This is a genomic window from Halorubrum sp. CBA1229, assembly GCF_003721435.2.
GTDB lineage: Archaea > Halobacteriota > Halobacteria > Halobacteriales > Haloferacaceae > Halorubrum.
Genome location: NZ_CP054585.1, coordinates 1,001,565 through 1,222,526 on the forward strand (window position 1 = coordinate 1,001,565; position 220,962 = coordinate 1,222,526).

Here is a 220,962-nt window from a genome sequence, read left to right on the forward strand (position 1 = left end):
CACCAACGGCTCACCGGGATCTCGCTCGAGGAGATACGCGGCAAAACGCCGCGGGAGTTGCTGGGCGACGAGCAGGGGGCGTCGGTCGCCGAGAACTACCGTCGCTGCGTCGAGACCCGCGAGACGATCGAGTACGGGGAGTCGCTCGCGCTGCCCGGAGGACGGAGGGAGTGGCAGACGAGACTGAGCCCGGTCATCGAGGACGGGTCGGTGACGCGGGTCGTCGGCGTCGCTCGGGACGTCACGGAACAGAAAGAGCGGGAACGGACGCTCCAGCAGATCAAAGACCGGCTCGAACTCGCGGTCGAAGGCGCCCAACTCGGCATCTGGGACTGGGACATGACCACCGACGAGGTCGAGTTCAACGAGCAGTGGGCGGAGATGCTGGGGCACTCGCTCGACGAGGTCGAACCGCACCTCGACGCGTGGGAGCGGCGCGTTCACCCGGACGACCTCGGCCCGGTCGAAGACGCCCTGTCGGAGCACATCACCGGGGAAACGGCGTACTACGACACGGAGCATCGGATGCGTACCGCGGCCGGCGAGTGGAAGTGGATCCGCGACGTGGGAAAGGTCGTCAAGCGCGACGAGGACGGGGAGCCGGTGCGGGCGGTCGGCATCCACCTCGACATCGACGATCAGAAGCGGCGAGAGGAGGACCTGGAACGCACGCGGGCGCTGATCGAGCGGACCCAAGAGAGCGCGTCGATCGGCTGGTGGGAGGTCGACCTGGTCGACGAGTCGCTCACGTGGAGCGACGAGGTGTATCGCATCCACGGGGTGCCCGTGGAGGAGCCGATCGAGCTGGAGGAGGCCATCGAGTTCTACCACCCGGACGACCGGGCGGCCATCGAGACCGCGGTCGACCGACTGATCGAGGATGGAGAGTCGTACGACCTCGAACTGCGGATCGTCACGGCGTCCGGGCAGACCCGGTGGGTCAGGGCGATCGGCGACCCGCAGTTCGACGACGCGGGAGACGTCGTCGGTGCGTTAGGGCTGTTCCAAGACATCACGGAGCGGAAGGAGTACGAGATCGCCCTCGAGTCGACCCGCGAAGAGCTTCGGAAGATCATCGACCTCGTGCCGGACCTGGTGTTCGTGAAGAACCGTGACGGCGAGTACCTCCTGGCCAACGAGGCGACCGCGGAGGCGTACGGAAAGACGCCAGAGGAGGTCGAGGGGCGCTCGGAAGCCGATATCATCCCCGACATCGAGGACTCGTCCGAGTTCCGGCAGGACGACTTAGAGGTGATCGAGTCGGGCGAACCGAGGTCGATCGGGGAGGAGACGCTGACGACGGCGGACGGCGAAACACGCATCCTGCAGACGACGAAGATCCCCTATAAGGTTCCGGAGACGGGGGAAGACGCCGTCTTGGGATACGCCCGCGACGTGACCGAACTCAAGGAGTACGAGCGGACGCTCGAGCAGCAGCGGGACAGCCTCACCCTACTCAACCAGGTCGTTCGCCACGACATTCGGAACCAGCTGATGGTCGTCGAGTCGTACACCGAACTGCTCGAGGACTCGCTGCCCGACGACCAGAGCCGGACGTACGCGCGGACGGTCATCGAGGCGGCGAAGCAGGCGACGGAGATCACGGAAACGGCCAAGGACGTCACCGACGTGCTGCTACAGGTCGGCAGCGGCCGGACCCCGGTGAGCCTCCGCGACGAACTCTCCGGGCAGATCGAGAAGGTTCGCACGGATCGGGACCGGGCGACGGTCTCCGTCGACGGGGACGTCCCCGAGGTGACGGTGTGGGCTGACGACCTGTTGGAGGCGGTGTTCCGGAACCTGCTGACGAACGCGGTCGTCCACAACGACAAGGATGTGGCTGAAATCGCGGTTTCGACCCGCCTCACGGACGACGCGGTGCGCGTGTCGATCGCCGACAACGGCCCCGGGATCGAGGATAAACACAAAGAACAGATCTTCCAAGAAGGCGAGAAGGGCCTCGAGAGCGGCGGGACGGGGGTCGGGCTCTACCTCGTCAAGACGCTCGTCGACAAGTACGGGGGCGACGTCTGGGTCGAGGACAACGAGCCGACGGGCAGCGTGTTCGTCGTCGAACTGCCCCTCGCCGACTGAGGGGACGGGGGTCTCACCGCGGACGCGGGCGGCGCCGACGTGTCGGGGGCAGTGCTGGCCTGTCGGGGGGGACGCCGACCTGTCACGGGCAGTGCTGACCTGTCGGTGGCGACGCTAGCATGTCACGCAGACCTCGCACAGCGACGGGCTTAATCGCCCGAGCGCCCAACGTCCGACGATCAGCTAATGGCGGAACCGTCGGGCATGGACGCGTTCGCGCACCTCGGGAGCGAGGTCCGGTCGGCGCTCTCCGAACAGGGCTTTTCCACGCCGACGGAGCCGCAGCGCGAGGCGATCCCGCCGCTCGCGGCCGGGAAGAACGCCCTCGTCCTCGCGCCGACGGGGACCGGGAAGACAGAGACTGCGATGCTCCCCGTCTTCGACGCGATCGTCGGCGCCCGCGATGCACCCGGGGACCAGCCCCGCGAGGGGATCTCCGCGCTCTACATCACGCCCCTCCGCGCGCTCAACCGCGACATGATGGGCCGGCTGGAGTGGTGGGGCGATCGACTCGGCGTCGAGGTCGCGGTACGCCACGGCGACACCACGCAGTACGAGCGGTCGAAGCAGGCCGACGACCCGCCCGACGTGCTCATCACGACGCCGGAGAGCCTGCAGGCGATCCTGACGGGCTCGAAGATGCGGGTCGCCTTGGAGGACGTCGCGCACGTCGTGATCGACGAGGTCCACGAGCTCGCCTCCGCGAAGCGCGGCGCCCAGCTGACGGTCGGGCTCGAACGCCTCCGGCGCGTGGCGGGGCCGTTCCAGCGGGTCGGGCTCTCCGCGACCGTGGGGACGCCGGAGGAGGTCGGGCGGTTCCTCGTCGGGAGCGGGACGCGCGACCCGACCCGCGAGGGCGACCGCGAGTTCGAGATCGTCGAGGTCGCCGCGGGGACGCGCACCGACGTTCGCGTGCTCGACCCCGAAATTACGGACCGAGATACGACCCTCGCCGGAGAGCTGGCGGTCGACGAGACGACCGCGAGCCACGTCCGGACGATCCGGGAGATCGTCGCGAATCACGACTCGACCCTGATCTTCGTCAACACGCGCCAGACCGCGGAGGCGCTCGGCTCGCGGTTCAAGACGCTCGCGGAGCGGGAGGAGAAAGACGAGGGACTCACCGACCCCACCGAGATCGAGGTCCACCACGGGTCGCTCTCGAAGGACGTGCGGATCGACGTCGAGGACCGGTTCAAGGCGGGGGAGCTCGACGGGCTCGTCTGCACCTCCTCGATGGAGCTCGGCATCGACGTGGGGCGGGTCGACCACGTGGTCCAGTACGGGAGCCCGCGGGAGGTCGCCCGGCTGCTCCAGCGCGTCGGGCGCGCGGGGCACCGCCGCGACCTCATCTCGGAGGGAACGGTCGTGACGCAGGGCGGCGACGACACCCTCGAAGCGCTCGCGATCGCGCGGCGCGCCGACGCCGAACTCGTCGAGCCGGCGGCGATCCACCACGGCAGCCTCGACACCGTCGCGAACCAGATCGTCGGCGTCGTGATGGACGAGGGGGAGGTCCACGCCCGCGAGGCGTACGAGGTCGTCACGAACGCCTACCCGTTCCGGGACCTCTCGGAGCCGGAGTTCCAGGAGATCGTCCGGGAGCTCGACGGCAACCGCCTGCTGTGGCTCGACGAGGAGTCGGACACCCTCGAGAAGTCGGGCGGCACGTGGCAGTACTTCTACGCGAACCTCTCGATGATCCCCGACGAGTCCACCTACGAGGTGTACGACATGTCCTCTCGGCGCGGTATCGGCACCCTCGACGAGCGGTTCGTCGTCAACTTCGCCGGCCCGGGCGAGACGTTCATCCAGCGCGGCGAGATGTGGCGCATCACCGAGGTCGACGAGGAGGAGGAGCGCGTGAACGTCACGCCGATCGCCGACCCCGCGGGCGAGGTGCCCTCGTGGATCGGCCAGGAGATCCCGGTCCCGAAGCCCGTCGCCGAGGAGGTCGGGCGAATTCGGGGCGAGGCCGCCGAGGCGCTCGCGGCGGGATCGACCCCCGAGGCCGTCGCGGCCGACCTCGCCGAGCGGTACCCCGCCGACGAGCGGACGATCGCGAGCGCCCTGCAACCGGTCGTCGACCACGTCGACGCCGGCCATCCGGTCCCGACGGACCGCCGGGTCGTGATCGAGGGGAGCGCCCGCACCGTCGCGGTCAACGCGGCCTTCGGCCACGAGGTCAACGAGACGCTCGCGCGCCTCCTCGCGGCGCTCGTCGGCCAGCAGGCGGGCTCGTCGGTCGGGATGGACGTCGACCCGTACCGGATCGAGTTCGAGGTCCCCCACGGGGTCGACCCCGGGACCTTCCGCGAGGTGTTGGAGACGACCGACCCCGACCGGCTGGAGGCGTACCTCGAGCTCGCCCTGAAGAAGTCGGACGCGCTCAAGTTCACGCTCGCGCAGGTCGCCGCGAAGTTCGGCGCCGTCAAGCGCTACCGCGAGGGGAAGGGGCGGTTCGGCGGCGACCGCCTGCTCGCGGCCCTGGAGGGGACGCCCGTCTACGACGAGGCGCTCCGCGAGGTGTTCCACGCCGACCTCGCGGTCGCGGAGACCGCGGCGCTCTTGGAGCAGATCCAGGACGGGTCGTTGGGCGTGGAGATCGCCCGCGAGCGCACGCCGCTGGGGACCGCCGGCCGCTCCGCGGGGACCGAGTTCCTCGTCCCGGAGAACGCCGACGCCGACGTGATCGAGACGATCCGCGAGCGCATTCGGAACGACCGGGTGATCCTCTTCTGTCTCCACTGCGCCGACTGGCGGCGCACGACGAAGGTGCGGCGCGTCCGCGACCAGCCGGAGTGCCCCGACTGCGGTTCGACCCGCGTCGCCGCGCTGAACCCGTGGGACGACGAGACCGTCGCGGCGGTCCGGGCGGGCGAGAAGGACGAGGAGCAGGAGCGGCGGACGGAGCGGGCGCATCGGGCGGCGAGCCTCGTCCAGACGCACGGGAAGCGCGCCGTGATCGCGCTGGCGGCGCGCGGGGTGGGGCCGCACAACGCCGCGCGGATCATCAACAAGCTGCGCGAGGACGAAGACGAGTTCTACCGCGACGTGCTCCGACAGGAGCGTGAGTACGCGCGGACGCAGTCGTTCTGGGACTAGATCGAGATTCGGGTGTGGGAGATATTTATAAGTGGAACCGTGAGGTGGTCAGCCATTTATAAGTAGTCGTTCGCAGATCGACGGCGAACACCTCCAAAGCCCCAGCCGCGACGACTCGCGCGGCTTGCTGCGCTCCTCAGTCTCTCGCGGTGCTCGCTCCCTTCGGTGCTTACTGCGCCGTGCGTCGTCCTCGCGGCTGCCCCTTTGAGTCCCGCCCCGCACAGCACCGCACCTCACACCTCCCCAGCCTCGTCGCTGGCGCCATTCGGCGCCAGCGACTCCCTCGCGCGTGCTGGCTCGCGGCCGCCGATGGCGGCCGCTCGCAGGCGCACGCCACCGCAATTCCGTTTATAAACAGTCGTCGTCGATTCCGCAACCCACCCCCTATTCGTCCGGGTACTTCGGCTCGCGGCGCTCGGCGCGCTCGGTCGCGCGCTCGATGACCTCGCGGACCGTGTCGGGGCCGTCGCTCGCGCGGTAGACGTCGCCGTGGCCGGGGTACATCGCCTCCACGGTGTCCGGGAGGACGTTGAGGATGGTGTGGAGGCTCTCGATCAGGTCCTCGCGCGACTGGCCCGCCATGTCGGTGCGGCCGAAGGACCCGTCGTCGAAGGCGCCGTCGTTGTACACGACCACGTCGCCGGAGTAGATCCGCTCCTCGCCCACCAGGGCAACGTGGTCGTCGGCGTGACCGGGGCTCTCGACGACCTCGCAGGGCTCGTCGCCGACAAGGATCTCGTCGCCGTCGACGATCCCCACGTCGCGTCGCGGGTGCGCGGCGTTCGCGTAGAGCGTCGCGTCGAACCGGTCGAGCACCGCGTCGAGCTCGCCGACGTGGTCGTGGTGCTGGTGGGTCAACACGACCCGGTCCAGCCCGTCGACGCCGGCGTCGTCGAGCGCGTCGGCGATGACGTCGTCGACGCCCGGCATCGTCCCGGCGTCGACCAGCGTCGGCGCCTCGCCGGGCACGAGGTACGCGTTGCAGGTGAACTCCTCCGCGTCGGCAGTGACGGTGATCGGCTCCATACCCACACGAGGGCGGTCGCGGCGTAAAAACGTGTACGCCGCGGCGAGACGGGACGGAGACGCCGCCGTCGCCCCCGGGCCTGATCCCGGCAGGGGATTTATCCGTTACGCTCTGTTAGTATCAGATACATATGGGCTTCGGAAGCTACGACGAATCCGAACAGGAGAACCAAGACCTGGACGCGGATTTCGACGACGAGGACGGAGTCCGAGCGGCCGAGGAGGTACACGAGGGCTCCGTCGACTACGAGCCCGGCGCCTCCAACGACGAGCTCCTCGACCGGCTCCAGGAGATCAAGTCCGAGGAGAACTGACGGGGTGACGGCGCCGAGCCGGACGCTCGGGATCGCTTTCTCTGACGGCGACCGAATCAGCCGGCTAGCCGGCGCCGTGGTCAGATCCGACGGGACCCTCGACGGGCTCGCCTTCGAGCGCTGCGCCGTCGGCGGCACCGACGCGACCGACGCCGCGATCGCCCTCTTCGACGCGCTCGACCGCGAGGACGTCCGCCACGTCGCCTGCGCCGGGATCGCCCCGGCGTGGTTCAACCTCCTCGACCTCCACCGGCTTCACGAGGCCCTCGATCGGCCCGTCTACGCCGTGAGCTACGAGCCGAGCCCCGGGCTCGGACCCGCGCTCCGCGAGGCGTTCGACGGCGACGCCCTCGACCGCCGTCTCGACGTCTACCGCTCGCTCCCGCCGCGCGTTCGGGTCGAGCGCGACGGGGAGTCTGACGAGGAGCGCGCGGGCGACCCCCTCTTCGTCCGCGCGGTCGGCATCGGCGACGACCGCGCGGCGGCCGCCGTCCGAGAGCTGGTCCGGGAGGGGTTCCGCCGGCCCGAGCCGCTCCGGCTCGCCGCGATCGCGGCGAGCGCGCACCGCGAGGCGACCGCGAGGGAGTAGCGGTCCCGCGATCGCGACCGCGGCGGCGCGGGGGGACCGCGAGACGCCCCCCGTGGATATATATCGCCCGCGGCCGACCGCCTCCGCATGAGCGACGACTCCTCGTCGGACGGCGGCGACTCGGACGACCCCGCGCCCGGCGTGACGTTCCGCGACCGCGATCGACTCGTCCGGACGCCGGCCCATGGCGTCGCCCTCGACTGTCTCGCGGCCGGAATCGCGGCCGCGCGCCCGGACCGACTAATCGAGAACGCCGTCTCCGTGCGCGACGGCACCCTCCGGATCGAGGGGGCCGAGACCGGTTCGGACGGCGGGAACGGCGGTGGCGTCGGCGAGTACGACCTCGCCGACTACGACCGCGTGGTCCTGCTCGGAGCGGGCAAGGCGTCAGCCGAGGTCGCCGCCGCGCTCGCCGGGGTGCTCGCCGACAGCGACCGCGAGATCGCCGAGGGCGTCGTCGTGACCGAGGACCCCGAGACCAGACCGTCGCCGCCGGGAGTGGAGGTCCTCCCCGGCGACCACCCGGTCCCGAGCGACACCGGCGTCGAGAGCGCGCGGCGCGTCCTCGATCTGGCCGAGCGCGCCGGCCCGGACGACCTCGTGCTCGCCGCGATCACCGGCGGCGGGAGCGCGCTGCTCGCGGCGCCCGCCGACCCGATCTCCCCGGACGACCTCCGCGAGCTGACCGACGCGCTGCTCGCCTGCGGCGCGTCGATCGACGAGATCAACGCGGTCCGCAAACACTGCTCGGCGGTGAAGGGCGGCCGGCTCGCGCGGGCGGCGGCCCCTGCGACCGTCGTCACGCTCGCGGTCAGCGACGTTATCGGCGACCCGCTCGACATTATCGCGAGCGGCCCGACCGTCCCCGACCCCTCGACCTACGCGGACGCGCTGGCGGTGTTGGACCGCTACGACCTCGCCGCCCCGGACTCCGTGCGCGATCGTCTGCAGGCGGGGGCAGCGGGCGAGCTCGCGGAGACGCCGACCGCGGGCGACCCGGCGTTCGACCGCGCGCGGTCGTTCGTCGTCGGCAACGGGCGGACGGCGCTGGACGCCGCCGCGGAGGCCGCCGCCGAGCGCGGGTACGAGCCGCTGGCGCTCGCCGCCGGGGTCCGGGGCGAGGCCCGAGGCGCCGGGACCACCCACGCCGCGATCGCCGAGGAGTGCGCGGCCCGCGGGTCGCCGGCCGAGCCGCCCGCCGTGCTGCTCTCGGGCGGGGAGACGACGGTGACGCTCGGCGACGCGGAGGGGACTGGCGGGCCGAACGCCGAGTTCGCGGCGAGCGCCGGGCTCGCGCTGGCGGAGGGGCCGCTCGGCGGGGGCGACGGGAGAGAGGACGACGAAGGGGAGACCGCGCCCCGGATCGTCGTCGCGAGCGCCGACACCGACGGGATCGACGGCCCCACCGACGCCGCGGGCGGGATCGCGGACGCGACCACGCTGGACCCGGACGCCGCCCGCGACGCGCTGGACCGACACGACGTCTATCCCCTACTCGACGAGGCGGACGCGCTGCTCCGCACCGGCCCGACCGGGACGAACGTCAACGACCTGCGCGCGATCGTGATCGAGGCGGCCGACGGGGAGTGACCGGGACCGCGGAGCGACGCGTTCGACGTGAATATCGCGACATCGACGTGCGGGGCGTTCACGCGTCGCATTCGGTTGCTGTACGTTTTTGCGGCGCCCGGGACAACGATCCGGGAGATGACGCCCGAACTCGACGATATCGACCTCGGCACCGTCCCGCTCGGCCGGACCGGGCTCCGGACGAGCGAGCTCCAGCTCGGCACGTGGCGGTTCGGCCGCGTGACCGAGGCGGGGAACGTGGAGATCGACGAGGCGCGCGCCCGCGAGCTGCTCGACGCCTACGAGGCCGCCGGCGGCCGGTACGTCGACACCGCCGACGTGTACGGGGGCGGCGACTGCGAGCGGTGGATCGGCGACTGGCTCGCCGACCGCGACCGCGAGCGCTACACGATCGCCTCGAAGGTGTACTGGCAGATCCGCGACGGCGACCCGAACAGCCGCGGGACGAACCGCAAGAACGTCCGCCACCGCGTCGACGCCCTCTTAGACCGGCTCGACACCGACTACCTCGACGTCCTCTACATCCACCGCTGGGACGACGAGACGCCGGCCCGCGAGCTGATGAAGACCCTCAACGGGCTCGTCGAGTCCGGGAAGGTCCACTACATCGGCGCCTCGACGCTCCGCCCGAACGCGTGGAAGGTCGCCCGCGCCAACGCCATCGCCCGGAGCGAGGGCTGGGAGCCGTTCACGGTGCTGCAGCCGCGCTACAACCTCGTCGACCGCGAGGTCGAGGGGGACTACCTGGAGTTCGCCCGCCAGCGGAACCTCGCCGTCTCCCCGTGGAGCCCGCTCGGGCAGGGCTTTTTGACCGGGAAGTACGACCGCGACGAGGACCTCCCGGAGGAGTCGAGGGCCGCGGAGTCGAGTCGCTTCCAAGCGGCGTACCTCACCGAGGAGAACTTCGCCGTCCACGACGAGCTCGACGCCGTCGCCGACGAGGTCGACGCCTCGCCCGCCCAGACCGCGCTCGCGTGGCTCGCGCACCGCGACGGCGTCACGGCGCCCATCGTCGGCGCGCGCACCGTCGACCAGCTCGCGGAGAACCTCGCGGCCGCGTCGATCGACCTCTCCGACGAGCAGGTCGAGCGTCTCACCGCCGCGAAGCCCGGGCCGTACGACGAGTTATAAAGCGCGGCGTCGGTCCACTCCGACTCTACCGGTCCGCGCAGTACTCGACGAAGTTCCGCAGGATTTTGAGCCCCGTCTCCCCGCTCTTCTCGGGGTGGAACTGCGTGCCGAACACGTTGCCGGCGTCGTTGGCGACGACCGCGGGAAAGTCGACCCCGTAGTCGGCGGTGGCGACGACCGCGTCCGGATCGTCGGGCGCGGCGTAGTACGAGTGGACGAAGTAGGCGTACTCCCCCGATACCCCCTCGACGATCGGGTGGTCGCGCTCGACCTCGAGCTCGTTCCACCCCATGTGCGGGACCTTCCGGTCGACGTCGAACCGGACGTTGGTGCCGGGGACCAGATCGAGCCCGGTCACCTCGCCTTCCCCCTCGTGGTCGGCCTCCTCGCTGGACGTGAGCAGCATCTGCATCCCGAGGCAGATCCCGAAGAGGGGGCGGCCCGCCTCGGCGTGGTCCGTCAGCGCCTCGCGCAGCGGGCCGGCGTTCTCCATCCCCTCGCGGAACGCGCCCACGCCGGGGAGGACGACGCCGTCGGCGGCCGCGAACGCCTCGGGGTCGTCGGTGATCTCGACCGACGCGCCCGCGCGCTCCAGCCCGCGGGTCGCCGACCGGAGGTTCCCGAGCCCGTAGTCGACCAGAACGACGTCCGCCAGCGTCTCCGCGGGCGGCTCGAAGGTGCTCATACGTCCCCTCCGAGGGGGACGGAAAAGTCGGTTTCCCTTGCGACAGTCGGCGGGCGACGGCGCGAGCGGGCCACGGAGGGCGTGCCCGCGACCGGGTCAGTACTCGCCGAGCCGGGACTGACCGTCGCCGCCGTCTTCCCCTCGGCTCCCGACCCCGCTCAGCTCGCTCGCTCGGGCGATCGTCTCGAAGAAGCCGTCGCGCTGGCTCCGGTCGTACAGCGTCGCCGCCGGGTGGACCGAGAGGAGGACGCGCCGCGACGCGCCCGCGATCCGGGCGTCGACGACTGCGCCCGACTCCGACGTGATCGCCACCGACCGGTCGAGCAGGTGCTCGCTCGGCACTTTCCCCAGCGTCACGATCAGTTCGGGGTCCAGGCGGTCGATCTCGCTTTCGAGGTGGCCGCGGCAGTTCGCCAGCTCCTCGGTCGTCGGGTCGCGGTTGTCCGGGGGGCGGCACCGCACGCAGTTGGTGATGCGCACGTCCGCCCGCGCGAGGCCGGCGTCCCGTAGCGCCTCGTCGAGCACGTCCCCCGACCGCCCGACGAACGGCTCGCCCTGCTCGTCCTCGTTCGCGCCCGGCCCCTCACCGACGAACAGGAGGTCGGCGTCGGTCGGCCCGACGCCGTCGACGATCTGACTCCGCGACTCGACGAGCGCCGGGCAGCGCTCGCAGGACGGCACCCGGAGCTCGGCGTCGAGCGCGTCCGCGTTCTCGGTCATGCGATCCGATCCGGGCGGCGGCGACATAAGTCCGTCCGCCCGGCCCGCACGGGACGGGCGTCCGACCGCCCGATCCGCGCCGGACGGGACGTCAGTCCGCGCCCGACGTCGCCGCGTTCGGCCCAGATTCGGTCGGTGCCGCCCCGACGTCGCCGTCCGGCACCGAGCCGCCGCTCGTCTCCGAGCTCTCGCCCGCCGCCAGCGTCTCCACGTTCGCGAACGCGAAGCCCGCGAAGCCGACGCGCAGGAGCAGGTCGAGGTACTCCAGCGTCACCGTGCCGGTGAACGCGTCGAGCAGCCCGGCGATCTGGAACATCGCCCACGCGATGAGGACCCCGAAGGCGAACAGTACGAGGTTCCGGGTCTTCTTGTAGAACAGCTCGCGGGCCGGCGGCTGGCGCGACGCCGCGCCCGCGATCGGCCCGAAGTAGAGCCAGACCAGCGCGACGTAGCCGACGAGGATGGTCCCGGTGCCCGCCAGCGCGAGGGGCCCCGCGAACACCTCGGCGACGTCGTAGCCGACCCGCATCGCGACGATGAGGGCGACCACGGCGCCGACGTACCGCCGGCTCGTCCCCGCCACGAACGCCGCGAACCCGAACAGGAACGGGTACGCCACGTAGTCGGTGAGCACCTGTCCGCCCTCCAGCGTGCCGTTCGCGACCGAGAACGTTCCGATACCGGCGCCCCACAGCCCGATGCCGACGGCCGCGGCCGCGACGACCGCGACGAACGGGTAACAGTACCGGCGCAGGGCCGGCGGCTTGCGGCGCGCGAGCGCGAGCAGGACGACGGCGGAGACGGCGTAGATCCCCGCGGACGCGAACCGAACCGCGGACGGCTCAATCATCGGCCGTCACCTCCGCGTCGGCGGCGGCGCCCGGCTCGGCCGCCGGTCCGGCGCCCTCGTCCCGCCGCGTCTCGAACTGGTCGAGCCGCTGGGAGAGCGACGCGGTCCGCTCCGAGAGCGCCGTCGCCGTCTCGGCGAGGTCGCCGACGGTCTCGGCGGTGTCGTCCGCGGTCTCCGCGAGCGACCGCGCGCGGTCCGCGGCGTCGGTGGCCGAGGCGTGGACCGACTCGACGCGCGCCGCGACGGACTCGATCCCCTCCGCGCCCTCGTCGGTCGCCCGCGCGATGTCGCCCATCGCCACGTCCACGTCCTCGACGGTCCCGGTGAGCTCCTCGATCGCGTCGCCGGCCGCGCGGACCGCCGCGGTCGTCTCGTCGAGCTCCCCCATCGTCCGGTCCATCTCGCCGGCGACCGCGGAGACGTCTTCGGTCACCTCGCCGATGGTTGCCTCGATCTCGGTCGTCGACTCGCGGGTCTCCTCGGCGAGGCCCTTCACCTCGTCGGCGACGACCGCGAACCCGTCGCCGTCCTCGCCCGCCCGCGACGCCTCGATCGACGCGTTCAGCGCGAGGATGTTCGTCTGCTCGGCGATGTCGGATATCACGTCGGTCGTCTCCGCGACCCCGTCCATCCGGTCGTCGAGCCCGGCCACGAGGTCGTCCAGCTCCGCCAGCAGGTCGCCGATCGCGACGATCGCCTCGACCGCCTCGGTCGCGCGCTCCTCGCCCCGCGTCCCGAGCTCGGCGGCGGCGGTCGCGTCGCCCGCCACCTCGTCGGTCGTCGACGCGATCTCCTCGACGGTCGCCGAGAAGTCGTCGGTGTCCCTGGCCGTCTCGCGCAGCCGGTCGGTCTGCTCGTCCAGCTCGTCGGCCAGCGCCCGCATCTCGGCGGCCACCTCCTCGTTCATGCCGGCGACCTCGTCGGCGCGCGTCGCCATCTCCTCGCTGGTGGACTCCACGTCGCTCGCGAACGACTGGATGTCGTCGACCGTCTCCGAGAGCCCGCCCGTCATCTCGTTGTAGGCGGCGGTGATGCGCTCGATCGCGTCGACCTCGCTCTCCTCGGGGAGTCGCCGCGAGAGGTCGCCGTCGGCCGCCCGTTCCATGGCGCCGCCGATCGTCTCGGCGCGGTCCAAGAGCGCGTCCGACATCGCCTCCGCCTCCCGGCGGGCCGCCTCCGCCTCCGCCTCGGCGCGCTCGGACTCGGCGACGGCGTCCCGGAGCGACCGCCGGGTGTCGTCGAAGGCGGCGAACAGCCGACCGATCTCGTCGCCCCGGTCGGAGGTGGCGCGGGCGTCGAAGTCGCCGCGGCCGACCGCCTCGGCCGTCTCCGTCAGCCGCCGGAGCTCGACGGCGACGTTACCGATCAGGACGATTCCGAGCAGTCCGAGATTCAGCGTGACGACGACCCCGACCGAGATCAGCGCCGCGGTCGCGGCCGCCGCCGTGCCGGTCGTCGCGACGTGGGCCGCGAAGAGCGCGACGAAGCCCAGCGTCGCCGCCAGGGTCAAGAGCACGGCCGCCCCGACGCGTCGGCCGTACCGCGTGGTGATCGAGTTCAGCATCTGTTGTTCGGCCGGAGAAAACTGCCCTATTTAGGAGTAAAGGCCAAATTACACGTTCTGATAATTCGGCCGGGCGGGTATGCGGGCGAGGTAGGCGAGGCGGGGCGAGGCAGGTGGGGCAGGCGAGAGAGGCGGGCGAGACGAACGAGGCGAAGCGAGCGAGGCGGACGGGATGGAATTCCGGGCCCCCCGTCGGGGGAGCCGGTCGGACCGAGGACCGGTGTTTTTCCCGCGACCGCGCCACCCACGACCATGCCCAGCGTCAGCGACACCTACATCGAGAACCGCCAGCGGGTCCAGCCGACTCACACGAACAACTACGAGTCGGCCCACGGGGGCAACGTCGTCAAGTGGATGGACGAGATCGGCGCGATGTCGGCGATGCGCGCCGCCGGCGAGACGTGCGTCACGGCCAAGATCAACGGGCTCGACTTCAAGCGACCGGTGCCGCAGGGCGACACCTGCATCGTCGAGTCGTACGTGTACGCGGTCGGCCGGACGAGCCTTCGCACGCGGATCCGCGCGTTCCGCGAGTCGCCGCGCACGGGCGAGCGGGAGCTGACGACGGAGTCGTACTTCGTGTTCGTCGCCGTCGACGCCGACGGGAGCCCGACGCCGGTCCCCGAACTGGAGGTCGCGGGCGAGCGCTGCCGCGAGCTTCGCGACGAGGCGCTCGCGGCCGAGCCGGAGGAGGAGCGGTAGGCGAAGCGCGGTCTTGCTCCGGAGGCCGGGAGCGACACGCCCATGTGAACTCGGTGTCATCGATCGGATATGCGGAGAACCGTCGAAGTCCTCCTCGCGGGCGCCGCGGCGGCCGGCGTCGCGATCGGGCTGTTGGTCACGGTCGGCGCGTCCACGACGCTGATCCCGACCGGCGCGCTCGGCGCGGCGATCCCGGTAGCGCTGATCTACGTCGTGGTGACGGCGGACAGCAGTGACAGGCTCGGGTAGACCGCTCCTCGACGGCGTCCCACCGGCTCCGTCACCCGGGTCCTGACGGCCCGTCGAGCGCGACGAGCCTCGGTGCGACCCGCGGGTCAGTAGTCCCCGAGCACGCCGAGCCGCCGCGCCCGACGCGTCGCGTAGTGGAAGACCACGTAGCCGCCGAGCAGGTAGCCGACCGCGACGGCGACGAGGAGGCCGAGGTCGCCGAGGCCGAACTCCCACAGTCGGACGCCGTCGACCATCGCGCGCTGGAGCATCGCGCTCCCGTGGGCAAGGGGGAGGAACCGGGTCCACGGCGCGTCGAGGACGGGCGCCGAGATCAGGGCGACGAAGCCGAACTGCAGCAGGTTCAGCCAGTTGCCGATCCGCTTGTACAGCACCGTCACGCCGCCGGCCGCGAAGCCGAGCCCGAGCACCGAGGTGATCGCGAGCCCCGCGACGGGGACGACGGTGAGCGGGTCGAGGCTGAGTCGGGTCCCGGTGAGCAGCAGCATGACGGCGAGGATCACCGCGCTCGTGAGGAACGTCCGGATCACCTTCGCGACCCCCTTCAGGAGGGCGACCGGCGCGAAGCCGAACGGCGTGGTGATGTGCCGCTCTAAGGTCCCCCACTGCACCTCGCTGCCGATGTCGTTCGACACCGACGAGTAGGCGCCGACCGACAGCGTCCACAGGAAGTAGCCGACGATGATCCCCGACAGCGAATCCGTCAGCGCCTGTCCGGCCAGCAGCTGCCCGCCGTAGAAGAGAACGCCGAAGAAGAACAGCGCGACGACGATCCCCCCGATCGCGTTCGCCGGGTACCGGACGAAGATGAGGTACTCGCGGTAGAGGACGGCCCGCGCGAGGTGGTAGTAGGTGGCGGGCCGCGGCTCGTCGGCGGAGTCGACGGCGGCCGACGCCGGAGCGCTCCCACCGTCGGAAGCGGCCGAGCCGTCGCGGTTCACGACGACCGCCCCCGAGAGTCGGCGGTCGCGGGACCGGCCTCGCCCGCGTCGCCCGCGTCGCTCCCGCCCGCCTCCATACCGGTCAGATCGACGAACACGTCCTCCAGCTCGGGGCGAACGGTCCCGATGTCCTCCACCGTGACACCCGCCTCGCGGAGCGCGTCCATGAGGTCGTAGAGGGCGTCGCCCGCGGCGGCGACCTCGACGGCCGTCGAGCCCGGCCCGTCGCGGCCGACCGCGCCGAGCCCTGTCTCGACCCCCCGCACGTCGAACCGCTCCCGGAGGCGGGCGACGACCGCGTCGTCGATATCGGCGCTGACGACGCGGACGGCGTCGCGGTCGGTCCCGGAGAGGAGCGCCCCGACGGCGTCGTCGGCGACGATCCGGCCGTTCGCCATCATCACCACGCGGTCGCAGACGTCCTCGATGACGCCCATGTCGTGGCTGCTGAGAACGATGGTGAGCCCCTCCTCGCGCGCGAGCCGGCGGAGCTCCCGGCGGAGCGTCCGGGAGCTCTCGACGTCGAGCCCGAGGGTCGGCTCGTCGAGGAAGACGAGCTCCGCGCCGCCCGCGAGCACGCTCGCCAGCGACACCTTCTGTTTCATCCCCCGCGAGAGCTCCCGGACCGGGGTGTCGGCCTTCTCCGTCAGTTCGAGCCGGTCGAGCAGCCGGTCGTGCCGGGCCTGCACCGAGTCCGGGTCGACGCCGGCGATCGTCGCGAAGTACCGCAGGTTCTCGCGGACGGTGAGCCGCCAGTAGTCGTTGCGCGCGCCCTCTAACATCGCGTCGACGTCGGCGTACGCCGCCCGGCGGCCGTCGCCCACGTCCGTCCCGAACACCCGGACCGAGCCGGCGTCGGGGAGGACGATTCCGAGCGCGCACTTGATCAGGGTCGTCTTGCCGGCCCCGTTCGGGCCGAGGAGGCCGACGATCGAGCCGCGCTCGACGGTCAGGCTCACGTCGTCGACCGCGAGCACCGACTCCGCGCCGTCGCCGAACCGCTTCGAAACGCCCTCGATCGCGAGCGCCGCCGGAGAGGGATCCGCCGAATCGTCGGGGCGGGACCCGTCGCGCTCGCGGGGTGGGTCGCGGTCGCTCGCCGCGCTGCGTGCCATTACCGCCGGTACGTGCCGAGCGCGGATATATCCGCGTCCGGCGGCTACCGCACCGCACGCGATGGACCTCGACCGATTCGCCGCCGACGCGCCGACCGACGACGCCCCTGACGACGCGCGGGTCTGCGTCGTCGCGACGCGACCGGACACGTTCGAGCGCTGCCGCGAGGGGTTCTACCCCGCGCCGCGGTCGTACGACCGCACCCGCGTCGACTTCGACTACATGGCCTTCTACCGGACCGCGCCGGTGTCGGCGGTCACCCACTACGCCCGCGTCGTCGACCGGGCAGAGCAGACCCGCGGCGAGCCCGGCCCCATGGACGAAACCGACTGGGAGGCGCTTATCGACCCCTTCTCCGAGGAGCGGGTCGTCGTCGTCTTCGAGTTCGGGGAACTGGTCCCGCTCGACTCGCCGGTCGAGAACGACGCGAACGGGGTGCGGGGGGCCTGGTACTGCACGGTCGACGACCTCCGCGAGGCGGCGACGCTGTCCGGGCTCTGCGACCGATCCGAGACCTGACTGGCCGGTCGAGATCGCGGGTTGCGTTACGATCCGCTGTGACTGATAGGTTAGAGCGGCGACGCTGAATGCAGCGCGCGAGTCTTACACGATGACTCGGTCGGTTCGAGGCTGTTCAGTGCGGTCAGTTTGGGTGACTCACTGAACAAACCACGTACCAAGAATCGGCGACTGATCGCCTCAAGGGACCCATAGATCGTCCGGTTCACTTGCTCTAGTCGGATTCGTTGGTAGCCGTCGATTCGACCGGGAAGACCTGCGTGTCAGGTGCGTCGAGTGGACTGTCCGAGCCGGTCAGCCACACGGTGAGGTAGACGACGCAGGCCGCGATGACAGCAATAGGAAGCTGGAGAGTGAAAACGCCGTAAATGAGTGTGACGGTGATCGTTGCGCGAGTGGCTGTCTTTCGGTTGGTACCTCCGTAGTACGCGAATATTGCGACGACGAAGGACGCGATCGCAACGCCCGTGCCGAGAAGGAGTTCTTGGGTGATAATCACCGAGTAAAGGAACGCAGTGACACCAAGCAAGACGAATGCTGCTACAAGATGGACACGTTTCAGGGAGGGCATGCAACTGACGTTCTCCACGATATGTTAAAAAATGGGTGTTCTCAATTTGGATAGAGACTGAACACCGCGATTGCAGTAGTAAATACGCAGCCACACTGAGCAGCTAATTCAGCTGAAAGTATCTGAAAGAAACGAAGCCGCTGCGCTGACTGCACTCTCTGTATCGGTCAGGCAATTACTGACAGAACTGGAGTGATTGCGGCAGCACGTGCTGAGTAGAGGGCGCGAATCGGGCAGAAGACACTTGCCAGACTACCCCCGGAGCTGAACTGTTACCGGGTATCGTGACGACCCGGATCGTGTTGGGTGTTCTCACCACGCAAAAGCTATTCTGTGTGGTCGCCTGCGTCGGCACGTGAAGCGCTACGAGAACGCCCTCGGGTTCCTCGCGCTCGCCGCCCTCTGGGGCGCCTCCTATCCCGCCATACGCGCCGCGAAAGCGGGCGTCGAGCCGCTGCTGATGGCCGCACTCCGGTTCGACGCTATCGGCGTGGTCGTCCTCGGGTACGCACTCGCCCGCAGCCAACAGGTCCACCCCACCAGCGCCGACGTCACGACTATCCTGATCGGTGGTGTCGGCATGATCGCTGTCCACAATGGCCTCCTCTTCGTCGGCCAGACCATGGTCTCTGGGGCCGTCGGCGCGGTCGTCCTCGCTACCGTCCCCATCTGGAGCGTCGCGTTCGCCGTCGTCGCCCTTGACACCGCCCGCCCGACGCCTACGCGCGTCCTCGGTATCCTCCTCGGTCTCGTCGGCACCAGCATCCTTGTCGTCCCCGGCCCCACCGACATACAGCCACCCGACCCGCTCGGCGTCGCACTCCTGACCGCGAGCGCGGTCGTGTTCGCGCTCGCCGCCGTCGCCCTCCGCCGCGAAACCCCCACGCTCGGCGTCGCCGCCCGCCAGGGCTGGATGATGCTCGTCGGCGGTCCCGTCCTCCACGCCGCCAGCCTCGCCCGCGGCGAACCCCAGACCGTCGCACTCACCACGGACGTACTCATCGCGTTCGGGTTCCTCGTGCTCGCCGCTGGCGTCGTCGGCTACCTCCTCTACTACACGCTCTTAGACCGCCTCGGTCCCGTCGAGGTCAACCTCTTCGGGTACGTCGCCCCCGTGTTCGCCGCCATAACCGGATGGCTCTTCCTCGACGAACGTCTCGCAGCGACCACCATCCTCGGCTTCCTCGTCATCGCCGTCGGCTTCGCGCTCGTCAAACGCGACGCCATTCGCGATGCGCTTATCGACGAAGCCGCACCAGCGACCGGCGACTAACTGGCTCGACCAGCATCCGCCGGCCTCGCGGCGATCGTCTGCTACTCGGTTGGCTTTGTTGAACCCCCCAACGGCGACACCACCTCCATTCGCGCGGAATACAGAGCGCAAAATCGCCACGAGAAATCTCCCAGTTTTCAATCGTCCGGCGTGGTAGTTACAGGGTGCGAATGTGGCACGAGCCGATACCAATCTCCGGGAGAGAGTGATCGGTCAGTACAGCGAAGTCAAGTATCGCTCCGTATCGGGAGTACACACGACTCCAAGGGCGATAGTGGGGTAAGCGTTATCGGGTTTCAAACGACACTCCGTCGGGATCGAGAGTGGCGTGGATAACAGCGGATTCATCGACAAAGACGGTCGTTTCTCCGCCAACAGTCGCCTCCTGAGCGGTAATTTGAATTCGATACTCGCCAGGTTCCTCAAACGGATACGAGAGCTTCGTCGTTTCTTCGGCTCCAATCGAGCGACCAGTACGCATCACCACCCGCATATCCGACATCCTGGTAATATCGATGTTTGCAGTTATCCTCTGGTTCAACTCGTTGTTGATCACCAAATTCGGATCTCCCAACCCTAGACATCCGGCAACTCCCAAAAGAGACGCTCCAACGGGGACGAGCATCTGTCGCCTAGTGGAGGGCATACAAGCCAGTTCAAAACGCATCACTAATCTGTTTTGCTTCACACTTCACTGGACGGTACTCCGGTGGCGGAATACTATCGTAACCGCTCCGTTCGCAGGCACATTCTACCGGCTGATTTAGGATCCATGTGAAGAAAATAACACAGTTCCCGTGCTGACTACACCCTCTGTATCGGTCAGGCAATACTGACAGAACTGGAGTGATTGCGGCAGCACGTGCTGAATAGAGGGCGCGTATCTTACACGACCGACTGGAGAGGATTGAGGGTGAATATACCTGTTCACCTAGCGGAGGTCGGCAGTCCGATCATTTCAAAATCAGATACTGAGGTAGGATGTATAAAACAAATCAAGAAACTCCTGCCCGTGGTTTTCAGGCGATTTCTCCGGTGATCTTTTGATCTAGGCCCTGTTGTTCAATCTCCCATTCGAGGTATAGCCGTAATGATTCTTCAAAAGGCCGATGGTCGATTCCGAGTTCGCGTTTGGCCTTCGAGTTATCGACGAGCACTCCACCAGTGGCGAAAAAGCCGAGCAGCTCGCTTTCAAACCCTTCCGGTGGACGAGTGAGAGACTCCAGTCCTGTCACCCCGTAACTCATTAACTGAAATATCTTCCCGGGCACCGCCCGCGGAGCCGGAATTCCTGTGAGTCGTTCCGCGAGATCAAGGACATCGACGAAGTTCCGCGGTTCGCTCGCAATAATGTACTCTTCCCCCTGTTCGCCCTCGTCCATCGCTCGTTTGATGTTCGCGGCCGTGTCCTCGACGTAGTCGAACGGGAGGACGAAATCGTTCGGTATCATCGGGAGTTCTTGTTTGAGGTAACCAGTAAAGCCAGTCCGTGGAGTGCCACCGTAATCCTTGTCTCCCGGTCCGAAAATCGCTCCGAGAGAGGCTATTACGAGCGGCAGTCCGTCTTCAATCATCGGCTCCGCCACCTCGTAATGTGCCTGCCACTTCGTTCGCTGATACACCGAACTAAAGTTGTTTGGAGACCGGTACGATTCGGTGACGTACTCGCCGCCCGTATTCCCGTAGACTCCGACGGTGCTCACGTAGAGGCCCTTTGGCACGTCCAGTTCGTTCATCAATTCGAGAACATTACGGGTCCCATCGACGTTGATGCGTTCGGCCTTCTCAGCATTCCATGGTCCAGGCCCGATTTGGAACCAAGCAGCCAGATGAAACACTCCATCGACGCCGTCCATGGCGTCGCGCATACTCTGTTTATCTGTAATGTCCCCCTCAATTATTTCAACGGGTTCTGGTAGATGTTCTGCCTTAGTGAGGTCACGGGTAAGCACAACTACTTCATGCCCATCGTTCACGAGGATCTCCACGAGATTAGTCCCAATAAACCCGGTACCACCAGTGACAAAGTATTTCATAAAGTAAAAATATATAATGATTCTTAATATAGGTTTGGGTGGGCCACTCTTTTCGAGCATGTAGGTTCAGCTATTTCACCCCTCACCTCTAGTGTAATCCCTTGGTATATGCATCCTCTGAGCCTCGTTTAGACGCTCTCGGTAACGTGAGTTAGCGTCCGTGTTGGGTGAACTACCCCACCCTACTCGCTCACCGCTGACGCGGTTCGCTCCTTGAGGGTAGGGCTTCCTGCTTTCACGACGCGCTTTGCAGATACAGGCGTATCCACAGGGAGCGCAGTCTCCACAGGCGTTGATTCGGAGTGTCCCACTCCTACATCTTCGAGGCCGCGAGAAAGAATGTTCCACGCCGCGTTCGCGTCCCTGTCCGCCTCAAATCCGCAAGCGGGACAGGAGTGTTCACGGACCCACAACGGCTTATCGGTTGAGACGCCGCACGACGCGCACTCCTTGGTCGTCCCTTTCGGGTTGACCGCGACGAAGTGCGTCCCCTCACGCTTGCACTTGTATTCGAGCAACGAGAGGAACGTCCCCCATGCGGCAGATGCCGTGTTGCGGCTGTTCGACGGCGACTTCATCATCCCCTTCACGTTTAGGTTTTCGACCGCCACGAGGTCGTATTCCCGAGCGTAGTACGCCGAGAGCTTGTGTAAGAAGTCGCGGCGCTTTCGTCGGAGATCGGCGTGACACTCCGCGACTCGTCGCCGTTGCTTCTCGTAGTTGTTCGACCCATGCTGTTTGCGCGAGAGTTTCCGTTGCTCGCGTTCCAAGCGTTCGCGCTCGTCTGAGAGGTCGAGTGACCCGACAGCCGTACCGTCGGTGTCATGGGCGTACTTGAGAATTCCCACGTCGATACCGACGCACTTCTCGGGAGTCTCGGGCGGGTCGGGCAGTTCGTGGTCCATTTCGACGCCGAACGTGGCGAACCACTCGCCCGTTAGTTCCTTCTTGACCGTGACTTGCTTGAGCTTCGCGTCATCGGGGATGGCGCGGTGGAGCCGTATCGGTATATCCGCGAGTTTCGAGAGTGACAGGACAGCCTGACCGCCCTTCTTGTCGAGCTTGAAGCCAGACTGACTGTACGTGAAACTGCGGAACTCCCGCGGTGGCTTCCATTTGAGTTGACCGACGCCGTAGCCGTTCTCCTTGAGCTTGGAGAGTCCTTTGAGGTTGTCGAACAGACGCTCTACGACGGTTTGGAGCACCTTCGAGTACACGTCCGAGAGACCGTCCCACCATTTCTTGAGGTCAGGTAGCTCCGACCGCAGGGTGGTCATGGACGGCAGTTCGCCGTGTTCGTTTTGGTACTCGTTGAGGCGGTAGCGCGTGTGGTTGTACAGTTGCCTACAAATGTCTCGGTGGCGGTCCAACTCCTCACGGTGGGCGTCGGACGGCTTGAGACGATATTTGTAGGCGTAGTACATGCTACTCGCGTTGGTCCTCGACGTACTGTTTCAGCACATCCAACGACACCTGCCCCGTCGAGATGAGGCAGTAGGAGTCGTTCCAGAACGAGTCGCCCCACAGTTCGGTCTTCAGTTTATCCGCGTACTCGTTGCGGATACGGCGAGCAGTCGCGCCCTTGACCGTGTTGATGAACTTCACGAGGTCCGTGGTTGGTTTCGCTCGGAACAGGATGTGTACGTGGTCGTCCTCTCCGTCGAGGTTCGTCAGTTCGACGCCGTAGTTGTCCGTGAACCCGCTGATGACCCCGCGAATGAATTGGGTTCGCTCCTCGGTTAGCACTCCGCGCCGATACTTCGTAGTGAGTATCAGGTGGTAGTGCAGGGAATACGTCGAGTGCGCTCCCGAATCGAGGTCGTATTCCATTAGGTTCGTACAATTATACGGTACCCCAATACAAAACCATTACGACCACGTGGGGCTGTGGGCTTGCAACCGTATCGCTGTATAAACAGATGATGACGGCGTTGACGAGACGCTCCGCGTCTCGTTCGCACACCAGAAATCTTCGATTTCTGGGGACGCTGTATCCCCACCCTACTCCGCTCCCTTCAGTCGCTCCGTTGAGGGTGGGGGCTTAGCGCCTATATCCAGCTAAACAAGGCCCATCCTCTGTATTCAGCGTGCGACACCTGGCAGCCGCTGAGGACGTCAACGGATCCAGGTCGCGGGCCCGCGGTCGGCGTCACCCGCCGTCGGCGCGCATCGACGCCGTCCCCGCGTTGACGTGCGCGACGCGGTCCCGCTCGCCGGGCGGCGCCGCCGCGTACTCGGGGTGCAGACACGCCAATAGCGCCTCCAGCGAGTCGACGAGCCGGTGGCTCGGTCGGTTGAACAGCGCGTTGCCGTCGATCGCGTACGCTCGGTCGTCGGCGACCGCGGCGAGGTCGCGCCACCCCGGTCGGTCGGCGAGGTCCGCGATCGCGTCGACGGCGCGGTCGCGTTCGAAGCCGCAGGGCGCGACGACGAGCGCCTCGGGGTCGTACGCGCGGACACCGTCCCACGCCACCGGCTCGGAGGCGCCGTCGGGCTGGAACGACGGGTCGCCGCCGGCGATCTCGACCATGTCGCGCACCCAGTGACCGGCCCGGATCGGCGGGTCGGTCCAGTCGAGGACGGCGGTGCGGGGGCGACCCTCGGCGGCGACCGGGTCGGCCGCGTGCTCCCGGACGTGGTCGACGCGAGCCCTCAGTCGGTCGGTGAGCGCCTCGGCGGCGTCGGGGCGGTCGACCGCCTCGCCGAGACGCATCACGTCGTCGAGGACGTCCTCGAACGCGTGCGGGTCGAGCGTCAGCACCTCGGGCGCGGAGTCGATCGACGCGACGGCCTCGCGGACCCCGCTCGCGTCGACCGCGCAGACGTCGCAGGTCGCCTGCGTGACGACGAGGTTCGGCTCCAGCGCGGCGAGGCGGTCGACGTCGAGATCGTAGACGGCACCGTCGACCGACCGCATCTGGGCGTCGATGTCGCTGGCCGAGCGGTCGTCGTGGTCGACGGCGGTGCTCGTGAGCGTCGGCAGGTCACGAGCCACGGGCGGGTAGTCGCAGCTGTGCGAGACGCCGACTGGTTCGACGCCGAGCGCGAACAGCGTCTCCGTGGCGGAGGGAAGCAGCGTGGCGACGCGCACGTCGGTCACCCCCCGCCGAGCGTCGCGAGCGCGAACTCGGTGTCGCTCCCGAGCGGGTCGGTCGCGGTCGTCGTCTCGACGTCGGTGAACCCGGCCTCGCGGAGCTGCGCGAGGGTGCGGTCGCGGCCCGGCGCCGAGAAGAACATGCGGCCGCCCATCCAGCCGCGGCGCACCGTCTCGAACCGGCCGCCCGGAAGGGTCATGAGGAGCCGTCCGCCCGGGCGGAGGGCGCGGGCGAACTCCGCGTACACGTCGGGGTGGCGGTCGCGCTCGACGTGAAACACCGCGTGGTACGCCGTGATCGCGTCGACACTCTCGGCCGCGAGCGGGAGCGCGGACATCTCTCCGTGAACGAGCCGGGCCTCGGGAACGGTCTCGGCCGCGAGGTCGAGCCCGCGCCGCGAGACGTCGACCCCGACGCTGCCGGCCGGGAGGTTCGCGAGCGTCCGCGCCCCGTCGCCGCAACCGACGTCGAGGACGTCCGGGTCGGGCGGAAGCCCGGCGAGCAGGTCGTCGATCAGCGCCGCGTCGGAGCCGTCCGGGTCGCGTCGGTCGGCGTACGTCGCCGCCACGTCGTCCCACGCTCGCCGCACCTCGCTTCGGTTCATGCCTATTGGTACCGTGCGAGACACATCACTCCTCGGGCGGCCGGTCGCAAACTGCGTGAGGCCAGAGGTGTTCAGATTGATAGATGACTAATGATAAAGAAAGTGGTCCCGGGAGTTTTTGCGACATGTGACGGGGGTAAGCTGGGAAAGAACGGCGCAGAGAAAAGTTACATTTTATAATTAATGAACGTGATGTCCTTCGCGTCGTATGTGGATGGTAACCTGTCACATGAGTCGTCGACGGAATCGAGTGAACGAGAGTAACGGGGGGACGGACCCATGACGACGGGGATCGACGTCGCCGTGGCCGCGATCCCGCTCCTGCTCGCGGGGATTCTACTGGTCGGGTTCCTCTGGCCGGCGACGCGCGCGATGCCGATCGCGTGGGTCGCGGCCATGGGGATCGGGTACGCTGCGTGGAACATGCCGGTGAACTGGTTGCTCGCGGCGTCGGCGGGAGGGTTCATGACCGCGATCGAGATCCTCTGGATCGTCTTCGGGGCGCTCGTTCTCCTGTACACCCTGATGGAGGCCGGCGCGTTCGACCGAATCAATCAGGGGTTCGCGACGGTCAGCGACGACCGACGCGTACAGATCGTGTTGATCGCCTTCTTCATGGCGACGTTCATCGAGGGCGCCGCCGGCTTCGGGACGCCGGCCGCCGTCGTCGCGCCGCTCCTTTTGGGGCTCGGCTTCCCGGCGCTCGCGGCGGTCGTCGCCGGGATCATCGGCCACATCATCGCCGTCACGTACGGGGCGGTGGGGACGCCGATCGTGGTCGGGATCCAAAACCCGATGGAGAGCGTCGAGTTCACTCGCACCGCGATCCAGGACGGCGGGATGACCGTCCAGGAGTTCTCCGTCAACGTGGCGGCCTGGGCGGCGACGTATCACGCCTTGGTCGGGTTCGTGATGCCGCTGTTCGCGGTCGGGATGGTCGTCTACTTCTTCGGTGACCCGGAGGACCGGTCGCTGAAGCCGGCCTGGGAGGTCGCGCCGCTCTGTATCGCGTCGGGGATCGCCTTCGCGGTCCCGTACTGGATCTCGGCGTGGTTCCTCACGGCCGAATTCCCGTCGCTCATCGGGTCGATGGTCGGCGGCACCATCATCCTGACCGTTCTGCGCGCGGGATACCTCCTGCCCGACGACGAGTGGGAGTTCCCCGAGCGCGAGAAGTGGGCCGACCACTGGGTCGGAACGATCGAGCCGGGACAGTCGAACGGCAGCAACGGCGGTTCGCCCGAGGCCCAGGCGGCCGACCTCAGCGGCGACGAGGACATGTCGCTGTTCAAGGCGTGGTCGCCGTACGTCCTGCTCGTGATCCTGCTGGTCGTCACCCGCGCGGTGGGACCGATCTCGGACTTCATCAACCGCGACATCTTCATCGTCAGCTGGGGTAACATCCTCGGCACCGACCTCACCGGAGCGGTCGCGTGGATGAACGTGCCGGGCTTCTGGCTGCTCGTGAGCGCCGTGCTCGCGATCCCGATCTTCAGCATGTCCGGGCAGGAAATCGGCGACGCGTGGAAGGAGGCCGGCCGGAAGATCGTCTCGCCGTTCATCGCCTTGGTGTTCGTGATCGCGATGGTGCAGGTGATGCTCCAGTCCGGCGCCCACCCCGGAAACACGCCGGGCGGCGTCAGCATGATCGTCCTGCTCGCGCAGACGACCGCCGACATCCTCGGCGTCGCGTACCCGGCGTTCGCGTCGCTCATCGGCGCGCTCGGCGCGGCGATGGCCGGGTCGAACACCGTCTCGAACATCACGTTCGGCGCGTTCCAGTTCGAGGCGGCGACGCAGCTCGGACTGCCGCGCACGATCATCGTCGGCGCGCAGGCCGTCGGCGGCGCCATCGGGAACCTCGTCGCGATCCACAACCTCGTCGCCGCGCTGGCGACGGTCGGCCTCCTCGGACAGGAGGGGCGGGTGATGCGGCTGAACCTGATCCCGCTGCTGTACTACGCGACGGGCGTCGGTCTGCTGTGTCTGCTGTTCAGCTACGTGCTGTTCCCCGGCGTGTTCTGAACGCGGGAACGGTACTGCGGTGCGGCTCTTTTTTTATAATCCATCGACGATCCGAGACGAACGCGTCCGGAGCCACGGCCGCTCGCTGATAATTGGCTGACAGTGGGGGGACGGTGAACACCGCCAAAGGCCCAGCCACTCGGCGATACGTATCTGACTATTCCACGCTAAATTCCTCCAAAGCCCCAGCCGCGAGGACGGCGCACGCTCGCTGCGCGCTTCGGTCGTTCGCTTCGCTCACTCCCTGCGGTGTCGCCGGCGGCTCCGCCGCCGGCTGCCCGTGGCGCTACGCGCCACGCTGCCTACGTCGTCATCAGAACGCGAAGCGTTCTGATTGGCTCACGAGAGCGTTGCTCTCGTGAACGCCTGTGCCGTCCTCGCGACTGCCCCTTTGAGTCCCGCCCCGCTCCGCACGGCACCGCCGGAAGACGGTCCTGCTCGCTCACTACGTTCGCTTCGCAGGCTGCGACTTCCGTGCTCCCGCTCGCGTTGCTCGCGGGACCGCAGCCTCACGCCTCCCCAGCCTCGTCGCTGGCGGCTGGCGCCGCCAGCGACTCCCTCGCGCGCGCACCTCGCGCCCTGCGGGCGCTCGGCGGCACGCGCCGACCGCGTCAGTTTTATAAATGATCGTCGCGGTCGCTCGCTTTTTTAAATATCGTCTCGGAGATGTCGGTTTGATCCACCCGCTTCCGGTGTCGCTCGTCACCCGTCTCGTGCTGTCGATACGCGAGACATGAAAAATGGCGGCAGCAAAAGTCCGTGTCGCGAGGCCCGTCGCCCGCGACGCCGGCTCAGTCGTCGGCGGGCGACGCGCTCGTCGCGTCGGCGGCGCCCGCGTCGGCGACGGCGTCGGGCGCGGGTCCGGTCACCGCCTCGGCGACCTTCTCGATCGGGTGCGGCGGGTTCTCCGCGTCGGCGTCGCGGTCGCCGAGCTGCGAGCGACAGGAGGCGCCCGGCGCGGTCACCGTCTCGCCGTCGCTCTCGTCGACCTGATCGAAGAGGATCCGGCCGATCGCCTTCGAGATGTCGTAGTGCTCGGACTCGTAGCCGAACGAGCCGGCCATCCCGCAACAGGAGGAGTCGAGCGGGTCGACGTCGTAGCCGGCCCGGCGGAGCACGCCGACCGCGTGGTGGTCCTTGTTCGTGGCCTTCTGGTTGCAGTGGCCGTGGTACGTGAGCGACTCCGCGGGCGCGTCGAACGCCAACCGCTCGTCGACGCGGCCGGCGTCGAGGTACTCTAAGACTCCGTACGCGGCCGCTGAGACGGCCTCGACGTCCTCGCCGTCGAGCAGGTCGAGGTATTCGTCCTGGAACATCACCGCGTCCGAGGGCTCGACGAAGACGACCGACTGCCCGTCGCGGACGCGGGGCGCGAGCGCCGCGACGTTGGTCTCGGCGCGCTCGCGGGCGTCGTCGAGGAACCCAGTCGAGAACGCCGCCCGGCCCGAGGGCGCGAGGTCGTCCGGGACCTCAACGCGGACGCCGGCCGCCTCCAGCACCGCGACGGCGGCCTTGCCCGCGGCCGGGTAGCTGTAGTTGGTGTAGGTGTCGGGGAACAGCGCGACCGTGTCGACCGCCTCCGCGGGGTCGACCGTCGAGCCGCCGCGCGACGCGAACCACTCCTCGAAGCTCTCGGAGCGGAACGTCGGCAGCTCGCGGTCCGGGGCGATCCCCGCGACCGCGTCCATCACCGCGCGGGCGCCGGGGATCTTCGACGCCGCGTTCGAGATCGGCGCGAGCGTGCTCCCGAGCGCCGAGAAGCGGTCGATGTCGCGGAAGATCCGCTCGCGGAGTCCCGACCCCTCCTCCTCGTGGTGCTCGTGTTTCACCTCGGCTTTGAGCTTCGCGAGGTCGACCCCCGTGGGACAGTCGCTCTTACAGCCCTTGCAGCCGACGCAGAGCCCGAGCACTTCCTCTTGGAATCGGTCGGAATGGATCTCGTCCTCGTCGAGCTCCCCGCTGATGGCGGCCCGGAGCATGTTCGCCCGGCCGCGAGTCGCCTGAATCTCCTCCTCGGAGGCGCGGTAGGTCGGACACATCACGCCGGAGTCGACCTCCCGGCAGGTGCCGCAGCCGTTACACAGCTCGACGAGGTGCGAGAACCCGCCCTCGTCCGAGAAGTCGAGGGCGGTCTGCGGCTCGATCGACTGGTACTCCGGGCCGTACCGGAGGTTCTCCCGCATGTCCGTGTCGGCGGCGGTGTCGGGGTAGCCGCGCTCGGCGGCGGTGTCGCCGTCGACGTAGACGACCTTCCCGGGGTTCATCCGCCACTCGGGGTCGAACGTCGACTTGAGCTCCTGGAACGCGCTCCAGAGGTCCTCGCCGTACATCTTCGGGTTGAACTCGGTGCGCGCGAGCCCGTCGCCGTGCTCGCCCGAGAAGGCACCGTGGTGCTCCAAGACGAGGTCGGTGACGTCCTCGGAGATGGAGTGCATCTTCTCGACGCCCTCCTCCTCCTTCAGCGAGAGGATGGGCCGGATGTGGAGGGTGCCGGACCCCGCGTGCGCGAAGTACGCCGCCGAGGTGTCGTGGTCGGTGAGGACGTCCTCGAACTGCCCCACGTACTCCGCGAGCTCCTCGGGCGGCACCGTCGCGTCCTCGATGAACGGGTACGGCTTCGGGTCGCCCTGCATGCCCATCAACAGCGGGATGGCCGCCTTTCGGAGCTTCCAGATGTCGGCCTGGTCTTCGGGCGTGTACGCCTCCAGCACGTCGAACGCGTCGCCCTCGTCGACGAAGTACGCGTTCGTGTCGGCGATGGCGTCCTCGAAGTCGTCGACGAGCTCGGAGTCCCACTCTAACATGAGCGCCGCGGCCGCGCGGTCCGGGATCGGCTCGGCGTACTGCGCGAACTCCTGTGACCCGGCCGCGAGCGAGAACACCTCGTCGTCCATCAGCTCGACCGCGCTCACCGGGAACTCCAGCGCCTCGGGCACCGCCTTCATCGCGTCGACCAGCGAGTCGAAGGTGTACAGCGCGAGCGCCGTCTCCTCGGGGCGGGTGACCAGCGACACCTCGGCCTCGACGATCGTGCCGAGCGTCCCCTCGGCGCCGACGAACAGCTTCGAGAGGTTGATCACCGTCTCGCCCGCGTCGTTCTCGTAGATCACCTTGTGGAGGTTGTACCCGGAGACGGAGCGCTTGAGGTTCGGGTACTTCTCGTCGATCGCGGCCTCGTTCTCCTCGACGAGCGCGCGGGTGGTCTCGTACAGCGCGGCCTCTTGGTCGTCCTTCGAGACGATCTCCTCGTACTCCGGCGAGTCGAGGACGACCTCGCGGGTGTGGAGCAGCGAGCCGTCCGCGAGCACGACTTTCAGCTCCTCCGTGTACGCGTCGGTGATCCCGTACCGCACCGAGTGCGCGCCCGTGGAGTTGTTGCCGATGCCGCCGACGACGGTCGCGCGCGCCGAGGAGGCCGGGTCGGGCGCGAACTTCAGCCCGTCCTCGGCCAGCCGGTCGTCGAGGTGGTCCTGGACGACGCCGGGCTGGACCACCGCCCGACGGTCGTCGGGGCGGACCTCGACGATCTCGTCCATGTACTTCGAGAAGTCGAGGACGACACAGCCCGGACCGACCGTCTGGCCGCCCAGCGAGGAGCCGGCGCCCCGCGGGATGACGGGGACCTCGTGGTCGGCCGCGACCCGCATCGCCGCCTGCACGTCGTCGACCGACCGCGGCGTCACGACGCCGGCCGGGCGCGCCTGATAGATGCTGCCGTCGGTCGCGTACAGCACCTGCGCGTACTCGTCGAACTGGACCTCGCCGGCGACGCGCTCGCGGAGGTCCTCCGCGAGCGCCCGGTAGGCGGGCACGTCCGGTCGATCGTGACCGAGCGCGGCCGCCGACGTGTCCAGGTCAGGCGTGTCAGCTCCCCACGTGGGCTCAGTTGCCATAGTACAACTCCGAGTCGAAAGGCGAATAAATCCTTTGTTAAAAATGAATATGATCGCGACCCGCCGGCGCCGGGCGACAGCCCCGCCGTTTCGCTTTTTTCATCCGATCGCCTGTTCTGAATTTTCGGTTGCGACGACCGGGGCGCGGATCGCTCTCGCCGGGGGCGCGCCGGTCTCGATGGGATTTATTGTGTCGCCGCGACACCGCGACCTATGGAGATACTCCACACCTGTCTCAACGTGGCAGACGCCGACCGCACCGCCGACTGGTACGTCGAGCAGCTCGGGTTCGAGCGCTCCTGGGAGTTCACGACCGCCGACGGCGACACGCGCAACGTCTACGTCTCGGACGACGCCGGCGTCGAGTTCCAGCTGTCCGACACCGACGGCGAGGAGCCGAGTTCGGACGGCGACCGCTACGACCACGTCGCCGTCGGCGTCGACGACGTCGACGCGGCGTTCGAGGCGATCGACCACCACGGCGTCGTGAAGGAGCCGGGCGACCAGCCCGAAGCCGGCGCGCGCACGGCGTTCGTGAAGGACCCCGACGGCCACGCGGTCGAGCTGATCGAACCGCTGTAATCCGCTCGCCCGCTCGATCGTCGGTACCGCGCGACGGCCTCGGGCTGGTCGATCCGACCCGTCGACGCCTCGTTCTACAGTCCGACGAGCAGTATCGACGCCCCGACGGCGGCCCCCGTCCAACCCGCACCGACCCAGGTCAACACGGCGAACGCCTGTCGCGCCCCCTCGCGGCTCCACTCGGACTCGCCGCCGAGATGGCGCTGGACCGTCGACATGGAGTCCCCGAAGCCGACCGTCCCGCCCCACGTCGCGACGCCGAAGCCGAACAGGAGGACGCCGAGCGCGAACGAGGTGTCGGTCGCCCGCTGCGGCCCGGTAATCGGGAGGAGTACGCCCGCGACGACGAGCCCGAGGAGGCCGCCGCCGCCGACGTACCGCGCGACGGTCCGTCCGAACGGCAGGAGATCGCGGTCAGTCAACGGTCTCGCGCATCCGCGGGTCGAGCGCGTCGCGCATCCCGTCGCCGAGGAGGTTGAAGCCGAGCACCGTCAGCGCGAGCAGCAGGCCGGGGAAGAACGACCACCACCACGCCCCGGAGAACAGCCCGAACTCGACACCGTTCGAGAGCATCATCCCCCACGTCGGCTCCCCGGGACTGGCGCCGAAGCCGAGGAACGACAGCGCGGCAATGTCGATGATCGCGAGCCCGTAGTTGAGCGTCGACTGGACCGTGATCGGCGCGAGGCAGTTCGGGAGGACGTGACGGATGAGCAGTCGGGGGTCGGTCGCGCCCAGCGCCCGCGTGGCGTCGGTGTACTCGTCTTCGAGCACCTTCAGCGCGGCCCCGCGGACGACGCGGGCGAACCGGGGGGTGTAGACGAGCGTCAGCGCCCCAACGGCCCGCCACAGGCCCAGCTCCTCCGGGAAGATGGTGACGAGCGCGAGCGCTAAGAGTAGCGACGGGAACGACAGCAGGACGTCCATCGTCCGCATGATGACGTTGTCGGTCAGGTCACCGTAGTACGCGGCGACGATCCCCAGACTCACCCCGAGGAACGTCGACGCGACGACGGTGACCGTTCCGTAGAGGACCGCGTACCAGGCCCCGTACATCACGCGCGGGAAGATGTCGCGGGCCTGCCCGTCCGTGCCGAAGAGGTACTCCGCGCTGGGCGAAGCCTCGGAGGGGTTCGTCCCGAACTGCGTCGCCATGAGCTCGCTGAGGTCGTAGGTGAGCCGCGCGTAGACCGCGATCAGGACGACGCTCACGATGATGATGATCCCGGTGATCGCGAGTCGGTTCGAGGAGAGCTGCGAGAGGAACGGGCTCGCGCGCAGCCGCTCGACGATGCTTCGGTCGACGGCGCCGGTCTGTGTCTCCGTGCTCATTGTTCGATACGCGGGTCGAGGACCGAGTAGGTGAGGTCGACGCCCAAGTTAACGAGCGTGTACAATACGGCGAAGACGAGGACGGTCCCCTGGACGACGGGGTAGTCGCTGCGGTTGATCGCGTCGACGAGCAGCGTGCCGATGCCGTTGATCTCGAAGACGGTCTCCGTGAGCACCGCGCCGCCGAGCAGCGATCCGAACTGGATGCCGATCACGGTGATGACGGGGATGAAGGCGTTGCGGAGGCCGTGTTTCATGACGGTGATCTTCGAGCCCTGTCCCTTCGCGCGCGCGGTCCGCATGTAGTCCTGGCGGATCACCTCGACCATCGACGAGCGCATCATCCGCGAGAGCAGCGCCATCTGATAGATCCCGAGCACCACCACCGGCAAGAGGAGGTGAACGACAGCGGACTGGAACGCCGCGACGTTCCCCGCCAACAGCGTGTCGACGAGGATGAGCCCCGTGACCGGTTCGACGAAGTACTCGGAGCCGATTCGACCGCTGGTCGGGAGGAGCCCGAGGAACTGCGCGAACAGCAGGATGAGGAGCGGACCGCTCCAGTAGATCGGGATGCTGATCCCGCTCAGCGCGCCGATGCGTGTGAGGTGGTCGGTCCACGTGTCCTGTTTGACCGCGCTGAGAATACCCAGCGGGAGCCCGAACAGGAGGCCGGCGAGCTGTCCGAGCAGCGCGAGTTCGATCGTGATCGGGAGCCGATCCACGAGGATCTGGCTCACCGCCGCGCCCCGGTTCACCTGGTAGGACTGGCCGAAGTCGAACGTCGCCACCTCGCCGAGGAAGCGAACGTACTGTTGCCAGAGCGGGTCGTCGAGCCCCAAGTCCGAGCGGACCTGGTTGACGAACTCCTGGCTCGCTCGGTCGCCGGCGATGACCACGGCGGGATCGCCCGGCGAGAGGTGGAGAATGGCAAAGACCACCGTCGCGACCCCGAACAGCACGGGGAACAGCATGAGCAGCCGTTTGAAGACGAAGCGTTTGGAGACCATTCAGGGAAACGGGCGCGTGGGACGGTCAAAAAATCTGCGTTCGGCGCTGGTTACTCGAGCTCGACCTCGGCGAGGAACGGCCCGCCGATCGCGGCGACGCTGTAGTTGCTCACGCTGTTGGACACGCCGCGGACCTCGTCGGCGTAGTCGAGGAACACCCACGGCGCCTCGTCGTGCGCGATCTGGGCGGCCTCTCGGTACAGCTCGGCGCGGTCCTCCTGATTCGTGGTCCGTTGGGCCTCCTCGACGACGCTCATGTACTCGCTGTTGGCCCACGCGGCGTTGTTCGAGGTGTTGAACCCCTCGGTGTCCCAGGAGACCCAGTCCTGCCCCTCCGGCACGTCGGTCTGCGGGTGGAGGAGGACGTAACAGAAGTTGTCGGGGTCTGCGTTGTCGGTGTACCACCCGGCGAGCGTCGCGTCGTGGCTCCCCTGGCTGGTGTACGTGAGGTAGTCGGAGAACTGCCGGTCGTCGATCGACACCTCGATGCCGACCTCGGCGAGGTTCGACCGGATCGTCTCCGCGGTCGGCAGCGGCGCCGGGTTGTACCCGCGGGGGTTCTGGAACGTCGTCAGCGAGAACGAGAACCCGTCGCCGTAGCCGGCCTCATCGAGGAGGCTCTGCGCCTGTTCGGGGTCGTACTCGTAGGGGCTGATGTCGTCGTTGTGTCCGAACAGCGCCGGCGGGATCGGCTGGTCGGCCTGCGTGGCGATCCCGGAGTAGATGTTCTCGACGATCGCCTGGGTGTCGATGGCGTAGCTGATCGCGCGGCGGACCCGGCGGTCGCGGAACGCCTCGACGCGCGAGAGGTTAAACGCCATGTACCCGATGTTGATTCCCGTCGCGGTCCGGTTCTCCGCGGTGTCCGACCCCTCGATGATCTGCATGCTGTCGGGGTCGAGCCCGTCGATGATGTCGAGTTCTTCTTCGACGAGCGCCTGCGCACGCGTGGAGTTCTGCCCGCGGGTGAGGAACAGCACCCGGTCGACGTTCGGGGCCTCTCCCCAGTAGTCGTCGAAGGCGGTGAGCCGGATGCGGTTGTTGGCGTCGTCGAGGGTCTCGAGCTGGAACGGGCCGGTCCCGACCATCTCCTCTCCGAGGTTCGTGTCGCCCTCGATCGCGTCCTGCGAGATGACGACGGCCGCGAACATCGCGAGGTTGCGGAGGAACGGCGCGTACGTCTGGGTCAGCGTGATCGAGAGCTCGTAGTCGCCCGGGGCCTCGACGCTGTCGATCCAGTTGCCGAGCGTGAACGGCCCGTAGACGGAGGAGTCCTCGAAGTGGTACTCGTAGTCGTCGTCGACGAACCGCCGGTACGTGGCGATGAAGTCGTCGGCGGTGAACTCCGACCCGTCGTGGAAGCTCACCCCCTCTCGTAGCGTGAGCGTCACCGAGTCGCCGTCGAGCGACCAGTCGGTGGCGAGCGACTCGGTGAGCGACGCCTCGCCCGGCTGGAACGCGATCAGCCCCTCGTACGCCTGATTGGTGACCTTCGCGACCTCGCCGCTGGTCGTGTTCTGCGGGTCGAGGGTGCTTGAGTGGGCGCCGCGGCCGTAGCGGAGCGAGGTCGTGTCGTCGCCGCCGTCCTCGCCGTCGCTGCCATCGCTGCCGTCACTGCCGTCCTCGCCGTCGCTGCCGTCGCCGCCGTTTCCGCCGCAGCCGGCGAGCGAGGCGACGGACGCCGTCGCGACCGTCGCGCCGCCCGCTCGTTGCAAGAAGCTCCGTCGTGACGTTTCCGTGGTGTCAGGGGACATACACAGGGCGTAAATTGGCTACCTAAATAATTCTGGTGGAGTGATGGGACGGATCCGCGACATAAATTCCGACGGAGTGGTCGCGCGTTTATTTATCTATCTGGTCGCTCGTCGTAGAGGTGGCACGCGGCGGGGTGGCCGCTCTCGTCGAGCGCGGGGTTCTCTCGCTCACAGACGCTCTCGAACGTCTCGCGGAGCGTGGCTTCCGCCTCCTCCCACCGGTCGTTTTTGAGGTGGTCGAAGGAGTCGGCGACGACCGCCCGCGCCTCTCCCGAGAGCGGCCCGTCGAAGAAGTACTCGAAGAGCGTCGGGTGTTCGCCGCCGTCGGCGACGGCGGTCGGCGCCGACCCGTCCTCGAGGCGGACCTCCGACTCGATGGCGTCGAGGTCGATGTCCCCCGACTCCAGGCGCTGTCGGTAGAACATCACTTCCCGGTACCGCTCCTGATCGATGTCCAGATCGGCCGGCGGAATGATCGACGGACACCGGGTGCGGAACCGACAGCCGGATGGCGGGTCGATCGGCGACGGGACGTCCCCCTTGAGGATCGTCCGATCGGCCGTGTCGGCGAGGGGGTCCGGCTCCGGAATCGCGGACAGCAGCGCCTGTGTGTAGGGGTGTTTCGGCGTCTCGAACAGCTCGTCCGTCTCGGCGACCTCGACGATCTCGCCGAGGTACATCACGGCCACCCGGTCGGAGATGTGGCGGACGACGCTCAGGTCGTGGGCGATGAACAGGAAGGTGAGCCCGAACTCCTCCTGGAGGTCCTCCAGGAGGTTGATGATCTGCGCCTGCACGGAGACGTCGAGCGCGGACACCGGCTCGTCCGCGACGATGAAGTCGGGGTCGACCGCCAGCGCCCGCGCGATGCCGACCCGCTGGCGCTGGCCGCCGGAGAGCTCGTGGGGGTATCGACCGAACTGACCGCGCTCCAATCCGACCGCGTCCATCAGCTCGAAGACGCGCTGGCGGCGGCGTCCCTCGGCGAGGTCGTGGATCTTCAGCGGTTCCATGATCGTCTGGCCGGCGGTCATCCGCGGGTCCAGACTCGACATCGGGTCTTGGAAGACCATCTGCATGTCCTTCCGGCGCTTGCGGAGGTCCGACTTCGAGAGCGATCCGAGGTCCCCGCCGGCGAACACGACCGTGCCGTCGGTCGGCGGGTCCAGGTGGAGGATCGCGCGCCCCGCCGTGGACTTCCCGCAGCCGGACTCGCCGACGAGCCCCAGCGTCTCCCGCTCGCGCACGTCGAGATCGATCCCGTCGACGGCCCTGACGCTCGGATCACCGGTGCCGAACACCCGGTCGAGCGGGCCCGCCTCCTGCTGGTAGTACTTCCGCATCCCGCGGACCTCGACGAGCGGGTCGCCGATGGCGGACCTGGCGCTGGCCTCGACGCCGTCGGTCCCGTAGGCGGCCTTGTCGAACTCGTCGTGGACGCATTTCGACCGGTGGTCGACGTCCTCCCCCCCGTGCTGGAGGAACGGGATCTCTCCCTCGCGGCACTGCGGTTCGGCCCACGGGCACCGTGGCGCGAAGTGGCACCCCTCGGGCATGTCGATCAGGTCGGGGACGTTCCCCTCGATCGGGGTCAGCCGCTCCTTCTCCTCGGTGGGGATCGACTCGAGCAGGGTGTAGGTGTAGGGGTGGCTCGGATTGGCGAATATCTCCTCGACGGGTCCCTCCTCGACGATCTCGCCGGCGTACATCACGGCCACCCGATCGCAGGTCTCGGCCACGACGCCGAGGTCGTGGGTGATCATCAGGACGGACATCCCGAACTCCGTCTGCAGGTCGTCGATCAGGTCGAGGATCTGCGCCTGGATCGTCACGTCGAGCGCGGTCGTCGGCTCGTCGGCGATGAGGAGGTTCGGCCGGCAGGCGAGCGCGATGGCGACGAGCACGCGCTGGCGCATCCCGCCGGAGAACTCGTGTGGGTAGTCGTCCAGGCGCTGTTTCGCCTCCGGGATGCCGACCGCCTGAAGCATTCTGACGACCTCGTCCATCACCTCCTCGTCGCCGTCGCGGCCCCCGGCCTTCGGGAGGATCTCGCGGATCCCGTTGAGCCACGAGTCGCGCTTCTGCCCGCCGTACCGGTGGAGCCGCAGCGACTCTGCGATCTGTTCGCCCACGGTGACCGCCGGGTTGAGCGAGGTCATCGGGTCCTGGAAGATCATGCCCATCTCGCCGCCGCGGATCCGACGGACGGCCGCCTCGGGGGCGGCCGTCACGTCGACGATCCCCTCGGTGACCTCGACGTCGCTCGGCTTCGCGCCGTCGCGGATCCGCTCGCGGGCGTCGGCGTCGAGGAACACGAAGCCGTCGACGGCGTCGGCGAGCGCCGCCTCGAGGTCGTCGCCGACGGCCGTCGGGTCGGCGTCGTCCGCGAGGCGATCGGCGGCGGTCGCGAGGTCGCTCGCGAGGTCGTCGGGGTCCGCCTCGCCGGCGAGGTCGTCGACCATTCCGCGGAGCTCCGCCGCCGTGTCGGGGACGCGTCGTCCGGCGCGGAGGTCGCTGCTCACGGCCGCGATCGCGTCGACCAGTTCGGACGGGTACGAGACGTACGCGCCGTCGAACTCCTCGAGGAGGGAAGTAGCGAGCGCCGGATCCGCGAGGGTGATCCGGCCGCCGACGACCTCGCCGGGGTCGTCGACGAGGTCCATCGCCGAGAGGGCGGTAACGCTCTTCCCGGAGCCTGATTCGCCGACGAGGCCGACAGTCTCGCCGTCCTCTATCGAGAGGTCGATACCGTCGACGGCCTTGACCGCGCCCCGTTCGGTTCTGAACTGGGTCCGGAGCGACGAAAGCGAGAGGAGGTCAGTCACTACCGGCGGTAGCGCGCCTGACGGAAAAATATCTTTGGGGACAGTGGAACCTTTATACGACTACCGGAGCGTCTCACGATATGAGCGGTCCCGCAGGCGACGACGCGCCCACGAACGTACAGGTCGGAGACGGGTGGTCCGCGGTCATGGAGGACATGGAGGCGACCGCGGCGGAGTACCGAGCGCGCGGGTGGACGACGCTCGAACTGCACCCCGGGGACTCGGTCCTGGTCGACTCGGACCGTCGAACGGGGCTCGACGTCGTCCTCCCCGGCCCGGAGTTCGAGGACCTCGAGTCGCTCGTCGACGACCGGGAGTTCCGAGACGTCGAGGTGTTCCGGGCGGAGGGCGACGGGCTGGTGTACCTGCTCGTCGCCGAGCTCGCTCCCGAGAGCGAGACGGCCGTGTTCGTCCCCGCGTACTACGACCCGAGCCAGGCGGCGGAGACGATCGAATCGATCAGAGACGCGGGAACTGTGCGCCTCTTCTGTCGCCGATTGAACGACGACACCGTGCGGTTCGTCCACGACGATCCGGCGCCGTTCCTCCCGGAACCCGTCGAATAAGCGTTTGTCGTGAATCAACGGTGACAGCACGTCGGAGACGCGTGAACGGCACGCTCCGGAGCCGACGGGTCCAATAAAAAGAACTTCTCGAAGTCGGACGCGGCCTCAGAGGATGCCGGCGGCCTCGGCGGTCTCGACGATGTCCTGCGCCATCTTGTTGGTCGCCTCGTCGACCATCTGGCCGTCGACGCTCACGGCGCCTTTGCCCTCCTCCATCGCCTCGGCGTAGGCGTCGACGATGCGCTTGGCGCGCTCGGCGGTCTCCGGATCCGGCGCGAACACTTCGTTGCCGATCTCGATCTGCGACGGGTGGATCGCCCACTTGCCGTCGCAGCCGATCATGTTGGCGTTCTCGGCGGACTCGCGGAAGCCCTCGGCGTCCTCGATGTCGGCGTAGGGCCCGTCGAGACACGGCAGACCGGCCGACTTCGCCGCGGCGTTACACTCGGAGAGCGCGTGGTGCCAGTAGTGGCCCGGGTACTCCGGGAACTGACCGATGTCGAGCCCGGGCGTCCCCATCGCGGCGGAGTAGTCGCCCGGACCGAAGATGATCGACGAGAGCCGGTCGGAGGCGTGCGCGATGTCGTGGACGTTGTGCATCCCTTCGCCGTCCTCGATCTGCGGTTCGAGGCCGATGCCGCCGACTTCCAGGTCGTTGTTCTCCTCAACCTGTTCGAGCAGGTTCTCGACGGTGTGGATGTCGCTGGCGGACTTGACCTTCGGAACGATGATGTCGTCGATATACTCGCCCGCCTCGCCGACGACCGTGATCAGGTCGTCGTACCACCACTTGGTGTCGATCCCGTTCATGCGGAAGCTGAGGACCTTGTCGCTCCAGTCCTCCTCGCGTGCGGCCTTGATGAGCGGCTCGCGCGCGTCCGGCTTCGCGTTCGGCGCCACGGAGTCCTCCAGATCGAGGAACACCTCGTCGGCGTCGCTGTCGGCCGCCGAGTGCATCATCTTCTCGTCGCTCGCGGGCGTTGCAAGCTGCGTCCGGCGAAGAGTCACGTCAGTCATATAGCGGCCGTACCACGCTCGTCCATGAAAATAAAGCTACCTCACCCGGGGGTATTTTCTCTGAGTCGGAAGCGAGTTAACATAGAAAGGACGGCCGCTAAACCCCGGCCGTGTCGGGTGCGCTCAGCGGTCCGCGCGGCGGACCACGGCCACGATCAACAGCGCGAGGGCGAGCGCCCCGACGACCCCGCCCAGGGCGGTCGGCGGGACGAGCCCCGGCTCCCCGACCGGAGCGCCCCCGGCCGCTCCGATCGACGCGATCACGGACAGCGTCACGATAACCGCGGCGAGGAAGACCGTACGAGCCAACGAGCGTGTCATCTACTGACCACCGGTCGTTGTCCCGCCTCGCGTGAACCGTCGATGAGCCCGTACATACTCGCGACACTCCGCCGTGGAGCCATCGTAACGAAGGCCCGGCGGTAGGGTAGTATTTCGCCGCCAGAACCGTCGTTTCCGGCTGCTGAAACATCGTCAAGGAGTGCCTGAAACCAAGTCTGAGACGCTGAGCTGCGGGATACGGACTCACCGCTCACCGAGACGTCGACCGCGAAAAATCGTCGGGGTTCGAGGCGGGAACGGCCCCGGCCGCGTCAGTCGTCGGCCGGGGTGCGCGGTTCAGCCGGCGGCTCGGCGTCGTCCGCCGGGTCGTCGACGGCCTCGACGTCGGGGGACTCGTCGAGCCGTTCGTCCGCCTCCTCGGACCGGTGACGCGCTCGGAGCTCCTCGATCGAGCGCGCCTCGACGTTGTGATGGCACATGACAACAGTTGTCAAGGACCATGCACGGATAAGCGTTACGCCGATATCGCGGAGAGGGCCGCTGACGCGGGCGTTCTTACGGTTTAACGAGTACCTTGATCGCCTCGCGCTCGTCCATCATCCGGTAGCCCTCGTCGACCTCGTCGAGGCCGACCGTCTCGGTGAAGATCGGCGCGGGGGCGAGAGTGTCCCGGAGCACGTCGGTCATCGGCTCCTCGGCGTACGCGCTGACGAGAGCGACGCCGCCGGTGAGCGTGACGTCGTCACCGACTCGCGTACTTATACGCCTGTATTATTCGCAGAGACCGTTATTCACCGAGCCCCGAATGGTCACGTATGGGAGGATTCAACCGAGAGCCGCCGCCGACTCGATCGACTGATACCGTCGGACGTCGCGGTAACGCGGAGGTGCGTCGGGCATGAGCGGGGCCGCGACCGACCGCGATCCGGCCGCCGGCGACGCCGAGGACGGCTGGACCATCGTCGCCGCCGTCAAGCAGGTCCCCGACAGCGACGAGGTCGGGATCGACCCCGACACGGGACGGCTCGACCGAGCGAACGCCCCCGCCGTGCTCAACGCGCCCGACAGGGACGCGTTAGAGGCCGCGCTGTCGATCCGCGACGCGGTCGGCGGCACGGTCACCGCGATCACGATGGGGCCGCCGACGGCGACGGACGTGTTGGAGGAGGCGGTCGCGATGGGGTGTGACGACGCCGCGCTCGTCACCGACCGCGCGTTCGCCGGCAGCGACACGTGGCCGACGAGCTACGCGCTCGCCGAGACCGTCGACCACCTCGACGCCGACGTGGTCGTCTGCGGCGAGGAGACGACGGACTCCTCGACCGGGCAGGTCCCGCCGGGGATCGCCGCCCACAACGGCTGGGCGCAGCTGACCTACGTCGAGGGCGTCGACCCGCTCCCCGAGGAGGGTCGGCTCGCCGCGCGACGCGACGTCGAGGGGGGCCACGAGCGGGTCGCCGCCGACCTCCCCGTCGTCGTCGCGGTCGCGTACGGGGAGTTCGAGCCGAGGCCCGCCGGCCTCCACCGGAAGCTCTACGCCGAGAACGACTTCGAGCCGATGGAGCTCACGGCCGACGACCTCGGGATCGACGCCGACGACGTGGGGATGGACGCCTCCCCGACGCAGGTCGGCGGGATGGAGACGGTCGAGCCGGTCGACCGCGAGAAGGAGACGGTCGAGACGCCCGCGGAACTCCTCGACGCCCTCGCGGACGAGGGGGTGATCGCCCGATGACCGACGCTGAGGCCGGCGACGCGGAATCGGCGCCGAGCGAGGTCGACCGCGCCGGCGACGTCTGGGTGTTCATCGAGGAGCACGCGGGCGACGTGATGTCCGTCTCGTGGGAGCTGCTCACCGAGGGACGACGGCTCGCGGACGACCTCGGCGACGACCTCGTCGCGCTCGTCATCGGCGAGGACGTCGGCGACGTGGCCGACGAGGCGATCGCTCGCGGCGCCGACCGCGTCCTCGTCGCCGACGACCCCGTGTTCGAGCCGTACCGCGCGGACCCGTACGGCACGCAGTTCCGCGCGCTGGTCGAGGAGCGGATCCCCTCGATCGTCCTGATCGGCGGCACGCACACCGGTCGCGACTTCGCCGGGCGCGTCGCCGTGCCGGCCCACGCCGGCCTCACCGCCGACGTGACCGAGCTCGACGTCGACGAGGACGGGCAGCTGCTGGCTCGCCGCCCCGCCTTCGGCGGCGACGTGCTGGCGACCATCGTCTGCCCGGAGCACCGCCCGCAGATGGCGACCGTCCGGGCCGGCGTGTTCGAGACGGCCGACCCCGAGCCCGAACGCGAGGGCGACGTTGAGGAGGTGACGGTCGTCGTGGAGGAGGCCGACGCGCTCACGGAGGTGCGAGAGCGCGACGTGAGCGACACCGCCGACATCACCGACGCGGACCGCATCGTCGCGGTCGGCGGCGGGACGGAGGGCGAGCTCGGCCCCGCACGGGCGCTCGCCGAGGCGCTCGACGCGGAGCTCGCCGCCAGCCGCAAGGCGGTCGACGAGGGGTGGGTCGACGGCGCCCGCCAGGTCGGGCAGACCGGCAAGACCGTCCGCCCCGAGCTGTACGTCGCGCTCGGCGTCTCCGGCGCCGTCCAACACGTCGAGGGGATGAACGACAGCGAGGTCGTCGTCGCGGTCAACGACGACCCCAACGCACCGATCTTCGAGCACGCCGACTACGGGATCGTCGGCGACCTCTTCGAGGTGGCGCCGCGGCTGACGACGGCGCTGGAGGGCGAGGCCGATCCCGAGGAGGTACTCCAATGACCGACGACGCGGACGCGACCGAGCGGTCCGAACCGATCGCGAACCCGAGCTACGACGACGCCTTCGACGCCGTCGTGGTGGGCGCCGGGCTCGCCGGGAGCGCGGCGGCCGTCACGATGGCCGACGAGGGGCTCGACGTGCTCCTGATAGAGCGGGGTCGGTACCCCGGCGCGAAGAACGTGTTCGGCGGCGTGCTGTACACGCCGACGCTCCGCGAGCTCGTGGACGTCACCTCGGCGCCGGTCGAGCGATACGTCGCCGAGAAGCGGTTCAGCATGCTGTCCGACGACGACGAGACGGCGGTGTCGCTGCGCCCCGGCGAGTGGCACGACCCGCCGCACAACGACTCGTACACGGTCCTCCGCGGCGAGTTCGACCGCTGGTTCGCCGAGCAGGCGGTCGAGGCCGGCGCGGTCCTGCTCACGGAGACGACGGTGACCGGGCTCGTCCGCGAGGACGACGGGCGGATCGCCGGCGTCGAGACCGACCGGCCGGACGGGACGATCACGGCCGACTACGTCGTCCTCGCGGAGGGCGGCAACTCGCTGGTGAGCGAGGGGGCCGACCTCAAGAAACCGGAGCGCGCCGAGAACATCGCCGTCGGGGTGAAGGAGGTGCTGGAGTTCCCCGAGCGCGACGGGGTCATCCGAGACCGGTTCCGGCTGTCGAACGACGCCGGCGTCTCGTATCACTACTTCGGCGAGGGCGCCGTCGGCGACGCGGTCGGCGGCGGGTTCATCTACACGAACGAGGACACGGTGAGCGTCGGGCTCGCGTACCGGCTCTCGGACGCCGCCGGGAGCCAGCCGAAACCCGAGCAGACGCTGAACGCCTTCAAGTCGCACCCGGCGGTCGCACCGCTTCTCAGGGGCGCCCGGACGGTGGAGTACGGCGCGAAGACGATCCCGGAGGGCGGCAGCGAGTCGGTCCCCGAGCTCGTTCACGACGGCGCCGTCGTCGTGGGGGACGCCGCGGGGCTCGTGCTCAACAACGGCGTCCACCTCGAGGGGACGAACATGGCCGTCGAGAGCGGCCACCTCGCCGGCGAGGCGGTCGCGGACGCAGCCGAGCGCGGCCGCACCGACGAGGCCGCGTTCAGGTCGTATCCGGAGCGGCTGGAGGAGTCGTTCGTCGTCCAGAACCTCGAGCGGTACGGCTGGCTCATGGAGCGCGTCGAGACGGACCGCGACCTGATCTTCGAGGAGCTCCCGCACGCGCTCGCGGACGCCGGCGCGGAGTACTTCCGGATGGACCGAGAGCCGAAAGAGAAACACGCCGAAGAGGCGAGAGAGCGGCTCTTCGAGACCGTCGGCGGTCTCCGCGGCGCCGCCAAGCTCGCCTACCGCTACAGAGGAGTTCTCCGATGAGCGCCACACCCAACGTTCCGAACGTCGACGCCGGAGCACCGTCCGCCGAGAACGACACGCTGGAAGACCGGCTGTACACGGTCCGGTACGACGATCCGGGGGAGTCGCACCTCGACGTGAAGATCCCCGGCATCTGCGCGGAGGGCTGTACCACCTACGACTGCATCGACGTCTGCCCCGCCAACGTCTGGCGAGAGGGCGACGACGGCGTGCCGAACATCGCCTACGAGAACTGCCTGGAGTGCGGGAGCTGCCGGTGGGCGTGTCCGAAGGGGAACGTCGAGTGGACGTACCCGACGCGCGGCGCGGGGGTGTCGTATAAAAAGGGATAAGGAGGATCGAAACCGAGACGGGACGCCGCAAAGCGGCACTGAGAGCCGCGAACACCCGTTCTGGAAACGGCGTGTCGTTCGTGCGTCGAAGCGCGTGCAGTCCACCTTGTCGTTGAGATCCGAAGCTCTCTCTGTGTGGGTTTCAGGGAGTCTTCCGGCCGCAGTATACCCGCTCGAGAAACGTGTGAAAGAACAACAGCGACGTATGCGACACCTCCACAAATGGGGACACAAGAGACACACCAACAGACAAACGCTGCCGACAGCGACCCACACACGCGGGATAACTGGGATACGAAGTAGGGGGCGTGGGGAGGACCATCACAAACCCCCCATGGATCTATATTTATTTGGAAACTGAACTATCAATCACGTATTCGCGGATCACCCCGGGAACACCGGGGGTGGTAACGGCGATCAGACAACTCTAATACGATGATATATTGATGTGAAACGGCCGCGATAACATGGATCATGTGCAGATCACGGATCACTCAGATCGGAGAGTTCAGCGGTCCTTCCAAGAGATTTTGCCAACGGCTCCGAGCGACTGTCGACAGTACGTGAGACAGCCACGGCTCACCAGCGTCATCCCCCAAGTGTGTCACCGATTTGTTCGGGGTATCTTGCGGAGGGAGAAGCCTTCGAAACACCGGGGATAAGCGACAGTGCGCTCAACGGCCAGACACGCGCGACGATGGCAGAGCTGCTTGGGGGTGAGTCACTACGCGAGCGCTGGCAGGATCACGATCTCTGCCAGCTGGTGACAGCGACGCCGGTGAGTCTCGCCCGGATTCAGGCGGCGCCCCAGATCGCATTCCAAGAGGGCGCCAGCCACGGCGGCGACGCGCTCGTCGAGCGGGGTGCTATCGTGCTCGATACGACCGATTCAGCCACCAAGCGGCTGGCATCGGCACCGGAGGAGGGTGACCCGACGGTCACGCTCCCGGCCACGTTCGATGTCGCGACGCACGCCGAGGAGGCGGGTGTCTGGCAGGGGTACAGCCGGCTGGCAGACACCGCGCTCTCGACGCGACAGGCGCGATATCTGCTGTTCGCGCGAGCGCTCGCTGAGGCGATCGGGATCAACCGCGATATCTACTGGGGCGAAGCGACCGCCGATGCGTGGACAGACGGGCGGACGCGGATCGTGGTGACGGATTCGGCGGTGACGAGCCGTAAACGGACGGTGTGGACTCAGGATCTGTTTCTCACGCTGTGTCACGAGGCGGCACACGACCGGTCGGACAAGAGCCGGACGGCCCATGGGCGGCGGTTCGAAAGTCGGTTTCGCGAGCTCGTCGAGGATCCCGAGGTGCGGGCGGCCTACGCCGAGTTGGTGACGGCGGTCCACGATCGAGGGTTCCAGCCGGTGTTCCGCGAACGTGGGGTCTCGCTCGGCTAGCTGAGGTTTGTGTGGCTCCCGATGGATGAGAGCCATGTTCGACCAGATACCGACCATCGGTGATCGCACCGCTCGCCGAATCGACCACGCCGCGTGGGGGTCGTGTTCGCATCCACCGGCAGCCCGCACCCAGCGTCTCACCGCTCAGGGACACCTCACCTCCTGTGAGCGCTGTGGGCAGGTGTTGCTGTAGGAGGCGTAATGCCGACGTACGAGCACTGTCCCCTGTGTGATGAGCCCGTCGCAGTCGTCATCGTGCGTGGGCCCCAGACCGCGATCTGTCAGCCCTGCGGGCACCGCGTGGTGCCGCCGCCTCCCGAGTAGCCCAGTGTGAGTTTTTGTGTCGCCGCGATGGGTGCCGGCGAGCCACTTGCCGGCGTGATCCGATGTCGACACGGTGTCAACTCCGGTTCGTCCGTGCGCTTGACGATGGCCGGACGACCGATCCGACCGATCCAGTTGCACAGGTGTACACGCACTCTGATGGGTATCCCGACGGAGTGTTGGGGCGTCTCCACCAGCTCAAGCAGCTGCTGGAGGCGACCGCGAGCGTGCGTGGGCCCGGCTATGCGGCGGCTCAGTACGTGTTCCTCGAGAAGCTGACGTCGATGCCGCTGTATCTCGACCCAAGCCGTGGCCCGGAGCGGCGCCTCGACGCGTCGTCGCCCGCCGATGTCTGTGATCCCAGCCGGCTGCAGCATCTCTCGCAGCCGCTGTTTCTGCTTGGCCACGGGATCGAAGATCCGCGCCAGGGGATTCACGGCGACGAAGCGTATCTGTACATTATTGCGATCCCCCCATACGAGATCGAGCAGGTGGAGCCGCCAGCGTGGCAGGTGGCCGTGAGCGAGCAGTGCGGGTTCCCACGGTGGGACGATCAGACGGACGACGCATTTCGGGAGGCAACGTGGCAGTTTGAAGGGATGTTGAGTGAAGCCGTTACTCAGTTTACAGCGTAGCCAACACCAATCGATTTTCGTGTACTGTTTGCGGGAGCCCAGCAGATCACGCACCCGACCTACGTCGACTGCGCACTCCAAGCAGCGTCGACTCCTGACGAATACGCCCAACTCGGCTGCAACAGACGTGGGATCGTCATTATTGGGTGTGGTGTGTGCGCCGCCACATCCACCAGAATAGCTCTGACTCGCTGTCCGGCTACACACCTCCCACTTCTCAGCGCTCCAATACAGCTGAAACCACAGAACTCGCTTGGGATGATCTACAACTCGGCGTGAGTCGGGGAGCCGTTATCGGGTCGTCTTCCGGCCCAAAACGAATACGAGAAGTGCGATCAGTACCGCACCGAGCACGGATTCACCCCCCACAATGAGCTGTGTCCAGCCAGTTGGCTGGAATGTCGGTGGAGCCGACCCGGTTGCTACGAGTAGGCTGTAGTAGCCACTTTCCAGTAGCGTCCGACCGCTCTGTTGGGACGCACCCGTGACGTATCCGAGCGCAGCAAGCCCGATCACAGTCGCAAAAACGCCGAGGACGTGCCAGACACTCTCTCCATAATGCGTTCCGTAACGAGCGAGAGTGGCGTACACGTATTTTACAGCGTGTGCAATCCCACTACGAGTGGCTCGAATCTGATCGGCATGCCAGCGGCGCTGCATCTCTTTGCGATACACGTACCCCTTGTGTTGGAGTGAGGAAAGCGAGTTGTACTGTCCGATTCGCTCCAGTGTCTTGTAGGACCGAGCCGCCTTTCGCCAGTCGGACTCCGTCTCTGTGGAGCGGTCGGTAATCACGGATCGGACGAGCCATCGGATCCGGCCAAACAAGCGACGGTACTGGTCTGGGCGTGGATCGTATATAACGAATGCCGGCCTGGCTGCCTCTGCCCGTGTCGCGATGAATGCTGTCGTCTCGTCTACTACTGCATTATCGAAGATGGCACCATCCAACTTGGCAGTATTGAACCGAGCCGTGCGAAGGGTTGCTCCAGTGAACCGCGCGTTCTCGATATTGGCCCCGCTGAAATCAACGTTGTCGAGGGTACACTCGCTGAAATCCGTTCTCTTGAGGCAGACCTCGGCAAAGCTGTCGATCTCAAGCTGCGCCTGCGCGAACGAGGCCTGCGTGAAGTCGATTGTGTCCGGGTCACGGAAGCCGTAGCCGAAGTACGCATCCTCTATGAATTCAGCCTGCCTGAACGAGACCGTGCCGTCATTTTTGAACCCCGTCCGGGTGAAGTAGGTCCCACCAGGGTTGGCGAAGTCCGTGTCATTAAACCGGACCTCACCGCCGTTTTCGAATGTCGACCCACTGAAATCCACGTCATCATCGTTCTGAAAGTCGACTTTGGCGAAGGAGACAGCACCCGCATTTTCGAACGTAACACCCGCAAAAGAGACATCGTCGTGTCCGTTGAAGTCCGACTCGGTGAATAGGACGTCGGCTCCGCTGAATGTTCCGTATTGGAACGTCACCGGCGCGCGAAAGACGACGTTCTTGGCACTGACGCCGTCCATGAACGTCGCTCCAGCAAAACAGAGCGGAGTGTGTGGATCGCGACCGATACGCTCGTGACTCCAATTAACCAGTCCGAGAGTCGCTCCGATGAACTGATCGCGACTCGCTGTCCCGTCGTCGCTACGGTCTGTAGCCTCAATCGCGGTCTGGATGTCCGTCCCGTCTGGCCTCCTGGACGGGTCATGGAATTGGCATCTTTGAGCGTCCGCCAAGGCGTCGTGAGGACAGCTCCAGGTGTCGCCATCGACATTCAGACGAGCAAGCAGTTCCTTCCAGCCGTCGCGGTCCCCACCCCAGTTGACCCATGTGTCACCGTCAGCAGTGTACCTGCACTGGTTTTCGACCGCCATGACTGACGTCCACAGTTCGTTTCCACTTTAATATCCCCTCCTTGGCAACAGCGGGTTTCGAGCCGTCATCTCTCTATTTTGCGTCCACTATGGCAGCGGCTGTGGTTGCCGAACAACAATAGCCGGCTAAACAGGTGTGTCCGTGACGGCCCGCCCCGCTCGCCGCTGCCGCCCTCCGCGTCGCTCGCGACCGACCATTCCGGGCGGGCTTCCGCTCCAGTAGGTGCGGGTCCTGCCGGGCTAAAGTGCATGTGCCCTCGACGCCAGCGCTTCACCCGTTCGGGTCCTGCGGACCTCGGCGAAGCCGACCGCGACGGACGTGGTTGCGTCGCGGCGAACGGGGAATGCGCTGGCCGCTCGCTCCGGGCGGGTCGCCGCGCGGGGCTGGTTGGGGCCACCGCATGCAGGCGCGCTCTCGCTCGCGCCCAGGAGGGCGCTCGCGAAGGCGCGAGCGAGAGCGCGCAGCTGGTTTTGTCGGTCGTTGTCGTCGGAAAAACGCGATGGTGGAGCATCGCGGAGTCGGCGCGTGAGCGCCTTCGGAATCAGGTCGATTCCAATGTCTAGTAACAACGCTAGCGGAAAGATCGTTTCGGTCGATGAACAGGCATTCGAGAACGCGGACGAGCAGGCGGTCGATGAAGACGGCTTCCCGGTCGTCGACGAGACGCCAGAGTTCGAGGCGACAGTCGAGCAAGAGACGCAGGCGAAGGTGGATGCGAACCACCCAGACGGGATCGCTGACACGAGCAACGAGCGGATTCACGGTGTCACCCTCGAACAGGAGGAGCGCATTCGGGCCCGGGACGCCGAACTGGAGCATATCAGGGCCCAGGCCGAGCTGGGCACGCAGGATGATCGCGAGCAGCGCACTCGGGTGGTCGCCGCCCAAGAGAGCAAGCAACGTCGGCAGGAGTTCCAGAAGCGGGCCGCGAGCGTGGATCCGTGGGCGGACCCCGAGCGAAACGATCCCCGAACGGAGCTCTCTCAGGATGAACTGGCGACGGTGAACACCGAGGCAGACCGACTCGCGACGCGAATGGATGGGTGGTCGCGCGCAGCGATCAGTCGACGCCTGGCCGAAGCAGTCTTGGACGGTACAGACACGACGAGTGCGGTTGTGCGGGTGTTCGAGGCGTTGCAGACGGCACCGGGACACGTGGTGCCAATCGGGAAGCTCGACGAGGTGAATCGCAAAGAGGTGAGTATTGCGGGTCGTGTCAAGACCCTCTGGAGTCCCTCGCATCCAAGCATTGCTCAAGTCGGACTCATCGCGGACGAGACTGGGCAAACCCGGGTGACCATCTGGAAGGCCTCCGAGGCACCGTGGATCGCCGAGGGCGAGCACGTGCGCATTCACGGGGCTGCCCGGAACTGGTACGAGGGGCGCGTCTCCCTAGCCGTCACAGGGTGGAGCACCATCCACTTCCCCGAGCGCGGCCGCTGGTGGGAAGCGTAGCCGAGTGACGCACTCGGTTTTTTTGCTAAGCGCCGGACCAGCCCGAGCCCCACCGCCCCACCCTCCGCTCCGTGCTCGCTCCCTGCGGTCACTGCGCGCGCAGCCACAACCTCGATGTACTGGTTCAGGTTGCTTCGAGTCAGATTTGGCTTAGCTAGATAGCCACACACAGCAGGAGGCCTATCAGTCACTTCTCCAGACAATTCGGCTGAATTGTTCGTTGTATTGCTCTTGTGCAGCCAGCACGGTGGTGGAGTTGCTCCTATCTCAAGATGTGTGGGACTCGCGATTCCAGCGAGTTCCCCGTATCGGTGAAAACGATGGCAACCAGAGGCATCTCCGACACTGCTTCGACGAAGACATCCAGCTCGTTGAAGACGACGACCCGCTTCCGGGTTTCAGACGGGCCCTCGTAGGATTGGAACTATCTTATTCCCAACCGACTGAGGTGACGGCGCAAGTTTCAAACGGACGCTTGTGGGGGACAAAGCCCTGGTTAGAGACTCAGAGAGGAAGCATTCGGCAGCGGAGGACCGCAAAAACGCCTCGGAGGTTTGTCGACGGGCAGAAAGACTGCCCCGTATGGTCTCAAGCAATCCATCGGCACGGCAAGGTAGGCATAGTGGGTGTCAACTAATGCGGTGGCAGGTTCCCTACAGTAACGCCGCGGTCACGACCCGGAATCATGGTGAGCAGCGGTGAGCCGAGGACACAAATCGCGCGACCCAACCGATCGGATGGGCGTGTACAAGCAGCTCGCAGATGTGCCAGAGTCAGATCGGCTCGAAACGTACGCGGCAGAATATGAGGGCCAAGACACCTGGACAGAATTTCTTGAAATGTATCTCTTTGAGCGGTACAATTCGGATCGTTTCAAAGAGGATGCGCGCCGCGCTGGTAGATACTGGAAAGCGCACATGGAAACCTGTGGACGCCACCACGCACTCGCGACACCGGAAGATGTCGAGACCTGGATGGCGGCGCTGCTTGATCGCGTCCAAGTGAAGACGGCGTACAACTCGTACTGGGTTCGCGTGGAGCGGTTTTACTGGTGGCTCCAGTGGCACACCGATCACCCGCACGTGTACCATCCACCGTTGATAGCCGCCGCAGCAGGTGGTGCAGCTGGCACGGTCTGGGAGGAAAAGATCAGCCGAGGGAGGGACACCGATAATGCGTGACGCAGACGACTCCGAGATAGCCCCCAACGCGAAGCGACACACACTCGCGGAGGCGTTCGATCAAGAGACCGATCCACTTGTGGAATACGAAGAGCAGTTTGAGAAGATCGAGGTTGACCCATTCGAGCTGTTTAAAACAGACGTGCTCGCGTTACGTGATATTTCACAGCGAACGCGAACAGGCTACGACCGGGTGTTCCGACAGTGGAAGCGATTCATGGCTGGGATCGGACGCCACCCAGCGTGTCCACACCACACCCATATCTCACGATTTGCCCGATATGAACTCGACGAAAAAGGGAACCAGCCCCAGACGGTCAAAGAGAAGCTGCGGAAGCTACGCGACGCGTACTCGTACTGGCAAGCCGATCCCAGCTTCCCGCACCCGGACGAGTACCGCCCGTTCGATCTTGCGTTGTCGACGACAGCGTTTCGCGAGCCAGAGAGCAAGGACTTCCCTCATATCTCGCTGGCTGCGCTCCGAGAACAGCTCGCACAAGTGACTCACGTTCGCAACCTGGCGATTATTGGGCTCCAGTTGAAACTGGGGCTTCGGGCGACGGAACTGTGTAATCTCACACTCGCAGAGATCGATGTCGATCACCCGGCGATCGCTGACCATTATGCGACTCTAGGAGCGGATCCACGGCTTACTGACTATAGGAACGTCGTGTATATCACCCACGAGCGAGACGGCAACAAATCGCGGCGGCCACGGCTACTCCCGCTCGATGCGGAGACGCGGTATCTGCTCTGTCAGTGGCTTCTCGTGCGACCGGATGCAGATCACCCATGGGTATTTCTCTCGTTGTCCCGCCACGAGCAGCTTGGAAAACAAGATGTCAACGACATCTGGAAGACAGCCTTCCATCCTGACTACGCTGAGACAAACCAGCACCGAGCGGTCACGAGCCACTACGGACGACACTTCTTCACGACGTACTGGGAAGTTCATCAGGATCTTCACCGAGAACTCGTCCAGTATCTACGTGGAGATACGCCGGGCGAACAATCGATAGACGACCGTGCGACTATTGATGAGTATCTCCACACCTACTACGAAGATATCAGTGACCGCTACCGAGCAGATATTTTTGAGCTTGAGGTTTGCTGAACACGTCACCCTGCTCGCCTCGGGCTGGTTCGCGGGCACCGCCTCCCGCGGGCGCTACGAGGCGCTGCTCCACTCCGGACTGCTCGTGGGGATCTGTTACGCCGTCTTCACCGCCGGCGGCCTTTTATAAGCGAGCGCTACCCGCGCATCAGTTGGAGCACCTCGTCGACGACGCCCGGCTCGACGGCCACGACGTAGCGCCGCCCCGGCGTCAGCGTCGTGTCCGGCTTCGCGATCCGGTTGCCGTCTTCGCCGGAGATGACGAGGGTTCCCGCCGGAAAGGCGACGTCAGAGAGCGTTCGCCCGGCCGCGGGCGCGCCCTCGGCGACGCTGATCTCCATGATCTCGACGTCGCCGGTGACGTCCGCCAGGCTCTGGACGTCCTCGCCGGCGGTCCTGTTGGCCGCGACGCGCGCGCCCGCCGCCTCGGGGTAGACGACGGCGTCCACGAACCGGTCGTACGTCTCGTCCGTCTCCCGGTCGACGCGGGCGACCGTTCTGATCTCGTCCGTGAGCCGGTCGGCGAGCAGGCAGACCGCGAGGTTCAGCCCGGTCAGCTCCGTCAGCGCGGCGATGGTGTCGGCGTCGTCGACGCCGGCCTGTTCGAGGATGTCCGGGTCGGACGCGTCGCCCTGGATCACGGTCGCGATCCACGCGTCGGCGATCTCCTCGATACGGGTCTCGTCCTGTTCGATGATCGTTACGTTCTCGTCTCGGGCGGCGAGCAGTTCGGCCGTCTGAAAGCCGACGCGGCCGCCGCCGGCGATGATGATGTCTCGTGGCATATCAGTCCTCACCCGAGCCGGCCGTGGCCGGCTTGTCAGCTGATGCGTCCGGTCTCTCTTCGGTGGTCCCTCGCGCTCGGTACTTGTTGAGCGCGACGTACATCACCGCGCCCGCGACGAGCCACCCGGCGCTCAAGAGGAGCGCAAGCAGGTCCGTCCGCACGAGGAACCGGATCAGGACGACGGCGAGTATCCCGTTCAACGCGATCGCCAGTATCGGTGGGATCGGGTAGTAGGGGATCTCGTACGGACGGTTCATGTTCGGGCGCTCCCGACGGAGCCGGATCACCGCGACGTTGACGATGATAAAGGACAGCAGGAAAAAGAGGCTCGACATGTTGCCGGCGCTCTGCGTGGGGAGGAAGACGGACCCGAGCATGACGACCGCGCTCAGAAGCACCGCGACGAACGGCGTCCCGAACCGGTGATGGATCTGGCCGATCGACTGGAGCAGCTGGCCCTCGCGCCCCATCGAGAAGGCAACCCGCGAGGAGGCGATGACGACCGCGTTGAGCGCGGTGATCGTCGAGAACACCGCCCCGAAGACGATGAGCGCGCCGCCGTTCTGGATGACCGGCAGGCCGGTCGGCATGAACGAGGTCGCCGCCGTCGCGATGCCGGCCTCACCGGCGGCGGCCAGCTCCGAGGCGCCCAGCGTGCCGATCGCCACCGTCACGACCAACAGGTACACGACGACGGTGGCGGCGAGGCTGACGAAGATCGCTTTGGGGATGTTCTCGCGCGGGTTCTCGACCTCCTCGGTGACGGTCGTGATGAGGTCGTACCCCTCGAACGCGATGAACGTCAGGCCCATCGCGGGGAGGATGCTGAACGCGCCGGACCCCTCCGGGAACAGCGGGTCGAAGTTCTGGAACGTGAAGCTCGTCTCGCCGCCGCCGCCGGCAGAGAGGAACCCGAAGGCGACGAAGACGACGAGGATCGAGACCTTGACGATCGTGAACACCGTCTCGGCGCTCCCGCTCGCGGCGGTCGACGCCGCGTTCATGGCCACGAGCCCGGCGACCGCCACGAACGCGAGGAGGAACTTCGCCGGAACCCCGATTCCCAGCAACGGGAGCACCACCGCGCCGACTTGGTCGGGCGGCGCCACCACGCCGTACACGTGGAGCAGCTCGAGGAAGTTCGGCGCGAACCCGAGCGCGTACAGCGCGCCGGCGATCATGTACGCGAACCAGAGCATCCAGCCCATGATGAACGAGCCGAAGTCGTCGAAGATCTCCCGCACGAAGGCGTATCCGCCGCCGCTTTTCGGAATCGCGGACGCCAGCTCCGCGTACGAGAGCCCGGTGAACGCGGTCACGACCCCGTTCAACATGAAGACGAGCAGCGCCGCCGGCCCGGATATTTCAGCGGCGAGACCCGTGAGGACGAAGATGCCCGCGCCGATCATCGCGCCCATCCCGATCATCGTCGCGTCCAGCAGGCCCAACTCCGCCTCCGGCTCCCGCTGGTCGTGACTACTCATACGTCGCCCGCCAGAGTGCCCCTTCTGAGAACGATCATTTCGCGGCTGTATCAGTTACGACGGCTGAACCCATATCAATCTGCTCCCTCGATGTCAGGTAAAAGGAACCCGAGTACCGAAAGAGAATACGCGGCTCCCGTTGCGGAACCCGCAATAATGTGTATTTTCTAACAGTCGTCGGTACGGAGCGGACGGCTCCCGTGCAGGGTCGGGACGACCGGTGGGACACTCGCCGCAGCGGGTGGAACGGCCGTAACCTACAATTACCTGCGTTCGGAAAATTTCGCGAATGAGCGCGGACCTACGAGTCGTGATCGTCGGCGGACAACACGTCGGCTATCACGCTGCGCGACACCTCTCCGAGCGCGGTCACGACGTCGTCATCGTCGAGAAGGACCGCGATCGAGTGGAGTTCCTGAGCGAACAGTACGACGCCACGATCATTCATGGCGACGGCGGCCGGCGGTCGGTCCTCCGACAGGCGGGCCTCGACCGGAGCGACGTCCTCGCGGCGCTGACCGGATACGGCGCGATGACGAACATCGGCATCTGTACGATGGCGACGGAGATCGAACCCGATATCGGGACGGTCGCGCGGATCGACCACGGCGACAGAGAAGAGTATGCCGGGCTCGCCGACCGCGTGGTCTACCCGGAGGAGCTGGCGGCCCACGCGGCGACCAACGAGATCATCCACGTCGCCGGCGGCGGCGTCCGGACGATCGAGGAGGTGTCGGGCGACCTCACGCTGCTCGAACTCACCGTGGCGGGCGACGCGCCGGTCGCCGACCGAGAGCTCCGCGAGGTCGCCTTCCCGCGGGGCGCGGTCGTCGTCGCCGGGCGCGACAGCAACCAGCTCCCGGGGCCGGAGATGGTGCTGGAACCCGGCTTCCGGTACGTCGTCGCCGTGAACACGGACATCAGCGACGAGGTCGTGCGGCTGTTCAGGGGCTGACGCCGAGCCGCCCGGGTCGCCGCCGCGTTCGAGGCGACGCGGTCACTCCTACCCGACGGCGCGGCCCGACCGGTCGCGAGCCCGCAGCGCCCAGACGTTGGGGGCCTCCTGGAACTCGTGCTCGGTGAGGTGGGTCGCCTGATACGCGTTGTCCGCCATCGCCTCGCGCGCGTCGTCCCACTCGTCGATCGCGATGCGATCGATCGGTCCGGCGGCGATCACGCTCCGCCACGGTCCGTCGGGGTCGACGTCGAAGACGGCGAAGCTCGCGACGTCGGACTGCTCCGCGTACGTCTCCTTCCGGAGCTCGCTGGTCCCGCCGAGGAAGACGAAGTAGAGGGTGCCGTCCCCGTCGTACCCGAACGACAGCGGAACGCCGTACGGCACGCCGTCGGCGCTCATCGACAGCACGCCGACGCCGGCCGCCGTCAGCAGCTCGTCGATCGCGGCGTCGTCCATATCGGTCCCCAGCAGCGCGTCATACTGTGTCATAAGCTAGCTCCGCGCACGGAATTCATAAGAAGACTGCGAGAGTTCCCAGCCGGTCGAAACGCGGGTGGGAGGCAGTGACACCCGAACTGGTTTTCCGGATGACTCCCAACCGATCGCCATGCACGCACGCGAGCGGATCGAGAGCTACTACGACGCGCTCCGGACCGAGGAGCCGCTCGGCCCGTACTTCGCCGCGGCCGACCCCGGCGACGACGACCCCGTGAAGTTCGGGATCTCCGAGCGACTGGTCGGCGCGGACGCGATCCGGACCGGGCTCCGCCGGCAGACCGAGACGACGACCGACTGGACGGTGACGAGTCGGGCGCTCCGCGTCGCCGAGCGCGACCGCCACGCGTGGTTCAGCGACGACGTGTCGATGGCGTGGACCGACGCGGCGACCGGCGACCGGCGCGCGTTCGAGACGCGGTGGAGCGGCGCGCTCGAACGCCGGGACGGGGAGTGGCGCTTCGTCGGGATGCACGTCAGTACGGCCGACGAGCTGTGATCGGTCCGGCCGACCGACGAGGCGACGGCGACGAGCGGCGTCGACCGCCCACGACCCGATCGATTAAAGTCGACTTGTGCTAACCAACCGCTAGTGGTTATCATCGACGCGGCGACCGACGGGCGGGCTCGACCGGAGCGGCGGGCGGGAGGTGCCGCGTGACCGACGCGACGCTCGCGGTCGTCGCCGGCGCGACCGAGACGGCCGCGATCGACGGTATCAGCGCCGCGGGCGCCGATCCCACACTCCGCCGGCACACGCCGAGCGCCGACCTCGAGATCGTCGCCGACGGCCGGCCCGCCGCCGACTCGCCGGTGCCGGTCAGCCCCTCCGGCTGCCCGACTCCCGCGGTCGTCACCCGGGCGGTCCGGGAGCTGGTCGGCGTCGACTTCGTCGGCGTCGACGCCGGCCTCGCGGTGCCGACGGCGCCGACGGAGGCGACCGTCTACGACTCGGACGCGTCCCCCGGCGGGGACGTCCGGACCGCCGAGCCGGTGCCGGACGCGGCGGCCGTCTTCGAGCGGGGGCGGGAGCTGGCGGGGACGATCGCAGGCAGCGGCGGTGACGGCGTCGAAACCGATGGCGACCCCGGTGAGCTCCTCGTCGGCGAGACGATCCCGGGGGGGACGACGACCGCGCTCGGCGTCCTGACGGCGCTCGGCGAGCGCCCGGTCGTCTCCTCGTCGCTGGCGGCGAACCCGCTCGCGACCAAGCGAGCGGTCGTCGAGGAGGGGTTGGAAGCGAGCGGGCTCTCCCCCGGCGACGCCGCGGGCGACCCGATCGGCGCGGTCCGGCTGATGGGCGACCCCGTGCTCGCGGCGGCCGCCGGCCTCGTGGTCGGCGCGGTCGAGCGCGGGGTCGACGTGACCCTCGCGGGTGGCACGCAGCTGGCGACCGTCGCCGCGCTGGCGCGGCACGCGGGCGTCGACCGGCGGCTCCCGCTGGCGACGACCGCCTTCGTCGCCGACGACCCGACCGCCGACGCCGCGGCGCTCGCGGACGACCTCGACCTGACGCTGGCCGCGACCGACCCCGCGTTCGACGCGAGCGACCACCCGGCGATGCGGGCGTACGCCCGCGGCGAGGCGAAGGAGGGCGTCGGGATGGGTGGCGCGCTGGCGCTCGCCGACCGGGGCGAGCCGACGACCGCGGCCGTCCGCGAGCGCGTCGCCGCCGTCACCGACCGACTGCTCGCCGAGCGCGAGGCGGAGTCGACCGCGGGTGGTGCGCCGTGAAGGGGGTCGTCCTCGGCGGCGTCGCCTCCGGCGTCGGTAAGACCGTCGCGACGCTCGCGGCGATCCGCGCGCTCGAAGCCGCCGGGCACGCGGTCCAGCCGGCGAAGGCCGGTCCCGACTTCATCGACCCGAGCCACCACGAGCGCGTGGCGGGACGCCCCTCGCGGACGCTCGACCTGTGGCTGCAGGGCGAAGGGGGGCTCCGCCGGAACTACGCCCGCGGAGCGGGCGACGTCTGCGTCGTCGAGGGCGTGATGGGGCTGTACGACGGCGACAAGTCGAGCACGGCCGCGGTCGCCGAGGCGCTCGATCTCCCGGTCGCCCTCGTCGTCGACGCGAGCGCGGGGATGGAGAGCGTCGCCGCGACCGCGCTCGGCTTCCGGGCGTACGCCGAGCGCGCCGGGCGCGACGTCGACGTCGCCGGCGTGATCGCCCAGCGCGCGCACGGCGGGCGGCACGCGAACGGGATCCGCGAGGCGCTCCCGGAGGAGCTGGCCTACCTCGGCCGGATCCCGCCGAACGACGAGCTGGAGGTGCCGGAGCGGCACCTCGGGCTCCACATGGGCGAGGAGTCACCGATCGACGACGACGCGCTCGACGCGGCCGCGGAGGGGCTCCGAGTCGAGCAGCTGCTCGATATCGCGCGGGAGCCGGCGGGGACGACGGAGCCGGCGGGGGCGAGCGGGCCGACCGAGACCGCCGACGGCGACCGCCCCCGGGTCGCGGTCGCCCGCGACGAGGCCTTCCGGTTCGCGTACCCAACCACGATCGAGCGCCTGCGCGAACGGGCGACCGTCGAGCCGTTCGCGCCGACCGCGGGCGACCCCCTCCCGCCCTGCGACGGCGTCTACCTCCCCGGCGGCTACCCGGAGCTGCACGCCGCGGCGCTCGCGGAGAGCCCGGCGCTCGACGACCTCGCGACCGCGGCCGCCGAGGGGGTCCCCGTGCTCGGCGAGTGCGGCGGGCTGATGGCGCTCGCCGAGTCGCTGACGACCGTCGAGGGCGAGACGCACCCGATGGCGGGCGCCCTCCCGGCCGACGTGCGAATGCGCGACCGGTACCAAGCGCTCGACCACGTCGAGCTGCGGGCGCGTCGGGACGCGCCGACGGCGGCCGCGGGCGAAACCCTGCGCGGCCACGAGTTCCACTACTCCGACGCCGACGTCGCGGGCGACGCCCGGTTCGCCTTCGACGTGGAGCGCGGGACCGGGATCGACGGCGAGCACGACGGCCTGATCGAACACCGAACGCTCGGAACGTACTGTCACGTCCACCCCGAGAGCGGGGCGTTCGACGCGTTCCTCGACGGGCTGTGACCGTGGTCGCGCTCCTCCCCGCTCCCGCGATCGCCGGGGTCGCCCCCCTCCCCGCTCCCGTACTCGCCGCCCTCGCCGCCACCGCCGCGCTGGCAGTCGCGGTCGCGCTCGACCTCGCGGTCGCGGAGCCCCCGGGGCGGGTCCACCCCGTCGCGCTGTTCGGCTCGGTCGTCGACCGAGTCGACCGAGCGTGGTCACGCCCGCGGCTCGTCGGCGTCGCGGCCGCGATCGGACTCCCGCTCGCCGCCGCAGCGCTCGCTGGGGGCGTCGTTACGGTCGCCGCCGAGGTCGGAGCGCGGGCGGGCGCGGAGCTGAGATTCCTCGCCGTCCCCGTCGCCGGCGCGGTCCTCTTCTCGCTCCTCAGTCTCCGAATGTTACGCGAGGTCACCGCGGAGGTCGTCGCGCTGACCGAGAGCGACCCGGACGCGGCCCGCGAGTCGATCCGGGCCCTCGTGGGGCGCGACGCCGCCGATCTCTCGCCGGCGGCCCTCCGGAGCGCGGCCGTCGAGAGCGCGGCCGAGAACCTCGCCGACGGGTTCGTCGCCCCGCTGGCGGGGTTCGCGGGAGGTGCGACGGTCGGGCTGGCGGTCGCCCCGGCGGCGACCCTCCCGCTCGCCGCGGGGGTCGCCGGCGCGGCGTGGGTGAAGGCCGTGAACACGCTCGACTCGATGCTTGGCTACCGATCGAAGCCGGTCGGGCGGGCGAGCGCCCGGCTCGACGACGCCGTCATGTACCTCCCGGCCCGCGCGACCGCTGGCTGTCTCGCGGTCGCGGCCGGGTCGGTCGGAGCGCTCTCGCGGGCCCGGTCGTGGGCGCGGGAGCCGGGGTCCCCGAACTCCGGGTGGCCGATGGCGACCGCGGCCGCCGCGCTCGACGTGCGGCTGGCGAAGCCGGGCCACTACGCGCTCAACGCGGCCGCCGCGTCGCCGACCGTCGCCGACGCGGAGCGGGCGGTCCGGCTCGTCGGCGTCGCCGGCGCGGTCGCCGTCGCGGGGACGGCGGGGTGGGTGCTCGCGGTCGGGTGGCTGTTGTCTGGCGATTCGGTGCTTCCCCCCGCGGGGGTGGTCGGATGACCGCGACTGCGCTCGCGCTCCGGGGCGCGCTCGGCTTCCTCACCCGGATCCCGGTCGGCCGCGACGAGGCGGAATGGGAGGCGTTCGCGGGGGCGCCGTGGACGCTCCCGGTCGTGGGCTACCTCGTCGGCGGGCTCGTCGCGCTCCCGCTCCTCGCGCCCGTCCCCGCGCCGACGGTCGCGCTGGCGTTCCCCCTCGCCGTCTACGCCGTCACCGGGATCACCCACCTCGACGGCGTGGCCGACCTCGGCGACGCGGCGGTCGTCCACGGCGGTCCGGACGAGCGCCGCGAGGTCATGAAGGACTCCGCGCTCGGCGTCGGCGGGACGGTCGCGCTCGTCGCCGTCGTCCTCGGGCTGGCGACCGCCGCGCTCGGGCTGGCGGAGGCCGCGAGTGCCGCCGGGACGCCGGGCGTTCGCGACCGGCTCGGCACCGCGGTCGGGGTCGTCGTCGCCGCCGAGGTCGGCGCAAAGGCCGCGACCGCGACGCTCGTCTGCGTCGGCGACGCGGCCCACGAGGGGCTCGGGTCCGCGCTCACGGGGGAGGTCGACGCCGGGGCCGCGCTCCCGGTCCTCGCGCTCGCGGCGCCGGCGGCGCTGCTCGCGTGGCCGCGGCTCCTCCCGGGGGTCGCCGCGCTCCTCGCCGCACTGGCGACGGCGTGGCTGCTCCGGCGGTGGGCCCGGCGGCGGCTCGGCGGCGTCTCCGGGGACGTGCTCGGCGCGACGAACGAGCTCGCGCGGGTCGCCGCGCTGCACGCGGGGGTGATCGCGTGGACGCGCTTCTGATGTGCGGCGGCCGCGGCACCCGCCTCGGCGGAGCCACGGAGAAACCGATGACCCCGATCGGGAGGCGGCCGATGGTCGACCGCGTGTGCGACGCGCTCGCCAGGAGCCGCGTCGAGGCGACGCACGCGGTCGTCTCGCCGCACGCGTCGGCGACACGCGAACACCTCGTCGACGGGCGGAGGGATCTCCCCGTGATCGACGCCCCGGGCGACGGCTACGTCGCTGACCTGCGGTACGCAATAGAGCGGGTCGGGGCGGGCGACGCGGCCGCTCGACCCTTCGTAACTGTCGCCGCCGATCTCCCACTCCTCGACCCCGCGGCCGTGAACGGCGTGATCGACGCCGCTCGAGCCGCCGGCGACGACGACGCGCCGGCGTCGCTCACGGTCTGCGTTCCCGCGGCGCGCAAGCGCGAGCTCGGTGTCAGCGCCGACGCGGCGACAGAGATCGACGGCCGCGAGGTCGTTCCCGCCGGGATCAACGTCGTCGCGGGCGAGGAGGACGGCGGGAGCGACGGGGAGACCGAAAGCGACGACGGCGACGCCGCCGTCCACGTCACCGAGGACGCGCGGCTCGCCGTCAACGTCAACTACCCGTCGGACGTTCGGGTCGCCGAGCGGCTCCTCGCCGACGGGGAGGCCGACGACTGACCGACGCTCCGAGACCACACCCATGAACCTCGACGACGCCACCGACCTCGACCGCGCGCCCCACGGGAGCAGCGACGACCCCTCCCTGCTAGACTTCTCCGCGAACACCAACCCCGAAGTTCCGGCGGGCGTCGAGGCGGTCTACCGCGAGGCGTTCGCCGACGCGCGGTCGTACCCCGCGGAGCCGCCGGCGGCGTTCCGGGCGACCGCGGCCGACTACGTCGGCTGCGACCCGGACTCGGTCGTCCCGACGCCCGGCGGGCTCGCCGCGATCCGGGCCGCGGTCGCGCTCGCGGTCGACCCGGGCGACACCGCCCTCGTCCCGGCGCCGAGCTTCGGCGAGTACGCCCGCGAGGTGCGATTGCAGGGGGGCGAGCCCGCGTTCGTTCCGGCGAGCGAGATCCTCGACGCCGACCCGAGCGGGCACGCGCTCGCCGTGGTCTGTAACCCGAACAACCCGACCGGGACCGCCTACGACCGGGAGGCGGTAGAGCGGTTCGCGGCGCGGTGCCGCGAGGCCGACACGCGCCTGCTGGTCGACGAGGCGTTCCTCGGGTTCACCGACCGCCCGTCGCTCGCGGGGACCGAGGGCGTCGTCGTCGCCCGCTCGCTCACGAAGCTGTTCGGCCTCCCCGGGATCCGGACCGGGTTCGCGGTCGCGACGGGCGCGTTCGGCGCGGCACTCGCGAACGCCCGACGCCCGTGGAACCTGAGCGCGCCGGCGCTCGCGACCGGCGCGCACTGCATGCGGCGGGAGGAGTTTATAAACGAGACCCGCGAGCGCGTGCGCTCCGAGCGCGCCCGGATGCGCGAGGCCCTCGCCGAGCGCTACGCGGTCGCCCCCTCCGACGCGCCGTTCCTCTTGCTCGACGTGAGCGGGGACGGCCGGTCGGTCGAAGCGGTCGTCTCGGCGGCCCGCGAGCGCGGCGTGGCGGTCCGGGACGCGACGACCTTCCGCGGGCTCGACTCCCACGTCCGGGTCGCGGTGCGCCGCCCCGCCGAGAACGACCGACTGCTCGCGGCGCTCGGCGTGAGAGAGGGGGAGGCGGCCGACGGCGAGACGACCGACGGGACGACCACCCCGGAGGACGACGATGTTTGAGGCGACCGTGCGCGAGGGCGTCCTCCGCCTGCGGCGCCCGGAGACCCGCTGGCTCTCGACCGGGTGGAACGGCGGGCGCTCGCGCGCGGCCGCCGCCTACAACGTGACCGTCCCGGAGGGGTTCGAGCGCACGGATCTTGGCGCGTACCGCGACGAGCGGCTGGCGCGGGCGGGGTTTAAAACTGAGAGCGGGGTGGGGCGCGACCGCGACGCAGAGAGCGACGCGGGACGCGGCGACGACCCGCCGACCCTGTTCACCGGCGTCGCGATGGAGCACGCGCGGGGCGCGCGCCGCGGGCCAGTGGTCGCGTACGCGACGGTCGGGCTCTCGAACCCGGCGATGCTCCCGATGGACCCGGCGGCGGAAGGCGAGGGCGACGCAGCCGACGCGGCCGACGCGGCGGCGACGGACGACGCCCCCGACCCGGACCGCGAGGCGGCGACGGCCGAGGGACCGCCCCGGCGACCCGGCACGGTCAACCTGCTCGTCGGGACGACCCGACGGCTCGCGGACGGCGCCGCGGCGAACCTCGTCGCCGTCGCGGCCGAGGCGAAGGCGGCGACGCTGCTCGCGACCGCCGGCGTGCCCGGGACGACCAGCGACGCAGTCGCCGTCGCCGACGATCCGGACGGGGAGCCGGCGGCGTTCTCGGGCAGCGCCACGCCGGTCGGCGCGGCGGCCCGCGTCTGCGTCCGGGACGCGGTGCGCGCGAGCCTGCGGTCGCGGTACCCGGACGGCGACCTGCCCGGTCCGACCGGCGACGCCGAACACGGCGTCGTCGCCGACGAGCGGGCGGAGGTTTTCGACCCATGACACACGACGACACCACCACCGACGGCGACGCACAGGACGCGACCGACGAACAGCCGACCGACGAGGACCCCGCGACCCGGACGCCCGGCGGCGGCGCGGCCCCCGAGCCGGAGCCCATCGAGCCGGCCGCGCCCGAGGAGTTCGGGCTCGTGCAGGCCTGGTGGGGCGACGGGAAGGGGAAGACGACGGCGGCGATGGGGATGGGATTCCGGGCCGCGGGGCACGGCTACCGCGTCCACATGCTCCAGTTCATGAAGGGGGGCGCCGACAGCGTGGAGGGCGTCAGGGGCGAGTACAACGCCATCGCCGCGATGCCGGGGTTCAGCTACGAGAACGCCGGCCACTACGGCTGGCACGGGCTGCTCGACGGCTCCGCGGACGACGAGCACGAGGCGCAGGCGCGGGCCGCCTTCGAGCGCGCCGAGGCGCTCGTGGTGGGCGCCGGCGAGGCGGACCTGACCGAGCCGCTCCCGCTCGGCGGCGACCCGGACGACGGTGTCCACATGCTCATCTTGGACGAGCTGCTGTACGCGGCCGATCGCGGGCTCGTCGACCCCGACGACGTCGTCGCGCTCGCGGAGTCGAAGCCGGACGGCCTCGAGCTCGTCCTCACCGGGAGCCACGCGGAGCCGGCGTACCTGGAGGGCGTCGCCGACCTGATCACGAACGTCCGGAAGGTGGCGCACCCCTTCGACGCCGGCCACCGGGCGCGGCGGGGGACGGAGTACTGAGACGCATGTCCCGCCGGCGATCCATCTCCCGGCGACGCGCGCCGCGTCGGAGGCGCCCGTGACCGACGCCGACCCGGACGCCGACACGATACTGATCGCCGGCACGGCGAGCCACGCCGGCAAGAGCACGCTGGCGGCCGGCCTCTGCCGGCACCTCGCGCGGAACGGCGTCTCGGTGGCGCCGTTCAAGGCGCAGAACATGAGCAACAACGCCCGGGTCGCGCTCGCGCCGGACGGCGAGTGGGGCGAGATCGGCGTCTCCCAGTTCGTGCAGGCGCGGGCCGCCGGAGTCCCCGCGACGACCGACATGAACCCCGTGCTGCTCAAGCCGCGCGGCGACGGCGAGAGCCAGCTGGTGATCGACGGGGAGGCGGTCGGTCACTACGCGGCCGGCGAGTACTACGAGTCGCACTGGGAGCGTGCCCGCGAGGCGGCCGTCGCCGCCCACGGTCGCCTCGCCGCGGATCACGACGTGGTCGTCGCCGAGGGGGCGGGCAGCATCGCCGAGATCAACCTCCACGACCGGGACCTCGCGAACGTCGAGTGCGCGCGCTTCGCCGACGCCCGGATCCTGATCGCCGTCGACATCGAGCGCGGCGGGGCCTTCGCGAGCCTCTACGGAACGTTAGAGCTCCTCCCCGACGACGTCCGCGAGCGCGTCGCCGGCGCGGTGATCACGAAGTTCCGCGGCGACCCCGCCCTGCTGGAGCCCGGCATCGCGGAGATCGAGGAGCGCACGGGCGTCCCGATCCTCGGCGTCGTCCCGCACGACGACCCCGGCCTCCCCGCGGAGGACAGCCTCTCGCTGCCGGACGCGGGCGACGGAAGCGAGACGGGGAGCGGCCGGGGCGGGGACGGAGGGAACGTCCTCGGCGCGGACGACGGGGTCGCGGACGCCGACGCGGTCCGGATCGCCGTCCCGCGGCTCCCGCGGATCTCGAATTTTACTGACTTAGAGCCGCTGGCTCGCGAGCCCGGCGTGCGGGTCGCGTACGTCCCGATCGACGGGGACCGGAGCGGTACCGACGCGCTCCTCGACGACGCCGACGCGGTCGTCCTCCCCGGGTCGAAGAACACCGTCGACGACCTGCTCGCGCTCCGCGACGCCGGCTTCGACGACGCGCTCCGCGACTTCGCCGGGCCGATCGTCGGGCTCTGCGGCGGCTACCAGATCCTCGGAGAGCGGCTGACGAACGCCGACGTCGAGGGGACCGGACCGACGTCGACGGTCGAGGGCGTCGGCGTGCTCCCGGTCGAGACGCGCTTTGCGACCGACAAGCGCGTCGAGCGCGTGACGCGGTCCGTGGACGGGGGCGGCCCGCTCGCCGGCGCGGCCGGGACCGCGACCGGCTACGAGATTCACATGGGCCGGTCGTCGCCCACCGAGGCGGTCGCCCGACCGCTCGGCCCCGAGAGCGCGGCGACCGACCGGGCGCTCGGAACGTATCTCCACGGCCTCTTCGAGAACGAGGGCGTCCGGGCGGCGTTCGTGGACCGGGCGTTCGCGGCCGCCGGGAAGTCGCGGCCGGCGGTCGGAGCGGGGGAGGGCGACGGGGGCGCGGCGGGGGAGGCGGACGACCGTTCCCCCTACGACCGCGCCGCCGACCTCGTCGCCGACAACGTCGACCTCTCGGCGCTCGGGCTCGGCGATGTCGGGTGACCGACCTCGGTCGCGCCGCTGCGGGGAAATGCCCTAATAAATCCCCGCCGACGGGTCGCACATGGTCTCCCGCGAGAACGCCGTCATCGGAACGTGTATCGCCCTCACCGTCGCCGTCGCGCTCCTCGTGGAGTCGCTGACCGTGTCGTATCCGGAGTGGGCCCCGCTCGCGCTGTTCATCGGGGGCGGCGTCGTCGTGCCGCTCGCGATAAACGAGACGTTGGACCGGAGAGAGACCGCTTAAAAGCGCGGGTCGGCGGTCACTCGCAGGCCAGCGTCTCCTCCAGCAGCTTCCGCTGTGCCGCCGCGAGGTGCTCAGCGAACGTCGAGGGGGAGATGTCGAGCGCCTCGGCGACCGCCCTCGCGTTGGCGTCGCGGGGACGCTCGAAGTAGCCCATGCGGTAGGCGGTCCGCAACACCTCGCACTGGCGGTCGGTGAGCCGGCCGCGGTCGACGAGGGTCCGGTCCGGCACCGCGTCGCCGTCGGTCGCGCCGTGGACGAGATAGCGGACCTCGACGTGGTCGGCGATGCCGTCGAGCGCCGAGACGATGTCGCGAAGGCGTTCGAGGTCGGGGAGATGGAGCGTCAGGAGGAGGACGCCGTCCTCGGCGCGCGCGTCGGCGATCGGGCAGTCGAGCTCCTCGATGACTCGGCAGGCGCACGCCCCGTCCCGCGGGCGGTCGTACCGGTACACCCGCTCGTCGCCGAGGTCGACGACGGACGCCGTCGCCGGAACGTCCTCGATCTCGGCGACCGCCTCCGGATCGCGGGCGCGAAACTCCTCGGTGTGCGTGTCGCCCGCGTGCGTCCACGTGACGCCGGTGATCGGGCCGTCGTGGGCGGTCGACGCCGCGACGACCGGGCAGTTCCCCGCGCCGTGGATCGCGACGCCCGCGCGGACGCCCTCGGGCGCGTCTCCCGCGCGACTCCCCGTCGACTCGCCCCCGGTTGCCATCGGATCTCCGAAGGGGCGACGGACACAAAGGCCTGATCCCCAACCAGCGAGGCGTCTCCCGAGGAGCCCCGAGAACACCCGCAATACTGTGGGCCGGTCGGTATCGGTTCGTGACCCGGAGCCGTGGCCGTGCAACGAGCGATCCACGCTGTCGGAGCGATCGCCCTGGCCGGGGCCGGGGGCGGGATGAGCGTCGCGGCGGCCGCCGGAGTGGCGGCCGGGGTCGGCGTCGGTTCGGGCGCCGGGGCGGCGGCGAGCGCGGAGCTGCTGGCCGGCGCCCTCGTCTTCGCGGTCACCGCGACGTCCCTCGGCTACACCGCCGTCACGGAGGCCAGATGGGCGTTGCGGACCGACGGGTTCCGCGTCACGCGGACCGACCTCGGCAACGCGGCCGCCGTCGCCCTCGCGGCGCCGGTCACCTACGCGCTCTCCGTGCAGGCCGGCGTCGGGCCGATCGTGGCGTCCGCCTTGGTCGGGCTCTGCGCGTACCTCCTGTCGGAGACGTACGGCGCCCCCGCGTACTGCGGCTCGTTCGTCGGGATGGCGACCCCGGCGGCCGGCGCCGATCTCGGGGCCGTCGCCGCCGCGGGGCTCGTCGCCGGCGGCGTCTTCGTGGCCGCCAAGCGCGCGTTCAACGGGTTCGGCGGGAAGCTCGGGACGACCGCGTTCGTCGGCTGCCTGTCGGTGGCGGCGCTCGGCGGCCTCGCCCCCGGAACGGGGTCCGTCCCGGAGCCGACCGTCGCGGCGGGGCTCGTCGTCGCGGCGGCCGTCACTGCGCTCGCCACGTTCCTCGTGAGCGTCCGGCTCGACCACGGGCCGGTCGTCGGGAGCGCGGTCGTCGGGCTCGTCGCCGGGACCGTCTGCCCGCCGCTGTTCGCCGCCGGGGACGCGGTCGCGGCGGTCGCCTTCTGCGCCTCGTTCGCCGGGATGGCCACGCCGGAGCGGATCCCCGGCCCCGGGCCGATGCTGCTGGCCGGCGGAGTCGCCGGCGTCGCGTTCGTCGGCGCCGCGCCGTACTTCGTCGGCTTCGGCGGGAAGCTCGGGACGATCGCGTTCGCCGCCTGTCTCGTCACCGCGGGGGTCCTGTCGCTCGGGCGCGTCCTCGCCCCGGTCGGCAGCGACGCCGTGACCGGGTGAGCGTCGAGGTGGTCGTCGGGTGACCCGCGGCGACCGCGACCCGCGGCGGGACGCGGGTCACGGGATCGCTATTTAAAACACCACATTACTCCGGCCGCATCGGGAGGGCCGTGGAGCCCCTCGGTTGAGGTGATGACTGATCCGACCGAGACGCCCGAGCGGAGCTTCGAGTCGAACCCCTCCGTCTGTCCGTTCTGCGGCGTCGGCTGCGCTATCGAGTACGCCGGCGGCGGGAGCGCGACCGGCGTCGAGGGGCCGGTGAACGCCCGCGGGGAGATCTGTCCGAAGGGCGCGGCCGCGTTCGACGTCGTCGACCACGAGGACCGCCTGACCGAGCCGCTCGTCAGGCACGACGGGCGCTTCGTCACGGCGCCGTGGGCGGAGGCGCTCGACCGCGTCGCGAGCGGGATCGGGCGAGTGGTCGACGAGCACGGCCCGGACGCCGTGCAGTTCTTCGCCTCCTCGAACTGCACGAACGAGGAGAACTACGTCCTCCAGAAGCTCGCGCGCGTCCTCGGGACGAACAACGTCGACAACTGCGCGCGGCTCTGTCACGCCTCGACCGTCGCCGCGATGAGCGACCGGCTCGGCGCCGGCGCGATGACGAACACCCTCGACGACCTGCGGGAGGCGGACTGCGTCTTCGTCAACGGCGCGAACCCGGCGGAGCAACACCCCGTCGCCTTCCGGTCGTACCTCCTCCCGGCGGTCCGCGACGGCGCGACGCTCGTCCACGTCGACCCGCGCGCGAACGACACGACCGAGGCGGCCGACGTCCACCTCCCGCTGCGCCCCGGCACCGACATCGAGGTGGCGAACGCGATCGCCGCGGTCCTGATCGAAGAGGACCTCGTCGACGAGGCGTTCCTCGCCGAGCGGACGACCGGGTTCGACGAGCTCCGCGAGCACCTCGCCGCCGTCGACGTGGGGGAGAACGCCGAGGCGGCGGGCGTCGACCCGGAGGCGATCCGCGAGGCGGCCCGGGCGTACGGCGAGGCGGACCGCGCCGCGATCGTGACGGGGATGGGAACGAGCCAGCACCGCTGCGGCACCGACAACGTCCACGCCCTGCTCAACCTCGCGCTGCTGACCGGCAACGTCGGCCGGCCCGGAACCGGCGTCAACCCCCTGCGGGGCCAGAACAACGTGCAGGGCGCCAGCGACGTCGGCGGCCTCCCGGGCGTGCTCCCCGGCTACGAGCCCGTGACGGACCCGGACGCCCGCGAGCGCGTCGCCGCGGAGTGGGGGGTCGAACCGCCGAGCGACCCCGGGCTCACCGAGGTCGAGGCGACCCACCGGTTCGGTGACGAGGTGCGGGCGGCGGTGGTCTTCGGCGAGAACCCGGCGGTCACCGAGCCGAACGCGAGCGCGGTCGCCTCGGCGTTCGAGGAACTTGACTTCTGCGTCGTCATCGACCTGTTCGAGACGGCGACCGCGGCCCACGCCGACGTGGTCCTCCCGGGGAGCTCGTGGGCCGAGAAGGCCGGCACCGTGACGAACACCGACCGCCGCGTGATGCGGATGCGGCCCAACGCCGACCTCCCCGGGAACGCCCGGCGCGACTTCGAGATTCTGAGTGCGCTCGGGCGGCGGCTGACCGACCGCCCCGCGGAGTTCGAGTACGACGGGCCGGCGGCGGCCTTCGAGGAGCTGACGCGCGTCGCCCCCATCTACGAGGGGATGAGCTACGAGGGGATCGGCGACGGCTACCAGCGCTGGCCCTTCTCGGCCGACGACGGCGCCGGGACGGACGTGTTACACGCGGCGGAGTTCCTCACCGGCGAGCGCACCGCGCCGCTCGCGGTCGTCGACCCCGTCCCGCCCGCAGACGACCTCGCCGCCGGCGAGCTGACGCTGACGACCGGCCGCGTGCTCCAGCACTTCAACAGCGGGGCGCTCAGTCGCCGCTCGGACCGCCTGATGGCGATGCGCGGCGAGGACGCGCTCCAGATCCACCCGGACGACGCGGCCGACCGGGGGATCGAGGACGGGGACCGGGTGACCGTCTCGAACGACCGCGGGACCGTCGAGGTCGCGGCCGCGGTCACCCCGGCGGTCCGCGAGGGCGTGACGTTCTGTACGTTCCACTACGCGGAGCCGCTCGCGAACGCCCTGACGGGCGACGCGCTCGATCCCGAGGCCGGAATCCCGGAGTTCAAGCACTCGGCGGTCACCGTCGAACCGGCCGCCGTCGGCGAGGCGGGGGGCGAGAGCGACGCCGCCGACGCCGACTGAGAGAGTGTCGCTCGCGCGGTCGGGGACCGGCTTCGCGCCGACCGGCAGGCGGTGCGGTATCACTCGTGAGAGACGGGAGGGCGGGCTTATATGATCCAGACGAAGAGGGGCTCGCATGACTGCGTCTGGAGAGTACGGTCGAGACGACTTCGGTCAGGGCGGCCTGAACGAGGGGCTAGACGTCGCGGCGCTGGTCGAGGAGATCGGCCTCGACGCCGAGGAGATCCGGTGGCGGAAGGAGTTCGTCGGCTTCGACGAGGAGGACGAGCGGCGACTGAGTCGGTACGAGGACGCGTTCGCGGAGAACGCGGACCGGATCGCGGAGGACTTCTACGAGAACCTCACCGGTCACGAGCAGACCGTCGAAGTGTTGGGCCGGTCGGACAAGGGGCTCGACCAGCTCAAGCGGACGCAGTCGGCCTACCTCGTGACGCTCGCGAACGGCGAGTACGGAACGGAGTACTTCGAGGACCGAGCGCGGATCGGCAAGATCCATGACATGCTGGAGATGCCGATGAAACACTACATCGGCCAGTACGGCGTGTACTACGACCTCATCCTCCCGCTCATCGGCGACCGCCTCGTCGACTCGCTCACCGACCGGCTGGCCCCCGACGCCGCCGGTGCGGCGGTCGACGACGCGACCGCGACGGCGATAGAGGAGGAGGTCGACGACGCGATCGAGGACCTGCTCTCCGTCCTCCGGATCGTCAACCTCGACATGCAGGTCGTCACGGACACGTACATCCACTCCTACAGCGAGAAGCTCTCGGAGGTCGTCGAGGAGAACGAGCGGCTGATGGCGGAGGTGGAAGACGAGGTCGAAGGGCCGATCGGCGACCTGCGCGAGTCGGCGGACGACGTCGCCGACAGCGCCGCCGAGGTCGGCGACGCGGCCGAGGACCAGTCGGAGCGGGTCGCCGAGATCTCCTCCGAGGTGGCGAACCTCTCGGCGACGGTCGAGGAGGTGGCGTCGACCGCCGACGAGGTCGAGCGGACGAGCAGTCGGGCGGAGGCGCTGGCGGAGGACGGGCGGGACGCGGCCGACGACGCCGCGGCGGCCATGGACGACATCGGCGACGCCGTCGACGAGGTCGCGGACGACGTCGAGGCGCTCAAGGAGCGCGTCGAGGAGATCGACGAGTTCGTCGACGCGATCAACGGCATCGCCGACCAGACGAACTTGCTCGCCCTGAACGCCTCGATCGAGGCGGCGCGGGCCGGCGAAGCTGGCGCCGGGTTCGGCGTCGTCGCCGACGAGATCAAGTCGCTCGCGGAGGAGTCGCAGGAGCACGCGAGCGACATCGAGTCGATGGTCGACGGGATCCGCACCGACACCGAGGAGACGGTCGAGAGCCTCTCGGAGACGACGGTGCGGGTCGACGAGGGGAGCGAGCGCGTCGACGACGCGACCGAGAACCTCACCGACATCGCCGAGGCGGTGACGGAGACGGCGGACGGGATCGACGAGGTCGCGGACGTGACCGACGAGCAGGCCGCCGCCGCCGAGGAGATCGCCGCGACGATCGACGGGGTGGTCGAGCAGTCGACCCGGATCAGCGAGCGGATGCAGGAGCTAGCGGCGGAAAGCGAGCGCCAGTCGGCGGCGGTCGAGGAGGTCGAACGGACCGTGCGCCGGTTGTCCGCGGACGGCGGCGGGGACGGCGGCAGTAGGTCCCGCGCGGCATCCCTGACGGACGGCGGTCGGTCGATACCGCCCGGGCTTCCGGAGGGCATCCCCGAGTTCGTGATCGATCGGCTCTCCGACAAGGAACTGCGTGCGATCGCCGCCGGGAAGCTGGAGATGGACGACCTGCGGTGAGTCGGCGGCGCTGACGCGTCGCTCGCGCCCCGAGGCCCGCGGCCGCGGGCCGAACTCAGGGCGCAAAGTACGCGTCCGGCCCCCGAACCCCGGAGAGTTCGCGGAGAGGACGTGCGCCGCACCGACCGCAGGCGGCCGGCTCGTCGGGGTCGTCGGGGCGCGCGAACACCGTGTCGCAGGCGTCGCAGGCGACGTAGCGCAGCGCGAGCGACGGAGTGTTGGCCATGCTCACAAGAGGCGCTCGACGCGTATCAATCCCGCTCCGAACGGTGGCGAGGACGGCCGGTCACGCAACCCATAAGCCGCGAGCGACCCCACTGTACGCATGGAGATCGCGATACTCGGCGGCACCGGCGACATCGGCGAGGGACTGGCCCTCCGGCTGGCGGCCGACACGCCTCACCGCGTCTCGATCGGCTCGCGCGACGCGGAGAAGGCCGAAAACAAAGCGGAAGAGTACACCACGGAGCTGGAGAGCCGTGGCCTCGACGCGACGGTCGAGGGCGCCGAGAACGCGGTCGCCGCGGCCGCAGCGAAGGTCGTCGTCCTCGCTGTCCCGCCGTACCACATCGGCGACACGGTCGAGGCGATCGCCGACGAGTTGGACGACGGCGACGTCCTCGTCTCGCCGGCGACGGGCATGAAGCGCGACGACGAGGGGTTCCACTACCACAAGCCCGGCGCGGGCTCGGTGACGCGGATCGCCGCGGACGCCGCGCCGGAGCGCGTCGCCGTCGTCGGCGCGTTCCACAATCTCGCGGCGGCCCGGCTCGCGAACCTCGACGCCGACCTCGGGATCGACACGCTCGTGATCGGCGACGACGAGGACGCAAAGCGGACGGTCTCGGACGTCGCGGAGGGGATCGAGGGGCTCCGCGCGCTCGACGCCGGCGGGATCGCCAACGCGCCCGAGATCGAGGGGCTGACGCCCCTGCTTATCAACGTCGCCTCGAACAACGACGGGCTCCACGACCTCGGCATCCGATTTAAATAAGCGCTCGCGGGCGTCGTTCCGTTAGGCCTTTGCGCGACCGGTTCCTCCGGACGATAGATGGAGTACCTGGAGCGCCGGGTCGCGCTGGTCGAGGAACGGCTGGAGGCCGTCATCGACGAGATCGAGCCCGACGAGCTGTCCGACGAGGTCGGCCACGTCGTCCTCGCCGGCGGCAAGCGGGTCCGCCCGGCGGTGACGATCCTCGCCTGCGAGGCGTTCGACGGCGATCCCGACGACGCCGTCGACTTCGCGGCCGGGATCGAGTTCGTCCACAACGCGTCGCTCGTGATCGACGACATCATCGACCGCTCGGAGGTCCGGCGCGGCACCCCCTCCGCCTGGGCCGAGTTCGGGTACGGCCCCGCGATCGTCGCCAGCGACGGCCTGCTCGGCGAGGCGTTCGGGCTGTTCTCCGGGGAGCCGCGCGCGATGCGGACCGTCGCCGAGGCGATGGTCGAGCTCGGCGAGGGCGAGGCGACCGAGCTCGCGGACCGCCCGACGACGGAGGCGGAGTACATGGAGCTCGCCCGCCGGAAGACCGGCGCGCTGTTCCGGGCCGCCGCCGAGCTCGGCGCGGTCGCCGGCGGCGCCGATCCCCACGCGATCGACTCGTTCGGCGAGTACGCCGAGCGCGTCGGCGTCGCGTTCCAGATGCGCGACGACGTGCTCGACGCGACCGCCGACGCCGACGACCTCGGCAAGCCGACGGGGCAGGACGCCGAGATGGACCGCCCCTCGGTGGTGCAGGTCACGTCGCTGTCCCCCGAGGAGATCGACGAGCGGGCGCGCGAGCAGTCCGAGCTCGCGCTCGCCGCGCTCGACGACGCCGACCCGCCGGAGACGGAGGCGATCGAGTACCTCCGCGACCTCGCGGAGTTCGTCGTCGTGCGCGAGCGGTAACGCCCGCGACGCGTCGCGGCCGCCGCACGCTGTTTATAAACGCAGATCGAGTGCGCTCGCTGCGAGAAAAGCGGGAGTTCGTCGGAACCGTGCGCTCCGCCGGCGAGACGAGAGGCCTCAGGCGTGGTTAGCTCTCCGTTTCGGTCTCGTCGTCTTCTTCGTCGTCGTCCTCATCGTCGTCTTCTTCCTCGTCGTCGTCCTCATCGTCATCTTCCTCGTCGTCATCCTCGTCCGCTTCGTCTTCCGCTTCCTCCTCGTCACTCTCGGCCTCGTCGTCTACATCGCTCTCGTCTTCGTCCGATTCGTCCTCATCCGACTCGTCTTCATCTGACTCGTCCTCGTCCGATTCATCTTCGTCCGACTCGTCGTCCTCCTCTTCGTCGACCTCGTACTCATATTGCTCCTCGACGAGGGTCAGCGAACCGTCCGAAACGACGTACTCCAGTTCGCCCTCCGCGTGGTCGGACTCGTACTCGATCTCGAGCTCGTCGAGCGACTCGTCGTCGTCGCTGAGGGCCGAGCGGTCGACGGTCGCGGTTCCGTTGGCGTCGGTCGCGACGGTGACCTCCTCGTCGCCCTCGACGGTGACCGAGGCGTTCTCAATCGGTTCGCCGCCGTCGGTCACGGTCACGGTCACGGTTTCGTCGTCCAGCGCCGCGTCCATCTCCAGGTCGGAGACGGACGCCGACGACGCGCCGGCGTCCGTCTGTGCCACGCCCGTCACCGCGGCACCGCTTCCGGCGACGAGCAGGACCGCCAACACCGCCAGCAGGGATTTTGAGACTGTCATTTGCGAACGGACGAACGGCCGGGACCCACATAAGTCGGGGAAGCCGTGTGACCGATTTTGGGCGCTTTAAGCCGGATTAAGCGGGGAGAGAGACTGAGAAGTCGTTTCTTCGGGGGGAAAGGGTCGCGGAAGCCGAACGGGTCAGTCGTCGGCGCCCTCGGCCGCCGTCCGGGCGTTCTCCTCGATCGGCTCGCTCTCCCAGTACGCGTGGTCCGCGTCGGCGCGGAAACACGTCGCCGAGCGACGCTCGCCGACGTCGTACGCCGGCGGCGACGACTCGCGGCAGGCGGCCCGCGCCTCGGGACACCGGGTGTGGAACCGGCAGCCCGCGGGCGGGTTCCGCGGCGAGGGTACGTCGCCGCGGAGCGTCCGGAACTCCGCCTCTCGGTCCTCGGTCGTCACCCGCGGGACGCTGGACAGCAGCGCCTCCGTGTACGGGTGCGCCGGGTCCGCGAAGAGCTCGTCGACCGGTCCGGTCTCGACGATCTCGCCGAGGTACATGACGGCGACGCGGTCGCAGATGTGGCGCACGACGCTCAGGTTGTGCGCGATAAAGAGGTAGGTGAGGCCGAAGTCGTCCTGGAGGTCGTCGAGCAGGTTGAGGATCTGCGCCTGGACGCTCACGTCGAGCGCCGAGACCGGCTCGTCGAGCACGATGAACTCCGGGTCGACCGCGAGCGCCCGCGCGATCCCGATCCGCTGGCGCTGCCCGCCCGAGAACTCGTGCGGGTAGCGGTCGATCTGATCGGCGGAGAGCCCGACGCGTTCGAGGAGGTCGCGGGCGGTCTCGCGCCGCTCGGCCCGGTCGGCGATACCGTGGATCCGGAGCCCCTCGGTGACGATGTCCCCGGCGGTCATGCGCGGGTCGAGGCTGGAGAACGGGTCCTGAAAGACGATCTGCGCGCGCTTCCGGAACTCCGTCAGCTCCGCGTCGGTCATCTCCAGTAAGTCCGCCCCGTCGAAGGAGATCCGGCCGTCGGTGGCCTCGCGCAGGCGGAGGACAGTCTCGCCCGTGGTCGACTTGCCGCAGCCGGACTCGCCGACGAGCCCGAGCGTCTCGCCCTCGGCGACCTCGAAGGAGACGCCGTCGACGGCCTTCACGCTCTGTTCCTCGGCGCCGAGCAGCCGGTCGACGAGCGACTGCTCGTCCGCGTAGTACTTCCGGAGCCCCTCGACGGAGAGGAGAGGGTCGCTCATTCCGTATCACCCCCGAAGTGGTCCTCCGGAAGCGCCTCGGCCGGGTCGTACGGGCGGTCCGCGAGGACGCATTTCGCCCCGTGTTCCGCCTCGGCGTCCACGACGCGCTCGGCGGGTTTCTCCAGACACGACTCCATCGCCTTCGGGCAGCGGTCGGCGAAGTAACACCGCTCGTCCATCTCGGAGTCGACCAGCCCGGGGACGTTCCCCTCGATCGGCTGGAGCCGCGGCCGCGGGTCCTCCAGGTCGGGGATCGAGCCCAGGAGCCCCTCGGTGTACGGGTGGACCGAGTCGTCGAACACCGCGTCGAGGGTCCCGCGCTCCACGACCTCGCCGGCGTACATCACGCAGACCCGGTCGCACATCTCCGCGATGACGCCGAGGTCGTGCGTGATGAGAACGATGCTCATTCCACGGTCTTCCTGGACCTCTCGCAGGAGGTTGAGGATCTGCGCCTGGATGGTGACGTCGAGCGCGGTCGTCGGCTCGTCGGCGATGAGCACGTCGGGCTCGCCGGCCAGCGCCTGCGCGATCATCGCCCGCTGGAGCATGCCGCCGGAGAACTCGCCGGGGTACTCGTCGACGCGCTCGGCGGGGTCGGGGATCCCGACCTGTTCGAGCAGCTCGATCGCCCGCTCGGTGCTCTCCTCGCTGGTGTAGCCGCGACCGGGGACGATCCCGTCGAGGAGGTACTGCCCGAGCCCGTACCCCTGCGTCCGCGACCGCGTCGACCGGGGGTTCGCGTTGGCGCGCCGCTGGACCTCGACCGCCTCGGCGATCTGCTCGCCGACCGTGATCGAGGGGTTGAAGCTGCTCATCGGGTCCTGGAAGATGGTGCTGAACGACGGGCCGCGGAGCGACCGCCGGACGCGCGGCGGGACGGTCCGGAGGTCGACGTGGTCGCCGTCGACGCCGACCGCGTCGGTCGCGCGGAACTCGTCGGCGAGGTCGGGGTTCCGGTACCAGATCTCCCCCTCCGTGATCCGGCCGGGCGACTCGACGAGGTCGATGAGCGACAGCGCCGTCACCGACTTCCCGGAGCCCGACTCGCCGACGATCCCTAAGATTTCGTTGTCGCGGAGGTCGAACGAGACCGACTCGACCGCGTTGATCTGTCCCTCCTCGGTGAAAAAGCGGGTCGAGAGGTCCGACACCGAGAGCACGTCGTCGCTCCGCAGCGCGGCGTCGGCCCGCACGCCCTGGCTCATGCGGCACCCCCTTCACCCTCGATGCCCGGATCGAGCGAGTCGCGGAGCCAGTCGCCGAGCAGGTTGATCCCGATCACGGAGAACATGATCGCGAGGCCGGGCAGCGACGCGATCCACCACTGCCCCGACGAGATGTAGTCGCGCCCCTGCGCGATGTCGAAGCCCCACGAGAGCGTCGTCCCGGAGAAGCCGAGGAACGACAGGGAGCTCTCCAAGAGGATGATCGCCGCCACCTGCACCGTCGCGAGGACGATGATCGGCGTGATGGCGTTCGGGAGGACGTGGTTCCAGATGATCGAGGTGTCGTCGGCCCCGAGCGCGCGGGAGGCCTTGACGTACTCCTGGCTGCGCAGGGAGAGCGCCTCCCCCCTGGCGACGCGGGCGAACCACACCCAGTTGACGAGCCCGACGACGATCACCACGGTTATCGGTAACACGAAGCTCTCCGGCATCTCCGGCGCGAGCCCGGCGACGACGAAGGGGTCGGGGACGTTGATCGCCGCGCGCCCCCAGAGCCCGATGAGCGCGACGGCCAACACGAGCGACGGGAACGCGAGGCTGACGTCCGCGATCCGCATCAGGAGGTCGTCGGTCTTCCCGCGGTGGTAGCCCGCGAACAGCCCGACCGGGACGCCGACGAACGCCGCGAGGAGCGTCCCGAGCACGCCGACGACCAGCGAGGTCCGAGCGCCGTAGATGATCCGCGAGAGCATGTCGCGGCCGAGGCTGTCGGTGCCGAGCGGGTGCGCCGCGTCGGGGGTGACCTCGACGGTCTCGGTCACGGTCTGGATCTCCCCGTCGACCATCTGCGAGGTGGTCCGCTCGGTGGTCTCGCTGAAGCCGAGCGGCGGGAGCTCGCTCTGATCGAGCTGTTGGTCGGTCGGGTTGTGCGGCGCGAGAAACGGTGCGAACGCGGCGGTAAATAAGATTCCCACCACGAGCAGCAGGCCGATCTTCGCGAGCGCGCTGTTCCTGAACTCCTTCTTGAGATTACGGATGACACGTGCGGAAACCATCAGTCGTTCACCACTTGGGGGTCGAGGTAGGCGTAGACGGCGTCGACGAGGACGTTCACGAGCACGAAGCTGGTGCCGATGACGATGAGGCTCCCCTGTAACACCGGCCAGTCGCGGCGGTTGATGCTGTCGATGACGAGGGTGCCGAGCCCGGGCCACGAGAACACCGCCTCGGTGATCACGGCGCCGCCGATCAACGTGCCGAGCTGGAGGCCGAGCACCGTGATCACCGGGATGAGCGTGTTCCGGAGCGCGTGCTTGTAGCGGACCAGCGTCTGCGGGAGCCCCTTGGCCCTGGCGGCCTGGACGTACCCCTTGCCGAGCTCGTCTAACATTCCGGAGCGGGTGAGCCGCGTGATGAGCGCCATGAAGTACGTCCCCAGGGCGATGGCGGGGAGCGTGATGTACGCGAGCCACGCGAGCAGCGTGCCGACGAACGGCTCCGACCCGATCACGGACAGCGCCACGTCGCCGACGTCGACGCCGCGACCGCTGGTGTTGAACACGTCGAACTCCACCGCGAAGATCAGGATGAGCATGATCCCGAGCCAGAAGTTCGGCGTGCTGATCCCCCCGAGCGAGAACAGCGTCGCGCCGTAGTCGACCGGCTGATTGCGACGGGTCGCGCTGAGCACGCCGAGAGGGATCGAGAGCACGATGGCGACGATACTCGCGGCGAGCGCGAGCTCCACGGTCGCCGGCAGCCGCGAGAACACGAGCCCGACGACGTCCTGTCCGCGGATGTAAGAAAAGCCCATGTCGCCGCGGAGCAGGTCGAAGATGTACTGCCCGTACTGGACGTACAGCGGTTGGTCTAAGCCGAGCTCCGCGGCGATCGCCCGACGGGTCTCCTGGCTCGCGTCGAGCGGGGCGACCGCGTTGATCGCGCTGCCCGGCGTGACGAACCGGAGCGCGAACACGACGGTGACGACGCCCCAGACGACGCCGAGCCCCTGGAGGCTTCTTTTGAGTACGAATCTACCGAATGACATTTATAACTGTGTGAGACGGTCGGCGCGCGTTACTGGCGGGTAGCCGTGTCGGGGTCGATGAACTCGTCGCTCCGCGGCTCCCACGAGATGTCGCTGGAGACGCCGTAGACGCTGAACTGCTGGTGCATGAACACCCACGGCGCGAGGTCGTGAGCGAGCTGGTTCGCCTCCTGGAGGATGTCGACGCGCTCGTCGGGGTCCTGAGTCGCCTCCGCGTCGTCCATGAGTTGGTCGAGCTCCTCGTTCTCGAGGATCGTGAGCGCGCCCTCCGTGGTCATGAGCGGGGTGATCGTCTGACTCCCGTCGAACTCGCCGTTCCCCCAGCCGAGGAGGTTGAAGTGCGGCTTGTCCTCGATGTTCCCGGTCGTGATGTCCTGGACGAGCGAGGAGAACTCGCGCTGTTCGAGCTCGCAGGAGACGTTCGACAGCGAGTCGATCTGGCTCGCCGCCGCCTGCGCGATCTCCACGTCGCCGAGGTAGCGACCGATCGGCGTCTGGAGCGTGATCTCGACGCCCGCGTGGCCGGACTCCTCGACGAGCCGCTCCGCCTCGTCGGGGTCGTAGGGGTACGGCTCGATGTCGGGGTTGTAGCCGACGTGGCCCTCGAGGGTCGGCTGTCCGGTGATGTTCCCGAAGCCGTTGAGGACGTTCTCGATGATGCTCTCGACGTCGACGGCGTGGTTCATCGCCTGCCGGAACTGCTGGCTGGAGAACGGCTCGACGTCGTAGCGCATCTGGAGGAAGATGATCCGCGCGCTGGGCACAGAGTTGATCCCGGCGACGTCGGAGCTCTCGACGCGCGACACCTCCTGCGGCGGGACGTTGGTCACGATGTCCGTCTCCTCGGCGAGCAGGCGGTTCACGCGCGTGCTCGACTCGCTGGAGGCCTCCATCGTGAGCTCGTCGACGGGGACGTCGCCGTCCCAGTAGTCCTCGTACGGCTCGTAGACGACCTGGTTCCCGGAGTCGTACTCGGTGACCATGAACGGCCCGGTGCCGTTCGTGTTCCGGTTGATGTAGTTACCGTCGTTCTCCTCGACCCACGACTGCTGCATGACCGGGCCGTTCGTCGCGAACAGCTGGAAGGCGATCGGGTTGAACCCCTCGAACGAGACCGTCACCTCGCCGTCGCCGGCGACGACCTCGGTGACCGACCCGAGGTCGTTCGACTGCGGGCTGGCGATGCCGACGTCCTCGAAGACGATCCGCCGGATGCTGAATCGGACGTCCTCGGCCGTCACCGGGTCGCCGTTGTGGAAGGTGGTGTCGCGGAGCGTGAACCGGACGCTGCCGTCCTCGGTGCGCTCCCAGTCGGTGGCGAGCCCGGCGATGATGCCCCCCTCCTTGTCGCGGTCGAGCAGACCCTCGTACACCTGGCCGACGATGATCTCCGTGTTCGTCTCCGCGTGGTCCTGCGGGTCGAGCCCGGAGTCCATCTGGCCCATGGTGACGCCGAGCTCGAAGGCGTCGTCGCCGCCGTCGGAGCCGTCCGAACCGTCCATCCCGTCGGAGCCGTCCGAGCCGTCGGAGCCGTCCGAACCGTCCGACCCGTCACCGCCGTCGCCGGAACAGCCGGCGAGGCCGACCGCGGCCGCGGTGCCGGCGTACGTGAGCATCGTCCGCCTGTTGACGTGAGTGTCGTTGTCAGGACTCATAGGCTATCTCATACGAGGGATCGTTATGAACCTAACGACGCGAACCCCGCCGCCGGCCGTCACGCCTCCCGATTTCTGTCACGGTGACTGGACAAGTATTTACGAGGCGAACGGGTCCACGGGGACATGCGACGGACGGATCCGGGCGAGCGCTGGGGTGACGTGGTCGCCGACAGCGACGCGACGGCGGCGGAGTACCGCGACCGGGGCTGGACGGCGGTCGCCGCCCACCCCGGCGACGTGAACCCGGTCGCCGACGCGGCGCGGGTCGACGTGTTGCTCCCCGGCTCGGAGTTCGAGGAGGCGAACGCGCTCGTCGGCGACGCGGAGATCGACGCGGTCCGGGTGTACGCCGCCGCGGGCGAGGGGGTCGAGTACCGCCTCGTCGTCGCGGAGGACGACGACGCTGCGGTCGCCGTCTGCGTGCCGACGTACCTCGGCACCGACGAGTTCGAGGTCCTCCGGGCGGCGGCCGACGCCGCGGGCGCACTCACGGTCCGGCTCCGCCCGCTCGACGACCGGGATGTCGTCGAGATCGACGTGACCGACCCGGCGGTCTTCTTCGACGAGCCGGCCGACGCCTGAGTTCGTTCCGCCCGGCCCGGCGACCGGGTCGGAATCGGTATCCACCTTCTCGTCACGAGCGTGTCAACCACACACATGTGTATTTCGGAGTGAGAACACTTCGACGTATTCATACTTGTGCGATCACGATCATCGTCATGAACCGAGCAGAGAAGGCGGCCCTCCAGCTGCAGGCGGTCGCCGTGTTGCGGATGCTAAAAGAGACGCGAACGTACGAGGAGCTCTCCGAGGTGACCGGGCTCCCGTCGGGCGATTTAAACCGGTACGTGAACGGGCACGTCCTGCCCGGCGCCGACCGGGCGAGCGAGGTCGTCGAGGCGGTCGGACGCGAAGCGCTCGCCGACGAGCTGGTCGCCCGCGTCGAGTTCGACGAGGAGGGGTACGTCGACAACTCCGGCGTCGTCTTCGACCAGTCGTTCCTCGACCTGGTCGCTCCGGTCGCCGCGGAGACGTTCGAGTTCGAGTCGCCCGACGTCGTCCTCACCGCCGCCACCGACGGGATCACCCTCGGCGCGGCGATGGCCTCCTTCTTCGACGCCCGGCTCGCCTACGCCAAGAAGTCGAAGGAGACCGCGGTCGAGGAGTTCATCGAGTCGCGCCAGCGGCTCGCCTCCGGGATCGAGCTCACCTACTACCTCCCCGCCAGCGCGATCGACGCCGGCGACACCGTCCTCGTCGTCGACGACCTGATCCGGTCGGGCGAAACGCAGGAGCTCCTCCTCGACATCGCCCTCCAAGCCGACGCCCACGTCACCGGCGTGTTCACCCTCATCGCCGTCGGCGACGAGGGGATGGAACGCGCGCGTGAGATCACCGACGCCCCGGTCGGCGCGCTGACGACGTTCGAGTAGGCGCGCACTCGCCGGTGAGCGAGCGTTCTCGCGACGAGTAGGCACGTTCGCGCATTTTACTCGGACTATTGACTGCTTTTTCGCCGGATTCATACACATTCGTGTATATTTCTCGCGGGCGTTCAGCAAGGCTTATTACTCGATCGCGAGGTAGCCACACCTGTTCAATGGGGCTTACAGACACGCTGGCTGCCCGGTTCGACGTGGCGGCGCACGACTCCGACGTCCGTACGGAGCTGGTCGCGGGGCTCACCACCTTCCTCGCGATGTCGTACATCATCGTCGTGAACCCGTTCATCCTCGCCGAGGCGATCCAGATCCCCGGCTACGAGTTCTTCGAGGTGGTCCAGATGATCGCCATCGCGACGATCCTCTCGTCCGCCCTCGCAACGCTGGTGATGGCGCTGTACGCCAACCGCCCGTTCGGGCTCGCGCCCGGGCTCGGGCTCAACGCCTTCTTCGCGTTCACCGTCGTGCTCGGGCTGGGGATCCCGTGGCAGACGGCCCTCGCCGCAGTGTTCGTGGAAGGGGTTCTGTTCATGCTCCTCACCGCGGTCGGCGCCCGCGAGTACGTCATCCGGCTGTTCCCCGAGCCGGTGAAGCGCTCTGTCGGGGCGGGTATCGGCCTGTTCCTGCTGTTCATCGGCTTCCAGGAGCTCCAGATAGTCGTCCCCGACGACGCGACGCTCGTCACGCTCGGCGGGATCTTCGGGAACCCGTGGGCGATCTTAGGGCTCCTCGGGCTCGTGTTCACCTTCGGCCTCTGGGCGCGCGGGGTCACGGGCTCGATCGTGATCGGCATCCTGACGACCTCCGTCGTGGGGTGGGGGCTCACCTTCGCCGGATTCTTCGAGCGCGGCACGGTCACGCCGGAGACGCTCCCGAGCGCCCAGTACGACATCTCGCCGCTCGCGGGGGCGTTCGTCGAGGGACTGGGGCAGATCGAACCGCTCACGTTCGTCCTGGTCGTGTTCACGTTCTTCTTCGTCGACTTCTTCGACACCGCCGGGACGCTCATCGGCGTCTCGCAGTTCGGCGACTTCCTCGACGAGGACGGCGACCTCCCTGACATGGACAAGCCGCTGATGGCCGACGCGGTGGGGACGACCGCCGGCGCGATGCTCGGCACCTCCACGGTGACGACGTACATCGAGTCGTCGACCGGCGTCGAGGAGGGCGGCCGCACCGGCCTGACCGCGCTCGTCGTCGCGCTGCTGTTCGTCGCGTCGCTCGCGGTGATCCCGGTCGTCGCCGCCATCCCGGAGTACGCCTCCTTCATCGCGCTGATCGTCGTCGGCGTGATGATGCTGCAGGGGCTCGTCGAGGTCGACTGGTCGGACCCGGCGTGGGCGGTCTCCGCGGGGCTCACGGTCACCGTGATGCCGTTCGCGTACTCGATCGCCGACGGACTGGCGGCCGGCATCGTCGCCTACCCGCTGATCAAGGTCGCGGTCGGCGAGTACGACGAGGTCGCGCTCGGCCAGTACGTCATCGCGGCGCTGCTGGTGCTCTACTACGTGCTGCAGACGCGCGGCGTCATTCTGTAGGCCGAACGCCGCCCGTGCGCGCCGCGCGCACCGTCCGCCGTACTTCTTTACGCGTCTACGCCTAAGGGAGGGTGATGACGGATCTGACGCTCTACGAACTGGAGGGCTGCCCGTACTGCGCGAAAGTGAAGACCAAGCTCGCCGAGCTCGACCTCGAGTACGAGTCGGTGATGGTGCCGCGCTCGCACGGCGAGCGCACCGAGGTCGAGGCGGTCAGCGGCCAGACCGGCGTGCCCGTCCTCGTCGACGAGGCCAACGGGATCGAGGGGATGTCCGAGAGCGACGACATCGTCGAGTACCTGGACGAGACGTACGGAAACGCGAGCTGAGGCGGGAGCGACGGACCGCCGTCGGGCGGCGGCAGTCGGCTCTCAGACGGCGTTCCGCGGTCCCGATCGCGAGGCTATTTATCCGGCGGTCGCCACGTGCCCAGCGTGCGACTCGTCCACCGCAGTGAGCGGCTCGAAGACGGCTCGGGGGTCGAAGAGGGCTCGGAGATCGGTGACGGCTCGGGAGTCGGTGACGGCTCGGGAGCCGACGACGCCACCGAGGCGACCGCCGACGCCGACCGCGAGCCGACCGTCCTCGCCGCCGACGTCGAGGTCGCCCGGTCGACGCTCGAACAGGGCCGCGGCCTGATGTTCAGGCGCTCCGTCCCCGACGGCTACGCCCTCGTGTTCCCGTTCGACGGGGCCGACACGCAGTGGCTCCACATGCTGTTCGTCCCGTTCGCGATCGACGCGCTGTGGCTCGTCGACGGCGAGGTGCGGAAGCGGAAGCGGCTCGCCCCGTTCGTCGGGCTGGGACGCGGGCGGGCGGACACGGTCGTCGAGCTCCCCGCGGGCGCCGCCGACGGCGTCAGCGTCGGCGACGAGGTCCGGCTCGTCGAGTGAGGGGATCGACGGCCCTGAACGGGTCGAATCCTACTCCTCGTCGGGCGTCCGGAGCTCGATCTCGATCCGCGTGCCGCCGGTCGACGCGGAGCTGATGTCGAAGCTGCCGCCGCCGGCGGTGACGATCCAGTTGACGTACCAGAGCCCCAGTCCGCTCGCGTGCTCCAGCGGCGTCTCCTCGCCGGTGAGCACCGCGCGCTCGGCGGGCGGGATCCCCGGCCCGTCGTCGGCGACGACGAGCGACGTCCACGACTCGCTCGGGAGCTCGGCGGCCGCGACGGTCACGGAAGGGCGGGCCGCGTCGCTGTGGCGGACCGCGTTGTCGACGAGCTCCCCGACCGCCTCGGCGAGGTAGCCGACCGCCGACACCGTGATCCCGTCCGGGACGTCGACCTCGATGTCGGCGCGCTCGCGGAGCTCCGGCGGAAGCCCCGCCAGCGCCTCGTCGACCGCGGTCGCGAGGTCCGTCGGCCGTGGGGTCGGCCGGTCGGCGAGCAGCCGCTCGACCCGGCGGGAGGTCTCCCCGACGCGCAACAGCCGCTCCGCGGTGTCGACGACGCGCTGGAGTTCGGCGGCGAGCTCCGGGTCATCGACCTCCGCGATCGCCCGCTCCGTGAACCCCGTGACGACGTTGAGGTCGTTCCGGAAGTTGTGCCGGAGCACCCGGGTCAACACGGCGAGCCGCTCCTCCCGCAGCGACGCCTCGGTGACGTCCTCGCCGACCCCGACCGCGCCGACCACCTCGTCGCCGTCGGTGACGGGACCGAGCGAGAGCCGGTACGGGACGCGCTCGCCCGAGCGGGTGACGAGCGTCGCCTCGCACTCGGCGCCCGCCCCGTCCCCGTAGACGGACTGGAGCGCGTCGGCGACGGCGTCGCGGGTCTCGTCGTCGAACAGCGACGTGAGCGCGGTCCCGGAGAGCTCCCCGCCCTCGTATCCGGCGTCCGCGGCGAACCGGTCGTTCCACCGCGAGAGGGTGCCCCGCGCGGTGCACTGGAACAGGGCGGCCGGGACCGTCGACGCGATCGCGTCGACAGTCCGGAGCTGCGACCGGAGCCGCTCCTCGGCGGTGACTCGGTCGGTGACGTCGGTCAGGCCGACGATCAGCCACTCGCGGCCGGCGACCGTCGCTTCCCGGACGGCGAGTTCGAGGCGCCGCGTCGGGGCGCTCGCGACGGTCCACTCGAAGCGGGTGACGCCCTCGGCGTCGTGCGCGGCGGCGGCGGCCGCGCCGACCGGCTCGCCGGCGACCGTCGTCTCCGCCTCGCCGAGGTCGTCGAGGCCCATCAGCGTCAGCGTGCCGCGGTCGCGGTCGAGCAGGTCGGAAGCGGGGGGGTTGGCCGCGCGGATCGCGCGGCTCTCCGGGTCGCACGCGAGCGTCGGCGTCGGGATCGCGTCGACGAACGAGCGAAGGACTGGCGGGACCGCGTCGCCGTCGGGAGCGGTCAGCGACCCCTCCTCGGTCGGGCGGCCCTCCCCGGCCGCGCGGTTACCCTCCGCGCTCCGCTTCTCCTCGCTATCGCGACCCATACGTAAATCACCTGACGCGTCCCGCGTTTATGTGCCTGTGGGTCGCGCCTCGGAGGCGAGCGCGGCCGTCTCAGTCTGCCTTCGCCTGCCAGTCGCGGACGGTGTCGGCGCCGACACCGTCGACGTCGGCCGCGAGGTCGTCCGGGTCGGCGGACTTGAGCGCGTCGACGCCGTCGACGCCGGCGTCCTGCAGCTTCGCGGCGGTCTTCTCGCCGATCCCCTCGACCGTCTGGAGCTCGGAGCCCTCCTGCCGGGCGGTGAACTCGCGGTAGTTGCAGATCGGGCAGCCGAGCTCCCACGGCTCGTCGCCGGAGTGGACCCGGAGGTGCGGGAGGCCGTGCTCCTCGCAGGTCTCGTCGGTGACCTCGATCTCGCCGCGGCGGGGGAGCGGCAGCGAGTAGTCGCAGTCGGGGTAGCGCGTGCAGCCGACGAGCCGAGAGCCGGAGCGGAGCCGTTTGATGGCGAGTTCTCCCCCGTGCTCCTCACCACAGTCGGGACAGACGCCGATCACCTCGTCCTCCTGGTCGTCGGCCTCGTCGGCCTTGCACTGCGGGCAGCCGTGGACGAACGTCTTCCGGCCCGCGAGCATCTTCACGTGGCGGAGGTCGTGCTCCTCGCAGGTCTCGTCTAAGATGAGCGGCTTGCCCGTGGAGGGGAGCGGGAGGGTGTGCTCGCAGTCGGGGTAGCCGTCGCAACCGACGAAGTACGAGCCCTGCCGGGACTTCCGGACGAGCAGGTCCGAGCCGCACTCGGGACAGGGGCCGAGGGTCTTGTCCGCCTTCAGCGACTGCTGGAGGTGATCGCCGACGGCCTCGCGGGACTCGGTGAGGTCCTCGAACACGCGGTCGAGCAGCTCGCGGGACTCCTCGGTCACCTCGTCGTACCCCTTCTCGCCGGCCGCGATCGCCTGCATGTCGCGCTCCAGCTGGGCGGTCATCTCCTCGCTGACGATGTGCTCGGCGAACTCCTCGGCCGCCTCGACGACCGCCTCCGCGAGCCGGGTCGGCCGCGGCGGGTCGCTCTCGATGTAGTTGCGGTCGTACAGCTTCTCGAGGGTGCGGTGGCGGGTCGCCTTCGTGCCGACGCCGCGCTTCTCCATCTCCTCGATGAGCCGGGACTGGCCGTACCGGCGGGGCGGCTGGGTCTCCTTCGCGTCCGTGCGGCGACCGTCGAGCGCGAGCGTTTCACCGACCTCCACGTCGGGGACGATCCGCTCGTCGCTGGAGCGGTACGGGTAGACGTCGTGGTAGCCCGCTTCCAGCAGGCGCTTCCCGTTCGCCTTCAACCGGAGCCCGCCGTCCGCGGCGAGGTCGGCCGGGCCGCTCGCCTCCTCCGGGTTCCGGAGGGCGGCGGTCCCGTCCGCGCGGCGGGCGATGTCGGTCGCCTCGCCGTTCGCGAGCGCGACGACGCGGAGCCGCTCCCACGTCGCCGGCTCGGCGCAGGTCGCGAGGAAGCGGCGGACGATGAGCTCGTACACCTCCCACTCGTCCTCCGAGAGGTCAGAGGCTGAGGGAAGCTCACCGGTCGGGTGGATCGGCGGGTGGTCGGTCGTCTCCTCGTCGCCCTCGGTGGGCTCGATCTCCGCCCGGTCGAGGAGGCTCTTCGCGTCCGTCCCGAACGTCGAGGCGGCCGAGAGCTCCTCGATCAGCTCGCGGGGCTCCAAGTCCTCGGGGTACACCGTGTTGTCCGTCCGCGGGTAGGTGACGTAGCCGGCGGTGTACAGGTCCTCCGCGAGCGACATGGCGCGCTGGGCGGAGTAGCCGAGCGAGCCCGCCGCGCGGATGAACGCCGTGGTGTTGAACGGAGTCGGCGGGTCGTCGGTGCGGGTCCGGCGGCGCACGTCGTCGACGACGGCCTCGTCGGCCGCCGCCAGCGCCTCCGTGAGCACCTCGGCGACGTCGCCGTCCCAGACGCGCTCGGCCTCGTTGCCCTCGTCGTTTAAGTAGAAGTAGCGCGCCTCGAACGGGTCGCCGCCGGACTTCGTCAGCTTCCCGTACAGCTCCCAGTACGACTCGGGGTCGAACGCCTGGATCTCGCGCTCGCGGTCGACGATCAGCTTGAGGGTCGGGCCCTGCACCCGGCCGACCGAGATGAAGTCGTCGCCGAGCTGGCGGGCGGATAAAGAGAGGAAGCGGGTGAGCGCCGCGCCCCACGTGAGGTCGATCACCTGGCGGGCCTCTCCCGCGGCCGCTAAATCGAAGTCGAGCTCGTCGGGGTTCGCGAACGCCTCGTTGACCTCGTTGTCGGTGATCGAGGAGAAGCGGACGCGCTCGATCGGGGCGTCCTCGTTCACCTCGCGCACCAGCTCGTACGCCTCCTTGCCGATCAGCTCGCCCTCGCGGTCGTAGTCGGTCGCGATGACGACCCGGGAGGCGTTTCGGGCCAGCTTGCGGAGCGCCGCGACGATCCCCTCCTGCGTCGGCTCTTTCGTGACCGGCGCGTCGATGAGCTCGACCGGCTCGACGTCGCGCCAGTCGTTGTACTCGGCCGGGAAGTCGACGCCGACCACGTGGCCCGAGAGGCCGATGCAGCGCTTGCCGCCCCACTTGTACACGTTGACGTCGTTCTGCCGCTCCGTCGTCGCGGACTCGCCGCTCAGGATCTCGGCGATCCGGCGCGCCGCGTTGTCCTTCTCCGTGATTATCAGTTCGGGGCCGCGACTCATTGCCCTGCGGTAGGCCGCTCTCCCGTCTAAAGGTTTCGTGACACAACTTAAGATCGCGCGCGCGTACTGTAGGCCGGTCGTCGAGCCGGGCCGGTCGCGGAGACGGACCGCTCGTCGAGCCGGGCCGGTCGCGGAGACGGACCGCTCGTCGAGCGCGCCCTACTCCTCGTCGTCCTCGTCCGGTTCCGTCGGCACGCCGCCGAGGTTCCCGTCCTCGTCGAACAGCTTGGCGCGGAGGAACCGCGCGCGGTAGCGGTTCGCGCCCTCCTTCGTGTCGGCCTCGCGGATCTCGTCGACCCGCCCGTCGGCGACCGCCTCGATGATGTCCTCCACCTGCTCCTTCTCGCTCGGCGTCAGGTCGAACTCGTACGTTCGGGGCTCCTCGCTCTCCAGTCGCGTCCACTTGCGGGCCGCCGAGACGACCACCGAGCAGGGCTCGCGGCAGGGGAAGACGCCGTCGCCGCCGTCGACGTCGAGGTCGGTCTCGTCGTCGTACTCCCACTCGCGGCGCTTCAGGCACTGCGAGTCGTCACAGCACGCCTCCGCGACCCAGTCGACGTGCTCGTGCCCCTCCCCGCGGTCCCACGTCTTCACGACGCCGTAGATGCCCGACTGGCGCTCCATCGTCTCGCTCCAGTGGTTCACGTCGAGCTCGCCCTCGCGCTCGCGGTGCCAGTTGGCGACCGTCGCGGGGTAGATCGTCTCGACCGCCTCGTAGGCGTCCCGCGGGCCGAGGTCGGGGAAGACCCACCCGCCCGCGAGCGACGGCGCGGTCTTGAGGGGGCGGTACCGTCCCTGTTCGTCGTACGTGACCAGATCGCGGGCGTCGAGCGGCTCCTCGTGGGCGTCGAGCTCGTCGACCGGGACGCCGGCGTCGTCGGTGTGGCGTACGTCGTACCGGCGCTCGCCGCGGTCGGTGAGAGTGGCCGTAATCCGCAGCTCGCCCCACGCGCGCTCGATCCCCTCCGCGAGCGCGGCGTATCGGGTCGCCACCGTCGCGCCGTCGGCGTCCTCCAGCCAGCGCAGGAACGCCCGACGGGGGCCGAACTCGCCGACGACGCGCGCGAAGACGTACCAGTCCGTGACCGCGGGGGCGCGCTCGGCGAGCGCCTCGTGGAGTTCGCCCTCCGTCAGCCCGGTGCGGCGGTCGCCGTCGGCGAGGACGTACCGGTCCTCGTCGATGTCGCCCCGGAGGTCCGGGGCCACGCTGAACCCCTCGAACCGGAGCGGATCCCCGGGGGTGTGGTCGCCGAGCGCGTCGATGACCGCGTCGAAGGCGTCGCTCGGCAGGTCGATGTCGGGAACTTCTGACTCGGCGGCGAGCGCTGCCGGATCCGCGGCGGGGTCGGCCACGGTCAGTCCCCCGTGGCGACGCGGGTGGTCTCGCGCACGTCGTCGAGCGCGGTCCCGAGGTCGGCGCCGGCGTCGGCCGCGCGCTCCAAGACGACGTCGGCCATCAGAGGCTCGGTGCCGACGGCGCCCGCGTACCAGACCCGGGTGCCGTCCACCTCGGTCGGGACGTCGTACCCCTCCGTGTGGTCCTCGCAGAGCCCGACGTCCTCCGGGATGTCCTCCTGCGTGTGGTAGCCGTCGGCGATGAACAGCGGGACGAGGACGACGTCGTCGCTCTCGAAGAACTCCGGGAGGTCGTCGACCTCGGGGTCCTCGTCCATGTACAGCGCCTGCACCTCGTCGAACCGGTCGCGCTCGGCGATCCGGTCGGCGTGGTACTCGATCGCCTTCGCCGAGTTCTCGTTGCGCTCGGTGCCGTGGCCGACGACGGCGAGCCCAAACTCCTCGCCCACGTCGGGGTCGCCGGTGACCGACTCCGCGCGTCGGACGATCACGTCGGTCATCGCGCGGTGGGTCCCCACGGGGCCGCAGTAGTGGACCTCCCGCCCGATGTCCTCGGCGACGAGCGTGGCCTGATCCGCGGAGAGGCCGTCGGAGCCCCACTCGGAGACGTCCCAGCCGTCGAGCCGGAGCTCGCGGGGGATCACCTGCTCGGTGAAGTACCCCTCCGAGACGAACAGCGGGACGACGTAGATCTCATCGCCTTCGACGGTGCGGAGCACCTCCCGGAAGTGCGGTTCCTCTTTCCAGAAGCCGGTCTTCACCTCGTCGAACGCGCCGGTCGCGCGGATGGTGTCCGCGTGGTCGTACGTCGGCGCGCTCGACTCCGGATTGAGGTGCGAGCCGTGTGCGACGATGACGAGCGACTGCATACCCATGCTGGGGGCGCGCCGCTCTTAGGGACTTCGGAGCGTACGGGTTCGCGGGAAGCCGACCGCGTCTCGCCTGCCTCGCCCGCCGACCGAAATCGCCATGCCGGCCCGCGCCGCAGTCCGGACCATGTCGCTGGCAGCCGACACCCGCGAAGCGGCCCGGGCCCGCCCGTTCGTCCTCGACGCGCTCCGCGCGGGCGCGTTGAACCACAGCGCCGCCGCCGAGTGGCTCGCGGAGGAGGCCGACCTCGGTGGCGACGGCGACGCCGACACCGATGCGATCGCGACCGCGCTCCGCCGGTTCCGCGAGGAGCTCCCGGCGTACGCGACCGCCGAGCGCGCCGCGAGCGTGTCGATGCGGAGCGGGGTCGGGGTGGTCGAAGGTCCCGAGGACGACGACTCCGTCGACGCCGACCCACTCCTCCGCGTCGGCGGCGCGGCGGTCGTCTCCGAGGGGCGCGACACGGCGATACTCGCGACCGGCGACGTCGACGCCGCGGCGCTCGCAGTCGTCCTCCGCCGCCTCGACGCCGTCGGCGTCGCCGTCGCGGCCGCGGGGGTCGCCGGGGACGCGATCGTCGTCGTCGTGGGCCGGCGCGACGGGGCGACCGCCGTCCGGGTCGTCGAGGCGGCGCTGGCGGCGGTGCCGACCGACGGAGCCGGCGGCGCGGACGGATGAGACCCCGCATGCTTTTTTAATATCGTCTGATAGGTAGAGTCGATGAACGCCGTCACCCTCGGTCCCGCCGGCACGTACTCACACCGTGCGGCGCGGGCCGTCGCCGCCGAGGTGTCGTTCCGCGAGTCGGTCACCGCCATCGTCGACGCCGTCGCAGCCGGCGAGTTCGAGCGGGGGGTGGTCCCCATCGAGAACAGCATCGAGGGCTCCGTCACGGAGAGTCTCGACGCGCTGGCGGACTTCGACGTCGCGGTCACCCGCGAGGTCGTCACCCCGATCCGGCACGCCCTCCTCGCGCAGGGGTCGGAGTTCGAGGTCGTCGCCAGCCACTCGCAGGCGCTCGCGCAGTGCCGCAACTGGCTGGAGGCCAACTACCCGAACGCCGGCCTCGAAGCGGTCGCCTCCACCGCCCGCGGGGTCGAGCGCGCCCGCGAGGACTCCCGAATCGCCGGGATCGGGCACCCGGACAACGCCGGCGACGATCTCGAGATCCTCGCCGAGGACATCCAGGACCGTACCTCCAACGCGACCCGCTTCCTCGTCGTCGCCCCCGAGTCCGCGCGCTCCGACGCCGGCGGGAAGACGACCCTCATCGTCTACCCGAACGCGAACTACCCCGGGCTCCTGCTGGAACTGCTGGAGGCGTTCGCCGACCGCAACCTCAACCTCTCGCGGATCGAGTCGCGGCCGAGCGGCGAGCGCCTCGGCGACTACCTCTTCCACTTCGACGTCGACGCCGGGCTCTACGAGGACCACATGGCGGCCGCCGTCGGGGACGTCGAGGCGATCGCCGACAACGGGTGGGTGAAGGTGCTCGGCTCGTACGACACCGAGCACGTGCTGGAGTAGGGGATCTCCCACCGGGTCTCGGAAGCCCCCAGACGCCCCGGAACCGGTCCTGAGCTCCCCCCGCACTGCCGGGGCACGTCGACGTTCGACTCGCGACGAAATGCGGGCTAATTCGGGCCTCTTTGATGCGGAAGTATGGTTACTTTCACCAAATAAGTAAATACATATTGAAACATCTGTCTCGGTGGGTACATCCCATGAACGCTAACAGACGGACGGTACTGAAGGGCGTCGGCGCGGGAACAGTAGCGTTGCTCGGTGGAGTCGGCACGGGAGCGGCCAAGCCGCCGAGTCAGGGCGACACGGTCGTCGACGTGGCGAGCGGAGACGAGCGTCTAGAGGTGCTCGTCGCCGCGGTACAGGAGGCGGGCCTCGTCGAGACGCTGAGCGGGAACCGCCAGCTGACCGTGTTTGCACCGACCAACGAGGCGTTCGGGGACGCTCTCGAGGCGCTGGGCGCCGACAGTCTCGACGATGTCGACGACGAGGCCCTGGCTAACATCCTCACGTACCACGTCGTCCCCGGCCGCCGGAAGGCGAACTCGATCGTGAACGCCGACAGCGTCCCGACGCTGAACGGCGCGAAGGTCGACGTCGACGGCACCGACCTCAACGGCGACCAGGCCGACATCGTCGACACGAACATCGAGGCGTCGAACGGCATCATCCACGTCATCGACGGCGTGCTGCTGCCGTAGCGGGTCGACGCACCAGATGGTCCCCGTCGACGTTCGCGCCCTCCGCCAGCGTGGTACGGCCATCCACGCGTTTATATGCCACACCGTCGTTGCCTTCAGTCGATGGAGCCGGTGCTCTGGCAGGTGTTGGCCGGGACCCGCGGTGGACCCAATCGGGCCCGCCTGCTCCGGGCGCTCGACGAACGGCCGCGGAACGCCAACCAGCTCGCCGAGGACCTCGACCTCGCGTACAAGACCGTCAGACACCACCTCGAGGTCCTCGAGGAGAACGACGTCGTCGAGAGCACCGAACAGAGCTACGGTGCGGTGTACCTCCCGACCGACCGCACCCGCGATCACTGGGAGACCGTCGAGGAGATCGTCGATCAAGTGGAGTGAGCATGACTCGAACCTGGAACGCAACGACTGACGGCGGAATCGACGGGGGCGCGGAATGACCCTCACGCTCGACGTGGCGCGAGTCGCCGCGGCGGTGAACATCCTGCTGCTGCTCGTCCTCGTCGGCATCTGGGGGCGGAACTACCTCGAGATCCGGTCGAAGCACACGCTCGGATCGGCGGTGTTCGCGCTCTTCCTGCTGGCCGAGAACGCGCTGGCGCTGTTCTACTACCTCAACCCGCCGCAGATGTCGACGCCGGCGGTCCGGGCGATGATGTACCTCCAGATCCTCGAGTTCGTCGGGATCGCCTTCCTCGTCTACGTGACCTGGGACTGAGTCACGCACGGTCGATCGTCGCCGTCCACCGTCTCGATCCGACGCGTGTCCGGGCGAACCGGTTCGTGCCCGACCGGCCGACGGCCCGCTCGTCCTCACCAGTCGTCCTCCCACCACTCGTCCGGTCCGGAGTCGGCTCTGGCCCGGTTCGCCTCCTTTCTCCACTCCTGATACTTCTCCTCGTGCTCGACGTCGAACTCGTCGAGACGTCGGCCGGCCGGATACGGCCGGTCGGTCTCTTCGTAGTGAGACAGGATCTCGCCGGCCGCGTTCCGCAGCGCCCCCACCCTCGAGTCGCGGAGGTCCCGGACCGCCTCCTTCGCGCGCCCATCGTTGGCGGCGAGTTCCCCCAACGCGAGCACTCCCCACAGCTCTGACTCGTCCCCTTGCGGGTCGAGCATCTCGACGACCCTCGGGGCGTATCGCTCCGCGCTTCCGGGAAGCTCCCGACTGACGTGCGCCAGGACGAGGGCCGGGATCGTCCAGAAGTACTGGTGTCGCGGCCGCCAGTCGTCGAGCGCGACGGCCTCCCTCTCGCGGTCCGGGTCCAGTTCCCCCAACAGCGTCTCCTCGTACGCCCTGGCTTCGAGCGGGGCGTCACGCGCCAATCGCTCGACGACGAGCAGCAGGCGTTCCTTCCGGTGTTGCGAGTAGAGGCCGAACAGGCGCTCGTACAGCTCCCCGTCCCCGCAGTCGAGCTGCGACCAGAAGCTGCTTCGCCTCCCCGGGTTCCTGGTCGCGTCGAACAGGCTGTCGACCAGCGTCCCCGCTGTCTCCCGATCGACCGACGGGTTTCCCTCGAGCAGCTCGACGATCCTCGTCGCATTCGGCGAGTCCTCGCGTTTCACCAGCATCTCCAGTTCCCCCGGCGGCTCGCGCGAGTACAGTGTGCGTCCCGTCAGCGCCAGGAACCCTACGGACAACACGACCGTCGCGATGCTCTTGATGACGTCGCCTCCCCCGATGGCGTCCAGGACGGACAGGATCAGCCCGCCGCCGAACAGGTACGCGAGGCAGTACAGCGCTATCGTCCGGAGCTGACTCTTGACGTACCAGTAGTAGCGTTTGAGCCGGTTCATACGGATCGCCTTCCTTGGTGTATGTTGACATTTGACAATACACTTTATAAAACTTCGGCGGACCGTCGTAGTCGCGATACCGTCGACGACTCGACCGGACGACTACTCGAACCGGTACGTCGCCCCGTCCGGCCCGTCCTCGATCTCGACGCCGACCTCGCTGAGCGCGTCGCGGAGGTCGTCGGCGCGTTCGTAGTTGCCGGCGTCGCGCTCGGCCTCGCGCACGTCCAGCACCAGCTCGACCAGTTCGCCGGCCAGCTCCACGTCGCCGTCGGTCTCGGTCTCGAACTGGAGCCCGAGCACGTCGCCGCCGAGCGCCTCGAACGCCTCGACCGCCTCGCGGAGCGCGCGGTAGTCGTAGGCGGCTCCCGACTCGTCGTCGCCGGTCACGCTCCCGCCCGCCCCGTCCACGTGCCGGTTCACCGCGTCGGTGAGCTCCAGCAGCGCGGCGGTCGCCTCCCGGAGGTTCAGGTCGTCGTTCATCGCCGCGGCGAAGTCGTCGCGGGCCGTCTCGACCGCCTCGCGGAGCTCGTCGTCGGTCGCCTTCGCGCGGGCGTCGACGGAGTCGAGCGCGTCGACGGCGCGGTCGTAGGTCCGGGAGAGCCGCTCCCAGCGCTCCTCGGCCTCCGCGATCGTCTCCTCGGTGAGCGCCTGCTCTGAGCGGTAGGCGGCCCCGGCGTAGAACGTGCGGATCACGTTGACGCCGAGCTCGTCGAGGGCGTCCGGGACGGTCCAGAAGTTGCCGATCGAGGAGGACATCTTCTCGCCCTCCATCTCGAGGAGGCCGACGTGGAGCCAGTGGCGGGCGAACGTCTCCCCGGTCGCCGCCTCCGACTGCGCGATCTCGTTCTCGTGGTGGGGGAAGACGAGGTCGCGGCCCCCCATGTGGATATCGAGCGTGTCGCCGAGGTGCGTCGTCGACATCGCCGAGCACTCGACGTGCCACCCCGGGCGGCCCTCGCTCCACGGCGACTCCCACGTCTCGCCCTCGGGGACGGCGTCGCCGTGGTCGTGTTTCGCGTGCTCGCGCGCGGCGGTCTCGCTCACGCCGTCCGCCTTCCACAGCGCGAAATCCGACGGGTTGCGCTTCTCCGACCGCTCGTCCGGTTCGCCCTGCGCCTCCAGCTCGTCGACGTCCTGGTTCGAGAGCTTGCCGTACGCCTCGAACCTCGTGACGTCGAAGTAGACGGAGCCGTTCGACTCGTAGGCGTACCCCTTCTCGACGAGGGTCTCGACCAGCTGGCGGATCTCCGGGACGTGTTCGGTGACGCGGGGATACACCTCCGCGCGCAGGAGGTTCAGTCCGCGCATCGCGTCGAACGTGGTCGCGGTGAACGCCTCGGCCACGTCGCGCTCGGCGGTCCACTCGTCGCGCTCGCCGACGCGGGCCGTGATCTTCTCGTTGACGTCGGTGACGTTCTCGACGTGGCGCACGTCGTAGCCGAGGTGGTCGAGCCACCGGTGGAGGACGTCGGCGTGGAACCAGAGCCGCGCGTGCCCGAGGTGAGGGTCGTCCGACACCGTCAGGCCGCAGACGTACAGCGTGACGTCGCCGTCGGCCGTGAACTCGACGCGCTCGTCTGCCAGGGTGTCGGTAACGACGAGACTCATTAGCGGGTGATTGCCGGGGTGAGAGTTTTAAATCGTCGGATCGCGCGAGGGTACGGTGACGAGCACACTGAGTGGTCCCGTATTCGTTTATAAATAATCGGCATTAACGACGGACCGCCAGCGAACACCGCCAAAGCCCCAGCCGCGAGGACTCGCGCACCTCGTTGCGCTCCTCGCTCGGTCGCTACCGCTCCCTCGCTGCGGTGCTTCCGTCGGTGTGCTTCGTCCTCGCGACTGCCCCTTTGAGTCCCGCCCCGCACAGCACCGCACCTCACGCCTCCCCAACCTCGTCGCTCGCTCGGGGCTCCCTTCGGTCGCCCGCTTCGCTCTCGACTCACTCGCACGCGCTCCTCGCGCCCTTATCAGGGCGCTCGGAGGCGCGCGCCACCGCAGTTCGATTTATAAACGAACGACCCAACCTCACCCTTCCTGCGTCGTCCACTCGACCTCGTACCCCGCCTCGCGCACCGATTTCAGGACGCGGTCGACGTGGGCCGGGCCGTTGGTCTCCACCTCGAACACGAGGTCGGCGTCGCCGACCGGCAGGTCCGGCCGGCTGCGCTCGTGGCGCACCGTCCGGATGTTCGCGCGCTCCGCGCCGATCAGGGTGGCGATCTCCCCCATCGTCCCCGGGGTGTCGTCGATCCGGACGGACAGCTCGATCAGCTGATTGCGGTCGACCAGCGCGTGGGTCACCACCTCCTTCAGCGTCGTGACGTCGATGTTGCCGCCGCAGAGCAGCGGCACCACCGTCTCACCGGCCAGATCGAGTTCGGCGACGACGTCGTCGTCGAGGAGGGCGGCCGCCGCGGTCGCGCCCGCGCCCTCGATCAGCTGTTTCGCGCGCTCTAAGAGGAGCAGGATGGCGTTCGCCACGTCGTCGTCGCTGACGACGACCACGTCGTCGAGATGCTCCCGTAAGAGCCCGAAGGTGAGCTCGCTCAGCCCGCCGGTCGCGATCCCGTCCGCGATGGTGTCCGGCTCCTCGCGCGTCACGAGCTCGCCCGCCCGCAGGCTCTCCGAGAGCGTCGACGCGCCCGCGGTCTGGACGCCGACCACCCGCGTCTCCGGCGAGCGAGCCTTGACTGCGGTGGCGACCCCGCCCGCGAGCCCGCCGCCACCGACCGGGACGAGGACGGTGTCGACCGCGGGCACCTGGTCGAGCACCTCCAGCCCGAGCGTGCCCTGGCCGGCGACGACGTCCGGGTCGTCGAACGCGTGGACGAACCGGACCCCCGGCTCGTCGACCAAGGTCCGGGCGTGCGACATCGCCTCCGGGAACGCGCTCCCGCGAAGCACGACCTCGGCGCCGTACCCGCGGGTCGCCTCGATCTTCGCCGCCGGCGCCGACTCCGGCATCACGATCGTCGCGTCGATCCCCGCGTCGGCCGCGGCGAGGGCGACCCCCTGCGCGTGGTTGCCCGCGCTCGCGGCCACCACGCGGTCGATCCCGGAGGCGTCGCCGGCGTCCTCGTCCGAGGCGCCCCCGGCGACCGCTAGCGAGATCGCGTTGTACGCGCCGCGGGGCTTGAACGAGCCGGTGCGCTGGAGGTGTTCCATCTTCAGCCGGACGTCGGCGCCGCACCGCTCGCTCAGCGACCGGCTCCGCTCGACCGGCGTCCGCTGGACGATATCGGTCGCGCCGGTCCGGTCCGCGGCGGCCTCGACGTCCGTGATCGTGACGGAGGACATGACGGCGGTGTTCGCGAGACCGGCTCAAAAGGACTCGGATGGGGAACGCCGATATCGGCGGTCGCTACCGCTTCCCGAGCGCCTCCTCGAAGACGCGCTGCGCGCGCTCGTACCCCTCGTTCCGGTCGACGATCGGGTGCGGGTAGTCGGGCGCGAGTCGCTCCCGCTCGCCGTGCGAGAGCGTCGGCCAGTCGACGACCTTCCCGGCGGGCACGTCGCGAAGTTCGGGGACGTACTCCTTCACGAAGTGCGCCCCGTCGTCGTACTTGCTCATCTGGCTCACCGGGTCGAAGATCCGCACGTCGACCGAGTCGGTGCCGGTGGACGCGGTCCACTGCCACGCGCCGTGGTTCGAGGCGTAGTCGTGGTCGATCAGCTGCTTGGTGAAGTAGCGCGCCCCCCGCCGCCAGTCGATCAGGAGGTGTTTGGTGAGGAAGCTCGCGACGACCTGTCGCGGCCGGTTGTGAACGTACCCCTCCGCGTTCAGCTGGCGCATCCCGGCGTCGACGAGCGGGTAGCCGGTCTCGCCGCGCGTCCACGCCTCGAACGCCGCGTCGTCGTCGCGCCACGTGATCTCGTTCGGGAACGACTTGTAGTTCGACACTCCCAGGTCGGGGTTGTAGTAGAGCAGGTGGTACATCTGCTCGCGCCACGACAGCTCGTACAGGTACTTGTCGACGTTGCGTCGGTCGCCGCCGGTCACGGCCTCGGAGGCGTCGCTCGCGCCGGCCCACACCTTGCGGATCCCGATCGCGCCGGTCGCGAGGTACGGAGACAGCCGGGAGACCGCGTGGGTGGGCGCCGCCACGGCGCGCCGGAGGTTGTCGCGGGTGTCGTTGTACGACGCGATCCCGTGCTCGAGGAAGTCGTCGAACCGATCGCGGGCGGCCTCGTACCCCGCCGCCGGGAGGTCGATGTCGGCGTCCGGCTCGGAGACCGTCTTCCCGTCGCGTACGGCCGCGAGCGACTCGGGGTCGGGCTCCGGGTAGGGGCCGGACTTGGGGACGGCTTCCCAGTCGTCGTGGAACCGGCTGTGGTTGGCGTAGCGCTCCGCCAAGCGTCCGGGATCGACCAAGACGGCGTCGGTCCGCGCGTCTGTCGCCACCCCGGCGTCCGCGAGCGCGTCCTCGACCGCCCGCTGCCGATTGCGTCGGGCCGGGCGGTAGTACTCATTATAAAAGACGATCTCGGCGCCGTGCTCGTCGGCGAGACCGACCAGGACGTCCTCGGGGTCGCCCGCGCGGACGACGAGGTCGCTGCCGAGCTCCCGGTAGCGGGCCTCCAACCGCTTCACGTGGCGGAGGAAGAAGGCGCGCTGGCGCGCCCCCACCGTGCCGAACAGGTCGTCGTCGTAGACGAAAACGGGGACGACAGCCCCCGCGCGTGCGGCCGCCGCGAGCCCGGCGTTGTCACGGGTGCGCGGGTCGCGTCGGTGCCAGAACAGCTGCATGAGACTGGTACGGGCTCGACCGGATAGTGTCCTTCGGCCGGGGACCGCGTCCCGGCGCCGCCGCGACAGCGCTCCACCCGAAATCCACCCGTGCGCTTAAGCCGACGAGCCCGAAGCGAAGGTATGGAACCGCTCGTTATCGCCATCCTCGTCGGCGTCCCGCTCGCGTGGCTCGTCGGCTTCGCCGCGTACGTCTACGTCGACGCGCCGAAACACGGGATGAACCGCGAGAAGTGGGCGCTCATCGCCTTCGTCGTCCCGCTGTTCGGCCTCTTCGCGTACCTCTTCGAGCGCGACGAGCAGTCGTACGACCCGTCAGAGGACCCGTACGCCGGCGGGAGCGACGCGCGCAAGGCCGGCCTCGCCGTCCACGAGCGGCGGCGCGGCGAGAAGCCGCTCGGGCCGGCAGGGACCGAGGCCGACGACGACGAGGACGACGGCGGCGAGTGGGACGACCCGCCGGGCGTCGACCTCGACGAGAACTGAACGTCGGCCGCGAGCCTCGGGGATCGTCCGCGGCCGGCGGGAGCCTCACAGCACGTCGAGCAGCGCCGCCCGCCGCCGGTCGAGGTCGAAGGCGGCCTCCGCGGCGTCGAGCCGTTCGAAGAAGGCGAAGGCGTCGGCGCCCGACAGCTCCGCGTGCTCGACGAGCGCCTCGATCGAGGCGCGGTTGAGCGCGAACGACTCCAACAGCCCGCAAACGAGCGCGAGCGCCACGCCCGCCTCGCCGTCGGGAAACGCGGGGTCGACCGCGGAGAAGTCGGGGTCAGTGGCCATTTCTGCGCTGATGTCGGCGACGGCGTCGTCGCCCTCGCCGACGGCGAACGTCCGGAGACAGCGGGTGCAGATCGCCGCCGTCGCGGCCGGCGCGTGCTCGCGGAGAGCGGGCGGCACGTCGAAGGCGACGAGGTCGGCGTCACAGCGGGGACAGGACATGCGAAGCGAGATGGATGAGACGGCGGATCGGTGGGACGGCGCGGGACGCGGAGGCGGTCGGTCGGGGGGCAGTCAGTCCGCGGGCTCCGGCTCCTCGGTCTCGGCCGCGGCGGCCTCGGCCGCGGCCGCCTCCTCTTCCTCTTTCTCCTCTTCTTCCTTCTTGGCCTTGATCTTCTTCATGCGGAAGATCTCCTCGCGCTCCTGCTCTTCGAGCTTCTGCTCGATGTACTCCTGATTCTCGTACAGGCCAGGGAGGAGCGTGAACTCCAGGGCGTTCACGCGGCGCTTGGTGGTCTCGATCTCCGTGAGCATCTTCTTCATGGCCGTCTCGACCTCGGCCGCGAGGATGATCTTCTCTAACAGCTCCTCGTAGGCGTCGGCCGCTTCGTCGATCCGGGCGGAGGAGCCGAGCAGCCCGTAGCCGCGCTCGTCGAGGCTCTTCTTCACCTTCGAGGACTCGATCTGCGGGACGACCACACCCATGATGTTCTTCGACTGGGTGGTGATCTCCGGGTGCTCTTTCAGCGCCGCGGCCGCGCCGCGGACGGCGACGTCGCCCTCCATCGCCCGGGCCATGTCGATCTTGCGCTGGGCCGTGTCGTACGTCTCTGACACGTCGGAGCGGACGTCCTGCGCCTGGTCGAGGATGTCCATGAACTCCATGATGAGGCCGTCACGCTTCTGTTCGAGGGTGTCGTGACCGCGCTCGGAGAGCTCGATGCGGTCCTCGATCGCCATCAGGTTCTTCCGCGTCGGTTTGACGTCCTTGGCCATCTTATTGGGGGAACGTTCCGCTCCGAGGCGGATAATTCTTTTCAGTCGTGACGTGTCGCGAGCGATCGGCGCCGACCGGCGCCGCGGCTGATCGAGGGCGAAAAAGCGGAAAGAGAGCCGCGTCAGTCTGCCGCTTCGACGACCTTGCGCTCGGAGTCGTCCTCGCGGTAGTGCTCCTCGATGAACTCCTCGTCGATCCGGTTGAGGGCGTCCTTCGGGAGCATCGAGAGCAGGTCCCAGCCGATGGAGAGCGTCTCCTCGATGTCGCGGTTCTGGTCGAAGCCCTGGTCGACGAACTCCGACTCGAAGGCGTCCGCGAAGTCGAGGTACTTGTTGTCGAGCTCCGAGAGCGCCTCGCGACCGACGATGTTCACGAGGTCGCGCAGGTCCTCGCCCTCCGCGTACGCCGCGAACATCTGGTCTTTCACGTCGGCGTGGTCCTCGCGGGTGAGCCCCTCGCCGATCCCGTCGTCCATCAGCCGCGACAGGCTGGGAAGCACGTTGATCGGGGGCTGGAGGCCCTGGCTGTTCAGGTCGGGGTCGACGTAGATCTGCCCCTCCGTGATGTACCCGGTCAGGTCCGGGATCGGGTGGGTGTCGTCGTCGCCCGGCATCGTGAGGATCGGGATCTGCGTCACCGACCCCTCACGGCCCTGGATCCGCCCGGCGCGCTCGTACAGCTGCGCCAGGTCGGTGTACATGTACCCGGGGTACCCGCGTCGACCCGGAACCTCCTCGCGGGCCGCCCCGATCTCGCGGAGCGCCTCGCAGTAGTTGGTCATGTCCGTCAGGATGACGAGGACGTGGTAGTCCTTCTCGAAGGCGAGGTACTCGGCCGTGGTGAGCACCATGCGCGGGGTGACCGTCCGCTCGACGGCGGGGTCGTCCGCGAGGTTCATGAAGACGACGGAGCGCTCCAGCGCGCCGGTGCGCTCGAAGTCCTGCATGAACTCGTTGGCCTCCTCCTGCGTGATCCCCATCGCGCCGAAGATGACGGCGAACTCGGAGCTCTCCTCGTCGTCGCCCTCCTCCTCTTCCGGCACGCTCGCCTGCCGCGCGATCTGCATCGCCAGCTCGCTGTGCGGCTGGCCGGAGCTGGAGAAGATCGGGAGCTTCTGGCCGCGAACGAGGGTGTTCATCCCGTCGATCGCGGAGACGCCCGTTTCGATGAACTCCTCGGGGTACTCCCGGGAGTAGGGGTTGATCGCCGCGCCGACGATGTCCTGCCGCTCCTCGGGGACGATCTCCGGGCCGTCGTCGATCGGGCGGCCGGAGCCGTCGAGGACCCGCCCGAGGAGGTCCTCGGTGACGGGCATCTTCATCGTCTCGCCCAGGAAGCGGACGGACGCGTTCTGGTCGATACCGGAGGTGCCCTCGAACACCTGGATGGCGACGACGCCCTCCGAGGATTCGAGCACCTGTCCGCGCAGCGTCTCCCCCTGTGCCGTCTCGATCTCGACGATCTCGTCGTAGCCGATCGCCTCATCGACCTCGGCGTACACGAGGGGGCCGCTGATCTCGGTGATTGTCTGATACTCTTTCATGTTAGTAGAGGCTCCGGAGTTCCTCGGTGATCTCCGCTTTGAGCTCCTCGACGTACTCCTCGTAGTTCTCCTGGACGCCGATCCGGTTGATCTGCGGGGCGGCCTCGGTGTCGACGATCTCCTCGACGGGGACGCCCGCTTCGAGCGCCTTGAACGCCTCGTCGTTGAACGTCTCGATCGTCGTCAGCATGAGGTACGTCTTCTCCGGCGGACAGAACGTGTCCACCGGGTGGAACGCGTTCTGCTGGAGGTACGCCTCGCGCAGGTAGCGGGCGACCTCCAGGGTGAGCTGCTGGTCGTCGGGCAGGGCGTCCTTCCCGACGAGCTGCACGATCTCCTGCAGCTCGGTCTCCTCGTCGAGCACGTCGACCGCCCACTGGCGCTTCTCCGCCCAGTCGTCGGCGACCTCCGCTTCGAACCACGGGTCGAGCTGGTCTTTGTACAGCGAGTACGACTCGTTCCAGTTGATCGACGGGAAGTGGCGTCGCTCCGCTAAGTCCGCGTCGAGCGCCCAGAACGTCTTCACGATGCGCAGCGTGTTCTGGGTGACCGGCTCGGAGAAGTCGCCGCCGGGCGGCGACACCGCGCCGATCGCCGAGACGGAGCCCTCCGTCCCGTTGACGTTCTCGAAGTAGCCGGCGCGCTCGTAGAACTGCGCGAGCCGGGCGGCGAGGTACGCGGGGTACCCCTCCTCGCCGGGCATCTCCTCCAGCCGGGAGGAGATCTCGCGCATCGCCTCCGCCCACCGCGAGGTGGAGTCGGCCATCAGCGCGACGTCGTACCCCATGTCGCGGTAGTACTCGGCGATCGTGATCCCGGTGTAGATGCAGGACTCACGCGCCGCGACGGGCATGTTCGAGGTGTTCGCGATGAGCGAGGTGCGGGCCATCAGCGGGTTGCCGTTGGCCGGGTCCTCCAGCTCGGGGAAGTCCTCGATGACCTCGGTCATCTCGTTGCCGCGCTCGCCGCAGCCGACGTAGACGATGATGTCCGCGTCTGCGTACTTCGCGAGCTGGTGCTGGGTGACCGTCTTCCCGGAGCCGAACGGGCCCGGGATCGCGGCCGTCCCGCCCTTCGCGATGGGGAAGAGGCCGTCGAGGATGCGCTGGCCGGACACCAGCGGCGTCCGGGGCGTCTTCTTGTTCGCGGAGGGGCGCGCCTCGCGGACGGGCCACTCCTGGTGCATCGAGACGTCCGTCCCGTTGGCGAGCTCGGCCACCGTCTCGGTGACGTCGAACGAGCCCGACTCGACGGCGGTGACCTCGGTGGTCTCGCCCTCCTCGAGGGCGTCCGGCGGCACCATCACCTTGTGGTCGATGGTGACCGTCTCCTCGACGACGCCGACGACGTCGCCGCGGCCGACCTCGTCGCCGACCTCGACGGTCGGCTCGAACTCCCACTCCTGCTCGAGGTCGATACCGGGCGCGTCGACCCCGCGGTCGAGGTACGGACTGCCCATCTTGCCCTCCAGCACGTCCAGGGGGCGCTGGACGCCGTCGTAGATGGCGTCCAGCATGCCCGGACCAAGGTCGACCGACAGCGGCTCGCCCGTGTTCTCGACGGGTTCGCCGGGGGCGACCCCGGAGGTCTCCTCGTACACCTGAATGGTCGTGATGTCGCCTTCGATCTCGATCACTTCCCCCATGAGGCCTTCGTCGCCGACGTAGACGACGTCGTTCATGCGGGCGTCGAGGTCGCGGGCGCTCACGACCGGACCGCTCACGCTTTGGATAACACCGTCTTCGGTTGGGGTGGTCTCCGTGGATTCTGCTTTACTCATATTAGTCGTCCTCCTCCATCAGGTCGATCCCGATGGCTCGTTTGATCTGGTCGCGCAGCCCGCCGCTGCCGGCGCCGGCGCCGCCGAGCGTGACGAGCACGGGCTCGATGCTCCCCTCCACCGACTCGCGGGTCCCCCGCGAGAGGTGGTCGAGGTCGTCGTCGTGCATCACGATGATGCCGGTGTCCTCGTCGTCGAGGGTCCGTTCGACGGCGTCGTCGAGCCGCTCGTCCTTCTCGTCGTCCGGTACGTTCTCGAACTTCCGCACGCCGGCGAGCCGGAACCCGGTGGTGAACTCGGGGCTGCCGACGACGGCGATCTCCTGGCTCATGTTATCACCAGCTCCGATTCGATCTGGTCGACCGGCAACCCGGCCTCCTTCCCGCGGGCGATCGCCCGGATGTTCTCCACCTCGCGCTCCTTCGCGAGGATGTAGGAGATGATCGGGGTGATCGACACGGGGTGGACCGTCCCGAGCCGGTCGCCGTACGCCAGCAGCGCGGCGTCGGTCGCGTGCTCGAACGCGATGAGGCTGTCCGCCTCCTCGAGGTCGCGCAGCGCCGGGCCGAGTTCCTCGCCGTACTGGCTGTCCGCGATGTACTCCACGAGCTCGTCGAGGTTCCGCGCGAGCCGCGCGAGCGACTCGCGGGTGAACAGCTCGCCGCCCTCGATGAAGTACTCGGCGGGGTCGATGTCCGCGCCCGACCGGGCGAGCCGGAGGGCGTTGGTCGCGTTCCGGAAGTCGACCTCCGCCTTGAGGAACGCCTCGTACTGCCGGGTCGGCTCGTCGCCGCCGAGCCCCGACAGGAGCCGCTCGTAGAACGCGCGGTCGACGGCGTTCTCCAGCGGCACCAGCACGTCCGTCTCCTCGTACTCGGCGTACGCCTCGCGGAGCGGCGGCCCGTAGATCGTGTCCTCCAGCACCTCGACGACGGCGTCGATCGAGTCGGCCTCCAACAGGCGGCGGATCCGCCGGTCGTCGAACTCGCCGGCGCGGATCAGGTCGACCTCGACGGCGGACTGGTCCGCGTCGGTGTAGACGCCGCGGATGACCGTCTTCACGTTCCACGCGTCGAACTTGCGGAGGTACCGGGCGATGAGGTCGTACAGCGACCCCTCGCTCCAGTCCAAGATCCCCTCGAACTGCGCGGCGAGGTTCCGGTTCAACGCGTACTCGATGAGGTCCACGCCGCCGTGGCGGCTCCCGAGGGCGTTGATCTCCCGGCCGTAGCTCGACTCCTCCATGAACCGGGCGATCTCCGCCGGGCTCATGCGGGTCAGCTTCCGGTACTCCTCGTCCCCGTAGAGGCTGCCGCGGCGGGCACGAACCCGCGCGACGACGTACTCTGGGTTCGAGCTCCCGACGGCGCTCATTGGTCGAACAGTCGCTCCGAGATGTTCTTCAACTCGTCGTCCCAGACGGACTCCAGGACCGAGTCGAACGTGTTGTTCACGCGAACGCGAGAGGTGTCGCTCTCGGCGACCACGCCGCCGAGACAGTCGACCTCGCCGTCGACCTCGGCGTTGCGGTCGGCGACGAGCTCCTCGAGGAGCTCGACGTCCTCGGCGCGGGTGTAGACGGCGACGTCCTCGTCGTCGTCGTACTCCGCGAGGCTCGCGTCGAGCAGCGTCTCGGTGAGCTCGCGACGGCGGTCGTCGTCGAGCCCCTCGATGGCGGCCTCGACGTCGTCGCGGACGTCTTCGAGGACGTCCCGACGGGCGCCGAGCCGCTCCTGTTTGGCCTCGAGTTTGGCCGACGAGAGCGCCTGCTCGCGCTCCTGATCGATCTGGCGGTCGACCTCGGCGAGGCGCTCCTCGCGGATGCGCTCGGCGTCGGTCTCCGCCTCGGCGACGATCTCGTCCGCCTCGGACTCCGCCGCTTCGCGGATCTCCTCTGCACGCGCGCGGGCTTCGTCTCGAACGTCCTCAACGACAGTGTCCAAACTCATTGGTGTGAAAGGAAGTGCCGCTCAGACGATGAAGACGACGACGAGTGCGAGGATAACGATCGTCTCGGGAAGCACCGTCAGGATGAGCCCGTTGACGAAGAGGTCGTCGTCCTCGGCCATCGCGCCGACGGCGGCCGAACCGATACCACGCTCGGCGTATCCCGCACCGAGGGCGGCGAGCCCGACGGCGAGCGCCGCTGCGGCGCTGGGGTCGGTGAGGGTTCCTCCGGTGGACAGTACGGCGTTCCCGAGTGCGTTGGTAGCTTCAAGCATTGGTAGTAGTTCCGGTTGCTCGTCTCCGAACGGTAGGTAGTTGCCGCCACAGTAGTCATAAAGCTTCCCAAAACGACCGAATAGAGCGGCCGTAGTCGGGGATAGAGACACGGCTAAACGCGTCGGTTGACCCGAATCGACGCGCCGTCGACGGCCGGAGTCGGGCCGATGCGGACGGCGGTGAATCGGATCGCGGCGAGCGCGCCGACCGAGTCGAGGCGAACGGAGTCGGCAGGCGGCCGGCGAGGCGGGCGCCGGCTACTCCTCGGTGGTGTACTGCCGGTCGTAGCCGAACGGCAGGTAGCTGTCGCCGCCGCCCTCGTAGAAGTTCCCGAAGAACTCCACGTACTCGAGGCGCACCGCCTGAATGCCGGCGGAGGTGATCCCGAGCGCGAGGACGACGATGTGGCCGACGACCGCGACGATGATCCCGCCGACGAGCGCGACGACGCCGACCGCGCCGATCGAGGCCGGGTCGAAGGCGGTCGTCATCCCCGCGAAGACGAGCTCGTAGTCCTCGGGGTGGCTCCGGACGTACTGGAGGTAGTCGGCGCTGAAGATGAAGTGGAAGCTCCCCTCGCCGCTCTCGTCGATGTACGCGCCGAACGCGAGCAGGTTCACGGCGAGCGCCATGCCGCCCTTCGCGAGCAGCACCGCCATGATCCGGGCGTACGAGATGACGTTGACGATCGGGGAGAGCACCTCGGCGAGCTCCGGGGGCTCACCGATGGCGAGCAGGACGACGCCCGCGAGGATGGCCGCGATGGCGGCGTACCCGACCGCGACCGGGAAGCCGCCGAACGACACCGCCCCGAAGGTGAGGATCGAGAACGACTCGAAGAGGAAGTCGGGCTTCGGACCGGGGAGGTGCTGGCTGAAGATCCAGATCCACGCGCCGTTGAGGATCAGCAGCCACGAGCCGCCCTCGTACAGCGCGTGCTTGAGGTCGTGCTGCTGGTAGTTGCTCACGAACGAGAGGACGTGACCCACGTTCAGGTGGGCGAGCCCGAACAGCACGCTCGCGACGAGGAACGACAGCGCCCAGTCGATGTCGGCCGGCGAGAGCCCCTTCCCGTCGACGGGCCAGTGGATGTCACCGGGCAGCAGCTGGTAGGCGTGGTAGCCGAACACGTCGATCCCGAAGTAGATCCCGAACAGGATCGTGAAGCCGCCGGCCCACATCGCGACGGCGCCGAGCTCCCGGAACGTCCCGTCGTACCGGCTGTACAGGAAGGCGCCGATCCCGGCGTAGAGGACGCCGTAGCCGACGTCGCCGATCATGAAGCCGAACATGAGCGGGAACGTGAGGAAGACGAGGAGCGTCGGGTCGAACTCCGAGTACTTCGGCCGGCCGAACCCCTGCACGAGCAGTTCGAAGGGGCCCGCCGCGCTCCCGTTGTCCTGGACGACCGGCGGGTCGTCGTCGCCGTGCGTCGCGTGGCCGCCGTCGGTGGCGGCCTCGCGGTCGGCGTCGTCTCCCGTGGCCGCGGTCGCGGCGTCGGCGCCGCCCGCGGAGCCGCCGTCCGCGACCGCTTCGGTGTGGTGGTCGCCGTCGGGCGTGAACGAGGCGCGTTCGAGCTCCTCGACCTCGGCGTGGTCACCGACTGCGTCGGCGATGCTCGCCTCGAAGTCGGGGTAGGTGTCCGTGGGGATCCACCCCTCGGCGACGAACGCGTTCTCCGTGGTCGCGAACGAGAGCGGCGCCTCCTTCTTCTCGGCTTCGATGGTGAGCTGCTCCTCGGCGCGGAGCAGGAAGCCGGCCGCCTCCCCCTTCACGTCGGCGAGATCGGCCTCGATCTCCTCGAGATCGGCCCGCAGCTCCTCGCGTTCGCGCTCAAGCTCCGCAACGTATTCGGCGGGGCCGGCGTCGGCCTCCGGCACCTCCAGCAGCGCGATGTCGACGCCGACGAGCGAGTCCTGCAGGACGCCCTCCTCGGCGCCGTCGGCGGGCTTCGCGAAGATCGCCACGACGTCGCTGCCGGCGAACACCTCGTAGGCGTCGAGCCCGTCGGCGTCGGCGAGCGTCTCCTCGACGGCGTCGGGCTTGGCCTCGCCGACGACGACCTCGAGCGAGTCGTAGCCGCGAAGCAGGTCGAGTTCGATGCCGAGGTCCGCGAACGGCTCCATCCGATCGATCGCCTCCGCCCGATCGCGGATCTCGGCCTGGAGCTCGTCTCGCCGGTCGTTGAGGGCGTTGACGCGCTCGCGGACGTCGGCGAGCTCGCGTTCGAGCTCCTCGTCGTCGATGGCGCGGGCCGCGTCGAGCTCGTCGCCCTCGACGTCGAGGACGCTCTCGAGCGCGCGGACGGTGACGAGCTGCTCGTTCACCGTCTCGGCGCCCTCGAGCGACTCGCCGGGCGCGAACCCCTCGTAGCGCTCGTCGTAGTCCGTGACGTGCAGCGAGTGGTGGGCGTACGCCGCCTCGATGACGTCGTCGATGACGCGCTTCGAGCCCGTCACCGACACCTTGCTCATCCGCTCAGGCCTGAGCATCCACCGCCTCCTCGGCCTGTTGGTTCACCGCTTCCTCGAACCGTTCGACTGCGTAGTCGACGGCCGAGTCCACGCGCTCGCGGGCCTCGCGTTCGAGCTCGTCGCGGTCGGACCGGCCCGCCTCGAGGATCTCCTCCTTCCGTTCCTCGATCTCCTCGCGGGCCGCCTCGAGCCGCTCCGCGGCCTCGGACTCCGCCTCCTCCTCGGCCTCGGCGCGGATCTCGTCCGCGCGCTCTCGAGCCTCGGCGAGGCGCTCGTCGGCGTCCGATTCCGCCGTCGCGATGATCTCGTCCGCCTCCCGTTCAGCCTCCTTGATCCGGTCGAGCACCTCTGGTCTCGCCATGCTACTAATCGCCTGAAACTCTACAAGCGACGTATAAGGTGTTTGCGAAAGTACGCGGGCCTTGCTCCCGATAGCGGCGGGAATCGGCGGCGACGGGGGTCTGATCGACCGCCTGCCGCCTACATTTAAGTACCAGTCGCCGGACCGTCACCGTATGGCAACGGTGTATGCGGTCGCGTCGGCGAAAGGTGGGGTCGGGAAGACCACCACGACCGCGGCGATAGCGACGGTCCTGGCGGGCTCCGGCGCCGACGTCGTCGCGATCGACGCCGACATCGGCATGGCGAACCTCGCGGGCGCGCTGGGCGTGACGCCCGACGAGCCGACGCTCCACGACGTGCTCGCGGGGCGGGCCGACCCGCTCGACGCGGTCCACGAGGGGCCGGAGGGGCTCCGCGTCGTCCCCGGCTCGGAGGACCTCGACGCCTACGCGTCGGCGGATCCGGCCGGGCTCGCGGACGTCGTCGCGGCCTTCGAGGACGCCGACTACGTGCTCGTCGACGCCGGGGCGGGGCTCTCGCACGACTCCAGCCTCCCGCTAGCGATCGCCGACGAGACCCTGCTCGTCTCGACCGCCGAGCGGAGCGCCCTCGGCGACACCGAGAAGACGCGGCAGCTCGCGGAGCGGCTCGGCGGCGACGTCGCCGGCGCCGCGATCACCCGCGTCGACCCCGACGCCGACGAGGTCGGCGTCGACGGGCTCGCCGCCGACGTCCTCGACGCGGCAATTCTCGGCCGGATCCCGGAGGACGACGCCGTGGTGCGGGCGGCGACCGCGAACCGCCCGCTTCCGACGTTCGCGCCGGACGCGCCCGCCACCCGGGCCTACCGGGACCTCACGCGAGCGCTGACGGACGTCGATATCGAGGGGGCCGGGACCAGCGAGGGCGACGACGCGGAGGCCGACGACACCGAACCAGATGCGGACGACGACGCTGACGACGCCGAACCGGACGAGGCTGAGACCGCGGCGGCCGGGGCGACCTCCGGGAGTGACGAGAACCCCGTCGGAGAAGGCACGGAGGCGGGGACGACCAGCGAGGCGGAGACGGTCGAGCGCGTCGACACGGACGAGGAGGACATCATCGTCGCCGACGCCGAGGCGGGGGGACTGAGCGACCCGGGCGACGAGGAGGACATTATCGTCGCCGACGAGGACCCCGCCGCGGAAGGCGACGGGGAGGCGGAGACGACCGGGGAGACGGAGACGGTCGGCGAAGAGCACGTCGACGGCGACGACCTCGAGGCGATGATCGAGGACGATGTCGACGATCCGGAGGCGTTCGACGAGGCGGAAGCACCCGACGACGCGGAGACGATCGACGACGCGGAGAGCGAGGGTGTGCAGATAGACGACGCGGAGAGCCCCCCGAAGACGGCCGCGGACGAACCCGAGCCGGACGACGGCGCTGCGGCCGCCGAGGAACCGACCGCCGACCCCGACGACGAGCTGGCGGGGAGCGTCCCGTTCCGCGACGACGACACCGGCATGAACACCGTCCTCTCGGAGGGCGCCGAGGACGCGGAGGAGACGGAAGAAGCGGAGGAGGCGGAGGAACCGGAGGACGCGGCGGAGACGGACGACGAGGAGGGGGGAGAAGAGAAGAGCGGCGGCTTCTTCAGCCGGTTGTTCGGACGCTAAGAGGCGGCGTTCGGGCGGTTGAAAGCGGCGTTCGGACGGTAGAGAGAGGGGCTGCGGTCGCGGATCTCCGGCCTAGGCCTCGGAGGGCGCCGCCGCCCGATCGCGGATGAGCTCGCGGATTTCCTCGGGGTCAGTGATGCCGGCGAGCTCCTCGCAGGAGACCAGGGCGGTGCCGTCGACCGACTCGCGCTTCTCGTCCTCCTCCGTGAAGTAGACGGAGCGCGTCCGGGCGACCTCGCCGATCGAGGACATGATCCGCGCGCGCTTCTCCGCGGCGGGGGTGAACGCCGAGTGGCCGGTGAGCACCCGGGTCTCGGCGCGCTGGTCGTCCTCGGAGACCGCCTTGAACGGCGCGCGGGCGGTCGGGTGGACCGTGAAGCCGGCGTTGGTAAGCACGTGGAGGACGTGCTCGTCGTCGGGGTCGGTCTCGGGCGCCGAGGGGGTCGGATCGGCGTCGCGCACCTCGTCCGCGCCGCCCAGCACGTCGACCGGGCTGGAGAACGGCTCGTCGAACAGGTCCTCGAGCTGGACCGCGACCTCGATGGAGGCGTTCATCCCGTCCTCGTACTTCGAGACGGTGCGCCGGGAGACGCCGAGCTCGGTCGCGAGCCGCCCGAGCGACCAGCCGCGCTCCTCGCGCTCGTCGGCGAGGAGGTCGCCGTCGAGGCTGACGTAGAGCCCGCCGGGCGCCGCGTAGATGAGCGGCGGCATCCCCTCGACGAACAGGTCGTACCCCGTGTCGGGGTTGATCACCGGGACGCCGTGCCGGAAGTAGACCACGCCGGGCTTCAGCTCCTCGTCGCGGGTCCGGATTCCGATCACCATCGGCGTCGCGTGCAGGTACTCGCCGAGCCGGCGCATCTCCGCGCCAGTCTCCGCGTCCAGCGCGTCGACGTTGCCGAGTATTTTCAAGAGGAGGAGGTCCTCGTCGCGCCGGGCCGCCACGTCGAAGCTCTTGGGCCGGACCGCACACCGGTCGCTGACGAGGAAGCCCGCGTCCTCGAGCATCGCGGTGACGTTTTCGATCAGCGCAGTCCGGGACATACCAGAAACAAGCAGTTCACCGTATATATGCGTTGTGTCACTTGTATTCGCGCGAAACCGCCGCCCGCTTGCGGTTTTCCCGACGAATCGGGCGGAGCGGTTAAATACCGAGTCCGAGTCCGAGTCGGAAGGGGCCGGTAGCCGCGATCGGCCCCACAGTCGGGCGAAACCGGTTTGTCCGGGAACGGGCAAGGGCGCGTATGCCAATCGTCGCCGTCGACGACACCGACTCCCGCGAGCGGGGGATGTGCACGACGTACGTCGGCGCGCGGCTCGCCGAGCGGCTCGAATCGGCCGGCGGGCGGGTCCGCCGGCGGCTCCTCGTCCGACTGAACCCCGCCGTGAAGCACAAGACGCGGGGGAACGCCGCCGTCGCGGTCCACGTCTCCGGCGTCGACGCGGCGGCGGCGTTCGACCTCGCCGCGGAGGCCGTGCGCGAGTTTGCCGCCGAAGACGACCCGCGAACGTCTCCGGGCCTCGTCGTCGCCGACGTCGACGTCGCCGGGGACCCGTTCGCGCCGGGAGCGCTCCCCGCGTCCTCGGGCGACGGCGACGCGTCGGCGGCGCGGATCCCAGACGACGTGGCCGACTTCGCTCGCCGCGCGCTCCGCCGTCGCCTCGACCTCGACGAGGCGCTGTCGCTCGCCGAGGCGCACGGCTACCGGCACGCCGCGTTCGGGACCGGCGGGGAGACGGCGGAGTCGGCCGTCGTCGGCCGCGGGAGGATCGGCGCGCTCGCGGCGGTCGGCGCGCCGGCCGCGTTCGACGACTGGACGGCGGAGCGGATCTCGTACCGCGAGCTGGATCGCTGCGGGACGCCTCGCGAGGTCGACGTCGAGAGCGTCTTCGCCGCGGCCGACGCGGGGTACCCGACAGTCTGGGACACCGTCGACCGGGAGACTGGCGCGGCGGTCTGCGTCCCCAACGCCCCCGGCCCGATCCTCCACGGGATCCGCGGCGACGACCCGGAGACGTGTCGGGACGTGGCCGAGGCCATCGAGAGCGAGCCCGTGGAACGCGCCGCGACGTTCCTCACGAACCAGGGCACCGACGCCCACCTCGCGCCCGGCCGGATCGGCGACCTCCGCGACGGCGCGGGGTACCGGGTCGCCGGCGCGGTCGCGAGCGAGCCGGAGACGAAACGGGGGGGCCACGTCCACGTCGAGGTCGCGGCGGGCGACGAGGGTGACGAGGGTGACAAGGGTGACGAGGGTGACGAGAAGGCCGAGGAGAACGGCGCGGCCCGCCTCCGCTGCGTCGCGTTCGCGCCGACCGGGCGGTTCCGCGACCGCGTGCGCGCCCTCCGACCCGGCGACCGGGTGACGCTGTGCGGCGAACACGAGGTCCGGGAGTCCGACGGCGGGGGCGAGAGGACGCAGGTACCGACGTCGACCCTCAAGCTCGAGAAGTTCGCCGTGCGCGACCTCGTGAGGACCGAGCCGGCCGTGCCAACCTGTCCGGACTGCGGGCGGTCGATGTCGTCGGCGGGGAGCGATCAGGGGTACCGCTGCCGCGACTGCGGGACCGCCGCGCCCGGGAAGGTCGACCGCGAGGTCGACCGCGAGCTGGAGCCCGGCTGGTACGAGGTGCCCCCGAGCGCCCGCCGCCACGTGGCGAAGCCGCTCGTCAGGGGCGGGTTCGACGCGCCGGTCCACCCGGAGCGGTGAGTCCCGCCCGGGGCGGTGAGCCCCGCCCGCAGCGGTGAAGTGGTCGGGGCGCGACCCGTCGGGCATGTCCGGGATCGTCTTCTACGGGACGGAGAACCGAGGCGGCGTCGTCGACTTCTACCGCGAGGAGCTGCGCGCCGAGACGTGGCTCGAACAGCCGGACTGCACGATCCTCCGCTACGACAACTTCCTGTTCGGCTTCTGCGACCGCGACGAGACCGAGACGTGCGGGACGCTCACGTTCGTCTACCCCGACCGCGACGCGGTCGACGAGGTCCGCGAGCGCCTCGCCGAGGCGAGCGACCGCCGCGACGCCGCGAGCGCCCCGAGCGCGGTCGAGGACCCGCGCGAGAACGAGCGGTACGACATCTATCAGTGCTTCGCCGAGGACCCCGACGGACGGACCGTCGAGTGTCAGGCGTTCCTCGCCGACGACGTGCCGTCCGTTTAAATTGAGGGCGGACGGAGCGCGGCGCTTCCCGCGATCACTCCTCGACGGTCCGCTCCTCGCGCCACTCGGCGGCGCGGTCGAGCGCGGCCTCGCGGTCGTCGAAGCGCTCGCGCTCGTAGGCCGACTCGTCGGCGGCCTGTTCCATCACGTCGAGGCGGACGACGAACCGGCCGTCGGTGCGCTCGCGAACCCGGACCGTCGCGTAGCCGTCGGAGCGCTCCCACTCGGTGATCGTCCCATCCTCGCGTCCAAGTGACCAGCTCATACCTCACGGGGCGGGCGCGGCGGCTAAAACGGCCCGGTTCGACCGCGGAAGCCGGAACGGACTCGACGGGCCACTCCCCGTCGTCGACGAGTCACTCCTCGTCGACCGGTCTCGTCACGTGCGAGCAGACCGGACAGACCGCGTAGCCGAGGGTGTCGTACGGGACTGACGCCGAGGGGGCGGTCACGTCGCACTCCGGGCAGTCGAACGTGGACCCGTTATCGATGCTCATGTCTCTCCGTAGCGCGGCGACCCATATGGTTACGCGGCGCTTGCCGCCCCGTCAACGACTCCTTACTTATAAGCGACCGCCGGGCCGAGGTCGCCTATGGCCGACGACATCCACGCGGACCGACGGCGGCGCGCCGCCGCGCGGCTCCGGGACGCGGGCGCCGACGGGCTGGTCTGTTTCCCGAGCCGGAACCTCCAGTACCTCACCGGCTTCGACGAGGAGCCCGGCGAGCGGCACTTCCTGCTCGCGGTGCCGGCGGCGGGCGGCGGAGCGGACCCGGCGACGCTCCTCGTCCCGTCGCTGTACGAGACGCAGGTGCGCGAGGAGACGACCGTCGCCGACGTCCGGACGTGGGCCGACGGCGAGGACCCGGTCGCGGCCGCTCGCGATCTGCTCGCCGACCTCGGGCTTCGGGACGGACGCCTCCTCGTCGACGACACGATGTGGGCGACGTTCACGCAGGACCTCCGGGCGGCGGCGCCGGACGCGACGTGGGGGCTCGCGAGCGAGGTCCTCGCCGACATGCGGGTCCGGAAGGACGACGCCGAGCTGGCGGCGCTGCGCGAGGCGGCCGCCGCCGCGGACGCGACCGTGCGCGACCTCCGCGACCTGGGCGCCGACGCGGTCGGGATGACCGAGCGCGAACTCGCCGACTGGATCGCCGACCGGCTTGCCGCGCACGGGGGGACCGGCGTCTCGTTCGAGACGATCGTGGCCGCTGGTCCGAACGGCGCGAAGCCGCACCACGGCCACGGGGACCGCGAGATCCGGGCGGGCGAGCCCGTCGTGCTCGACTTCGGGACGCGCGTCGACGGCTACCCCTCCGACCAGACGCGGACGCTCGTGTTCGACGGCGACCCTCCGGCGGAGTACGAGCGAGTCCACGAGGCGGTCCGGGAGGCGCAGGCCGCCGCGGTCGACGCCGTGGAGCCGGGCGTCACGGCCGCGGCGGTCGACAGGGCCGCGCGGGAGGTGATCGAGGCGAAGGGGTACGGCGACGCGTTCGTCCACCGGACCGGCCACGGGGTGGGGCTCGACGTCCACGAGGCGCCGTACGTCGTCGCCGGGAACGACCGGGAGCTCGAACCGGGGATGGTCTTCTCCGTCGAGCCGGGGGTCTACCTCGACGGGCGGTTCGGCTGTCGGATCGAGGACCTCGTCGTCGTCACGGCGGACGGCCGCGAGCGGCTGAACGACACCGACCGCGGCTGGCGGTGACCGCGGCTAGCTGTGACCGCGGCCGGCTGCGTCCGCGTTCGTCCGGACGCGGCGCCGCGACGCGGTCGGCGTTGAAACGAAAGCGTCCGAAGAGGAGACGGAAAGGGGGAACGGGAGGGGGACTCTGACGGGAATCCCCGAAGAACCGGCGCGTCGGACGTCCGACGCGAGATGCGGGAGTCGTGTGCCTACTCCGCAATAGAACGTTAGTGTCGAATCGTATAGTTGTAACACCGAATTATTTCGGTCCTCGGGTCGGCCTCGGCGGCAGGGGGATCCGAACGGTTCGCCGCCGATCGCGGCTGGCGAGCGCGGAAATCGATCGAGCGGTCGGATCCGAGGCGGGTCACCGCGGAACGCGGCGGCGGCCGGCCCGCATCGAAACCATTAGTGTCACCGGAGCGGAATCGCGGGGCATGAGCGACAACGAGGAGGCCGAGGAGAGCGAACCGGCCGTCGAGCTCGGCGAGGGACCGGACGTGGCGGGCGAGCCGATCGCCCGCGTCGCGTCCCGGCTCACGTGGCCCGCGAAGCGCAGCGACGTGGTGGCACAGGAGGGCGACGCCGCGGTCCGGAGCCCGGACGGCCCCCGCGACCTCGACGACGTGCTCGCGGAGTCCGAGGTGCCGCTGTTCGAGAGCCGCAGCGAGTTCGTCGCGGAGGTCGAGGAGCTCGTCGGGCGCGGCCCGGTCGCCACCGAGTAGCCGCGTCCCCCCCGTCGCGGCCTTTTTGCCCCGTCAGCGCGGAGTCGACGTATGGCGATCCCCTTCGATCCGCACGAGCTGGACCCCGAGGAGTACGGCGAGACGCGGACGACGCTGTCGACCGACCACGAGTCGGCCGTCGAGCGCGTCCGCGAGGTGTGCCTCGACGCCGGCTTCGGTATCCCGGTCGAGTTCTCCCCGTCCGACATGCTCAACGAGAAGGTCGACGCCGACCGCGACCCGTACTACGTCCTCGGCGCCTGCAACCCGTCGATGGCGGACCGCGCGCTCGACGCGACCGACAAGCGCATCGGGGGGCTGTTCCCCTGCAACATGATTATCTGGGAGGAGTCGCCCGGCGAACAGGTCGTCTACCACGTCTCGATCATGAAGATCGCGCGCCTCCTCGGCATGCCCGTCGACGACGAGGCGATGGACGAGATCATCGCCGACACCGGCGAGATGGTCGACGCCGTGTTCGAGGAGCTGGCGGAGTAGTCGACGGAGAAGGCGTCTCCGCGACTTTATTTATAAATAGCCGGCGCGGTGGCGCGCCTCCGAGCGGCCGCCATCGGCGGCCGCGAAGGAGCCCGCGAGGGAGTCAGTCGCCGGAGCGAAGCGGAGGCGACTGACGAGGCTGGGGAGGCGTGAGGTGCGGTGCCGTGCGGGGTGGGACTCAAAGGGGCAGCCGTGAGCGGGGGGCAGGCGTTCACGAGAGCGGAGCTCTCGTGAGCCAATCAGAACGCTTTGCGTTCTGATGACGACGTAAGGACCGCAAGGAGGGAGCGGTAGCGACCGACTGAGGACCGCAGCGAGCGTGTCCCCCGCTCACGGTTGGGGCTTTGGAGGTCGTCGTCGCGGAGGAACGGATCACGTACAGCCGAACGACTGGTATTTTGGAGGTCGTCGTCGCGGAGGAACGGATCACGTACAGCCGAACGACTGGTGGTTTGGAGGTCGTTTGCGTTCGTGTGCTCTCGGCTATTTATAAAGGAGCGACCGGACCGGCAGATGTCCCCGCCGACGGTCCCGAGTCAATCGATCACAGCCGGTCCGTCCCGCCGCTATCCACGCCGCGATCCAGCCACGAGACGGCGATCGACTCGAACGGCGCGGAGTACTGCATCAGCGTCGTCCCGAGGATCGCCATCACGAGCACGTAGCCGACCGCGAACGCGTTGATCGTCTGCGCGAGCGCGGGGTCGAACGTCCCCGCCTGGGCCCCGGTCACGGCGACCGTCGCGATGATCAGCGAGAACTCCCCGCGGGTCGTCATCCCGAGCGCGACGCGGGTCGATCGCTTGGTGTCGAGGTCGAAGGCCCGCCCGGCGAAGAAGCCGGTGACGAGCTTCGTCGGCGTCGTCACGACCACCGCGAGCGCGATCAGCGCCGCCACGCCGCCGAACAGCAGCGGATCGGTGACGAGCCCGATCCAGAAGAAGAACACCGCCGCGAACGTGTCGCGGACGGGTTCGAGCAGCGTCTCGATCTCGTGGGCGTACTCGGTCGAGGCGAACGCCATCCCGACGAAGAAGGCGGCGACCGCCTCGCTGACGCCGAGCGCGAGCGCCGCGCCGGCGACGAGCACCACGGTCGCGATCGACCGGAGCGCGACGAACTCCGGGTTGCTCGTCGCCACCAGCCGGTCGAACGCGGGCGTGCCGAACTGGACCGCGGCCAGCAGCACGAGGATGAACGCGACCGCGATGCCGACGTCGGTCGCGGCCGCGGCCACGTCGCCGCCGCCGAGCACGAGCGCCGAGGCCACCGCGAGGTAGACGGCGATGAACAGGTCCTCGTAGACGAGGGTGCCGAGCAGCGGCTCCGCCTCGTCGTTGGCGATCCAGCCGAGGTCGATGAGCGACTTCGTGATCACCGCCGACGAGGAGATGTAGACGATGCCGGCGAGCAGGAACGCCGGGAGGAGCGCGCCGAAGACGAACCAGCCGAGGACGAGCCCGGCGCCGAAGTTCGCGAGGTCGATCGTCCCGGCGGTCCCGATCTGGCGCCGTCGGGCGAGCAGGCGGTCGAGGTTGAACTCCAGCCCGAGGAAAAACAGGAGGAAGACGATCCCGAGCTCCGCGCCGAGCGCGATGAACTCCGTCTCGGGGACGTAGACGGTCCCGACCGTCGGCAGCGCGAGCCGCCCGAGGACGAACTCCCCGAGCAGCATCCCGGCGACGATGTAGAAGGGGATCACGGACTGGCCGAGGCGGTTCGCGAGCCAGCCGGCGACCGCGACCGCGGCGAACATGACGCCGACGTCGAGCAGCGCCACTACCGGTCACCTCCGAAACGGGCGAGTCGAGAGGCCGCCCCGACCGCGTCTGACCGGCCGCTCATCCGGTGAGAAGCTCCTCGAACGCCGCGCAGTCCTCGGGCGTCCCGACGCCGATGACCGTGTCGCCCTCGCGGAGCGTGGTGTCGGCGCTCGGGCTCTCGACGACCTCGTCGCCGCGCTGCACCGCGACGACGACGAGCCCGGTCCGGTTGCCGATGTCCGCGCTCTCCAGCGTCTCGCCGATCAGCGGCGAGCCCGGCTGGAGCTCGTACCACTCCAAGAGGATACCGCCGGGCAGGGTCGTCTCCTGCGTGTCGGGCTCGACCGGCTGGAAGTACGCGCCCTCGACGATCGAGCCGATCGTCCGCGCGAGGTCGTCGCTGAACTCGAACACCTTCTCCGAGTCGGCGTCCGGGTCGGGCCGCCGGAACACCTCGCGTTTCCCCGTATTATGGATGACGACGACCATCTCGCCGTCGTCGAGGTCGATCTCGAACTTCTTTCCGACCCCCGGGAGGTCGGATTCGCGGATCGTCATACCGGGGAGGAGCGGTGCCAGCGTTATAGGTTTACACGTCGGACCCGCGTCTCGGGCGGCGGCCGGCAGTGACCCGGTCGCCGCCCGAGGCGCGACCGCCGCGCACCAAACGCTAAGTGGGGTGGGTCCGAGGTAGCGGATATGTGGCGCTCCCGGAAAAGCCGGGATCGGCGGACGGTAACCTGCATCGCGTGCGGGGACTCGCTGCTGCGCGAGGAGGCGCGCGAGTACGACAAGGAGGGCGACCGCTGGAACCGGCGCGACAAGGAGTTCGAGTACCTCTGTACCGACTGCGACGACGAGCTCTGCCACCAGCCCCGCGACGGGCTCGAGTCGCTGATCTGTTCCATCGAGACCGACGGCCTCTCGCGCGAGGAGTTCCTCGGCCGGTACGCCGACGCGGTCGGGACCGACGAGCGCGACGGCGCCGACGCGACCGGGTCCCGCGGCCGGTCCGACCGCGACGGGGACCCGTCGGACCGCGACCGGTAGCGCGCCGTCGTTTCGGCGGCCTCGGTCCGCCCCCCGACAGGCCTTTCTAACGGACCCGCGTTGGTCCCGGTATGTCAGACGACGAGCCGAAACCCGGGTCCGCCGAGGACCAAGGTCCCGTGACGATCACGGCGGAGCTGGCGGACCGCCTCGCCGAGAAGCGGGCGGACCTGTTCGAGGAGTTCGAGATCCCCGACGAGTTCCCGAACGAGGTCCTCCGCGAGGCCGAGACCCGGACCGAGGACGTGTACGAGGAGATCGAAGCCGAGATCGACGAGCGCGAGGACCTCCGCGAGCTGACGACGTGGACCACCGACCCGGTCGACGCGCAGGACTTCGACGACGCGATCTCCATCGAGCGCGAGGAGGGCGCCTACCGGCTGTGGGTCCACATCGCCGACGTCACCCACTACGTCACCCCGGACACCGCGATGTGGGAGGAGGCCGTGAAGCGGTCGAACACCGTCTACCTGCCCGACTACACGATCCACATGCTCCCGCCGGTGCTCGCCGAGACCGTCTGCTCGCTCGTCCCCAACGAGGACCGGCTCGCGCACACCGTCGAGATGGAGATCGACGACGAGACGCTCTCGTTCGAGGACATCGACATCTACAAGTCCGTCATCAACTCCGACGAGCGGCTCACCTACAAGCAGTGCGAGGAGCGGCTGGAGGACCCCTCTCTCCCGCTCGGCGAGGAGAACGAACTCGCCTTCGAGCTCGCCGACCGGATGCACGAGCAGCGCAAGGAGGACGGCTCGCTCGTGTTGAACCCGCGCCGCGACCGCGCGCACACCATCATCGAGGAGTCGATGCTGAAGGCGAACAAGGCGGTGACGCACACCCTGATGTGGGACCGCGGCGTCGAGGCGATGTACCGCGTCCACCCGCAGCCGACGCCCGACCAGTGGAGCGAGGCGCTCAAAGAGATCCAGGACCTCGACGGCGTCTCCATCCCCGGCGACGCGTGGGGCGACGACCCCCGCAAGGCGGTCAACGCCGCCTTAGAGGAATCGCCCGGGCGGCAGCTCAACAAGATCCAGCGCGCCGTGCTGAAGGTGATGCCGCGCGCGAAGTACATGAACGACCCGTTCGGCGGCCACCACGCGCTCAACTTCGACATCTACGGCCACTTCACCTCGCCTATCCGGCGGCTCTCGGACACGATCAACCACTGGATCGTCCACGAGAACGACGTGCCGGAGAATCTCGTGGAGCTGTGCGACCACGCCAGCGACCGACAGAAGGACGGCGAGACTGTCGAGCGACTCTACAAGCAGTTCCTCCAGGAGCAGGGGCTCGACCCCCACGCGGTGAACAACCGCGGGATCGAGGTCGTCGACGACGCCGAGGAAGCGAAACACACGGTGTAAGCGCTCCCTCGCCGCCCTCGGCGAAGCGTATAGACCGCCGGAGCCCCTACCCGCAGACATGACTCACCACGACAGCGACGAGAGCCGCGCCGCCGATCGGATCGCCGACCGAGACCGCTCGCGGGCCGAACGGGAGGCGGAGCGGGCCGCCACGGTCGGCGGCTTCACGGGGGCGGTCCTCGGCGCCCGCGGCGGTCCGATCGGCGCCGGAATCGGCGCCTTCCTCGGGGGATCGACCGGCTACGCCGTGGGCTACGCGCTGAGCGAACTGGAGGGGGAGCGCGGCGACCCCCACGAGACCACGCTCGACGACTACGCGACCGGCGACGGGCCGGGCCACGCGTCGGGGGACGACGGCGGCGACGGTCCCAGAGACGGGGGACCGGTGCGGATCGAGGTCGGCGAAGAGGCCGACGAGGACGGCGAAGGCGGCGAGGGCGACGACCACCAGCCCGAGGAGTGACGCGGGTCGGGGCGCGCGACCCCCGTCGTCAGTCCCGCCGAGTCGCGAACCGGGCTATCGCGGCCGCCGAGAGCGCGCCCATGGCCGCGATTCCCGCGAGCACGAAGAACAGTTCGCGGGGACCGGCGCGGGTGAGAACCCACCCCGCGAGCGCGGCGCCGAGCGAGCCGACGCCGAAGATACCGAGGTACGTGTAGCCGAACGAGATGCCGCGCGCCTCGCTCGGCGAGTAGGCCGCGACCGTCGCCTGCGAGAGCGGCTGGACCGTGAACAGCGCCACCCCGAGCGCGAGCGACACCGCGAGGAACGACGCGGTGGTCGCGCCGGCGGGAACGAAAAGCAGCGCGAGTGCCGCCAACACGGCCATGAGGATCATCAGTCCTCGCTCCGGGGGGATCCGGTCGGCGATCCGTCCACCGAGGTACTGCCCGAGCACGCCGACCATGAGGACGGCGACGTACAGGTACCGCGCGAGGTCGAACTCCTCGGCGTACGGGCTGTCGGGGTCGATCAGCCGGACGTCGACCAGCCCGCCGAGCGCGTCCCCGAGCAGGTCCGGCAGGAACGTGAGGAACGTCCGGTAGTAGAGCCCGCTGAACGTGACGAACGCGAACACGATCAGGAACCCGCCAGCGAGGAGGACCCGGGTGTCGTCGACGATCGTCGACGGCGACACCTCGCCTTTGGCGGCGTCGGGGGCGCCGCCGTCGTCGCCGTCGACGCCGCCATCGCTGTCGTCGCCGGCGCCGTTGCTGTCGCCGTCGCTGTCGCCGCCCCCGCCCCCATCGCCGCCGTCGGCGACCGCGGACTCCGGGAGCGCCGCGTCGACGTCGACGGTGGCTCCGTAGGCGGCGACGACGACCGCCGGGACCGTGAGCGCGACCGCGACGATCCGCCAGTCGAACGCCAAGAGGAGCAGCGCGGTCGCCAGCGGACCGAGCGCGATCCCGAGGTTCCCGCCGATCCCGTGGTAGCCGAGGGCGGTGCCGCGGCGGTCGACCGACTTGGAGATCAGCGACAGCCCCGCGGGGTGGTAGACGCTCGCGGTGACGCCCCACACGGCGATCGCGAACCCGAGCGCGGGGAGGGTCGGGGCGACGCTCACGAGGAGGAACGACGCCGCCATCCCCCCGAGACAGGCGAGGATGAGCGCCTTGGAGCCGAAGCGGTCGACAAGGATGCCGCCCGGGAGCGCGCCGACCCCGAACAGCCCGTAGCCGACCGTGGAGATGAGTCCGAGCGTGGCCGCGGTCGTCGAGAACTCCGCGATCCACACCGTCAGCAGGATCGGGATCGAGAGCTCGTAGGTGTGGACGAGCCCGTGCGAGCCGGCGGTGAAGGCCACGATCCGTCGCTCGGCGGCATCCATTACGCCGGCGTTCGCGGTGTCGCGGCATAGGTTCGGGGGTAGCCGCCGGGGTTGCCGCGAGCCGCGGGCGACGGCGTCGGTCGATTCAGTCCAGGTCCTCGGGCTGGGTCCCGACCCCCTCGGGCCAGCCCGTCGGCCGCGCCGCGGTGGGCTCGGCGTGCGAGCGCTTCAACACCATGGGGGTGCGCTCTAAGGAGAGCACGAGCTCGTCGTCCTGGTTGTACGCGCGCAGCTCGGTGGTGACGATGCCGACGTGGTCGCGGGAGTCGGACTCGCGCTTGTCGAGGACCTCCGACTCGGCGAACAGCGTGTCGCCGTGGAAGACGGGGGCGTGGTGGCGGATCTCGTCGTAGCCGAGGTTCGCCGTGGCGTTAGCGCTCACGTCGGCGACGCTCATCCCGACCGCGAGCGCGATGACGAAGGTGCCGTCGACGAGGCGCTCGCCGAACTCCGTCTCGGCGGCGTACGCCTCGTTGAAGTGCATCGGGTTGACGTTCATCGTGAGGTTGGTGAACCAGACGTTGTCCGTCTCCGTCACCGTCCGCCCGTAGGGGTGTTTGTAGACGTCGCCGACCGCGAAGTCCTCGTAGTACCGTCCCTCCCAGCCGCCGACGAGCCGGCGGTCGCGCGTCTCGGTGTCGCGAGTCATACCGAGTACCGACGACGACGGCCGTGAAAAAGGGGGTGCGTTCGCGGGGGTCGACGCCCGCCGCTACGCGAAGTTGAACGACGTGTACAGCAGCAGCCCGACGGAGACGACGGTGACCAGCACCAGCCAGCCGATCATGATCGCGCCCATCTGGCGATGCGAGAGGTTCTGTCCCTCGAGGATCTCGGAAACGCCCATGTCCCGACCGATTCGCCGAGAGTATTTAATGGCTTCCAAGAGTGCGACGCCGCCGCGCTCGCGGACTCCCCGTCCGTCGGCCGATGGCGGCCGCGAGCGCCGGCTACCACTCGGCGTACGCGAGGTAGTCGGTCCCCTCGTACGCGAGGAGCCACGTGCCGTAGGAGTCGTGTACGTCGACCCCGTCGCGGTCCCGGATCCGGTCGATCACCGACCGGAACGCCTCGTCGTCCTCGAAGTACGCGCCCTCGATCGCCTCCTCGACGACGGCGCGCTCGGCGTCGGAGAGCCCCGAGAGCGCGAACAGGTACCGGTCTCGCACCCGGTCGGCGAACGCCTCGACGTCGGGCGCGACCTCGGTCACCTCGTACCGGTACTCGCGCTCCGTCGCGGTGCGCGAGTCGACCTCGACGCGGTACCGCTCCCCGTCGCGAACGACCGCGTCGTACCGCTGGTCCGGGACGAACGCCGAGTCGTTTCCCACCTCCGCGGCGGTCCCGTAGTCGATCCCGACGGCCGTGTCGGGGTCCGGCGGGTCGTCCCCCGATAGGATCGGGCGGAGCCGCTCGCGGTCGGTCTCGGGGAGGTCCTCGTAGGCGACCTCGCGGAGCCCGTCGGTCGCGTCGTCGCCGGCCGCCTCGACCGTGACCGTGTAGACGGTCACCTCGCCGCTCCCGACTTGCGTCTCGCTCACCTCGTAGACGCGCCCGTCGACCCGGGCCGCGTCGACGTGGTCGAACAGCGCGGACCGGCCGCTTCGCGTGGCCGAGCCGTTGTCGCGGGCCGACGCGACGACCTCGTACGCCTCGGAGCCGGGTTCCGGCGCCGTCGACACCGAGTCCGCGATCGTCTCCGTCGTCGCCGCCTCGAAGTCGAGGACGACGGCGGGGTGGCCGCACCCGGCGAGAGAGACGGAGAGGAGGGCGGTTCCGGTCGCGAGGACCTGGCGGCGGTACATGTGTGAAAGTGACAACCACAGATACCGAAAGCGTTGCGGTTGGAGGGGGTCGGCGAAAAGGTCGGGATCGCCGATGCGTTGATCGACAAGTAGCCACACCGCTGCCTGTCGATCGCTGGCGGAGCGTTCATCCGATTCCGCCTCGGAGGAAGCTTCAAGAGCGCTCGTATACGACGTATACGTATGGGGACTCGCAACGTCCGGCTCGACGAGGACGTGTACGAGCGGATCAAAAGCGAGAAGCGGCCGGACGAGACGTTCTCCGAGGCCGTGGAACGGCTGATCGGCGGGTCGTCCCTGCTCGAACTGGCCGGAATCTTAAGCGACGAGGCGGCCGACGAGTTCCGGCGCGCTATCGACGAATCCGACGAGGCGGGCGCGCGGGAGATCGATGAGTTGGTCGACCGGTTCGACGGTGACGATGATACTTGATTCGTCGTTTCTCATCGATCTGATGAACGGCGACGACGCGGCGGTGGAAGCCGCACGCGAGATCGAGGCGAGCAGCGTTCCCCAGAAGGTTCCGGCACAGGTCGTGTACGAGCTATACGTCGGCGTCGGCTACTCTGAGAACGCCGCTCGGGAAGTCGAGAGCATCCGATCGGTGCTGGAGTCGCGCCCAGTCATCGACTTCACCGAGGACATCGCGAAACGCGCCGGGCGCCTCGATGGGCGGCTCCGACGCGAGGGCAGTCGCATCGGGCAGGGCGACGTCAGGATCGCTGCGACTGCGATACGTCACGACGAGCCGGTCATCACCGGGAATCCGAAGGATTTCAATCGAATTCCGGACGTGGACGTTCGCGAGTACTGAAACGGCGCCCGCGACGTTGCTCGCGATGCAAAAACGTGGACTCGCGGTACTACCGGATCACGGAATTCGGTCGCGCGTACCTCGCCGGCGGACTCACCGCGGACGATCTGGAGTAGCTACGCAATACCCAGCTCGCGGACCGCGTCCGCCGAGATCGTCACGTTGCGGTCGCCGAGCGTCACCGACTCGTCGGTCACTGTCGACAGGAACTCACGGAGTCCTTCGAGATAGTCTCTCGACCGCTTCTCCTGAATCACCATCGTCCGTTTCTCCGGATAGATCCTCGCTCGGTGGTCAATATAGATCCGGGCGAACGACCGCTGAACCGACTCGGGGGCATCCCAAACAGTCGACGGGAAGCTATCGAGAGTCACTTTGTCGCCGGCCGGTGCGCCCATCGTGACGAGGCACCGCCCGAGTACTGAACCGTCGGCCACGGGAATCACCTCGGTGGCGCGGCCGTCGGTGGTCCCGTGTCGAACGGTCGTCTCGACACCGACTCGCTCGAACGCCGCCTCAATCTCGTCAACTCCCACGCGTTGGCCGGTCGCCACCGCGGGGACAAACGTCTGATTCGTGATGCTACCACCGGCGAGGATGTGGGCGAGGAGCTCGACGAGCCCCGCGGCGGTGTCGCCGTCGGGATCGGGATCGAGCCATCCGTAGTCGATCGCGGTATGGATCCCGCGGACCGGGTCGGGGATCCCGTCGTTGAGCCAGCCGCGAACGCGAGACGGCGGTAGATCGAGGGCGTTGCCGACGCGAGTTCGGCCGTGTTTCGGGTGTTCCGCGGCGTACCCCTGAACGCGTCGGTAGTCGAGGACCTTCTCCCACGGGTCCGGATACTCTCGATCGCTGTAGGTGCGGGCGAGAGCTTGGGCCGTGGGCTGCATGGCTATCGTTTACACAGCAACGGATTTGACCTTGTGCATCTAATTTTCTCCGTTGATATTTATGGCACTAACTACATAAGCCAGGCCTACCTAGCGAGTAATAACCAGCTAACCGATCGGAACGGAGCGACCGTTCATCGGTGGATCGCTGGGTTCAAACTATGAAACCAAGCAACCTGTTCAATTCGGACGACCGTGCCGTGAGTCCCGTTATCGGGGTCATTCTCATGGTCGCAATTACCGTGATTCTGGCCGCCGTCATCGGGACGTTCGTGCTCGGGCTCGGCGACTCGCTCGGTGACAGTCAGCCGACAGCGCAATTAAATGCAGAGGCTCAAAATGGTGACTTGATTATTGAGCACAACGGTGGCGACGCAATCGGTGCTGAAGATCTGACTATCCAAGTTTCCACCGCAGCAAACGGTAGCACGGAAGTCTCTGGGTTGTTCGACAGTGAATTTGGTGTGGGTGACACTGCGAATGCCACCTATGATACTAACGACTCTGGTGCGACAGTGTCTGTAGATATTACTATCATTCACAACCCGAGCGATTCGATCCTGCTTGACCGCACAATCGATGCGAATGATGTTGACGGAACCGAGTTCGATGGACTGACCTGGTCCGTGTAATTCTAGGTTAGCTCATCTCCAATTATTTTTGATTCGGGTTCGGTATTCCAACCCGATCCCCGAAGTATTACACAGTTCTTGGATAGTTACCGGATCATACTGAGCACGCCCGTCACGAATATTCTCTTCACTGTCCGCGAGATGTGCAAGTGCAGCATCAATCACTACACTCATAAGCGGATCATCATCAAGACTGCTCGCCACAATCTCGCTCGCTTTTTCGAACTGTCGCTCGCGTTCGTCGGTGAGCTTGAGACTGGTCCAACCACTCATATATATACCTCCGTATGCACGGAGGGCGCAACCCCGTTGGTCTCGACCAACTGACTCAGTCCTGTTCTTATACTCTCGCGATCAACAACAGCGAACTGTGCTGGTTGCCTCGGGAATCTGTCTGATTTGATCTACCTTCTGCGGCTACAGTCAACGATGAAGTGCATAGATCGCGGATCGTGAATACATCTACTTCGAACCCCACGGGGTCGCATCGAGAACCCCCTTGCAGCGGGTTTCACCGAATCCCCTCCGGAAGATCCGGGATCGTTCCGTCCGCGACCGCCCGAACGACGTAGACCCCACGGCCGAGTCGCTGGACGTGCATTCGTTGTTTGGCCGGTATCTCTCCGTCGTCGAGCACTCCGTCCATCCCGAGCTCGCCCTTGTCGAGCGTCACGCGGGGCGTTCCGTCGCAGTCCACGAGCTTGCGTAGTGGCGACACCGACTCTCACAGACACGGTGGGGTACAGAATGCTACCGGCGTATCCACAGCGTACCCACGATCCGGGGTTTAATCATGACCACCGTGGCGCGCTCACGGGCATGGCGAAAATGGAAATGGACGCGATCGACGCATCGTTCGTCGTCGGCCTCGCGAGCGTCTTCATGATCGCCGGTCACACCCGGACGAAGACGGCGAAGTCGATTCGGCGGGTCGCGTCGTCAGCAATCAACAAGCCGAGCCGGTCGGATCCGTGGATTGCGCGGCTTCTCGAATCTGAGAGCGGCAAAGACGAGTTCGCGGAGGCGGGCGACTACAGGGGGCTCACCGACACGGCCGAGACGTATCCCGAGCACGAGGCGAGCGAGTTCGCGATCGTGATGGAGGACGACGAGGACGGCGACGACGCAGTCGACGCCGACGATCTGAAGCGACGGGAAGCGACGGGAAGCGATCGACAACGCGATCCGCGCGGTCAAGCGCCACGGCATGACCTACGCGGACGCAGACGACCTCGTGGGGTACTCCTCGGCGCGGGTCTCGGACCGGATCGCTGAGTACCGCGACGGCGACCACGGAGGATCGGTGAATGAGCTCGAAGCGTGAATCGTTGGACTGCAAGCCAGTTCACTCGTTCATTCACTCGCCCACACCGGCGCATACCTTATTTTATACGCGGACGATCCCGGCGGGGGGCGCGAATCCGCGCGGGGAGTTCGCGGTCGGATTCGATCGATCGACGTTCGACTCGCGTGGAGATCTCGAGTGCCAACCGCAACCCAAACAGATCGACCGATGAGCTACGATCCCGCGATCGTTGGCTACTACGGGAAGCTCGTCGAGACGTGGGTGGCCGACAACTATCCGATCGAACTCGACTATCCCGAGGTTGACGGGCTCAAGTTCGACGCGACCGGCGAGAGCGGTCGGCCGTGGGATGTGAAGGGCTCGATGGTCAACGGGGTCCGGCCGACGTTCAAGTTCTGGGAGGATCAACATCGGACGCTCGATCGTGAAGACGGTGGATATGTGCTTGTGTGGTATCGAGCAGAAGGTAGGAAGATAACCGTTGTGTCGTCGCGGACAGTCCGCGCTCGGGACTTAGAGATCACGAACTGGACGAATCCCGGTGAGACGCACTATCGGAGACATTCTCGGGGAGCGCAGATATTGGCAGACCGATTATATTTTTGAATTCTATGATATTATACACTTCCAAGAAGATCTCTGAAAACAGTCCAATTTACCAGAGCGAATGGTTAACAAAAAATCGGCTGGATTAGATATATATGTTTTAGCATATTGTCACTAATTAATGCTGGAGCAGATCCTCGCCGAACACGGTGGTCGAGTGGTAACAGGTCTATTTGCAGTGATTTCGGGAATCGTCGGTGTGGTTGGGACGTACGTTTACCAGACAAGGGTAGCTGATAAGAAAATTGAAGCGGGTAACAGACGAGCAGTAGCAGACTATTTCTTACAAAAAAAAGCAGACGGTCTGGTTAACCTTCTAGGTAGTACGGAGAAAGTCTACGCAAAAACCATAGAACGTGCAAGAATAGTCTCAGAGGGCAGAAAGCCCTCCGTCGAACAAACAGAAGAAGCAGTTGAAGCGCTATCTGAATTTGAGCGTGCTATCCGGATAAACCGGGTGTTTCTTGATCAGGAGGCAAATAAAAATGCGAAGCATATGCTCGATATGTGCCGAAGACATATTTTACATTCATCTTATAATCAGTTACCCAGTTACAGCCAAAACCCAGACGCTGAGGAATGGGAAGAGGTAAAACAGACATTTATTGATTTCAGAAGTTCCGTGAATTCAATTATTAATGAATCAATTATTGACTTTGATCAAGAACAAGAAACTGAGCAGAGCAAAGACACTGGAGGATAGGAGAGAATTTATTACTTGCCTACCATCCTCTTTGGCCATCTCTCCGTCATCTATTTACTCCCACTGGCGTGTGAACAGTTTATCACATGAGTCAAGCCACACTCGGCAGTGGCTCATACCGGAACTCGAACCTCTTCTCCGGGTACTACCTTGACGAGCGTGTCGACGACCTCGACGACTGGGAGTCCGACGACTTGGGGAACTACCTGGAGACGAAGGAGCGCGCTGAGGAGCTCGACGCGAAGATCGAACAGACGGACGCGCTGATCGACAAGATCGTGTATGAGCTGTACGGGCTGACCGACGAGGAGATCGAGATCGTCGAAGAGGCGGTCAGGGAGTAGGCGGTTTTCCGGGGGTTTCGTTGATCGACCGCGGAGGCGGTGGGGTATCTTAGAATCTGTGGCCTTAGCCACACCCCTAACCGCCAACCGACCCCCCGGCGTCGGTTCGGCGTCGACGAGGTGCTCGTCGAGTCCGAATCCGCACTTGTGTTGCGGTCGAGATCGTCACGAGCCCGCCGGTCGGGAGGGTCGATCGCGGCGAAAACCGTCGCAAAAAGAGGATCAGCGTAGTGTTGCCACTCACGAGGTGCCGTACTATCGGAGCGTCTGGCCTCTCCCCCACGCGCCCCGCACCGGCCGGATTTTCGGTTCCCACGTCGTCACAGTAGTGCGTCACCGCTTCCTCAAGCCGCCCCGGGTCGCGACCGGCGTCGCTCATGGCTCGAAATACGGACTCGCGGGGGTCCCGTGAACGGGACCACGCGAGGGAACGAACGAAGTGAGTGGACTCGCGGGGAAGGTTATGTACGGGTTTGCTGTGTCTTCTCTGTAACTTATCGGCCGTAGTGTCGATGGTAGCGTTCATGACTGACTGGGGATCTCGTCCTTCCGGACGGACATCTTCTCGCGGTTCGTTCGAACGTCGTAGTGGCGATACAGCACCTTCAGCGAGACGTTCATGCGCTCGCTGACGGCGTCGGGGTCGGTGCCGAGGCGCAGGTGTTCGGAGATCGCGGACCGGCGCCACGCGTGAGGGCCGCGTTTGACATCGCAGTAGCCGGGGTGTCGCGTCCCCTGGCACTCCTCGATGTCGCGATCGATCGGACACTCCCCGGTCATCTCGCAGGTCCGCGTGAGCCGGTAGCAGTTGTCCGTAATCGTCGTCTTGTGAATCCGACCGTTCCGAGTCGTTAGCAGCGGCTCGCGGCCGTGCTCGTCGGTCTTGTCGATCCGGCGGTCCGTGACGTAGTCCGCGACGATCTGGTACCACGTCGGACCGAGGTAGACCATCCGCTCGCCGTCGTTCCCGTTCTTGAGCTTCGTGCCCTCGTCCGGCCGGTGCCGGATGTCGATCGCGTCCTCCTCCGGTCGGAGGTCGCCCACGTCGAGGGAGTGCAGCGACCCGCGCCGCATCCCGGTGCGCCACAGGAGCGCGGCGAGCGCGTGATCGCGGCTCGCGTAGTCGTGCCGGTCCAGATACGCGAGGATCCGCTTCACGCGGTCCGGCTCGATCACCGTGTCCGAGGCCTCCGCGCCGTCGGGTAGCTCGGGTGCCTGAAGCTTCTCGGCGAGGCCCTCCCGGACGGCGTCCGTGTTGGCCGCCCACCGGAGGAACACGCGGATCGTCGAGAGCTGCTTTTGCAAGGTGATCGGCGCGATCTGGTCGCGGCGCCACGCGACGAAGTCCGACAGGTCGCGGCCCGTCAGGTCGTTGAGGTCGTCGATGCCGGCCTCTTCGCACCAATCGAGCCAGACGCCCATCCGGTGAACCGCGTTGTCGTAGGTCGCGTCCCGCCACCTCGGCGCCCGGTGTGCGAGGAAGCGGTCGGCGCCGTCCTCCGGCTCCATCGGGATCAGGTCGTTGTTCACGCCTCACCTCCGAGCTGGCTCTGGTCGTCGGCGAGTCGACGGCCGCGTTCGGGCTCGATTTCGCGAAAGTCGTCGGCCCAGTCCTCCATCTCGGCGCGCAGCTCGGCGACGCGCTGGGTCAGGATCTCCAGCGTCGGCGCCGTCACCTTCGTCGTGATCTTGTCCCGGTCGTTGGTGCCGGTTCCGCGAGTGATCACGACCTTCGTCTCGAACAGCTCCTCGTCGTCGCTCACGGCGTGACCGCCCCCGTTGCGACGGTGTGACCGTCTTCCTTGCGGTCGTGGGCGTCGACGGCGCGATCGGCGGCCGCTTCCGAGGGTGCGATCCCCTCGAAGCAGCAATCGCGACAGACGACGTGAACTCGGGTCATGCAACCACCTCGCCGGTCTTGAACTCGGTGCCTGAGATCCCGGCCTGCCGGCGCGCCATGTCGACGAGCGCCGCGTCCGTCGCGGTCACGTCGGCCTCGACGTCCTCGGTGTGCGTCCCGCGGTCGGACCGCAGTTTGACGGTCGCGGACCGGCTCATCTCCGGCCCTCCACCGCCTGCCTGACAGTCGCGCCGTCGACGCGGCCCGCGAGCACGTCCCGAGCGTCGAAGTGCGACGCCGCTCTTCTGTCGCCGGATTTTTGACCCGCGCTCTCCTCGTTCTGGCCGGGGCTGCTGGGGATCTCAGTGGAATGGGACATTAAGCGGCCCCCTCATCGACTTCGATTTCTACGAACGACTCGCCGCCGATAGCGCCGCGGTTACGCGGATCGCACTCCGAGGGGTCGTTCGCGAACTGTTCGACGTAGAGATCGAGCGCTTCCCGAACGACCTCCGAGGGCGTCACCGGATCACCGGGGCGCGACAATTCAAACGCGATCTGGTTAACCTCCATTTTCCGGCGATCTGAAAGCTGTACGTTTATTCGAGTCCGCTGTTGGCCGCCTTGGTTGGCTTGTGCCATGCAAGACCTCCGTAACACTGTATTACAATAAAACTGGTGTATAGTGATTCAATAACACATATTCATAACACCAATATTACGGTGTTACAGTCTCACCTGAATACATGGGACAGACAAGCCTCCGGCTTGATGACGAGTTAGAGGCTCAAATCGAGTCCGAGCTATCCTACGGGGACAGTAAGAGCGAGTGGATCCGGCACGCAATCAAAATGCGCCAACAAGTTGATCCCATCCTAGACGAGGCCTACGAGTCTTACCAGCGGGAGGAGCGGCTTGAACTCGTCGAGGCGGCCGTGCGGAAGGAGGTCGATCGGCGAAAGCGCGAAGTCGGCAACGGCAACGGAGGGGGCGGTCGGTGACCCTCACCGAAGCCTATCGCGAGGATCTCCGCGAGTTGGTCGACCTCCTCGGCGAGCGCGGCGTCTTCCGCCCCGGTGAGCGCGAGGCGTGGATGGAGGGAGTCGAGGAGGCAGACCACTACTCGACGCTGAAGTACACGAACGAGTCGCTGCTAGAGGCGATGAGCGAGCGCGACGGCGTCGACGAAGTGATCACCGAGCATACCAACCCCGAAACGAAGCAGTTTGTGTGATATATCTTGACCGAAAGTATCTGGGAAAATTACCATTCTACCCAGATTCTCCTTTCATCGAAGAGGAATATTATTTTGTGGTGATGAAGAACTCACGTCTGACCAAATATACGGAGGGCGTTACTGAAGGCTCAAGATACAAACCTAAATGGTTGTCAGATGTAGTCTACGTCTCGGTTTGGATGTACTTTTTACACCATATTTCACTTATACTTTACTCGACAGAAATTGCTTCATTCACGATTGCAGTGTGGCTCGCAAATACTGGATCACTCTATTATGCCATTTTTGTGGGTGTAATCGGTGCTATAGTAACATCAAAGATTTCTCAGATACAAACAGTGGTGAAATCTCTTAGTATCGCCGATTCGAAAGTTCAAGAGCACAAAAGAGAGCGAGAGGACGAAAAAAGACGAAAGAGACGAATGAGGTGATCTTGCCTCTGATTACTCTCTCTGCTATGGTTCTCCAGAACGCCGAGAGCGCCGCGTGAGCGGCGCGCGTCTACTCCGAGGGTCTGACTGCATCCGTGAGCGGCGCGACTCGCGTCGACGCCAGCCACGCCCCCGTCTGCACCTCTCGTAGCTCTTGCCCCTCTCGCCCGCCCGGCCGCTTGTCCATCGTCACCGCGTGGTCGGCGTCGACGGCCGGCGGGTGGTCGGGCGCGACCTCCCAGCTCGCGAGACAGACGAATGGGTACCGCATCACTCCCCCCGCTCCTCGATCCGCTTCACGATCGGGTAGACGAAGCGCGTCCAGAGTTCATCGAGCGGCGTCGGGAGCACGGTCGCATGCTCGATCGCGTCGTCGATGGAGACGAGCCAGCCGAGCCCGCCGAACGCCAACGACACGAGCGTCAGCGCCGCGCCGATCGTCGGGTAGTAGGGCCAGATCGAGGCGAACGCGAAGATCGCGCCGCCGCCGGCGACGAGCTGCATCAGCATCCCGAGGTACATGTGGTGCGGCGCGAACACGGCGCCGTCCGGCTCGTCCTCGGGGTCGAACAGGTCACTCATCGGTCGCGCCCTCCTCGACGCCCTCGCTCGCCGCTTCGAGCGCCTCGGTCTCCTCCATCCCCGGCGGGGGCTTGTAGGGCAGCTTCGAGGCGACCACGCGGCCGAACCCCTGCAACCGCTCGCCAGCGTATCCGCCCGGCGTGAACGTGCCGGCGATGTAGGCGATCAGGACGGCCGCGGCCGCCGGGAGGTTCCCGCCGACCGAGCCGCCGATAGCGTCGATCACAGCAGGCCCTCCTCTTCAAGCGCCTCCTCGTGCTTCGAGACCTTCGGCACGAGACCGTTCCACTCGTCGATGTTGTCGGCGCCGTAGAGCGCCCGCTCGTGCCGCTTCACGGCCCGGTACATCCCGAACGCCGACCCGGCCGTGACGATCGCGGCCGTCGCCGTCACCGTCGCCGCCGCCGGAACGAGGATCCCGCCCGTCACGCCGGGACCACCCCGCCGACCACCGACCAGAGCGGCCGCGTGTAGGTGTAGGCGACCCCGGCGAGCACGACCGAGCCGAGGCCCCACGCCCAGAGCGGCACGACCTCCCAGATCCGATCGAGCACCGAGAGGCCCGCGTCGGCCGCTGCGTCGGCGGCGTCGTCGACGTTGTCGGAGTGGGCCTCGGTCCACGTGAGTCCGCCCACGTCGGGCGTCGCGGTCGGGTCCTCGTCGACGTCGGCGCCGGTCGCGTCGGTCGCGGGCGCCGTGCCGGCGACGTTCCCCGTGTCCACGTCGATCGTGGAGCCCTCACCGGCGCTCGTGAGTTCCTCGCCGTCGAGGCGGCCGCTGCGGCGCTCGAACTCCTCCGGGAGCCGGGTGAGGCGCTCCCACGCCGTCATCTCTTCCCACTCCGCATCGGTCCAGGGCTCGCTCTCGCTCATCCGTTCGACTCCATGTAGTAGAGCGCGCCGCCGCCAGCCGCGAGCAGCGCGACACCCCCGAGCACCGGCGTCAGCCCACCGCCGTCGGACGACCCGCCGAGCTGGTCGGGGACGGGTAGCGACTCCATCAGCGCGCCCATGTCCTCCTCGAAGGCCGCCCGCTGCTCGGCGAGCGCGTTGTTGATCTGTTCCTCCACACCGGCGTTCGGGTCCTCCTGAGCCTGCGCCCATTCGTCATCCTCGGGGTCGACGCGCCCGCCGCCGGTGACGTCGGATGCATCGCCGCTGTCGCTCTCCCAGTTAGTCGGGTCCTGTCGCGGGTCGTTGAGGTAGTCGTCGGCCTCGGACGAATCCTGCACGTTATCGCTGCTGTCGTCGTCACCCCACCCGCTACCGCCGCTGTCATCGTCCACGGTCCCGCCGCCGGTCACGTCCTCGGAGTCGCCGCTGTCGCTGTCCCAATTGTCCGGGTCCTGACGCGGGTCGTTCAGATAGTCGTCCGAATCCGAGGAGTCCGTCACCGTCGACGTGCTCCCGCCGTCGTCGTCACTGCTGTCGTCGTCTCCCCACCCACTCCCGCCGCTGTCGTCGTCCACGGTCCCGCCGCCGGTCACGTCCTCGGAGTCCCCGCTGTCGCTCTCCCAGTTGTCCGAATCGGTTCGTGGGTCCGAATACTCGTAATCGCTGCTGTCCGTGACTGTCGAACCGCTCGACGTCCCGCCGCCGTCGTCGTCGTCATCACTCCCCCAGTCCGTGCTCCCGAAGTCGTCCGGGTCGTCGCTCACGTCGTAACTGCTCCCGCTGTCGTCATCGTCGTCCATCGCATCCGCGAGGTTGACGGTTCCGCCGTCGATCACCATCTCAGGCCACCCCCGCGCTGCCGCTGTTCAGACCGCCCGGTTCACCGCCGATCGTGGTTGTGTCTTTTTCGTACATCTTACTGTGTTACGTCCTCGGCGGTCAGAACCTCCCAGATCACCGCGAGCGCCGTCTCGGTGTCACCCGAATCATAGGCGTCTCGGTCTGCTCTGTTGTATATCATCGTGTCTAAATCAGGCACTCAGGTCATAATCGACGTAATCGATCGTGTCGTCCGGACCACCGTCTCCGTTTCCGTTGGTCGATCGGATTATGACCTCGACCACTTCCCCCGCCTCGGTGTTCATCGAGACGGAACCACTCTTTATCTCAAACGTATCATCGGCGGTGAATATCACACCGTCCTGTGATACGCTGTTGTAGCTTTCCAGCCGTATACCGGCTCCGGGGTGGTTGTCGGGGTATCCACCGTCAGACCGGCCACGAGCGTCGTAGGTGGCACTTATCTGACTCCCGTCCGAGAGGACGTTAAACGTCTTGAATGTCTGTGATCCGTCGATGTAATCCCCTCCGGGGACCTGATCGCTGTAATTCTTTTTCGGGCCAAATGCGGCGGCAGCAGCCTCGGAGTCGGTGTACCGGCTGTGCGTGTCGCTCTCAGGGTTGTAGTCGGTCGCCTCGAACAGCCCGGTAACGTCTCCCGTCCGGCCGTTCACCGACTGAAGCGGCGCGAGGTCGGACACGCGGCCGTCGCTCCGGTGGTCGCCCTCGGTCACGTCCGACAGATCCGTGTGCGACCCGCTGCCGGCGACCGCCGCGTGAGTGAAGTGCGTGTCTTCACCGACCCCCGAAAGTTGCGAGTGGTCCGTAACGGTCTGCTCTGTCCACTCTGTACCGGTGTAGACGTAAGCGGCATCTTCATCGAGGTGATACAGGCTCTCCCCCTCCTCCGCGTCGGACGGGTAGAAGGTCTCTACGTAGTCGTATCCGCCGCCACCGCCCGATGAGATGGACGTCATGGGTCCACCTCGAAGGTGACGATCACACCGTCGCCAGCGGTCGGCGTTCGGACGTGGATCAGCGAGGTGTCCGTCACCTCGAACCCACGACCGTCACCGACGCCAGTTAGCGCCGCCTTCTGCGTGTTCTCGTCCCCGACGTAGGCGTTTCCGCTGTTCGCCTCGCGGTACTCAACGAGCACCGTCACGCCGTGCGGAACGTCGATCGACGGGAGCGGCTCGGCGGTCGTGCTGTCCGTCGTGTACTCGATCTGCGAGAGGCCGCCGTAGTTCTCGCTCGCCTCGGCGATCCGCTGCTGCTGGTTCTCCGTTGCCGGGGAGACCTGTTCGCCCTGCTCGTTCTGCACCTTCCGAATCTGCTGAACCTCCGTGTTCGTGTCTAGTCCCATTATTCACCGCCTCCCGTCTTCTCGAAACCGATTGGCTGCACGGTGTACCGGCGCCGCGCGTCGCTCAGGTTCGTTACCTCGCAGGTGAGCGAGCTGCTGAACGAGTAGGCCGGGGCGAACGTGATCGCCTTGTCGTCGACGTCCGTCGGCGGGACGGCCGACTCGGGATAGATCAGCTCCGAGTCGTCGACGGTCGCCTTGTAGACGCTCTCGGGATGCTTCGAGATCGCGAGGATCGGCAGCACGAACCCTCCGCCCGTCCGCTGTTTCGCTTCGTAGGTGACCGTCGCTCGGTCACCTGGATCGAGCGTCACGGTCTCGGGCTGGTTGAGCGGCCGGTCGTCTGCGGCCGGGGCGGGGATGCTATCCATCGCTATCCTCCCCCAGTACCTCACTCCGGAGCCGCTCGATCTCCGTCTCGTCGAGGTTCTCGACCTCCGTGTTACAGGTCGACCCCATCAGGCACTCACCCCGTTGAGTGCGAGGTAGAGGAACCCAAGCGTCCCGATCGCGCCGATGATGTCCGTCAGTAGTCGCAGATCTTCGCGCGACCACGAGGACTGCTCAAGCCACGCCGCGATCGGCGACTCGATGTTCACCACCTCGGTGCTGGTCTCCAGCGCGGTCGTCTGGTTCGTCTCGCTCCCCATCGTCGTCACGGGGCCGTCGCTCATCGACGGGCTCTGCCACGGGTCGCCGTTGACTGTCGTCGAAAAATCGGACATGGTCGAACCCCGCTACTGGCCCATGTCGGCGCTCACGGCCGACTTGAGCCCCTTGATCTCGCCGTTGGCCTTCTGAGCGGGAGCCTGAAGGAGCACGTTCGTCGGCTCCGTCTCGTCCCCGTCCGGGTCGGTCCAACGGACCTGATACGGTGCCCTGATCCGAGCGGTCAGCTCCATGTCGCTGGCGACGAACCGCTCTAGGGGCGACTCGTCGAGCGTGAGATACTCCGCCTGCTCGGACTGGTTCGCCTGATGCACGAGTCCGAGGTTCGCCTCGTAGAGCTTCGCGCTCGCCGACTGCTTCGCGCTCGGCGTCTTCTTCCGGAGCTGGAACGTGGCCGCCTTCCCGCTGATGTAGTAGGCGTGAACGGTGACGGCCGAGCCCGGCCCGGAAACGGTGAACTCGTTGGCGTCGTGGTCGATCGACTGCGGCGACCCCTGATAAGTGCCGTCGAACCAGACCACCACGTCCTGCGTGTCCGGACACTCGACGAGGTCGTGCGTCACGGTGAACGTCTGATCGCTCCCGTCACCGGCCGTGGTGAACGACTCGTAGGCGGGAATCGCGACCCGGAACGGGTTGCTCCGGCCGGTCCGGAGCGCGAGCGCCGTGTCGGCCACGAGCGCCGCAATCTCCGAAAGTGACCCCTGCGAGTTGGTCGACGTCTCGAACTGCCGAGGCGAGAGCGTCGTGTTCCGACGACTCGCCTCCCGCAGCCGGTCCATCACGTCGGTCATCTACCGCGAACCCTCCTTCACCGCGGCGTTGTCGAAGTAGAACTCCGACTGCGACCAATCGACTTCCGCGGCCGATTCGATCGAGACGTAGAACGCGTCGATGTCCCGCACGTCGTGGAACGGCGCCGCGCCGTCGTTGGAGGCCGCTTCGGGGTACTCCAGCACGACCTTCGCGTTGTCGATGTTGTCCACGTCGCGCTGGGTGGTGAGGTCGTTCTGGTTCCAGAACGAGATCTGTTCGATCTGCTCGCTCACCTTGTGCGTGTCGTCGTCGCCGGCCCGGCGGATCTCGAACTTCATTCGCGTGTTCGTCGGGAGCGGGTCTCCGTTCGAGTCGACGAGCTTCATGTAGATCGGGATCCCGATCTCGGTGCCGCGATCGACCTGATTCAGGAGCCGGATGAAGGTGCCGCGGTCCGGGTCGATTTCGAGGATCGGCGTCGCCCGCTCGATGCCGGACGCGTTGGTGTGCTGCACGACCTCGTCGGCGGAGTCACCGTTCGACAGGTAGACGTCCACCATCAGGCGAACACCTCCGTGAGGGAGTCACGAACACCGAAGCGCTCCATCAGCGCGAGCAGGATCGCGACCCCGCCGCCGACCTGCATGTGTCGCTTGGTCCGCCCGTCGATCATCGGGGCATACTCGGCCCCGGCGATGACGGCGACCCCACCGAGTTCGGCGGGGGTGTTGAAGCCGCCGACCGTGTGGCCGTCGGCGAGGTACCCGAGCGATTCTCCCGCGAGGACGCCACCGCCGACCGCACCGGCGTCCATCGCGAACTGCGTATCAGCCAGCTTGTCGAAGCCGGCCGTTACATCAAGTGCCATTGCGACCCGACCGAAACGGGGTCCGTTTGTGAGGGGCCACCCCGCTGAGGCCGCCGTAGTCGGCGGTGGATCGACTTTGTTCGTAGAAGACGGGAGAAGGTCAGCGTTCCCGCGGGTCGTCGTAGGGGAGGCCGTGCTGTCGGTACAGCAGCATCAGGTCCTCGACGACTCTCGTCTGGGCCACTTCATGCCCCCGCACCTCCTCGATCTCCTCCTGCACCTCGCGGAAGCGGTCGGCGGTCTCTCCGTACATCGCGACCTCCGCGGACGGTCGGGTCATAGCCCCACCTCGATCCGTTTGCCCTCAGCGCCGACGTGCTCACACTCCGGCTCGTAGTGGTTCGACTCGACGCGCTCGATCTTTCCGGAGTCGTCGGAGTAGATCCACTCCGAGTTGACCGTCTGCGGCTCGCCGTCCGGCCCCTCCTCGACCCACTTCCGGACGGAGATCGCGCCCTCGTCGGGAGCGTGCAGCTCCGCCGGGAGATTGGGGACCGACTGCCCGCCCGTGTTGTGCGCCTCCTTCGGGTACTCCAGCACGTCCTTCACGGCGTTGAGGTCGTTGCCGGACTGATACCCGCCGAGGAACCGCGCGGTGCAGTTGCCGACCACCTTTTTGCAGAGCTGCGCGAGCCGCTGGGTCACCCAGATCGACGACGTGGCCGACCCGCCCTCGGTCCGGCCGTCGGTCGCGAGATCCTGTATGTCGTCGGGGTAGCCCTGTCCCTCCGGCGCGATCCCGTGCGCCTCGTCGATGACCACCAGCACGTTGTGGTCCGACTGCCGGCACGCGAGGATCACGTCCCGAGCGACCTCCTGCCAGTCGTCTTTCGAGACGTGGCGGCCGACGACGAGCGCCTCGTTCCGGTCGATCATGTCGCCCCACACGTCCGGCCCGAAGTGATCCCGCTCCCGAGGGCCGGCGAACCAGTGCGCCGCGAGTCCCGGCCCGGTCTCTTTGCTCACTAGGCCCCGGAACTCGTCGGACGTGTCCAGCACGACCACCCGATCGTAGGTGTCGCCCTTGATGTTCTTCTCGGCGAGGGCGTGTGCTAGCCAGCCTTTGCCCCATCCCGAAACCGCCGATACCAGCATGTGCATCGGTTACTCCTCCCGTTCTGCGAGGGTGCGAATCGCGTCGGTGTGCGTCTCGATCGGGCCGGCCACGAGCGACTGCAACAGCCGCGCCGGGTCGCGGTCGACCACCTCCGCCTCGAACTCGTCGAGACCGAGACCGAACGTCTCCCGAGTGTGAGTGTCGGCGATCTCTCGATCCGTCTGGTCGGCCACCGCGTCACCGGCACGGTCGCGGTACTTCTCGGCCCACGTCTCGATCTGGGCGGCCCACTCGTCGGCTTCGACGTCCGCGAACTGCTCGGCACGGTCGGCGTTCGTCAGCTCTTCCGGCGCGACGTGGTCGACGTAGAGTCCCCAGAGGTCGCCGGTCTGCTGGGCTACGATCGCGTCGACGAGCTGGGAGACGCGCTCCTCGTCTGCCGGCGGCTCGTCGAGCCCGAGCGTATCCGGGTCGGCGTCGGCCGCCTCGGCCAGCGTCCGCATCGCCTCCCGCTGATCGCGTTCCATCGCCGCCAGCGTCGCGGCGTAGGCGGTGATCTCCTTCTCCATCATCTGCTTGAGGGCCGCCTCTTGCATCCCACCGAACATCAGGCGCTCACCCCCTCGCGGACCGTCCCGACGAGTTCGCCGGCGACGTCACCCTCCTTCACTAGCACGGTCCCGCAAACGATCGCGGTCGACAGGAGGAGCGCCTGCTTGTCGCTCATCTCCTCCATCCCGCCCATGTCCGCTACGACCGCGTCGAACTTTGCATCTAGTTCGACCGGTGGCTTCGTCGCCAGCTCGGCGACGTCGTCGGAGGTCATCTCCGCGGGCTCGCCGCTCATCTCCTCGGTGATCTCCGGGAGCAGTACGGCGAGGATCTCGACATACATCTCGCCCCACGAGTTGCCGTCGGAGGGGGTCGGCGAGGGGGTCTCGCTCCCCTCTTCACCCCCTTCGTTTTGGGTATCGCCGTCCGTGGTCTCGTCGGGCGATTCGGACCCCTCTTCGGTGGGGGTATCTTCGTCCTCCTCCTCGTTGATCTCCTCGGCGACCGCCGAGAGGTCCACCTCGGCCCGCTCGTCGTCGTCGATCGCGGGGCGTTCGTCCCCCTCGTCTCCCCCTTCGGCGGGGGTCTCGTCTCCCTCGTCGGGAGTATCGTCGTCGGGCGATTCGTCCGGGTCGGCGTCGTCGTTGGTGGGGTCGTCAGTCATGTTTCGGTCGGCGTGAACTCCATGTCATCCGTGTCGGTGCCTTCGAGGGGGTCCGACCCCCCATCCTGCCCCCATCCCGAGCCCCCATTTCCGCCCTCGTTTTGGGTATCGTCGGGGTTGGCTACGTCGGGCGATTCGGTGGGGTCCGAACCCCGCCCGCGAAGCAGCACCGCAACTGCGAGGGCGCCGGTACCCAGCACGAGGGCGGTCCCGAGGCCCCCACTACCCCCCTCATCAGAGGGGTCAGAGGGGGTATCTGCGGGGGTATCTTCACCTTCTCCGTCGCTACCCCCTTCAGGCGGGGGCGATTCACCCCCATCAGAGGGGGTATCTGCATCCTCCCATTGAGCTTCGTACTCGTCCGCCTCGTCGGGCGATTCAGACCCCTCTTCGGTGGGGGTATCTTCGCCCTCTCCGTCGGTACCCTCCTCAGAGGGGGCCGGATCGGCGCCTTCGGAGGGGGTCTCGGTGGGGGTATCGCCCCCCTCATCGCCCCCTTCGTCGTCGGTACCCTCCTCGTCGAGCCCGTAGGCCGCCGGGTACCAGTCGTGATGGCGCCGGTCGGCCGCTGCGTTGACGTGCTCGTCGTCCTTCCGTCCGTAGAGGTGCGACCGGAGCCCCTGCGGGCTCCCCGAGTAGTCGCACCCGTCGATCTTACAGGCGATTTCAGGCATCGGTCTCCTCGAAGTTGTCTAGCGTTTCCTCGCCGCCCGTCGCGGCGAACTGGCCGAGGCCCTCTCGGGCGCTGGCGTCGTCGTCGAAGCCGCGTGAGCCGCTTCGGACGTACCCGCGGTTCTGCGCCCGTCGGTGCTCCTCCGATGGCCTCTCGCGCCCCTCGTCGGCCACCACGCCGAAGCGACTGAGACCGTCGGCGCCGTCCGCGTCGTCGACGTGACGATCGTCGACTAGTGCGGTCCCGAAGAAGCCGGCCGGGGCGCCGTCCGGGTGCGCCTCGACCCACTCGACAGCCTCCCCGAGCACGCGGTTCCAGTCGCGACCGCGGGCGATCTGCTCGCTTTCGAGGTCGGCGAGGTTGCCGACGTTGACCCGGTAGACGTCCGGATCCTCATTGGTCGGTCCGGCGATCACCATCTCGGTGCCGCCGTCCATCCGGTCGCGCTCGTTGGTCCACTCGTGCGCCGGCCGCTCTTCTCCGGCGACGGTTGCGGTCGTCTCCTCGTGCTCCCAGACGCCGACGGAGCGCGGCTCCGCGTCGGTCGCGGTGACTGCGTCGGGTTGCTCGGGGACCGGCGCCTGCTCCGGCGCACGGGCTGCGAGGTCGGCGTCCGTCGGGTCGCGACCGCGGCCCGGCTGGCCGTGAAGCCGGTCGTCGTGACTCCCGTAGAGGTCCAGCAGCGTCCGGTGATGACCTTCCAGCGCGTTGAACCGCTCCGTGTCGATGTCGCTGATCCCCTCCTCGATCGCGTCGATCGTCGCGGCGGCGCGCTCGGCGTTCCGGAACTCCCGCTGCACCTCGTCGAGGAGCCCCGCGAGCCGCTTCACGCTCACCTTGTAGCCACTCCACGAGCGCGATAGGGCGCCCTTCGTCTCGCCGTCGAGGCGGTCGTAGGGGACCGCGTCGGCGAAGTCCAGCAGCGACGAGATCTCGGTCTCGTCGGCGCCGCAGTCTTCCGCGAGGAACTCGCAGGCGTCCGGGTCGCCGTGCTGGCAGAGGTCGCGAGCGTGGTCGCACCCCTCGCCGTCGACGCGCGCCGCGGCGTCGGCTTCCTTTTGGAGCTGCTCCTGCTCGGTCGGACCGTCACTCACGTCGGCGCCGGTCTGTTGCTGGCGCACCTTCTCGATCCGGCCGGTGTTCTCGTCGGCCGTGAGTTCCGGGTCGTAGTGCGCCTCCCAGTCGTCGATCCCGGCGTCGAGAAACGCGGCCTTGACCGCGGTCGCCTTCCGGTAGTTGTTGTCGCCCGTGAACGGCCCCACTCGGCGTTTCTCGCCGTCCGTCAGTTCGACGTGGCCGGCGCCGCCTTCGCGGTCGGCGCGGCCGTCGGCGGCGATCCCGCGGATCTCCGCCTCGACGCCGTCCGGGACGTCGTCGACGAGCTCGACTTTCGCGAACCGGCGATCGAACCGATCCGTGAGGTGGTCGGCGTGCTCGTCGCGGACCGTGTTGGCATCGGCCCGCGTGCCGAACTCCACGATCTCGGTCACGAGCGGCCCTCCACTACGTCGACCCCCAGCGGGTCGAACTCCAGACACGGGTGAACACGAACCTCGCCGTCGATACGCGCTCCTTCGGCGGCCTCCCCGTCGGCCGTGTCGGCGCCCATCCCGTCGCGGAGCACCAGGGCGTCCTCACCGGTCGGGTTGAGGTCGCAGTAACGGCCCGGCTCTTCGTCCCAGTACGGCGCCGGGAGTCGGTACTGCGTCGCCCGGCGGTAGATGTCGCGGAGCCGCGAGAGCGCCGTCTTCTCGCCCTCGTCCTCCGGCTGGAGCGCGAGGGCGGCGCCGGCTTCAGAAGCGTGCATCTCCGATCACCGCCTCGACCAGCGCCCCGGCGCCGATCGCGAGAAGCAGAATCTTCCCGTAGTGCTCGTAGTTGTCCAGCGCGCACTTCGTTTCGAAGGCGTCCGAGCTGGCTGATGCGGCCTTCTTCGCGGCAACGTAGCTCATGAACTCGGTGTAGTCGTCGAACTCCTCGATGCGGCTGAACCCGTAGAAGGCTTTGACGTCTTGATGATTGTCGTTGTCGGCCGCTTCCTGTGCTTTTTCGAACTCTTCCTGCGTCGGTAGGTCAATTGAGACCATACCCGCACCTTTCGGATGTGCACTAAAAATTATACTTGAGACTATAAGACTATCTGACTATGAGAGCGTAATAAGATAATATCGGAGGGGAGACCGGCCGCGTTAGACCCGGTCGATGTGGTCGTAGACCCGCTCGGTGGTCTGAATCGTCGCGTGCCGCAGGCGGTTCCGCACGTCGTAGAAGGAGTGACCCTCCTCGACGTTGAGCATCCGATAGGCGACGCTGTGCCGGAGCGTGTGCGGCGTCACCTGCTCCGGGTCACCTCGGCCGTGCAGCGTCATCGGTTCCACGTCGGCGGCGACTGCGGCCGCGGTGACGACGTTGCGGACGGACTCGGTCGTCATCCGGTCCGACTGTCGCGACGGCCAGAGCGCCGCGGTGTCCTTCCACCGGCCGGCGAGGTAGGTGCGGAGCGTCCGCACGGTCTCGTCGGCCAGCTCGATCTCGGTGTAGCTCGGCGTTCGGTCGGTCGGGTAGTCCTTTTGCAGGTCGGCCGGGAGCGCGAGCACACCGTCGTCGAGGTCGACGTGGTCGGCCTCGTTGAGCGCGACGCACTCGGCGACCCGGAGTCCGGAGTCGTAGAGCGTCGCGATCAGCGCGTCGTTTCGAGCGGCGAGGTACGGCGCGCTCGCTTCGACGGTCGCGGAGCGCATTCGGTCGACCTGTTCGGGCTTCAGCCAGACGGTCGCTTTCTCTTGAGTTTGGGTTTCCATTATTCGGGGTGTTTCGAGGTGGGTTGTTTATAAACGGTTCAGCGCGGGGGACGGGCGAGTTTGGGTTTCTGTATAGAGAATCCCAAACTGGCCTGAAGCGTTACCACCCCTGCCATCTAATAGGGAATATATCCCATAGTGTGAACATGAACGTCGGTGTTGCCGTCTTAGCTGGAATGTTCGCCTTTCTCGTATTCGCGATTGTGTACTTAGTTGTCCGCGAGTACATCTGAGAACCTTCCTCAGTTAACTCATCACTCGCCACGAGGCTCACCCCCGTCGGTCGCGACCTCGGCGGCCGCGATCTCGTCGCTCATCCATCCGATCTGTTCGAACATCCCGCCCTGGGCCTGCTCGACCTCTTGGAACGGGAACGAGACCGTCAACTCGCCCGGCGTGCGGAGCGCGTCGAAGACGCCGCGCTTCTCTAGCGGCTCGCGGTACTGCTGTCCGAGCAGTACCTCCAGCTCCACGTCGCGCGGATCCACGTCGTCGGTGGCCTCCGCGATCCACGCTGCGAGTCCCTCGTGGACGTTGAGCGCCCACAGATCGAGGCGCGTGTCGACCGGCTCACCAGACGGCAGCCGCGCGTCCGAGTCGACCGGAACGCCACGCCAGTCGTCGGGCGTCCGTTCGTAGTACTCGATCGGCTTCTCCGGGTGTAGCACGTCGTGCTCAGCGGAGAGGACCCGCCAGTCGTCTCGGAGTTCGCCGTAGCCGCCTTTGTTCGACCAGTAGGCGCCCTTGTACCGCTCCATCGCCGGCATCAGCCCGTCGTCTTCGTACTTCGAGCCGGAGCAACCGACCGCAGCGAGTCGGAGCGGGTCGCGGTCGCGGTGCGCTTCGATCGCTTCCGCAGCGTTGAGCGTGATCGACATCCCGTAGCTTCGATCGCCGATCTCGGCGACGCCGCGCTCGATGTCCCGAAGGCCCCGCATCGCCGCCGGCAGCGTGTCGAAGGCGGTGGCGACGTTCGCCGCGAAGGTGCCGCGGACGCGCTCACCGGCCTCGGCGAGGATGTGGACGAGCAGCTTGTAGAGGTCGCGGTCGACGGGGTCGACCGTCACCGCGTGGCGGACCTCTCGGCAGAACTCCTTGGCGACCACGAGGCCGCCGTTCGGCAGCTCGTGCTCGCGAGGAAGTTCGTCTCCAGATTGATCGCGGTTCATGATCCGAGATGCTCACCTCGTTCGTAGCCGCATCCCGGGCACCTCCACCAAACGTGATCCTCGTCACCAACGTCGTTCATGCCGCCACCGCATCCCTGACACGGCCGATCAGTTCCTCCGTCATCATGATCGACACCGCCGTCAGTGATCAGGACGCTATTTCTGGTTGGTGAAACTATTTGTTTGAAGCGTGAGGAATCCTGATTAGGGAGAAAATCCCTGGTTGTCAGAGGCAGAGCTGAATCCCGAGCTCCCTCTCCTCCCCATTCGGGATCAGTTTCATCGGCGGATCGATTGTCGCCGTCGCGGTTACGGTCGGTCATGCGGTCAACACCTTCCGGAACTCGTGGTGACAGACCTCGCACTCGTAGAACTCCACGCGGGTCTCGGGGTACTCGGCGCCGTTGTCGTCGACCAGCTCCACCTCGGGAGCGCCGCAGTCGGGACAGGTGAGGCTCACCGGTCCAACACCTCCCGAAGCCGGTCGTTGAACACGGGATCGGTGAGCAGCAGCGTCGAGATGCTGTTCTCGGCGCCGTGACAGTCGTAGCCGGCGGAACTCATCGGCCCACCTCGTGGTACTCGACGACGTGCGCCGCGTTCTGCCGGTCGTGGTCGACGAACCGATCCTCGCCCGGTTCGACGTGGATCCGCTCCTCGTGGTCGCACGACAGGCACGTCACCTCGTAGATCCGGTGTCGCCACCGGTCCGCGCTGTCCTCGACGTCCCGCTTTCCGCGGAGATCGACGTTCGGCGCCGCGCCGACGACGGTCGCGCCGTTACGCATCGGTCTCACCCCGGTTGTAGGGGAGGAGGAATCCGAGGAACCAGACCATGATCGCGACCCACGCAGCGAGCAGCGGGTCGAACTCCGGGAACAGCCACACAACTGCGAGGATCGCGGGAATCGCGGGCCACGCGATCACCAGCAGGGCGAAAGAGATCTCCGCACTCGTCTCCCTGCTCGGTAGCCAGTCGATCAGGTCGTTTCGGTATCGGCGCCAGCCGGAGATCCACCGTTCGACGGGGTCGGCGCCGCTCAGTCGCACCTTCGCGAGGAGCCGGTCGCGGTAGGTGACCTCGAAAGACGGCTTCTCGACGTCGTCCCACCGGAGCGGCCGGCGGGGACGATCGTGGCCGTCGGTCACGCACTCGTCGAGCTGGTAGCCGACCCACGCCGTGCACTTCGGGCAGTACCACGGCGATTTCGAGCGGTCGCGGTCCTCTCGCGTCTCGCCGTCGGTCATGCGGAATCGCCCCCGCTGAACCGGTCTGCCATCCACTTCGCGCAGTCCATACAGTAGCCCCGGAGCGTCCAGTAGACCGCCTCGCTCGGGTCCTGTCGAACGTCGCCAGCGTTGGTGTAGTGGCGAGCGGACCGCCAGCGGCACCGGTGGCAGGACATCTCGGTTCTCATCGGCTCACCTCGTCGTCGAGGGCGGCCGTCGGCGGATGCACGGTCACGAACACCGCTCGGATGTGCGGCGTCACCGCGATCAGTCCGGCCTTCTTCAGCGGCGAGAGCACCATCGACCGCACAGAGTCGCTCGGTACGTTGGTCTCGCTCGCGACCATCGCTTTCGCGGCGCCGACTTCGACCATCTGATCGTCGCCGGTCGCCTCTCGCAGCGTCTTGTACCCGCTCTGTGCGGTCGGCGGGAGCCCGGCCAGCGCCGCGGACATCACCTCGTCGCTGTCGCGGTCGGAGTCGCTCTCGTCGCCGATGAACGCCGTTCGCAGCGCGTGCCGCATCGCTTCCGACTTCGATCCGTGCTCTTCCACCGCGTCGTCGAGCGCGTCGAGCAGGTCGTCGTCTCTCACTCGTGCAGCCACTCGCGTCCCGCTCGGCTCGGTGCTCATCGACTCACCTCGCTTCCGGTGACGACACTCGGCCGAGCAACCGCGCGCAGCGGCGCGCGCGCCGCCTCCAAGTACGCACGCACACCGCACACACGCAGGGGTAGAGACCGATTTTGACAGGCACCCCCGTGTGTTTGACAAAACCCGATTCCGGCAGTAGACCCATCTTTACCCCCGGTTATCTCGGAATCGGCGTGTTTGACAGAGTCCGCGTTTGTCAAACAAACTGCGGCGGTCATCGGTCCACCCCCTCACCGAGTAGGCGACGATCGTCGGTGACCCCGTCGCGACGGGCGTCGGTGCCACCGTCGGCGCGGAGCTGCTCCTCGTGCTCGGCGACCTTCTCGCGAGCGACCCGGAGCCGGTTCGAGACCGTGCCGGGCGACGAGTAGCCCTGTTCGCGCTGGAACTCCCGGACGCCCTTGTCGCCGAGTTCGCACGCCAGATACGCCTCTCGCTGCTTCTCTGTGAGGTACGGGTAGCGACGTTCCGCGGGGTCGGCGGCGTCGAGGTCGCAGATCCGGACCACTCGCCCGTTGATGTCGCGCTCCGGCGTCACGCCCTTCCACGCGGCCTTACGGACGGCGCAGAGGTGGACACACGGCCCCTCGTTGTACTCCCAGCCCTTGCAGTCGCAGAGACCGACGTGATGGTCTCCCTCGCGGGCCAGAACGACGTGGTGCCACTCCTCGCCCTCGGGGCTCTTCACCTTGAACGCGAGCCGGGACACGGTCTTGATGTCCGACTCGTAGGGGACCGCCTTCTTCCAGCTCGTATCGTCCGTGCCGGCGAGCCGCTCGAAGTTGATCGACTCGCCGATCTGCGTGTCGACGCGACCGGCCGCCTCGAACGCGCTGTGTGTCTGGCTCATCGCTGCCCCCCGTCGGCGGCGTAGTAGTCCATCACCGGCTCCGGCGGATCCGGCCGGTCACCGGGGCACCGAGCGCCGCGGATGAACGTGCCGACCGAACCGGCGCCGGGGTCCTCGACGTGGTCCCGGATCGACTCGACGACGTCCGACTCCGGCACCTCGTGTTTGCTGTCGATCGTGCCGTCCGCCATCACGCTGACGCGGTAGTAGGCGCCGTCTTCGCGGAGGTAGCCGGACCATCCGGAGTTGTCCTTCCAGAACGGCAGCTCGCCGTCCTCGTCGAACAGCTCCGAAAACGTGCGCCGCTCGGTTTGGACGACCTCGATCGTCTCGTCGTCGAGGTCGACGTTCGTCTCAGTCGTCCGCTCACCGTCTCTTCTCACGCCTCACCACCTCGCATTTCCTTCGCGGGACGGCGAGGGGATGATGCGGCCGCCTCTTTCACTCGGATCGCGGATCTTCTTCTTTCCGCTCTTCTCCGATCTGAAATCGGACGGATAGCTCTTCTACTTCCCGTCTGAGTACCTTCGCAGAAACGAGAGACTGCTATGGACTCGCGGGGATTTGAACCCCGGGCCTCTTCCTTGCGAAGGAAGCGATCTGCCGCTGATCTACGAGCCCGCACCCGAAACCAATCGCCGTTCGTATTTGTACCTTACCTTTCGACGACCCGCACGCGGGTGGTTCGCAGGCGACGACGGCCCCGAGCTCGCGACGACGGGCGCCGGTACCGACGGGATTAGGTGGCCTCCCCTGCGACGTTCACTCGAAGCAGGCGGCGTATTTAATAGTCTTAACGTGTTTAACGTTTTTGAGACGCATCCCATATTCGTTACACTTTTGCGTGCGCGCGACTCAGATCCGGACATGGCAGAAGCGACGGCGACGACGGACCCCGACCCGGCCGCGATCGCGGCCCTGAAACACGTCGGGCTCGTCGGCGGCCTGACCGAGACGAAGGTGTCGTGCGCGGCCCTGGGCGACCGGCTCGACGCCTCGACACAGACCGCCTCGCGGCGGCTGCAGACCCTCGAATCCGCGGGCTACATCGAGCGCGACGTGGTCGGCGACGGCCAGTGGGTGCGCGTCACCGACGCGGGCGAGGCGGCCCTCCGCGCCGAGTACGCCGACTACCGCCGCCTGTTCGAGAGCGACGTCGAGCTCGTCCTCCGCGGCGCCGTCACCGGCGGGATGGGCGAGGGACGCCACTACATCACCCTGCCCGGCTACGCCGAGCAGTTCCGGTCGCGGCTCGGCTACGAGCCGTTCCCGGGCACGCTCAACGTCGACCTGACCGAGGAGAGCGTCCGGCGCCGCGGTGAGATGGCCGGCATCGACGCGGTCCCCATCGACGCGTGGGAGGACGAGGACCGGACCTACGGCGCGGCCTCGTGTTACGGCGTCACCCTCGTCGCCGGCGACGAGCGCTACGAGGAGGTCCACGCGATCGTCCCCGACCGGACCCACCACGACGACGACCAGCTGGAGCTGATCGCGCCCGACCGCCTCCGCGACGAGCTCGCGCTCGACGACGGCGACGAGGTCGAGGTCCGCGTGGCCGCGACGAGCCGGGCGGACCGGCCCGGCGAGGACGACACGGAGGGGGACGCGAGCGACCGCGACGCCCCCGGGACGGAGGTGGCCTGATGCGGACCGACATCGACGCGGACGGCGACGCGGAGGTCGCCCCCGACGCCGAGGCCGGCGCGGCCGCCGACGCGGGATCCGACCGAGAGACGACCGACGCGGCCGAGTCGGTGGCGCGCGCGCTCGACGCCTTCCGCGCCGGCGACCCGGTCTGCGTCCACGACTTCGCCGACCGCGAGGGCGAGACGGACATCGTCTACCCGGCCGGCGCCGTCGACGAGTCGGCCGTCGCGCACATGCGGAACGACGCCGGCGGGCTGATCTGCGTCGCGGTCGGGGACCCCGTCGCGGACGCGTTCGGGCTCCCGTTCCTCGCGGACGCGCTCGACCACCCCGCGGTCGACGACGACCCCGACTACGACGACCGCTCCTCGTTCTCGCTCCCCGTGAACCACCGCGAGACGTTCACCGGGATCACCGACGAGGACCGCGCCCGCACGATCGTCGAGCTCGCGGGCGCGGCCGCCGCAGTCGACGCCGACCCCGCGGGGTACGGCCCCGAGGACTTCGCGGCGGAGTTCCGCGCGCCCGGCCACGTCCACGTGCTGCGCGGCGACCGCGACGGGCTGGGCGGCCGGACCGGCCACACGGAGCTCGGGCTGGCGATGGCCGAGGCCGTCGACGCCGCCCCCGCCGCCGTGGTCTGCGAGATGCTCGACGACGAGACGGGCGCGGCGCTGACGCCCGCGGACGCCGAGGCGTACGCCCGCCGCCGCGGGATCCCGTACGTCGAGGGCGCCGCGCTCGTCGAGGCGCTTAAATAAGCGAACGCAGTGCCGTCGGCGCGTGCCTCCGAGCGGTCGCCATCGGCGACCGCGAGGAGCGCGTGCGAGGGAGTCGGTGGTCCGGAGCGAAGCGAAGGACCACCGACGAGGCTGGGGAGGCGTGAGGTGCTGTGCGGTTGCGGTCGGGTGGGACTCAAAGGGGCAGTCGCGAGGACGAAGGCGCGCGACGCAAGGACCGCAGGAACGAGTGAAACGAGTGACGAGGACCGCAGCGAGCGCACCGAGTCCTCGCGACTGGGGCTTTGGTGTTCACCGTCGACCCGTCAGTAACTGCGTATCACCGAGCGGTTGGGGATTTGGAGTGGATCACCGCCGATCCAGTATCAACCGTTTATAACTGATCGACCGTGCCGTTGCCAGCGGTGCCTCCGTATTCGACCGACTTCTCCGCATGTCGCAGATTTAAGACCGACGGCCGCAACCTCCGACCATGGGATTCGACGAGATGGACGTCGACACGATCTGGAAGAACGGGGAGTTCCTCGACTGGGAGGACGCGACGACCCACGTTCTGACCCACGCGCTCCACTACGGGAGCGGCGTGTTCGAAGGCGTCCGCTGTTACGACACGGAACAGGGCCCGGCGGTGTTCCGGTGGGAGGAGCACCTCGACCGGCTGTTCGACTCCGCGAAGATGTACGACATGGACATCGAGCACTCCCGCGAGGAGATCACCGAGGCCACCCTCGAACTCCTCGACCGGCAGGACCTCGACTCCGCGTACATCCGCCCGATCGCCTACTACGGCTACGACTCGCTCGGCGTCTCGCCGAAGGACTGCCCGACCGACCTCGTGCTCGCGGCGTGGCCGTGGGGCGCGTACCTCGGCGAGGAGGCCCTCGAAGAGGGCGTCGACGTGATGGTCTCCTCGTGGCGGAAGCACGCCTCCTCGCAGGTGCCGACGAACGTCAAGACCACCGGCCTCTACGTCAACTCCATGCTCGCGGGCGAGGAGGCCCGCCGGAACGGCTACGTCGAGGCCATCGTCCTCAACAAGGAAGGGAACGTCGCCGAGGGGCCGGGCGAGAACGTCTTCATGGTGAACGACGGCGAGATCTACACCACCGGGCCGGCCCAGTCGATCCTCGAGGGGATCACCCGCGACACCGTCATCGAACTGGCGGAGGAGCGCGGCTACGAGGTCCACGACGAGGCCGTCATCTCGCGCGGGCAGCTGTACACCGCCGACGAGCTGTTCTTCACCGGCTCCGCGGCCGAGGTCACCCCGATCCGCTCCGTCGACGACACCGAGATCGGCGCCGGCACCCGCGGCCCGGTCACCGAGGAGCTGCAGAGCGCCTTCTTCGACCTGGTCGAGCGCCGGACGGACGACCACGACGAGTGGTTCACGTACCTGTAGCGAGCCCGCCGCGCCCCCGATCGACGAAGCTCGCCGGCGTCTTTTTTAAATAGACTCTCGCAGCACTCCGAGCGAGGTCCTCGCGGCGCCCCGAGAGCGGCCCGCTCGCGCACCGCGTCAGTCGTTGCCGCCGTCCGCCGAGGGACGGTCCGTCTCTCCGGGCGTGCCGTCGGTGCGGACGCCGCCGACGCCGCCCGGCTCTCCCGCGGTCCCCTCGGGCGGGCGCTCCTCCTGCACGGGGACCTGGTGGGCCGACTCGGCGAAGCCGGCCGAGAGGACGCGGGTCATCCCCTCCTCGACCGTCTCGCCGGTCTCCTCGATGCGCTCCGGCTCGACCTCGATGACGAAGCCGGTGGTGATGTTCGGCGCCGTCGGCATGAACAGGACGACCTTCCCGTCGCGGGTCTTCTTGCCGGTCCGGAACGCCGTCATGCGGATCCCCGGCCACGTCTCGATGTAGACGGGGCTCTGGAGCTCGTCCGTCCCGGAGACGGCCGTCTCGATCGCGAGCTTGGAGGCGTTGTACACCACGCGCAGCGCCGGGATCCGGTTGATCGCGCCGTCGACGGCGGACTCCGCCAGCCGGCCGAACGTCGTCCGCATGAAGTAGCCGACAGCGAGGACGACGGTGGCGAACACCGCGAGCGCGATGATCACGCGGGAGATCGGCTCCAGCGGGGCCGGGATGATCGCCGGCTGGAGCCCTTCGATGAGCGGGATCGAGGCGATGTACTGGTAGATCCACTGGAGGACTAAGAGGAGGACTAGGAGGGGCGCCAACACGATGAGCCCGCTGGCGAAGTCGCGTTTCCACGTGGACATCTATCGAGTTGGTATGTGGCGGCGATCGTTAAGAGGGCTTCTACGCGTCGGGCGACCTCGGTGGCCCGTCGCCGGCGCGTGGGGGGTCGTCACCGGTCCGGACCGCGCGTCGCCACCGACGACCCCGGTCACCGGCCCGCGACCGCCCGGAGGGCGAACGTCAGGTTCTGTCTGCGCTCGCGGACGCGCCGGTAGAAGTACGAGAGCCACCGGTCGCCGTACGGCGCGTACTGGACCACGTCGACGCCCTGCGCGGCGAGGTCGCGCTGGGCGTCCTCCCGCACGCCCATCAGCATCTGGACCTCGTAGTCGGCGCCGCGGTCGGTCGCCAGCCGGTTCGCCAGCGAGATCATCGCCGGGTCGTGGCTGCCGACGGCGACCCCCCGGTCCCGGCGATCGAAGAGGAACCGGAGGTCCTCGCGGTACGCCTCGTCGACGCGCGACCGCTCCTGATACGCGATCGAGGCCGGCTCGTCGTACGCCCCCTTCACGAGCCGGATCTTCCCGGGGACGTCGACGAGGCGCTCGAGGTCGTCGCGGGTGCGCTTGAGGTTCGACTGGACGCACTGCCCGACGCTCCACGGGTACTCCGCGGCGATCGACTCGAACGCGTCGAGGGTGGCGTCGGTGGTGTCGGCGTCTTCCATGTCACACCAGACGAAGGCGTCGAGCTCGTGGGCGCGGGCGACGATCTCGCGGTAGTGCTCCTCGAACAGCTCCGGCGACACGTCGAGGCCGATCTGGGAGGGTTTCACCGAGACGCAGGCGTCGAGGCCGCTGTCGGCGATGTCGTCCAGCAGCCCGAGGTACGCGTCGACGTCGGCGCGGGCGTCGGCGGGGTCGTCGTAGTGCTCGCCGAGCAGGTTGACGGCGACGGCGATCCCGTCCTCGTTGGACGCTCGGACGTGGTCGAGGGCCACCGGGACGCTCTCGCCGGCGACGAACCGTCGCGCGATCGGAGGGATCATACCGGCGATGAGGGTGGCAGAGACTTCACTGTTGTCGAAGCGGGCGGTCTCGGGGGTCGCCGGCGGGGCCGACCGCCGGGCGAGCCGGACAGCGAGCGAAACGGATCGTGGTTTATATCCCCCCGACGGGAGTGGACCGCGTATGATCGGTTCGCTCGTCGCGACGGCGTTCTGGGCGATGGTGCCCGCGTACGTGCCCAACAACGCCGCGGTGCTCGCCGGGGGCGGCCGCCCCATCGACGGCGGGCGCGAGTGGCGCGGAGCGCGGCTGCTCGGCGACGGGAAGACGTGGCGCGGCACGGCGGTCGGCACCCTCGTGGGCGTCGTCCTCGCGCTCGCGCTCAACGCGGTCAACGACCCCGCGAGCGCCGCCCTCGGCGTCGAGCTCCCGACGTTCGCGCTCCCCGCGGCGGTCGCGCTCGCGTTCGGCGCGATGTGCGGCGACATCGGCGCCTCCTTCCTCAAGCGCCGCTCCGGCCGCGAGCGCGGCGCCGCGTTCCCGGGGCTCGACCAGCTCGACTTCGTCGTCGGCGCCCTGTTGGCCGTCTTCGTCGTCGACACCGACTGGGCGCTGGCGACGTTCACGCCGTCGGTCCTCGTCGTCGTCCTCGCGATGACGCCCGTCCTCCACGTGGTCACGAACGCCGGCGCCTACGCCCTCGGACTGAAGAACGAGCCGTGGTAGGCGCGGGAACCGATACGATCGACGTCAGAACTACTCCGTGGTGACCGCGGGAGCCGGTTCGGTCACCGCCGGAACCGCCCCGCGGTGGCCGTGAGAAACGGTCGATCGCTGCGGGGACCGCCCCGCGGTGACCGGCCGACCGACGGTTGGTGTCGACGACAACTCGGCTGTCGCCTCCTGCCTCCTGTCGCCCGAGGTCTGATTCGACTGCTCGCCGCGTTATTTTGCGCCGTATCGTGTGACTCGGCCACAACCCACTCACGAATGCCGCAGGAGTGTGAGTTTCGTGACCTTTCAGACAGAACAACCGATCGTCCGTAGGTGAGATCGCTATTCGACGGGAACGGTGGGAAGATATTTATACTCGCGTGCCATTCATTAGCATGCATGTCTAGTAGTGCACCCAGCTCGGACGACGATGTGCTCGACGAGTTCCTGTCCGATCGCGGCCACGAGACCGAGATCGTACGCTGGGAGCGGTCCTATAACAAGCTTCAGTGTCCAGAGTGTGGTGCACTCCACCCCGAGGGAACGGCGCGGTGTGACGTCTGCGACTGGCGCCCGACCTGACGCCGACGACGGCGCACGGGCGGTTAGCTGTTTTCTTTCGATTACGTTTGGCGGCAGTATTATGTGTGATCAATCGATACAGTCGACTATGCCGACCTGCCAGAACTGCGGCTCGTTCGTCACGACTGATTACGTTCGGGTGTTCACCCCGAACGAGGTCGACCGTCCTCGCGTCTGCCCCGCCTGCGAGGACCTCGTCCGCGACGGCGCCGACGTCCGGGAAGCGCGCGCGACGCGCAGCAACTGATCGGCCGAGGCATCGATCGAAGCGGGACCGCCGACCCGATCGGAGCGTTCCCTCCAGAGCGGCCCCGAGTCACCGCGTTTAAGGAGAACCGGGACCAGGGATAAATAATGACCGAGCCCACGGTGACGCGACTGTTCGGCGGTCCGGGCAGCGGGAAGACCACGGCGCTACTCGACCGCGTCGAAGGGATCCTCGAAGACGACGACGCCGACGTCCGCGACGTGCTCGTCGTCTCGTACACGCGCGCGGCCGCCGCCGAGATCCGCGAGCGCCTCGCGGAGCGGCTCGACGTCTCCCCCCGCAGCCTCCAGGGGAACGTCAGCACCATGCACGCGAAGGCGTACGAGCTGCTCGACCTCTCCCGAGGCGACGTCGTGGGCGACGACGACAAGGAGGCGTTCTGCGAGGAGTACGGCATCGAGTTCGAGGACCAGCACGGCGGCGCCGGCCGCCGGACCGCCCGGTCGACGACGATCGGCAACAAGATCATCGCCACCTCACAGTGGCTCCAGCGCACCGAGCGCGACGTCGCCGACTGGTACGACGTCCCCTTCCAGTGGAACGTCGAGGAGGTCCGGCTGCCCCCCGAGGAGGACCCCAACGCCCAGCAGGGGAACAAGTACACCCCGACGTGGCCCTCCGACGACGACCGGATCGACATCCCGGAGACGATCCGCGCGTGGCGCGGCTACAAGGGCGACAACGACCTCGTCGGCTTCGCCGACATGCTCGAACGGGTCGCGCAGCGCTCGCTCGTCCCCAACGTCGACTACCTGATCATCGACGAGTTCCAGGACATCACGACGCTGCAGTACAACGTCTTCGAGGAGTGGCGCCCGCACATGGAGAAGGTGCTCATCGCCGGCGACGACGACCAGGTCGTCTACGCGTGGCAGGGCGCCGACCCCGACCTCCTCCTCGATACCGACGTCGACGAGGACGTGGTGCTCCCGAACTCCTACCGGCTCCCCTCCGAGATCCTCAACGTCGTCAACGCGGAGATCCGCCACATCGACAAGCGCCAGGAGAAGGACCTCCACCCGCGCAAGGAGGGCGGCACCGTCGAGGCGATCCAGTCGCCGTCGATGATCGAGCTCGTCCGGAACGTCCGGTACACCGTCGAGGACGACGAGGGCGACATCATGTGCCTGTTCCGCGCCCGCTACCAGATGTTCGACTTCATCGACGAGTTCATCGACCACGGGATCCCGTTCACGATGCTGACCGACGGCCGGATGTGGACCGACCGCGTGCAGGACTACGTCAGCGCCATCGAGAAGGCGGAGGCCGGCGACCCGGTGAACGGGCTGGAGGCCCGGCGCCTCGCCGACATGCTCCAGGACTCGGCGTTCGGGACCCACGACCGCGACGAGTTCTACGACTTCCTCGACGACCGCGAGGAGGCGGCCGACGCCGACGACGTCTCCCTGATCGAGGTGACGGCCGACGAGCTCGACGAGCACATTCCCTTTATGCCGGACACCGCGAGCGCCGACGACATGGTCCGGAAAGTGACGAGCTTCCAGCGGAAGTCGATGGGCGCGTACTTCGACGGCGACTACGAGGGGATGGACCCGACCCGCGTCCGCGTCGGCACCATCCACTCCGCGAAGGGCCGCGAGGCCGACCACGTGTTCGTCGCGACCGACCTCACCGAGAAGGTCGTCGAGCAGATGGCGGCCTCCATCGAGGACCCGACCGACGTCGACGGCGTCGAGGAGTTCACGAAGGCGACGAGCCCCGTCCCCGTCCTCACCGACAACGAGCGCCGGGTGTTCTACGTCGGGATGTCCCGCGCCCGCGAGCGGCTCGTGATCATGGAGAGCCTGATAAGCGGCGCGCCGACGCTCCCGATCAGCGTCCTGCTGTTCAACGAGCTCCGCGACGAGACCCCCGAGGAGCTCGTCGAGGAGGCCCAGGCCGAGCTGGCGGTCCCCGAACCAGAGCCGTGAGCGACGGGAGCGGCGACGGCGGGCTCGACGGGAGCGCCCCCTCCCTGCGCCACCTCCGGACCGATCTCACCCCGGTCGTCGAAGCGGTCGAGGCCGCCGACGCCGACGCGTTCGTCGCGGTCGGCGACCGCTTCGACGACGACCTGCGGTACCTCACGCGCTTCGCCGGCCCCGACCGGGCGTACGCGCTGGTCGTGGTCCCGGCCAGCGACGGCGACGACGCGACCGGCCGCGCCGTCTGCTGTGCCCCCGCGCTGTTTGCCGAACAGGCCGAGCGAGAGTTCGTCGCGGGCGCACATGTCCGAAGCGGGGGTGAGAAGCACGCCGGCAGCGACCGCGACCGCGAATTCCACGACGGCGTCGCCCGCGAGGTACGGACCGAGAACGTCGGCGACCACGCCGGGGAGCGCGCGGCCGCGACGGTCGCGGCGCTGCTCGGTGAGTCCGACAGCCACGCCGACCCCGTGCTCCTCGTCCCGCCGTCGATCCCCCACGACGCCGCCGTCTACCTCGAGCGCGACGGCAACGAGCTCGCGTCGACGGACGCGGTGACGACGGCGCGGGCCCGGAAGGCCGACGCCGAGCTCGACCGCCTCCGCCGCGTGCAACGCGCGACGGCGGCGGGGATGGCCCGCGCGGAGACCGTGCTGGCGGCGAGCGGGGTCGGCGAGGACGGGGCGGGGCGCCCGATCGTCCGCTGGGAGGGCGCACCCCTGACGACCGAGCGGCTCCGCCGCGAGGTGAACGCGGCCCTCGCCGCCCGAGGCGTCCGCGACGCCGGCGACACCGTGATCGGCGTCGGCCCGTCGGCCGCGGACCTCCACTTCGTCGGCGACGACCCGATCCGGCCGGGCGAGACGGTACTGCTGGACGTCTCGCCGCGCGGCCCGGACGGCTACCGCGGCGACATGACCCGGACGTTCGTCGTCGACGGCGACGGCGGGTGGGCGCGCCGGGCGTACGTCGCGGTCGAGGCCGCCCGCGAGGCCGCGCTCGCGGAGGTCGAACCGGGCGTGCCCGCCAAGACCGTCCACGGCGAGGCGGCCGCGGAGCTGGCCGCCTACGGGTTCGATCCGAACGCCGGCGAGGGAGAGACGGGATTCACGCACGGCGCTGGCCACGGCGTGGGCGTGAGCCTCCACGAGCCGCCGTCGCTGACGGGCGCCGGCGAGCTGCGGCCGGGCCACGTCGTGACGGTCGAACCCGGCGTCTACGACCCGGACGTCGGCGGCGTCCGCCTGGAGGACCTCGTCGTCGTCACCGACGACGGGTACGAGCTACTGGCGGAGTACCCGTTCGGGATCGTTCCCGAAGAGCGCGGGTGACCGGGAGATAGCTACGACCGCTGTTTGAGCTATCGGCGTCTCTTTTTGAGTACCGGTCGAAGGTCGACCCGCATGCGATCCGAGCCCTCCACCGCAGTCGACGACAGCGACGAGCGCGAACCGATCGGACGTATCGTGACGAAGGGAGTTCCGGCGGCCGCGGCACTCCTCGCGGCCGCGGTCGCGGTCGTCGGCGTCTCGCTCGCCGGAGCCGGCACCGTCGCCGCCGACGGGACCGCCGATCTCGACGCGGACGTCGTCACCGTGAGCGAGGACGGAACCGCCAAGATTCCCGTCGAAACCGACGGTGCCGACGCGTTCGAGATCGCCGTCGGCGGTGAAGAGGAGGTCGGGTACGAGCTCCGCGCCACCGTGACGCCGGACGACGACGGCGTCACGACCCTCGTCTTCGACCACGCCGAGACGGGCGGGGACGGCGCCCCGCTGACGGCCGAGGGCGGCGCCGAAGTCGAGACCGACTACGAGACCTCCCTCAGCGGGGAGATCGCTCCCGGTAGCTACGACGCGGAGGTGCTCGTCGGCGGCGACACCGTCGACGTCGGTACCCTCGTCGTCGAAGACGCAACGGGCGGGGAGAGCGGAAGCGACGGAGACGACGCAGACGGAAGCGACGGGGGGTCGGCCGAGCCAGCCACCGTCACCGAGGCTGACGTCGAGGAGGCCGACCTCGTCGTCGAGCCGGCGGAGACCGAGGTGAGCGTTCCGGTGGAAGCCGACGACGGCGAGACCGTGAGCCTCCGGATCCGCTCGGACGGAGACGCGAGCCCGGCCTTCCTCATGACGGAGGAGACGACCGTCGAGAACGGGACGGCGAGCGCGACGTTCGACCTGAGCCGGGCGGCCCACGGGGACCGCGCGACACTGACCGTCCGCGGGAACGAAGCCGTCAACGAGTCGGACTCCCGCGAGGTACTCGTCGTCGACGAGGAGATCGGCGTCGAGGGAAGCGGCGGCCTCGACGTCGAGACCCCCGGGTTCGGAGTCGTCGCCGGCGGACTCGCGGTTCTCGTCGTCGCGCTCGCCGCCCGGCGGCGGGAGTGAGGAGGCCGGACCGGGCTACTTCTCGATCGACTCCCCTTCGGAGCCGGCGGCGGCGTCGTCCTCTCGCCGGAGCTGTCGCGGGAGCAGCCCCGAGACCAGCCCGCGGAGGATCCGACCCGGATCGAGGAAGTACTGCGGGAGCACGACCATCGCGGCGGCGACGACGAGCAGCCCGGCGCCGAGCGCGACCTCGCCGGCGAACAGCCGGATGACGGCGTAGTTCGCGAGCGGCAGCGCGAACACGAGCGACGCCGCCAACCCGATCATGTCCATCAGCCCGAGATTCATTAGGAGCGGATTGGCGCCCGGCGTTCAAAAGGGACGCGGCGGCGACCAACGGATACGGCGGCGACACTCGACCGAGGCTCCCGCCCGAACACCGAACCGATATGTGTCGCGCGCGCGCAGATCCGGTATGTTCACCGGCATCGTCGAGGGTACCGGCGCGGTCCGCGAGCGGACCGAGACCGCGGACGGGCTCCGGCTTCGGATCGGCGTCGAGGGGTTCGACGACCTCCACCACGGCCAGTCGATAAGCGTCAGCGGCGTCTGTCTGACCGTCGAGGAGTACGCGGCCGACGACGGGGAGGCCGCCGACGGCGGCTGGTTCGAGGTGTTCCTCGCGAGCGAGACGGTCGCGAAGACGTACCTCGGCGACGTCGCCGAGGGGGACCCGGTCAACGTCGAGCGCGCGATGCCGGCCGACGGCCGGTTCGACGGCCACGTCGTACAGGGGCACGTCGACACCGTCGCCGAGGTGACGGGGATCGAGCGCGTCGGCGAGGACTGGCGGTTCGCGTTCGCGATCCCCGAGGGCCACGCCGACTACCTCGTCGACAAGGGGTCGGTGACGCTCGACGGGATCTCCCTGACGGTCGCCGAGAAGCGCGACGGAGAGTTCGACGTGGCGGTCATCCCGACGACCTACGAGCTCACGACGCTCTCGGAGAAGTCGGTCGGCGACCCGGTCCACCTGGAGGTCGACGTGATCGCGAAGTACGTCGAGAACATGGTGGACGGTTACGGGGAGTAGTCCGTTTCCCGGGTTTCCGACCGTCTCAGGCGTCCTTCGCGCCCTTCACTGTCTCTCGCACCGCGTCGACCCCCTCGTCGTGGAGCAGGTCGCCGACGACGATCACGTCGCTGTGGGCGGCCATCTCGTTCGCGGACTCGTAGTCTGAGATTCCGCCGCCGTAGAAGAGGGTGGCGTCGTCGAGCGCGTCGTGGGCGGCCGCGACCTTTTCCGTGTCGCCGAAGGTACCCGAGTACTCGATGTAGACGATCTCTTGGCCGAACATCCGCTCGGCGACCTTCGCGTAGGCCCCGACGTCGTCGGCCGCCAGATCGCAGTTCGCGTCCGTCAGCTGCGCGACCGCGGCGTCGGGGTTGAGGACGATGTACGCCTCCGTGTGGGTCCGCTCCCAGTCGAGGTCGTCGATGCGGACCCACTCCTTGTGCGCGCCCGTGATCCAGAACGGCCCGCCGGCGTTGAACACCGTCGGGATAAGGTAGCCGTCGAGCGCGGGCGAGTCGATGACGACGCCCGGGTTGGACGGTTCCTGGTACAGCGGGACGTCGTACTCGGCCGCGGCGTCGACGACGCGCGTCATCTTCTCCGCGGTGACGTCGAGCGTCCCGCCGATCTCGATCGCGTCGGTTCCGGTGCGGCAGACGTCCTCGAAGGTCTCGCCGTCCCGCAGTTCCTTGTCGGGATCGACCTTCAGCACGTGGTCCCAGTCGTCCCACGGGTTGCTCATCGGGAACGACTCCACCGGGCGGCACCAAAAAGGTGCGGAAGCTATCTCGCCGCTCCCCGGACGAGCGGCCCCGCTCGTCGTTCCGGCCAACGCGCCGAGGTGGCCGACGCGCTGCTCAGAGCAGGTCGTCGATCTCGTCGTTCCGGAAGGCCTCGGCGGGGTCCGGCGTCTCCGCCGGCTCGTCGCGGACGGCCTGCCGGGCGCGTTCGAGGAACGCCTCGATCCGGCGAGAGCGCTCGACGCCGGCGAGCAGCACGAGCGCCGCGATCCGGTCGGAGTCGAGCGGGAAGTCGCCGCCGCGTACCTGCATCGACCCCGTCTCCTCCTGTACCCACTTGCGCGCCTTCTCCGCGCCCTTCCGCGAGATGCGGTCCGGGTCGCCGGCGACGGCGACGAGGGCGGCGTCGGCGTCGGTCGCGTTCGGGAGCGACATCCCCGTCATCACCGCGCTCCGGACGGCGCTGGTCACGGTCGTGACGTTCTCCCCGGGGTCCTCCGCAGCCGGCGCCGATGCGAACCCGACCGCCGCCATCCCGCCGGCCCGAAGCGTGTTGATCACCTCGCTCGTGTCGACGACCGACTCGGGGACGCCCTCGACCGACTCGCCGGCGGCCAGGAGGAGGCCGACGCGTCGCGCCATCGACTCGTTGATCGCGGCGAAGCCGCCCTCCACCGACTCCCCCGACGAGCGCCACGCGTCGTTGTCGAGCAGGACCGTCGCGTCCGCCTCGCGCACCAGCGTCTTCAGCGACCGCCCCGCGTTCACTTGGTACATCGCCCCCTCGTCGCGGCCGGGGAGGATGCCGACCGCGTACACCGGCACGTCGTACACCCGGCTCAGCTCCCGGACGAGCACCGGCGCGCCGCCCGAGCCGGTGCCGCCGCCGAGCCCGGCGACCACGAACAGCGCCTCGGCCTCCGCGGTCACCTTCGACGCGAGCGCGTCCAGCACCTCGATCGCGTCCTCGTCCATTACCTCGGCGCCGAGTTCGTTGTCGCCGCCGACGCCGTGGCCGTTCACCCGCGACTGGCCGACGAGGACCGTGTCGAGCGGGAGCGGGTCGAGGTCCGCCGCCGCCGTGTTGACCGCGAGCGCGTCCAGCACCGCGCCGTAGCCGGCGTCGGCGTCGAACTGCGCGAGGGCGGTCGCGAGCTTCCCGCCCGCCTGCCCGACGCCGAGGAGGACTGTCTTCATGACTGCAGAGTAACCAATCCGGCGTATTACGCTTTCCCCCGAGATTTAAATGCGGAATCGCGGCCAGTCGCGGGCATGTCGAACGCCACCGACGACGGCAGTCGGACGGGAGAGCGCGGAGAGCGCCGATCCCCGGCCGAGTCCGGCGAAGCGAGCAAGGGAAGCGACGCCGACCGGATCGACGAGCGCCTCCGCGCGGTCGAGCGCGCCCTGACCGGGTCTGACGCGACCGTCGCGGACCTCGGCGACGACGCGGCGGCCGCGGCGGAACGCGACGCGCTGGCGTCGCGCGTGGCCGACCTCGAATCGCGCGTCGAGGAACTGGAGGCCGCCACGCAGGCGATCAGGGGATACGTGGGATCGGTCCGGGCCGTTAACCGCGAGGTCGAGCGGCGGGCCGACCTCGCGCTGGCGAGGGCGAGTCGCGGCGGAGACGCCGTCGGCGACGCCGAATTTCCGAACGAGGCCGCCATCACCGACGAGGGTACCATCACCGACGAGGACCCAGCGGGAGCCGTCCCCGGCGAGGCGGTACCGAGCGAGGCGGCCCTCGACGCCGCCGTCCCGGCGGACGACGCCCGCCGAGACGACGCGCGAGCGTCGACCGACTGGGACTCCGCGGCGGGAGACGACGAGGCGGACGGATCGTGGCGAGACGAGGCGCTGGACCGACTCCGTGAGTCCCTGTAGGGCGGACCGTACGGCGGGGTCGCGGACCGGGACGCGGACGAGCCGCGAGGCGGCCGACCCGTGATCCGCGTCGTCCTCACCGTCGTCGTCGCCGTCGCCCTCCTCGCGACGGCGATGCCGGCCTTGGAGGACGCCCGGACGGAGACGACCGTCGAACGCCTCGACACCGAGGCGGACCGCGTCGAGCGAGCCGTCGGCGGCCTCGTCTCCGGGTCCGTGAGCGTCGCGGACCCCGCGCTCGCCGCGCGGACGACGGTGACCGTCGACGTCCCGAGCGGGTTCGCCGCGGCGCCGATCGACCGGGTCGCGCTCGCGGAGACCGACGGTGGCAGCGAGGCGGACACCACGGAGACGGAGGTCGCGCTCCGCTACCGGATCGGCGGCGGGCCCGAGCGGACCGTCCCGATCGTCCCCGGAGGCGTGGAATCCGCCGTCGCCGTCGACGGGGGCGCGGTCGCGCTCCGGCCGGGCGGCGAGAGCCGGCTTTCGCTCCGGTTCGTCGACGACGGCGGCCCGACCGTCCGGATCGCCAGAGTCGGGTGAGCGTTTATAAATAATGCCGGGAGCACGCCCGCCGTGAACCTCGACATCCCTTCGCTTTCGCGTATCGGCGACGGCGACCCCTCGCTGCGAGCGCTGCCGTGGACGGACGACGAGCGCGACTGTCGGTGCGAGCCGTCGTTCCGGGAGCCCGTCGGGACCGGCGTCGGCGACCGGGTCGTGCTCGACGTCGACGCCGAGGAGTGTCCCGGACGCGGCGACCTCGCCGAGAGCCCGGACTGCCTGGCGACCGCGGTCGAGGCGCTGTCCGAGCGTGACGCCGACGTGATTAGGACCCGCCATCGGGGTCGAGAGCGGGCCTACGCCGGGCGGGCCGCCGCGTGTCTGGTCGCGGCGGGGCGGTTCCGCGAGCGCGTCGGCTTCCACGAGACGCGGCTCGCCGATCGCGTGCTGCGCGACCCGGTCGGCGCCGCCCGGGAAGCGACCGGACGCGAGGGACCGCCCGCCCGGATCGCCGCGGAGACGGGGTTATCGACGGTCGTCGAGGGAGCCGAGGAGGTCGGAGACGTGCTGCGGGCGCACGCCGGGCCGCGGATCGCGGCCGCGCGGGTCGCGACCGCGCCGCCGCCGGAGGCCGCCCTCGTCGACCGCTGGGAGCTCGACACCGGCGCGATCGTCCGGCTGTACGAGGGGGCTGGACCGCTCCGGACGTACCACCTCACGCCGCCGGTCCGGGAGCTCGACGACGGGGCGGTCGAGCGGCTCGACGACGCCAAGCGCCGGCTGCTCGACGGGGCGACCGGCGGAGACAGGGCGCCCGGTCGCGCGGCCCGAGCGACGGCCGAGGACGGCGATCCGGTGTCGACGCTCGCCGAGGTGCTCCGGCGACACACGCGCGGCTACGGCGCGTTCGAGCACGTGTTCGCGGACGACCGAGTGAGCGACGCGACGCTGTCGGCGCCGGTGACCGAGAACCCGCTGCGCGTCGTCGTCGACGGCGAGCGGTGTCGGACGAACGTCAGGCTCCCGCCCGAGGGGGCCGCCACGCTCGCCTCCCGGCTCCGACGGACGAGCGGGCGCGGCTTCTCCCGGGCGAGCCCCACGCTCGACGCGACGCTGGAGACGGACGCCGGGCGCGTCCGCGTCGCCGCGACGACGGACCCCGCCAGCGACGGGCTCTCGTTCGCCTTCCGCCGCGGCGACCCGGACGCGTGGACCCTCGCGCGGCTCGTCGACGCGGGAACGCTCACGCCGGCGGCCGCCGGTTTCCTCTCCGTCGCCGTCGAGCGGGGCGTGACCGGCCTCGTGGCCGGCGGGCGGGGCGCGGGGAAGACGACCGCGCTCGGCGCGCTCCTGTGGGAGCTCCCCGCGGAGACCCGGTCAATACTGATAGAGGACACCCCCGAACTTCCGGCGAGCGCCCTGGCGACCGCCGGGCGAGACGCGCAGCGGCTCCGCGTCGGCGACGGAGCGGAGCCGTCGCCGAGCGACGCGGTCCGGACCGCGCTCCGGCTCGGCGGCGGCGCGATCGTCGTCGGCGAGGTCCGCGGCGAGGAGGCGCAGGCGCTCTACGAGGCGATGCGCGTCGGCGCGACCGGCGAGACGGTGCTGGGGACGATCCACGGAGAGGATCCGGCCGCCGTCCGGGAACGGGTCGTCTCCGACCTCGGCGTGTCGCCGTCGTCGTTCGCCGCGACCGACCTGATCGTCCTGCTCGACGACCACCGCGTCGACGCGATCGCCGAGGTCACCGCCCGCGGCGACGGCGCCTCGTTCGACCCGCTGTTCGAGCGCACGGCCGAGGGGTTGACCCCGACCGGACGGATCGACCGCGGCGAGAGTCGGCTCGTGGAGCGTCTCGCGGAGACCGACGAATCGTACGCCGCGGCAAGGGCGGCCGCGGAGGTACGCGGCGAGCGGATCCGCGAAGCGGTCGCCGCCGGGCGAACGGGTCCGGAGCGGTACAGCGAGTCCGTCAGCGCGGACGGTGAAGGCGAATGACGAGGGCGCTCGCCGACGCGGGCGACGGCTCGGCGCGTCGGGAGGCGGACGGCGACAGCGCGACCGGGTCGGCCGAGCTGCGACGGTCGATCGCGTTCCTCGACTGGGAGATCTCGGCCGAACGGGTCGTCGAACGCGGACACCGGGTCGGGGTCGGTGTCGGTCTCCTCTGTGTCGTCGCGCTCTCCGTCGGCGTCGGTCCCGTTCCGGGAGCGCTCGGCGGGCTCGCCGGGGGATTGGCGGCGACGCACGCTGTCCATCGGGCGCCGGTGTGGCTCGCCGAACTCCGACGGACGCGGGCGCTCGGTGCCGCGCCCGGGCTCGTCGGCCGCCTCGTGTTGCGGATGCGGCTGGACCCCTCTGCGGAGCGCGCCGTCCGGTTCGCCGCCCGCACCGGAGACGGACCGCTCGCCGACGGGCTGGCGCGCCACGAGCGGGGGAGCGCGGACGGACCGACGAGCGGGCTCCGCTCGTTCGCCCGCGAGTGGCGGCCGTGGTTCCCGGCGATCGACCGCGCCGCAGCGCTGGTCCGAACGGCCGCGTCGGCGCCGGCGGAGCGGCGAGGACGCTGTCTGGACCGCGCGCTCGACGCGACCATCGCCGGGACGACCGACCGGCTCGCGTCGTTCGTCGGCGAGGTCCGCGGCCCGGTCTCGGCGCTGTACGCCTTCGGAGTGCTCCTCCCGCTGGCCCTGATCGCTCTGCTGCCCGCGGCGGCCGCGTCCGGCGTTCCGGTCGGGTCGGCCGTCGTCGTCGGACTGTATCTCGGCGTGCTCCCCGCCGGGCTGCTCGCCGCGTCGGCGTGGCTGCTCTCGCGCAGACCGGTCGCGTTCGCGCCGCCGTCGATCGACGGCGACCACCCCGACGTGCCGGAGCGGGCGCGACACGCCGCCGTGGTCGGCGTGCTCACCGGAGTCGTCGCGGCCGTGCTCGCCGCGCGGCTGGTCGCCGGGTGGGCCGCGCCCGTGGCCGGCGTCGGCGTCGGAGCGGGGGCCGCGCTCCTCGTCGGCGTGCGACACCGGCGTGCTGCGCTCTCGGAGATCCGCGACGTCGAACGCGGGCTCCCCGACGCCATGACGGTCATCGGCGGCGACGTGGCCGAGGGGGTCGCCGTCGAGACGGCGATCGCGAACGCCGGCGAGCGACTCGACGGCGCGACCGGAGAGCTGTTCGAGCGCTCGGGCCGTCGAAGCGAAACCCTCCGCGTGAGCGTGCGGGAGGCGTTCCTCGGCCGAGGCGGCCCGGCCGTCCCGGTCCCGTCGCCGCGGGTCCGCGGGGCGGTCGCCCTGCTCGCCGTCGCCGCGCGGGAGGGCCGCCCGGCGGGCGACGTGCTCCTCGAACTCGCCGATCAGCTGGAGGAGCTCCGGGCGCTGGAGACCGACGCACGACGCCAGCTGGCGACTGTGACGAGCACGCTGACGAACACCGCCGCGGTGTTCGCGCCGCTCGTCGGCGGCGCGACGGTCGCGCTCGCAACGGGGATCGATACCGTCGACGTCGGCGGGCTGGACGCCGGAGCGACCGCCGGTGCGGACGCCCTCGGACTCGGCGGCGGCACCGCCGGCGTCGAGGGGACCGGTGCGGCCGAAACGGCGGGGAGTTCCGCCGGCGGATCGGGCGGGGCCGGAACGCTCTCGGTCCCGATGCTCGGTCGGGTCGTCGGGACCTACGTGCTGATCCTCGCGGCGCTGCTCACCGCGCTGGCGACCGGGCTCGAGCGGGGCTTCGACCGGACGCTGGTGGCCTACCGCGTCGGGATCGCGCTGCCGACCGCGACGGCGACGTACCTCGTCGCGTTCGCCGGGGCGGGGGCGCTGCTGTAGCGGCCGACTCGCGTCCACGGGCGACGTTTTAAATACCAAGCCGCGGCCAGCCGCTCCGTGTTCGAGACGAACCTCGACGCGACGTACGCGTGGCTCGGTCTCGCCGTGGTGAGCGTCGCGACGGCCGGCGTCGCCGCGACGCTTCCGGCGTCACCGCCGCCGGACGCGGCGGGCGTCGCACACACGGTCGAAACGGTCGCGAACGGAGAGTATCCCGCGACGGCGGAACACGGGGTCGCGGCGGATCGGATCCGGCTCACGCCGCGGTCGGTCTCCCTCGACGGGGACGGCGGGAGCGCTCGGGCTCCGCTTCACGCCCCGCGGATAACACCGGTTCCGCCGAGCGGACGAGGCGGGACCGGCGACGACCGGCTCCGCCGAGTGCTCGACGGCGTTCCGCCGGACGCCGCGTTCGACGATCCGAACATCTTGGCGGCGGCGGCGGAGCGCGCGCGGAGGGCCGATCACGAGTGGCGACCGGCGCCGGAGCGGCTCACCGTGAGACGGGTTCACTACGGAGGAGTGCATGTCACGCTCGTCGGGTGAATCGTCCGACGATCGGGACGCGGCCGCGGACCGCGCCGCGGTCGAGCCGCTCGCCGCGCTCGTTGCGGTGCTGGCCGTCGGCGCGGCGTTGGGGCTGTACACCGTCGCGCTCGACGGCGCGACGGTCGATCGGGAGCGGCCGGCCGCCGAGCCGACTCTCGACCGAATCGAGAGAGAGATCACGGTCGGCGGTGTCGTTGAGCCGGACCGGCTTCGCGACGTCGAGGGATTTCGCTCTGCGACGACGGTGACCGTGATCGCCGACGGGGCAACGTGGCGGATCGAGTCGGGCACCTCGGCGCCCGAGCCCGCCGCAGTCGGAGACGGCAGTGCCGCGGCAGTCGCCGAGCGCGCGGTCACCGTACGGGTCGCTCCGGGCCGGAACGTCCGCGGGACGCTTCGCGTGGTGATCCGCCGGTGACGAGCACCGTGCTCGACGTGACGGTCCTGCTCTTGTGTGTGTCGGCGAGCGTCGTCGCGCTCGGTGGCGTCGGCGGCGATGTCGGGGGGCCGGCACCGACCGCCGACGAGACGGCCGACCGACTGGTGACCGAAACGCTGACCGTGCGATATCGGACGCCTGAGGCGGCGAACGGGACCCGGACGGTACACGCGACGCGGGCCGAGCTGCTCGCGCTGCTCGTCGCGGGCGCCGGGGGATCGGATAGCGTCGAGCGTCACGACGGTGCGACTGGGAACGCGTTCGAGTCGCGATCGAGGGAGGTCGTCGCCGCGGGAATCGACGGAAGGACGCGGATCGACGCGACGGTACCGACGGACGCGAGCGCCGAGGGCGACGCGGAGCGGGCGGCCACCGACCGACGCGCCGCGGACCACCGCGTCGTTCGGCGGTCGACCGGCCCGATAGCCGCGGCCGGGACGCCGAACGCGCCGCGAGCCCCTCATCGGATGGGTACCGCTATCGGACCGCGGCAGAACGATGAACGCCGGTCGACGACGGAGAGCGTGGGGACGGTCGCCGTCGGTCCCGAGCCGCCGCGGAACGCCGACGTCGCGACGGCGGTCGTGTCGCACCCGGCGCCGAGCGGGGCCGAGACGGACGAACCGGTCCGGATCGTCGTGCGGAGGTGGTGAGCGTGCCAGCACGCACCGAGACGTTCGACGGCGAGCGGAACGGACGGCGCTTCACAGTCGACGAGCGGGCGCGCGTCCCCTTCGCGCTGATCGGTGTGCTGCTCCTCGTGTCGAGCACGACGTACGCCGCGGGAGTCGCGGACCAGGGGCTCATCGGCGAGGACCGGAGCGTCGAGCGGGCGGTCGAGCGCGTCGACGCGGACGCCACCGCCGCGCTGCGGGCCGCGGCGCGCGAGGCGGCGCACGACGCGGCGGCCGAGCCGGTGACGCGGGCGCCGAAGGCCGGCACCGGAACCGCGGCGGTGCGCGACGGGTCCGCTTTCGAGGACGCGTTCCGGATCCGGCTCGCGGTCGCCGGCGCAGACGCGCTCTCCGCGGTCGACGCCGAGGTCGGAACGGTGACGGCGACGGCGTCACTCCCGGCGGTCGAGGACCGGGGGGACCTCGCCGCGGCCCGCGACCGCGTGCGCGTCGAGCCGGCGGCGAACGGGACGGCCACGCGCGTGACCTTCGAGGGGGTCGAAACGACCGCGACCCGAGACGGACGAACGGTCGTGGACCGCACCGAGAACAGGACCGTCGTGGTGGCCGTGCCGACGCTCGCCGCCCACGAGCGGACGGAGCGGTTCGAGGAGCGGCTCGACAGGGGTCCGGTCGAAGGGCCCGGGCTCGGGCGACAGCTCACCGCGAGCCTCTATCCGATGACGTGGGCGCGAGGATACGCGCAGTACGCCGGCGCGCCGGTCGAGAACGTCCTCGCGAATCGACACGTGGAGCTGTCGACGAACGCGGGGATCGTCCGGACCCAGCGGGCCGTCTTCGGGACGAGCGACCCGGACGCCCGCGGCGGGGTGGCGCGGGCGACGGCGCGCACCGGCGCGACCGACCTCCTCGCGCCGACCGGGCTCAAGGAGGCCTCGTGGACCGACGCCGTGCTCGGGGCACCGACGCCGACGGGGTCCGGTACCTCCGCGTCGCGAGGGGATCTCGACACGGTCTCGAACGGGGACGCGAGCGAGGACGCCGCGTTCGAGCCGAAGCGAGACCGGACCGACGAGGAGACGTCAGTCCCGGTCGGACATGCGGCGGACGTCGGAGCGACCCGCGTCCACGACGATCTCGACGCGGTGATCGAGGGCGCGTACCGCGTCGAGGCCGACGTGGAGACCGCGACGGCGCAGGTCGCGGACGGCGGACGGGTCTCACCGCCGGTTCCGGACACGGCGGCCGGGGAGTGGGAGCGCGTCGACGTGTCGCGGTCGGAACGCCTGACGGGCGTCTCGGGGAGCGACGTGCCGCGGGGAGTTCCCTCGGGAGTCGTCGATCCCGGGGAGACGGTCTCCTTCGGTGACGCGAGCCGCGACGTGACGGTCGAGCGCGAGGCGACCGCGACGTGGGAACGGGAGGTCATAGAGCGGGGCCCGAACGGGAGCGTCGTCGATCGGACCGTCCACCGGGCGACCACGAGCGACGAGGCGACGGACCGCTACCGGGTCCGGGTCTCGGTGACGGGCCGGCACGCGCCGACCGACGGCGCGCCGGACCGGCCCGCCGCGACGTTCGGAGCCGGGAGCCCGGACGACGTCGCAGACCTGCGCGGAACGCCGGCGGCCGCGCGCTCGGCGCTCGGCGTCAGAACGGCGGTCGGCGTCGACCGGCTGGCACGCGACGCCGTCCAGAGCGGCGACATCGACGAGTCGACGGTCGTCCACGGGTCGCCGTCTGACGACGAACGAGACCGGATCGCCGCGGACGTCGCCGCGCTCGCCGCCGAGGTCAGGGAGTTCGAGACCGACGCGTCGATGGAGGCGGCGACGGTCGGCGAGGCTGAGCCGTACGCCGAGCTCGCGGACGTGATCCGCAACCGTCGGGCGGCGCTCGTCGACGCGCCGGCGACGTACGACGGCGCGACCGACCGGGCGCGGGTCGCCGCCCGCGCGGCGTACGTCGATGCCGTTATCGAGGAACTGGAGACGGCCGCAGACGATCGCGAGACTGCGACGGACGGGTTTCTCGATCGGGTGGACGGCGCGTTCGGCGGCCCGTCAGTCGGCGAGGCGATCGCCGCACGCGAGGCCGCCAAGGATCCGGGCACGTACACGGTCGCCGGCGACGGGCCCGGCGGCGCGGTGACGTTCTCGCCGCGCGGGTCTCCGGGGTACCTCCCGCGGACGACGGTCGAGGGCGAACGGGTGGAGGGCGGGGGCGGCGGATCGACGCGACCGCTCGCCGTCCGCAACGTGAACTACGCCACCGTGCCGTACGGCGAGCTGTCGAGCGGGATCGTGGACCGCCTCCTCGGAGCCGGTGAGACGGTCCGGATCGGCACCGCCGGACGCGCGCTCCTGCTCGCTGACGAGGCGCTGGCGGCGGGCGACGACCCGGACCTCCGCGCCGACCGCGAGGCGCTCGCGGAACGGGTGGACGGATCGCTGCGCGCCGTCGATAGCGAGCTCGTAGGCGTGGTCGGGGACCGAACGTCGCTGTCGCGCGAGCAGCGACGCGACGCGATCGGCGCGGCCGCCGCGTCCTACGATTCCGCGGGCGACCGAGCGGCCGCGGTCGCGGACGGGGAGTACGCCGAGCGGGTCGCGAGCGAGGTCGCTTCTGCCGGGTCGCTCTCGACCGCGTCGGAGGCGTCGCTGGCCGCGCACCTCCGCGTCGAGACCCGGCGAGCGGCCGGTCGTGACGAGGCGCGCGTCCGGACGCGCTTCGTGAAGCGGTCGACGGACGGGGCGCGGGCCCTGCTCAGAGACCGTATGGAAAGCGCGATCGAGAACGAGGCCAAGCGCGCCGGAGAGGCCGCGACCGGGGCGCTGAGCGAGAGAGCGGCCGAAGAGCTCGGCGAGGAGTGGTCGTTGGAGCCCGCTCGGAGCGTCGGCGCGGGGGTGCCGGTCGCGCCGGTCCCCGGCTACTGGGTAGCGACGCTGAACGCCTGGCGGGTGCAGGTCCGCGGGGAGTACCCGCGATTCGCGCTCCGCGCCGACGTCGGCACGCCGACGGAATCGTTCGAGTACGTTCGACAGGAGGGCGACGTGCGGCTCGAACTCGACGGGGAGGCGGTTCGCCTCGGGGCGACGGAGCCGGTCCGGTTCGAGACGGAGACCGTCGTCGCGGTGGCGGTGCCCGCCGGCCCGCCGGGCGTCGGCGACGTCGACGGCACTCGGGACGAGACCTCGGACGGGTGGCCGTGTCCGGGCGTGGCAGAGGCGTCACGCGGAGGCGACGGCGCGTGTACAGCCTCGTGAACCGGCCGCGGCCGTCGCTCCCGTGAGTCGACCGCAGCCGTTTTGAGAGACGCCGACCGAGGGCGACCATGTTTCACGAGGTCGTCGAAGACGGGAGGGTCTCCGGGGCCGGCGTCGCCGATGCCGACGCGGACGAGGTGACCCCGGCGGCGCTGCGCTCGGCGTTCGAGGCGCTACTGAGCGAGTCGGTGGCCGAGGCCGGCCGGGAGCGCATGAGAGACGAAACCGACGTCGATGAGGCGTCGATCGAGGCGGCCGCCGCGGGCGACGTGTCGGGAATCAGCGTCACCGACGCGGCGGCGATCGTCGCCGTGACGGCCGACCGCGACGCCGACGCGGTCGTCGCGGAGCTGCGCGACCACCTGCTGATGGGGATGGCGACGGCGGTGCTCGACGTCGACACCCTCGCGGCGGCGATCGACGCGGATCTCACCGGACAGGAGGTTCAACAGGCGCTGGAGGGCCGCGCCGGGATGACGGTGGGACAGCTCGCGGAGGTCATGGCGGTCATCGAGCGCCGCAAGCGATGAGAGTCGTCGTCGTCGGCTGCGGCTACGTCGGACTCGAACTCGCCGAGCAGCTCGCCGAGCGGGGCCACGCGGTGACGGGCGTGCGGCGATCGGACGCCGGCCTCGACGCCGTCGAAGCGGTCGGAGAGCGTGTCGACGGCGGCGAGGTTGATGCGGTGCGAGCGGACGCGACCGACCCGGCGTCGCTCGACGCGCTTCCCGACGCGGACGCCGTCGTCTTCGCGGCCAGCTCCGGGGGACGCGGCGCAGAGGCGGCCCGCGAGGTGTACGTGGACGGGCTCCGGAACGTGATCGAGGCGTACGCCGCGCGGTCGTCGCCGCCGGACAGGCTCGTCTACACGTCGTCGACGGGCGTGTACGGCGACCACGACGGCGCGTGGGTCGACGAGGAGACGCCGATCGACCCCACCACCGAGAAGACGCGGGTGCTCGCCGAGGCGGAGCGGATCGCGCTGGAGACGGCCGGAGACGCCGGGATCGACGGGACCGTCGCCCGGTTCGCGGGGCTGTACGGACCGGACCGGTACCGGCTGGAGCGGTACGTCGAGGGCCCCGTCACCGCCGGCTACCTCAACATGGTCCATCGGGACGACGCCGCGGGGGCGATTCGGTACCTCCTCGAGACCGATCGCGCTCGCGGCGAGCCCGTCGTGGTGGTCGACGGCGAGCCGATCGACAAGCACGCGTTCGCCGACTGGCTCGCCGACGAGTGCGGCGTCCCGCGGCCGGAGAAGCGGTCGAAGGCCGAACGGATCGCGGCCGGAGAGCTCTCCGCGGCCGCCGAACGGCGGATCCGCACGAGCAAGCGCTGCTCGAACGACCGGTTGCGTGCGCTCGGCTACGAGTTCGCGTACCCGACCTTCCGCGAGGGATACCGCGACGCGGTGCGGTCGTTCGGCGGACCCGAGGAGTGAGCGCGGCGCCCGGTCCCGTCGTTGTCGACCGGTCGGAACAGTAACGAACCTTCATGTGGGGGGAGGGAGTCCCGAAGACATATGTGGAGCCTGAGCGTGGCCGACGAGCGGCTCTCGCAGGCGGAGACGCTCCTTCGGGAAAACCCGGAGCTGACGGCGATTGCCGTCGTCGTCGCGCTCGTCGCGCTCGCAGGGGGGTACCTCCTGTTCCGGGTTCGCTGGACGACAGGGATCCGGTTCCGACGGCTCCTCGCCGATCAAGAGGAGATCGCGGTGCTGATGCACCCGAACCCCGACCCGGACGCGATGTCGGCGGCGCTCGGCGTCGCGTCGCTCGCGTCGCAGGTCGGCGTCGACGCGACGGTGCAGTACCCCGGACAGATCCGCCATCAGGAGAACCGCGCGTTCCGAACGGTGCTCGATCTGGATCTGGAGCCGATCGAACACGTGAGCGACCTCGCCGCGGAGTCCGTGGTGTTGGTCGATCACAACGAGCCGCGGGGGTTCGCCGGGGCGGACGGCGTGCTCCCCGTCGCGGTCGTCGACCACCACCCCGGGGACGGCGCCGGAGAGCAGTTCACGGACGTCCGCACCGACTACGGAGCGACCGCGTCCGTCGTCGCCGAGTACTTCGAGGAGAACGACGCGACTCCGGTTCCGCCGGACAAGCACGCAAGCGAGACCGACAGCGACCTCACCCTCCCGACGGACACCGCAACCGGGCTCTTGTACGGGATCCTCTCCGACACGAAACACCTCACGGTCGGCGCGAGCGAGTCGGACTTCGCGGCCGCCGCGTACCTGTACCCCGGCGTCGACCAGGACCGCCTCGACCGCATCGCCAACCCCGCGGTCGACGCCGAGGTGCTGGAAGTGAAGGCGCGCGCCATCGCCGGGCGCCGCATCGAGGGGTCGTTCGCGGTCGCCGACGTCGGCGGCGTGAACAACGTGGACGCGATCCCGCAGGCGGCCGACGAGCTGATCCAGCTCGAAGGCGTCAGCGCTGTCGTGGTGATCGGCGAGCGGGACGGGACGGTTCACCTCTCCGGGCGCTCCCGGGACGATCGGGTCCACATGGGCAACGCGATCGACTCGGTGCTCGCGGACGTCGAGAACGGCGACGGGGGCGGCCACTCGCGGATGGGCGGCGGGACGGTCGCGCCGCGGATCGACCCGACGGGCGAGGGGGAGCCGGAGACGGTCGACCGGGACGAGCTCGCCGACGCGCTGTTCCGGGCGATGGCCGGCGACGTGTGACCGGCGCCGAATCGCGGGGAGGGAGGCCGCGGCCGGTGCCAGTATTTAATTACCAGGCCGCGAAGCTGACGGTATGCCCCTCGATCTCCCGATCGACGACGGCTGGCGCGCGCTCGCGGGCGTCGGCGTCGGCTACGCGCTCGCGACCGGACTGATTTTCCTCCTGCTGTTCGTGGTGCCGTACCTGATCGTTCGAGGACTGTAACTGCGAAAAACGGCGGCCGAGCGCGAGGCCTCAGGCGAACGCGAGCGAGTCGTCGGCGCCGCCGTCGTCGTCCTGCTGGAGCTTCTCGTGGGCCTCGAGGAAGTCGCCGAGCGTCACCTCGGTGCGGTCGTCGCGGATGGCGAACATCCCGGCCTCAGTGCAGATGGCCTTGATGTCGGCGCCGGACGCGTCCGGCGTCATCTCGGCGAGCTCGTCGAAGTCGATGTCGCTCGCGAGGTTCATCTTCCGGGTGTGGATCTGGAAGATGATCTCGCGGCCCTCCGTGTTCGGCTTGGGCACCTCGATGAGGCGGTCGAACCGGCCGGGACGGAGGATTGCGGGGTCGAGCATGTCGAAGCGGTTGGTCGCGGCGATGATCCGGACCTCGCCGCGCTCGTCGAAGCCGTCCATCTCGGAGAGCAGCTGCATCATCGTCCGCTGGACCTCGGCGTCGCCCGAGGTCTTCGAGTCCGTCCGCTTCGAGGCGATCGCGTCGATCTCGTCGATGAAGAGGACGGCGGGCTGGTTCTCGCGGGCGACCTCGAACAGGTCGCGGACGAGCTTCGCGCCCTCACCGATGAACTTGTGGACGAGCTCGGAGCCGGCCATCTTGATGAACGTCGCGTCCGTCTCGTTGGCGACGGCCTTCGCGAGCATCGTCTTCCCCGTCCCCGGCGGACCGTACAGCAGGACGCCGCTCGGCGGCGTGATGCCGACGTCCTCGAACATGTCCGGGTGTTCCAGCGGCATCTCGACGGTCTCGCGGACCTCCTGCATCTGGTCTTCGAGCCCGCCGATGTCGGCGTAGGTGACGTCCGGCGAGTGCTCGACCTGCATCACACGAGCCCGCACGTCGGTCTCCTTCTCCAGCTTCTTCACGACGGACAGCGAGTTGTTGACCGCGACCCGGTCGTCGGGGTCGAGCTTCTCGCGCATCTCCGCGGTGATCTCCGTGAGCGCCTCCTGGTTGTTTCCGTGCTGTTTGATCACGGCGCCGTCCGGCGTGATCTCCTGAACGGTCGCCACGAACAGCGGGGACTGCTTCAGCTTCTTGTTCTCGTGGGTGAGCCGTTCGAGCTTCTGCTGGTACTTGTTGTTCTCCGCGTTCGCGTCGAGGAGCTTGTCCCGCATCTCCTCGTTCTGCGACTCCAGCACGTCGAGCTCCTCCTGGAGGGACTCGATCTTCTCCTGTCTCGACGCCGCCCCCTCGTCGTAGGGGAGCTCGACGTCGTCGACGGTGTCGGTCATTACGCGTAATAAAGCGTCTCGCGCGTAAGAGGTTTCGGGTGGGGGAGAGGCAGACGAGACCGAGTGCGATTTAAATGCTTAGTGGTAATTAAACAGGATAGTAAATATTATTTGTCGGTATGAGATATGTGGAGACACGCATGAGCACTACCGACGCCGTCACCGCCGACGAGGACGTCGCGGACCGCTGGAACGCCGTCCGCGATCTGCCCCCGAGCGCGAAGCTCGTGGCGAAGGTCCTCGACTACAACGACACGCTGACGCAGAGCGAGCTCGCCGAGGAGACGCTGCTCCCGCCCCGGACCGTCAGGTACGCGCTCTCGCGGCTGGAGGAGGAGGACGTCGTCGACTCGCGGTTCTCCTTCACCGACGCCCGGAAGCGGCTGTACACGCTCGCGGTGTAGGTCGGCCGTCGGCGGCGAGGAGCGAGGAACGGGGAGTGGGCGAGCGGCGACGGGGCCCACCTTATCACCGATGCCGACGCAGGGACGCCGTGGTCTCGACTACCGCCGTCAAACGGGCGCTGACCGCGCTGGCGACGCGAACCGACACCGCGACCCGACCGTACCTCGCCGTGATCGACGAGGCCGAGGCCGCGCGAACCGACCTGCGACGCGCCGCGGCGTTCGCCGATTCGGTCGGGCTCGACCGGCTCTCGGAGGCGGTCGCGGCCGCCGAGCGCGACGGCGACGAGGCCGCGGCCGAGCGGGGCCGCGCGGCGCTCGCGGCCTATCGGGCGTTCCGCGAGGCGGCGGCCGGGGAGGACTGAGCGGAGCGATCCCTCGACCACTTTCACTCCGCCCCCGGAACCCCTAAACCCGATACCGGCCAAGGACCGGGCAGATGACACGGGTGATCCACACCGGCGACACCCACATCGGGTACGCGCAGTACCACTCGCCGGTTCGACGCCAAGACTTCCTCGACGCCTTCGACGCCGTGATCGACGACGCGATCGACGGCGACGTCGACGCGGTGGTCCACGCCGGCGACCTCTTTCACGACCGGCGGCCCGAGCTCGCCGACCTGATGGGGACGATATCGATTCTCCGGCGGCTCGACGACGCCGGGATCCCCTTCCTCGCGGTCGTCGGGAACCACGAGTCGACGCGGGGCGGCCAGTGGCTCGATCTGTTCGAGCGGCTGGGGCTCGCCACCCGCCTCGGCGACGAGCCGACCGTCGTCGGCGACACGGCCTTCTACGGCCTCGACCACGTCCCCGTCTCCCGCCGCGACGACCTCGACTACGCGTTCGCCGACCACGACGCCGACTACGCCGCCCTCGTCGCACACGGGCTCTTCGAGCCGTTCGGCTACGCCGACTGGGACACGGAGGAGGTGCTCGCAGAGAGCGACGTCGAGTTCGACGCGATGCTCCTCGGCGACAACCACACGCCAGACGTCGCCGAGGTCGCCGACACGTGGGTCACCTACCCGGGGTCCACCGAGCGCGCGAGCGCCAGCGAGGAGGAGGGACGCGGCTACAACCTCGTCACCTTCGACGCCGACGCCGCGGGCGGCGACGACCGCGTGGAGATCCGGCGGCGCGCGCTCGACACGCGCCCGTTCGTCTTCGTGGAGGTCGACCTCCGCGAGGGCGAGGGCGCGGCCCGGGTGCGCGAGAAGGTCCGCCAGCACGACCTCGACGACGCCGTCGTGCTCGTCGACGTGACCGGCGACGGCGACCCCGTCACCCCGGCCGCGATCGAGGAGTTCGCGACCGACGAGGGCGCGCTCATCGCCCGTGTCACCGACCGCCGCGAGGTCGAGACGGACGCCGAGGTGGACGTGAGCTTCGCCGACCCCGAGGACGCCGTGCGGGAGCGGGTCGAGGAGATGGCCCTCTCCGAGGCCGCCCGGGACGTCGACGAGGCGGTCCGTGCAGACACGCTCCCCGACAGCAACGTCAGAGCGACGGTGAAGGGACGGATCGAGGAGCGGATCGACGACCTCGACGCGTTCGCGGGAAGCGAGGCGAGCGGTGACGACACGGGAGACGCCGAGAACGCCGAGAGCGACGAGGCGGACGACGACGCGAGCGAGGACAACGCCGACACCGACGCTGACACCGACGAGGGCGACACCGACGAGGGCGACACCGATGAGGGCGACCCCGCCGATGAGAGCGACCCCGCCGATGAGAGCGACCCCGCCGATGAACGGAGCTCCGAGACGCCCGGAACCGACGGCCAGGTGTCCATGGAGGACTACCTGTGAACTTCGACCGCATCCGCCTCTCGAACTTCAAGCCGTACGGCAACGCCGACCTCCGGCTGACGGAGGGCGTCACGGTCATCCACGGGCTCAACGGCAGCGGCAAGTCGTCGCTGCTGGAGGCCTGTTTCTTCGCGCTGTACGGGTCGAAGGCGCTCGACGGGACCCTCGACGACGTCGTCACCAAGGGCGAGGAGGAGACGGAAGTGGAGCTGTGGTTCACCCACGACGGGAGATCGTACCGCATCGAGCGGCGGCTCCGGGTGTACGACGACCGGATCGACCACCAGTGCACGCTCGAGTCGACCGACGGGAGCGACGTGAGCCGCGACGGCGCGCGGGCGGTGCGCGAGTTCGTCACCGAGCTGCTCCGGATGGACGCCGAGGCGTTCGTCGGCTGCGCGTACGTCCGGCAGGGCGAGGTGAACGAGCTGATCGACGCCACCCCGCGGGAGCGGCAGGACACGATCGACGACCTGCTCCAGCTCGGGAAGCTAGAGGAGTACCGCGAGCGCGCCGGCGACGCGCGCCTCGGCGTCGAGGACGTGCTGGAGAACCGCCGCGGGCGGCTCGACCAGCTCGACGACCAGATCGAGGCGAAGGAGGAGCGCGACCTCCACGAGCGGCTCAACGGGCTCGAGAGCGACCTCGCCGAGGTCGCCGACGAGATCGAACGCTACGAGGACCAGCGCGAGCGAGCGACGGAGACGCGCGAGGAGGCCGCGGAGACGCTCTCGACCCACGCGGAGAAGCGTGAGGAGCTGGAGTCGGTCAAAGGAGAGATCGGCGAGATCGAGGAGTCGATCCGCGAGGCGGAGCGGGAGCGCGACGAGCACCGGGACGCGATCCGGGAGGCCCGCGAGCGGATCGATGAGATCGAGGCCGCGATCGACGACGGGCTCGATGACGCCGGCCTCGACGCGGCCGCCGAGGAGGCGATCGCGGCCCGCCGCGAGGAGCTCGACGATCGGGAGGAAGCGGTCCGCGAGGAGCTCGACGACGAGCGGGTGAGCGCCGAAGCGTTCCGAAATCAGGCGACGAACCTCGCCGGGAAGGCGGACGATCTCGTCGAGCGCGCCGCGGAGCTGCAAGCCGAGGCCGACGAGCTCGCCGAGGAGGCGGAGGCGGCCGCGGACGAGGCCGACGAGCGCGAGTCGTCGATCGAGGGGCTCCGCGAGGAGGCCGAGACCGTCCGCGAGCGGTTCGCGACCGCCGACGTCGACCGCGACGGCGTCGCCGACGAGCGCGACCGGCTCCGCGAGCGACGCGGCGAGGTCCGCGAGCGGATCGCGGAGCTGTCCGCGGAGCTGAAGAACGCCCGCGAGCGCGTCGACGAGGCCGAGGCGTTGCTCGCGGCCGGCAGGTGTCCCGAGTGCGGCCAGCCCGTCGAGGACTCGCCGCACGCGGCGGGGATCGAGGAGGACCGCGAACAGGTCGCCGAGCTGGAGACCGAACTGGAGGCGACCCGCGAACGCGAGGACGACCTCGACGACCGGATCGAGGAGCTGGACGGCCTCGCCGACGCCGCGGACCGGCTCGACGAGATCGACGAGACCGTCGAGATGCTCGAAGAGCGCGTCGACGAGCGGCGCGAGGAAGCCGAAACGAAGCGCGAGGAAGCCGAAACGAAGCGCGAGGAAGCCGAAACGAAGCGCGAGGAAGCCGAGGAGACGCGGGAGGTCGCCGCGGAGAAGCGGGAAGCTGCCGAGTCGGCCGCGGAGCGGGTCGCGGAGCTCGAGGACGCGCTCGCCGAGGTCGACGACGTCCGTGAGGCGGTGGACGCTGTCGAGGAGCGGACGGCGGCGATCGCAGAGGCCGAAGCCGAGATCGAGCGCCGCCGCGAGAAGCGGGAGACCCTCGCGGAGCTGAACGACGAGCGGCGCGACCGGCTCGCCGACAAGCGCGAGCGGCGCGACGAGCTCGCGGCCGCGGTCGACGAGGCGGCGGTCGAGGAGGCGAGACAGCGGAAGGAAGAGGCCGAGGAGTACCTCGAACGCGTCGACGGGGAGTTGGACCGGCTCGCGGAGCGACGCACGGAGCTGGAGAACGCCATCGGGAGCGTCAACGGCGAGATACGGGAGCTGGAGAACCTCCGCGCGGAGCGCGAGGAGCTGGCCGCGACCGTCGACGCGCTCGAGGGGCTCCACGAGGAGACGAGCGATCTGGAGGCGATGTACGGCGACCTCCGCGCGGAGCTCCGGCAGCGCAACGTCGCCGAGTTAGAGCGCACCCTCAACGAGACGTTCGACCTGGTGTACGGCAACGACGCCTACTCGCACATCGAGCTCGACGGCGAGTACGCGCTCACCGTCTACCAGAAGGACGGCGAGGCGCTCGACCCCGAGCAGCTCTCCGGCGGCGAGCGCGCCCTGTTCAACCTCTCGCTGCGCTGCGCGATCTACCGGCTGCTCTCCGAGGGGATCGAGGGCGCGGCGCCGACGCCGCCGCTCATCCTCGACGAGCCGACCGTCTTCCTCGACTCCGGGCACGTCTCCCGCCTCGTCCGGCTCGTCGAGGAGATGCGCGGCTTCGGCGTGGAGCAGATCCTCATCGTCAGCCACGACGACGAGCTGGTCGGCGCCGCCGACGAGCTGGTCACCGTCGAGAAGGAGCCGCGCTCGAACCGCTCGACGGTGCGTCGCGCGGACGCCGCCGAGCTCGACGTCGCCGAACTCGCGGACGACTGATCGTCTACTCGTCCGCGGCGCGGTCGTTCTCCCCGCTCGATCCGCCCCGCAGCCGTTCGAGCGCCTCGCTCGCGGCGTCCGTCGCCGCGTATCCGCGTCGTCCCCCGACGTCGACCTCGTCGATCAACCCGGCGGCGCGCAGTTCGGTGACCGTTCCGTGGAGGTCGGACTCGCACATGTCGGCCGTGTCGAGCAGCTCGATCGCGGAGAGCGGCCCCTCGTCGACGACCACGGCGAGCAGGCCGAGCGACCGGTCGTCGTGGACCGCCCGCACGGTCCGCCGGACCGGCTCGGGGATCCCGGAGGCCGCGGTCGCGAGCGGCGACTCCCCGTCGACGACGCTGAGCTCCTCGTTGTCGACGTAGCGCTCCGCGCCCGTGGCCGGGTCGCGGACCCGACTCGACTCCGCGGAGCGCTTCACGAGGAGGTACGTCTCGCCGTCGGCGTCGCGAACCGTCTGCATGGGTAGAGGAGAGGGGCCCCGAGGCATTACGCTTCCGGGGAGCCTACGGATCGCGGCCGTCGGCGGGAGCGGAGTCGTCGGCGGCCGCATCGGCCTCGGCTTCGACCGCATCGGCTTCGACTGCCTCGCCTTCCGCCGCTCCGTCTCGCGAGCGCTCCCAGGCGCGGTACGTCTGGTAGGTCCGGACGCCGGCGAGGAGCCCGGCGACGAGGAGGACCGGCCCGATCCGCGACCACCCCTCGAAGTACCACACCATCGGGCCGAGCGCGACGAGGAGCACCGCGGCGTTGGCGTAGATCACCGCGACGACGAACGCGCGGAGCGTGCCGGAGTCGACGTCGCTCGCGCCCTCGAAGTCGCCCCCGTCGTCGAACGTCTTCACCGAGGGGGCCTTCGGAATCTCCGGCGTCATCTCCCGCTCGGCGTCGGAGCTCTCGCCGAAGGAGACTTCGCCCTCGTCGTCCTCGTCGAGGCTGAACACGTGCGGTCGTACGCGGGGACGGTGGAAAGGGGTTCCGCCCCGGTTCGAGGGGTCGGATCGGAGACTCGTCTCTGAGAGAAAGAGCGACGACCCGTCGGATCAGACGGCGTCGGCGAGCCGGACCGTTCGGCTCGCCTCAACCCACGCGAGGGGGTTCGCGGCGTCGAACAACACCACGTTCCCGTCGTCCTCGTACACCTCCACCTCGGCGTCCGCGTCGCGCTCGGCCGGGCGAGCCGCCTTAGATTCCGAACGTGGGTCCGAAGACATAGACCGTGGTAAGTCATCACACATTAAATGCCTTTCCGTGCCGGGACTCCTCGCCGCACCCGAAAGCCGAGTTTTTTAGCCGGGTGACGCCGAAGGACGGATATGACTCAGTCGGGGCTGTCGGACTTCTCGTCGACCGGAGACGCGGGCGGCGGGGGGAACGACGGCACGGACGCCGAACGGGAGGACCTCGCCGCGCAGGAGGCGGCCGTCGTCGCCGGCGGGGGACGGGGGCGCGTCAGCGACGTCGTCGACGTCGACGAGGCGAAGTTCCCGGACTCCGCCGGGACCGTCGAGCTGATGATCACCCAGATCGACTACGCCGTGGAGGGGTACGGGAGCGACGAGTACCCCGTCGTCCACGTCTTCGGCCGGCGGCCGGCGGAGAACGTTGACGGGGACGTCGAGCACGACGTCCGCGAGCACGTCCGCGTGCTGGGCGTCGAGCCGTACTTCTACGTCCCCACCGCCGACCTCGACCGCGACCCCGTCGAGGCGTACGACGTCGTGATCGGCACGCGCGAGGAGGACGCCGAGGGAGAGCCGTACGAGAGCATCCGCGGCGAGCCGCTCACTCGGATCGTGACGCGGACACCCCGCGACGTCGGGACCATTCGGGACGACTTCGAGACGAGCTTCGAGGCGGACATCCTCTTCCCGAACCGCTTCCTTATCGACAACGGGCTCAACGGCGGGATGCGGGTCGAGGAGCGCCGGCTCGACGACGGCTCCGGAACGATACAGGTCCACGAGGGGCAGCTGGAGCCCGCCGAGGTCGACGCCGACCTCCGTGTGAACACCTTCGACATCGAGGTCGACGACCGGCGCGGCTTCCCCGAGGACGGCGAGGAGCCGATCATCTGTCTCACGAGCCACGACTCCTACGACGACGAGTACGTCGTCTGGCTGTACGACGCCCCCGAGGCCGAGATCCCGCCGCCCGAGGACCTCCCCGACTACGAGGGGATCGTGGGCGACGGCGAGGAGCTCGATTTCAGGGTGCGCACCTTCGAGGAGGAGGCCGCGATGCTCGACGCGTTCGTCGAGTACATCGACGACACCGACCCCGACCTCCTGACGGGGTGGAACTTCGAAGACTTCGACGCGCCGTACGTCTTGGACCGGCTGGAGGTGCTCGACGACGGGAGTCAGTACGACCTCTCTGTCGACCGACTCTCCCGAATCGGCGAGGTGTGGCGCTCCGGCTGGGGCGGCCCCGACATCAAGGGCCGGGTCGTCTTCGACCTGCTGTACGCGTACAAGCGGACGATGTTCACGGAGCTCGAGTCGTACCGCCTCGACGCAGTCGGCGAGCGCGAGCTCGGCGTCGGCAAGGAGCGGTACACCGGAGACATCGGCGACCTCTGGGAGCAGGACCCGGAGCGCTTGCTGGAGTACAGCATCCGCGACGTGGAGCTGTGCGTCGAGATCGACCGGAAACAGGACGTGATCGCCTTCTGGGACGAGGTGCGCACCTTCGTCGGCTGCAAGATCGAGGACGCGCCGACGCCGGGCGACACCGTCGACATGTACGTCCTCCACAAGGCGTTCGGGAAGTTTGCGCTCCCGACGAAGGGCCAACAGGAGTCGGAGGAGTTCGAGGGCGGCGCCGTCTTCGACCCGATCACGGGCGTCAAGGAGATGGTGACGGTCCAGGACTTAAAGAGCCTCTACCCGATGTGCATGGTGACGATCAACGCCGGTCCGGAGACGAAGGTCGACCCCGCCGAGTACGACGGCGAGACGTACGTCGCGCCCAACGGGACGCACTTCCAGAAGGAGCCGGACGGGATCATGCGCGAGATGGTCGACGAGCTCCTCTCCGAGCGCGAGGAGAAGAAGGCGCTCCGGAACGACCACGACCCCGGCACCGAGCCGTACGAGCAGTACGACCGACAGCAGGGAGCTGTCAAGGTTATTATGAACTGCTTCACGCCGGACACCGAGGTCGTGACTCCCAGCGGCGTTCGGTCGATTACGGAGTTGGAGGTCGGCGACGACGTGTACTCTCTCGATCCCGATACGGAGGAGATGGAGGTGAAGACCGTCGAAGAGACCCACGCGTACCCGGACTACCGGGACGAACTCGTCGATATTGAAACGTCGAAGATCGACTTCCGGGTGACGCCGAACCACCGGATGCTCGTCCGAAAGAACGAGACGAACGGGATCACCGAGGACGGGTACAGTTTCGTGGAGGCAGGCGACCTCGACCGGGCGACAAACTACGAACTGCCCCACGACTGGGACGGACCGGACGGCGAACGGATCGACGAGGTCGATCTGACCGAACTCGTCGACGGCAAGTACGAGGTGTGGATCCGACCCAGCGTCCACGGCCACACGTTCACCGCTGAGCTTGGCTGGACGCCGCGGCGCGTGCCGAAGGCAGATGTCGGCGAGACCGGCTACGTATTCACGGCGGCCGAGTTCGAGGAACATCGCGAGTACGTCGAGTCGGTGTGCGAGACGAGCTACGTTCACCGCGAGTCCGGACGGAAGTGGATTCCGCGGACCTACGACGGGGACGACTTCCTCGAACTGCTCGCGTGGTACGTCACGGAAGGAAACGTGTACACGTCCGAGGAGAAGCAGTTCGGCGACAACCTCCGCGGCTCCGCAACCACGGTACAGATCGCGCAGGATGCCGTGGCCGACGGCGGCGACTCCGACCACGAGACGATCGGCCAACTCCTCGATCGAATGGGATTGGATTACTACGTCGACGACCGAAGCTACCAGTTCACCTCGGAGCTACTCGGGGATCTCCTCCGGGACTGCTGTGGCGACGGGAGCTTCGAGAAACGAATTCCGGATCGCGTTTTTGAGGCGAACACGGCACAGAAACGCGCGTTCCTGGAAACGCTGATCGACGGCGACGGAGACCGCCAGACGGGATCGTGGCGATACACGACCTCGAGTGAGCGGCTTCGGGACGACGTGCTCCGCCTGTGTGCCCACCTCGGGCTTACCGCGAACTACAACCACGACAGCGGGAGCTGGCGGATCTACGTCACGGAAGCGGCGAAGAACACGCTTCGGATGCATCGGAGTAGCACTCGAAGCGAGGCCGAGGACGGTGTCTACTGCGTGACCGTCAAGGACAACCACACGCTTCTCGCCGGGCGGAACGGGAAGTTCCAATTCGTCGGACAGTCCCTGTATGGAGTGACGGGATGGGATCGGTTCCGCCTCTACGACAAAGAGGGCGCGGCGGCCGTCACGGCGACCGGTCGCGAGGTCATCGACTTCACCGAGGAGGCCGCGAACGAGCTCGGCCACGACGTTGCGTACGGGGACAGTATCACAGGCGACAGACCCGTCGTCGTGCGCGATCCCGAGGGTATCGTTCGAATCGTGCCGATTGCCGATCTCTTCGAGCGCTCGGACGCGACTGCGAGCGAGGATCTGATTGTGACTGCCGACGGCGGGCCTGTCGCTTCGGTGTCGATCGAGAAGGAACGGGGTGACGTGGACGAGTGGGAGGCGCTTTCGGTGGCCGAAGACGGCGAACCGGAGTGGCAGCCGATCGAGCAGGTGATCCGACACGAGACCGACAAACCGGTTGTCAACCTCCAGCATAAGTTCGGTGAGTCCACGACGACCAGAGATCATTCGTACGTCGTCGAAGAGGACGGCGACCTCGTCGAAACGAAGCCGGGAGACGTCAAAGAACCACTTCGGGTACCTGGTCTCCCCGAAGTCGAAACGGTGGAAACAGTCGACATATACGAGGTGTTGGAGGGGTACACACGCGAGTACGAGGACGGCCGAAGCGTCGGCAGCGAGAGCGCGGAGACGAAAGTCAAGCAAGTCCACGCAAACGATGACTGGGTCTGGTTTGGCCACAAGCACCACAACACGATAGAGCGGAGTATCAAGGTACAGCGACACGTCGAGTTAGACTCCGAAGAGGGACGGGCGCTCGTACGGCTGCTCGCCGCGTACGTCACCGAAGGGAGCGCGTCGACGATTGAGACGACCGATTCCAGGTTCGGTGCGAGCATCGCCGAATCCAGAACGGAGTGGCTAGAAAGCCTTCGAGACGACTACCTCCGTCTATTCGACGGAGCGACTGCAAGTGTCATCGCGTCAAACACGTCTGACGAGCGAACGGTCGAGTACGAAACGGACGACGGAGATCAGTCGGTTACGTACGACGATTGCACCTACAAGCTCCAGATGATGAACGAACTCTCGGCGGTGTTCTTCCGTGAATTCGCCGGACAAACGTCGCGTGGAAAGCGTATTCCGGGGTTCGTGTTCAATCTCCCCGAGGATCTCCAACAGCTCTTCGTCGACGTGCTCGTGGAGGGCGACGGCTCACGCGAATTCCCGCGATACTCGACCGAATACTGCGAGCGAAACTTCGACTTCGAGACAACGAGCCGAGAACTCGCGGCGGGCCTCTCGACCCTTCTTACCCAGCGTGGGGAGAAGCATTCGCTGAAGTACAGAGAGAGCAAAGGAAGCTACACGATTCGAACGTGTGATTACTATCGCGGCGGACGAGACCCGGTCGTCGAGGAAGTGGATCACGACGGGTACGTGTACGATCTCAGCGTCGCCGAGAACGAGAACTTCGTCGACGGTGTCGGCGGTATCGTCCTACATAACACCGATTCGGTCATGTTGTCCCTGGGCCAAGAAGTAGATAAGCAAGAGGCGATCGAGACCTCCTTCGAGATCGAGGACCACATCAACGAGCGGTACGACGACTTCGCGCGCGACGAGCTGAACGCCGAGTTCCACCGCTTTCAGATCGAGTTCGAGAAGCTCTACCGGCGGTTCTTCCAGGCGGGCAAGAAGAAGCGGTACGCCGGCCACATCATCTGGAAGGAGGGGAAAGACGTCGACGACATCGACATCACCGGCTTCGAGTACAAGCGCTCCGACATCGCACAGATCACGAAGGAGGTCCAGCAGAACGTCATCGAGACGATCGTCACGGGCGACGACATCGACGAGGACATGGAGGAAGTGAAGGCGTACCTCGTGGACGTCATCGCGCGCGTCCTCGACGGCGAGATGGACCTCGACGAGATCGGGATCCCGGGGGGGATCGGCAAGAAGCTGGACGCCTACGACACCCCGACCGCGCAGGTCCGCGGGGCGAAGTACGCGAACCTCATGCTCGGGACCAACTTCGGCAGCGGGTCGAAGCCGAAGCGGCTCTACATCGAGAAGGTCCACCCCGACTTCTGGCAGCGGATGGAAGAAGAGGAGGGACTCGACCCGCAGCGGGACCACCTGTACGGGGAGTTCAAGCGCGACCCGGACGTGATCTGCTTCGAGTACGCCGACCAGGTCCCCGACGAGTTCGAGGTCGACTGGGAGAAGATGCTGGACAAGACGCTGAAAGGGCCCATCGAGCGCGTGATCGAGGCGCTCGGGATGTCGTGGGAGGAGGTCAAGACCGGCCAAGAGCAGACGGGACTCGGCTCGTTCATGTAGCAGAGTCGCATCTTGGAAAGCAGTTTTCGATCGTTGGAAAAATTCTTATCGGATTTGGGATTTTTGACGGGTAGATGCGTAACCATTAACCTCCTCAACCACTACCATCGAGGTACGAGGCACGAGAATACACATGGCTACTCTCGAAATCAACGATCTTCACGCACGAGTGGCGGAAGAGGGCGGCGAACGCATCCTTCTCGGGGTCGATCTGACCGTCGAGACCGGCGAGATCCACGCGCTGATGGGGCCGAACGGCTCCGGGAAATCGACGCTCGCGAAGGTCATCGCCGGCCACCCGGCGTACGAGGTCACCGGCGGCGAGGTCCTGCTCCACCTCGACGAGGAGGACGTCGCCGACGTCGACGCCGACCTCGACGACGAGGACTACCACTGGGAGCTGCTGGAGCTGGAGCCGAACGAGCGCGCGGCGCTCGGCATCTTCCTCGGCTTCCAGTACCCGGCGGAGATCGAGGGGGTCACCATGACGAACTTCCTCCGGCAGGCGCTCAACGCCAAGGCGGACGAGCGCGAGGAGCTGTTCGAGGACGAGGACGCCGAGGAGGCCGACGCGGACGACGAGGATGAGGGGTACGAGACCTCCCCGATGGAGGGCCCCGCCGACGACGGCGAGATCGGCGTCGCCGAATTCCAGCAGATCCTCTCGGAGAAGATGGAGCTGCTCGACATGGACGAGAAGTTCATGCAGCGATACCTCAACGCCGGCTTCTCCGGCGGCGAGAAGAAGCAGAACGAGGTCCTGCAGGCCGCGATGTTAGAGCCCGCGATCGCCGTGCTCGACGAGATCGACTCCGGGCTCGACATCGACCGGCTCCAGGACGTCTCGAAGGGGATCAACGCGCTCCGTGACGAACAGGGCACGGGCGTCCTCCAGATCACCCACTACCAGCGCATCCTCGACTACGTCGAGCCCGACCACGTCCACGTGATGCTTGACGGCAAGGTCGTCAAGAGCGGCGGCGCGGAGCTCGCCGAGAAGCTCGAGGACAAGGGGTACGACTGGGTCCGCGAGGACGCGTTCGAGGCGGCGTAACCACAAATGGTCACGCAACAGGAATAAACGGGGGAACACGTAACACATTACCATGAGTTCACAACAAGACGACCTCAAAGAGACAGACACCGAGGCCCGCTTCGAGTTCAAGAAGGAGGAGAAGTCCGCCTTCCAGACCGAGAAGGGCCTCACCGAGGAGACGGTCCGCGTCATCTCGGAGGACAAGGACGAACCGGAGTGGATGCTGGAGCGGCGCCTGCGCGCGCTCGAGCAGTTCCAGGAGATGCCGATGCCGACCGACTGGCCCGGGCAGCCGGACCTGAGCGAGGTCGACATCGACGAGATCATCCCGTACATCCGACCCGACGTGGACGTCCGCGCCGGCGTCGACGACTGGACGGAACTCCCGGACGAGATCAAAGACACCTTCGACAAGCTGGGCATCCCGGAGGCCGAGAAGAACGCGCTCTCCGGCGTCGGCGCCCAGTACGAGTCGGAGGTCGTCTACCAGAACATGCAGGAGCGGTGGGAGGAGAAGGGCGTCATCTTCTGTAACATGGACGAGGCCGTCCAGGAGCACGAGGAGATCGTCCGCGAGCACTTCATGACGAAGTGCGTCCCCCCGAGCGACAACAAGTTCGCGGCGCTCCACGGCGCCATCTGGTCGGGCGGCTCGTTCGTCTACGTGCCAGAGAACACCACCGTCGACATGCCGGTGCAGGCGTACTTCCGGATGAACTCCGAGGGGATGGGCCAGTTCGAGCACACGCTCATCATCGCCGAGGAGGGCTCCGAAGTCCACTACATCGAGGGCTGTTCGGCGCCGAAGTACTCGGCCTTTAACCTCCACTCCGGCGGCGTCGAGGTGTTCGTCGGCGAGGACGCGCACGTCCAGTACTCGACCGTGCAGAACTGGTCGAAGAACACGTACAACCTGAACACGAAGCGCGCCATCGCCGAGAAGGGCGGGCGCATGGAGTGGATTTCGGGGTCGATGGGGTCGAAGGCGACGATGCTGTACCCCTCGACGATCCTGAAGGGCCGCGGCGCCTCCGACAACCACATCACCATCGCCTTCGCGGGCGAGGGCCAGGACATCGACACCGGCGCGAAGGTGTACCACAACGCGCCGGACACCAAGTCGACCGTCGAGTCGAAGTCGATCGCGAAGGACGGCGGCCGCACGAACTACCGCGGTCTCGTCCACATCGCAGACGGCGCCGAGAACTCCTCGACCGCCGTCGAGTGCGACGCGCTGATGTTCGACAACGAGTCGACCTCCGACACCATGCCGTACATGGAGATCAACGAGTCGAAGGTCGACGTCGCCCACGAGGCGACCGTCGGGAAGATCGGCGACGAGGACATCTTCTACCTGCAGTCGCGCGGCCTCGACGACGACGACGCCAAACAGATGATCGTTTCGGGCTTCATCGAGCCCATCACGGAGGAGCTGCCCATCGAGTACGCCGTCGAGCTGAACCGGCTCGTCGAACTCGAGATGGAGGGCTCGCTCGGATAACATGAGCACGCAAGCAATCGAGAGCCTCTCGGAGGACACGATACGACGCATCGCCGACGAACGCGACGAGCCCGAGTGGCTCCTCGAGACCCGTCTGAACGCGCTGTCCGCGCTGGAGACGGCCGAGCTGCCCGACGTCATCCAGACGCCCGGGCGCCGTTGGACCGATCTGGAGGCGCTCGACTTCGAGGCGCTCGTCGACCCGCTTGACCAGTCCGACGCCACGGAGCGGACGGCCGGCGACGACGAGGTCGTCGTCCTCCCGTTCACCGAGGCGTTCGACGAGTACGGCGACGTCATCGAGGCCAACTTCGGCTCGGTGCTCGACCCCGAGCACAACTACCTCACGGCGCTGTCGGTCGCGCTCTTTACCACCGGCACGTTCGTCTACGTCCCGGAGGGCGTCGACGTCGAGGACGTGACGGTCCGCGCGGAGATGAACTCCCGCTCGCTGTTCAGCCAGACGCTCGTCGTCGCCGAGGAGTCGTCGTCGGTGACGATCCTCGAGTCGATCGAGAGCGGTGAGGGAAGCGTCGACGGCGACCGGTACTTCTCGAACCTCGTCGAGATCGCGGCGGGCGAGAACGCGAACGTCCAGTTCGGCTCGCTCCAGAACCTCGACGACGACTCGTACACCTACTCGCTGAAGCGCGGCGTGACGGACGCGTACGCGACGATCGACTGGATCGAGAGCAACTTCGGCTCGAAGCTCACCCGCTCCGACGTCGAGACCGAACTGAGCGGCGACGGCTCCGAGAGCCAGATCGTCGGGACGTTCTTTGGCACCGACGACCAGCACTTCGACCTGAACGCCCGCGTCTGGCACCAGGCCGAGCACACGACGGCCGACCTCGTCACGCGCGGCGTGCTCGACGACGTGGCCCGCTCCGTCTACGAGGGCGTCCAGGACGTCGGCGAGGACGCGTGGAACACCTCCAGCTACCAGCGCGAGAACACGCTGATGCTGTCGGACGACGCCGAGGCCGACGCGTCGCCGAAGCTGATCATCCACAACCACGACACCGAGGCGTCGCACTCCGCGACGGTCGGACAGGTCGACGCCGAGGACCTGTTCTACCTCGAGAGCCGCACGATCGACTCCCGCACGGCGCGGAACATGCTCGTCGAGGGCTTCTTCGTCCCCGTGTTAGAGGAGATCGCGGTCGACGAGTTCCGCGACGACGTCCAGGAGCTCGTCCTCCAGCGCCTCCAGTAACCCGCGGGTCTCGGTCCTCCACTGGGGGCGGTGACGACGGATTTTCCGTTTTTTCGCGACGACGAGCCCCGGCTGAAGGGGAACTCCTTAAGTCGGACTACGCCCGAGGGCGCATGTATGCGAACGGGCGTATCGAGCGGTGACGGGTGGTCGCCGTGAGCGTGAGCCAGCGGATCGCCTCCGACGACCAGCTCGCTCGGCTGCTGCAGATCGGGATCGTGTTGGAGGAGGTGGTCGAGGCGCGGGCGCACCACCACTACCAGCGCCTCGACGCCGAACTCGACGACGAGATCGAGACCCTGCTCGCGGACGCGGCCGAGGAGTCCGCGGACCACCGCGAGCGGCTGGAGTCGCTCATCTCCGGACTCGGGGTCGACAGCGTCCCGTTCGACGAGATCGAGTCGCTCGTCGACGCCCGCTACGGGCGGACCAAGCCCGAGGACTTCGACGGGATCTTATACGACCAGCTCTGCAACGAGGAGACGGCGTACAAGTTCTACGACGACCTCATCGAGGCGATCAAGGCGTCCGACGCCGAGTTCTCGGTCGACCGGGAGCGCCTCTTGGAGACGTTGGAAACGATCCGGGAGGAGGAGGCCGAGGGCGTCAGCGAGGTCACGGAGGTCATGGAGCGACGATGAACCGGCGTATCGAACCGACGACGAGCCCCGACGGAGGAGAGCCGTGAACACCGCAGACCAGTACCTCAAGACGATATACGTCGTACAGGAACAGGAGGACGGCCCGGCCTCGACGGGGTCGATAGCCGACGCCCTCGACGTGAGCCCGGCGAGCGCGAACGAGATGATCGGCAAGTTAGAGGAGCGCGGACTCGCCGAACACGAGAAGTACAAGGGCGTCCGGCTCACCGACGACGGTATCATCCGGGCGCGGGACGCCCTCCAGACGTACTGCATCATCGAGCGGTTCCTCGCGAACGTGCTCGGCGTCGAGGAGTTCCGCGAGGAGGCCCACGAGCTGGAGGCCGTCATCGACGACACCGTCGCCGAGCGACTCGACACGATCATCGACCGCCAGCCGGAGTGTCCGGACTGCTTCGACCCCGAGACGGACGCCTGCGCGTGTCTGGAGGTCGCGATGGCGCCCGTCGAGTCGGACTGAGGCGGTCGGTACCCGTCCGGCGGCTTTAGACGCCCGTCGAGTACCGCAGAATGCCCGCGATGCCGCCGAACGCGTCGAGCAGCTGCTCGCCCTTCTCGAAGTCCGTGGAGATGAACTTCGTGTCCGTGCCGCGCTGCTCGGCGATGCTCATCAGGTGTTCGATCACGTCGTCGCGCTCGTCGGCCTCGGCCGGCTCGCCGCACTCGGAGCACTCGTGGTCCGGGGTCGAGTGCCGCGAGTCGATCACCTCGTACTCCTCGTGGCCGTTCGGGCACTCGTAGACGACGACGTCGGAGCGGAGGTCCTCGGAGATGAGCAGCCGGTCGACCGACCCCATGATCAGGTTCCGGCGGGTCTGCTCGAAGCCGTACGTGGCCTCCTCGCCGGTGTTGAGCTTCTCGAAGAACTCGTCCATGTGACGTTTGTCCTCGACGATCTCCTGGTCGGCGAGCGCCTCGCTGGCGTTGTCGACGAGGTCTTTCAGGCCGGACTCGTCGGTATAGGCCACGTCGAACTTCCCGAGCACCTTGTCCTGGAGCTCGTGGTGGAGGTAGTCGCCGTCGAGGAACTCGTCTTTCGTCGGGGAGGGGCCGCCGACGAGGATGCCGTCGAGCTCGTGCCGCTTGTCGACGAACAGGTCGTCGGCCATCCCGGCCACCTCCTGGTAGAAGTTGTCGATCGCTTCGAGGCGGAGGCGGGCGAACCGCTGGGCTGACTGTCCCCCCTTCCGCTGTTTGCCGGGGACGAGCGAGGAGGCGGACTTGACGGGCTCGACGCGCTTGCCCTTCAGCCAGCCGACGTTGGCCTCGCGGCGGTCCAAGACGATGAGCCCGAACAGCCCGGAGTCCTCCAGCATGTGTTCGAGCGGCTCGGTGAGGAACTCGGAGTCGCAGTGGTAGCGGAACGACTCGACGGGCTGGGGCGGCGACTCCAGCGTCCGGGTGACCATGTCGGTCTGGCCGCCGCCGGCGTCGATCGCCCCCGAGAAGATCACCATGCCGTTCTCGGGCGGGAAGGTGTCGTAGTAGCGGAGGCGGTCCTTGATCGAGGTGAGCGCGTCTTGGACGGCAGTCCGAGTCTGCTTGGACTTGATGTTGGACGCCTCGCTGTGCTCCTGGGTGACGTGAGCCACCACGTCGGAGATCTGCCGGTCTTCGGGGATGTAGATGGTGACGAGCTGCGTGCCGGAGCCCTCGAAGTCGCGGAGCTCCTCGATGACCTTGCGGAACTCGTACTTCCGCCGGTCGTCGCTCGCCTCTTGGGCGTCGCTACTCATTACCCGAACTACGGCGGCGTGCGTGTAAGTAAGCTTTGACCTTCCCGGCAGCGCGACGGTACCGGATCACACGGGCGTTCGATCGCGGGGCCGTTTATAAATAATGAGCGGAGGCGCGCGCCTCTGAGCGGCCGCCGAAGGCGGCCGTGAGGAGCGCGTGCGAGGGAGTCGGTCGCCCGGAGCGAAGCGGAGGGCGGCCGACGAGGCTGGGGAGGCGTGAGGTTGCGGTCGCGGTGCAGTGCGGGGTGGGACTTCAAAGGGGCAGGCGCGAGGGCGAAGCACGGTGACGTAAGGACCGCAGCGAGCGACGCGAGCGAGGACCGCAACGAACCGCGCGAGTCCTCGCGACTGGGGCTTTGGCAGTGTACACCGACGATCCCGAATCGACTATTTATAAGCGATCGGCTGGGACTCTGACAGAGTTCACCGCACCGCCGACGGCGACACCACGGGCGAACAAAATCGATCGACGACTTCGACAGTACCGATCCTACATCGACTCGGGCGCCTCGACCCCGAGCACGTCGAGCGCGTTCGCCATCGTGTGCTTCGCGGCCGCGACGAGCGCGACGCGGGCGGCCCGGAGCTCGTCGTCCTCGGCGGTGACGACCGGGCACTCCCTATAAAAGGCGTTGTACGCGTCGGCGAACTCGCGGGTGAACGTCGCGACCGTGTGCGGCTCGAGGTCGTCGGCCGCCGCCTCGATGACGGCTGGGAAGCGGGCGACCTCGCGGAGGAGCTCGCGGGCCGCGTCGGTCTCGAGGGCCGCGGCGTCGACGTCGAGGGCGTCGGCGTCGACGGCGCCGTCGGACCCGGCGGCCGCCGTCACGCCCGGCACGTCGACGCCGGCGGCCGCGGCCTCGTCGAGGATGCCGGCGCAGCGCGCGTGGACGTACTGGACGAAGGGGGCCGACTGCGCCTCGAAGTCGAGCGCGTCCTCCCACTCGAAGGTGATCGCCTTCGCGGGCTGCTTCGAGACGATGTCGTACCGGACCGCGCCGATGCCGACCTGGTGGGCGATGCGCTCGACGTCCTCGTCGGTGAGGTCGTCGTCGCGGATGCGGTCGTCCATCCGGCTCTCGACGGCCTCGCGGGCGCGGTCGATCGCCTCGTCGAGCAGGTCGTCGAGCATCACGCCGGTCCCGCGCCGGGTGGACATCTTCCCGTCGGGGAGGTTGACGTACGAGTAGATGACGTGGCCGAGCCGGTCGGTGTCGTTGCCGAGCAGCTCTAAGGTCGCATCGAGCTGGTCGGCCTGCAGCTTGTGGTCCTCGCCGAGGACGGTGACGGCGCGGTCGTAGTTGTCGAACTTCCACTCGTGGTGCGCCAGGTCGCGGGTGGTGTAGAGACTCGTGTCGTCCGAGCGCAGGAAGACGAGGTTCTTGTCGATCCCCCACTCGTCGAGCTCCAGCTGCCAGGCGTCCTCCTCGTACACCGCGTGCTCGGTCTCCTTGAGCCGCGCGGCGATATCGTCGGTGGAGCCGTCGCGCATGAACCGCGTCTCCTTGACGAACTCGTCGAACTCCGCGGGGAGCCGCGCGAGGCACTCCTTCATCCCGCCGAGGACGGTGTCGACGACCTCGCCGACCCGTTCGTACGTCTCCTCGTCGCCGGCCTCGAGCCCCTGCAGGATCGCGGAGATCTCCGCTTCGGCGGCGTCGACCTCGGCGGGGTCGGCCTCCTCTAAGAAGGCGTTCCCCTTCCGGTAGTAGCGAACGAGGTCGTACTCGGCGCGGTCGCGGGCGGGCTCCGCGTCGAGGTCGGACTCGTCGAACCGCTCGTACGCCCACGTGAACACCGCCATCTGGCGGCCCGCGTCGTTGACGTAGTAGTGGCGGTCGACGTCGTAGCCCGCGTACGCCATGAGGTTCGCGACCGCGTCGCCGACGATCGGGTTGCGCGCGCGGCCGACGTGGACCGGGCCGGTCGGGTTCGCGCTCGTGTGCTCGACGACGACCGAGGCGTCGCGGTCGGGGAGCGCGCCGTAGCCCGCGTCGGCGGCGGCCGCGTCGAGCGTGTCGACGAGGTAGCGCTCGCCGGCGTGGAAGTTGACGTACGGGCCGGCGGTGTCGACCGCGGCGAGGTAGTCGTGGCCGGAAACGTCGACCGCGTCGGCGACCTCGCTCGCGACGTTCGGCGGCGCGTCGCCGACCTCGCCCGCGAGCCGGAAGGCGACGCTGGAGGCGAGCGTCGCGTCCATGTCGTCGGGCGGGCGTTCGATACCGAGGTCGTCGGTCGGGAGGTCGAGCGAGGCGAGCGCGTCGCCGAGCGCGTCGGCCACCTCCGACCGGAACTGCCTGAACATACCGTCCGTTCGTCGGTCGGCCTAAAAGGCCCTTCCGAAGCGACGCGCGTGCGAGGTCGCCGGCGCGACGCGCCGGTGACAGCGTGGGCTACACGTCACGGACAGCCGGGGGGAGTCCGGCGACGAGACTGGAGAGGCGTGAGGCCGGGGCTTTCGAGGCCCTACACGTCGGCACAGCGGGAATCAAGCTGAGCCAGTTTGCCAGCCGATGAACGTCTCGAATCCGTACGTGAATCCGAGGAAGATCACGGCGAAGACGAACCAACGAAAGGCATCGAACGTACCTGTAAACGCGAGGACGTTGAAAATGTACGATAACGACGCCCCGACAAACGCGGCTACATACAGGTTACGTCGGTTGTCCATACCGAGCGGTCAACAGTATGTGAATTAACTCTTCGCCTAGCTAAGCTAATCCGTAGCAATCCGAGCAATCGAGCTCCACCGTCTCGTGCCGAGAGAGATACGCGCCCTCTGTTCGGCAGCGGCGTTTGGAACGACACGGGCTCCGGCGCGGCGTTTGGAACGACGCGGGCTCTGTCAGTGCCCACGCGACCGGTAGAGACCGTCATTCAGCACCGAACTCGACACCGGTTATCTCGAAGCGTGCGCCGCCCTCGCCACCGTCCGTCACATCGATCTCCCACTCGTGGGCCTCGACGATCCGTTTGACAATACTCAATCCGAAGCCGGTTCCGTCCGCTCTCGTCGAGTAGCCGGCTTCGAAGATGGCTTCGCGTTCGTCCGCAGGGATTCCGGGCCCGTCGTCTTCGACGTAGAACCCCGTGTCCATCTCTCCGACCGTCACGGTCACGTCCCCGCCACCGTGGTCGATAGCGTTCCGAATCAGGTTCTCGAACAGCTGTTTCAGACGGCTCTTGTCGGCCTGTACGGTCCGTTCAGTGTCGGTGACTAGCGTGGCCTCGTCCGTTTCGACGTTCGCCCAGCACCTCTCGACAAGTGCGGTCAACGCGACCGCCTCGAAGTCCGTGACCGTCTCGCCCTCGCGGGCCAACGTCAGGAGGTCCTCGATCAGCGTCCGCATCCGCTCGTGGGCGCGCCCCACGTGTTCCAAGTGCTCGCTATCGCACTCCGTCGCAGCCAGTTCCAAGCGCCCTTCGGCCACGTTGATCGGGTTCCGAAGGTCGTGAGAGACGATACTGGCGAACTCTTCGAGCCGGTCGTTTTGCTCGGTGAGCTCCCGCTCGCGAGCCCGGAGCTGCTCGGTCCGTTCGACCTGTTCGAGTGCTCTCGTTAACCCGCCAGCCAGAATCTCACTCAGGAGTCTGTCCTCGTCGTCGAACGTCTCCGGTGACGGTGACCCGGCGATCAGGATCCCGTGGTCCGCGAGCGGGAGGTAGAGTTCGCTCCGAACCGGCGTGTCCGGGTTGTACCGATCCGGGTCTTCGTGGACATCGTCGACCGCGCGCGGCTCTCCTCGCTGGTAGACGCGCCAGGCGATGCTGTCCTCGGCGGTGAATACCGGGGGATCGCCGATGAGATCGGACACGGCGTCGGTGGCTGCGGCCGGGACGAGCCCCGCTGCGTCCTCGTCGTAGAGGTGGATCGCGTTGAGCTCGATTCCCAGCAGGTCCCTGGTCGTCTCGATACCGATTTCGAGGACCTCATCCCGCGTGTCCGCACGCATCAGCTCTTGAGTAACCTGATTCAACGCTTCGAGCTGCTGCTCGCGGACCGTGCGCTCGGTAATGTCTGTCGCAACGCCGAAGACGGCAACGGGCGAATCCGGGTCGGACCGTTCCCCCGTATCGTAGATGGGAACCTTCGTGGTCAGGAAGATCCGCTCGTCACCGTCCACAACGATCGGTTCCTCGGCCTCGATCGGTTCGCCACGCTCGATGACGGCCCGGTCGTTCTTTTGGACTTCGGTGGCCATCTCCGAGAGGTGGATCTCGTGGTCCGTCCGCCCGACGATTTCCTCGTCTCGTAGGTCGAAGAGGTCGCGGTATGCCTGATTGACGAAGATGTACTCGCCCTCGTCGTCCTTCATAAACATCGGTGTCGGCGTGTTCTCAAGGACGGCTTCGAACCGTCGCTGGATCGTTTCGATCTCCCGTTCGCGGGCCTTGCGAGCGGTCACGTCCCGATACACCCATAGATGCCCCCCGCCGTCCGGGAGCTCGATCGGTCGGTGGGTCCGTTCGAACGTTCGTCCGTCGGCGAGTGTCAGTTCCTCTTCGTCTACCTGTTCGCGTTCAGTGATCAGTTCGTTGATTCGCTCGACGAACTGCTCAGAGTCAGCGAACATATCGCTGAGATCTTCGGCCAGACGCTCACAGTCCGCACCGGCGACTCCCTCGGGCGAGCCCGGCAGCTCAAAGAGCCTGAACAGCTGCTGGTTGACCGCCAAGACGTTCCGAGATTCGTCTTCAACCAGCACTCCCTGCGGGAGTGCATCGAAGAGCGTCGAAAGCAGTGCGTTGGTCTGTTCGAGTTCCCGTTGGTGTTGTTTCTGTGCAGTTATATCTCGGGTGACCCCGACGACACCCTCAACAGTCCCGTCGATCGTGAGCGGGGTCAGTCGGTACTCTAACACCGCGTATCCGTGGTTGGGAAACTCCGCTTCGAGTTCCCCCGACAGTTGGTCGCGCCGTCCGTTGAGAAGGGCCTGATAGGGGTCTCCGGTTTCGGCCTCCTCTTGGATTATCCGGATAAGGTTGCTCTCTTCGCCTTCGAGCGCCTCACGGGTCGTGTTGTACCAGTTGGCCAGATACTCGTTCACGATTTCGAAGCGGCCGTGTTCATCGTAGAGGCAAGCGGATTCATACATCGAGTTGATCATGTGTTTGTATCGTCGGAGGTCGCGGTCTCGTTCGGCCAGTTTTTGTTGAGACCGGCGTGATTCGACGACGTTCTCGATGCGATTGGCTAAGAGCGTGTAGTGGTCCGTTCCGCTCCCTTTTTGAAGGTAATCAGTGACCCCCGCGGTGATCGCGTCCGAAGCGACTTCCTCAGACCCCTTGCCGGTGTATAGAATAAACGGGAGATCCGGATGTTCCTCGCGCACCGCTTCGAGGAACTCGATACCGTTCATGCTTGGCATATCGTGATCGGAGACGATACAATCGAACGTCGAGATTGCAAAGTCGGCAAGGGCTTCGCTGGCACTGGTCGCCGTTTCGACCTCGAATCGGTCGTCTTCACGTTCGAGGAACGTCGCGGTGAGATCTGCGAACTCTGGTTCGTCATCAACGTGGAGGACGTTGATCGTGTCAATCGTGCCAGCCATTCCTGTGGGACGATGGCTCGGCCACTGATATGTGTATGGGAGACCATATCAAATAGAAGAATTGCCGCTGAGATCACGGCTGAAGGTTCGAAAGCGGAGGCAGACGCGAGTTCCGCGCCCCGTATGCAGCGTCACCTCAGACAGACCATCTGCGACCGACTAGTTCGACAGAGCCGAATCGACTACACTCTATTGCACGATCTCGTCGATCAGCTCGCTCGCGCTCCGCCGGACGGCCTCGTCGCTCTCGATCGCGGGCTCCCAGCCGAGGTCGACGAGCCGCTCGATGGAGAGGCGCATCTTCGGCACGTCGCCGGTCCAGCCGCGGTCGCCGCCGGTGTAGGCGTACTCGGGGTCGACGCCCAGCTCGTCGGCGACGATGTCGGCGATGGCCGTCACGGAGGTGGTCGTGCGCGTCCCGAGGTTGTAGACGTTCAGGTCGTCGGCGGCGTGCTCGACGACGTACTGGATGGCGTCGACGCACTCCGAGACGTGCATGTACGACTTCTCCTGCCGGCCGTCGCCGAGGATCTCTAACTCGGAGGGGTCCTCGTCGAGCTTCTGGATGAAGTCGGGGATCACGTTGCCGCGCTGGTGGGGGCCGACGATGTTCGCGAAGCGGAACACCCACGACCGGACCCCGTACGAGTGGGCGTGCGTCGAGATCAGCGCCTCGTCGGCGAGCTTCGAGGAGCCGTAGATGGAGATGGGTTCGAGCGGGCCGTGGTCCTCCGGCGTCGGGCGCGGCGCCTCGCCGTAGACGGTCGAGGAGGAGGTGAAGGCGAGCCGGTCGACACCGACCTCGTGCATACGCTCCAAGACGTTGTACGTCATCGCCGTGTTGTCCTCGAACAGCTCGCGGTCGTCGTCGTAGTTCGTGTCGGTGTACGCGGCGAAGTGGAAGACGATATCGAGGTCGCCCGTGACCGCCTCGGCGACGTCGTCGGAGTCGGTCAGGTCGGTCTCGATGAAGTCGGCGCCGTCGGGGACGCGGTCGCGGTCGCCCTTCGAGAGGTCGTCGGCGACGCGGACCGTCGCGCCGCGGTCGAGGAGCCGGGCCGCGAGGTGGCTCCCGACGAGCCCCGCGCCGCCGGTGACCAGCGCGGTCGAATCGGTGAGGTCCATACGACTCCGTGAGGCGGAGTCGTGTAAGTAGGTGTGGAATTGGAACGAGATCGGTGACCCCGCCCCCACTCGTGAGCGGTCGACCGCGACTACTTCCAAAGCCCCACCCGTACGGCACCGTACCTCACACCTCCCCGGCCTTGTCGCTGGCGGCGTCAGCCGCCAGCGACTCCAGCGACGGTCTTCGATTCTCTGACAGCCGGAGCGTCGCGCCGGCGACAGCGAGGCGCGACGTGCCCCTGGCGGTCGGGCGAAGCCCGACGACCTCACGCGCGCCGCTGCAGCTCGGTTCAGCCCTCGGTGAACCTCACAACCCCTCTTCGCCGCCCTCCTGCGTGAGGAGGACGACCATCGAGAGTCCGGAGATGAGGAGCAGGATGAGCGTGGGGACGACCGCGTACTGGTAGAACACGCTCTTCTGTGCGCGCCAGATCTGCGTGACGATCGTTTCGAACCCGGTGGGGCGGAGCACGAGCGTGACGGGGAGCTCCTTCATCGTCGTGAGGAAGACGAGCGCGGCGCCGGCGACGATGCCGGAGCGCGTGAGCGGGAACGTCACGCGCCTGAACGCGCCGGTCGACGACTCTCCGAGGGTGCGCGCGGCTTCGACGAGCCGTCGGTCGATCTGAAGGATGGAGGTCCGCGTCGACCCGACCACCTGCGGGAGGAAGCGGACGACGTACGCGAACACCAGGAGCGGGAGCGTCTGGTAGAGCCACGGCGCGTAGCCGGAGCCGAAGTACACCAGCGCGAGCGCCAGTACGATGCCTGGCACCGCGAAGCCGACGTACGTCGCTCGCTCGAATATCACCGCGAACGGCGAATCGTAGTTCGCGGCGAAGTACGCGATCGGGATCGCGGCGAGCGCGGCGACGACGGCCGCCGCCGCGGAGACTGACACTGAGTTGACCACCATGATCGGCTCGAACGCCAGCGAGGGGCGGCGCCCGGACTCGGACCGGAGCAGCCACAGTCCGAGGATCCACAGGGGGACGAGCAGCGCAGCCCCTGACACCGCGGCCGGCAGCAGCGTCGCGGGCCAGCGCAGACGGCCGAGCGAGACCCGGTCGTCCGTCTGCCCCGCGTCGTCGCCGCTCGTGTTCCGGTTCGAGCGGACGGCCCACTCCAAGGCGAGCACGAGGACGACCACGACGAGCAGCTGGAGGGAGAGCAGCGCGGCGTAGTCGCTGCCGAACGAGTTGTACTCCACGTAGATCTGTCGGGTGAACACGGGGAGCTGCATGATCGAGGGTGTCCCGAAGTCGGAGACGGCGTACAGCGCCGAGAGCAACGCTCCGGCGGCGATCGCGGGTCGGATCGTCGGGAGCGTAACCCGACGGAACGCCGCGATCCGACCGTGGTTGAGCGTTCGGGCGGCCTCGATCATCGTCGTGTCGAAAGAGAGCAGCGCGGCCCGGGTGGTCAGGTAGACGTAGGGGTAGGTGTACAGCGTGATCACGAGTATCGTGCCGGAGAGGCCGTAGATGTTGGGCACCCGCTCGACGCCCAGCGGGGCGAGGATGTCGTGGAACGCTCCCTGCGGGCCGAACGCGGAGACGAACGAAAAAGCGCCGACGTAGCTCGGCACGACGAGCGGGAGCGCGGCCGCGACGGACCAGAACCGCCGGAAGGGGAGATCGGTCCGGGCCGTGAGGTACGCGAGCGGTACGCCGATGAGGATCGAAGCGGCGGTGACCCCCGCCATCAACAGGAGGCTGTTGACGAGCACTTCGGCGGTGCCGGCGCTGAACAGGAGATCCATCGCCCGCTTCCGCTCGACGGCGACCGCTCTGATCACGAGCCACGTCAGGGGGAACACGAGCGTGGCGGCGATCGCCGCGCAAAGCAGCGTCAGCCCGAGCGGAAGCCTGTCGTCGCCGTCGGTCAGCCGGTCGCGGATCCGGGTTCGCAGGGTCATTATGCGGGAGACGGAGTCGCTCTGTCCGATTGAGGGGGCGCCCCGCGTTATGGGTTCCGATCGCTCGGCGAGCGCACTCCGACGGATATATGAATTTAGGGCTGCCTAAAAAGTTCCATGGAACTGACGCGACGCGACGCGGCGGCTGCGCTGGCCGCGATCGGCGCGACCGGCGGGGTCGCGCTCGGCGTCCGTCGGGCGACCGACGACGGACCGATCGATGCCGACGCGTCGTGGGACGGCGAGGGCTCCCCCGACGACGAGGCGGTCCGCGAGGCGATGACCGCGGTGGCGCGGGTGCTCTACCCCGAGGAAGTCTCCGGGATCGACGCGTTCGTCGACGGCGTCCTCGACGGGCGTCTCGACGGGTCGGCGCACGCGGAGGGGGTCCGCGCCGCGGTCACCGAGGTGGAGTCGGCGGCCCGGTCGTGGTACGACGCGCCCGTCGCCGAGCTCTCGGCGGCCGAGCGCGACGACCTGCTGCGCGAGCTCGGCGCGGACACGGCCGAGGAGGACCCCGCGGGGACGACTGCGGAACGCGTCCGCTTCTTCGTCGTCAACGAGCTGCTGCTCGCGCTGTACTCGTCGCCGACGGGCGGCGAGCTCGTCGGCATCGAGAACCCGCAGGGGTACGGCGGCGGCGCGAAGAGCTACCAGGAGGGACCGCGATGAGCGGCGCGGGGAGCGTCGGGGACGAGCGAGCGGGAGGGACCGACGTCGACCGGACGCCCGTCCCCGACGCGGACGTCTGTATCGTGGGCGCGGGTCCCGCGGGCGCGCTCGTCGCCGACCGGCTCGCTGGCGACCGCGAGGTGGTGGTGCTCGACGCGGGGCCGCGGTTCGACCCCGCCGACCGCCTCGCCAGACAGGAACGGGCGATCCGCCCCCACTACGGCCGGCCGGACGTGTGGGGCGTCGGCGGCGCGCGCGACGCCCACGAGAACGCCGGCGACCGGTTCTACCCGCTGAACCACGCCCGCGTGAAGGGGGTGGGCGGGTCGACGCTCCACTGGCAGGGGATGGTGATGCGGCTCCACGAGGACGATTTCAGCTCCGGCACGGAGCGGGGCGTCGGCCCGGACTGGCCCATCGACTACGCGGACCTCCGGCCGTACTACGCCGAGGCGGAGAAGGAGCTGGGCGTCGCGGGCGCGTCGGACAACCCGTACGCGCCGCCGCGCGAGGAGCCGCATCCGATGCCGGCGTTCGAGCCCTCCTACAGCGACTCCCTGTTCGCCGAGGCCTGCGAATCGCTCGGGATCGACATGCACTCCGTGCCGAACGCGCGCAACTCGGAGCCGTACGACGACCGGTCGCCCTGCGTCGGCTACGGCACCTGCCAGCCCGTCTGCCCGAGCGGCGCGAAGTACGACGCGACCGTCCACGTCGAGCGCGCCGAGGAGCGGGGGGCGACCGTCATCGACCGCGCACCGGTCGAGCGGCTCGACCACGACGGCGACGACGCGGTGACGGCCGCGGTGTACGCGACGCCGGACGGGGAGCGACACCGGCAGGAGGCGGCCGCGTTCGTCGTCGCTGCCGGGGGCGTGGAGACGCCGCGGCTCCTCCTTTTGTCCGCCTCGGACCGCTACCCGGACGGGCTCGCGAACCGGAGCGGCCACGTCGGGGAGTTCTTCATGGACCACCTGTTCGCCGGCGCGGGCGGGACCCTCGACGAGCCGACGCGGCAGAACCACGTCGGCTTCTACACGAGCGCCTGCGACCAGTTCTACGACGAGGCCGACGAGTCGCAGGCGCCGTTCAAGCTGGAGTTCTTCAACTACGCCGGCCCATCGCCGGTCGAGATGGCCCTGACCGGCGACGACTGGGGCGACACGCTCCTCGAGCGGCTCCGCGACGGGTACGGGAACCACGTCGCGATGGGCGGGCTCGTCGAGCAGCTCCCCGACGCCGACAGCCGCGTGACGCTCGCCGACGACCGCACCGACGACCGCGGCAACCCGGTCCCGCGGATCGAGTGGACCGTCGGCGACCGCGCGCTCGACACGATCGAGCGCGCCAACGAGATCCAAGTCGAGATCTTAGAGGAGCTCGGCGCCGACGTCGAGTGGGTCGCCGGACCGGACGCGACCGGTCCCGCCTACCACCACATGGGAACGACTCGCATGAGCGATGACCCCGAGACGGGCGTCGTCGACGCGCGCTGTCGGACCCACGACCTCGACAACTGCTGGATCGCCTCCAGCTCGGTGTTCCCCACGAGCGGGGCGATGAACCCCACGCTCACCATCGCCGCGCTCGCGCTCCGCGTCGGGGACGACGTCGCCGAGTGGCTCGGCGACGAGACGTGACATGTCCTCAATATTATTTTAGGTAAACCTAAAAACTCAAGTGCGTGCGAACGGAGACGTGAGTAATGAGCGACTCAGCACACGCGGCGAACGGCTCCGCGGCCGTCGTCGACGACGACGCGACCGACGAGACCATCGACGACACGACCGCCGACGACGCCGGCGACGCGGACGAGCAGTACACCTTCGACGACCTGAGCGTCGTGATGGGAACGTACAACGAGGAGGAGGCCATCGCGACGGTGCTAGAGGACATCGACGAGGTCACCGACGGGAAGGCGGAGGTCGTCTGCGTCGACGGCTCCTCGGACCGAACGCCGGAGATCGCCCGCGAGCACGGAGCAACCGTCGTCGAGCAGGAGCCGCAGGGGTACGGCGTCGCCGTGCGCGAGGCGGTCCTGACGCCCGACCGCCCGGTGGTCGTCACCACCGACTGCGACGACACCTACCCGATGGAGGCGCTGCCGGAGTTCCTCGCCGAGATCAACGACGGCGCGGACGTGGTGAGCGGCGACCGGCTCTACCACGGTGCGGACGCGATGCCGGCGTTCAACCGTCTCGGGAACCACGCGTTCGCGGCGGTCGCGAGCCTCCTGATGGGCGAGCGCGTCCACGACACCACCACCGGGATGCGCGCGTACCGCCGCGACGTGGTCGAGGAGATCGGCTGGACGGAGAACACCGGCCTCTCCGCCGAACTGCTGATCCGGCCGCTGATGCGCGGCTACGACGTCCGCGAGCGCCCGATCCGCTACGCCGAGCGCCTCGGCGAGACGAAGCTCGACCCGATCGGCGGCGGCGCCGCCATCGCGAAGTCGATCGTCACAGTCTGTCTCGAAGAGCAGCTCCGACGGTTCTGAAGGCGCTTCGCCCTCGACGCCGTCGTCGGACGGCGGTCCGGATACACTGTGGGCACAGTGGACCGCCGCCGGCGACGTTTTTAAACTCGTGAGCGACAGCGCCAATCATTTATAAATGGACGCGGCGGTGGCGCGTGCCGACGAACGCCCGCAGGGCGTGAGTCGCACGCGCGAGGGAGTCAGTCGCCGGAGCGGAGCGGAGGCGACTGACGAGGCTGGGGAGGCGCGAGGTGCTGTGCGGAGCGGTGCGGGGGCGGGGCTCAAAGGGGCAGCCGCGAGGACGCCGGAGGCGACGTAAGCACCGCAGCGAAGGAACGGAGTGACTGAGCGAGGAGCGCAACGAGCGTCCGGCGTCCTCGCGACTGGGGCTTTAGAGGAGTTCGCCGCCGATCCACGGTCGGTTATTTATAAGCTAGCGGCTGGGTTTATTTCTGTGCGACCGCAAAGTGTCGGCGATGTCGACTCGCTCGACGAGGTCCCCCCGACGCGTCGCCACCGTGGCCGGCGGGCTGTCGGTCGCCGTCACGCTCGCCCTCCGGTTCGCCGTCTTCCCGTATCAAGACCACGGCACACCGTTGTGGGAACTACCATGGATGACGCTCGGCGCGTTCGCGCTTCTCGCCGTCCCCGCGTACCTCTACGCGGCACACGGCGTGATCGCGCCCGTTGCTGTCGTCGTCGGAACATACGCGCTCGCGGTCCGCGAGACGTGGGGGTACTTCGGTGGGTTAGGCCCGCCGGACCCCGGGGCGGCCTCGACGCCGACGATCCTCACGCTGTACCTCGTGTTCTGGGCTGTCCCGCTCGCGGCCGCGACAGCGGTCGGCGGGGCGGAGTACGGGATCCGCGCGCTCGGCACGCGGCGAGGCGGAGCGGAGGCGTAGGCGCGACGGCGGTAGGCGCCACGGCGGCGCAACCTGACTGAGTCAGCTGTTTCGGCTACGTCGCCCGTCTCGCCAGCGTTACTCGTCGCTCGCTTCGGCGTCCGTCTCGAAGACGACCCACTCGGGGTGGGTGTCGGGCTCGTCGGGGAGGTAGGTTCCCTCGTTGCCGCACTCCGTGACGAGCCGGCAGGTCGAACGCTCGGGCGGCCAGACGGCCTCGACGCGTTCGCCGTCGTCGGTCACCCGCACCGTCACCTCCTGCCGGTAGGTGTACGTCGCGCCCTCGGGGTCGACGAGCGTCACGGTCACGGCGATCACGTCGCCGTCGGGGTCGAACGGGACCGGCTCGCTCGCGTTCCCGCCGGCCCCGCTCTCCGAGCCGGGGAGCCGGGCGCCCGAGGGGGTCACCGCCCAGTCGACCGCGAGCGACTCGCCGGGGTCCGACACGGTGTAGGAGACGTGGTCCGGGCCGCCCGGTGCGCCCCGGCGCGGGTCGACGCGCACCTGCGCGCGGGCGACGCGGTCGGGGACGCCGACGGTCGTCTCGGGGTCGATCGTCGACCCGGAGCGGCGGTCGAGCGCCTCCAGCTTGGGGACGACGTGCGCCTCCGGGCTCACGCCCCAGACGCCGTGGTAGGCGTAGCGGTACAGCGTGCGGTCGGGGTAGGCGTCCAACACGGCGAAGTTCTCCACCGGATCGCGTTCGAGCGCGTACACGACGTCGCCGTCGAGCCCCGGCCCGTTCCGGAGGTACTGGAACGGGTGGTTCTGCCACTCGCCGTACGGCGTGGGGAGGAACACGAGCCCGTCCTCGAACGTCGTCTCGTCGATCGGCGCGTACGCGGCCTCGAGCTTCTCGCCGACCGCGGCGTTCCGGTCGATCGGCTCGGAGGCGGCGTCCACGGCGGCGACGCCCGCCACGGCGACCGCGCTCACGACGACGACGGCGAGCGCGACGCGGGTGACCGCGGGCGAGACGCCGCGGGCCGCGAGCCGCTCGCGGGCCGCGGTGAGCCCCCGCCACCCGACGGCGACGCCCAGCCCGCCGAACACCGCCAGCGGAACGAGCAGGTCGAAGTGGTAGAACGGGCCGAACAGCGACGCGAGCCCGTCGGTCGGGTCCGAGAGGTCCGCGAGCGCGTTGTGGGTCCCCCAGAAGTACAGGTTCCCGACGACGACGGAGCCCGCGACGCCGGCGAGCAGCGCGGCCGCGGTCCGACGGAATGCGGGGGAGTCGGACGGGGCGGGCGCTCCCGACGACTCATCGACGTCGCCGCCGTCGGCGACCCGCGCGGCGCCGCCGGACGTCCGGCCGACGAGCCCGCCCACGTCTCCGTCCGCGAGCCACCCCCAGAGCGCGGCCGCGACGCCCCCGACCGCCAGCGCGGTGCCGAGCGGGCCGGCGACGAACCACCGCGTCGCGATCTCGGCGAGCGCGTAGCCGTTCGACTCCAGCGCCAGCTCGAGCGTGTACTCTACCGAGTGGCCGAGGATGCGCCGCTCGCCGAAGCCCGGGCCGTCCATCGGCGCGAACTCCTGGTACGGGAACACGAGCGGCGACCCCGTCATCCGGGCGTTGTACGCGAGCGTGACCCCGACGAACAGGACGCCGAACAGCGCCGTCAACCCCTGGCGACGGATCGGACCGGGGAGCTCGCCGGACCGGTCGAGCGCGAGCGCGCGGCGGCCGAGAGCCGCGAACGCGCGCGGCGTCGAGCGCCCCGTCTCGGCGCCGAAGCGGCGGACCGCCGCCCCCACCCGCCACAGCGCGTGAGCGATGAACGGCGCGGCGAACAGCACCGCGGTGTACGGCCTCGAGAAGAAGGCGATCCCGATCGCGACGCCCGCGACGCCGGCGGCCGCGAGCGACCGGTCGCGGATCCCCCGGAGGTACGCGACCGCGAAGACCAGGTTGAAGAACGTCGTGGGCGCGTACGGGAGGAACGCCGACGACGTCGCGATCGCCATCGGCGACGCGGCGAACAGGACGCTCGCGGCGAGCCCCGCCCGCCGACCGAACGTCTGCGAGCCGAGCAGGTACACTAAGGCGGCGTTGCCCGCGGCGACCGCCGCGAGCGTCACGCGCGGCTCGCCGAACAGCCACATCGAGGCCGCGAACGTCGCCGCCGGGACCGGGTTGTACTTCGGGTAGAGCCGCCCGCCGTCCTCGATGAAGAACCACGGGTGGAAGGCGTCGGCGAGCGGCCCGGCGTGGAACTCCAGCTGGCCGCCGAGGAGGAGCGCGGCCTGCGTGAGGTAGACGCCCTCGTCGTGGTTGGCGGAGTGGTGCGAAAAGACGGTGGCGGCGATCGCGAACGTCAGGGCGCCGGCCGCGACGGCGACCAGCGCGGCCGCGACCGTCACCCGATCTGCGCGCGCGAGGCGCTCACGGAGGCGCGTCGCGAGCCGACGGGGACGAACGAACGGGGGAAAGTCTGCCACGGGCGCCGGGGATCCTCAGATCTCGACGCCGGCCTCGCGCATGAGGTCGATCGTCGGTTCGAGGTCCGACAGCTGCGTCAGGTCGATGTCCGGGACGTCGAGCTCGTCGATCGACGGCAGGTCGCCGATCGGCTCGACGTCGGGGATCAGCGGGTACTCGAAGGTGGAGCGCGCGAAGTAGTCCTGCGCCTCCGCCGACAGCAGATGGCGGACGAAGTTTGACGCGAGGTCGGCGTCGGACGCGGTGTCGACGACCGCGGCGCCGGCGACGTTGAACACCGCGCCCGCGTCGCCCTCGGTGAACGAGGTGGCGATCGGCGCCCCCGGGTTCCCGTCGAGCACGCGCTGGATGTAGTAGTGGTTCGTGAACGCGGCGTCGATCTCGCCGTCGGCGATCGCCTGGCAGGTGACGAACTCGTCGGGGTACGTCGAGGCGCCGCGCTCGACCATCGCCTCGAGCCAGTCGCGGGTGGCCTCCTCGCCCTCGATGAGCCGCATCGCGGTGATGAACGCCTGCGCGGAGCCGTACGACGGCGCCCACCCGAGGTCGCCCTCGAACTCCTCGGGGTACGCCATGATGTCGTCGGGCATCTCGCTCTCCGAGAATTCGTCGGTGTTGTACGGGACCGTCCGGGCGCGCCCGGAGGTGCCGACCCACTGCTCGGTCCGGAACTCCTCGCGCACCTTGTCGGTCACCTCGGACGGGAGCGCCTGCGTGCGCCCCTCGTCCGCGAGCGCGCCGAGCGAGCCGGAGTTGACCGAGTAGAACACGTCCGCGGGCGACCCCTCGCCCTCGTTCGTGATCTGGTTCACGAGGTCGGTCGAGCCGCCGTACCGCACGGTGAGGTCGAGGTCGTCGTACAGGTCGTCGATGTAGCCGACGAGCTCGCCGACGAGGAACTCTCCCCGCCCGGAGTAGACGGTGAGCTCGCCCTCCAGCGCCGGCATCTCGGCCATCGACGTCCCGCCGGGGGCCCCGCGACCCTGGCGGCCGGACCCGATCTGGCCGACGGCCGGTCCGCCGTCGTCGCCGTCGCCGCCGTCCTCTCCGTCGTCGCCCATGCAACCGGCGACGCCCGCCGCGCCGACCGCGGCCGTCGCCGCGAGGAACCGCCGTCGCCGAACGTCGCGTCCGTTGGATTCGTGCTCAGTCATGTGTTTTAGGCTTACCTAAATACTTTTAATCGTGTCGATTCAGTCGTCCGCCGGCGCCGGCGTTCTCTGGATCGCGTCGAGGCAGTCGAGCCAGTCGCGCATGTACTCGCCGCAGTGGTTGAGGAACGCGCCGTTGTTCCACTCGGAGAAGTCGCCCTCCGCGAGCGCGTCGGCCATCTCCGCGAACGCCGCCGCGAACGAGTCGGCGTCGTCAGCCTCGTCGTCGACGACTTCCCAGACGTGTTCGTTCAGCTCCAATCCCGCCACCTCGTTCGCGAGGTCGTCGAACGTCGAGCGCGCGGCCTTGTTGTGCTCGCACAGCGGGTCGCCGTTGTAGATCCGCTTGCCGAGCACGTCGCAGGCGCGCTTGAGGAAGAGGCCCGACCAGATGTCGTCGAACCGCCCGACGTCCCACTCGTTGTCGTCCATCGGAAGCTGGTAGAACGCGGGGATCACCTCGCGGCGGAAGGCGAGGTTCATCGAGCAGACGGTGAGGTAGTTTCCGCGCGCGGCGACGAAGTCCTCGCCGAAGTCGTCGGCGGTCGTCCGGGTCTGCGCCTGCCCTTCGAGGTCGCCGTCCATCAGGATCCGGACCGCGTCGAGGTCCGGGACGTTCGTCCACAGCCCCTGCGAGGCGACGACCTCGCCGGCCTCGACGTCGACCGCGTCGGTCTCGACCGTCTCGTCCATCGCCGAGTAGGGGTAACCGCGCGGGTAGAGCCCGTGCTCGTCGGCGTTGTCGTAGAGGACGTTCACCCAGTCCTCGTCGGAGCGCACGCGCTCGATCGAGCCGCCGAACGCGAGGTTCTCCATGTGACGGCCGAAGTAGTCCTCCTCGTCGTGGGGGAGCGTGTCGTCGTCGATGAAGACGCCGTACTCGAAGGCGTCGTCGGCCCACATGTAGAGGAGTCCGAAGCTCGTCTCGGCGTGGCTCGCGGCCGGGACGACGTGGCCGTACTCCGCGACCTCGTTGGCCTCGTACCACTCCTCGCGGCGGGTGCCGTCGAAGACCTCGCCGGAGACGTCGAGGTCGTCGAGCATGGCGCGCATCTCGTCAACGTCACAGAAGTCCTCAGTGACGAGGACGAAGTGGAGCCGAGAGACATCGAACCCGTGTTCTCGGGCGTTCGCGACGTACTCGCGGAGGCACTCGTATTCGCGGATCGTGGGGACGATCACGCAGATGTCCTCGCTCGCGGCGTCTGGGCGGCGTTCTTCCATACTCCAACGTTTTTAGGTTGGCCTAAAAATCTGACGGTCCGGAGTGCGACGACTCGCTCTCTCCGGCGGCGTTCGGCGCCGTATCGCCGGCCGCGTCCCCCGCACCGGCGTCGCCGGCGACGCTCCCCCCGTCGGCCTGCACCGGGGGAGTCGACTCGCCGTCCCCCGCGGGACCGGCGGTCGGCGAAACTCCGAGCGCGAGCGCGGCGACCCCACCGCCGGCGAGCGTGACGGCGTTCTTCAGCGCGTGGTCGAGGATCGCCGCCGCGAGCGCCGTCTCGACCGGGAGCCCCGTCGCGCTCACGACGAGGCCGGTGAACGCCGCCTCGTACAGCCCGATGCCGCCCTGCGAGAGCGGGAGCACCTTCGCGAGGTTGCCGACGCTGACCGCGAGCGTCCCGACGACGAGCAGCGTCGGAGTCGGGACGGCCCCCCCGACCCCGCCCGTGAGCGCGGCGAGCACGAGCACGGCGGTGAGGACGTCGAGCGCCCAGATCAGAACGCTCCAGAGGAACACCGCTCCGAGGCGACGCGGATCGGCGGCGACGACCCTGACGGACGCGCCGAACCGGACGGCGGCGTCGACGACTCGCGCGAGTCGGGAGCGGTCCGGCCCGAGGCCCGCGACCCGAGCTCGGAGCCCGGGTCCGAATCGCCGGTCGCTCCGGGCGACCGCGACGGTCGCGACCGAGAGGACGCCGGCGACGGCGGCGATGCCGGCCGCGGCCGCGAGCGCGGTCGACGGCGCGACGGTGCCCACCGACTCGCCCGACTCGGGCGACCGACCGGTCAGGAGCAGGAACGCGAGCGCGACGCCCCCGAGCGCGCCGATGGCGACGAGGTCGAACGCGCGCTCGACCGCGAGCGAGGCGACGCCGGGCGGATACGGCACGTCCCGCCGGTCCTTGAGCAGGTACGCGCGGACCCCGTCGCCGGCGCGGGCCGGGACGACGAGGTTCGCGGTCTGGCTGGCGAAGACGGTCGCGGTGAGGAAGCCGGTCCGGCAGCGGCGGTCCATGGCCGCGAGCACGTCGCCGTACCGCCGCCCCCTGACCGGCCACGAGAGCAGGTAGATACCGAGCGCGACGGTCAGAAGCGCCGGGTCGGCCGACGTCACCGCCGCGACTACCGCGTCCGCGTCGAGGCCCCGGGCGAGGACCGCCGCGCCGAGGCCGAGGACGACGAGCGTCCCGAGAGCGGTGAGCCGCTCCCGCGAGAACCCGGCGCGGAGCCGGTCCCCGAGGTCGGTCCCCGTCACGGGTGTCGACCTCCGCACCGAAGCGGTCGGAGCCGCCCGGCCGTCGCACCGGTACGCGGGCGTTCGGGGCGCCGTTCGACGGTCATACGTTGATTTAGGTTGCCCTAAAACATATAACGCTGACGGTTCGGCGACCGGGGTCGGCCGCCGTCGGGAGAGCAACCGTCCGCGTTCCCGCGAGATGCCGACCGCCGAAAGGTGCTTTTGTGTGTCTATCGAAATACTGCACATGTCCGACACCGTCCGAATGTGGCTCGTCGAGCGGACGTACTCCGACGACGAGCAGAACATGGTGATCCTCACGTACGCCACCCCGGACGGCGAGCGCTACTTCCGGAAGGAGCGCGCGCTCACCTCCTTCACCGACGTGCGCGACACGACGGCCGCCGTCGACGCCGAGCCCGAGAACGTCGGCGCGGTCGACGACCCGGCCGACCGCGAGCGGTACGCGGCCGAGGCAGAGCGAATGGCGGCGGCCCACGCCCCCGACGACGTGATCTGATCGGCGGAACCGACCGCCGTGCCCGTCGGGACGCGGCGCCGCCGTCGGCGAGCCGCGGCGGCGTTTAAGTCGGTCCGACGCGAACGTCCCGCCGATGCGCGCCACCCTCGAAACCCTCGCGGCCGCCGCGCTCGTCGGGGTCGCGCAGGGGGCGCTGCGCCTCGTCGGCCTCGCGGGCGTCTTCGCGCTCGCGGCCCCGCTGTCCGTCGCTCCCTGGACCGTCGTCACCAGCGTGTACGCGCACGGGTCGATCGGTCACCTGCTGGCGAACGGGCTCGCGCTGCTCCTCGTCGGCCCGCTCGTCGAACGGCGGACGACGCGGCCCCGCTTCCACGCGTTCGTGGTGGCGACCGGGGCGGTCGCCGGGATCGCGCAGGTGACGCTCGGCGGGGTGATCGGTCCGCCGACCGCCGTGTTGGGGCTGAGCGGCGCCGTCTTCGCGCTCGGCGGCTACCTGCTCGCCGGCAACGTCGTGACCGCGACGCTGTTCGACCGACTGCGGCTCCCGCCGCGCGCGCAGTTCGCGCTGTTCGGGCTCGCCGCCGTCGCGCTCACCGCGACGACCGCGGCGCCGGGCGTCGCCCTGATCGCCCACGCGACCGGCGCGTTCTGCGGGCTCCTCGCGGGACGCGTGGGGGTATTGGACGTTCGGTGAAAACGGAGCGACGGCGCCGCCGCTGGCGACGGTAAATAAAACGAAGAGAGCGGAAATACGCCCTAGCGCTTAGTCTTCGAGAACGATCTCGATGCTGACGTCGTTCGGCACTTGGACGCGCATGAGCTGGCGGAGCGCGCGTTCGTCGGCGTCGATGTCGATCAGACGCTTGTGGACGCGCATCTCCCAGTGCTCCCACGTCGCCGTCCCCTCACCGTCCGGGGACTTTCGCGACGGGATCTCGAGCGTCTTCGTCGGCAGCGGGATCGGGCCCGACAGGGCGACCCCCGTCGAGTCCGCGATCTCGCGGACGTCGTCGCAGATGTCGTCGAGGTCCTCGGGGCTCGTGCCGGCGAGGCGGACGCGTGCCTGCTGCATCGATTATCGCTCGTTGACTTCGAGCACCTTGCCGGCCGCGATGGTCTGACCCATGTCGCGGATGGCGAAGCTGCCGAGTTCCGGGATCTCGCCGGACGGCTCGATGCTGAGCGGTTTCTGGGGGCGCACGGTGACGACCGCGGCGTCGCCGGACTTGATGAAGTCCGGGTTCTCCTCGGCGACCTCGCCGGACGACGGGTCGATCTTCTGATCGATCGACTCGATCGTACAGGCGACCTGCGCCGTGTGGGCGTGGAAGACGGGCGTGTACCCGGCCGTGATGACCGACGGGTGCTGCATGACGACGACCTGCGCCTTGAACGTCTCGGCGACGCTCGGCGGGTCGTCGGCCGGACCACAGACGTCGCCGCGACGGATGTCGTCCTTGCCGATGCCGCGGACGTTGAACCCGACGTTGTCACCGGGCTCGGCCTTGGGCACTTCCTCGTGGTGCATCTCGACCGTCTTCACTTCGCCGCCCACGTCGGACGGCTGGAAGGAGACGTTGTCGCCGGTGTTGAGGATCCCGGTCTCGACGCGTCCCACGGGGACGGTCCCGATGCCGGAGATGGTGTAGACGTCCTGGATGGGGAGTCGGAGCGGCGCGTCCGTCGGCGGCTCGGACTCCGGCAGGTCGTTAAGCGACTCCAGCAGAGTGGGGCCGTCGTACCAAGGCGTGTTCTCGGACGCCTCGGAGACGTTGTCGCCCTCGAACGCGGAGATCGGCACGAAGGTCGTGTCGTCGGTCGCGAAGCGGACCTGGTTGAGCAGGTTCTTGACCTCCTCGATGACCTCGTTGTAGGTGGACTCCTGGTAGTCGACCAGGTCCATCTTGTTGACGCCGATGATGAGCTCGTTGATGCCCAGCGTGCGGGCCAGGAACACGTGCTCTCGGGTCTGGGGCGCGACGCCGTCGTCGGCCGCGACGACGAGCACCGCGTTGTCGGCCTGCGAGGCGCCCGTGATCATGTTCTTCACGAAGTCACGGTGGCCCGGGCAGTCGACGATGGTGAAGTAGTAGTTGTCCGTGTCGAACTCCTGGTGGGCGATGTCGATCGTGACGCCGCGCTCGCGCTCCTCGGCGAGGTTGTCCATCACGTAGGCGAACTCGAAGCCGCCCTTGCCCTTCTCTTCGGCTTCCTCGCGGTGCTGCTCGATTACGTGCTCGGGGACGCTCCCCGTCTCGAAGAGGAGGCGACCCACGAGCGTACTCTTGCCGTGGTCGACGTGGCCGATAATGGCCAGGTTCTGGTGCGGTTTGTCACTCATGGGGTAATCACGCGCTAAGGCGCTCTGTGAGTAAGTTTCGGTTGATTCCACTAAAACGGTTTCGATACGGCCCACAGAGTATCGCGCCGCAGTCGGGCGATTCTCGACAACGCGGGGCACGGCAGCGCGACGCATGGGCGGGGTCGCGATAGCGGGAGCTGACCGCGTCGGAATCGACCCGACCGGAGCGGCAGCGGCTACTCCAACCGGCCGACGTCTCCGAGCACCGCGCTCGCGGTCTCCGGACCACCGGCGCCCCGGCCCGAGATGTTGAGCCGGCCGGCGTGCGTGGTCTCGATCTGGACGATGTTCTGCGTCCCGGAGACCGCGAGCGTCCCGTTCTCGGGGACGAGCCGCGGAGCGACCCGGACGGTCTCCCCGGTCGCCTCGCCGATAAGCCGGACCGTCCGGCCGTCCTCGGCGGCGAGCCGGAGCGCCGAGCCGGGCACGTCGCGGATCCCCGCCACGTCGGCGTCGTCGAGCGTGAACTCCCGGGCGTCGGCCGGGTCGTCAGCCGCGCCGAACGAGAGCACGTTCGCGAGGATGACGCACTTGAGCGCGGCGTCGGTCCCGTCGACGTCGAAGGAGGGGTCGGCCTCGGCGACGCCGAGGTCCTGCGCCTCCGCGAGCACGTGCTCGTAGTCGAGCCCCTCCGCGGCCATCCGGGTGAGGATGAAGTTCGCCGTCCCGTTGAGTACGCCGCGGACCGCGGTGACGTGGCCGGGCTCGATGTCCTCGACGGTCGAGACCGCGGGGATCGCCCCGCCGACGGTCGCCTCGAACCGGATCTCGCCCGCGCTGTCGTCGACGGCGGCCCGCAGGTCGCCGAAGCGCTCCGCGACCGGGCCCTTGTTCGCGAGCACGGCGTGGCGGTCGCGCTCCAGCGCGCGAGTCACGTGCGAGAAGCCGGGCTCGGCGTCGCCGAGGGTCGTCGGCGTCGCCTCGACGAGGACGTCGTAGTCGGCCGCGAGCGCGTCCGCGGGGTCGTCGTCGCCGACGATCCCCCGCTCCGTCTTCCGGGCCACCACCGCGTCGGGGTCGACGCCGGCGTCCCGGCCGCCCGTCCCGTCCGCGACGACCGCCGTCGAGGAGTCCGCGACGGCGACGACCTCGTGGCCGTACTCGCTCGCGAGGTCGACGACAGAGCGCCCGACCGCGCCCGCGCCGACGACGGCGAGTCTCACGCCTCCACCCCCGTGAGCGGCTCGACCAGGCGTAGCTCCTTCTCCTCGGCCAGCTCCCGGACCGCCGCGAGCGCGGCCTCCGTCTCGCCGGCGCGGGCCTCTAGGCGAAGCCGCGCGCTCGACGCCTCCTCGGTCCCCTGGGGGGCCGCGAGCGACACGTCGGCGACCGACGCCGACGCGCACGCCTCGATCCGCGAGAGCGTGTCGGAGAGGTCAGTGTCGATGAGGTGGCCGAACAGCAGCAGCGTCACCTCCTCGGCGTACCGCTCTGTCCCCGCCTGCATCACGTTCACGCCCTCGCTCCGGAGGGCCTCGACGATCCCCTCGAAGCGCTCCTGCGTGGCTTCGAAGTCGACTTCGACCGGGATCCGACCGCGCGGGGTCTTGTTCCCGCGCTCGTGGTAGATCGAGAGGAGGTTCCCCCCGTTGTCGGCGATCGGTTGGAGGGCGGCGAGCAACTGCCCCGGCTCGTCGACGAGCTCGAGCCGCACCGTGTGCGTCGACGGCGTCGCCGAGGCGTGCCCGCCGTCTGGGGTGGGATCGTCATCCGCCCGGCCGTCGACCCCCTCGGGCGCGTCGCTCACGCCGCCACCTCCGCGGGGCCCGCCGGATCGACACCGGGGATGACCGTCGCCAGCGGCGCGATCGCCGCTGTGGTCGGCGTCCGGCACGGTCCTGTCGGCGGCGCGGAGCGGTCGCTTGCTGGCTCCGTCGCGGTGCGCCGAGCGGGAGTCGTGCCCGTCTGCATACCAGAAAGGAGTCGGGGGATCCGGTATAAGCCTTCGGCGATGGCAGGCGTTGCCTCGCTTCGTTCCGTGTGAACTTACGGCACGGAGAGCGGCGGGGACGGTCCGACGGGGAGGGAGGAGTTCCGTCGAGCCCCCGGACGAGGTGGGTGTACAGCCCTCGAAACGGGCAAAAAGAATTTTCGGATGGCGGCGGTACCGTCCGCGCTGATGCCCTCCACCGACAGGCGACCGGTGCTGACGTACATCGCGCTCGCGATGACGGGATTGGTCGGAGCCGATCTGGCGGTGAAAGCGACCGAATCGCGGGACGAACCGCCCTCGTGGGGCCCTCCCGTCGAGGGCGGGCACGGGGACTGGGCGATCATCGACGAGGACACCGACCGGGTCGACGACGAGGGGATCGACGCGACCCTCGTGCTGACGGTTCAGGGGCCGAACGACGGCTCCGACCGGTTCGACGACGAGGGGATCCGCATCGTCAGCTACGAGGCGATCGTGGACGACGACGACCCGGACTGGACCTACACCCTCGGACGACCGCGCCTCTCGCTCCGCCTCAGCACGAACGGCGCGGGGACGGTCTTCTTCTCGAACGCCAACGCGTACGGGGACACGTCGGACCGCGACGTGACCGGACGCACCGAGATCCGCCACGCGTTCGACGCCGGGAGCGGCCGGGGAGCCGTGAATCCGATCCTGAACTACTCGGGGCCCGCCGACGGCGACGGAACCAGTGCGGACGCGACCATGGAGTCGACCGTTACCGTTCCGATACTGAAAACGTGGCTTCGGGGGGTCGGCGGCCGGATCGAGGCCGGGACGCTTCGGTGCGAGATCACGGAGACGGTCACCTTCGTCGGGTGACCGCGACCGCGAGAGCCCATCCGGATTCGGCGGGAGAGATCTCTCGGTCACGAGGAAACGCCGCAAAAGCGGAGTCCGCTAACCCGAAGCAGACCGCGACCGCGGACCGCGTCGCCGACTTAGAAGTAGTCGATCGACTGCGGCAGTTCGAGCTTCATCCCCTTGCGCTCGCGGATCTCCATGATCTTCTCGCGCTGGAGGTTGTCGACGAGGACGCGGAAGCCCGCGTTCTCGGTGTTCCACGAGGCGCGGCCCTCGGTGGCCGAGCGGATGTCGGAGGAGAAGCCGATCATCTCCTCGACGGGCGCGATGCCCTCGACGACCATCAGGTCG

233 protein-coding genes, 1 tRNA gene and 3 pseudogenes (2 of these 237 running past the window's edge) are annotated in these 220,962 nt (G+C 68.8%); 109 read left to right on the plus strand and 128 right to left on the minus strand.

All coding sequences use genetic code 11. The annotated features are described in order from the left end of the window. A protein-coding gene (locus Hrr1229_RS04995) for a PAS domain-containing protein (RefSeq protein ID WP_255212580.1) crosses the window boundary here: on the plus strand, positions 1–2,094 show its 3' portion. The gene continues 81 nt to the left of window position 1, outside the view; the window shows 2,094 of its 2,175 coding nt (coding positions 82–2,175); the start codon falls outside the window, past its left edge; its stop codon occupies positions 2,092–2,094. A 186-nt stretch (positions 2,095–2,280) separates the two neighbouring features. Continuing rightward, positions 2,281–5,199 (plus strand): DEAD/DEAH box helicase, encoded by a 2,919-nt coding sequence (locus tag Hrr1229_RS05000; protein ID WP_176329365.1) that lies wholly within the window; start codon positions 2,281–2,283, stop codon positions 5,197–5,199. A 384-nt stretch (positions 5,200–5,583) separates the two neighbouring features. Here Hrr1229_RS05000 and Hrr1229_RS05005 read toward each other — a convergent pair whose 3' ends face one another. After that, positions 5,584–6,225, minus strand: a complete 642-nt coding sequence (locus Hrr1229_RS05005; protein ID WP_123113907.1) for an MBL fold metallo-hydrolase — start codon at positions 6,223–6,225, stop codon at positions 5,584–5,586. A gap of 131 nt (positions 6,226–6,356) precedes the next feature. Between Hrr1229_RS05005 and Hrr1229_RS05010 the strand changes: the two genes are divergently transcribed. The 4 genes from Hrr1229_RS05010 (at position 6,357) to Hrr1229_RS05025 (ending at position 9,849) form a co-directional block, all read left to right on the plus strand. Further along, a complete protein-coding gene (locus Hrr1229_RS05010) occupies positions 6,357–6,539 on the plus strand; it encodes a DUF5786 family protein (protein WP_094522147.1) in 183 nt (60 codons plus the stop codon). Between the two features lie 4 nt (positions 6,540–6,543). After that, positions 6,544–7,128 carry a DUF99 family protein gene (locus tag Hrr1229_RS05015; protein ID WP_123113906.1) on the plus strand — a complete coding sequence of 195 codons (585 nt, stop codon included), beginning with the start codon at positions 6,544–6,546 and terminating at the stop codon, positions 7,126–7,128. A gap of 87 nt (positions 7,129–7,215) precedes the next feature. Beyond that, positions 7,216–8,718: a DUF4147 domain-containing protein gene (locus Hrr1229_RS05020; RefSeq protein ID WP_123113905.1), complete on the plus strand. Its 1,503-nt coding sequence runs from the start codon at positions 7,216–7,218 to the stop codon at positions 8,716–8,718. Positions 8,719–8,835: 117 nt separating this feature from the next. Further along, complete coding sequence (locus Hrr1229_RS05025) at positions 8,836–9,849, plus strand: aldo/keto reductase (protein WP_123113904.1); 1,014 nt, start codon at positions 8,836–8,838, stop codon at positions 9,847–9,849. Positions 9,850–9,874: 25 nt separating this feature from the next. Here the strand turns inward: Hrr1229_RS05025 and hisH are convergent, their stop codons facing one another. The 4 genes from hisH to Hrr1229_RS05045 all read right to left on the minus strand — a co-directional run bounded on the left by hisH (position 9,875) and on the right by Hrr1229_RS05045 (position 13,668). After that, complete coding sequence (gene hisH / locus Hrr1229_RS05030; RefSeq protein WP_123113903.1) at positions 9,875–10,534, minus strand: imidazole glycerol phosphate synthase subunit HisH; 660 nt, start codon at positions 10,532–10,534, stop codon at positions 9,875–9,877. A 96-nt stretch (positions 10,535–10,630) separates the two neighbouring features. After that, a complete protein-coding gene (locus Hrr1229_RS05035; protein WP_123113902.1) occupies positions 10,631–11,254 on the minus strand; it encodes a uracil-DNA glycosylase in 624 nt (207 codons plus the stop codon). A gap of 91 nt (positions 11,255–11,345) precedes the next feature. After that, a complete protein-coding gene (locus Hrr1229_RS05040; protein ID WP_123113901.1) occupies positions 11,346–12,104 on the minus strand; it encodes a bacteriorhodopsin in 759 nt (252 codons plus the stop codon). Beyond that, positions 12,097–13,668, minus strand: coding sequence for a HAMP domain-containing methyl-accepting chemotaxis protein (locus Hrr1229_RS05045; protein WP_123113900.1), 1,572 nt, complete (start codon positions 13,666–13,668; stop codon positions 12,097–12,099). The genes Hrr1229_RS05040 and Hrr1229_RS05045 overlap by 8 nt, the downstream gene beginning before the upstream one ends. A 252-nt stretch (positions 13,669–13,920) precedes the next feature. Here Hrr1229_RS05045 and Hrr1229_RS05050 point away from each other — a divergent pair, with 252 nt between their 5' ends. Further along, entirely contained in the window at positions 13,921–14,370 is a 450-nt protein-coding gene (locus Hrr1229_RS05050; RefSeq protein ID WP_123113899.1) for an acyl-CoA thioesterase, read from the plus strand. A gap of 69 nt (positions 14,371–14,439) precedes the next feature. Beyond that, positions 14,440–14,619, plus strand: a complete 180-nt coding sequence (locus Hrr1229_RS05055) for a hypothetical protein (protein ID WP_123113898.1) — start codon at positions 14,440–14,442, stop codon at positions 14,617–14,619. 86 nt (positions 14,620–14,705) lie between these two features. Here Hrr1229_RS05055 and Hrr1229_RS05060 read toward each other — a convergent pair whose 3' ends face one another. Continuing rightward, entirely contained in the window at positions 14,706–15,560 is an 855-nt protein-coding gene (locus Hrr1229_RS05060; protein ID WP_123113897.1) for an ABC transporter permease, read from the minus strand. Continuing rightward, positions 15,557–16,675, minus strand: coding sequence for an ABC transporter ATP-binding protein (locus Hrr1229_RS05065; protein WP_123113896.1), 1,119 nt, complete (start codon positions 16,673–16,675; stop codon positions 15,557–15,559). Before Hrr1229_RS05065 ends, Hrr1229_RS05060 begins: the two co-directional genes overlap by 4 nt. A gap of 61 nt (positions 16,676–16,736) precedes the next feature. Here Hrr1229_RS05065 and Hrr1229_RS05070 point away from each other — a divergent pair, with 61 nt between their 5' ends. Next, entirely contained in the window at positions 16,737–17,195 is a 459-nt protein-coding gene (locus Hrr1229_RS05070) for a hypothetical protein (RefSeq protein WP_123113895.1), read from the plus strand. 214 nt (positions 17,196–17,409) lie between these two features. Here Hrr1229_RS05070 and Hrr1229_RS05075 read toward each other — a convergent pair whose 3' ends face one another. Further along, positions 17,410–17,766 (minus strand): hypothetical protein, encoded by a 357-nt coding sequence (locus Hrr1229_RS05075; protein WP_123113894.1) that lies wholly within the window; start codon positions 17,764–17,766, stop codon positions 17,410–17,412. Between the two features lie 355 nt (positions 17,767–18,121). On the opposite strand from Hrr1229_RS05075, the gene Hrr1229_RS05080 reads away from it, so the two are divergent. Further along, complete coding sequence (locus tag Hrr1229_RS05080; RefSeq protein WP_123113893.1) at positions 18,122–19,039, plus strand: EamA family transporter; 918 nt, start codon at positions 18,122–18,124, stop codon at positions 19,037–19,039. A gap of 286 nt (positions 19,040–19,325) precedes the next feature. Here Hrr1229_RS05080 and Hrr1229_RS05085 read toward each other — a convergent pair whose 3' ends face one another. The 6 genes from Hrr1229_RS05085 to Hrr1229_RS05110 form a co-directional block, all read right to left on the minus strand. Beyond that, the gene (locus Hrr1229_RS05085) at positions 19,326–19,685 is read right to left on the minus strand and encodes a hypothetical protein (protein WP_148041763.1); all 360 of its coding nucleotides are present in this window, start codon (positions 19,683–19,685) and stop codon (positions 19,326–19,328) included. 373 nt (positions 19,686–20,058) lie between these two features. Beyond that, positions 20,059–21,075, minus strand: coding sequence for an NAD-dependent epimerase/dehydratase family protein (locus tag Hrr1229_RS05090; protein ID WP_123113891.1), 1,017 nt, complete (start codon positions 21,073–21,075; stop codon positions 20,059–20,061). Between the two features lie 182 nt (positions 21,076–21,257). Next, entirely contained in the window at positions 21,258–22,499 is a 1,242-nt protein-coding gene (locus Hrr1229_RS05095) for an RNA-guided endonuclease TnpB family protein (RefSeq protein ID WP_123113890.1), read from the minus strand. A gap of 1 nt (position 22,500) precedes the next feature. After that, a complete protein-coding gene (gene tnpA, locus Hrr1229_RS05100; RefSeq protein ID WP_123113889.1) occupies positions 22,501–22,905 on the minus strand; it encodes an IS200/IS605 family transposase in 405 nt (134 codons plus the stop codon). 319 nt (positions 22,906–23,224) lie between these two features. Then, positions 23,225–24,166, minus strand: coding sequence for an ABC transporter substrate-binding protein (locus Hrr1229_RS05105; protein ID WP_123114913.1), 942 nt, complete (start codon positions 24,164–24,166; stop codon positions 23,225–23,227). A gap of 5 nt (positions 24,167–24,171) precedes the next feature. Beyond that, on the minus strand, positions 24,172–24,774 hold the full coding sequence (locus Hrr1229_RS05110) for a class I SAM-dependent methyltransferase (protein ID WP_123113888.1): 603 nt from the start codon (positions 24,772–24,774) through the stop codon (positions 24,172–24,174). Positions 24,775–25,053: 279 nt separating this feature from the next. On the opposite strand from Hrr1229_RS05110, the gene Hrr1229_RS05115 reads away from it, so the two are divergent. Beyond that, on the plus strand, positions 25,054–26,799 hold the full coding sequence (locus Hrr1229_RS05115) for an L-lactate permease (RefSeq protein WP_123113887.1): 1,746 nt from the start codon (positions 25,054–25,056) through the stop codon (positions 26,797–26,799). Between the two features lie 791 nt (positions 26,800–27,590). Here Hrr1229_RS05115 and Hrr1229_RS05120 read toward each other — a convergent pair. Then, positions 27,591–30,692: an FAD-binding and (Fe-S)-binding domain-containing protein gene (locus Hrr1229_RS05120; RefSeq protein WP_123113886.1), complete on the minus strand. Its 3,102-nt coding sequence runs from the start codon at positions 30,690–30,692 to the stop codon at positions 27,591–27,593. Positions 30,693–30,905: 213 nt separating this feature from the next. On the opposite strand from Hrr1229_RS05120, the gene Hrr1229_RS05125 reads away from it, so the two are divergent. Further along, on the plus strand, positions 30,906–31,274 hold the full coding sequence (locus Hrr1229_RS05125; RefSeq protein ID WP_123113885.1) for a VOC family protein: 369 nt from the start codon (positions 30,906–30,908) through the stop codon (positions 31,272–31,274). Positions 31,275–31,348: 74 nt separating this feature from the next. Here Hrr1229_RS05125 and Hrr1229_RS05130 read toward each other — a convergent pair whose 3' ends face one another. The 5 genes from Hrr1229_RS05130 to Hrr1229_RS05150 all read right to left on the minus strand — a co-directional run bounded on the left by Hrr1229_RS05130 (position 31,349) and on the right by Hrr1229_RS05150 (position 38,195). Then, on the minus strand, positions 31,349–31,696 hold the full coding sequence (locus Hrr1229_RS05130) for a hypothetical protein (protein WP_123113884.1): 348 nt from the start codon (positions 31,694–31,696) through the stop codon (positions 31,349–31,351). Next, positions 31,689–32,606, minus strand: a complete 918-nt coding sequence (locus tag Hrr1229_RS05135; RefSeq protein WP_123113883.1) for an ABC transporter permease — start codon at positions 32,604–32,606, stop codon at positions 31,689–31,691. The genes Hrr1229_RS05130 and Hrr1229_RS05135 overlap by 8 nt, the downstream gene beginning before the upstream one ends. Continuing rightward, positions 32,603–33,616 (minus strand): ABC transporter permease, encoded by a 1,014-nt coding sequence (locus tag Hrr1229_RS05140; RefSeq protein WP_123113882.1) that lies wholly within the window; start codon positions 33,614–33,616, stop codon positions 32,603–32,605. Before Hrr1229_RS05140 ends, Hrr1229_RS05135 begins: the two co-directional genes overlap by 4 nt. A 50-nt stretch (positions 33,617–33,666) precedes the next feature. Then, a complete protein-coding gene (locus tag Hrr1229_RS05145; RefSeq protein WP_123113881.1) occupies positions 33,667–35,370 on the minus strand; it encodes an ABC transporter substrate-binding protein in 1,704 nt (567 codons plus the stop codon). A gap of 92 nt (positions 35,371–35,462) precedes the next feature. Further along, complete coding sequence (locus Hrr1229_RS05150; protein ID WP_123113880.1) at positions 35,463–38,195, minus strand: ABC transporter ATP-binding protein; 2,733 nt, start codon at positions 38,193–38,195, stop codon at positions 35,463–35,465. An 80-nt stretch (positions 38,196–38,275) separates the two neighbouring features. On the opposite strand from Hrr1229_RS05150, the gene Hrr1229_RS05155 reads away from it, so the two are divergent. Next, the gene (locus Hrr1229_RS05155) at positions 38,276–38,761 is read left to right on the plus strand and encodes a hypothetical protein (protein ID WP_123113879.1); all 486 of its coding nucleotides are present in this window, start codon (positions 38,276–38,278) and stop codon (positions 38,759–38,761) included. A 105-nt stretch (positions 38,762–38,866) separates the two neighbouring features. On the opposite strand, the gene Hrr1229_RS05160 is transcribed toward Hrr1229_RS05155, so the two are convergent. The 4 genes and pseudogenes from Hrr1229_RS05160 to Hrr1229_RS05175 all read right to left on the minus strand — a co-directional run. Continuing rightward, positions 38,867–39,778 carry a CoA ester lyase gene (locus tag Hrr1229_RS05160; protein WP_123113878.1) on the minus strand — a complete coding sequence of 304 codons (912 nt, stop codon included), beginning with the start codon at positions 39,776–39,778 and terminating at the stop codon, positions 38,867–38,869. A gap of 123 nt (positions 39,779–39,901) precedes the next feature. Beyond that, positions 39,902–40,099, minus strand: a complete 198-nt coding sequence (locus tag Hrr1229_RS05165; protein ID WP_123113877.1) for a hypothetical protein — start codon at positions 40,097–40,099, stop codon at positions 39,902–39,904. Between the two features lie 272 nt (positions 40,100–40,371). After that, positions 40,372–40,539 carry a hypothetical protein gene (locus tag Hrr1229_RS05170; protein WP_176329366.1) on the minus strand — a complete coding sequence of 56 codons (168 nt, stop codon included), beginning with the start codon at positions 40,537–40,539 and terminating at the stop codon, positions 40,372–40,374. Between the two features lie 76 nt (positions 40,540–40,615). Continuing rightward, a pseudogene (locus tag Hrr1229_RS05175) lies at positions 40,616–40,807 on the minus strand (IMP dehydrogenase); the annotation flags it as partial. A gap of 151 nt (positions 40,808–40,958) precedes the next feature. Between Hrr1229_RS05175 and Hrr1229_RS05180 the strand changes: the two are divergent. The 6 genes from Hrr1229_RS05180 to Hrr1229_RS05205 all read left to right on the plus strand — a co-directional run bounded on the left by Hrr1229_RS05180 (position 40,959) and on the right by Hrr1229_RS05205 (position 46,901). Then, a complete protein-coding gene (locus Hrr1229_RS05180) occupies positions 40,959–41,795 on the plus strand; it encodes an electron transfer flavoprotein subunit beta/FixA family protein (protein WP_123113876.1) in 837 nt (278 codons plus the stop codon). Beyond that, a complete protein-coding gene (locus tag Hrr1229_RS05185) occupies positions 41,792–42,838 on the plus strand; it encodes an electron transfer flavoprotein subunit alpha/FixB family protein (RefSeq protein WP_123113875.1) in 1,047 nt (348 codons plus the stop codon). Before Hrr1229_RS05180 ends, Hrr1229_RS05185 begins: the two co-directional genes overlap by 4 nt. Continuing rightward, on the plus strand, positions 42,835–44,205 hold the full coding sequence (locus Hrr1229_RS05190) for an FAD-dependent oxidoreductase (RefSeq protein ID WP_123113874.1): 1,371 nt from the start codon (positions 42,835–42,837) through the stop codon (positions 44,203–44,205). The genes Hrr1229_RS05185 and Hrr1229_RS05190 overlap by 4 nt, the downstream gene beginning before the upstream one ends. Then, positions 44,202–44,537: a 4Fe-4S dicluster domain-containing protein gene (locus Hrr1229_RS05195; protein ID WP_123113873.1), complete on the plus strand. Its 336-nt coding sequence runs from the start codon at positions 44,202–44,204 to the stop codon at positions 44,535–44,537. Before Hrr1229_RS05190 ends, Hrr1229_RS05195 begins: the two co-directional genes overlap by 4 nt. A gap of 697 nt (positions 44,538–45,234) precedes the next feature. Then, positions 45,235–45,942 carry a hypothetical protein gene (locus tag Hrr1229_RS05200; protein ID WP_255212563.1) on the plus strand — a complete coding sequence of 236 codons (708 nt, stop codon included), beginning with the start codon at positions 45,235–45,237 and terminating at the stop codon, positions 45,940–45,942. Positions 45,943–46,328: 386 nt separating this feature from the next. Then, a complete protein-coding gene (locus Hrr1229_RS05205) occupies positions 46,329–46,901 on the plus strand; it encodes a hypothetical protein (RefSeq protein WP_123113872.1) in 573 nt (190 codons plus the stop codon). A gap of 291 nt (positions 46,902–47,192) precedes the next feature. On the opposite strand, the gene Hrr1229_RS05210 is transcribed toward Hrr1229_RS05205, so the two are convergent. Beyond that, a complete protein-coding gene (locus tag Hrr1229_RS05210) occupies positions 47,193–48,770 on the minus strand; it encodes a pentapeptide repeat-containing protein (protein ID WP_123113871.1) in 1,578 nt (525 codons plus the stop codon). A 556-nt stretch (positions 48,771–49,326) separates the two neighbouring features. Here Hrr1229_RS05210 and Hrr1229_RS05215 point away from each other — a divergent pair. From Hrr1229_RS05215 to Hrr1229_RS05230, 4 genes and pseudogenes are all read left to right on the plus strand, one after another. After that, positions 49,327–50,226 (plus strand): OB-fold nucleic acid binding domain-containing protein, encoded by a 900-nt coding sequence (locus Hrr1229_RS05215; RefSeq protein ID WP_123113870.1) that lies wholly within the window; start codon positions 49,327–49,329, stop codon positions 50,224–50,226. A 743-nt stretch (positions 50,227–50,969) separates the two neighbouring features. Beyond that, complete coding sequence (locus tag Hrr1229_RS05220) at positions 50,970–51,407, plus strand: hypothetical protein (RefSeq protein ID WP_217920702.1); 438 nt, start codon at positions 50,970–50,972, stop codon at positions 51,405–51,407. Then, positions 51,400–52,521, plus strand: a complete 1,122-nt coding sequence (locus Hrr1229_RS05225; RefSeq protein WP_123113868.1) for a site-specific integrase — start codon at positions 51,400–51,402, stop codon at positions 52,519–52,521. The genes Hrr1229_RS05220 and Hrr1229_RS05225 overlap by 8 nt, the downstream gene beginning before the upstream one ends. 7 nt (positions 52,522–52,528) lie before the next feature. After that, a pseudogene (locus Hrr1229_RS05230) lies at positions 52,529–52,651 on the plus strand (type II secretion system protein E); the annotation flags it as partial. A gap of 7 nt (positions 52,652–52,658) precedes the next feature. Here the strand turns inward: Hrr1229_RS05230 and Hrr1229_RS05235 are convergent. Both Hrr1229_RS05235 and Hrr1229_RS05240 read right to left on the minus strand, forming a co-directional pair. Beyond that, on the minus strand, positions 52,659–53,306 hold the full coding sequence (locus tag Hrr1229_RS05235) for a TrkA family potassium uptake protein (protein ID WP_123113867.1): 648 nt from the start codon (positions 53,304–53,306) through the stop codon (positions 52,659–52,661). 1 nt (position 53,307) lies between these two features. Beyond that, complete coding sequence (locus Hrr1229_RS05240) at positions 53,308–54,792, minus strand: APC family permease (protein WP_123113866.1); 1,485 nt, start codon at positions 54,790–54,792, stop codon at positions 53,308–53,310. 289 nt (positions 54,793–55,081) lie between these two features. On the opposite strand from Hrr1229_RS05240, the gene Hrr1229_RS05245 reads away from it, so the two are divergent. Next, on the plus strand, positions 55,082–55,747 hold the full coding sequence (locus Hrr1229_RS05245; RefSeq protein ID WP_123113865.1) for a TrkA family potassium uptake protein: 666 nt from the start codon (positions 55,082–55,084) through the stop codon (positions 55,745–55,747). Between the two features lie 48 nt (positions 55,748–55,795). Here Hrr1229_RS05245 and Hrr1229_RS05250 read toward each other — a convergent pair whose 3' ends face one another. Next, positions 55,796–56,239 carry a pyridoxamine 5'-phosphate oxidase family protein gene (locus Hrr1229_RS05250; RefSeq protein WP_123113864.1) on the minus strand — a complete coding sequence of 148 codons (444 nt, stop codon included), beginning with the start codon at positions 56,237–56,239 and terminating at the stop codon, positions 55,796–55,798. Between the two features lie 118 nt (positions 56,240–56,357). Between Hrr1229_RS05250 and Hrr1229_RS05255 the strand changes: the two genes are divergently transcribed. From Hrr1229_RS05255 to Hrr1229_RS05305, 11 genes are all read left to right on the plus strand, one after another. Continuing rightward, complete coding sequence (locus Hrr1229_RS05255) at positions 56,358–56,744, plus strand: nuclear transport factor 2 family protein (RefSeq protein ID WP_123113863.1); 387 nt, start codon at positions 56,358–56,360, stop codon at positions 56,742–56,744. A gap of 158 nt (positions 56,745–56,902) precedes the next feature. Beyond that, entirely contained in the window at positions 56,903–57,979 is a 1,077-nt protein-coding gene (locus tag Hrr1229_RS05260) for a nicotinate-nucleotide--dimethylbenzimidazole phosphoribosyltransferase (RefSeq protein ID WP_123113862.1), read from the plus strand. After that, on the plus strand, positions 57,976–59,295 hold the full coding sequence (locus Hrr1229_RS05265) for a cobyrinic acid a,c-diamide synthase (protein ID WP_123113861.1): 1,320 nt from the start codon (positions 57,976–57,978) through the stop codon (positions 59,293–59,295). The genes Hrr1229_RS05260 and Hrr1229_RS05265 overlap by 4 nt, the downstream gene beginning before the upstream one ends. Before the next feature lie 29 nt (positions 59,296–59,324). Next, the gene (locus Hrr1229_RS05270) at positions 59,325–60,368 is read left to right on the plus strand and encodes a CobD/CbiB family cobalamin biosynthesis protein (protein WP_123114912.1); all 1,044 of its coding nucleotides are present in this window, start codon (positions 59,325–59,327) and stop codon (positions 60,366–60,368) included. Next, positions 60,365–61,153: an adenosylcobinamide-GDP ribazoletransferase gene (gene cobS, locus Hrr1229_RS05275; RefSeq protein ID WP_123113860.1), complete on the plus strand. Its 789-nt coding sequence runs from the start codon at positions 60,365–60,367 to the stop codon at positions 61,151–61,153. The genes Hrr1229_RS05270 and cobS overlap by 4 nt, the downstream gene beginning before the upstream one ends. After that, entirely contained in the window at positions 61,153–61,803 is a 651-nt protein-coding gene (locus Hrr1229_RS05280; protein WP_123114911.1) for an NTP transferase domain-containing protein, read from the plus strand. Before cobS ends, Hrr1229_RS05280 begins: the two co-directional genes overlap by 1 nt. A 22-nt stretch (positions 61,804–61,825) precedes the next feature. Continuing rightward, positions 61,826–62,905 (plus strand): aminotransferase class I/II-fold pyridoxal phosphate-dependent enzyme, encoded by a 1,080-nt coding sequence (locus Hrr1229_RS05285; RefSeq protein ID WP_123113859.1) that lies wholly within the window; start codon positions 61,826–61,828, stop codon positions 62,903–62,905. Beyond that, positions 62,898–63,719, plus strand: a complete 822-nt coding sequence (locus Hrr1229_RS05290) for an adenosylcobinamide amidohydrolase (RefSeq protein WP_123113858.1) — start codon at positions 62,898–62,900, stop codon at positions 63,717–63,719. The genes Hrr1229_RS05285 and Hrr1229_RS05290 overlap by 8 nt, the downstream gene beginning before the upstream one ends. After that, positions 63,716–64,450: a cob(I)yrinic acid a,c-diamide adenosyltransferase gene (locus tag Hrr1229_RS05295; RefSeq protein WP_123113857.1), complete on the plus strand. Its 735-nt coding sequence runs from the start codon at positions 63,716–63,718 to the stop codon at positions 64,448–64,450. The genes Hrr1229_RS05290 and Hrr1229_RS05295 overlap by 4 nt, the downstream gene beginning before the upstream one ends. A 58-nt stretch (positions 64,451–64,508) precedes the next feature. After that, the gene (locus Hrr1229_RS05300; protein WP_123113856.1) at positions 64,509–66,110 is read left to right on the plus strand and encodes a cobyric acid synthase; all 1,602 of its coding nucleotides are present in this window, start codon (positions 64,509–64,511) and stop codon (positions 66,108–66,110) included. A 61-nt stretch (positions 66,111–66,171) separates the two neighbouring features. Next, on the plus strand, positions 66,172–66,354 hold the full coding sequence (locus Hrr1229_RS05305; protein WP_123113855.1) for a hypothetical protein: 183 nt from the start codon (positions 66,172–66,174) through the stop codon (positions 66,352–66,354). Between the two features lie 16 nt (positions 66,355–66,370). Here the strand turns inward: Hrr1229_RS05305 and Hrr1229_RS05310 are convergent, their stop codons facing one another. Then, entirely contained in the window at positions 66,371–67,066 is a 696-nt protein-coding gene (locus tag Hrr1229_RS05310; RefSeq protein WP_123113854.1) for a helix-turn-helix domain-containing protein, read from the minus strand. A 186-nt stretch (positions 67,067–67,252) separates the two neighbouring features. On the opposite strand from Hrr1229_RS05310, the gene Hrr1229_RS05315 reads away from it, so the two are divergent. The 3 genes from Hrr1229_RS05315 (at position 67,253) to Hrr1229_RS05325 (ending at position 72,260) form a co-directional block, all read left to right on the plus strand. Beyond that, positions 67,253–68,203, plus strand: coding sequence for a hypothetical protein (locus Hrr1229_RS05315; RefSeq protein ID WP_123114910.1), 951 nt, complete (start codon positions 67,253–67,255; stop codon positions 68,201–68,203). Between the two features lie 132 nt (positions 68,204–68,335). Beyond that, positions 68,336–70,438: a formate dehydrogenase subunit alpha gene (fdhF, locus tag Hrr1229_RS05320; RefSeq protein WP_123113853.1), complete on the plus strand. Its 2,103-nt coding sequence runs from the start codon at positions 68,336–68,338 to the stop codon at positions 70,436–70,438. 115 nt (positions 70,439–70,553) lie between these two features. After that, positions 70,554–72,260 (plus strand): globin-coupled sensor protein, encoded by a 1,707-nt coding sequence (locus Hrr1229_RS05325; RefSeq protein WP_255212564.1) that lies wholly within the window; start codon positions 70,554–70,556, stop codon positions 72,258–72,260. Between the two features lie 55 nt (positions 72,261–72,315). On the opposite strand, the gene Hrr1229_RS05330 is transcribed toward Hrr1229_RS05325, so the two are convergent. Beyond that, positions 72,316–72,486: a hypothetical protein gene (locus Hrr1229_RS05330; RefSeq protein WP_176329367.1), complete on the minus strand. Its 171-nt coding sequence runs from the start codon at positions 72,484–72,486 to the stop codon at positions 72,316–72,318. Positions 72,487–72,585: 99 nt separating this feature from the next. On the opposite strand from Hrr1229_RS05330, the gene npdG reads away from it, so the two are divergent. Both npdG and Hrr1229_RS05340 read left to right on the plus strand, forming a co-directional pair. After that, entirely contained in the window at positions 72,586–73,254 is a 669-nt protein-coding gene (npdG, locus tag Hrr1229_RS05335; RefSeq protein WP_123113852.1) for an NADPH-dependent F420 reductase, read from the plus strand. 57 nt (positions 73,255–73,311) lie between these two features. Continuing rightward, positions 73,312–74,154 carry a polyprenyl synthetase family protein gene (locus tag Hrr1229_RS05340; protein ID WP_123113851.1) on the plus strand — a complete coding sequence of 281 codons (843 nt, stop codon included), beginning with the start codon at positions 73,312–73,314 and terminating at the stop codon, positions 74,152–74,154. Positions 74,155–74,281: 127 nt separating this feature from the next. On the opposite strand, the gene Hrr1229_RS05345 is transcribed toward Hrr1229_RS05340, so the two are convergent. The 6 genes from Hrr1229_RS05345 to Hrr1229_RS05370 form a co-directional block, all read right to left on the minus strand. After that, complete coding sequence (locus Hrr1229_RS05345; RefSeq protein WP_123113850.1) at positions 74,282–74,944, minus strand: AAA family ATPase; 663 nt, start codon at positions 74,942–74,944, stop codon at positions 74,282–74,284. A 141-nt stretch (positions 74,945–75,085) separates the two neighbouring features. Next, positions 75,086–76,141, minus strand: coding sequence for an oligopeptide/dipeptide ABC transporter ATP-binding protein (locus tag Hrr1229_RS05350; RefSeq protein WP_123113849.1), 1,056 nt, complete (start codon positions 76,139–76,141; stop codon positions 75,086–75,088). Beyond that, positions 76,138–77,349, minus strand: a complete 1,212-nt coding sequence (locus tag Hrr1229_RS05355) for an ABC transporter ATP-binding protein (RefSeq protein ID WP_123113848.1) — start codon at positions 77,347–77,349, stop codon at positions 76,138–76,140. The genes Hrr1229_RS05350 and Hrr1229_RS05355 overlap by 4 nt, the downstream gene beginning before the upstream one ends. Next, complete coding sequence (locus Hrr1229_RS05360) at positions 77,346–78,365, minus strand: ABC transporter permease (protein WP_123113847.1); 1,020 nt, start codon at positions 78,363–78,365, stop codon at positions 77,346–77,348. The genes Hrr1229_RS05355 and Hrr1229_RS05360 overlap by 4 nt, the downstream gene beginning before the upstream one ends. Continuing rightward, positions 78,365–79,357 carry an ABC transporter permease gene (locus tag Hrr1229_RS05365; protein ID WP_123113846.1) on the minus strand — a complete coding sequence of 331 codons (993 nt, stop codon included), beginning with the start codon at positions 79,355–79,357 and terminating at the stop codon, positions 78,365–78,367. The genes Hrr1229_RS05360 and Hrr1229_RS05365 overlap by 1 nt, the downstream gene beginning before the upstream one ends. Positions 79,358–79,386: 29 nt before the next feature. Beyond that, entirely contained in the window at positions 79,387–81,012 is a 1,626-nt protein-coding gene (locus Hrr1229_RS05370) for an ABC transporter substrate-binding protein (RefSeq protein ID WP_123113845.1), read from the minus strand. Positions 81,013–81,138: 126 nt separating this feature from the next. Here Hrr1229_RS05370 and Hrr1229_RS05375 point away from each other — a divergent pair, with 126 nt between their 5' ends. The 5 genes from Hrr1229_RS05375 to Hrr1229_RS05395 all read left to right on the plus strand — a co-directional run bounded on the left by Hrr1229_RS05375 (position 81,139) and on the right by Hrr1229_RS05395 (position 84,888). Next, the gene (locus Hrr1229_RS05375) at positions 81,139–81,597 is read left to right on the plus strand and encodes a hypothetical protein (RefSeq protein WP_123113844.1); all 459 of its coding nucleotides are present in this window, start codon (positions 81,139–81,141) and stop codon (positions 81,595–81,597) included. A 137-nt stretch (positions 81,598–81,734) separates the two neighbouring features. Then, positions 81,735–82,448: a phosphoribosyltransferase family protein gene (locus Hrr1229_RS05380; protein WP_123113843.1), complete on the plus strand. Its 714-nt coding sequence runs from the start codon at positions 81,735–81,737 to the stop codon at positions 82,446–82,448. A 167-nt stretch (positions 82,449–82,615) separates the two neighbouring features. Continuing rightward, positions 82,616–83,995 carry an NCS2 family permease gene (locus tag Hrr1229_RS05385; RefSeq protein ID WP_123113842.1) on the plus strand — a complete coding sequence of 460 codons (1,380 nt, stop codon included), beginning with the start codon at positions 82,616–82,618 and terminating at the stop codon, positions 83,993–83,995. A gap of 74 nt (positions 83,996–84,069) precedes the next feature. After that, positions 84,070–84,324 (plus strand): glutathione S-transferase N-terminal domain-containing protein, encoded by a 255-nt coding sequence (locus tag Hrr1229_RS05390; RefSeq protein WP_123113841.1) that lies wholly within the window; start codon positions 84,070–84,072, stop codon positions 84,322–84,324. Positions 84,325–84,633: 309 nt separating this feature from the next. Further along, entirely contained in the window at positions 84,634–84,888 is a 255-nt protein-coding gene (locus Hrr1229_RS05395) for a DUF192 domain-containing protein (protein WP_123114908.1), read from the plus strand. Positions 84,889–84,918: 30 nt separating this feature from the next. On the opposite strand, the gene Hrr1229_RS05400 is transcribed toward Hrr1229_RS05395, so the two are convergent. The 4 genes from Hrr1229_RS05400 to Hrr1229_RS05415 form a co-directional block, all read right to left on the minus strand. After that, a complete protein-coding gene (locus tag Hrr1229_RS05400) occupies positions 84,919–86,418 on the minus strand; it encodes an ATP-binding protein (RefSeq protein ID WP_123113840.1) in 1,500 nt (499 codons plus the stop codon). Between the two features lie 70 nt (positions 86,419–86,488). After that, positions 86,489–89,083: a DNA topoisomerase gene (locus Hrr1229_RS05405; RefSeq protein WP_123113839.1), complete on the minus strand. Its 2,595-nt coding sequence runs from the start codon at positions 89,081–89,083 to the stop codon at positions 86,489–86,491. A gap of 159 nt (positions 89,084–89,242) precedes the next feature. Continuing rightward, positions 89,243–90,436, minus strand: a complete 1,194-nt coding sequence (locus Hrr1229_RS05410; protein ID WP_123113838.1) for a DR2241 family protein — start codon at positions 90,434–90,436, stop codon at positions 89,243–89,245. 2 nt (positions 90,437–90,438) lie between these two features. Further along, a complete protein-coding gene (locus tag Hrr1229_RS05415; protein WP_123113837.1) occupies positions 90,439–91,308 on the minus strand; it encodes a CbiX/SirB N-terminal domain-containing protein in 870 nt (289 codons plus the stop codon). Positions 91,309–91,435: 127 nt separating this feature from the next. On the opposite strand from Hrr1229_RS05415, the gene Hrr1229_RS05420 reads away from it, so the two are divergent. The 5 genes from Hrr1229_RS05420 (at position 91,436) to Hrr1229_RS05440 (ending at position 94,249) form a co-directional block, all read left to right on the plus strand. Then, complete coding sequence (locus Hrr1229_RS05420) at positions 91,436–91,987, plus strand: hypothetical protein (protein ID WP_123114907.1); 552 nt, start codon at positions 91,436–91,438, stop codon at positions 91,985–91,987. Between the two features lie 42 nt (positions 91,988–92,029). Continuing rightward, positions 92,030–92,836 carry a prephenate dehydratase gene (gene pheA, locus Hrr1229_RS05425; protein ID WP_123113836.1) on the plus strand — a complete coding sequence of 269 codons (807 nt, stop codon included), beginning with the start codon at positions 92,030–92,032 and terminating at the stop codon, positions 92,834–92,836. 197 nt (positions 92,837–93,033) lie between these two features. Beyond that, positions 93,034–93,534, plus strand: coding sequence for a fasciclin domain-containing protein (locus Hrr1229_RS05430; protein ID WP_123113835.1), 501 nt, complete (start codon positions 93,034–93,036; stop codon positions 93,532–93,534). 102 nt (positions 93,535–93,636) lie between these two features. Next, entirely contained in the window at positions 93,637–93,912 is a 276-nt protein-coding gene (locus Hrr1229_RS05435; RefSeq protein ID WP_123113834.1) for a winged helix-turn-helix domain-containing protein, read from the plus strand. Positions 93,913–93,967: 55 nt separating this feature from the next. After that, positions 93,968–94,249, plus strand: coding sequence for a hypothetical protein (locus Hrr1229_RS05440; protein ID WP_123113833.1), 282 nt, complete (start codon positions 93,968–93,970; stop codon positions 94,247–94,249). 95 nt (positions 94,250–94,344) lie between these two features. Here Hrr1229_RS05440 and Hrr1229_RS05445 read toward each other — a convergent pair whose 3' ends face one another. From Hrr1229_RS05445 to Hrr1229_RS05460, 4 genes are all read right to left on the minus strand, one after another. Beyond that, on the minus strand, positions 94,345–95,328 hold the full coding sequence (locus Hrr1229_RS05445; protein ID WP_123113832.1) for a hypothetical protein: 984 nt from the start codon (positions 95,326–95,328) through the stop codon (positions 94,345–94,347). A gap of 102 nt (positions 95,329–95,430) precedes the next feature. Then, on the minus strand, positions 95,431–96,939 hold the full coding sequence (gene cysS / locus Hrr1229_RS05450) for a cysteine--tRNA ligase (RefSeq protein WP_123113831.1): 1,509 nt from the start codon (positions 96,937–96,939) through the stop codon (positions 95,431–95,433). 420 nt (positions 96,940–97,359) lie between these two features. Beyond that, complete coding sequence (gene ilvA / locus Hrr1229_RS05455; RefSeq protein ID WP_123113830.1) at positions 97,360–98,631, minus strand: threonine ammonia-lyase; 1,272 nt, start codon at positions 98,629–98,631, stop codon at positions 97,360–97,362. Between the two features lie 64 nt (positions 98,632–98,695). After that, entirely contained in the window at positions 98,696–100,081 is a 1,386-nt protein-coding gene (locus Hrr1229_RS05460; protein ID WP_123113829.1) for a deoxyribodipyrimidine photo-lyase, read from the minus strand. 123 nt (positions 100,082–100,204) lie between these two features. Between Hrr1229_RS05460 and Hrr1229_RS05465 the strand changes: the two genes are divergently transcribed. After that, positions 100,205–100,567 (plus strand): hypothetical protein, encoded by a 363-nt coding sequence (locus Hrr1229_RS05465; RefSeq protein ID WP_123113828.1) that lies wholly within the window; start codon positions 100,205–100,207, stop codon positions 100,565–100,567. A gap of 45 nt (positions 100,568–100,612) precedes the next feature. On the opposite strand, the gene Hrr1229_RS05470 is transcribed toward Hrr1229_RS05465, so the two are convergent. From Hrr1229_RS05470 to ahaH, 10 genes are all read right to left on the minus strand, one after another. Then, positions 100,613–101,017 (minus strand): DUF6276 family protein, encoded by a 405-nt coding sequence (locus Hrr1229_RS05470; protein ID WP_123113827.1) that lies wholly within the window; start codon positions 101,015–101,017, stop codon positions 100,613–100,615. 72 nt (positions 101,018–101,089) lie between these two features. Continuing rightward, on the minus strand, positions 101,090–101,791 hold the full coding sequence (locus tag Hrr1229_RS05475; RefSeq protein ID WP_123113826.1) for a V-type ATP synthase subunit D: 702 nt from the start codon (positions 101,789–101,791) through the stop codon (positions 101,090–101,092). 122 nt (positions 101,792–101,913) lie between these two features. After that, positions 101,914–103,335 (minus strand): V-type ATP synthase subunit B, encoded by a 1,422-nt coding sequence (locus tag Hrr1229_RS05480; protein WP_123113825.1) that lies wholly within the window; start codon positions 103,333–103,335, stop codon positions 101,914–101,916. A gap of 1 nt (position 103,336) precedes the next feature. Next, positions 103,337–105,115 carry an ATP synthase subunit A gene (locus Hrr1229_RS05485; RefSeq protein ID WP_123113824.1) on the minus strand — a complete coding sequence of 593 codons (1,779 nt, stop codon included), beginning with the start codon at positions 105,113–105,115 and terminating at the stop codon, positions 103,337–103,339. Between the two features lies 1 nt (position 105,116). Next, positions 105,117–105,446, minus strand: a complete 330-nt coding sequence (locus tag Hrr1229_RS05490) for a V-type ATP synthase subunit F (protein ID WP_123113823.1) — start codon at positions 105,444–105,446, stop codon at positions 105,117–105,119. Then, positions 105,443–106,489, minus strand: coding sequence for a V-type ATP synthase subunit C (locus Hrr1229_RS05495; protein ID WP_123113822.1), 1,047 nt, complete (start codon positions 106,487–106,489; stop codon positions 105,443–105,445). Before Hrr1229_RS05495 ends, Hrr1229_RS05490 begins: the two co-directional genes overlap by 4 nt. Beyond that, on the minus strand, positions 106,486–107,064 hold the full coding sequence (locus tag Hrr1229_RS05500; protein ID WP_123113821.1) for a V-type ATP synthase subunit E: 579 nt from the start codon (positions 107,062–107,064) through the stop codon (positions 106,486–106,488). Before Hrr1229_RS05500 ends, Hrr1229_RS05495 begins: the two co-directional genes overlap by 4 nt. A gap of 21 nt (positions 107,065–107,085) precedes the next feature. Continuing rightward, entirely contained in the window at positions 107,086–107,337 is a 252-nt protein-coding gene (locus Hrr1229_RS05505; RefSeq protein ID WP_066412079.1) for an ATP synthase subunit K, read from the minus strand. Positions 107,338–107,595: 258 nt separating this feature from the next. Further along, positions 107,596–109,812, minus strand: a complete 2,217-nt coding sequence (locus Hrr1229_RS05510; RefSeq protein WP_123113820.1) for a V-type ATP synthase subunit I — start codon at positions 109,810–109,812, stop codon at positions 107,596–107,598. A 4-nt stretch (positions 109,813–109,816) separates the two neighbouring features. Beyond that, positions 109,817–110,173 (minus strand): ATP synthase archaeal subunit H, encoded by a 357-nt coding sequence (gene ahaH / locus Hrr1229_RS05515; protein WP_123113819.1) that lies wholly within the window; start codon positions 110,171–110,173, stop codon positions 109,817–109,819. A 154-nt stretch (positions 110,174–110,327) separates the two neighbouring features. On the opposite strand from ahaH, the gene Hrr1229_RS05520 reads away from it, so the two are divergent. Then, positions 110,328–111,815: a P-loop NTPase gene (locus tag Hrr1229_RS05520; protein ID WP_123113818.1), complete on the plus strand. Its 1,488-nt coding sequence runs from the start codon at positions 110,328–110,330 to the stop codon at positions 111,813–111,815. A 72-nt stretch (positions 111,816–111,887) separates the two neighbouring features. On the opposite strand, the gene Hrr1229_RS05525 is transcribed toward Hrr1229_RS05520, so the two are convergent. Beyond that, entirely contained in the window at positions 111,888–112,859 is a 972-nt protein-coding gene (locus Hrr1229_RS05525; protein ID WP_123113817.1) for a transcriptional regulator, read from the minus strand. A gap of 200 nt (positions 112,860–113,059) precedes the next feature. Between Hrr1229_RS05525 and Hrr1229_RS05530 the strand changes: the two genes are divergently transcribed. Together Hrr1229_RS05530 and Hrr1229_RS05535 are read left to right on the plus strand one after the other, a co-directional pair. After that, positions 113,060–114,526 carry a tRNA(Ile)(2)-agmatinylcytidine synthase gene (locus tag Hrr1229_RS05530; protein ID WP_123113816.1) on the plus strand — a complete coding sequence of 489 codons (1,467 nt, stop codon included), beginning with the start codon at positions 113,060–113,062 and terminating at the stop codon, positions 114,524–114,526. A gap of 64 nt (positions 114,527–114,590) precedes the next feature. Then, positions 114,591–114,977, plus strand: coding sequence for a VOC family protein (locus Hrr1229_RS05535; RefSeq protein ID WP_123113815.1), 387 nt, complete (start codon positions 114,591–114,593; stop codon positions 114,975–114,977). Between the two features lie 34 nt (positions 114,978–115,011). Here the strand turns inward: Hrr1229_RS05535 and Hrr1229_RS05540 are convergent, their stop codons facing one another. Both Hrr1229_RS05540 and Hrr1229_RS05545 read right to left on the minus strand, forming a co-directional pair. Next, the gene (locus tag Hrr1229_RS05540; RefSeq protein WP_123113814.1) at positions 115,012–115,242 is read right to left on the minus strand and encodes a hypothetical protein; all 231 of its coding nucleotides are present in this window, start codon (positions 115,240–115,242) and stop codon (positions 115,012–115,014) included. 91 nt (positions 115,243–115,333) lie between these two features. Beyond that, the gene (locus Hrr1229_RS05545) at positions 115,334–115,474 is read right to left on the minus strand and encodes a hypothetical protein (RefSeq protein ID WP_176329368.1); all 141 of its coding nucleotides are present in this window, start codon (positions 115,472–115,474) and stop codon (positions 115,334–115,336) included. Between the two features lie 96 nt (positions 115,475–115,570). On the opposite strand from Hrr1229_RS05545, the gene Hrr1229_RS05550 reads away from it, so the two are divergent. From Hrr1229_RS05550 to Hrr1229_RS05560, 3 genes are all read left to right on the plus strand, one after another. After that, on the plus strand, positions 115,571–116,692 hold the full coding sequence (locus tag Hrr1229_RS05550; RefSeq protein ID WP_123113813.1) for an aminopeptidase P family protein: 1,122 nt from the start codon (positions 115,571–115,573) through the stop codon (positions 116,690–116,692). Between the two features lie 416 nt (positions 116,693–117,108). Continuing rightward, positions 117,109–117,396 carry a DUF5789 family protein gene (locus tag Hrr1229_RS05555; protein ID WP_123113812.1) on the plus strand — a complete coding sequence of 96 codons (288 nt, stop codon included), beginning with the start codon at positions 117,109–117,111 and terminating at the stop codon, positions 117,394–117,396. A 51-nt stretch (positions 117,397–117,447) separates the two neighbouring features. Then, on the plus strand, positions 117,448–117,894 hold the full coding sequence (locus Hrr1229_RS05560) for a DUF302 domain-containing protein (protein WP_123113811.1): 447 nt from the start codon (positions 117,448–117,450) through the stop codon (positions 117,892–117,894). A gap of 544 nt (positions 117,895–118,438) precedes the next feature. Here the strand turns inward: Hrr1229_RS05560 and Hrr1229_RS05565 are convergent. Together Hrr1229_RS05565 and Hrr1229_RS05570 are read right to left on the minus strand one after the other, a co-directional pair. Then, positions 118,439–119,674: a cation:proton antiporter gene (locus tag Hrr1229_RS05565; protein WP_123113810.1), complete on the minus strand. Its 1,236-nt coding sequence runs from the start codon at positions 119,672–119,674 to the stop codon at positions 118,439–118,441. A gap of 61 nt (positions 119,675–119,735) precedes the next feature. Continuing rightward, positions 119,736–120,215: a TrkA C-terminal domain-containing protein gene (locus Hrr1229_RS05570; protein WP_123113809.1), complete on the minus strand. Its 480-nt coding sequence runs from the start codon at positions 120,213–120,215 to the stop codon at positions 119,736–119,738. A gap of 141 nt (positions 120,216–120,356) precedes the next feature. On the opposite strand from Hrr1229_RS05570, the gene Hrr1229_RS05575 reads away from it, so the two are divergent. From Hrr1229_RS05575 to Hrr1229_RS05585, 3 genes are all read left to right on the plus strand, one after another. Then, positions 120,357–120,707: a hypothetical protein gene (locus Hrr1229_RS05575; RefSeq protein WP_123113808.1), complete on the plus strand. Its 351-nt coding sequence runs from the start codon at positions 120,357–120,359 to the stop codon at positions 120,705–120,707. 71 nt (positions 120,708–120,778) lie between these two features. Then, a complete protein-coding gene (locus Hrr1229_RS05580; protein ID WP_123113807.1) occupies positions 120,779–122,080 on the plus strand; it encodes a ribonuclease R family protein in 1,302 nt (433 codons plus the stop codon). Between the two features lie 58 nt (positions 122,081–122,138). After that, positions 122,139–122,543 carry a hypothetical protein gene (locus Hrr1229_RS05585; RefSeq protein WP_123113806.1) on the plus strand — a complete coding sequence of 135 codons (405 nt, stop codon included), beginning with the start codon at positions 122,139–122,141 and terminating at the stop codon, positions 122,541–122,543. 28 nt (positions 122,544–122,571) lie between these two features. Here Hrr1229_RS05585 and Hrr1229_RS05590 read toward each other — a convergent pair whose 3' ends face one another. From Hrr1229_RS05590 to Hrr1229_RS05600, 4 genes are all read right to left on the minus strand, one after another. Beyond that, complete coding sequence (locus tag Hrr1229_RS05590; RefSeq protein WP_123113805.1) at positions 122,572–123,912, minus strand: MFS transporter; 1,341 nt, start codon at positions 123,910–123,912, stop codon at positions 122,572–122,574. An 85-nt stretch (positions 123,913–123,997) separates the two neighbouring features. Then, complete coding sequence (locus Hrr1229_RS05595; RefSeq protein WP_123113804.1) at positions 123,998–124,561, minus strand: MaoC family dehydratase; 564 nt, start codon at positions 124,559–124,561, stop codon at positions 123,998–124,000. A 63-nt stretch (positions 124,562–124,624) separates the two neighbouring features. After that, positions 124,625–124,759, minus strand: a complete 135-nt coding sequence (locus tag Hrr1229_RS18135) for a hypothetical protein (protein ID WP_255212565.1) — start codon at positions 124,757–124,759, stop codon at positions 124,625–124,627. 103 nt (positions 124,760–124,862) lie between these two features. Next, complete coding sequence (locus Hrr1229_RS05600) at positions 124,863–125,717, minus strand: hypothetical protein (RefSeq protein ID WP_123113803.1); 855 nt, start codon at positions 125,715–125,717, stop codon at positions 124,863–124,865. A gap of 183 nt (positions 125,718–125,900) precedes the next feature. Between Hrr1229_RS05600 and Hrr1229_RS05605 the strand changes: the two genes are divergently transcribed. Both Hrr1229_RS05605 and Hrr1229_RS05610 read left to right on the plus strand, forming a co-directional pair. Continuing rightward, positions 125,901–126,149, plus strand: coding sequence for an antitoxin VapB family protein (locus tag Hrr1229_RS05605; protein ID WP_123113802.1), 249 nt, complete (start codon positions 125,901–125,903; stop codon positions 126,147–126,149). 22 nt (positions 126,150–126,171) lie between these two features. Beyond that, the gene (locus Hrr1229_RS05610) at positions 126,172–126,531 is read left to right on the plus strand and encodes a type II toxin-antitoxin system VapC family toxin (protein ID WP_255212566.1); all 360 of its coding nucleotides are present in this window, start codon (positions 126,172–126,174) and stop codon (positions 126,529–126,531) included. 116 nt (positions 126,532–126,647) lie between these two features. On the opposite strand, the gene Hrr1229_RS05615 is transcribed toward Hrr1229_RS05610, so the two are convergent. After that, positions 126,648–127,424 (minus strand): hypothetical protein, encoded by a 777-nt coding sequence (locus tag Hrr1229_RS05615; protein ID WP_123113800.1) that lies wholly within the window; start codon positions 127,422–127,424, stop codon positions 126,648–126,650. Positions 127,425–127,585: 161 nt separating this feature from the next. Here Hrr1229_RS05615 and Hrr1229_RS05620 point away from each other — a divergent pair, with 161 nt between their 5' ends. Beyond that, entirely contained in the window at positions 127,586–128,056 is a 471-nt protein-coding gene (locus tag Hrr1229_RS05620; protein WP_123113799.1) for a type IV pilin N-terminal domain-containing protein, read from the plus strand. Positions 128,057–128,068: 12 nt separating this feature from the next. On the opposite strand, the gene Hrr1229_RS05625 is transcribed toward Hrr1229_RS05620, so the two are convergent. Next, a complete protein-coding gene (locus tag Hrr1229_RS05625; protein WP_123113798.1) occupies positions 128,069–128,329 on the minus strand; it encodes a hypothetical protein in 261 nt (86 codons plus the stop codon). A gap of 238 nt (positions 128,330–128,567) precedes the next feature. Next, complete coding sequence (locus Hrr1229_RS05630; RefSeq protein WP_255212567.1) at positions 128,568–128,729, minus strand: hypothetical protein; 162 nt, start codon at positions 128,727–128,729, stop codon at positions 128,568–128,570. 146 nt (positions 128,730–128,875) lie between these two features. Here Hrr1229_RS05630 and Hrr1229_RS05635 point away from each other — a divergent pair, with 146 nt between their 5' ends. The 4 genes from Hrr1229_RS05635 to Hrr1229_RS18140 all read left to right on the plus strand — a co-directional run bounded on the left by Hrr1229_RS05635 (position 128,876) and on the right by Hrr1229_RS18140 (position 131,015). Further along, complete coding sequence (locus Hrr1229_RS05635) at positions 128,876–129,331, plus strand: hypothetical protein (RefSeq protein WP_123113796.1); 456 nt, start codon at positions 128,876–128,878, stop codon at positions 129,329–129,331. Positions 129,332–129,569: 238 nt separating this feature from the next. Beyond that, a complete protein-coding gene (locus Hrr1229_RS05640) occupies positions 129,570–129,968 on the plus strand; it encodes a hypothetical protein (RefSeq protein ID WP_123113795.1) in 399 nt (132 codons plus the stop codon). A gap of 121 nt (positions 129,969–130,089) precedes the next feature. Continuing rightward, positions 130,090–130,671 carry a hypothetical protein gene (locus tag Hrr1229_RS05645; RefSeq protein ID WP_148041762.1) on the plus strand — a complete coding sequence of 194 codons (582 nt, stop codon included), beginning with the start codon at positions 130,090–130,092 and terminating at the stop codon, positions 130,669–130,671. An 86-nt stretch (positions 130,672–130,757) separates the two neighbouring features. Further along, complete coding sequence (locus Hrr1229_RS18140) at positions 130,758–131,015, plus strand: hypothetical protein (RefSeq protein WP_255212568.1); 258 nt, start codon at positions 130,758–130,760, stop codon at positions 131,013–131,015. Positions 131,016–131,537: 522 nt separating this feature from the next. Here the strand turns inward: Hrr1229_RS18140 and Hrr1229_RS05655 are convergent. The 6 genes from Hrr1229_RS05655 to Hrr1229_RS05680 are packed head-to-tail and all read right to left on the minus strand — an operon-like array spanning position 131,538 to position 133,497. After that, positions 131,538–132,545 carry a tyrosine-type recombinase/integrase gene (locus Hrr1229_RS05655; RefSeq protein ID WP_176329369.1) on the minus strand — a complete coding sequence of 336 codons (1,008 nt, stop codon included), beginning with the start codon at positions 132,543–132,545 and terminating at the stop codon, positions 131,538–131,540. Beyond that, a complete protein-coding gene (locus tag Hrr1229_RS05660; RefSeq protein WP_123113794.1) occupies positions 132,542–132,778 on the minus strand; it encodes a hypothetical protein in 237 nt (78 codons plus the stop codon). Before Hrr1229_RS05660 ends, Hrr1229_RS05655 begins: the two co-directional genes overlap by 4 nt. Further along, positions 132,775–132,915 (minus strand): hypothetical protein, encoded by a 141-nt coding sequence (locus Hrr1229_RS05665; RefSeq protein ID WP_158606078.1) that lies wholly within the window; start codon positions 132,913–132,915, stop codon positions 132,775–132,777. The genes Hrr1229_RS05660 and Hrr1229_RS05665 overlap by 4 nt, the downstream gene beginning before the upstream one ends. After that, on the minus strand, positions 132,912–133,073 hold the full coding sequence (locus Hrr1229_RS05670; protein ID WP_158606077.1) for a hypothetical protein: 162 nt from the start codon (positions 133,071–133,073) through the stop codon (positions 132,912–132,914). Before Hrr1229_RS05670 ends, Hrr1229_RS05665 begins: the two co-directional genes overlap by 4 nt. Beyond that, positions 133,070–133,234, minus strand: coding sequence for a hypothetical protein (locus Hrr1229_RS05675; protein ID WP_158606076.1), 165 nt, complete (start codon positions 133,232–133,234; stop codon positions 133,070–133,072). Before Hrr1229_RS05675 ends, Hrr1229_RS05670 begins: the two co-directional genes overlap by 4 nt. Further along, on the minus strand, positions 133,234–133,497 hold the full coding sequence (locus tag Hrr1229_RS05680; protein WP_148041761.1) for a guanine nucleotide-binding protein subunit gamma: 264 nt from the start codon (positions 133,495–133,497) through the stop codon (positions 133,234–133,236). The genes Hrr1229_RS05675 and Hrr1229_RS05680 overlap by 1 nt, the downstream gene beginning before the upstream one ends. 104 nt (positions 133,498–133,601) lie before the next feature. On the opposite strand from Hrr1229_RS05680, the gene Hrr1229_RS05685 reads away from it, so the two are divergent. From Hrr1229_RS05685 to Hrr1229_RS05695, 3 genes are read left to right on the plus strand one after another with little or no spacing between them, the layout of a single operon-like run. Next, entirely contained in the window at positions 133,602–133,856 is a 255-nt protein-coding gene (locus tag Hrr1229_RS05685) for a hypothetical protein (RefSeq protein ID WP_123113792.1), read from the plus strand. Then, positions 133,853–134,089, plus strand: coding sequence for a hypothetical protein (locus Hrr1229_RS05690; protein WP_123113791.1), 237 nt, complete (start codon positions 133,853–133,855; stop codon positions 134,087–134,089). The genes Hrr1229_RS05685 and Hrr1229_RS05690 overlap by 4 nt, the downstream gene beginning before the upstream one ends. Beyond that, positions 134,086–134,523, plus strand: a complete 438-nt coding sequence (locus tag Hrr1229_RS05695; protein ID WP_148041760.1) for a hypothetical protein — start codon at positions 134,086–134,088, stop codon at positions 134,521–134,523. Before Hrr1229_RS05690 ends, Hrr1229_RS05695 begins: the two co-directional genes overlap by 4 nt. Before the next feature lie 70 nt (positions 134,524–134,593). Here Hrr1229_RS05695 and Hrr1229_RS05700 read toward each other — a convergent pair whose 3' ends face one another. The 31 genes from Hrr1229_RS05700 to Hrr1229_RS05850 form a co-directional block, all read right to left on the minus strand. Continuing rightward, the gene (locus Hrr1229_RS05700) at positions 134,594–134,794 is read right to left on the minus strand and encodes a hypothetical protein (protein ID WP_123113790.1); all 201 of its coding nucleotides are present in this window, start codon (positions 134,792–134,794) and stop codon (positions 134,594–134,596) included. Next, a complete protein-coding gene (locus Hrr1229_RS05705; protein ID WP_123113789.1) occupies positions 134,794–135,105 on the minus strand; it encodes a hypothetical protein in 312 nt (103 codons plus the stop codon). Before Hrr1229_RS05705 ends, Hrr1229_RS05700 begins: the two co-directional genes overlap by 1 nt. Further along, on the minus strand, positions 135,098–135,331 hold the full coding sequence (locus tag Hrr1229_RS05710) for a hypothetical protein (RefSeq protein ID WP_217920703.1): 234 nt from the start codon (positions 135,329–135,331) through the stop codon (positions 135,098–135,100). Before Hrr1229_RS05710 ends, Hrr1229_RS05705 begins: the two co-directional genes overlap by 8 nt. Continuing rightward, positions 135,328–135,534: a hypothetical protein gene (locus Hrr1229_RS05715; protein WP_123113788.1), complete on the minus strand. Its 207-nt coding sequence runs from the start codon at positions 135,532–135,534 to the stop codon at positions 135,328–135,330. Before Hrr1229_RS05715 ends, Hrr1229_RS05710 begins: the two co-directional genes overlap by 4 nt. After that, positions 135,531–135,977, minus strand: coding sequence for a hypothetical protein (locus tag Hrr1229_RS05720; RefSeq protein WP_123113787.1), 447 nt, complete (start codon positions 135,975–135,977; stop codon positions 135,531–135,533). Before Hrr1229_RS05720 ends, Hrr1229_RS05715 begins: the two co-directional genes overlap by 4 nt. Further along, positions 135,974–136,837, minus strand: a complete 864-nt coding sequence (locus Hrr1229_RS05725; protein WP_123113786.1) for a hypothetical protein — start codon at positions 136,835–136,837, stop codon at positions 135,974–135,976. The genes Hrr1229_RS05720 and Hrr1229_RS05725 overlap by 4 nt, the downstream gene beginning before the upstream one ends. A 192-nt stretch (positions 136,838–137,029) precedes the next feature. Beyond that, positions 137,030–137,815: a hypothetical protein gene (locus Hrr1229_RS05730; RefSeq protein ID WP_123113785.1), complete on the minus strand. Its 786-nt coding sequence runs from the start codon at positions 137,813–137,815 to the stop codon at positions 137,030–137,032. Further along, complete coding sequence (locus Hrr1229_RS05735) at positions 137,812–138,204, minus strand: hypothetical protein (RefSeq protein WP_123113784.1); 393 nt, start codon at positions 138,202–138,204, stop codon at positions 137,812–137,814. Before Hrr1229_RS05735 ends, Hrr1229_RS05730 begins: the two co-directional genes overlap by 4 nt. Beyond that, positions 138,204–138,575 carry a hypothetical protein gene (locus Hrr1229_RS05740; protein WP_123113783.1) on the minus strand — a complete coding sequence of 124 codons (372 nt, stop codon included), beginning with the start codon at positions 138,573–138,575 and terminating at the stop codon, positions 138,204–138,206. Before Hrr1229_RS05740 ends, Hrr1229_RS05735 begins: the two co-directional genes overlap by 1 nt. A gap of 87 nt (positions 138,576–138,662) precedes the next feature. Continuing rightward, positions 138,663–138,929: a hypothetical protein gene (locus Hrr1229_RS05745; RefSeq protein WP_148041759.1), complete on the minus strand. Its 267-nt coding sequence runs from the start codon at positions 138,927–138,929 to the stop codon at positions 138,663–138,665. Positions 138,930–138,941: 12 nt separating this feature from the next. Then, positions 138,942–139,667: a hypothetical protein gene (locus tag Hrr1229_RS05750; protein WP_123113781.1), complete on the minus strand. Its 726-nt coding sequence runs from the start codon at positions 139,665–139,667 to the stop codon at positions 138,942–138,944. Further along, positions 139,668–140,189 (minus strand): hypothetical protein, encoded by a 522-nt coding sequence (locus Hrr1229_RS05755; RefSeq protein ID WP_123113780.1) that lies wholly within the window; start codon positions 140,187–140,189, stop codon positions 139,668–139,670. Continuing rightward, positions 140,189–140,497, minus strand: a complete 309-nt coding sequence (locus tag Hrr1229_RS05760) for a hypothetical protein (protein WP_148041758.1) — start codon at positions 140,495–140,497, stop codon at positions 140,189–140,191. Before Hrr1229_RS05760 ends, Hrr1229_RS05755 begins: the two co-directional genes overlap by 1 nt. Positions 140,498–140,597: 100 nt before the next feature. Further along, complete coding sequence (locus Hrr1229_RS05765; protein WP_123113778.1) at positions 140,598–140,777, minus strand: hypothetical protein; 180 nt, start codon at positions 140,775–140,777, stop codon at positions 140,598–140,600. After that, the gene (locus Hrr1229_RS05770; RefSeq protein ID WP_123113777.1) at positions 140,774–141,598 is read right to left on the minus strand and encodes an ATP-binding protein; all 825 of its coding nucleotides are present in this window, start codon (positions 141,596–141,598) and stop codon (positions 140,774–140,776) included. The genes Hrr1229_RS05765 and Hrr1229_RS05770 overlap by 4 nt, the downstream gene beginning before the upstream one ends. A gap of 3 nt (positions 141,599–141,601) precedes the next feature. Further along, on the minus strand, positions 141,602–142,162 hold the full coding sequence (locus Hrr1229_RS05775; protein WP_123113776.1) for a hypothetical protein: 561 nt from the start codon (positions 142,160–142,162) through the stop codon (positions 141,602–141,604). Continuing rightward, entirely contained in the window at positions 142,162–142,770 is a 609-nt protein-coding gene (locus Hrr1229_RS05780) for a hypothetical protein (RefSeq protein ID WP_158606075.1), read from the minus strand. The genes Hrr1229_RS05775 and Hrr1229_RS05780 overlap by 1 nt, the downstream gene beginning before the upstream one ends. After that, a complete protein-coding gene (locus tag Hrr1229_RS05785; protein ID WP_123113775.1) occupies positions 142,767–143,444 on the minus strand; it encodes a hypothetical protein in 678 nt (225 codons plus the stop codon). Before Hrr1229_RS05785 ends, Hrr1229_RS05780 begins: the two co-directional genes overlap by 4 nt. Further along, on the minus strand, positions 143,437–144,933 hold the full coding sequence (locus Hrr1229_RS05790; protein ID WP_123113774.1) for a hypothetical protein: 1,497 nt from the start codon (positions 144,931–144,933) through the stop codon (positions 143,437–143,439). Before Hrr1229_RS05790 ends, Hrr1229_RS05785 begins: the two co-directional genes overlap by 8 nt. Further along, on the minus strand, positions 144,930–145,250 hold the full coding sequence (locus Hrr1229_RS05795) for a hypothetical protein (protein ID WP_123113773.1): 321 nt from the start codon (positions 145,248–145,250) through the stop codon (positions 144,930–144,932). Before Hrr1229_RS05795 ends, Hrr1229_RS05790 begins: the two co-directional genes overlap by 4 nt. After that, entirely contained in the window at positions 145,237–145,530 is a 294-nt protein-coding gene (locus tag Hrr1229_RS05800) for a hypothetical protein (RefSeq protein ID WP_123113772.1), read from the minus strand. Before Hrr1229_RS05800 ends, Hrr1229_RS05795 begins: the two co-directional genes overlap by 14 nt. 102 nt (positions 145,531–145,632) lie before the next feature. Further along, a complete protein-coding gene (locus tag Hrr1229_RS05805) occupies positions 145,633–146,244 on the minus strand; it encodes a tyrosine-type recombinase/integrase (RefSeq protein WP_123113771.1) in 612 nt (203 codons plus the stop codon). A 254-nt stretch (positions 146,245–146,498) separates the two neighbouring features. Next, positions 146,499–147,413, minus strand: a complete 915-nt coding sequence (locus tag Hrr1229_RS05810; RefSeq protein ID WP_123113770.1) for a DUF6884 domain-containing protein — start codon at positions 147,411–147,413, stop codon at positions 146,499–146,501. Positions 147,414–147,732: 319 nt separating this feature from the next. Continuing rightward, positions 147,733–147,873, minus strand: a complete 141-nt coding sequence (locus tag Hrr1229_RS05815; RefSeq protein ID WP_158606074.1) for a hypothetical protein — start codon at positions 147,871–147,873, stop codon at positions 147,733–147,735. Positions 147,874–147,973: 100 nt separating this feature from the next. Then, positions 147,974–148,201 carry a hypothetical protein gene (locus tag Hrr1229_RS05820; protein WP_123113769.1) on the minus strand — a complete coding sequence of 76 codons (228 nt, stop codon included), beginning with the start codon at positions 148,199–148,201 and terminating at the stop codon, positions 147,974–147,976. Then, positions 148,194–148,661, minus strand: a complete 468-nt coding sequence (locus Hrr1229_RS05825; protein WP_176329370.1) for a hypothetical protein — start codon at positions 148,659–148,661, stop codon at positions 148,194–148,196. Before Hrr1229_RS05825 ends, Hrr1229_RS05820 begins: the two co-directional genes overlap by 8 nt. Then, complete coding sequence (locus tag Hrr1229_RS05830) at positions 148,658–148,831, minus strand: hypothetical protein (protein WP_158606073.1); 174 nt, start codon at positions 148,829–148,831, stop codon at positions 148,658–148,660. The genes Hrr1229_RS05825 and Hrr1229_RS05830 overlap by 4 nt, the downstream gene beginning before the upstream one ends. Beyond that, positions 148,828–149,274, minus strand: a complete 447-nt coding sequence (locus tag Hrr1229_RS05835; RefSeq protein WP_148041757.1) for a hypothetical protein — start codon at positions 149,272–149,274, stop codon at positions 148,828–148,830. Before Hrr1229_RS05835 ends, Hrr1229_RS05830 begins: the two co-directional genes overlap by 4 nt. A gap of 235 nt (positions 149,275–149,509) precedes the next feature. Beyond that, the gene (locus Hrr1229_RS05840) at positions 149,510–150,145 is read right to left on the minus strand and encodes an SWIM zinc finger family protein (RefSeq protein ID WP_123113767.1); all 636 of its coding nucleotides are present in this window, start codon (positions 150,143–150,145) and stop codon (positions 149,510–149,512) included. Further along, entirely contained in the window at positions 150,142–150,528 is a 387-nt protein-coding gene (locus Hrr1229_RS05845; RefSeq protein ID WP_123113766.1) for a hypothetical protein, read from the minus strand. The genes Hrr1229_RS05840 and Hrr1229_RS05845 overlap by 4 nt, the downstream gene beginning before the upstream one ends. 166 nt (positions 150,529–150,694) lie before the next feature. After that, positions 150,695–150,766, minus strand: a tRNA-Ala gene (locus Hrr1229_RS05850). Positions 150,767–151,012: 246 nt separating this feature from the next. On the opposite strand from Hrr1229_RS05850, the gene Hrr1229_RS05855 reads away from it, so the two are divergent. The 3 genes from Hrr1229_RS05855 (at position 151,013) to Hrr1229_RS05865 (ending at position 153,937) form a co-directional block, all read left to right on the plus strand. Continuing rightward, positions 151,013–151,792 (plus strand): DUF120 domain-containing protein, encoded by a 780-nt coding sequence (locus Hrr1229_RS05855; protein WP_123113765.1) that lies wholly within the window; start codon positions 151,013–151,015, stop codon positions 151,790–151,792. Further along, positions 151,792–152,556: a 3,4-dihydroxy-2-butanone-4-phosphate synthase gene (gene ribB, locus Hrr1229_RS05860; protein WP_123113764.1), complete on the plus strand. Its 765-nt coding sequence runs from the start codon at positions 151,792–151,794 to the stop codon at positions 152,554–152,556. Before Hrr1229_RS05855 ends, ribB begins: the two co-directional genes overlap by 1 nt. A gap of 451 nt (positions 152,557–153,007) precedes the next feature. Next, complete coding sequence (locus Hrr1229_RS05865; RefSeq protein WP_123113763.1) at positions 153,008–153,937, plus strand: branched-chain amino acid transaminase; 930 nt, start codon at positions 153,008–153,010, stop codon at positions 153,935–153,937. A gap of 117 nt (positions 153,938–154,054) precedes the next feature. On the opposite strand, the gene Hrr1229_RS05870 is transcribed toward Hrr1229_RS05865, so the two are convergent. Continuing rightward, positions 154,055–154,759 carry a DUF502 domain-containing protein gene (locus Hrr1229_RS05870; protein WP_123113762.1) on the minus strand — a complete coding sequence of 235 codons (705 nt, stop codon included), beginning with the start codon at positions 154,757–154,759 and terminating at the stop codon, positions 154,055–154,057. 128 nt (positions 154,760–154,887) lie between these two features. Next, positions 154,888–155,727, minus strand: coding sequence for a proline dehydrogenase family protein (locus Hrr1229_RS05875; RefSeq protein ID WP_123113761.1), 840 nt, complete (start codon positions 155,725–155,727; stop codon positions 154,888–154,890). Positions 155,728–155,869: 142 nt separating this feature from the next. Here Hrr1229_RS05875 and Hrr1229_RS05880 point away from each other — a divergent pair, with 142 nt between their 5' ends. The 6 genes from Hrr1229_RS05880 (at position 155,870) to Hrr1229_RS05905 (ending at position 161,568) form a co-directional block, all read left to right on the plus strand. After that, on the plus strand, positions 155,870–156,412 hold the full coding sequence (locus Hrr1229_RS05880; RefSeq protein ID WP_123113760.1) for a CDP-2,3-bis-(O-geranylgeranyl)-sn-glycerol synthase: 543 nt from the start codon (positions 155,870–155,872) through the stop codon (positions 156,410–156,412). A gap of 387 nt (positions 156,413–156,799) precedes the next feature. After that, on the plus strand, positions 156,800–156,982 hold the full coding sequence (locus Hrr1229_RS05885) for an HVO_0416 family zinc finger protein (RefSeq protein WP_092565639.1): 183 nt from the start codon (positions 156,800–156,802) through the stop codon (positions 156,980–156,982). An 88-nt stretch (positions 156,983–157,070) separates the two neighbouring features. Then, a complete protein-coding gene (locus tag Hrr1229_RS05890; RefSeq protein ID WP_008002314.1) occupies positions 157,071–157,229 on the plus strand; it encodes a hypothetical protein in 159 nt (52 codons plus the stop codon). A gap of 107 nt (positions 157,230–157,336) precedes the next feature. Next, positions 157,337–159,181, plus strand: a complete 1,845-nt coding sequence (locus tag Hrr1229_RS05895; protein WP_123113759.1) for an ATP-dependent helicase — start codon at positions 157,337–157,339, stop codon at positions 159,179–159,181. Beyond that, a complete protein-coding gene (locus Hrr1229_RS05900) occupies positions 159,178–160,506 on the plus strand; it encodes a M24 family metallopeptidase (protein ID WP_123113758.1) in 1,329 nt (442 codons plus the stop codon). The genes Hrr1229_RS05895 and Hrr1229_RS05900 overlap by 4 nt, the downstream gene beginning before the upstream one ends. Positions 160,507–160,578: 72 nt before the next feature. Continuing rightward, on the plus strand, positions 160,579–161,568 hold the full coding sequence (locus Hrr1229_RS05905) for a BGTF surface domain-containing protein (RefSeq protein ID WP_123113757.1): 990 nt from the start codon (positions 160,579–160,581) through the stop codon (positions 161,566–161,568). A gap of 15 nt (positions 161,569–161,583) precedes the next feature. Here the strand turns inward: Hrr1229_RS05905 and Hrr1229_RS05910 are convergent, their stop codons facing one another. Beyond that, positions 161,584–161,856 carry a hypothetical protein gene (locus Hrr1229_RS05910; RefSeq protein ID WP_123113756.1) on the minus strand — a complete coding sequence of 91 codons (273 nt, stop codon included), beginning with the start codon at positions 161,854–161,856 and terminating at the stop codon, positions 161,584–161,586. Between the two features lie 127 nt (positions 161,857–161,983). Between Hrr1229_RS05910 and Hrr1229_RS05915 the strand changes: the two genes are divergently transcribed. Continuing rightward, positions 161,984–162,601, plus strand: a complete 618-nt coding sequence (locus tag Hrr1229_RS05915) for a riboflavin synthase (RefSeq protein ID WP_123113755.1) — start codon at positions 161,984–161,986, stop codon at positions 162,599–162,601. Positions 162,602–162,626: 25 nt separating this feature from the next. Here the strand turns inward: Hrr1229_RS05915 and Hrr1229_RS05920 are convergent, their stop codons facing one another. Both Hrr1229_RS05920 and Hrr1229_RS05925 read right to left on the minus strand, forming a co-directional pair. Further along, complete coding sequence (locus Hrr1229_RS05920) at positions 162,627–163,325, minus strand: phosphoglycerol geranylgeranyltransferase (RefSeq protein ID WP_123113754.1); 699 nt, start codon at positions 163,323–163,325, stop codon at positions 162,627–162,629. Between the two features lie 115 nt (positions 163,326–163,440). Next, complete coding sequence (locus Hrr1229_RS05925; protein WP_123113753.1) at positions 163,441–164,520, minus strand: tubulin/FtsZ family protein; 1,080 nt, start codon at positions 164,518–164,520, stop codon at positions 163,441–163,443. Between the two features lie 75 nt (positions 164,521–164,595). On the opposite strand from Hrr1229_RS05925, the gene Hrr1229_RS05930 reads away from it, so the two are divergent. The 12 genes from Hrr1229_RS05930 to Hrr1229_RS18145 all read left to right on the plus strand — a co-directional run bounded on the left by Hrr1229_RS05930 (position 164,596) and on the right by Hrr1229_RS18145 (position 177,330). Next, positions 164,596–165,210 (plus strand): hypothetical protein, encoded by a 615-nt coding sequence (locus Hrr1229_RS05930; RefSeq protein ID WP_123113752.1) that lies wholly within the window; start codon positions 164,596–164,598, stop codon positions 165,208–165,210. A gap of 60 nt (positions 165,211–165,270) precedes the next feature. Then, positions 165,271–165,753, plus strand: a complete 483-nt coding sequence (locus Hrr1229_RS05935; RefSeq protein ID WP_123113751.1) for a hypothetical protein — start codon at positions 165,271–165,273, stop codon at positions 165,751–165,753. Positions 165,754–165,786: 33 nt separating this feature from the next. Next, the gene (locus Hrr1229_RS05940; RefSeq protein ID WP_123113750.1) at positions 165,787–167,712 is read left to right on the plus strand and encodes an ATPase, T2SS/T4P/T4SS family; all 1,926 of its coding nucleotides are present in this window, start codon (positions 165,787–165,789) and stop codon (positions 167,710–167,712) included. Further along, complete coding sequence (locus Hrr1229_RS05945; RefSeq protein WP_123113749.1) at positions 167,709–169,535, plus strand: type II secretion system protein; 1,827 nt, start codon at positions 167,709–167,711, stop codon at positions 169,533–169,535. Before Hrr1229_RS05940 ends, Hrr1229_RS05945 begins: the two co-directional genes overlap by 4 nt. 57 nt (positions 169,536–169,592) lie before the next feature. Beyond that, positions 169,593–170,081: a hypothetical protein gene (locus Hrr1229_RS05950; protein ID WP_123113748.1), complete on the plus strand. Its 489-nt coding sequence runs from the start codon at positions 169,593–169,595 to the stop codon at positions 170,079–170,081. Continuing rightward, complete coding sequence (locus Hrr1229_RS05955; protein ID WP_123113747.1) at positions 170,062–170,502, plus strand: hypothetical protein; 441 nt, start codon at positions 170,062–170,064, stop codon at positions 170,500–170,502. The genes Hrr1229_RS05950 and Hrr1229_RS05955 overlap by 20 nt, the downstream gene beginning before the upstream one ends. After that, a complete protein-coding gene (locus tag Hrr1229_RS05960) occupies positions 170,499–171,176 on the plus strand; it encodes a hypothetical protein (protein WP_123113746.1) in 678 nt (225 codons plus the stop codon). The genes Hrr1229_RS05955 and Hrr1229_RS05960 overlap by 4 nt, the downstream gene beginning before the upstream one ends. A 2-nt stretch (positions 171,177–171,178) precedes the next feature. Beyond that, positions 171,179–174,424 (plus strand): hypothetical protein, encoded by a 3,246-nt coding sequence (locus Hrr1229_RS05965; protein WP_255212569.1) that lies wholly within the window; start codon positions 171,179–171,181, stop codon positions 174,422–174,424. A gap of 68 nt (positions 174,425–174,492) precedes the next feature. Then, a complete protein-coding gene (locus tag Hrr1229_RS05970; RefSeq protein WP_123113744.1) occupies positions 174,493–174,954 on the plus strand; it encodes a DUF5791 family protein in 462 nt (153 codons plus the stop codon). Further along, positions 174,951–175,868 carry an NAD-dependent epimerase/dehydratase family protein gene (locus Hrr1229_RS05975; protein ID WP_123113743.1) on the plus strand — a complete coding sequence of 306 codons (918 nt, stop codon included), beginning with the start codon at positions 174,951–174,953 and terminating at the stop codon, positions 175,866–175,868. The genes Hrr1229_RS05970 and Hrr1229_RS05975 overlap by 4 nt, the downstream gene beginning before the upstream one ends. An 81-nt stretch (positions 175,869–175,949) precedes the next feature. Beyond that, positions 175,950–177,125: a DHHA1 domain-containing protein gene (locus Hrr1229_RS05980; RefSeq protein ID WP_123113742.1), complete on the plus strand. Its 1,176-nt coding sequence runs from the start codon at positions 175,950–175,952 to the stop codon at positions 177,123–177,125. Positions 177,126–177,198: 73 nt separating this feature from the next. Then, entirely contained in the window at positions 177,199–177,330 is a 132-nt protein-coding gene (locus Hrr1229_RS18145) for a hypothetical protein (RefSeq protein WP_255212570.1), read from the plus strand. Between the two features lie 30 nt (positions 177,331–177,360). On the opposite strand, the gene Hrr1229_RS05985 is transcribed toward Hrr1229_RS18145, so the two are convergent. Further along, entirely contained in the window at positions 177,361–178,578 is a 1,218-nt protein-coding gene (locus Hrr1229_RS05985) for a proteasome-activating nucleotidase (RefSeq protein WP_123113741.1), read from the minus strand. Positions 178,579–178,718: 140 nt separating this feature from the next. Between Hrr1229_RS05985 and Hrr1229_RS05990 the strand changes: the two genes are divergently transcribed. The 4 genes and pseudogenes from Hrr1229_RS05990 (at position 178,719) to rad50 (ending at position 183,479) form a co-directional block, all read left to right on the plus strand. Continuing rightward, positions 178,719–178,982, plus strand: a complete 264-nt coding sequence (locus Hrr1229_RS05990; RefSeq protein WP_123113740.1) for a helix-turn-helix domain-containing protein — start codon at positions 178,719–178,721, stop codon at positions 178,980–178,982. Positions 178,983–179,071: 89 nt separating this feature from the next. Then, a pseudogene (locus tag Hrr1229_RS05995) lies at positions 179,072–179,425 on the plus strand (hypothetical protein). Next, positions 179,422–180,795: a DNA double-strand break repair protein Mre11 gene (mre11, locus tag Hrr1229_RS06000; RefSeq protein WP_123113738.1), complete on the plus strand. Its 1,374-nt coding sequence runs from the start codon at positions 179,422–179,424 to the stop codon at positions 180,793–180,795. The pseudogene Hrr1229_RS05995 and the gene mre11 overlap by 4 nt, the downstream one beginning before the upstream one ends. Beyond that, positions 180,792–183,479: a DNA double-strand break repair ATPase Rad50 gene (gene rad50 / locus Hrr1229_RS06005; protein WP_123113737.1), complete on the plus strand. Its 2,688-nt coding sequence runs from the start codon at positions 180,792–180,794 to the stop codon at positions 183,477–183,479. The genes mre11 and rad50 overlap by 4 nt, the downstream gene beginning before the upstream one ends. A gap of 4 nt (positions 183,480–183,483) precedes the next feature. On the opposite strand, the gene Hrr1229_RS06010 is transcribed toward rad50, so the two are convergent. From Hrr1229_RS06010 to Hrr1229_RS06020, 3 genes are all read right to left on the minus strand, one after another. Next, positions 183,484–183,942 carry a hypothetical protein gene (locus Hrr1229_RS06010; RefSeq protein ID WP_123113736.1) on the minus strand — a complete coding sequence of 153 codons (459 nt, stop codon included), beginning with the start codon at positions 183,940–183,942 and terminating at the stop codon, positions 183,484–183,486. Between the two features lie 43 nt (positions 183,943–183,985). Beyond that, entirely contained in the window at positions 183,986–184,423 is a 438-nt protein-coding gene (locus Hrr1229_RS06015; RefSeq protein ID WP_123113735.1) for a hypothetical protein, read from the minus strand. Between the two features lie 99 nt (positions 184,424–184,522). After that, positions 184,523–184,693, minus strand: coding sequence for a hypothetical protein (locus Hrr1229_RS06020; RefSeq protein ID WP_176329371.1), 171 nt, complete (start codon positions 184,691–184,693; stop codon positions 184,523–184,525). A 102-nt stretch (positions 184,694–184,795) separates the two neighbouring features. Between Hrr1229_RS06020 and Hrr1229_RS06025 the strand changes: the two genes are divergently transcribed. The 6 genes from Hrr1229_RS06025 (at position 184,796) to Hrr1229_RS06050 (ending at position 195,022) form a co-directional block, all read left to right on the plus strand. Continuing rightward, positions 184,796–190,147 carry a DNA polymerase domain-containing protein gene (locus tag Hrr1229_RS06025; protein ID WP_123113734.1) on the plus strand — a complete coding sequence of 1,784 codons (5,352 nt, stop codon included), beginning with the start codon at positions 184,796–184,798 and terminating at the stop codon, positions 190,145–190,147. 133 nt (positions 190,148–190,280) lie between these two features. Next, entirely contained in the window at positions 190,281–191,201 is a 921-nt protein-coding gene (locus tag Hrr1229_RS06030; protein WP_123113733.1) for an ABC transporter ATP-binding protein, read from the plus strand. A gap of 52 nt (positions 191,202–191,253) precedes the next feature. Then, on the plus strand, positions 191,254–192,684 hold the full coding sequence (gene sufB, locus Hrr1229_RS06035; protein ID WP_123113732.1) for a Fe-S cluster assembly protein SufB: 1,431 nt from the start codon (positions 191,254–191,256) through the stop codon (positions 192,682–192,684). A gap of 1 nt (position 192,685) precedes the next feature. Beyond that, entirely contained in the window at positions 192,686–193,900 is a 1,215-nt protein-coding gene (gene sufD / locus Hrr1229_RS06040) for a Fe-S cluster assembly protein SufD (RefSeq protein ID WP_123113731.1), read from the plus strand. Positions 193,901–194,055: 155 nt separating this feature from the next. Continuing rightward, positions 194,056–194,541, plus strand: coding sequence for a ferritin-like domain-containing protein (locus Hrr1229_RS06045; protein WP_123114902.1), 486 nt, complete (start codon positions 194,056–194,058; stop codon positions 194,539–194,541). 43 nt (positions 194,542–194,584) lie between these two features. Then, positions 194,585–195,022, plus strand: a complete 438-nt coding sequence (locus tag Hrr1229_RS06050) for a metal-dependent transcriptional regulator (RefSeq protein WP_123113730.1) — start codon at positions 194,585–194,587, stop codon at positions 195,020–195,022. 25 nt (positions 195,023–195,047) lie between these two features. On the opposite strand, the gene prf1 is transcribed toward Hrr1229_RS06050, so the two are convergent. The 6 genes from prf1 to Hrr1229_RS06080 form a co-directional block, all read right to left on the minus strand. After that, entirely contained in the window at positions 195,048–196,298 is a 1,251-nt protein-coding gene (gene prf1 / locus Hrr1229_RS06055; protein ID WP_123113729.1) for a peptide chain release factor aRF-1, read from the minus strand. A 490-nt stretch (positions 196,299–196,788) separates the two neighbouring features. Further along, the gene (gene argS / locus Hrr1229_RS06060; RefSeq protein WP_123113728.1) at positions 196,789–198,603 is read right to left on the minus strand and encodes an arginine--tRNA ligase; all 1,815 of its coding nucleotides are present in this window, start codon (positions 198,601–198,603) and stop codon (positions 196,789–196,791) included. Positions 198,604–198,786: 183 nt separating this feature from the next. Continuing rightward, positions 198,787–198,969, minus strand: a complete 183-nt coding sequence (locus tag Hrr1229_RS06065) for a hypothetical protein (RefSeq protein WP_123113727.1) — start codon at positions 198,967–198,969, stop codon at positions 198,787–198,789. Between the two features lie 202 nt (positions 198,970–199,171). After that, a complete protein-coding gene (locus tag Hrr1229_RS06070) occupies positions 199,172–201,853 on the minus strand; it encodes a PAS domain-containing protein (RefSeq protein ID WP_123113726.1) in 2,682 nt (893 codons plus the stop codon). Between the two features lie 189 nt (positions 201,854–202,042). Continuing rightward, on the minus strand, positions 202,043–202,978 hold the full coding sequence (locus Hrr1229_RS06075; RefSeq protein WP_123113725.1) for an NAD-dependent epimerase/dehydratase family protein: 936 nt from the start codon (positions 202,976–202,978) through the stop codon (positions 202,043–202,045). A gap of 307 nt (positions 202,979–203,285) precedes the next feature. Further along, positions 203,286–204,896, minus strand: a complete 1,611-nt coding sequence (locus Hrr1229_RS06080) for an iron ABC transporter permease (protein WP_123113724.1) — start codon at positions 204,894–204,896, stop codon at positions 203,286–203,288. A 117-nt stretch (positions 204,897–205,013) separates the two neighbouring features. Between Hrr1229_RS06080 and Hrr1229_RS06085 the strand changes: the two genes are divergently transcribed. The 4 genes from Hrr1229_RS06085 (at position 205,014) to Hrr1229_RS06100 (ending at position 208,952) form a co-directional block, all read left to right on the plus strand. Beyond that, positions 205,014–205,568: a gluconate 2-dehydrogenase subunit 3 family protein gene (locus Hrr1229_RS06085; RefSeq protein ID WP_123113723.1), complete on the plus strand. Its 555-nt coding sequence runs from the start codon at positions 205,014–205,016 to the stop codon at positions 205,566–205,568. Further along, on the plus strand, positions 205,565–207,208 hold the full coding sequence (locus tag Hrr1229_RS06090) for a GMC family oxidoreductase (protein WP_123113722.1): 1,644 nt from the start codon (positions 205,565–205,567) through the stop codon (positions 207,206–207,208). The genes Hrr1229_RS06085 and Hrr1229_RS06090 overlap by 4 nt, the downstream gene beginning before the upstream one ends. A 206-nt stretch (positions 207,209–207,414) precedes the next feature. Beyond that, positions 207,415–208,068 carry a dolichyl-phosphate hexose transferase gene (locus Hrr1229_RS06095; protein WP_255212581.1) on the plus strand — a complete coding sequence of 218 codons (654 nt, stop codon included), beginning with the start codon at positions 207,415–207,417 and terminating at the stop codon, positions 208,066–208,068. A 455-nt stretch (positions 208,069–208,523) separates the two neighbouring features. Next, on the plus strand, positions 208,524–208,952 hold the full coding sequence (locus tag Hrr1229_RS06100) for a hypothetical protein (RefSeq protein ID WP_123113719.1): 429 nt from the start codon (positions 208,524–208,526) through the stop codon (positions 208,950–208,952). Between the two features lie 78 nt (positions 208,953–209,030). Here the strand turns inward: Hrr1229_RS06100 and Hrr1229_RS06105 are convergent, their stop codons facing one another. The 4 genes from Hrr1229_RS06105 to Hrr1229_RS06120 form a co-directional block, all read right to left on the minus strand. Further along, entirely contained in the window at positions 209,031–211,316 is a 2,286-nt protein-coding gene (locus Hrr1229_RS06105; RefSeq protein ID WP_123113718.1) for a glycosyltransferase family 39 protein, read from the minus strand. A 93-nt stretch (positions 211,317–211,409) separates the two neighbouring features. Beyond that, entirely contained in the window at positions 211,410–212,549 is a 1,140-nt protein-coding gene (locus Hrr1229_RS06110; protein ID WP_123113717.1) for an extracellular solute-binding protein, read from the minus strand. A gap of 39 nt (positions 212,550–212,588) precedes the next feature. Further along, positions 212,589–213,770 carry an alpha-1 4-glucan-protein synthase gene (locus Hrr1229_RS06115; RefSeq protein WP_123113716.1) on the minus strand — a complete coding sequence of 394 codons (1,182 nt, stop codon included), beginning with the start codon at positions 213,768–213,770 and terminating at the stop codon, positions 212,589–212,591. Positions 213,771–213,792: 22 nt separating this feature from the next. Beyond that, on the minus strand, positions 213,793–215,028 hold the full coding sequence (locus Hrr1229_RS06120) for a lysylphosphatidylglycerol synthase transmembrane domain-containing protein (protein WP_255212571.1): 1,236 nt from the start codon (positions 215,026–215,028) through the stop codon (positions 213,793–213,795). A 229-nt stretch (positions 215,029–215,257) separates the two neighbouring features. On the opposite strand from Hrr1229_RS06120, the gene Hrr1229_RS06125 reads away from it, so the two are divergent. Both Hrr1229_RS06125 and Hrr1229_RS06130 read left to right on the plus strand, forming a co-directional pair. Further along, positions 215,258–215,530 (plus strand): hypothetical protein, encoded by a 273-nt coding sequence (locus Hrr1229_RS06125; protein ID WP_123113714.1) that lies wholly within the window; start codon positions 215,258–215,260, stop codon positions 215,528–215,530. A gap of 94 nt (positions 215,531–215,624) precedes the next feature. Further along, positions 215,625–216,185, plus strand: a complete 561-nt coding sequence (locus Hrr1229_RS06130) for a rhomboid family intramembrane serine protease (RefSeq protein ID WP_123113713.1) — start codon at positions 215,625–215,627, stop codon at positions 216,183–216,185. A gap of 69 nt (positions 216,186–216,254) precedes the next feature. On the opposite strand, the gene rpsJ is transcribed toward Hrr1229_RS06130, so the two are convergent. From rpsJ to Hrr1229_RS06155, 5 genes are all read right to left on the minus strand, one after another. Further along, positions 216,255–216,563: a 30S ribosomal protein S10 gene (gene rpsJ, locus Hrr1229_RS06135; protein WP_004048854.1), complete on the minus strand. Its 309-nt coding sequence runs from the start codon at positions 216,561–216,563 to the stop codon at positions 216,255–216,257. Positions 216,564–216,566: 3 nt separating this feature from the next. After that, positions 216,567–217,832 (minus strand): translation elongation factor EF-1 subunit alpha, encoded by a 1,266-nt coding sequence (gene tuf, locus Hrr1229_RS06140; protein ID WP_123113712.1) that lies wholly within the window; start codon positions 217,830–217,832, stop codon positions 216,567–216,569. Positions 217,833–218,029: 197 nt separating this feature from the next. Further along, positions 218,030–219,016: a homoserine dehydrogenase gene (locus tag Hrr1229_RS06145; RefSeq protein WP_123113711.1), complete on the minus strand. Its 987-nt coding sequence runs from the start codon at positions 219,014–219,016 to the stop codon at positions 218,030–218,032. Then, a complete protein-coding gene (locus Hrr1229_RS06150; protein ID WP_123113710.1) occupies positions 219,013–219,600 on the minus strand; it encodes an amino acid-binding protein in 588 nt (195 codons plus the stop codon). Before Hrr1229_RS06150 ends, Hrr1229_RS06145 begins: the two co-directional genes overlap by 4 nt. After that, positions 219,597–219,764 (minus strand): hypothetical protein, encoded by a 168-nt coding sequence (locus Hrr1229_RS06155; RefSeq protein ID WP_158606072.1) that lies wholly within the window; start codon positions 219,762–219,764, stop codon positions 219,597–219,599. The genes Hrr1229_RS06150 and Hrr1229_RS06155 overlap by 4 nt, the downstream gene beginning before the upstream one ends. A 208-nt stretch (positions 219,765–219,972) precedes the next feature. Between Hrr1229_RS06155 and Hrr1229_RS06160 the strand changes: the two genes are divergently transcribed. After that, positions 219,973–220,629, plus strand: coding sequence for a hypothetical protein (locus Hrr1229_RS06160; RefSeq protein WP_123113709.1), 657 nt, complete (start codon positions 219,973–219,975; stop codon positions 220,627–220,629). 119 nt (positions 220,630–220,748) lie between these two features. Here the strand turns inward: Hrr1229_RS06160 and Hrr1229_RS06165 are convergent, their stop codons facing one another. Then, positions 220,749–220,962 carry the final stretch of an elongation factor EF-2 gene (locus tag Hrr1229_RS06165; RefSeq protein WP_123113708.1) on the minus strand. The gene runs 1,976 nt beyond the window's last position, so only the last 214 of its 2,190 coding nucleotides appear in the window; its start codon lies beyond the right edge, outside the window; it ends in the stop codon at positions 220,749–220,751.

Coding starts and splice junctions, on each gene's coding strand:
- Hrr1229_RS05135 (WP_123113883.1), bottom strand. CDS start 32,606: ATGAGCACGGAGACACAGACCGGCGCCGTCGACCGAAGCATCGTCGAG.
- Hrr1229_RS05240 (WP_123113866.1), bottom strand. CDS start 54,792: ATGAGTAGTCACGACCAGCGGGAGCCGGAGGCGGAGTTGGGCCTGCTG.
- Hrr1229_RS06030 (WP_123113733.1), top strand. CDS start 190,281: ATGGCTACTCTCGAAATCAACGATCTTCACGCACGAGTGGCGGAAGAG.
- Hrr1229_RS05605 (WP_123113802.1), top strand. CDS start 125,901: ATGGGGACTCGCAACGTCCGGCTCGACGAGGACGTGTACGAGCGGATC.
- Hrr1229_RS05340 (WP_123113851.1), top strand. CDS start 73,312: ATGGAGTACCTGGAGCGCCGGGTCGCGCTGGTCGAGGAACGGCTGGAG.
- Hrr1229_RS05600 (WP_123113803.1), bottom strand. CDS start 125,717: ATGTACCGCCGCCAGGTCCTCGCGACCGGAACCGCCCTCCTCTCCGTC.
- Hrr1229_RS05990 (WP_123113740.1), top strand. CDS start 178,719: ATGAGCACTACCGACGCCGTCACCGCCGACGAGGACGTCGCGGACCGC.
- Hrr1229_RS05825 (WP_176329370.1), bottom strand. CDS start 148,661: ATGACCGACGGCGAGACGCGAGAGGACCGCGACCGCTCGAAATCGCCG.
- Hrr1229_RS05010 (WP_094522147.1), top strand. CDS start 6,357: ATGGGCTTCGGAAGCTACGACGAATCCGAACAGGAGAACCAAGACCTG.
- Hrr1229_RS05975 (WP_123113743.1), top strand. CDS start 174,951: ATGAGAGTCGTCGTCGTCGGCTGCGGCTACGTCGGACTCGAACTCGCC.
- Hrr1229_RS18140 (WP_255212568.1), top strand. CDS start 130,758: ATGAGTCAAGCCACACTCGGCAGTGGCTCATACCGGAACTCGAACCTC.
- Hrr1229_RS05215 (WP_123113870.1), top strand. CDS start 49,327: ATGTCTAGTAACAACGCTAGCGGAAAGATCGTTTCGGTCGATGAACAG.
- prf1 (WP_123113729.1), bottom strand. CDS start 196,298: ATGAGTAGCGACGCCCAAGAGGCGAGCGACGACCGGCGGAAGTACGAG.
- Hrr1229_RS05095 (WP_123113890.1), bottom strand. CDS start 22,499: ATGTACTACGCCTACAAATATCGTCTCAAGCCGTCCGACGCCCACCGT.
- Hrr1229_RS05005 (WP_123113907.1), bottom strand. CDS start 6,225: ATGGAGCCGATCACCGTCACTGCCGACGCGGAGGAGTTCACCTGCAAC.
- Hrr1229_RS05525 (WP_123113817.1), bottom strand. CDS start 112,859: ATGTCCCGGACTGCGCTGATCGAAAACGTCACCGCGATGCTCGAGGAC.
- Hrr1229_RS06110 (WP_123113717.1), bottom strand. CDS start 212,549: ATGACTGAGCACGAATCCAACGGACGCGACGTTCGGCGACGGCGGTTC.
- Hrr1229_RS05160 (WP_123113878.1), bottom strand. CDS start 39,778: ATGACTGACGTGACTCTTCGCCGGACGCAGCTTGCAACGCCCGCGAGC.
- Hrr1229_RS05115 (WP_123113887.1), top strand. CDS start 25,054: ATGACGACGGGGATCGACGTCGCCGTGGCCGCGATCCCGCTCCTGCTC.
- Hrr1229_RS05840 (WP_123113767.1), bottom strand. CDS start 150,145: ATGAGCCAGACACACAGCGCGTTCGAGGCGGCCGGTCGCGTCGACACG.
- Hrr1229_RS05905 (WP_123113757.1), top strand. CDS start 160,579: ATGCGATCCGAGCCCTCCACCGCAGTCGACGACAGCGACGAGCGCGAA.
- Hrr1229_RS05475 (WP_123113826.1), bottom strand. CDS start 101,791: ATGGCCAAGGACGTCAAACCGACGCGGAAGAACCTGATGGCGATCGAG.
- Hrr1229_RS05530 (WP_123113816.1), top strand. CDS start 113,060: ATGCCAATCGTCGCCGTCGACGACACCGACTCCCGCGAGCGGGGGATG.
- Hrr1229_RS05250 (WP_123113864.1), bottom strand. CDS start 56,239: ATGACACAGTATGACGCGCTGCTGGGGACCGATATGGACGACGCCGCG.
- Hrr1229_RS05345 (WP_123113850.1), bottom strand. CDS start 74,944: ATGACAGTCTCAAAATCCCTGCTGGCGGTGTTGGCGGTCCTGCTCGTC.
- Hrr1229_RS05205 (WP_123113872.1), top strand. CDS start 46,329: ATGTCGACACGGTGTCAACTCCGGTTCGTCCGTGCGCTTGACGATGGC.
- Hrr1229_RS05395 (WP_123114908.1), top strand. CDS start 84,634: ATGTTCAGGCGCTCCGTCCCCGACGGCTACGCCCTCGTGTTCCCGTTC.
- Hrr1229_RS05580 (WP_123113807.1), top strand. CDS start 120,779: ATGTCAGACGACGAGCCGAAACCCGGGTCCGCCGAGGACCAAGGTCCC.
- Hrr1229_RS05415 (WP_123113837.1), bottom strand. CDS start 91,308: ATGCAGTCGCTCGTCATCGTCGCACACGGCTCGCACCTCAATCCGGAG.
- Hrr1229_RS05750 (WP_123113781.1), bottom strand. CDS start 139,667: ATGACCGACGTGATGGACCGGCTGCGGGAGGCGAGTCGTCGGAACACG.
- Hrr1229_RS05955 (WP_123113747.1), top strand. CDS start 170,062: ATGTCACGCTCGTCGGGTGAATCGTCCGACGATCGGGACGCGGCCGCG.
- Hrr1229_RS05890 (WP_008002314.1), top strand. CDS start 157,071: ATGCCGACCTGCCAGAACTGCGGCTCGTTCGTCACGACTGATTACGTT.
- Hrr1229_RS05555 (WP_123113812.1), top strand. CDS start 117,109: ATGAGCGACAACGAGGAGGCCGAGGAGAGCGAACCGGCCGTCGAGCTC.
- Hrr1229_RS05925 (WP_123113753.1), bottom strand. CDS start 164,520: ATGAAGACAGTCCTCCTCGGCGTCGGGCAGGCGGGCGGGAAGCTCGCG.
- Hrr1229_RS05365 (WP_123113846.1), bottom strand. CDS start 79,357: ATGTCATTCGGTAGATTCGTACTCAAAAGAAGCCTCCAGGGGCTCGGC.
- Hrr1229_RS05245 (WP_123113865.1), top strand. CDS start 55,082: ATGAGCGCGGACCTACGAGTCGTGATCGTCGGCGGACAACACGTCGGC.
- Hrr1229_RS05440 (WP_123113833.1), top strand. CDS start 93,968: ATGACCCTCACGCTCGACGTGGCGCGAGTCGCCGCGGCGGTGAACATC.
- Hrr1229_RS05025 (WP_123113904.1), top strand. CDS start 8,836: ATGACGCCCGAACTCGACGATATCGACCTCGGCACCGTCCCGCTCGGC.
- Hrr1229_RS05810 (WP_123113770.1), bottom strand. CDS start 147,413: ATGAACCGCGATCAATCTGGAGACGAACTTCCTCGCGAGCACGAGCTG.
- Hrr1229_RS05000 (WP_176329365.1), top strand. CDS start 2,281: ATGGCGGAACCGTCGGGCATGGACGCGTTCGCGCACCTCGGGAGCGAG.
- Hrr1229_RS05190 (WP_123113874.1), top strand. CDS start 42,835: ATGACCGACGACGCGGACGCGACCGAGCGGTCCGAACCGATCGCGAAC.
- Hrr1229_RS05180 (WP_123113876.1), top strand. CDS start 40,959: ATGAGCGGGGCCGCGACCGACCGCGATCCGGCCGCCGGCGACGCCGAG.
- Hrr1229_RS06125 (WP_123113714.1), top strand. CDS start 215,258: ATGTCCGACACCGTCCGAATGTGGCTCGTCGAGCGGACGTACTCCGAC.
- Hrr1229_RS05185 (WP_123113875.1), top strand. CDS start 41,792: ATGACCGACGCTGAGGCCGGCGACGCGGAATCGGCGCCGAGCGAGGTC.
- Hrr1229_RS05765 (WP_123113778.1), bottom strand. CDS start 140,777: ATGACCCGACCGTCCGCGGAGGTCGCGATGTACGGAGAGACCGCCGAC.
- Hrr1229_RS05325 (WP_255212564.1), top strand. CDS start 70,554: ATGACTGCGTCTGGAGAGTACGGTCGAGACGACTTCGGTCAGGGCGGC.
- Hrr1229_RS05305 (WP_123113855.1), top strand. CDS start 66,172: ATGGTCTCCCGCGAGAACGCCGTCATCGGAACGTGTATCGCCCTCACC.
- Hrr1229_RS05785 (WP_123113775.1), bottom strand. CDS start 143,444: ATGCCTGAAATCGCCTGTAAGATCGACGGGTGCGACTACTCGGGGAGC.
- Hrr1229_RS05165 (WP_123113877.1), bottom strand. CDS start 40,099: ATGACACGCTCGTTGGCTCGTACGGTCTTCCTCGCCGCGGTTATCGTG.
- Hrr1229_RS06130 (WP_123113713.1), top strand. CDS start 215,625: ATGCGCGCCACCCTCGAAACCCTCGCGGCCGCCGCGCTCGTCGGGGTC.
- Hrr1229_RS05545 (WP_176329368.1), bottom strand. CDS start 115,474: ATGAGCATCGATAACGGGTCCACGTTCGACTGCCCGGAGTGCGACGTG.
- ahaH (WP_123113819.1), bottom strand. CDS start 110,173: ATGGCGAGACCAGAGGTGCTCGACCGGATCAAGGAGGCTGAACGGGAG.
- Hrr1229_RS05330 (WP_176329367.1), bottom strand. CDS start 72,486: ATGGCCAACACTCCGTCGCTCGCGCTGCGCTACGTCGCCTGCGACGCC.
- Hrr1229_RS06100 (WP_123113719.1), top strand. CDS start 208,524: ATGTCGACTCGCTCGACGAGGTCCCCCCGACGCGTCGCCACCGTGGCC.
- Hrr1229_RS18135 (WP_255212565.1), bottom strand. CDS start 124,759: ATGGGCGTTTCCGAGATCCTCGAGGGACAGAACCTCTCGCATCGCCAG.
- mre11 (WP_123113738.1), top strand. CDS start 179,422: ATGACACGGGTGATCCACACCGGCGACACCCACATCGGGTACGCGCAG.
- Hrr1229_RS05645 (WP_148041762.1), top strand. CDS start 130,090: ATGCTGGAGCAGATCCTCGCCGAACACGGTGGTCGAGTGGTAACAGGT.
- Hrr1229_RS05070 (WP_123113895.1), top strand. CDS start 16,737: ATGGACCTCGACCGATTCGCCGCCGACGCGCCGACCGACGACGCCCCT.
- Hrr1229_RS05110 (WP_123113888.1), bottom strand. CDS start 24,774: ATGAACCGAAGCGAGGTGCGGCGAGCGTGGGACGACGTGGCGGCGACG.
- Hrr1229_RS06155 (WP_158606072.1), bottom strand. CDS start 219,764: ATGCAGACGGGCACGACTCCCGCTCGGCGCACCGCGACGGAGCCAGCA.
- Hrr1229_RS05735 (WP_123113784.1), bottom strand. CDS start 138,204: ATGGGACTAGACACGAACACGGAGGTTCAGCAGATTCGGAAGGTGCAG.
- Hrr1229_RS05470 (WP_123113827.1), bottom strand. CDS start 101,017: ATGTCCTGTCCCCGCTGTGACGCCGACCTCGTCGCCTTCGACGTGCCG.
- Hrr1229_RS05770 (WP_123113777.1), bottom strand. CDS start 141,598: ATGCACATGCTGGTATCGGCGGTTTCGGGATGGGGCAAAGGCTGGCTA.
- Hrr1229_RS05570 (WP_123113809.1), bottom strand. CDS start 120,215: ATGACGATCCGCGAATCCGACCTCCCGGGGGTCGGAAAGAAGTTCGAG.
- Hrr1229_RS05685 (WP_123113792.1), top strand. CDS start 133,602: ATGGGACAGACAAGCCTCCGGCTTGATGACGAGTTAGAGGCTCAAATC.
- Hrr1229_RS06080 (WP_123113724.1), bottom strand. CDS start 204,896: ATGACCCTGCGAACCCGGATCCGCGACCGGCTGACCGACGGCGACGAC.
- Hrr1229_RS05970 (WP_123113744.1), top strand. CDS start 174,493: ATGTTTCACGAGGTCGTCGAAGACGGGAGGGTCTCCGGGGCCGGCGTC.
- sufB (WP_123113732.1), top strand. CDS start 191,254: ATGAGTTCACAACAAGACGACCTCAAAGAGACAGACACCGAGGCCCGC.
- Hrr1229_RS06085 (WP_123113723.1), top strand. CDS start 205,014: ATGGAACTGACGCGACGCGACGCGGCGGCTGCGCTGGCCGCGATCGGC.
- Hrr1229_RS05870 (WP_123113762.1), bottom strand. CDS start 154,759: ATGTCCACGTGGAAACGCGACTTCGCCAGCGGGCTCATCGTGTTGGCG.
- Hrr1229_RS05835 (WP_148041757.1), bottom strand. CDS start 149,274: ATGAGCACCGAGCCGAGCGGGACGCGAGTGGCTGCACGAGTGAGAGAC.
- Hrr1229_RS05075 (WP_123113894.1), bottom strand. CDS start 17,766: ATGCCCTCCCTGAAACGTGTCCATCTTGTAGCAGCATTCGTCTTGCTT.
- Hrr1229_RS05350 (WP_123113849.1), bottom strand. CDS start 76,141: ATGAGCGACCCTCTCCTCTCCGTCGAGGGGCTCCGGAAGTACTACGCG.
- Hrr1229_RS05405 (WP_123113839.1), bottom strand. CDS start 89,083: ATGAGTCGCGGCCCCGAACTGATAATCACGGAGAAGGACAACGCGGCG.
- Hrr1229_RS05535 (WP_123113815.1), top strand. CDS start 114,591: ATGTCCGGGATCGTCTTCTACGGGACGGAGAACCGAGGCGGCGTCGTC.
- ilvA (WP_123113830.1), bottom strand. CDS start 98,631: ATGTCCTCCGTCACGATCACGGACGTCGAGGCCGCCGCGGACCGGACC.
- Hrr1229_RS05295 (WP_123113857.1), top strand. CDS start 63,716: ATGACACACGACGACACCACCACCGACGGCGACGCACAGGACGCGACC.
- Hrr1229_RS05760 (WP_148041758.1), bottom strand. CDS start 140,497: ATGGCACTTGATGTAACGGCCGGCTTCGACAAGCTGGCTGATACGCAG.
- Hrr1229_RS05775 (WP_123113776.1), bottom strand. CDS start 142,162: ATGTTCGGTGGGATGCAAGAGGCGGCCCTCAAGCAGATGATGGAGAAG.
- Hrr1229_RS05055 (WP_123113898.1), top strand. CDS start 14,440: ATGCGGAGAACCGTCGAAGTCCTCCTCGCGGGCGCCGCGGCGGCCGGC.
- Hrr1229_RS05310 (WP_123113854.1), bottom strand. CDS start 67,066: ATGGCAACCGGGGGCGAGTCGACGGGGAGTCGCGCGGGAGACGCGCCC.
- hisH (WP_123113903.1), bottom strand. CDS start 10,534: ATGAGCACCTTCGAGCCGCCCGCGGAGACGCTGGCGGACGTCGTTCTG.
- Hrr1229_RS05235 (WP_123113867.1), bottom strand. CDS start 53,306: ATGCCACGAGACATCATCATCGCCGGCGGCGGCCGCGTCGGCTTTCAG.
- Hrr1229_RS05945 (WP_123113749.1), top strand. CDS start 167,709: ATGACGAGGGCGCTCGCCGACGCGGGCGACGGCTCGGCGCGTCGGGAG.
- Hrr1229_RS05050 (WP_123113899.1), top strand. CDS start 13,921: ATGCCCAGCGTCAGCGACACCTACATCGAGAACCGCCAGCGGGTCCAG.
- Hrr1229_RS05375 (WP_123113844.1), top strand. CDS start 81,139: ATGCGACGGACGGATCCGGGCGAGCGCTGGGGTGACGTGGTCGCCGAC.
- Hrr1229_RS05225 (WP_123113868.1), top strand. CDS start 51,400: ATGCGTGACGCAGACGACTCCGAGATAGCCCCCAACGCGAAGCGACAC.
- Hrr1229_RS05875 (WP_123113761.1), bottom strand. CDS start 155,727: ATGATCCCTCCGATCGCGCGACGGTTCGTCGCCGGCGAGAGCGTCCCG.
- Hrr1229_RS05145 (WP_123113881.1), bottom strand. CDS start 35,370: ATGTCCCCTGACACCACGGAAACGTCACGACGGAGCTTCTTGCAACGA.
- Hrr1229_RS05170 (WP_176329366.1), bottom strand. CDS start 40,539: ATGTGCCATCACAACGTCGAGGCGCGCTCGATCGAGGAGCTCCGAGCG.
- Hrr1229_RS06025 (WP_123113734.1), top strand. CDS start 184,796: ATGACTCAGTCGGGGCTGTCGGACTTCTCGTCGACCGGAGACGCGGGC.
- Hrr1229_RS06070 (WP_123113726.1), bottom strand. CDS start 201,853: ATGGCTGGCACGATTGACACGATCAACGTCCTCCACGTTGATGACGAA.
- Hrr1229_RS05085 (WP_148041763.1), bottom strand. CDS start 19,685: ATGCCCTCCACTAGGCGACAGATGCTCGTCCCCGTTGGAGCGTCTCTT.
- Hrr1229_RS05385 (WP_123113842.1), top strand. CDS start 82,616: ATGGGGCTTACAGACACGCTGGCTGCCCGGTTCGACGTGGCGGCGCAC.
- Hrr1229_RS05725 (WP_123113786.1), bottom strand. CDS start 136,837: ATGGTGATCGACGGCGGAACCGTCAACCTCGCGGATGCGATGGACGAC.
- Hrr1229_RS05255 (WP_123113863.1), top strand. CDS start 56,358: ATGCACGCACGCGAGCGGATCGAGAGCTACTACGACGCGCTCCGGACC.
- Hrr1229_RS05910 (WP_123113756.1), bottom strand. CDS start 161,856: ATGAATCTCGGGCTGATGGACATGATCGGGTTGGCGGCGTCGCTCGTG.
- cobS (WP_123113860.1), top strand. CDS start 60,365: ATGACCGCGACTGCGCTCGCGCTCCGGGGCGCGCTCGGCTTCCTCACC.
- Hrr1229_RS05915 (WP_123113755.1), top strand. CDS start 161,984: ATGTTCACCGGCATCGTCGAGGGTACCGGCGCGGTCCGCGAGCGGACC.
- Hrr1229_RS05620 (WP_123113799.1), top strand. CDS start 127,586: ATGAAACCAAGCAACCTGTTCAATTCGGACGACCGTGCCGTGAGTCCC.
- Hrr1229_RS05670 (WP_158606077.1), bottom strand. CDS start 133,073: ATGAGCCGGTCCGCGACCGTCAAACTGCGGTCCGACCGCGGGACGCAC.
- Hrr1229_RS05040 (WP_123113901.1), bottom strand. CDS start 12,104: ATGATTGAGCCGTCCGCGGTTCGGTTCGCGTCCGCGGGGATCTACGCC.
- Hrr1229_RS05390 (WP_123113841.1), top strand. CDS start 84,070: ATGACGGATCTGACGCTCTACGAACTGGAGGGCTGCCCGTACTGCGCG.
- Hrr1229_RS05045 (WP_123113900.1), bottom strand. CDS start 13,668: ATGCTGAACTCGATCACCACGCGGTACGGCCGACGCGTCGGGGCGGCC.
- Hrr1229_RS05285 (WP_123113859.1), top strand. CDS start 61,826: ATGAACCTCGACGACGCCACCGACCTCGACCGCGCGCCCCACGGGAGC.
- Hrr1229_RS05590 (WP_123113805.1), bottom strand. CDS start 123,912: ATGGATGCCGCCGAGCGACGGATCGTGGCCTTCACCGCCGGCTCGCAC.
- Hrr1229_RS05865 (WP_123113763.1), top strand. CDS start 153,008: ATGGGATTCGACGAGATGGACGTCGACACGATCTGGAAGAACGGGGAG.
- Hrr1229_RS05430 (WP_123113835.1), top strand. CDS start 93,034: ATGAACGCTAACAGACGGACGGTACTGAAGGGCGTCGGCGCGGGAACA.
- Hrr1229_RS05400 (WP_123113840.1), bottom strand. CDS start 86,418: ATGGGTCGCGATAGCGAGGAGAAGCGGAGCGCGGAGGGTAACCGCGCG.
- Hrr1229_RS05615 (WP_123113800.1), bottom strand. CDS start 127,424: ATGCAGCCCACGGCCCAAGCTCTCGCCCGCACCTACAGCGATCGAGAG.
- Hrr1229_RS05125 (WP_123113885.1), top strand. CDS start 30,906: ATGGAGATACTCCACACCTGTCTCAACGTGGCAGACGCCGACCGCACC.
- Hrr1229_RS06090 (WP_123113722.1), top strand. CDS start 205,565: ATGAGCGGCGCGGGGAGCGTCGGGGACGAGCGAGCGGGAGGGACCGAC.
- Hrr1229_RS05800 (WP_123113772.1), bottom strand. CDS start 145,530: ATGGTCTCAATTGACCTACCGACGCAGGAAGAGTTCGAAAAAGCACAG.
- tnpA (WP_123113889.1), bottom strand. CDS start 22,905: ATGGAATACGACCTCGATTCGGGAGCGCACTCGACGTATTCCCTGCAC.
- Hrr1229_RS06095 (WP_255212581.1), top strand. CDS start 207,415: ATGGGAACGTACAACGAGGAGGAGGCCATCGCGACGGTGCTAGAGGAC.
- Hrr1229_RS05635 (WP_123113796.1), top strand. CDS start 128,876: ATGGCGAAAATGGAAATGGACGCGATCGACGCATCGTTCGTCGTCGGC.
- Hrr1229_RS05585 (WP_123113806.1), top strand. CDS start 122,139: ATGACTCACCACGACAGCGACGAGAGCCGCGCCGCCGATCGGATCGCC.
- Hrr1229_RS05460 (WP_123113829.1), bottom strand. CDS start 100,081: ATGCAGCTGTTCTGGCACCGACGCGACCCGCGCACCCGTGACAACGCC.
- Hrr1229_RS05315 (WP_123114910.1), top strand. CDS start 67,253: ATGAGCGTCGCGGCGGCCGCCGGAGTGGCGGCCGGGGTCGGCGTCGGT.
- Hrr1229_RS05500 (WP_123113821.1), bottom strand. CDS start 107,064: ATGAGTTTGGACACTGTCGTTGAGGACGTTCGAGACGAAGCCCGCGCG.
- Hrr1229_RS05020 (WP_123113905.1), top strand. CDS start 7,216: ATGAGCGACGACTCCTCGTCGGACGGCGGCGACTCGGACGACCCCGCG.
- Hrr1229_RS05705 (WP_123113789.1), bottom strand. CDS start 135,105: ATGAGTGACCTGTTCGACCCCGAGGACGAGCCGGACGGCGCCGTGTTC.
- Hrr1229_RS05575 (WP_123113808.1), top strand. CDS start 120,357: ATGTGGCGCTCCCGGAAAAGCCGGGATCGGCGGACGGTAACCTGCATC.
- argS (WP_123113728.1), bottom strand. CDS start 198,603: ATGTTCAGGCAGTTCCGGTCGGAGGTGGCCGACGCGCTCGGCGACGCG.
- Hrr1229_RS05355 (WP_123113848.1), bottom strand. CDS start 77,349: ATGAGCCAGGGCGTGCGGGCCGACGCCGCGCTGCGGAGCGACGACGTG.
- Hrr1229_RS05370 (WP_123113845.1), bottom strand. CDS start 81,012: ATGAGTCCTGACAACGACACTCACGTCAACAGGCGGACGATGCTCACG.
- Hrr1229_RS05200 (WP_255212563.1), top strand. CDS start 45,235: ATGGCAGAGCTGCTTGGGGGTGAGTCACTACGCGAGCGCTGGCAGGAT.
- Hrr1229_RS05675 (WP_158606076.1), bottom strand. CDS start 133,234: ATGTCCCATTCCACTGAGATCCCCAGCAGCCCCGGCCAGAACGAGGAG.
- Hrr1229_RS06160 (WP_123113709.1), top strand. CDS start 219,973: ATGCCCTCCACCGACAGGCGACCGGTGCTGACGTACATCGCGCTCGCG.
- rpsJ (WP_004048854.1), bottom strand. CDS start 216,563: ATGCAGCAGGCACGCGTCCGCCTCGCCGGCACGAGCCCCGAGGACCTC.
- sufD (WP_123113731.1), top strand. CDS start 192,686: ATGAGCACGCAAGCAATCGAGAGCCTCTCGGAGGACACGATACGACGC.
- Hrr1229_RS05855 (WP_123113765.1), top strand. CDS start 151,013: ATGGCAGAAGCGACGGCGACGACGGACCCCGACCCGGCCGCGATCGCG.
- Hrr1229_RS05920 (WP_123113754.1), bottom strand. CDS start 163,325: ATGAGCAACCCGTGGGACGACTGGGACCACGTGCTGAAGGTCGATCCC.
- cysS (WP_123113831.1), bottom strand. CDS start 96,939: ATGAGTCTCGTCGTTACCGACACCCTGGCAGACGAGCGCGTCGAGTTC.
- Hrr1229_RS05895 (WP_123113759.1), top strand. CDS start 157,337: ATGACCGAGCCCACGGTGACGCGACTGTTCGGCGGTCCGGGCAGCGGG.
- Hrr1229_RS05120 (WP_123113886.1), bottom strand. CDS start 30,692: ATGGCAACTGAGCCCACGTGGGGAGCTGACACGCCTGACCTGGACACG.
- Hrr1229_RS05290 (WP_123113858.1), top strand. CDS start 62,898: ATGTTTGAGGCGACCGTGCGCGAGGGCGTCCTCCGCCTGCGGCGCCCG.
- Hrr1229_RS05595 (WP_123113804.1), bottom strand. CDS start 124,561: ATGACTCGCGACACCGAGACGCGCGACCGCCGGCTCGTCGGCGGCTGG.
- Hrr1229_RS05480 (WP_123113825.1), bottom strand. CDS start 103,335: ATGAAAGAGTATCAGACAATCACCGAGATCAGCGGCCCCCTCGTGTAC.
- Hrr1229_RS05700 (WP_123113790.1), bottom strand. CDS start 134,794: ATGCGGTACCCATTCGTCTGTCTCGCGAGCTGGGAGGTCGCGCCCGAC.
- Hrr1229_RS18145 (WP_255212570.1), top strand. CDS start 177,199: ATGCCCCTCGATCTCCCGATCGACGACGGCTGGCGCGCGCTCGCGGGC.
- Hrr1229_RS05740 (WP_123113783.1), bottom strand. CDS start 138,575: ATGGATAGCATCCCCGCCCCGGCCGCAGACGACCGGCCGCTCAACCAG.
- Hrr1229_RS05485 (WP_123113824.1), bottom strand. CDS start 105,115: ATGAGTAAAGCAGAATCCACGGAGACCACCCCAACCGAAGACGGTGTT.
- Hrr1229_RS05380 (WP_123113843.1), top strand. CDS start 81,735: ATGAACCGAGCAGAGAAGGCGGCCCTCCAGCTGCAGGCGGTCGCCGTG.
- Hrr1229_RS05780 (WP_158606075.1), bottom strand. CDS start 142,770: ATGACTGACGACCCCACCAACGACGACGCCGACCCGGACGAATCGCCC.
- Hrr1229_RS06115 (WP_123113716.1), bottom strand. CDS start 213,770: ATGGAAGAACGCCGCCCAGACGCCGCGAGCGAGGACATCTGCGTGATC.
- Hrr1229_RS05155 (WP_123113879.1), top strand. CDS start 38,276: ATGAGCGGTCCCGCAGGCGACGACGCGCCCACGAACGTACAGGTCGGA.
- Hrr1229_RS05445 (WP_123113832.1), bottom strand. CDS start 95,328: ATGAACCGGCTCAAACGCTACTACTGGTACGTCAAGAGTCAGCTCCGG.
- Hrr1229_RS05640 (WP_123113795.1), top strand. CDS start 129,570: ATGAGCTACGATCCCGCGATCGTTGGCTACTACGGGAAGCTCGTCGAG.
- Hrr1229_RS05830 (WP_158606073.1), bottom strand. CDS start 148,831: ATGAGAACCGAGATGTCCTGCCACCGGTGCCGCTGGCGGTCCGCTCGC.
- Hrr1229_RS05140 (WP_123113882.1), bottom strand. CDS start 33,616: ATGGTCTCCAAACGCTTCGTCTTCAAACGGCTGCTCATGCTGTTCCCC.
- fdhF (WP_123113853.1), top strand. CDS start 68,336: ATGACTGATCCGACCGAGACGCCCGAGCGGAGCTTCGAGTCGAACCCC.
- Hrr1229_RS05665 (WP_158606078.1), bottom strand. CDS start 132,915: ATGACCCGAGTTCACGTCGTCTGTCGCGATTGCTGCTTCGAGGGGATC.
- Hrr1229_RS05510 (WP_123113820.1), bottom strand. CDS start 109,812: ATGAGCAAGGTGTCGGTGACGGGCTCGAAGCGCGTCATCGACGACGTC.
- Hrr1229_RS05560 (WP_123113811.1), top strand. CDS start 117,448: ATGGCGATCCCCTTCGATCCGCACGAGCTGGACCCCGAGGAGTACGGC.
- Hrr1229_RS05820 (WP_123113769.1), bottom strand. CDS start 148,201: ATGCGTAACGGCGCGACCGTCGTCGGCGCGGCGCCGAACGTCGATCTC.
- Hrr1229_RS05985 (WP_123113741.1), bottom strand. CDS start 178,578: ATGACCGACACCGTCGACGACGTCGAGCTCCCCTACGACGAGGGGGCG.
- npdG (WP_123113852.1), top strand. CDS start 72,586: ATGGAGATCGCGATACTCGGCGGCACCGGCGACATCGGCGAGGGACTG.
- Hrr1229_RS05930 (WP_123113752.1), top strand. CDS start 164,596: ATGTCGAACGCCACCGACGACGGCAGTCGGACGGGAGAGCGCGGAGAG.
- Hrr1229_RS05035 (WP_123113902.1), bottom strand. CDS start 11,254: ATGACCGAGAACGCGGACGCGCTCGACGCCGAGCTCCGGGTGCCGTCC.
- Hrr1229_RS05360 (WP_123113847.1), bottom strand. CDS start 78,365: ATGGTTTCCGCACGTGTCATCCGTAATCTCAAGAAGGAGTTCAGGAAC.
- tuf (WP_123113712.1), bottom strand. CDS start 217,832: ATGAGTGACAAACCGCACCAGAACCTGGCCATTATCGGCCACGTCGAC.
- Hrr1229_RS05885 (WP_092565639.1), top strand. CDS start 156,800: ATGTCTAGTAGTGCACCCAGCTCGGACGACGATGTGCTCGACGAGTTC.
- Hrr1229_RS05435 (WP_123113834.1), top strand. CDS start 93,637: ATGGAGCCGGTGCTCTGGCAGGTGTTGGCCGGGACCCGCGGTGGACCC.
- Hrr1229_RS05495 (WP_123113822.1), bottom strand. CDS start 106,489: ATGAGCGCCGTCGGGAGCTCGAACCCAGAGTACGTCGTCGCGCGGGTT.
- Hrr1229_RS05795 (WP_123113773.1), bottom strand. CDS start 145,250: ATGCACGCTTCTGAAGCCGGCGCCGCCCTCGCGCTCCAGCCGGAGGAC.
- Hrr1229_RS05210 (WP_123113871.1), bottom strand. CDS start 48,770: ATGGCGGTCGAAAACCAGTGCAGGTACACTGCTGACGGTGACACATGG.
- Hrr1229_RS05745 (WP_148041759.1), bottom strand. CDS start 138,929: ATGTCCGATTTTTCGACGACAGTCAACGGCGACCCGTGGCAGAGCCCG.
- Hrr1229_RS05090 (WP_123113891.1), bottom strand. CDS start 21,075: ATGAAATACTTTGTCACTGGTGGTACCGGGTTTATTGGGACTAATCTC.
- Hrr1229_RS05610 (WP_255212566.1), top strand. CDS start 126,172: ATGAACGGCGACGACGCGGCGGTGGAAGCCGCACGCGAGATCGAGGCG.
- pheA (WP_123113836.1), top strand. CDS start 92,030: ATGAACGCCGTCACCCTCGGTCCCGCCGGCACGTACTCACACCGTGCG.
- Hrr1229_RS06065 (WP_123113727.1), bottom strand. CDS start 198,969: ATGGACAACCGACGTAACCTGTATGTAGCCGCGTTTGTCGGGGCGTCG.
- Hrr1229_RS05505 (WP_066412079.1), bottom strand. CDS start 107,337: ATGCTTGAAGCTACCAACGCACTCGGGAACGCCGTACTGTCCACCGGA.
- Hrr1229_RS05490 (WP_123113823.1), bottom strand. CDS start 105,446: ATGAGCCAGGAGATCGCCGTCGTCGGCAGCCCCGAGTTCACCACCGGG.
- Hrr1229_RS05625 (WP_123113798.1), bottom strand. CDS start 128,329: ATGAGTGGTTGGACCAGTCTCAAGCTCACCGACGAACGCGAGCGACAG.
- Hrr1229_RS05420 (WP_123114907.1), top strand. CDS start 91,436: ATGTCGCTGGCAGCCGACACCCGCGAAGCGGCCCGGGCCCGCCCGTTC.
- Hrr1229_RS06020 (WP_176329371.1), bottom strand. CDS start 184,693: ATGTCTTCGGACCCACGTTCGGAATCTAAGGCGGCTCGCCCGGCCGAG.
- Hrr1229_RS05195 (WP_123113873.1), top strand. CDS start 44,202: ATGAGCGCCACACCCAACGTTCCGAACGTCGACGCCGGAGCACCGTCC.
- Hrr1229_RS05280 (WP_123114911.1), top strand. CDS start 61,153: ATGTGCGGCGGCCGCGGCACCCGCCTCGGCGGAGCCACGGAGAAACCG.
- Hrr1229_RS06075 (WP_123113725.1), bottom strand. CDS start 202,978: ATGGACCTCACCGATTCGACCGCGCTGGTCACCGGCGGCGCGGGGCTC.
- Hrr1229_RS05065 (WP_123113896.1), bottom strand. CDS start 16,675: ATGGCACGCAGCGCGGCGAGCGACCGCGACCCACCCCGCGAGCGCGAC.
- Hrr1229_RS05755 (WP_123113780.1), bottom strand. CDS start 140,189: ATGGTGGACGTCTACCTGTCGAACGGTGACTCCGCCGACGAGGTCGTG.
- Hrr1229_RS05520 (WP_123113818.1), top strand. CDS start 110,328: ATGGCAACGGTGTATGCGGTCGCGTCGGCGAAAGGTGGGGTCGGGAAG.
- Hrr1229_RS05550 (WP_123113813.1), top strand. CDS start 115,571: ATGGCCGACGACATCCACGCGGACCGACGGCGGCGCGCCGCCGCGCGG.
- Hrr1229_RS05720 (WP_123113787.1), bottom strand. CDS start 135,977: ATGAGCGAGAGCGAGCCCTGGACCGATGCGGAGTGGGAAGAGATGACG.
- Hrr1229_RS05880 (WP_123113760.1), top strand. CDS start 155,870: ATGATCGGTTCGCTCGTCGCGACGGCGTTCTGGGCGATGGTGCCCGCG.
- Hrr1229_RS05680 (WP_148041761.1), bottom strand. CDS start 133,497: ATGGCACAAGCCAACCAAGGCGGCCAACAGCGGACTCGAATAAACGTA.
- Hrr1229_RS05805 (WP_123113771.1), bottom strand. CDS start 146,244: ATGGAAACCCAAACTCAAGAGAAAGCGACCGTCTGGCTGAAGCCCGAA.
- Hrr1229_RS05730 (WP_123113785.1), bottom strand. CDS start 137,815: ATGACGTCCATCTCATCGGGCGGTGGCGGCGGATACGACTACGTAGAG.
- Hrr1229_RS05540 (WP_123113814.1), bottom strand. CDS start 115,242: ATGAGCTGGTCACTTGGACGCGAGGATGGGACGATCACCGAGTGGGAG.
- ribB (WP_123113764.1), top strand. CDS start 151,792: ATGCGGACCGACATCGACGCGGACGGCGACGCGGAGGTCGCCCCCGAC.
- Hrr1229_RS06010 (WP_123113736.1), bottom strand. CDS start 183,942: ATGCAGACGGTTCGCGACGCCGACGGCGAGACGTACCTCCTCGTGAAG.
- Hrr1229_RS05465 (WP_123113828.1), top strand. CDS start 100,205: ATGGAACCGCTCGTTATCGCCATCCTCGTCGGCGTCCCGCTCGCGTGG.
- Hrr1229_RS05980 (WP_123113742.1), top strand. CDS start 175,950: ATGTGGAGCCTGAGCGTGGCCGACGAGCGGCTCTCGCAGGCGGAGACG.